At 57.3% G+C, this 228,415-nt stretch carries 221 protein-coding genes, 5 tRNA genes and 4 pseudogenes (1 of these 230 cut by a window edge); 109 read left to right on the forward strand and 121 right to left on the reverse strand.

From position 1 onward, the window contains the following. The first annotated feature begins 231 nt into the window (after positions 1–231). Positions 232–597, forward strand: coding sequence for a hypothetical protein (locus tag HW561_RS00005; protein ID WP_176861132.1), 366 nt, complete (start codon positions 232–234; stop codon positions 595–597). A 519-nt stretch (positions 598–1,116) separates the two neighbouring features. On the opposite strand, the gene HW561_RS00010 is transcribed toward HW561_RS00005, so the two are convergent. From HW561_RS00010 to HW561_RS23805, 7 genes and pseudogenes are all read right to left on the reverse strand, one after another. Then, positions 1,117–2,094: an esterase-like activity of phytase family protein gene (locus tag HW561_RS00010; protein WP_176861133.1), complete on the reverse strand. Its 978-nt coding sequence runs from the start codon at positions 2,092–2,094 to the stop codon at positions 1,117–1,119. A 78-nt stretch (positions 2,095–2,172) separates the two neighbouring features. Next, positions 2,173–3,756 carry an inorganic phosphate transporter gene (locus HW561_RS00015; RefSeq protein WP_176861134.1) on the reverse strand — a complete coding sequence of 528 codons (1,584 nt, stop codon included), beginning with the start codon at positions 3,754–3,756 and terminating at the stop codon, positions 2,173–2,175. A gap of 27 nt (positions 3,757–3,783) precedes the next feature. Further along, on the reverse strand, positions 3,784–4,488 hold the full coding sequence (locus HW561_RS00020) for a polyphosphate polymerase domain-containing protein (RefSeq protein WP_211198481.1): 705 nt from the start codon (positions 4,486–4,488) through the stop codon (positions 3,784–3,786). Positions 4,489–4,585: 97 nt separating this feature from the next. Further along, positions 4,586–5,161: a DUF4956 domain-containing protein gene (locus tag HW561_RS00025; protein WP_211198482.1), complete on the reverse strand. Its 576-nt coding sequence runs from the start codon at positions 5,159–5,161 to the stop codon at positions 4,586–4,588. 163 nt (positions 5,162–5,324) lie between these two features. After that, positions 5,325–5,996: a response regulator transcription factor gene (locus tag HW561_RS00030; RefSeq protein ID WP_176861136.1), complete on the reverse strand. Its 672-nt coding sequence runs from the start codon at positions 5,994–5,996 to the stop codon at positions 5,325–5,327. A 101-nt stretch (positions 5,997–6,097) separates the two neighbouring features. Further along, positions 6,098–7,690 carry a sensor histidine kinase gene (locus HW561_RS00035; RefSeq protein WP_176861137.1) on the reverse strand — a complete coding sequence of 531 codons (1,593 nt, stop codon included), beginning with the start codon at positions 7,688–7,690 and terminating at the stop codon, positions 6,098–6,100. Between the two features lie 448 nt (positions 7,691–8,138). Then, a pseudogene (locus HW561_RS23805) lies at positions 8,139–8,327 on the reverse strand (IS6 family transposase); the annotation flags it as partial. On the opposite strand from HW561_RS23805, the gene repC reads away from it, so the two are divergent. The 4 genes from repC (at position 8,244) to HW561_RS00055 (ending at position 10,365) form a co-directional block, all read left to right on the forward strand. Further along, the gene (repC, locus tag HW561_RS24105; RefSeq protein ID WP_176861138.1) at positions 8,244–8,672 is read left to right on the forward strand and encodes a replication initiation protein RepC; all 429 of its coding nucleotides are present in this window, start codon (positions 8,244–8,246) and stop codon (positions 8,670–8,672) included. The pseudogene HW561_RS23805 and the gene repC sit on opposite strands and share 84 nt — an antisense overlap. A gap of 171 nt (positions 8,673–8,843) precedes the next feature. Next, positions 8,844–9,485, forward strand: a complete 642-nt coding sequence (locus HW561_RS00045) for a Crp/Fnr family transcriptional regulator (protein WP_176861139.1) — start codon at positions 8,844–8,846, stop codon at positions 9,483–9,485. A gap of 65 nt (positions 9,486–9,550) precedes the next feature. Next, a complete protein-coding gene (locus tag HW561_RS00050; RefSeq protein ID WP_176861140.1) occupies positions 9,551–9,748 on the forward strand; it encodes a YgaP family membrane protein in 198 nt (65 codons plus the stop codon). Between the two features lie 5 nt (positions 9,749–9,753). Beyond that, positions 9,754–10,365 (forward strand): rhodanese-like domain-containing protein, encoded by a 612-nt coding sequence (locus HW561_RS00055; RefSeq protein ID WP_176861141.1) that lies wholly within the window; start codon positions 9,754–9,756, stop codon positions 10,363–10,365. Between the two features lie 24 nt (positions 10,366–10,389). Here the strand turns inward: HW561_RS00055 and HW561_RS00060 are convergent, their stop codons facing one another. The 6 genes from HW561_RS00060 to HW561_RS00085 all read right to left on the reverse strand — a co-directional run bounded on the left by HW561_RS00060 (position 10,390) and on the right by HW561_RS00085 (position 15,358). Then, positions 10,390–11,877, reverse strand: coding sequence for a TIGR01777 family oxidoreductase (locus tag HW561_RS00060; RefSeq protein WP_176861142.1), 1,488 nt, complete (start codon positions 11,875–11,877; stop codon positions 10,390–10,392). An 8-nt stretch (positions 11,878–11,885) separates the two neighbouring features. After that, positions 11,886–12,527: a DUF4166 domain-containing protein gene (locus HW561_RS00065; RefSeq protein WP_211198485.1), complete on the reverse strand. Its 642-nt coding sequence runs from the start codon at positions 12,525–12,527 to the stop codon at positions 11,886–11,888. Positions 12,528–12,590: 63 nt separating this feature from the next. Further along, on the reverse strand, positions 12,591–13,154 hold the full coding sequence (locus tag HW561_RS00070; RefSeq protein ID WP_176861143.1) for a GbsR/MarR family transcriptional regulator: 564 nt from the start codon (positions 13,152–13,154) through the stop codon (positions 12,591–12,593). A gap of 136 nt (positions 13,155–13,290) precedes the next feature. Next, entirely contained in the window at positions 13,291–14,091 is an 801-nt protein-coding gene (locus HW561_RS00075) for an iron chelate uptake ABC transporter family permease subunit (RefSeq protein WP_176861144.1), read from the reverse strand. After that, positions 14,091–14,843: a metal ABC transporter ATP-binding protein gene (locus HW561_RS00080; RefSeq protein WP_176861145.1), complete on the reverse strand. Its 753-nt coding sequence runs from the start codon at positions 14,841–14,843 to the stop codon at positions 14,091–14,093. The genes HW561_RS00075 and HW561_RS00080 overlap by 1 nt, the downstream gene beginning before the upstream one ends. Before the next feature lie 2 nt (positions 14,844–14,845). Then, positions 14,846–15,358 (reverse strand): Fur family transcriptional regulator, encoded by a 513-nt coding sequence (locus HW561_RS00085; RefSeq protein ID WP_235962731.1) that lies wholly within the window; start codon positions 15,356–15,358, stop codon positions 14,846–14,848. A 56-nt stretch (positions 15,359–15,414) separates the two neighbouring features. Here HW561_RS00085 and HW561_RS00090 point away from each other — a divergent pair, with 56 nt between their 5' ends. Next, the gene (locus HW561_RS00090; protein ID WP_176861147.1) at positions 15,415–16,443 is read left to right on the forward strand and encodes a zinc ABC transporter substrate-binding protein; all 1,029 of its coding nucleotides are present in this window, start codon (positions 15,415–15,417) and stop codon (positions 16,441–16,443) included. A gap of 111 nt (positions 16,444–16,554) precedes the next feature. On the opposite strand, the gene HW561_RS00095 is transcribed toward HW561_RS00090, so the two are convergent. Next, positions 16,555–16,962, reverse strand: coding sequence for a hypothetical protein (locus tag HW561_RS00095; protein ID WP_176861148.1), 408 nt, complete (start codon positions 16,960–16,962; stop codon positions 16,555–16,557). Between HW561_RS00095 and HW561_RS00100 the strand changes: the two genes are divergently transcribed. The 4 genes from HW561_RS00100 to HW561_RS00115 are packed head-to-tail and all read left to right on the forward strand — an operon-like array spanning position 16,961 to position 22,027. After that, positions 16,961–18,211 carry a sarcosine oxidase subunit beta family protein gene (locus HW561_RS00100; protein ID WP_176861149.1) on the forward strand — a complete coding sequence of 417 codons (1,251 nt, stop codon included), beginning with the start codon at positions 16,961–16,963 and terminating at the stop codon, positions 18,209–18,211. The genes HW561_RS00095 and HW561_RS00100 overlap by 2 nt on opposite strands. 12 nt (positions 18,212–18,223) lie before the next feature. Further along, positions 18,224–18,520: a sarcosine oxidase subunit delta gene (locus HW561_RS00105; protein WP_176861150.1), complete on the forward strand. Its 297-nt coding sequence runs from the start codon at positions 18,224–18,226 to the stop codon at positions 18,518–18,520. Beyond that, the gene (locus HW561_RS00110; protein ID WP_176861151.1) at positions 18,517–21,471 is read left to right on the forward strand and encodes a sarcosine oxidase subunit alpha family protein; all 2,955 of its coding nucleotides are present in this window, start codon (positions 18,517–18,519) and stop codon (positions 21,469–21,471) included. The genes HW561_RS00105 and HW561_RS00110 overlap by 4 nt, the downstream gene beginning before the upstream one ends. Next, complete coding sequence (locus tag HW561_RS00115) at positions 21,464–22,027, forward strand: sarcosine oxidase subunit gamma (protein WP_176861152.1); 564 nt, start codon at positions 21,464–21,466, stop codon at positions 22,025–22,027. Before HW561_RS00110 ends, HW561_RS00115 begins: the two co-directional genes overlap by 8 nt. A gap of 3 nt (positions 22,028–22,030) precedes the next feature. Here HW561_RS00115 and HW561_RS00120 read toward each other — a convergent pair whose 3' ends face one another. From HW561_RS00120 to HW561_RS00130, 3 genes are all read right to left on the reverse strand, one after another. Beyond that, positions 22,031–23,038 carry a GlxA family transcriptional regulator gene (locus HW561_RS00120; RefSeq protein ID WP_176861153.1) on the reverse strand — a complete coding sequence of 336 codons (1,008 nt, stop codon included), beginning with the start codon at positions 23,036–23,038 and terminating at the stop codon, positions 22,031–22,033. A gap of 180 nt (positions 23,039–23,218) precedes the next feature. After that, positions 23,219–23,416 (reverse strand): hypothetical protein, encoded by a 198-nt coding sequence (locus tag HW561_RS00125; RefSeq protein ID WP_176861154.1) that lies wholly within the window; start codon positions 23,414–23,416, stop codon positions 23,219–23,221. Between the two features lie 325 nt (positions 23,417–23,741). Then, positions 23,742–23,888, reverse strand: coding sequence for a type II toxin-antitoxin system RelE/ParE family toxin (locus tag HW561_RS00130; protein ID WP_176861155.1), 147 nt, complete (start codon positions 23,886–23,888; stop codon positions 23,742–23,744). Positions 23,889–24,214: 326 nt separating this feature from the next. Between HW561_RS00130 and HW561_RS00135 the strand changes: the two genes are divergently transcribed. Further along, positions 24,215–27,544, forward strand: a complete 3,330-nt coding sequence (locus HW561_RS00135) for an ATP-binding protein (RefSeq protein ID WP_176861156.1) — start codon at positions 24,215–24,217, stop codon at positions 27,542–27,544. A 291-nt stretch (positions 27,545–27,835) separates the two neighbouring features. Here the strand turns inward: HW561_RS00135 and HW561_RS00140 are convergent, their stop codons facing one another. The 8 genes and pseudogenes from HW561_RS00140 to HW561_RS00175 all read right to left on the reverse strand — a co-directional run bounded on the left by HW561_RS00140 (position 27,836) and on the right by HW561_RS00175 (position 34,007). Beyond that, positions 27,836–28,966 (reverse strand): energy transducer TonB family protein, encoded by a 1,131-nt coding sequence (locus HW561_RS00140; protein ID WP_176861157.1) that lies wholly within the window; start codon positions 28,964–28,966, stop codon positions 27,836–27,838. After that, positions 28,963–29,340 (reverse strand): ExbD/TolR family protein, encoded by a 378-nt coding sequence (locus HW561_RS00145; RefSeq protein WP_176861158.1) that lies wholly within the window; start codon positions 29,338–29,340, stop codon positions 28,963–28,965. The genes HW561_RS00140 and HW561_RS00145 overlap by 4 nt, the downstream gene beginning before the upstream one ends. Further along, the gene (locus HW561_RS00150; protein WP_176861159.1) at positions 29,337–29,663 is read right to left on the reverse strand and encodes an ExbD/TolR family protein; all 327 of its coding nucleotides are present in this window, start codon (positions 29,661–29,663) and stop codon (positions 29,337–29,339) included. The genes HW561_RS00145 and HW561_RS00150 overlap by 4 nt, the downstream gene beginning before the upstream one ends. A 31-nt stretch (positions 29,664–29,694) precedes the next feature. Then, positions 29,695–30,351: a MotA/TolQ/ExbB proton channel family protein gene (locus HW561_RS00155; RefSeq protein WP_176861160.1), complete on the reverse strand. Its 657-nt coding sequence runs from the start codon at positions 30,349–30,351 to the stop codon at positions 29,695–29,697. Next, positions 30,348–30,782 (reverse strand): hypothetical protein, encoded by a 435-nt coding sequence (locus HW561_RS00160; RefSeq protein ID WP_176861161.1) that lies wholly within the window; start codon positions 30,780–30,782, stop codon positions 30,348–30,350. The genes HW561_RS00155 and HW561_RS00160 overlap by 4 nt, the downstream gene beginning before the upstream one ends. A 273-nt stretch (positions 30,783–31,055) precedes the next feature. Further along, entirely contained in the window at positions 31,056–32,090 is a 1,035-nt protein-coding gene (locus HW561_RS00165; RefSeq protein WP_176861162.1) for a fatty acid desaturase, read from the reverse strand. Between the two features lie 734 nt (positions 32,091–32,824). Beyond that, positions 32,825–33,055, reverse strand: a pseudogene (locus HW561_RS00170) (RidA family protein); the annotation flags it as partial. Between the two features lie 136 nt (positions 33,056–33,191). Beyond that, positions 33,192–34,007 (reverse strand): IclR family transcriptional regulator, encoded by an 816-nt coding sequence (locus HW561_RS00175; protein ID WP_176861163.1) that lies wholly within the window; start codon positions 34,005–34,007, stop codon positions 33,192–33,194. Positions 34,008–34,218: 211 nt separating this feature from the next. Here HW561_RS00175 and bhcA point away from each other — a divergent pair, with 211 nt between their 5' ends. Genes bhcA through bhcD form a run of 4 tightly spaced genes read left to right on the forward strand, consistent with a single transcriptional unit; the run spans position 34,219 to position 38,590 of the window. Beyond that, a complete protein-coding gene (bhcA, locus tag HW561_RS00180) occupies positions 34,219–35,409 on the forward strand; it encodes an L-aspartate--glyoxylate aminotransferase BhcA (protein WP_176861164.1) in 1,191 nt (396 codons plus the stop codon). 11 nt (positions 35,410–35,420) lie between these two features. Next, positions 35,421–36,395: a beta-hydroxyaspartate dehydratase BhcB gene (gene bhcB / locus HW561_RS00185; protein WP_176861165.1), complete on the forward strand. Its 975-nt coding sequence runs from the start codon at positions 35,421–35,423 to the stop codon at positions 36,393–36,395. Positions 36,396–36,407: 12 nt separating this feature from the next. Next, positions 36,408–37,571, forward strand: a complete 1,164-nt coding sequence (gene bhcC, locus HW561_RS00190) for a 3-hydroxy-D-aspartate aldolase BhcC (protein ID WP_176861166.1) — start codon at positions 36,408–36,410, stop codon at positions 37,569–37,571. A gap of 53 nt (positions 37,572–37,624) precedes the next feature. Next, positions 37,625–38,590: an iminosuccinate reductase BhcD gene (gene bhcD / locus HW561_RS00195; RefSeq protein WP_456239025.1), complete on the forward strand. Its 966-nt coding sequence runs from the start codon at positions 37,625–37,627 to the stop codon at positions 38,588–38,590. Positions 38,591–38,676: 86 nt separating this feature from the next. On the opposite strand, the gene HW561_RS00200 is transcribed toward bhcD, so the two are convergent. After that, positions 38,677–39,450, reverse strand: a complete 774-nt coding sequence (locus HW561_RS00200; protein WP_176861168.1) for a FadR/GntR family transcriptional regulator — start codon at positions 39,448–39,450, stop codon at positions 38,677–38,679. 335 nt (positions 39,451–39,785) lie between these two features. On the opposite strand from HW561_RS00200, the gene HW561_RS00205 reads away from it, so the two are divergent. The 4 genes from HW561_RS00205 to dld all read left to right on the forward strand — a co-directional run bounded on the left by HW561_RS00205 (position 39,786) and on the right by dld (position 45,900). Beyond that, on the forward strand, positions 39,786–40,835 hold the full coding sequence (locus HW561_RS00205; protein WP_176861169.1) for a TRAP transporter substrate-binding protein: 1,050 nt from the start codon (positions 39,786–39,788) through the stop codon (positions 40,833–40,835). 111 nt (positions 40,836–40,946) lie between these two features. Further along, positions 40,947–43,016, forward strand: coding sequence for a TRAP transporter large permease subunit (locus HW561_RS00210; protein ID WP_328803209.1), 2,070 nt, complete (start codon positions 40,947–40,949; stop codon positions 43,014–43,016). 11 nt (positions 43,017–43,027) lie between these two features. Continuing rightward, positions 43,028–44,215, forward strand: coding sequence for an alpha-hydroxy acid oxidase (locus HW561_RS00215; protein WP_176861170.1), 1,188 nt, complete (start codon positions 43,028–43,030; stop codon positions 44,213–44,215). Next, complete coding sequence (gene dld / locus HW561_RS00220) at positions 44,212–45,900, forward strand: D-lactate dehydrogenase (RefSeq protein ID WP_176861171.1); 1,689 nt, start codon at positions 44,212–44,214, stop codon at positions 45,898–45,900. Before HW561_RS00215 ends, dld begins: the two co-directional genes overlap by 4 nt. A 22-nt stretch (positions 45,901–45,922) precedes the next feature. Here the strand turns inward: dld and HW561_RS00225 are convergent, their stop codons facing one another. Together HW561_RS00225 and gph are read right to left on the reverse strand one after the other, a co-directional pair. Then, positions 45,923–47,638, reverse strand: a complete 1,716-nt coding sequence (locus HW561_RS00225) for a SulP family inorganic anion transporter (RefSeq protein ID WP_176861172.1) — start codon at positions 47,636–47,638, stop codon at positions 45,923–45,925. A 336-nt stretch (positions 47,639–47,974) separates the two neighbouring features. Next, positions 47,975–48,649, reverse strand: a complete 675-nt coding sequence (gene gph / locus HW561_RS00230; protein WP_176861173.1) for a phosphoglycolate phosphatase — start codon at positions 48,647–48,649, stop codon at positions 47,975–47,977. 221 nt (positions 48,650–48,870) lie between these two features. On the opposite strand from gph, the gene hemP reads away from it, so the two are divergent. Both hemP and HW561_RS00240 read left to right on the forward strand, forming a co-directional pair. Next, positions 48,871–49,038, forward strand: coding sequence for a hemin uptake protein HemP (gene hemP / locus HW561_RS00235; protein ID WP_176861174.1), 168 nt, complete (start codon positions 48,871–48,873; stop codon positions 49,036–49,038). Next, entirely contained in the window at positions 49,035–49,511 is a 477-nt protein-coding gene (locus HW561_RS00240) for a hypothetical protein (protein ID WP_176861175.1), read from the forward strand. The genes hemP and HW561_RS00240 overlap by 4 nt, the downstream gene beginning before the upstream one ends. 50 nt (positions 49,512–49,561) lie before the next feature. Here HW561_RS00240 and HW561_RS00245 read toward each other — a convergent pair whose 3' ends face one another. From HW561_RS00245 to HW561_RS00280, 8 genes are all read right to left on the reverse strand, one after another. Next, positions 49,562–52,627: an aminotransferase class III-fold pyridoxal phosphate-dependent enzyme gene (locus HW561_RS00245; RefSeq protein WP_176861176.1), complete on the reverse strand. Its 3,066-nt coding sequence runs from the start codon at positions 52,625–52,627 to the stop codon at positions 49,562–49,564. 106 nt (positions 52,628–52,733) lie between these two features. After that, a complete protein-coding gene (locus HW561_RS00250; RefSeq protein ID WP_176861177.1) occupies positions 52,734–53,606 on the reverse strand; it encodes an NAD(P)-dependent oxidoreductase in 873 nt (290 codons plus the stop codon). A 101-nt stretch (positions 53,607–53,707) separates the two neighbouring features. Next, entirely contained in the window at positions 53,708–54,097 is a 390-nt protein-coding gene (cueR, locus tag HW561_RS00255) for a Cu(I)-responsive transcriptional regulator (protein ID WP_176861178.1), read from the reverse strand. Then, on the reverse strand, positions 54,094–56,574 hold the full coding sequence (locus HW561_RS00260) for a heavy metal translocating P-type ATPase (protein WP_176861179.1): 2,481 nt from the start codon (positions 56,572–56,574) through the stop codon (positions 54,094–54,096). The genes cueR and HW561_RS00260 overlap by 4 nt, the downstream gene beginning before the upstream one ends. Before the next feature lie 89 nt (positions 56,575–56,663). Then, entirely contained in the window at positions 56,664–57,422 is a 759-nt protein-coding gene (locus HW561_RS00265) for an SDR family NAD(P)-dependent oxidoreductase (RefSeq protein ID WP_176861180.1), read from the reverse strand. Further along, entirely contained in the window at positions 57,419–58,351 is a 933-nt protein-coding gene (locus HW561_RS00270; RefSeq protein ID WP_176861181.1) for an SDR family oxidoreductase, read from the reverse strand. The genes HW561_RS00265 and HW561_RS00270 overlap by 4 nt, the downstream gene beginning before the upstream one ends. Further along, the gene (locus tag HW561_RS00275) at positions 58,348–59,250 is read right to left on the reverse strand and encodes a bile acid:sodium symporter family protein (protein ID WP_176861182.1); all 903 of its coding nucleotides are present in this window, start codon (positions 59,248–59,250) and stop codon (positions 58,348–58,350) included. The genes HW561_RS00270 and HW561_RS00275 overlap by 4 nt, the downstream gene beginning before the upstream one ends. Continuing rightward, positions 59,247–60,563, reverse strand: a complete 1,317-nt coding sequence (locus tag HW561_RS00280; protein ID WP_176861183.1) for a flavin-containing monooxygenase — start codon at positions 60,561–60,563, stop codon at positions 59,247–59,249. The genes HW561_RS00275 and HW561_RS00280 overlap by 4 nt, the downstream gene beginning before the upstream one ends. A 65-nt stretch (positions 60,564–60,628) precedes the next feature. On the opposite strand from HW561_RS00280, the gene HW561_RS00285 reads away from it, so the two are divergent. Continuing rightward, a complete protein-coding gene (locus HW561_RS00285; RefSeq protein WP_176861184.1) occupies positions 60,629–61,291 on the forward strand; it encodes a TetR/AcrR family transcriptional regulator in 663 nt (220 codons plus the stop codon). Positions 61,292–61,540: 249 nt separating this feature from the next. Here HW561_RS00285 and HW561_RS00290 read toward each other — a convergent pair whose 3' ends face one another. Continuing rightward, a complete protein-coding gene (locus tag HW561_RS00290) occupies positions 61,541–62,161 on the reverse strand; it encodes a pyridoxamine 5'-phosphate oxidase family protein (RefSeq protein WP_176861185.1) in 621 nt (206 codons plus the stop codon). An 11-nt stretch (positions 62,162–62,172) separates the two neighbouring features. Further along, a complete protein-coding gene (locus HW561_RS00295; protein ID WP_176861186.1) occupies positions 62,173–62,637 on the reverse strand; it encodes a nuclear transport factor 2 family protein in 465 nt (154 codons plus the stop codon). A 306-nt stretch (positions 62,638–62,943) separates the two neighbouring features. Here HW561_RS00295 and HW561_RS00300 point away from each other — a divergent pair, with 306 nt between their 5' ends. Beyond that, complete coding sequence (locus HW561_RS00300) at positions 62,944–63,507, forward strand: TetR/AcrR family transcriptional regulator (RefSeq protein WP_176861187.1); 564 nt, start codon at positions 62,944–62,946, stop codon at positions 63,505–63,507. A gap of 179 nt (positions 63,508–63,686) precedes the next feature. Further along, entirely contained in the window at positions 63,687–64,844 is a 1,158-nt protein-coding gene (locus HW561_RS00305) for an acyl-CoA dehydrogenase family protein (protein ID WP_176861188.1), read from the forward strand. A 119-nt stretch (positions 64,845–64,963) separates the two neighbouring features. On the opposite strand, the gene HW561_RS00310 is transcribed toward HW561_RS00305, so the two are convergent. After that, positions 64,964–65,863, reverse strand: coding sequence for a LysR substrate-binding domain-containing protein (locus HW561_RS00310; protein WP_176861189.1), 900 nt, complete (start codon positions 65,861–65,863; stop codon positions 64,964–64,966). A 169-nt stretch (positions 65,864–66,032) separates the two neighbouring features. Between HW561_RS00310 and HW561_RS00315 the strand changes: the two genes are divergently transcribed. The 3 genes from HW561_RS00315 to HW561_RS00325 are packed head-to-tail and all read left to right on the forward strand — an operon-like array spanning position 66,033 to position 70,569. Then, positions 66,033–68,225, forward strand: coding sequence for a thiamine pyrophosphate-dependent enzyme (locus HW561_RS00315; protein ID WP_176861190.1), 2,193 nt, complete (start codon positions 66,033–66,035; stop codon positions 68,223–68,225). After that, the gene (locus HW561_RS00320; protein ID WP_176861191.1) at positions 68,222–69,256 is read left to right on the forward strand and encodes an ACP S-malonyltransferase; all 1,035 of its coding nucleotides are present in this window, start codon (positions 68,222–68,224) and stop codon (positions 69,254–69,256) included. The genes HW561_RS00315 and HW561_RS00320 overlap by 4 nt, the downstream gene beginning before the upstream one ends. A 41-nt stretch (positions 69,257–69,297) precedes the next feature. Beyond that, positions 69,298–70,569 (forward strand): NAD(P)/FAD-dependent oxidoreductase, encoded by a 1,272-nt coding sequence (locus HW561_RS00325; RefSeq protein WP_176861192.1) that lies wholly within the window; start codon positions 69,298–69,300, stop codon positions 70,567–70,569. Between the two features lie 4 nt (positions 70,570–70,573). On the opposite strand, the gene HW561_RS00330 is transcribed toward HW561_RS00325, so the two are convergent. Next, the gene (locus HW561_RS00330) at positions 70,574–71,278 is read right to left on the reverse strand and encodes an SDR family oxidoreductase (protein WP_176861193.1); all 705 of its coding nucleotides are present in this window, start codon (positions 71,276–71,278) and stop codon (positions 70,574–70,576) included. Between the two features lie 104 nt (positions 71,279–71,382). On the opposite strand from HW561_RS00330, the gene HW561_RS00335 reads away from it, so the two are divergent. Further along, positions 71,383–72,234 carry a LysR substrate-binding domain-containing protein gene (locus HW561_RS00335; RefSeq protein ID WP_176861194.1) on the forward strand — a complete coding sequence of 284 codons (852 nt, stop codon included), beginning with the start codon at positions 71,383–71,385 and terminating at the stop codon, positions 72,232–72,234. Here the strand turns inward: HW561_RS00335 and HW561_RS00340 are convergent. Continuing rightward, a complete protein-coding gene (locus HW561_RS00340) occupies positions 72,225–73,127 on the reverse strand; it encodes a LysR family transcriptional regulator (RefSeq protein WP_176861195.1) in 903 nt (300 codons plus the stop codon). The two genes, HW561_RS00335 and HW561_RS00340, sit on opposite strands and share 10 nt — an antisense overlap. A gap of 75 nt (positions 73,128–73,202) precedes the next feature. Between HW561_RS00340 and HW561_RS00345 the strand changes: the two genes are divergently transcribed. The 5 genes from HW561_RS00345 (at position 73,203) to HW561_RS00365 (ending at position 80,381) form a co-directional block, all read left to right on the forward strand. Further along, positions 73,203–76,415, forward strand: a complete 3,213-nt coding sequence (locus tag HW561_RS00345; protein ID WP_176861196.1) for a reductive dehalogenase — start codon at positions 73,203–73,205, stop codon at positions 76,413–76,415. A 127-nt stretch (positions 76,416–76,542) separates the two neighbouring features. Beyond that, a complete protein-coding gene (locus HW561_RS00350; protein WP_176861198.1) occupies positions 76,543–77,409 on the forward strand; it encodes an FAD binding domain-containing protein in 867 nt (288 codons plus the stop codon). Then, positions 77,406–77,885: a (2Fe-2S)-binding protein gene (locus HW561_RS00355; protein WP_176861200.1), complete on the forward strand. Its 480-nt coding sequence runs from the start codon at positions 77,406–77,408 to the stop codon at positions 77,883–77,885. Before HW561_RS00350 ends, HW561_RS00355 begins: the two co-directional genes overlap by 4 nt. After that, positions 77,885–80,143, forward strand: coding sequence for a xanthine dehydrogenase family protein molybdopterin-binding subunit (locus HW561_RS00360; RefSeq protein ID WP_176861202.1), 2,259 nt, complete (start codon positions 77,885–77,887; stop codon positions 80,141–80,143). The genes HW561_RS00355 and HW561_RS00360 overlap by 1 nt, the downstream gene beginning before the upstream one ends. Continuing rightward, positions 80,136–80,381, forward strand: coding sequence for a MoaD/ThiS family protein (locus tag HW561_RS00365; protein WP_176861204.1), 246 nt, complete (start codon positions 80,136–80,138; stop codon positions 80,379–80,381). The genes HW561_RS00360 and HW561_RS00365 overlap by 8 nt, the downstream gene beginning before the upstream one ends. Here the strand turns inward: HW561_RS00365 and HW561_RS00370 are convergent. Continuing rightward, positions 80,378–81,082 (reverse strand): lysophospholipid acyltransferase family protein, encoded by a 705-nt coding sequence (locus HW561_RS00370; RefSeq protein ID WP_176861205.1) that lies wholly within the window; start codon positions 81,080–81,082, stop codon positions 80,378–80,380. The two genes, HW561_RS00365 and HW561_RS00370, sit on opposite strands and share 4 nt — an antisense overlap. A gap of 141 nt (positions 81,083–81,223) precedes the next feature. On the opposite strand from HW561_RS00370, the gene HW561_RS00375 reads away from it, so the two are divergent. Both HW561_RS00375 and lptF read left to right on the forward strand, forming a co-directional pair. Continuing rightward, positions 81,224–81,299: transfer RNA gene (locus tag HW561_RS00375), tRNA-Trp, on the forward strand. 138 nt (positions 81,300–81,437) lie between these two features. Continuing rightward, a complete protein-coding gene (lptF, locus tag HW561_RS00380; protein WP_176861207.1) occupies positions 81,438–82,577 on the forward strand; it encodes an LPS export ABC transporter permease LptF in 1,140 nt (379 codons plus the stop codon). Positions 82,578–82,579: 2 nt separating this feature from the next. Here lptF and HW561_RS00385 read toward each other — a convergent pair whose 3' ends face one another. Then, a complete protein-coding gene (locus tag HW561_RS00385) occupies positions 82,580–83,413 on the reverse strand; it encodes a LysR family transcriptional regulator (RefSeq protein ID WP_176861208.1) in 834 nt (277 codons plus the stop codon). A gap of 100 nt (positions 83,414–83,513) precedes the next feature. Here HW561_RS00385 and HW561_RS00390 point away from each other — a divergent pair, with 100 nt between their 5' ends. Next, positions 83,514–84,116 carry an HD domain-containing protein gene (locus HW561_RS00390; RefSeq protein WP_176861209.1) on the forward strand — a complete coding sequence of 201 codons (603 nt, stop codon included), beginning with the start codon at positions 83,514–83,516 and terminating at the stop codon, positions 84,114–84,116. A gap of 40 nt (positions 84,117–84,156) precedes the next feature. On the opposite strand, the gene speB is transcribed toward HW561_RS00390, so the two are convergent. The 10 genes from speB to HW561_RS00440 form a co-directional block, all read right to left on the reverse strand. Then, complete coding sequence (speB, locus tag HW561_RS00395) at positions 84,157–85,005, reverse strand: agmatinase (protein ID WP_176861210.1); 849 nt, start codon at positions 85,003–85,005, stop codon at positions 84,157–84,159. A 4-nt stretch (positions 85,006–85,009) separates the two neighbouring features. Beyond that, positions 85,010–86,179 (reverse strand): carboxynorspermidine decarboxylase, encoded by a 1,170-nt coding sequence (gene nspC, locus HW561_RS00400; RefSeq protein ID WP_176861212.1) that lies wholly within the window; start codon positions 86,177–86,179, stop codon positions 85,010–85,012. Positions 86,180–86,281: 102 nt separating this feature from the next. Next, the gene (locus HW561_RS00405) at positions 86,282–87,493 is read right to left on the reverse strand and encodes a saccharopine dehydrogenase family protein (RefSeq protein WP_176861213.1); all 1,212 of its coding nucleotides are present in this window, start codon (positions 87,491–87,493) and stop codon (positions 86,282–86,284) included. Between the two features lie 27 nt (positions 87,494–87,520). Continuing rightward, the gene (speA, locus tag HW561_RS00410) at positions 87,521–89,410 is read right to left on the reverse strand and encodes a biosynthetic arginine decarboxylase (protein ID WP_176861214.1); all 1,890 of its coding nucleotides are present in this window, start codon (positions 89,408–89,410) and stop codon (positions 87,521–87,523) included. A gap of 101 nt (positions 89,411–89,511) precedes the next feature. Beyond that, positions 89,512–90,597, reverse strand: coding sequence for a DUF1513 domain-containing protein (locus HW561_RS00415; protein WP_176861216.1), 1,086 nt, complete (start codon positions 90,595–90,597; stop codon positions 89,512–89,514). A 3-nt stretch (positions 90,598–90,600) separates the two neighbouring features. Beyond that, a complete protein-coding gene (locus HW561_RS00420; protein ID WP_176861218.1) occupies positions 90,601–91,611 on the reverse strand; it encodes an imelysin family protein in 1,011 nt (336 codons plus the stop codon). 2 nt (positions 91,612–91,613) lie between these two features. After that, the gene (locus HW561_RS00425; protein ID WP_176861220.1) at positions 91,614–93,161 is read right to left on the reverse strand and encodes a di-heme oxidoreductase family protein; all 1,548 of its coding nucleotides are present in this window, start codon (positions 93,159–93,161) and stop codon (positions 91,614–91,616) included. Beyond that, a complete protein-coding gene (gene bfr, locus HW561_RS00430) occupies positions 93,121–93,606 on the reverse strand; it encodes a bacterioferritin (RefSeq protein ID WP_176861223.1) in 486 nt (161 codons plus the stop codon). Before bfr ends, HW561_RS00425 begins: the two co-directional genes overlap by 41 nt. Further along, positions 93,554–93,847: a (2Fe-2S)-binding protein gene (locus HW561_RS00435; protein WP_176861225.1), complete on the reverse strand. Its 294-nt coding sequence runs from the start codon at positions 93,845–93,847 to the stop codon at positions 93,554–93,556. The genes bfr and HW561_RS00435 overlap by 53 nt, the downstream gene beginning before the upstream one ends. A 137-nt stretch (positions 93,848–93,984) precedes the next feature. Next, positions 93,985–95,256 carry an imelysin family protein gene (locus HW561_RS00440; protein ID WP_176861227.1) on the reverse strand — a complete coding sequence of 424 codons (1,272 nt, stop codon included), beginning with the start codon at positions 95,254–95,256 and terminating at the stop codon, positions 93,985–93,987. A 251-nt stretch (positions 95,257–95,507) separates the two neighbouring features. Between HW561_RS00440 and HW561_RS00445 the strand changes: the two genes are divergently transcribed. Beyond that, the gene (locus tag HW561_RS00445) at positions 95,508–96,050 is read left to right on the forward strand and encodes a ZrgA family zinc uptake protein (RefSeq protein WP_176861228.1); all 543 of its coding nucleotides are present in this window, start codon (positions 95,508–95,510) and stop codon (positions 96,048–96,050) included. Between the two features lie 74 nt (positions 96,051–96,124). Here HW561_RS00445 and HW561_RS00450 read toward each other — a convergent pair. The 6 genes from HW561_RS00450 to HW561_RS00475 form a co-directional block, all read right to left on the reverse strand. Then, positions 96,125–96,201: transfer RNA gene (locus HW561_RS00450), tRNA-Met, on the reverse strand. Positions 96,202–96,274: 73 nt separating this feature from the next. Then, positions 96,275–97,261 carry an alpha/beta fold hydrolase gene (locus HW561_RS00455; RefSeq protein WP_176861230.1) on the reverse strand — a complete coding sequence of 329 codons (987 nt, stop codon included), beginning with the start codon at positions 97,259–97,261 and terminating at the stop codon, positions 96,275–96,277. A gap of 1 nt (position 97,262) precedes the next feature. Next, the gene (locus HW561_RS00460; protein ID WP_176861232.1) at positions 97,263–98,735 is read right to left on the reverse strand and encodes a flavin-containing monooxygenase; all 1,473 of its coding nucleotides are present in this window, start codon (positions 98,733–98,735) and stop codon (positions 97,263–97,265) included. A gap of 133 nt (positions 98,736–98,868) precedes the next feature. Beyond that, the gene (locus HW561_RS00465) at positions 98,869–99,108 is read right to left on the reverse strand and encodes a hypothetical protein (RefSeq protein ID WP_176861235.1); all 240 of its coding nucleotides are present in this window, start codon (positions 99,106–99,108) and stop codon (positions 98,869–98,871) included. A 56-nt stretch (positions 99,109–99,164) separates the two neighbouring features. Then, positions 99,165–100,319 (reverse strand): aromatic ring-hydroxylating oxygenase subunit alpha, encoded by a 1,155-nt coding sequence (locus HW561_RS00470; RefSeq protein WP_176861237.1) that lies wholly within the window; start codon positions 100,317–100,319, stop codon positions 99,165–99,167. Between the two features lie 99 nt (positions 100,320–100,418). Beyond that, the gene (locus HW561_RS00475; RefSeq protein WP_176861239.1) at positions 100,419–101,324 is read right to left on the reverse strand and encodes a LysR substrate-binding domain-containing protein; all 906 of its coding nucleotides are present in this window, start codon (positions 101,322–101,324) and stop codon (positions 100,419–100,421) included. A gap of 463 nt (positions 101,325–101,787) precedes the next feature. Here HW561_RS00475 and HW561_RS00480 point away from each other — a divergent pair, with 463 nt between their 5' ends. Together HW561_RS00480 and HW561_RS00485 are read left to right on the forward strand one after the other, a co-directional pair. After that, positions 101,788–103,614 carry a BCCT family transporter gene (locus tag HW561_RS00480; RefSeq protein WP_176861241.1) on the forward strand — a complete coding sequence of 609 codons (1,827 nt, stop codon included), beginning with the start codon at positions 101,788–101,790 and terminating at the stop codon, positions 103,612–103,614. Positions 103,615–103,771: 157 nt separating this feature from the next. Then, positions 103,772–105,334, forward strand: coding sequence for a trimethylamine methyltransferase family protein (locus HW561_RS00485; protein WP_176861243.1), 1,563 nt, complete (start codon positions 103,772–103,774; stop codon positions 105,332–105,334). Positions 105,335–105,427: 93 nt separating this feature from the next. Here HW561_RS00485 and HW561_RS00490 read toward each other — a convergent pair whose 3' ends face one another. The 4 genes from HW561_RS00490 to HW561_RS00505 are packed head-to-tail and all read right to left on the reverse strand — an operon-like array spanning position 105,428 to position 109,914. After that, positions 105,428–106,768, reverse strand: coding sequence for an NAD(P)/FAD-dependent oxidoreductase (locus HW561_RS00490; RefSeq protein WP_176861245.1), 1,341 nt, complete (start codon positions 106,766–106,768; stop codon positions 105,428–105,430). Then, on the reverse strand, positions 106,765–108,261 hold the full coding sequence (locus tag HW561_RS00495) for an aldehyde dehydrogenase (RefSeq protein WP_176861247.1): 1,497 nt from the start codon (positions 108,259–108,261) through the stop codon (positions 106,765–106,767). Before HW561_RS00495 ends, HW561_RS00490 begins: the two co-directional genes overlap by 4 nt. 5 nt (positions 108,262–108,266) lie before the next feature. After that, positions 108,267–109,196 (reverse strand): dihydrodipicolinate synthase family protein, encoded by a 930-nt coding sequence (locus HW561_RS00500; RefSeq protein WP_176861250.1) that lies wholly within the window; start codon positions 109,194–109,196, stop codon positions 108,267–108,269. 7 nt (positions 109,197–109,203) lie between these two features. Then, positions 109,204–109,914, reverse strand: a complete 711-nt coding sequence (locus HW561_RS00505; RefSeq protein WP_176861251.1) for a GntR family transcriptional regulator — start codon at positions 109,912–109,914, stop codon at positions 109,204–109,206. Between the two features lie 178 nt (positions 109,915–110,092). Between HW561_RS00505 and HW561_RS00510 the strand changes: the two genes are divergently transcribed. Then, positions 110,093–111,043 carry a GlxA family transcriptional regulator gene (locus HW561_RS00510; RefSeq protein WP_176861253.1) on the forward strand — a complete coding sequence of 317 codons (951 nt, stop codon included), beginning with the start codon at positions 110,093–110,095 and terminating at the stop codon, positions 111,041–111,043. Positions 111,044–111,539: 496 nt separating this feature from the next. On the opposite strand, the gene HW561_RS00515 is transcribed toward HW561_RS00510, so the two are convergent. Beyond that, positions 111,540–111,614, reverse strand: a tRNA-Thr gene (locus HW561_RS00515). An 83-nt stretch (positions 111,615–111,697) separates the two neighbouring features. Between HW561_RS00515 and HW561_RS00520 the strand changes: the two genes are divergently transcribed. The 10 genes from HW561_RS00520 (at position 111,698) to HW561_RS00565 (ending at position 118,447) form a co-directional block, all read left to right on the forward strand. Further along, on the forward strand, positions 111,698–111,853 hold the full coding sequence (locus tag HW561_RS00520) for a hypothetical protein (RefSeq protein WP_176861255.1): 156 nt from the start codon (positions 111,698–111,700) through the stop codon (positions 111,851–111,853). A 6-nt stretch (positions 111,854–111,859) separates the two neighbouring features. Continuing rightward, entirely contained in the window at positions 111,860–113,128 is a 1,269-nt protein-coding gene (murA, locus tag HW561_RS00525; protein WP_176861256.1) for a UDP-N-acetylglucosamine 1-carboxyvinyltransferase, read from the forward strand. Beyond that, entirely contained in the window at positions 113,125–113,601 is a 477-nt protein-coding gene (locus HW561_RS00530; RefSeq protein WP_176861257.1) for a DUF2948 family protein, read from the forward strand. Before murA ends, HW561_RS00530 begins: the two co-directional genes overlap by 4 nt. Continuing rightward, positions 113,602–114,123, forward strand: coding sequence for a GNAT family N-acetyltransferase (locus tag HW561_RS00535; RefSeq protein ID WP_176861258.1), 522 nt, complete (start codon positions 113,602–113,604; stop codon positions 114,121–114,123). A 59-nt stretch (positions 114,124–114,182) separates the two neighbouring features. Next, positions 114,183–115,484 carry a histidinol dehydrogenase gene (gene hisD / locus HW561_RS00540; protein WP_176862214.1) on the forward strand — a complete coding sequence of 434 codons (1,302 nt, stop codon included), beginning with the start codon at positions 114,183–114,185 and terminating at the stop codon, positions 115,482–115,484. Between the two features lie 85 nt (positions 115,485–115,569). Next, positions 115,570–116,049 carry a UPF0262 family protein gene (locus HW561_RS00545; protein WP_176862216.1) on the forward strand — a complete coding sequence of 160 codons (480 nt, stop codon included), beginning with the start codon at positions 115,570–115,572 and terminating at the stop codon, positions 116,047–116,049. 3 nt (positions 116,050–116,052) lie between these two features. Next, complete coding sequence (locus HW561_RS00550; RefSeq protein WP_176861260.1) at positions 116,053–116,505, forward strand: arsenate-mycothiol transferase ArsC; 453 nt, start codon at positions 116,053–116,055, stop codon at positions 116,503–116,505. Positions 116,506–116,507: 2 nt separating this feature from the next. Beyond that, positions 116,508–116,906: a ketosteroid isomerase-related protein gene (locus HW561_RS00555; protein ID WP_176861262.1), complete on the forward strand. Its 399-nt coding sequence runs from the start codon at positions 116,508–116,510 to the stop codon at positions 116,904–116,906. After that, on the forward strand, positions 116,899–117,492 hold the full coding sequence (locus HW561_RS00560) for a GNAT family N-acetyltransferase (protein ID WP_176861264.1): 594 nt from the start codon (positions 116,899–116,901) through the stop codon (positions 117,490–117,492). Before HW561_RS00555 ends, HW561_RS00560 begins: the two co-directional genes overlap by 8 nt. 136 nt (positions 117,493–117,628) lie before the next feature. Further along, a complete protein-coding gene (locus HW561_RS00565) occupies positions 117,629–118,447 on the forward strand; it encodes a hypothetical protein (protein WP_176861265.1) in 819 nt (272 codons plus the stop codon). Positions 118,448–118,547: 100 nt separating this feature from the next. Here HW561_RS00565 and HW561_RS00570 read toward each other — a convergent pair whose 3' ends face one another. After that, complete coding sequence (locus HW561_RS00570; protein ID WP_176861266.1) at positions 118,548–118,871, reverse strand: SemiSWEET transporter; 324 nt, start codon at positions 118,869–118,871, stop codon at positions 118,548–118,550. A 225-nt stretch (positions 118,872–119,096) separates the two neighbouring features. Between HW561_RS00570 and HW561_RS00575 the strand changes: the two genes are divergently transcribed. From HW561_RS00575 to HW561_RS00610, 8 genes are all read left to right on the forward strand, one after another. Next, entirely contained in the window at positions 119,097–119,972 is an 876-nt protein-coding gene (locus HW561_RS00575) for a carbon-nitrogen hydrolase family protein (protein WP_176861268.1), read from the forward strand. Positions 119,973–120,063: 91 nt separating this feature from the next. Continuing rightward, positions 120,064–120,282, forward strand: coding sequence for a translation initiation factor IF-1 (gene infA / locus HW561_RS00580; protein ID WP_005978431.1), 219 nt, complete (start codon positions 120,064–120,066; stop codon positions 120,280–120,282). 11 nt (positions 120,283–120,293) lie between these two features. Further along, positions 120,294–120,872, forward strand: a complete 579-nt coding sequence (locus tag HW561_RS00585) for a Maf family protein (protein WP_176861269.1) — start codon at positions 120,294–120,296, stop codon at positions 120,870–120,872. Beyond that, positions 120,869–121,891 carry a ribonuclease E/G gene (locus HW561_RS00590; RefSeq protein WP_176861271.1) on the forward strand — a complete coding sequence of 341 codons (1,023 nt, stop codon included), beginning with the start codon at positions 120,869–120,871 and terminating at the stop codon, positions 121,889–121,891. The genes HW561_RS00585 and HW561_RS00590 overlap by 4 nt, the downstream gene beginning before the upstream one ends. Continuing rightward, a complete protein-coding gene (locus tag HW561_RS00595) occupies positions 121,888–122,070 on the forward strand; it encodes a DNA gyrase inhibitor YacG (protein ID WP_176861272.1) in 183 nt (60 codons plus the stop codon). The genes HW561_RS00590 and HW561_RS00595 overlap by 4 nt, the downstream gene beginning before the upstream one ends. A gap of 79 nt (positions 122,071–122,149) precedes the next feature. Continuing rightward, positions 122,150–122,224: transfer RNA gene (locus HW561_RS00600), tRNA-Phe, on the forward strand. 318 nt (positions 122,225–122,542) lie between these two features. Then, entirely contained in the window at positions 122,543–122,701 is a 159-nt protein-coding gene (locus HW561_RS00605; protein WP_176861274.1) for a hypothetical protein, read from the forward strand. A 12-nt stretch (positions 122,702–122,713) separates the two neighbouring features. Beyond that, a complete protein-coding gene (locus HW561_RS00610) occupies positions 122,714–122,851 on the forward strand; it encodes a hypothetical protein (RefSeq protein WP_176861275.1) in 138 nt (45 codons plus the stop codon). Positions 122,852–123,034: 183 nt separating this feature from the next. Here the strand turns inward: HW561_RS00610 and HW561_RS00615 are convergent. Continuing rightward, positions 123,035–123,109: transfer RNA gene (locus HW561_RS00615), tRNA-Gln, on the reverse strand. A gap of 641 nt (positions 123,110–123,750) precedes the next feature. On the opposite strand from HW561_RS00615, the gene HW561_RS00620 reads away from it, so the two are divergent. Then, complete coding sequence (locus HW561_RS00620) at positions 123,751–124,254, forward strand: ferritin (RefSeq protein WP_176861277.1); 504 nt, start codon at positions 123,751–123,753, stop codon at positions 124,252–124,254. 34 nt (positions 124,255–124,288) lie between these two features. Here the strand turns inward: HW561_RS00620 and HW561_RS00625 are convergent, their stop codons facing one another. Further along, entirely contained in the window at positions 124,289–124,777 is a 489-nt protein-coding gene (locus tag HW561_RS00625) for an SH3 domain-containing protein (protein WP_211198506.1), read from the reverse strand. 171 nt (positions 124,778–124,948) lie between these two features. Between HW561_RS00625 and HW561_RS00630 the strand changes: the two genes are divergently transcribed. From HW561_RS00630 to HW561_RS00655, 6 genes are all read left to right on the forward strand, one after another. Then, a complete protein-coding gene (locus HW561_RS00630) occupies positions 124,949–125,935 on the forward strand; it encodes a 2-hydroxyacid dehydrogenase (protein WP_176861279.1) in 987 nt (328 codons plus the stop codon). Between the two features lie 39 nt (positions 125,936–125,974). Then, complete coding sequence (locus tag HW561_RS00635) at positions 125,975–126,361, forward strand: GFA family protein (RefSeq protein WP_176861281.1); 387 nt, start codon at positions 125,975–125,977, stop codon at positions 126,359–126,361. Positions 126,362–126,490: 129 nt separating this feature from the next. Next, positions 126,491–128,284, forward strand: coding sequence for a gamma-glutamyltransferase (gene ggt, locus HW561_RS00640; protein WP_176861282.1), 1,794 nt, complete (start codon positions 126,491–126,493; stop codon positions 128,282–128,284). 93 nt (positions 128,285–128,377) lie between these two features. Next, positions 128,378–129,781, forward strand: a complete 1,404-nt coding sequence (locus tag HW561_RS00645) for an FAD-binding oxidoreductase (protein WP_176861284.1) — start codon at positions 128,378–128,380, stop codon at positions 129,779–129,781. A 95-nt stretch (positions 129,782–129,876) separates the two neighbouring features. Next, on the forward strand, positions 129,877–130,872 hold the full coding sequence (locus HW561_RS00650) for a hypothetical protein (RefSeq protein ID WP_176861286.1): 996 nt from the start codon (positions 129,877–129,879) through the stop codon (positions 130,870–130,872). A 141-nt stretch (positions 130,873–131,013) separates the two neighbouring features. Then, positions 131,014–133,521, forward strand: coding sequence for a GcvT family protein (locus HW561_RS00655; protein WP_176861288.1), 2,508 nt, complete (start codon positions 131,014–131,016; stop codon positions 133,519–133,521). Between the two features lie 66 nt (positions 133,522–133,587). On the opposite strand, the gene HW561_RS00660 is transcribed toward HW561_RS00655, so the two are convergent. From HW561_RS00660 to HW561_RS00670, 3 genes are all read right to left on the reverse strand, one after another. Beyond that, positions 133,588–133,923: a carboxymuconolactone decarboxylase family protein gene (locus HW561_RS00660; RefSeq protein WP_176861290.1), complete on the reverse strand. Its 336-nt coding sequence runs from the start codon at positions 133,921–133,923 to the stop codon at positions 133,588–133,590. A 71-nt stretch (positions 133,924–133,994) separates the two neighbouring features. Beyond that, the gene (locus tag HW561_RS00665; RefSeq protein WP_176861291.1) at positions 133,995–134,648 is read right to left on the reverse strand and encodes a DUF938 domain-containing protein; all 654 of its coding nucleotides are present in this window, start codon (positions 134,646–134,648) and stop codon (positions 133,995–133,997) included. Further along, positions 134,645–135,718, reverse strand: a complete 1,074-nt coding sequence (locus HW561_RS00670; RefSeq protein ID WP_176861293.1) for an NAD(P)/FAD-dependent oxidoreductase — start codon at positions 135,716–135,718, stop codon at positions 134,645–134,647. The genes HW561_RS00665 and HW561_RS00670 overlap by 4 nt, the downstream gene beginning before the upstream one ends. A gap of 198 nt (positions 135,719–135,916) precedes the next feature. Between HW561_RS00670 and HW561_RS00675 the strand changes: the two genes are divergently transcribed. Beyond that, the gene (locus HW561_RS00675) at positions 135,917–136,309 is read left to right on the forward strand and encodes a hypothetical protein (protein WP_176862221.1); all 393 of its coding nucleotides are present in this window, start codon (positions 135,917–135,919) and stop codon (positions 136,307–136,309) included. 3 nt (positions 136,310–136,312) lie between these two features. Continuing rightward, a complete protein-coding gene (locus HW561_RS00680) occupies positions 136,313–137,545 on the forward strand; it encodes an HlyD family secretion protein (RefSeq protein ID WP_176861295.1) in 1,233 nt (410 codons plus the stop codon). A gap of 42 nt (positions 137,546–137,587) precedes the next feature. Here the strand turns inward: HW561_RS00680 and HW561_RS00685 are convergent, their stop codons facing one another. From HW561_RS00685 to xdhA, 8 genes are all read right to left on the reverse strand, one after another. Further along, on the reverse strand, positions 137,588–138,946 hold the full coding sequence (locus tag HW561_RS00685) for a DHA2 family efflux MFS transporter permease subunit (RefSeq protein WP_176861296.1): 1,359 nt from the start codon (positions 138,944–138,946) through the stop codon (positions 137,588–137,590). Between the two features lie 136 nt (positions 138,947–139,082). Then, the gene (locus tag HW561_RS00690; RefSeq protein ID WP_176861298.1) at positions 139,083–140,156 is read right to left on the reverse strand and encodes a BMP family ABC transporter substrate-binding protein; all 1,074 of its coding nucleotides are present in this window, start codon (positions 140,154–140,156) and stop codon (positions 139,083–139,085) included. A gap of 35 nt (positions 140,157–140,191) precedes the next feature. Beyond that, a complete protein-coding gene (locus HW561_RS00695) occupies positions 140,192–141,112 on the reverse strand; it encodes an ABC transporter permease (protein WP_176861300.1) in 921 nt (306 codons plus the stop codon). A gap of 3 nt (positions 141,113–141,115) precedes the next feature. Further along, positions 141,116–142,198: an ABC transporter permease gene (locus tag HW561_RS00700; RefSeq protein WP_176861301.1), complete on the reverse strand. Its 1,083-nt coding sequence runs from the start codon at positions 142,196–142,198 to the stop codon at positions 141,116–141,118. Between the two features lie 63 nt (positions 142,199–142,261). Further along, positions 142,262–143,779: an ABC transporter ATP-binding protein gene (locus HW561_RS00705; RefSeq protein ID WP_176861303.1), complete on the reverse strand. Its 1,518-nt coding sequence runs from the start codon at positions 143,777–143,779 to the stop codon at positions 142,262–142,264. Further along, positions 143,776–144,711: a xanthine dehydrogenase accessory protein XdhC gene (gene xdhC, locus HW561_RS00710; RefSeq protein ID WP_176861305.1), complete on the reverse strand. Its 936-nt coding sequence runs from the start codon at positions 144,709–144,711 to the stop codon at positions 143,776–143,778. The genes HW561_RS00705 and xdhC overlap by 4 nt, the downstream gene beginning before the upstream one ends. Continuing rightward, positions 144,711–147,113, reverse strand: coding sequence for a xanthine dehydrogenase molybdopterin binding subunit (gene xdhB, locus HW561_RS00715; protein ID WP_176861307.1), 2,403 nt, complete (start codon positions 147,111–147,113; stop codon positions 144,711–144,713). Before xdhB ends, xdhC begins: the two co-directional genes overlap by 1 nt. Further along, positions 147,110–148,471 (reverse strand): xanthine dehydrogenase small subunit, encoded by a 1,362-nt coding sequence (xdhA, locus tag HW561_RS00720; RefSeq protein WP_176861309.1) that lies wholly within the window; start codon positions 148,469–148,471, stop codon positions 147,110–147,112. Before xdhA ends, xdhB begins: the two co-directional genes overlap by 4 nt. 343 nt (positions 148,472–148,814) lie before the next feature. Between xdhA and dnaE the strand changes: the two genes are divergently transcribed. The 3 genes from dnaE (at position 148,815) to HW561_RS00735 (ending at position 153,041) form a co-directional block, all read left to right on the forward strand. Beyond that, positions 148,815–152,315, forward strand: a complete 3,501-nt coding sequence (dnaE, locus tag HW561_RS00725) for a DNA polymerase III subunit alpha (RefSeq protein WP_176861310.1) — start codon at positions 148,815–148,817, stop codon at positions 152,313–152,315. Positions 152,316–152,406: 91 nt separating this feature from the next. After that, the gene (locus HW561_RS00730) at positions 152,407–152,625 is read left to right on the forward strand and encodes a hypothetical protein (protein WP_176861129.1); all 219 of its coding nucleotides are present in this window, start codon (positions 152,407–152,409) and stop codon (positions 152,623–152,625) included. Between the two features lie 47 nt (positions 152,626–152,672). Further along, a complete protein-coding gene (locus HW561_RS00735; protein ID WP_176861312.1) occupies positions 152,673–153,041 on the forward strand; it encodes a hypothetical protein in 369 nt (122 codons plus the stop codon). Positions 153,042–153,054: 13 nt separating this feature from the next. Here the strand turns inward: HW561_RS00735 and HW561_RS00740 are convergent, their stop codons facing one another. Further along, positions 153,055–153,249, reverse strand: coding sequence for a SlyX family protein (locus HW561_RS00740; RefSeq protein WP_176861313.1), 195 nt, complete (start codon positions 153,247–153,249; stop codon positions 153,055–153,057). Positions 153,250–153,408: 159 nt separating this feature from the next. Between HW561_RS00740 and hisS the strand changes: the two genes are divergently transcribed. Genes hisS through hisG form a run of 3 tightly spaced genes read left to right on the forward strand, consistent with a single transcriptional unit; the run spans position 153,409 to position 156,674 of the window. Continuing rightward, positions 153,409–154,896 carry a histidine--tRNA ligase gene (gene hisS / locus HW561_RS00745; protein ID WP_176861314.1) on the forward strand — a complete coding sequence of 496 codons (1,488 nt, stop codon included), beginning with the start codon at positions 153,409–153,411 and terminating at the stop codon, positions 154,894–154,896. A gap of 3 nt (positions 154,897–154,899) precedes the next feature. Then, positions 154,900–155,988, forward strand: a complete 1,089-nt coding sequence (locus HW561_RS00750) for an ATP phosphoribosyltransferase regulatory subunit (RefSeq protein WP_176861315.1) — start codon at positions 154,900–154,902, stop codon at positions 155,986–155,988. Further along, complete coding sequence (hisG, locus tag HW561_RS00755) at positions 155,985–156,674, forward strand: ATP phosphoribosyltransferase (protein ID WP_176861316.1); 690 nt, start codon at positions 155,985–155,987, stop codon at positions 156,672–156,674. Before HW561_RS00750 ends, hisG begins: the two co-directional genes overlap by 4 nt. A gap of 2 nt (positions 156,675–156,676) precedes the next feature. On the opposite strand, the gene HW561_RS00760 is transcribed toward hisG, so the two are convergent. Then, entirely contained in the window at positions 156,677–157,108 is a 432-nt protein-coding gene (locus tag HW561_RS00760) for a DUF1489 family protein (RefSeq protein WP_176861317.1), read from the reverse strand. 115 nt (positions 157,109–157,223) lie between these two features. Between HW561_RS00760 and HW561_RS00765 the strand changes: the two genes are divergently transcribed. Beyond that, the gene (locus HW561_RS00765) at positions 157,224–159,506 is read left to right on the forward strand and encodes an adenosylcobalamin-dependent ribonucleoside-diphosphate reductase (RefSeq protein ID WP_176861318.1); all 2,283 of its coding nucleotides are present in this window, start codon (positions 157,224–157,226) and stop codon (positions 159,504–159,506) included. Between the two features lie 244 nt (positions 159,507–159,750). Further along, positions 159,751–160,086, forward strand: a complete 336-nt coding sequence (locus tag HW561_RS00770; protein ID WP_176861319.1) for a hypothetical protein — start codon at positions 159,751–159,753, stop codon at positions 160,084–160,086. Positions 160,087–160,308: 222 nt separating this feature from the next. Here the strand turns inward: HW561_RS00770 and HW561_RS00775 are convergent. From HW561_RS00775 to HW561_RS00785, 3 genes and pseudogenes are all read right to left on the reverse strand, one after another. Further along, positions 160,309–161,046 (reverse strand): annotated as a pseudogene (locus tag HW561_RS00775) (transposase); the annotation flags it as partial. 255 nt (positions 161,047–161,301) lie between these two features. After that, positions 161,302–162,975 carry a flotillin family protein gene (locus tag HW561_RS00780; protein WP_176861320.1) on the reverse strand — a complete coding sequence of 558 codons (1,674 nt, stop codon included), beginning with the start codon at positions 162,973–162,975 and terminating at the stop codon, positions 161,302–161,304. 51 nt (positions 162,976–163,026) lie between these two features. After that, positions 163,027–163,713, reverse strand: a complete 687-nt coding sequence (locus HW561_RS00785; protein WP_176861321.1) for a YqiJ family protein — start codon at positions 163,711–163,713, stop codon at positions 163,027–163,029. 153 nt (positions 163,714–163,866) lie between these two features. Here HW561_RS00785 and HW561_RS00790 point away from each other — a divergent pair, with 153 nt between their 5' ends. Beyond that, the gene (locus tag HW561_RS00790) at positions 163,867–164,313 is read left to right on the forward strand and encodes a helix-turn-helix domain-containing protein (RefSeq protein WP_176861322.1); all 447 of its coding nucleotides are present in this window, start codon (positions 163,867–163,869) and stop codon (positions 164,311–164,313) included. 155 nt (positions 164,314–164,468) lie between these two features. Here the strand turns inward: HW561_RS00790 and HW561_RS00795 are convergent, their stop codons facing one another. The 5 genes from HW561_RS00795 to HW561_RS00815 all read right to left on the reverse strand — a co-directional run bounded on the left by HW561_RS00795 (position 164,469) and on the right by HW561_RS00815 (position 167,496). Next, positions 164,469–164,900 (reverse strand): c-type cytochrome, encoded by a 432-nt coding sequence (locus tag HW561_RS00795; RefSeq protein WP_176862222.1) that lies wholly within the window; start codon positions 164,898–164,900, stop codon positions 164,469–164,471. Positions 164,901–164,914: 14 nt separating this feature from the next. Beyond that, a complete protein-coding gene (locus tag HW561_RS00800; RefSeq protein WP_176861323.1) occupies positions 164,915–165,781 on the reverse strand; it encodes a copper resistance D family protein in 867 nt (288 codons plus the stop codon). A 2-nt stretch (positions 165,782–165,783) separates the two neighbouring features. Further along, a complete protein-coding gene (locus HW561_RS00805; protein WP_176861324.1) occupies positions 165,784–166,125 on the reverse strand; it encodes a copper resistance CopC family protein in 342 nt (113 codons plus the stop codon). Positions 166,126–166,136: 11 nt separating this feature from the next. After that, positions 166,137–166,568 carry a c-type cytochrome gene (locus HW561_RS00810; protein ID WP_176861325.1) on the reverse strand — a complete coding sequence of 144 codons (432 nt, stop codon included), beginning with the start codon at positions 166,566–166,568 and terminating at the stop codon, positions 166,137–166,139. Positions 166,569–167,106: 538 nt separating this feature from the next. Further along, positions 167,107–167,496: a MerR family transcriptional regulator gene (locus tag HW561_RS00815; RefSeq protein ID WP_176861326.1), complete on the reverse strand. Its 390-nt coding sequence runs from the start codon at positions 167,494–167,496 to the stop codon at positions 167,107–167,109. A gap of 98 nt (positions 167,497–167,594) precedes the next feature. Between HW561_RS00815 and HW561_RS00820 the strand changes: the two genes are divergently transcribed. The 3 genes from HW561_RS00820 (at position 167,595) to HW561_RS00825 (ending at position 168,861) form a co-directional block, all read left to right on the forward strand. Then, on the forward strand, positions 167,595–167,918 hold the full coding sequence (locus tag HW561_RS00820) for a hypothetical protein (RefSeq protein ID WP_176861327.1): 324 nt from the start codon (positions 167,595–167,597) through the stop codon (positions 167,916–167,918). 4 nt (positions 167,919–167,922) lie between these two features. Next, positions 167,923–168,141 (forward strand): GDCCVxC domain-containing (seleno)protein, encoded by a 219-nt coding sequence (locus HW561_RS23815; protein WP_235962733.1) that lies wholly within the window; start codon positions 167,923–167,925, stop codon positions 168,139–168,141. 348 nt (positions 168,142–168,489) lie between these two features. Beyond that, on the forward strand, positions 168,490–168,861 hold the full coding sequence (locus HW561_RS00825; protein WP_176861328.1) for a cupin domain-containing protein: 372 nt from the start codon (positions 168,490–168,492) through the stop codon (positions 168,859–168,861). Between the two features lie 301 nt (positions 168,862–169,162). On the opposite strand, the gene HW561_RS00830 is transcribed toward HW561_RS00825, so the two are convergent. From HW561_RS00830 to HW561_RS24235, 7 genes and pseudogenes are all read right to left on the reverse strand, one after another. Beyond that, on the reverse strand, positions 169,163–169,960 hold the full coding sequence (locus HW561_RS00830) for a carbon-nitrogen hydrolase family protein (protein WP_176861329.1): 798 nt from the start codon (positions 169,958–169,960) through the stop codon (positions 169,163–169,165). Positions 169,961–169,986: 26 nt separating this feature from the next. Continuing rightward, the gene (locus tag HW561_RS00835) at positions 169,987–170,379 is read right to left on the reverse strand and encodes a VOC family protein (protein ID WP_176861330.1); all 393 of its coding nucleotides are present in this window, start codon (positions 170,377–170,379) and stop codon (positions 169,987–169,989) included. Positions 170,380–170,473: 94 nt separating this feature from the next. Continuing rightward, positions 170,474–171,259 (reverse strand): ABC transporter permease, encoded by a 786-nt coding sequence (locus tag HW561_RS00840; RefSeq protein ID WP_176861331.1) that lies wholly within the window; start codon positions 171,257–171,259, stop codon positions 170,474–170,476. Between the two features lie 3 nt (positions 171,260–171,262). Further along, positions 171,263–171,664, reverse strand: coding sequence for an ABC transporter permease (locus HW561_RS00845; protein ID WP_176861332.1), 402 nt, complete (start codon positions 171,662–171,664; stop codon positions 171,263–171,265). A gap of 27 nt (positions 171,665–171,691) precedes the next feature. Beyond that, entirely contained in the window at positions 171,692–172,102 is a 411-nt protein-coding gene (locus HW561_RS00850) for a hypothetical protein (RefSeq protein ID WP_176861333.1), read from the reverse strand. Positions 172,103–172,113: 11 nt separating this feature from the next. Next, entirely contained in the window at positions 172,114–173,172 is a 1,059-nt protein-coding gene (locus tag HW561_RS00855; RefSeq protein WP_176861334.1) for an ABC transporter ATP-binding protein, read from the reverse strand. 100 nt (positions 173,173–173,272) lie between these two features. Further along, positions 173,273–174,213 (reverse strand): annotated as a pseudogene (locus HW561_RS24235) (extracellular solute-binding protein). Positions 174,214–174,694: 481 nt separating this feature from the next. Here HW561_RS24235 and HW561_RS00870 point away from each other — a divergent pair. From HW561_RS00870 to rpsD, 3 genes are all read left to right on the forward strand, one after another. Further along, entirely contained in the window at positions 174,695–176,344 is a 1,650-nt protein-coding gene (locus HW561_RS00870; protein WP_176861336.1) for an amidohydrolase, read from the forward strand. A gap of 873 nt (positions 176,345–177,217) precedes the next feature. Further along, complete coding sequence (locus HW561_RS00875; protein WP_176861337.1) at positions 177,218–177,733, forward strand: hypothetical protein; 516 nt, start codon at positions 177,218–177,220, stop codon at positions 177,731–177,733. A 212-nt stretch (positions 177,734–177,945) separates the two neighbouring features. Then, on the forward strand, positions 177,946–178,566 hold the full coding sequence (gene rpsD, locus HW561_RS00880; RefSeq protein WP_176861338.1) for a 30S ribosomal protein S4: 621 nt from the start codon (positions 177,946–177,948) through the stop codon (positions 178,564–178,566). Positions 178,567–178,701: 135 nt separating this feature from the next. Here the strand turns inward: rpsD and HW561_RS00885 are convergent, their stop codons facing one another. Further along, the gene (locus HW561_RS00885; RefSeq protein ID WP_176861339.1) at positions 178,702–179,163 is read right to left on the reverse strand and encodes an Lrp/AsnC family transcriptional regulator; all 462 of its coding nucleotides are present in this window, start codon (positions 179,161–179,163) and stop codon (positions 178,702–178,704) included. Positions 179,164–179,265: 102 nt separating this feature from the next. Here HW561_RS00885 and HW561_RS00890 point away from each other — a divergent pair, with 102 nt between their 5' ends. From HW561_RS00890 to HW561_RS00905, 4 genes are all read left to right on the forward strand, one after another. Further along, a complete protein-coding gene (locus HW561_RS00890; protein WP_176861340.1) occupies positions 179,266–180,681 on the forward strand; it encodes an aminotransferase class V-fold PLP-dependent enzyme in 1,416 nt (471 codons plus the stop codon). Between the two features lie 63 nt (positions 180,682–180,744). Beyond that, positions 180,745–181,830, forward strand: coding sequence for a histidinol-phosphate transaminase (gene hisC / locus HW561_RS00895; protein WP_176861341.1), 1,086 nt, complete (start codon positions 180,745–180,747; stop codon positions 181,828–181,830). Next, complete coding sequence (locus tag HW561_RS00900) at positions 181,827–182,747, forward strand: prephenate/arogenate dehydrogenase family protein (protein ID WP_176861342.1); 921 nt, start codon at positions 181,827–181,829, stop codon at positions 182,745–182,747. The genes hisC and HW561_RS00900 overlap by 4 nt, the downstream gene beginning before the upstream one ends. After that, the gene (locus HW561_RS00905; protein WP_176861343.1) at positions 182,744–183,604 is read left to right on the forward strand and encodes an extensin-like domain-containing protein; all 861 of its coding nucleotides are present in this window, start codon (positions 182,744–182,746) and stop codon (positions 183,602–183,604) included. Before HW561_RS00900 ends, HW561_RS00905 begins: the two co-directional genes overlap by 4 nt. Here HW561_RS00905 and HW561_RS00910 read toward each other — a convergent pair. Beyond that, a complete protein-coding gene (locus HW561_RS00910; RefSeq protein ID WP_176861344.1) occupies positions 183,601–184,602 on the reverse strand; it encodes a DUF2125 domain-containing protein in 1,002 nt (333 codons plus the stop codon). The two genes, HW561_RS00905 and HW561_RS00910, sit on opposite strands and share 4 nt — an antisense overlap. Before the next feature lie 67 nt (positions 184,603–184,669). Between HW561_RS00910 and HW561_RS00915 the strand changes: the two genes are divergently transcribed. The 3 genes from HW561_RS00915 to HW561_RS00925 all read left to right on the forward strand — a co-directional run bounded on the left by HW561_RS00915 (position 184,670) and on the right by HW561_RS00925 (position 188,131). Continuing rightward, positions 184,670–185,200 (forward strand): gamma-glutamylcyclotransferase, encoded by a 531-nt coding sequence (locus HW561_RS00915; protein ID WP_176861345.1) that lies wholly within the window; start codon positions 184,670–184,672, stop codon positions 185,198–185,200. Between the two features lie 69 nt (positions 185,201–185,269). Further along, entirely contained in the window at positions 185,270–186,448 is a 1,179-nt protein-coding gene (locus HW561_RS00920; protein WP_176861346.1) for a biopolymer transporter ExbB, read from the forward strand. A gap of 3 nt (positions 186,449–186,451) precedes the next feature. Further along, complete coding sequence (locus HW561_RS00925; protein ID WP_176861347.1) at positions 186,452–188,131, forward strand: peptidoglycan -binding protein; 1,680 nt, start codon at positions 186,452–186,454, stop codon at positions 188,129–188,131. A 35-nt stretch (positions 188,132–188,166) separates the two neighbouring features. On the opposite strand, the gene HW561_RS24110 is transcribed toward HW561_RS00925, so the two are convergent. The 3 genes from HW561_RS24110 to gloB form a co-directional block, all read right to left on the reverse strand. Then, on the reverse strand, positions 188,167–189,057 hold the full coding sequence (locus HW561_RS24110) for a YHYH protein (protein ID WP_176861348.1): 891 nt from the start codon (positions 189,055–189,057) through the stop codon (positions 188,167–188,169). A 168-nt stretch (positions 189,058–189,225) separates the two neighbouring features. Continuing rightward, positions 189,226–191,550: an ATP-dependent Clp protease ATP-binding subunit ClpA gene (gene clpA / locus HW561_RS00935; protein WP_176861349.1), complete on the reverse strand. Its 2,325-nt coding sequence runs from the start codon at positions 191,548–191,550 to the stop codon at positions 189,226–189,228. 173 nt (positions 191,551–191,723) lie between these two features. After that, a complete protein-coding gene (gene gloB, locus HW561_RS00940; protein ID WP_176861350.1) occupies positions 191,724–192,491 on the reverse strand; it encodes a hydroxyacylglutathione hydrolase in 768 nt (255 codons plus the stop codon). Between the two features lie 61 nt (positions 192,492–192,552). Here gloB and HW561_RS00945 point away from each other — a divergent pair, with 61 nt between their 5' ends. The 7 genes from HW561_RS00945 to HW561_RS00975 all read left to right on the forward strand — a co-directional run bounded on the left by HW561_RS00945 (position 192,553) and on the right by HW561_RS00975 (position 198,927). Further along, entirely contained in the window at positions 192,553–193,287 is a 735-nt protein-coding gene (locus HW561_RS00945; protein ID WP_176861351.1) for a class I SAM-dependent methyltransferase, read from the forward strand. 314 nt (positions 193,288–193,601) lie between these two features. Continuing rightward, entirely contained in the window at positions 193,602–194,162 is a 561-nt protein-coding gene (locus tag HW561_RS00950) for a F0F1 ATP synthase subunit delta (protein ID WP_176861352.1), read from the forward strand. Next, a complete protein-coding gene (gene atpA / locus HW561_RS00955) occupies positions 194,163–195,701 on the forward strand; it encodes a F0F1 ATP synthase subunit alpha (protein ID WP_176861353.1) in 1,539 nt (512 codons plus the stop codon). A 15-nt stretch (positions 195,702–195,716) separates the two neighbouring features. Further along, on the forward strand, positions 195,717–196,592 hold the full coding sequence (locus tag HW561_RS00960) for a F0F1 ATP synthase subunit gamma (RefSeq protein ID WP_176861354.1): 876 nt from the start codon (positions 195,717–195,719) through the stop codon (positions 196,590–196,592). A 20-nt stretch (positions 196,593–196,612) separates the two neighbouring features. Further along, the gene (gene atpD / locus HW561_RS00965) at positions 196,613–198,037 is read left to right on the forward strand and encodes a F0F1 ATP synthase subunit beta (protein ID WP_176861355.1); all 1,425 of its coding nucleotides are present in this window, start codon (positions 196,613–196,615) and stop codon (positions 198,035–198,037) included. Positions 198,038–198,049: 12 nt separating this feature from the next. Beyond that, on the forward strand, positions 198,050–198,460 hold the full coding sequence (locus HW561_RS00970; protein ID WP_176861356.1) for a F0F1 ATP synthase subunit epsilon: 411 nt from the start codon (positions 198,050–198,052) through the stop codon (positions 198,458–198,460). A 116-nt stretch (positions 198,461–198,576) separates the two neighbouring features. Continuing rightward, complete coding sequence (locus HW561_RS00975) at positions 198,577–198,927, forward strand: H-type lectin domain-containing protein (RefSeq protein ID WP_176861357.1); 351 nt, start codon at positions 198,577–198,579, stop codon at positions 198,925–198,927. Positions 198,928–198,988: 61 nt separating this feature from the next. Here HW561_RS00975 and rpiB read toward each other — a convergent pair whose 3' ends face one another. Together rpiB and HW561_RS00985 are read right to left on the reverse strand one after the other, a co-directional pair. Next, positions 198,989–199,438 (reverse strand): ribose 5-phosphate isomerase B, encoded by a 450-nt coding sequence (gene rpiB, locus HW561_RS00980; protein WP_176861358.1) that lies wholly within the window; start codon positions 199,436–199,438, stop codon positions 198,989–198,991. Positions 199,439–199,594: 156 nt separating this feature from the next. Next, positions 199,595–200,614 carry a ribose-phosphate pyrophosphokinase gene (locus HW561_RS00985; RefSeq protein ID WP_176861359.1) on the reverse strand — a complete coding sequence of 340 codons (1,020 nt, stop codon included), beginning with the start codon at positions 200,612–200,614 and terminating at the stop codon, positions 199,595–199,597. A gap of 108 nt (positions 200,615–200,722) precedes the next feature. Between HW561_RS00985 and HW561_RS00990 the strand changes: the two genes are divergently transcribed. Next, a complete protein-coding gene (locus HW561_RS00990; protein ID WP_176861360.1) occupies positions 200,723–201,325 on the forward strand; it encodes a 2-hydroxychromene-2-carboxylate isomerase in 603 nt (200 codons plus the stop codon). Beyond that, positions 201,322–202,131 (forward strand): alpha/beta fold hydrolase, encoded by an 810-nt coding sequence (locus tag HW561_RS00995; RefSeq protein ID WP_235962739.1) that lies wholly within the window; start codon positions 201,322–201,324, stop codon positions 202,129–202,131. The genes HW561_RS00990 and HW561_RS00995 overlap by 4 nt, the downstream gene beginning before the upstream one ends. 13 nt (positions 202,132–202,144) lie before the next feature. Here the strand turns inward: HW561_RS00995 and HW561_RS01000 are convergent, their stop codons facing one another. From HW561_RS01000 to HW561_RS01040, 9 genes are all read right to left on the reverse strand, one after another. After that, positions 202,145–203,179, reverse strand: a complete 1,035-nt coding sequence (locus HW561_RS01000) for a threonine aldolase family protein (RefSeq protein WP_176861361.1) — start codon at positions 203,177–203,179, stop codon at positions 202,145–202,147. Continuing rightward, a complete protein-coding gene (locus tag HW561_RS01005; RefSeq protein WP_176861362.1) occupies positions 203,179–203,652 on the reverse strand; it encodes a YcgN family cysteine cluster protein in 474 nt (157 codons plus the stop codon). The genes HW561_RS01000 and HW561_RS01005 overlap by 1 nt, the downstream gene beginning before the upstream one ends. Then, complete coding sequence (locus tag HW561_RS01010) at positions 203,649–204,581, reverse strand: bifunctional riboflavin kinase/FAD synthetase (protein ID WP_176861363.1); 933 nt, start codon at positions 204,579–204,581, stop codon at positions 203,649–203,651. Before HW561_RS01010 ends, HW561_RS01005 begins: the two co-directional genes overlap by 4 nt. Positions 204,582–204,718: 137 nt before the next feature. Beyond that, positions 204,719–205,207, reverse strand: coding sequence for a ClbS/DfsB family four-helix bundle protein (locus HW561_RS01015; protein ID WP_176861364.1), 489 nt, complete (start codon positions 205,205–205,207; stop codon positions 204,719–204,721). A 120-nt stretch (positions 205,208–205,327) separates the two neighbouring features. Continuing rightward, positions 205,328–205,771: a MaoC family dehydratase gene (locus tag HW561_RS01020; RefSeq protein ID WP_176861365.1), complete on the reverse strand. Its 444-nt coding sequence runs from the start codon at positions 205,769–205,771 to the stop codon at positions 205,328–205,330. Positions 205,772–205,872: 101 nt separating this feature from the next. Further along, positions 205,873–206,748 carry an HAD family hydrolase gene (locus tag HW561_RS01025; protein WP_176861366.1) on the reverse strand — a complete coding sequence of 292 codons (876 nt, stop codon included), beginning with the start codon at positions 206,746–206,748 and terminating at the stop codon, positions 205,873–205,875. A gap of 71 nt (positions 206,749–206,819) precedes the next feature. Further along, positions 206,820–207,038 (reverse strand): hypothetical protein, encoded by a 219-nt coding sequence (locus HW561_RS01030; protein WP_176861367.1) that lies wholly within the window; start codon positions 207,036–207,038, stop codon positions 206,820–206,822. 78 nt (positions 207,039–207,116) lie between these two features. Continuing rightward, positions 207,117–208,037 (reverse strand): manganese-dependent inorganic pyrophosphatase, encoded by a 921-nt coding sequence (locus HW561_RS01035; protein ID WP_176861368.1) that lies wholly within the window; start codon positions 208,035–208,037, stop codon positions 207,117–207,119. 110 nt (positions 208,038–208,147) lie between these two features. Continuing rightward, a complete protein-coding gene (locus HW561_RS01040; RefSeq protein WP_176861369.1) occupies positions 208,148–209,128 on the reverse strand; it encodes a TraB/GumN family protein in 981 nt (326 codons plus the stop codon). A 123-nt stretch (positions 209,129–209,251) separates the two neighbouring features. Here HW561_RS01040 and HW561_RS01045 point away from each other — a divergent pair, with 123 nt between their 5' ends. From HW561_RS01045 to HW561_RS01070, 6 genes are all read left to right on the forward strand, one after another. Continuing rightward, positions 209,252–209,926, forward strand: a complete 675-nt coding sequence (locus HW561_RS01045) for a DUF2161 domain-containing phosphodiesterase (RefSeq protein WP_176861370.1) — start codon at positions 209,252–209,254, stop codon at positions 209,924–209,926. A 163-nt stretch (positions 209,927–210,089) separates the two neighbouring features. Further along, on the forward strand, positions 210,090–210,377 hold the full coding sequence (locus HW561_RS01050) for a co-chaperone GroES (RefSeq protein ID WP_176861371.1): 288 nt from the start codon (positions 210,090–210,092) through the stop codon (positions 210,375–210,377). Between the two features lie 63 nt (positions 210,378–210,440). Beyond that, positions 210,441–212,084, forward strand: coding sequence for a chaperonin GroEL (gene groL, locus HW561_RS01055; protein WP_176861372.1), 1,644 nt, complete (start codon positions 210,441–210,443; stop codon positions 212,082–212,084). 133 nt (positions 212,085–212,217) lie between these two features. Next, on the forward strand, positions 212,218–213,060 hold the full coding sequence (locus tag HW561_RS01060; RefSeq protein ID WP_176861373.1) for a DMT family transporter: 843 nt from the start codon (positions 212,218–212,220) through the stop codon (positions 213,058–213,060). 38 nt (positions 213,061–213,098) lie between these two features. Continuing rightward, positions 213,099–213,872, forward strand: coding sequence for a lipase family protein (locus HW561_RS01065; protein WP_176862226.1), 774 nt, complete (start codon positions 213,099–213,101; stop codon positions 213,870–213,872). Next, positions 213,869–215,020 (forward strand): alpha-D-ribose 1-methylphosphonate 5-triphosphate diphosphatase, encoded by a 1,152-nt coding sequence (locus tag HW561_RS01070; RefSeq protein ID WP_176861374.1) that lies wholly within the window; start codon positions 213,869–213,871, stop codon positions 215,018–215,020. Before HW561_RS01065 ends, HW561_RS01070 begins: the two co-directional genes overlap by 4 nt. A 24-nt stretch (positions 215,021–215,044) precedes the next feature. On the opposite strand, the gene HW561_RS01075 is transcribed toward HW561_RS01070, so the two are convergent. The 4 genes from HW561_RS01075 to HW561_RS01090 all read right to left on the reverse strand — a co-directional run bounded on the left by HW561_RS01075 (position 215,045) and on the right by HW561_RS01090 (position 217,654). Beyond that, positions 215,045–216,112 (reverse strand): 5-(carboxyamino)imidazole ribonucleotide synthase, encoded by a 1,068-nt coding sequence (locus HW561_RS01075; RefSeq protein WP_176861375.1) that lies wholly within the window; start codon positions 216,110–216,112, stop codon positions 215,045–215,047. A gap of 2 nt (positions 216,113–216,114) precedes the next feature. Further along, complete coding sequence (locus HW561_RS01080; RefSeq protein ID WP_176861376.1) at positions 216,115–216,870, reverse strand: NAD(P)-binding domain-containing protein; 756 nt, start codon at positions 216,868–216,870, stop codon at positions 216,115–216,117. Then, positions 216,867–217,352, reverse strand: a complete 486-nt coding sequence (purE, locus tag HW561_RS01085) for a 5-(carboxyamino)imidazole ribonucleotide mutase (protein ID WP_176861377.1) — start codon at positions 217,350–217,352, stop codon at positions 216,867–216,869. Before purE ends, HW561_RS01080 begins: the two co-directional genes overlap by 4 nt. Before the next feature lie 77 nt (positions 217,353–217,429). Continuing rightward, entirely contained in the window at positions 217,430–217,654 is a 225-nt protein-coding gene (locus HW561_RS01090) for a YdcH family protein (RefSeq protein ID WP_176861378.1), read from the reverse strand. A gap of 164 nt (positions 217,655–217,818) precedes the next feature. On the opposite strand from HW561_RS01090, the gene HW561_RS01095 reads away from it, so the two are divergent. From HW561_RS01095 to HW561_RS01110, 4 genes are all read left to right on the forward strand, one after another. Further along, positions 217,819–218,232, forward strand: a complete 414-nt coding sequence (locus tag HW561_RS01095) for an Hsp20 family protein (RefSeq protein ID WP_176861379.1) — start codon at positions 217,819–217,821, stop codon at positions 218,230–218,232. A 5-nt stretch (positions 218,233–218,237) separates the two neighbouring features. After that, entirely contained in the window at positions 218,238–218,462 is a 225-nt protein-coding gene (locus HW561_RS01100; RefSeq protein WP_176861380.1) for a DUF1150 family protein, read from the forward strand. 109 nt (positions 218,463–218,571) lie between these two features. Next, positions 218,572–219,459, forward strand: a complete 888-nt coding sequence (locus HW561_RS01105; protein WP_176861381.1) for a PhzF family phenazine biosynthesis protein — start codon at positions 218,572–218,574, stop codon at positions 219,457–219,459. Further along, positions 219,456–220,316 carry a glycosyltransferase family 10 fucosyltransferase gene (locus HW561_RS01110; RefSeq protein ID WP_176861382.1) on the forward strand — a complete coding sequence of 287 codons (861 nt, stop codon included), beginning with the start codon at positions 219,456–219,458 and terminating at the stop codon, positions 220,314–220,316. The genes HW561_RS01105 and HW561_RS01110 overlap by 4 nt, the downstream gene beginning before the upstream one ends. Before the next feature lie 79 nt (positions 220,317–220,395). On the opposite strand, the gene HW561_RS01115 is transcribed toward HW561_RS01110, so the two are convergent. From HW561_RS01115 to trxB, 4 genes are all read right to left on the reverse strand, one after another. Then, positions 220,396–222,114: a bifunctional sulfate adenylyltransferase/adenylylsulfate kinase gene (locus HW561_RS01115; protein ID WP_176861383.1), complete on the reverse strand. Its 1,719-nt coding sequence runs from the start codon at positions 222,112–222,114 to the stop codon at positions 220,396–220,398. Positions 222,115–222,310: 196 nt separating this feature from the next. Continuing rightward, a complete protein-coding gene (locus tag HW561_RS01120) occupies positions 222,311–224,002 on the reverse strand; it encodes an adenylate/guanylate cyclase domain-containing protein (protein ID WP_176861384.1) in 1,692 nt (563 codons plus the stop codon). A gap of 76 nt (positions 224,003–224,078) precedes the next feature. Next, positions 224,079–224,531 (reverse strand): RES family NAD+ phosphorylase, encoded by a 453-nt coding sequence (locus HW561_RS01125; protein WP_328803217.1) that lies wholly within the window; start codon positions 224,529–224,531, stop codon positions 224,079–224,081. A 1-nt stretch (position 224,532) separates the two neighbouring features. Continuing rightward, a complete protein-coding gene (gene trxB, locus HW561_RS01130; protein ID WP_176861386.1) occupies positions 224,533–225,474 on the reverse strand; it encodes a thioredoxin-disulfide reductase in 942 nt (313 codons plus the stop codon). A 226-nt stretch (positions 225,475–225,700) separates the two neighbouring features. Between trxB and HW561_RS01135 the strand changes: the two genes are divergently transcribed. Next, positions 225,701–226,201 (forward strand): Lrp/AsnC family transcriptional regulator, encoded by a 501-nt coding sequence (locus HW561_RS01135; RefSeq protein WP_176861387.1) that lies wholly within the window; start codon positions 225,701–225,703, stop codon positions 226,199–226,201. 120 nt (positions 226,202–226,321) lie between these two features. Here HW561_RS01135 and HW561_RS01140 read toward each other — a convergent pair whose 3' ends face one another. Both HW561_RS01140 and pgeF read right to left on the reverse strand, forming a co-directional pair. Continuing rightward, positions 226,322–227,104: a Hint domain-containing protein gene (locus tag HW561_RS01140; RefSeq protein WP_176861388.1), complete on the reverse strand. Its 783-nt coding sequence runs from the start codon at positions 227,102–227,104 to the stop codon at positions 226,322–226,324. A 715-nt stretch (positions 227,105–227,819) separates the two neighbouring features. Further along, positions 227,820–228,415: the 3' portion of a peptidoglycan editing factor PgeF gene (pgeF, locus tag HW561_RS01145; protein WP_176861389.1), read on the reverse strand. It continues 163 nt past the right edge of the window; the window shows 596 of its 759 coding nt (coding positions 164–759); its start codon lies off the right edge, out of view; its stop codon occupies positions 227,820–227,822.

The raw sequence follows: 228,415 nt of genomic DNA on the forward strand, positions 1-228,415 counted from the left end.
CTGGATCAATTGCTTAACGTCTTCACCTCGTCAGGCTCATAACCTGAAGGTCACAGGTTCAAAGCCTACTCCCACAATCAATAAAACTAACCAGATAGATATCGCGCATTTAGACTCACATCACGTGAGGCGCTCTGCGTTGTGCTGGAAGCGTTGCATCTGACCCCTTAGATAGCAACTTACCTCAAGAACGCCCTGATTTTATGATGCATCCAAGAGGACACGAGCATCATGAACGCACACACCCGAAACGAGCTTTCGAGCGACAAGAAGATAGGAGATGTCTTCTACGCCTTTGGATATTCCATCCCTGTTTCGAAAACCGGAAAGAAGCTCTGGCCCGCGCTCTTTAAGAGGGCCATCGTCTACAAGTTGATGACCAATGAATTGACGGCCAACCAAGTCGCCACCGGTTGTAAGATCCCCCTTCCAATGGTTTACGATTGGAAAAGCGCAAATGCACACCACGTCTTAAAGCAGATCGAAGTAGACCAAGAACCAGCATTCGCGGAAATCCAAATTCAAGAAACGCCCCTGTCTAGCGACCAAACTGGTGGCGAGCTACGGCTACGCGCTTATCGCCTTCGTGGTCGATGATCTCGACGCTGAAAAAAGGAGTTTCGAGGAAGCCGGGTTACGGCATCGAGTAAAGGTTTTGCACCCCCAACAGGCTTGTTGGGCTGATCCGCGTCCCCTCCCAACGTGGGAGCGATTGTGGGTCGGCGCGATAACCTTGAACCAATTCATCAAGGTCTTCCTTTGTGACCTTTCCCAACACTGGCCTAATTCTCTCAAAGTATCGTTTGGATCGAGAACGCTAGAATAACTCAAACGCTCGATGACCGTACCCCAAGTGCGCCAACGTGTCGGGATCCCACCCATTTTTTCGGACTGCTCTCGCTTCGTTCGCGGACTCTTCGAGATTTTCGTCCATGGCTTGTCGCCGCGATGATCAACGGCAGCTTGCCACTCGTTCTTGAAAAAGTGGGTCGCGTATGTCTTTGGGGAATTGGACAACCAGTGGGATCGTTCCAGAGTTCGATGTAATTAGTCACCTACGCGCCTCGGAGTTTTAGAGATCTGTCTACCCGGGGTTTATGCTGATCCGGATATCTTTCAATCGTCCCACAGTTCTACCAGTCCAAATACAGTGCGGTGCATGCCGTCTATCTTGTCGTCGCTCACGATGACGAGCATTCCGTTACCGATATCGGCGACGCCTTCGAATTTCGCGTCCGGCACTCCGGGAATCGGCACAGCGGCCCAGCGCGTTGGACATAGATCAGCATCGCAACCGACCGGATCCAACAATCTGAGAATGGGTGTTAGAACTGCCTTGTCCTTGGATTTCAGGTTTTCCAAGATGACGATGCGACCATCAGGTAGTACTTCAAGACCTTTGATGCTGGTCGATCCAACTTCAGAAACATCAAAGGAAAACAGCTTGCCGGCGGCACCATAAATCGTATGCGTTTGTCGCGGCTCTGTGCGCAGCGGCTCTTCGGGGGCGGTCAGCATTCCGAAGACCGGATGCTGTGCGAAAGATTCAAGCCCGTCCTTGGCGCTGCGTTGAAGTTCCGGATCGCGCAGTGCCGAGGGGACACTGATATAAGATATCAACTGCCCATCCAGGGTGAACTGCGCAATCGATGGGCCGCTTTCGCTGACCACAATTATGCTGGCATCCCCGGTTATCCCATTGTCTGCGTTATGCATCGCAAGTCCCTCGGTATTGAAGTCGATGCGGCGCATCTGGGTGCCATCTGCATCCCTCAACTTGACGGCCGAGACCGGTTCGATCGCGTCGAACTTTCCATCTGCAACCGAGAGCGAAAATGAAAACAGTCTGGTCCTGTCAGAGACGATGCGTAGCAAATGGTCATCATGGTCATAAGACGCCCCCGAGGCTTCCGAGAACTTGATGTCGTCGATGCGGATGCCACTCAGGATTTGATGATCCAGAAGGGTTGCGTTCAGACCCGCAGACTGCGTCGACGTCACTTCTGCGTGCAAGACAGTTGTGCCAGAGCTGAGAGACAGCGCCAGCGCGTAAACAAATGAAGGAAGAAAACGTCTGGATGGTGAAATGGTCATTCGTAGTGTCCTGTGACTTAAGGTCCGATTGAGATTGTGCACACCCCGACAAAGGATTTGCCGGGGTGGTACCTTGGCTTAGGGGAGCATGATCCCGCGCAGGGTGAAGTAGACGACTGCGGAAATGGCTGCTGTTGCAGGAACCGTGATGATCCAGGCCGCAAAGATTTTCAGCACCAGCGAGCGATCGACAAGATCGCGCTTGTGCAGGCGCGTGATTGTCTTGCGATCGAGCTTGGTCACATCGCTTTGACCCATGCGCGTCTTCAGCTTCAGCTCCTTCAGCATCGCGCTGCGCTCGATGAACGGCGTGGCGTGGAACCGCTTCAGGAACGTATCCACACTATCGGTATCGCCGTTGGGGTGGGCTTCGTGGATTTCGTGCAGGATACCTTCGTACCGTGCCTTGATCCGCTCGCGCAGGAAACCCACCCCCAGGACCGCGCCTACGGTTACGTGAGTGGTGCTGACAGGCAGGCCGAGCTGACTGGCGAGAATGACCGTCAGCGTGGCCGCCATGGCAATGCAGTAGGCGCGGATGGCGTCGAGATGTGTCAGTTCGGATCCGATAGTGCGGATCACGCGGGGTCCGAAAGCCAGAAGGCCAATGGCCAGACCAATAGCGCCGATGGCCAGCAGCCAGAACGGGATACCCGCCTTGGCACTCACATCACCACTGGACAAGGCATCAACGATGCCCGCAAGCGGCCCGATAGCGTTTGCAACGTCATTGGACCCATGGGCGAAACTGAGCGCAGCGGCGGCAAGAATGAGCGGCACGGCCAGCAATCGGTTCACACTGGTCTTAGTGTTTTCAAGAGCTTTTGCCTGACGGGTTACTATGACCTGCATCACGAACCACGCAACCACAGCCAGGGCAAAGCTCAAGGCTGCAATGGTCATCAGATCGACCGAAACGATCTTTTTCAGACCCTTGACCAGCAGGAATGTAGTAAAGCTCATGGTCATTGCGGCCACCAGCAGGGGAATGGCCCGTTTCGCGGCACTCAGAATGTCGCTCTGATAAGTGATCGCCCGCTTCACAACATAGAGGCAGATTGCGGCCAGAACGGCGCCAAGCATTGGCGACACTACCCAGCTTGCCACGATATTGGTAACGACCGCCCAGTTGACGACCGAAAACCCGGCGGCGGCAACACCCGCCCCTAAAACGCCACCGACGATGGAATGCGTTGTAGAGACTGGCGCACCAACCATGGTTGCGAGATTCAGCCAGGTCGCCGCAGCCAGCAAGGCGGCCATCATGACCCAAACATAAACCATCTGATCCGAAATCAGCGAGGGATCGACAATGCCAGCGCGCACGGTTCCCACGACATTGCCGCCAGCGACAATGGCGCCAAGTGCTTCGAACGCGGCCGCCATGACAAGCGCGGCGCCCAATGTCATGACCTTGGCCCCAACGGTGGGACCGACATTGTTGGCAACGTCATTTGCCCCAATATTCAGGGCCATATAGGCCCCGAACCCAGCGGTGATGGCGAAAAGAATACCAAACTCACCACCGCGAAAATATGCATACCCTACGGCGGCGGCGATAAAAGCCAGGCAGAGTATGATCCGCTGGATTGGTTTGGACATCGCGACCGATGGTTCTGGGTTCGCGGTTGTGAGTGGGGTGTTCAGAGCTGAATCAGACATTGTATGTTCCTCCCATTATTTTTGGGTTTAAGCGCCCTGCGCACCGGCGAGACGGAGCCTTCTCAGTGCCGGCAGAAATTTGTTTTGACGTTCAACTGCACCGGTCGAAGCCATGCCGATGCAATATTTTGAGCAGCGCTTTGTTGGATGTAGATGCAGCCCGCGCAGGATTTTGTCGGCAATTCCGTTGCCGCGCGCGGATTTTGTCTCGATGATGAACATGTCGGGCTGCACCGCACGAGAGGTTCCGTTGGCCTCAAAATGCAAGTTGGTGTCGATGGTCATGCGTTCGCCACCTTCCCTGGCGACCAGGGTGATGCGCTCGTATTGCATTGCGATCACCGGATGCAGTGATTTGCCAAAGCTCTCCGAGTAAATGTCGCGGTAGTTTTCCTCGATGAATTCCACCGCCTGTTCGTTCAGAGGGTTGGCATGATCTTTGACCTTCAGCCGCTTTTTTACGGTGACCTTGCGCTTGTCTTTCAGCTTCACTTCCAGATAGCTGAAGCCAGCATCAACATATTCCCGGACCCGAACTTTACAGCGTTTGCGGCGTCCCTGATGATGGTCGTAATAACCGCGCAGCTCGTCATCGTCGTAGTATTTGGTTGCATAGGTGAAGGCGCGCTTTCCTTCGATTTCGAGAACATCAAAATGTTCGGAAAACTTCTCAAGGGCGGGTCTGAACGCATCCGCGGGCAGGATATATTTGTTGTCCAACCGTTCGAGCATTGCCGCCTTGCTGTTCAGTTCATCAAGACTGATCGTTTCGAAACTGGCGAGCGTTTTTGCTATGTTGGTATTCATGTCAATGTCCTTGATTGAGGGCTCAGGTTTTGCGGAAGAACACGTTGATGCGCGCCATGTCGTTGATGTAATCGAGCGCCGTGATTTGATAGGACATCACGTCAACGCCCAGACGCTTGGACAGGTCTGTACGCATGGCTTCGGGATCCGACAGGGCGTGCGAGTCAATCTTATCCAGCGTGATCTTGACGCCATCGGCGGATTGTAGAATGCGCGGATGATCCAGCGCCCAGGCACCCAGCAGGACCAAGGTGACAATCACACCGACAAATGCCAGTTCGGTACCTTGAATCGAGCAAATGACTGCGATCGCGATGGAACCGAAGAAATACGTGATTTCGACTTTTGAAATCTGTTCCGACCGCAGTGTGAACAGTGCTAGGATAGCGAACAGTCCGAACCCCGCCGCCAGGCTGAATTCAACCGATGACAGGACGGTCAAAACCCCGAAAGCGAAGACATTGAACAGCGACGCGGCGGTCACCAGTTCCTTGTCTCGGTAGCGGCGGTAATACAATCCGAAGACCAGCACCATCATTGCGATGATGTTAATCAGAAAGCGAATGGGGGTTTCCGGGGCGAGAATTTGTTCGAGCATTTTTTTGATCCTTGGTGTGGGCACCTTATGGATCAAGTTTTGCTCAGATCGATTGAACTCGTCCTGACTGGCGAGTTACGCGCGTATTACATCTTCATGAATGGTTGGTGACAATGACACTTGTCTTTACTGGCCCGACAAAAACCGACTGCGCCTACCTGTCTCAGCCGAAACGGTACCCGGCCCCGCGTACCGTTGCGATCAGATGGTCATAGGGTACCAGCTTCTTGCGCAGACGCCCGACATAGACGTCGACTACATTTGTCATCGGGTCTTCCTGCATGTTCCACACGGCATTCAGGATTCGCTCGCGGCTCAGAACCCGGCGCTCGTTGGACAGAAACAATGAGATCAGCTCACGCTCTTTCGATGACAGTTCAATCTCATTTCCGTCAACGGTCAGCATCATAGCGGTCCGATCGAAATGGAGCCCGCTATGCGACAGTTCTTTCTCGGCATCGTGGCCAGAGTATTTTTCAACCCGGCGATACAGTGCTTCAATACGAGCCAGTAATTCTTCAAAGTCGAAAGGCTTCGGTAGGTAATCGTCGGCTCCGGTCTTCAGGCCGGCAATCCGCTCGTCAGTTGCATCGAGCGCAGTCAGCATCAGAACTGGTGTGTGGTTTTTGCGGGCACGCATCTTCTGACAGACATCAAGACCCGAAATACCCGGCAGCATGAGGTCAAGAACGACGACATCAAAATCGCGACCCTTGAGGAGTTCCAAACCAGTTTCGCCATCGAAAGTGTGTTCCACGGACCAGCCTTCTGATTTCAACCCTCTGCGTATGAAATCCGCAACCTTCGCCTCGTCTTCTATCAAAAGAATGTTCACTATTTCCGCCATCGTTGATCAGCGGTGAGCATACCATTGAGCGCTGCCGCTTTTATGGGAAGGTTTGGGTGCCCGGAGATGAGGGCGATCGGATACCCATCCTAGTTAACTGTTTTCCGCCTTACGGGCAAACCGCCTTCAACAGTGGAAAGGTGCGTACCCTTGGGCAATTTAATCAGTGAGATCAAACCACCGCCCTCACGATCAAGCAAGGTGGCTTTGCCGCCATGTGCTTCGACGATGGCCCGCACGATCGGTAGGCCCAGCCCGGTGCCCGAACCATCCGAGTCCGCCGCATTCGATCCGCGAAAAAACCTGTCAAAGGCACGCTTTTTCTCTGCATCGTCCATACCCGGACCGCGATCTTCCACAGCGATGGAATATCCGGCGGGCGATTGATCAACCCGCACCGACAATTCCTCACCTCCGTAACGCCTTGCATTCTGCATCAGCGCAAAGACCGCCTGGCGGATACGATGTGGGTCGACGCGCAGGATTGCGTTGTCGACATCTATCTTGATGGACACCGAAGCGTCAAAAAGAGACGCCGTATCAGATACGAGGTCGCCAAGATTGGTTTCCTCCATCTCCAGCTTGACCATTCCGGCTTCCTGCCGAGAAACAAACAGCAGATCGTCGACAAGGCGATTGGTGTGCTTCGCGGTATCGCGCGCGCGCCGCAAGGCCTGCTGATATTCTTCGGCCGGTTTCTCGTCTCCTCGCAGGGTGACGTCGCATTCGCCCTGAATGATCGTCAGGGGGGTGCGCAATTCATGACTGACATCGGCCAGCAACTGACGCCGGGCGGCCTCTGAACTCTGTGCTTCGTCCAACAACCGCTCCAGTTCCCGGGTTCTGTTCGCCACAGCTGCTTCAAGGGCCGCATTATGATTTCTAAGCTCCTGCGTACGACTTTCGACTTTGATCGCCATGTCATCCAGGACTTGCCCGATCTCCGAAATCTCAGTTTTTCCCTTAAGATTTATCAGGTTGGCGAAATTTCCGTGCGAAAACTCCCGAACCCCTTGTATCAGATGGGCCAAAGGCTTGGCGATACTTCGACGATATGATGCAATAGACAAAATGGTCACGATGACGGACAAAATCGCGAACAGAAACGCTATTCTTTCAATCAAAACAATATGCGCTTCGGTATCCGCGCGCGTTTCCTCGACCTCCTCCAATTCCTCGTCCAGCGCTTCGCCAATCATCACTCGGAAATCACGGTCGATATCATGATCCAAAAGTGATGAGAGCGCTGACCAGTTGCGGCTGAAACCGTCGGGTACATCGCCCTGAATGGCGTTTTCGAATTTTTGTATGACATCCTCTATTCGCCGCTCAATACGTGACAGCAATTCAAGTTCTTCAAACTCCTCATCGCCTACCAGTTCGATCTCTTCTGCGATGACACCTCGGATTGTTGAGATGTTTGCGCGAATACGGATAATAAGTTCCGCTTCTCCCGCGCCACGATCACGGTCGCCGATCAACATCGCATCGCCATATTGCTTGAACAATTGATAGATGTTCGAACTGAGCTGAAGATGCGCTTCATAAGACCGGTTTGCGAGTGCGGTTCGGGTGCTAAAAAATTTTGTTCGCTCGGCTGACCAATAAGCCAATCCAGTTCCACCAAGCGCAAGCAGCAACATGAGCATAGCGAACGTATTAATGATACTTGTGACTCTCATCTGCGCTTCCCGTACAATCTTGCAATCGATAGTGTTGCAGGCCCTTGGTCTTCCGACAAAGCGCAGCCCTTTATGGGCAGAAAACAGCTGTTAGATCTCATTGAACGTTGGTCAGGCGATCTCGGGACCATCCAGTTCCTATCCTTCGTGCACACTAGCTAGCGCAATCTTATCGAAGATAACCGCTGTAACCCAACCTGGACCTGTCATCGGCATGAAGAAATACTGAACTGAAAATGAATATATGATGACAAGTCAGGGCCAATCATAACCTCTCAACAGACTTTGCCGCGCAAATCGATCGAGGGATTAATCTTGTTAATACAGTATGATAACTGGGAAGCATGAACAGTTGAACGCCTGTGAAATACAAGACGACGAACTGGTCGCCCGATATCGCCAACTTGTTTTGCGAAGGCTGAATTGCGTTTCGACATTCAAGTTTCAAACGGCAGCCGAACCGATTTACCCACGTTCGCACAGTTTCACGGCTGACAATGATGCCCCGCACCGCCAGAAGATCTTCAACATCGATCGTGCTCGGAGCAAATCGATGATTGGCCCACACCGCGTATGCAATGATTGCACAAGGAAAGCGGAAGCCTTTTGGGCGAGGCAGGTGAGAAGACTGGATCATAATGGGGCGCTACAACGGCGAGCCACGGCAACAAGTTGGCAATGCCGATTGCAGCCATGTAGGCAGCACCCGAGATCCCGCGTATCGACAAAGAGGAACTGCGCTGCGGCTGGCTATGTGCGTGGTATGATGGGGATCAGCTTCTCGGCATGGGACGAAACGCAAGAGCTGATGGGGGCTGAAACTGCGGCTGTGACAGTAGCCTGTATTCTGCAAAGGTCTGGTAAAATCAAAAGTCCCGACGGATATCTGGCGGCGCTGGCGGGTAAAGTGGCGCTGGGGGAATTCTCGCCCGGGCCGATGGTGATGGCCGTGCTCAATGGCTCGGGCCGGGTGGCGGCATGAGGTGCATGGCGTCAGAAGGCTGGTCATGCCGGATGTCGTCGCGAAGCAAATGGTCTAGGTCGGCAGCTGTCAACCGGACAAGAAACAGGGCGGGTTTGTCACAGGCTGCGCAGGTTTTTGCTTTGGCATTTTGCAGCTAAATGACCGCAGGAACCTAACGGAGATACCACCGTGACCCTGCAGAACTGGACCGACGCCATTCTGGACCGACTGGAAACTGTGGGAACACGCGTTGAAATCGCAGATGGTGCCACACTATTTGCCCCGGGCGCGTATGGTGAGGTGTTTCTGATCCTCCGTGCGGGGATCGTTCGGGTCGAACAGACCAGCCCATCAGGTCGAACGGTGGTTCTGTACCGGGTGGGGCCGAATGACAGCTGCGTTATGACCACATCCTGCATGTTGTCGAACATTCCCTATTCGGGGTTTGGCTATGCCGAAGGACGGGTGACCGCACTGGCAATCGGGCGTGACCGCTTTAACGACCTGCTGGCCACGGACGCTGAATTCAGGGCAGCGGTCTTCACGGCTTTTTCGCAGCGCATTGTGGAATTGTCCGAGGTCATCGACGATCTGTTGCTGAACCGGATGGATCAGAAGCTGGCTCAATGGCTTGTAGACCAAAGCTGGCAAGGGCCGGACATCCACACCACGCACCAACGTATTGCAACCGAACTTGGCAGCGCCCGAGAGGTCATGTCCCGTATCCTCAAGGATTTCGAACGACGGGGGTGGGTGGGGCTGAAACGAGGTGTCATTCATGTGCGGAATCTCCCCGCCTTACGGCGCCATGCCAGATTAGACGCTGTGTGATCCGGTCACATAAACGGGGGCCAAAATCTGCGAATCTCGGGTCACTTCATCAAGGAGATTCGAACATGCAATTCACGTCCAATGTCGGTTCAGCCGACCGTATTCTGCGTCTGATTCTAGGGGGTGTGCTTATCCTGCTCGCCTTGACCGGGACCATCGGTGTCTGGGGCTGGTTGGGCGCGGTGTTCGTCGTGACTGCGTTTATCAAGTTCTGCCCGATCTATGCGATGCTGGGCCTGTGCACCAACAAAAAGGCCGGGTAATGAGGATGCCGACACTGCCATCCCGTCGGGCTGTTTTGAAACTGGGCACGGCCAGTGTGCTGATCGGTTCGGCCTCATTGGTGTCGGCTGCCAGTGGTATCGAAACGACGATTGATCCTGCGGGGCTCAGCGACAGGCAGCGCACGCCTCTGGGCCTATATCTGGCACCTGGTGAGGCGCACGCGGCTTTGCGCGGTGATCCCGAGATTCTGTTTGTCGACGTACGCGACCCGATCGAGATTTCATTTGTCGGACACCCCGCAGGTCTTGATAAGATCATACCGCTGGGTATTGTGACGCACCAGATTGATCCCAATAGCGGCCAATATCGCATGGCGAACAACCCAAATGTTGTGGCGGAATTCGACGACTTGCTGGCGTCCAAGGGTAAATCCAGAGATGCCGCGATTTTCGTGACATGCCGGTCCGGTGCGCGGTCGGCCGTGGCGACGCGGATGCTCAGCGCTGCAGGATACAGCAACGTCTGGAATCTGATTGAGGGGTTCGAAGGCGACAAGGATGCAAACGGCGTCAGGGCGCTGAATGGTTGGCGCAACGCCGGGTTGCCATGGGGGTATCACCTTGAGCCCGGCGTTGCGTGGATGCGACCTGAATGATCGAACGCCTGCAACAAGCGTGGCCTAAGCCCGCCGTTCTTGCGCCTTTCTTTCAGAGGTGCAGGATCGCGCACCGGTGATTACGCGCAGGGCTGGAGCCAACTTTGGATGGGCAAACACAAACCCGCGACGCTGCAACAGGGTCGGTAGAACGCACTGCCCGCCAAGCATCGTTTCGCGCCCCATGTCGCCCAGCAGTCTCGCAAGCAGACGTTCAGGAAACCGCAAGAAAGCTGGCCGATTCAATGCCTGTGCCAGAGCCTGCGTGAAATCGACATTACGAACAGGTTCCGGCGCCGTTGCGTTGACAGGCCCTGTGATGTCGTGACGCGCAAGCGTAAATGCGATGATCCGTACCAAGTCATCACGCTCAATCCAGGGCATCCATTGCTGTCCATTTCCCAGTATCCCGCCGCCACAGAATTCAAACGGCGTGAGCAGGCGGGCCAACATTCCGCCTTCAGCACTCAGAACAAGACCGATGCGAAGGATCACCACCCGCACACCCTGTTCCGCGATCTTGTTTGCGGACTGTTCCCAAGCCTCACAAATCTGGTGAACGAAGGCGGGGCAGGGAGTTGATGCCTCTGTCAATTTTTCATCCTGACGCAAACCATACCAGCCAACCGCCGACCCGTTGATCAGACAAGCTGGTTTGTGATCAAGCCTTTGGACCAATGCATCCAGCGCCTTGGTAGTCTCAACGCGTGACTCGATGATGCGGGCCCGTTTTTGGGCAGTCCATAGGCCGTTTGCGACGGGTTCGCCTGCAAGGTTGACGATGGCGTCAAACCGGTCGGCGCTGTGGATCTGACGCAGGCTGGTGATGATCCGCACCGGGTGGGTCAACGTATCGGCCTTGCGCGGGTCACGTGTGATTACGGTGACATAGTGGCCGCCTGCGACCAGCGCCTGAACCAGCCGCTGTCCGATGAACCCGGTGCCGCCAGTGACCAGAATACGTTGCCGTGGTTCGAGCTGCGCGACAAGGGTCGCGGGATTGCCGGTTGTTAACCGCTCACTTCGGTTTGCCGCCAACAGATCACGCGCACTGAAAAGCCCCACGCCAACTGCCGAGAGGGTGGCCATGACGCTCCACCAACCATAACTGACAGGTACGAGCGCGGTTGGCAGAGCCGACCAGACCCACAGATATGGGACTGCAAGGGCCAGTATCGCGCCGTAGTTCAAAGCCAGAAGGGTGTGATTGATCCGCTCGCTGCCAGGCAGGGTGCGGGTCATGTCCTCTTCGACAAAATCCCAAAGGGTGATGAGGACCTCAAGCCCAAGGATCGCGGTTAATGCAATCGTGAATGCGCCATGGGGTTCGAGCCATGCAAAGCACAGAAAGATCACGGTGTAGAAAAAGTTGCGGATGCTGTGCAGGCGCAGTTCCGTTTTCTGTGACGGGCGCCAAGCAAGGCGTTCAGTACCTTCATGATGCACCAGCGTATCGAAGGCGCCCATGAAAACCTGAATTGAAATCAAAATCCAAAGAAGCGGGTTGTCCATAGCAGATCCTACCTATCGAAAAACAGCGCATCTTGCCGGATCAATTCCCCGAACAGACGGCTATGCAGGGTTAATGAGAAAAGAAATCGCGCATCTCCGAGATCCTTGTGCGCGATCGTCAGGGTACCTGGGCGCAGCCATGACGGCAGCCGGAGCTTTCGGTGACACACCTGAACAAAGTAGTGGTCGCTGTGAAAACAGATGCCGGAGTGATCTGTGCTGACGCGCAAGGTGATTCCGATTCCGGCTCCGATGTATTCCTCGATCCCGGTTGGCCCGGTGAACCGTTTTGAACTGTGAATGACCTGAGGAAACCTCCCCGAACGCCCATATTGCCGGACCCAGAATTGCCCACATCCAGCGCGGTCTTCGGTTACGGTTACCACTGCGGGTTGACCGAGGCAGGATGTGTCGTAAGGCAAGGGTCCCCCGACCAGCCGGGCCAGCTGTGCCACGAGGCGACCCGCCACATTCATGCGCATCGCAACCACCTTGCCTTGATATACTACGCTGGCTCCGTCGGCCAGACAGTGACCAAATCGGTGTTGTACCCGGTGGGGTAGGGCGGCCCATGCTGTCTGGCCAACAAGGTCCCGGAACCGGTTGTCGATCTCCATCGAGGAATGAGGTGGAAAATCCATTTGTGTCATTTGACATCTCTTGCTGGAAGTACGGATATTTCTGTATGAAGAGAAATTTGCATTCAAAATTTTTTACATGTCAGTTTTTTTGGTGCCGATCTTGAGTAAAGAGAGAACTTTATCCCCCATTTTCATTAGTTTAGAGAGCTTTGATTTCGGTACGGTCAGCATTTGCCCGGACCAGTGGTCAGCTGTTTTCAGAAAGTCCTGCATGTCCTGCATGCGGCTGAGAACAACGGGATGCAGGTCGGTCTCGGACGCGGCTTGGGATACGCAGATATCAATGGCGCGCATGGCCGGATCAATCTCGCGTTCCTTCCGGCCTTTTGCGATCAGCAACGCCATCTCCCAAACGTCGGTCTCGGCCACAAAATGTTCCCGCCTGTCGCCGGGCACCGGTACCCTGTGGATCAGCCGCCATCCGACCAGCTCTTTTAGCGAGTTCGACACGTTTGACCGGGCAATACCCAGTTCATCGGAGATTTTTTCGGCGTTCAAGGGGGCTTCGCTGAGGTATAAGAGCGCGTGAACCTGCGCAACCGAGCGGTTTACGCCCCATTGACTGCCCATATCGCCCCAATAAAGAATGAATTTGGACTTGGCGGAAGATTCGGATAGGTCTGATGTTTCTGTCATAACAGAAATTATAGATACAGCGGCGCCAGAGTCAAGCAACTGGTGCGCCGGGCCCGGCCTGTTGAAGTTTGGCTCGCCGGATCAGCCCATCACACTAATACGGATATCAAGGCTCAAAGACGCGCAATTGCTGGGGTCATTGAGCCCGGCGCTGGCTTTGCCAGCCCAGAAGGCTGAAGCACGCAAACAAGAGTGCAGCCACGCAGACGATAGATGGACCAGCGGGGGTATCGAAAATATAGGCTGCACGCAGGCCCGCTACGGCCGAGACCGCACCGATCACTGCGGCGATCACTGCCATTGATTCAGGCGATCGTGCCAAGCTGCGGGCGGCCGCTGCGGGTATGATCAACATGGCAGCGATCAACAACACTCCGACGACTTTGATCGCAACGGCCACAGTTACCGCCAGAGACAGGGTCAGAACAAGTTGCTCGCGCCGTGGATTGAAGCCGCTGGCGTAGGCCAGTTCTTCATTCAGTGTTGCGGTCAGAAGCTGCGACCATCGCCAAGCGATCAGTGCAACGACAAGCGCTGCGCCACCCCAGATTACCGCCAAATCAGCGTGTGATACGGCCAGAATATCGCCAAACAGATAGGCCATCAAATCGATGCGCACGCCAGATAGAAAAGACACTGCGACAAGCCCGAACGCCAATGCGGAATGCGCCAGTACACCCAAAAGTGTGTCCATCGCATACCCTCGACCAGCCAACAGCGTCACCGTCAAGGCCATGATGAGCGATACCGCCATTGCGCCCGCAAAAATCGACATCTGGAACGTCAGTGACAACGCTACGCCGAGGATTGCGGCATGCGCCGTAGCATCGCCGAAATAGGCCATTCTACGCCACACGACAAAACACCCAAGCGGGGCGGCTGCAATAGCCACACCAATACCAGCGAGCGTCGCTCGCGTCATGAAATCATCTAGCATTATTCTGCGGCTTCCTGAGAGTCTGCGCCATGATCGTGGCTGTGATCATGATTGTGGTCATGGTCATGGCGATAAAGTGCCAGCGCGCCACCAGTGCCGGTCCCAAACAGGGCGCGGTATTCTGGGGCTGACGCAACAACGGCGGGCGAGCCTTCACAACAAACGTGGCCGTTGAGGCAAATCACCCGATCCGAGGCGCTCATGACCACATGCAGTTCGTGGCTGATCATCAAAATCGCGCATCCGGTGTCCCGTCGCACGGTTTCGATCTGTTGGTAGAATGCCGCAGAACCGGGCTGATCAAGCCCCTGTGTCGCTTCGTCCAGCAGCAGGATGTCGGGCCGATTGATCAGGGCGCCGGCCAAAAGCACGCGCTGGAACTGCCCACCCGAGAGTTGGGACATCTGCCGTTTCAGTAGATCGGGCACCCCCGCCGTTTCAAGCGCATTGGCGCAGTCCTGCCGTGTGACATGATTGGTGAGGCGCATGAAGCGTTCTACTGTAATGGGCAAGGTCGGGTCGATGTGCAGCTTTTGGGGCACATACCCAATTTTCAAACCGGGCTGCAGTGTAATCCGGCCTGCGAGTGGGGATGTCGCACCGATGATGGCCCGCAACAAGCTTGTTTTGCCCGACCCATTGGGCCCGACGATTGTTACGATCTCACCTGGCTCGATCGACAGATTGACATGGCGCAGAACGGTGTTTGCACCATAGCGCAAGCTGAGGTCTTTAACTGTAATCAGAGCCATATCTATGCCTTTGCAGTGCAGGCGGGGCAGATGCCCTCTGCCTCTACAACCGTGCGCTCAATCTCGAATCCTGCCGCACGCGCAGCGGCGCCAAGCGCGCTTTTGGCGGGTGCAGAGTGTGCTTCGGCCACGGTGTCACAAAGTCGGCAGATCATGAAGGCAGGCGAATGTGCCGCGCCGGGATGTGCACATGCGACAAATGCGTTCAGTCGCTCGATCTTGTGCACGAATCCATTATCAACCAAAAAATCGAGGGCGCGGTAGGCCACCGGCGGCTGTGATCCGAAGCCTTCCTCGCGCAGGCGATCCAGGATTGCATAGGCCCCAAGCGCCCGATGCTCTTGCAGCAGAAGGTCCAGCACTTTTCGCCGTACTGGCGTCAGGCGCAACCCGTCTTTCGTGCATCGCGCTTCGGCCGTGGCCAAAGCGGTTTCGACGCAATGCTCATGGTCATGCTTCTGAAACCCAACAAGAGCCGTGTCTTCGGCAGGTATGGGGCGTATCTCACTTGTCATGTTATTCCATATCATATATGCGGTTCGTAACGTTATAAAATCACATTGAGGTTCTGATGTCCAGAAAGCTTCCTCCCCTTTCGATTGCTGCCACACTGTTGAGCGGGGCAGCCCATGCAGAGGTTCCAAAGGTGGCCGTTGATATCGCACCGGTGCATTCTTTGGTGGCAATAGTGATGGAGGGTGTCGGCACGCCGAGCCTGATTGTGCCGCCGGGTGCCTCACCTCATGAATACAACTTGCGTCCTTCACAAGCCGCCGCATTGCAAGAGGCAGATCTGGTGTTTTGGTTGGGCGAAGACCTGACGCCTTGGATGGAGGGCGCAATGGACACGTTGACCGATGACGCAACGGTCACGAGTTTGTTGGAAGCAGATGGCACGATATTGCTGGAATTCCGGGAAGGTGCGTTGTTCGAAGCGCATGCGCATGAGGACGAGCATGAACAAGGTCATGAAGGCGAACATGATCATGAAGACGAACACGAGCATGACGATCATTCCAAAGAGGATGGGCACGAAGATCACGCAGATGGGGATGACCACGATCATGACGCGCATGATCATGAAGGGCATGACCCCCATGCTTGGCTTTCGCCAGACAATGCCAAAACATGGCTGGATATTTTTGCCGCTCAGCTTTCGACAGTTGATCCCGACAATGCCGAGACGTATTTGGCGAACGCCGCTGCTGGGCGCACCGAAATGGACGCGCATACAGCCGAGGTGGCCGAGATGCTTGATCCGGTACGTGGCAGCAAGTTCGTTGTGTTTCACGACGCTTATCAGTACTTTGAAACCGCTTTCGATTTCCCGGCGTCGGGCGCGATTTCGCTCGGCGATGCGTCTGATCCCAGCCCGGCACGTATAGCAGAAATTCAGGGGCGAATTCGTGAAGAAGGAGTCGAGTGCGTCTTGACTGAACCGCAGTTCAACCCGGGCCTTGTTGACACTGTGCTGAGCGGGGTCGATGCCAAAACGGGGGTGATCGATCCGATTGGCTCTGATCTGGAACCGGGCCCGGATCTCTATCCGCAAATCATCAAGGGTATGGCCAGCACACTTTCTGAATGCCTTGAGCATTGAGCGGTTAAACAATCCTTGCGGGCATTCTCAGCAGGTGAACAGTCTGTAGATGTCCGCGATTATTGACGTGCCCGCCAGTTTGGTTGCAAAACATTCCTTGGTGTTGATTAATCATTCTGATCGCATCGGTGAGTAGCGGCCGGATTTCAATTTTCGCCGCGTTTCGTCGCTCTGGTAAAGCCCTTTGTTGAGAACATCGTTTCGGGCGTGGCGCAGTGTTGCGCTGCGCCTTTTTTTGGTCCTGGTGTTTGCGGGATCAAGGCTTGATGGGCCGGCAGCCGTCGCATCTTTGGAAGGTATGCTCTGGCTCTGACTTACCGCCGGATCAATCTGAATAAATGCTTGCGTGAAATAGAGTTTGTTCAAGCCGTGCGCCTCTTTGACGGTACGCGTTTGTATGCCCAGACAGCTATTGCCGCTAAATCTGTCGGTTCTGAACCGCATTATGTCTGAAACAACGGCTGCAATTCCCCGGTGGTAATGCGCAAATTCAAGATTGCAACGAACAGGAGCCTTCATGCGATATTCAGCTCTGAAACTCATCAAGGAAGCGGTGACGGGGCACAAGGGCTGGACCCCGCAATGGCGCGACCCCGAACCAGCACAGGCCTATGACTATGTCATCGTTGGCGGTGGCGGCCATGGATTGGCCACGGCCTATTACCTTGCTAAAGAGTTCGGAGCAGCCCGTATCGCGGTTCTGGAAAAGGGCTGGATCGGTGGCGGCAATGTTGGACGAAACACAACGATCATCCGCTCGAACTATTTGCTGGACGGGAATGAGCCGTTCTACGAGTTCTCGCTGAAGCTTTGGGAAAATCTGGAACAGGATTTCAACTATAACGCAATGGTCAGCCAGCGCGGTATTCTGAACCTTATCCATTCGGACGCGCAGCGAGACGCGGCGCGGCGGCGCGGCAATGCGATGATCCTGAATGGCTCGGACGCCGAGCTACTGGATACCGAAGGCGTTCGTGCCATGTATCCGTTCCTGAATTTCAACGATGCGCGCTTTCCGATCAAAGGCGGGTTGTTGCACCGCCGGGGTGGCACTGTCCGCCACGATGCAGTGGCCTGGGGCTATGCGCGTGGGGCGGATATGCGCGGTGTGGATATCATTCAGAATTGCGAAGTCACCGGGTTCCGGATCGAAAACGGCAAAGTTCTCGGGGTCGAGACCTCGCGCGGCTTTATCGGGGCCAAGAAGGTCGGCGTGTCGGTCGCGGGCAGTTCCAGCCGTGTGATGGAAAAGGCCGGTATGCGCCTGCCAATCGAAACTCACGTGCTACAGGCTTTTGTTTCGGAAGGGCTGAAGCCTTTCATCCCCGGTGTCATCACCTATGGCGCGGGGCATTTCTATTGCAGTCAGTCCGACAAGGGCGGGCTGGTGTTCGGTGGCGATCTGGACATGTATAACTCTTACGCGCAACGCGGTAATCTGCCGGTGGTCGAGGATGTGATCGAGGGCGGTATCTCACTGATCCCGGCGCTGGGTCGCGCGCGGCTGCTGCGTAGCTGGGGCGGTATCATGGATATGTCCATGGATGGCTCGCCCTTCATCGACAAGACGCATATCGATGGCCTCTATTTCAACGGCGGCTGGTGCTACGGCGGGTTCAAGGCGACACCTGCCTCGGGCTATTGCTTTGCCCATCTGCTGAAAACCGACCGTCCACATGACACCGCCACCGCCTATCGGCTGGATCGGTTCATGACCGGGCACATGATCGACGAAAAAGGGCAGGGCGCCCAACCGAACCTGCATTAAGGGGCACATCAGATGATTATCAACCATCCCTTGTTGGGCCCGCGCGACGCGCAGGAGTTCACTTATCTGGGCGACGCCACGCTGATCAATCGACCGGATTGGCAGTCGGACAACGCGGCGCAGGCGTTTCATGACTATCTTTACCTGCGCGACAACCCGGCAGGTGAGCATCGCGAATTGTGGTTTCACGAACAGGGCGATCGGTCCTGGCTGGTGGTCACGCGCAACACGGTGACCCACGAGATTCTGAGTGTTGAAATGGCCCGTGACGTGGCCAAAGCGGCTGCGGCGGAAAGGTCTGCGCAATGACCCGGAACAATCGTTTGAAGGGCGGCTTGATCAATCGTGACACCAGCCTGAATTTCACTTTCGACGGTAATAGCTACAGCGGGTTCGAAGGTGACACTCTCGCCTCGGCGCTGCTGGCCAACGGCGTCCGGTTGATGGGCCGTTCGTTCAAATACCACCGTCCACGCGGGCCGTTGACGGCAGGCAGCGAAGAACCCAACGCGCTGGTCGAACTGCGCTCGGGCGGTCGGCAGGAACCCAATACCCGCGCGACAGTGGCTGAGCTGTATGATGGGTTGGATGCCAAGTCGCAGAACCGCTGGCCGTCGCTGGAACGGGATGTGATGGCGATCAACGACCGGTTCTCGAACTTTCTGACAGCAGGGTTCTATTACAAGACCTTCATGTGGCCGAAAGCCTTCTGGGAAAAACTGTACGAGCCGATCATCCGCAAGGCCGCCGGTCTGGGCAGCCTGACTGGTGAGGATGATCCGGACCTCTATGACAAGGGCTTTCTGCATTGCGATCTGCTGGTCATCGGTGCCGGTCCTGCGGGGCTTGCAGCGGCGCTGACCGCCGGGCGCGCGGGTGCTCAGGTCATTTTGGCTGACGAAGACTTCCACTTGGGTGGGCGCTTGATCGCCGAGACAGGCGCGTTGACCGATATCTCGGGCGCGGATTGGGTCACGCAGGCGCAGGCAGAGTTGGCCAGTATGGACAACGTGCGTCTGATGCCGCGCACCACCGTGTTCGGCGCGTATGACCACGGCATCTACGGTGCGGTTGAGCGAAACGCGGACCATCTGGCAGTTCCGACTGAAGGCAAGCCGCGTCAGACCGTGTGGCGAATCTATTCCAAGCGGGCGCTGGTTGCGACGGGGGCTATCGAGCGTCCTATTGCGTTCGAGAATAATGACCGTCCGGGGATCATGCTGGCCGGTGCCGTGCGGGCCTATGCCAACCGTTGGGCGGCAACGCCCGCGCAATCGGTTGTGGTTTTTGCCAACAATGACGATGCGCACCAGACTGCACGGGATCTGATGGCACAAGGGATCAAGGTGCCTGCCATCGTCGACACGCGCGCCGACGCGCCGGATGTTGAAGGCACCGAAGTTCTGAAAGGAGCCGAGATTATCAACACATCCGGCCGTCTTGGCCTGACCTCGGTTCAGGTGCAACTTGCCGAAGGCTACACGCGCGATCTGTATTGCGAGGCGCTGGCCATGTCGGGCGGCTGGAACCCGAACCTGGGCCTGACCTGCCACCAGCGGGGGCGTCCGATCTGGAACGCGGATATTCACGCCTTTGTACCCGGTGACGGCCTGCCGGTTGGACAGATCGTAGCCGGTGCTGCAAACGGTGAGATGACTACGGACGCGGCCCTGAAAAGTGGTGCTGCCGCAGCGGTTTCTGCGCTGGATGATCTGGGGATCCCCGCAACGCAAGCGGAGCTGCCCACAGCAAAGGACGCACCCGTCTCGCTGTCGCCGTTCTGGCACGTGAAAGGCGCCAAGCGCGCCTGGCTGGACTACCAGAACGACGTGACCGTCAAGGACGTCAAACTGGCGCATCAAGAGAACTTTATATCGGTCGAACACCTGAAACGCTATACCACGCTGGGCATGGCGACCGATCAAGGCAAAACCTCGAACATTGGTGCGCTGGCGGTGATGGCTGAGTTGACCGGTAAGTCGATCCCTGAGACCGGTTCAACCATTTTCCGCCCACCTTACACACCTGTGTCGATGGGCGCGCTTGCAGGCCGGGCCGTGGGTAGGGATTTCCATCCGACCCGCCTGACCCCCAGCCACAAATGGGCCGAGGAGCAGGATGCGGTTTTTGTCGAGGTCGGCAACTGGATGCGCGCCCAATGGTTCCCGCGCAAGGGTGAGATACATTGGCGTCAGTCTGTGGACCGTGAGGTTTTGCAAACCCGCAGCTCGGTTGGCGTTTGTGACGTGACGACGCTGGGCAAGATCGACGTGCAGGGCGCGAATGCAGCCGCGTTTCTCAACAAGATCTATGCCAACGGCTTTGCCAAGCTGCCCGTCGGCAAGGTGCGCTATGGCCTGATGTTACGCGAGGATGGGGTTGCCTACGACGATGGCACTGCCGCGCGTTTGGCTGAGGATCATTTCGTTGTGACCACCACCACCGCCAATGCGGTTCTGGTCTATCGCAACATGGAATTCGTGCGGCAATGTTTGTGCCCTGAAATGGATGTGCAACTGATCTCGACCACCGAGGCTTGGGCGCAATACGCCGTGGCCGGTCCGAACAGCCGCAAGCTGCTGCAAAAGATCGTCGATCCCGAATTTGACCTCTCGAATGAGGTGTTTCCGTTCATGGCTTGCGGTGAGATCACTGTTTGCGGTGGGTTGCGGGCGCGGCTGTTCCGCATCTCGTTCTCGGGTGAGCTGGCTTATGAAATCGCCGTGCCCACACGGTATGGCGATGCGCTGATGCGAAAGCTGATGGAGGCGGGCGAAGAGTTCGATGCTGTCCCTTACGGCACCGAGGCGCTGGGCGTCATGCGGATCGAAAAGGGCCATGCGGCGGGTAATGAGCTGAACGGGACAACCTCGGCGCTGAACCTGGGCCTTGGCCGTATGGTCAGCACCAAGAAGGACTGTATCGGCAATGTGCTCAGCCGTCGTGAGGGGATGAATACCCCTGATGCGCTGGCGCTGGTCGGGCTGAAACCGGTTGATGCCAAAGATGCTGTTCCTGCTGGTGGGCATCTGATGAACAAGGACGGGCCGATCGATGCGGCCCATGATCAGGGCTATGTGACTTCGGCGGCTTATTCGCCGATCCTGAACAGCTCGATTGGTCTGGGCTTTGTCAAAGGCGGATTTGACCGCAAGGGTGAGCACTTGCGACTGGTTAACCCGCTGGAAGGTCAGGAAGTTCTGGTCGAAATTGTCAGTGCTCATTTCGTAGACCCGGAAGGGGAGAAGCTTCGTGCATAAACTGAAACCCATCACCCCGCTGGGCGGCGCCACACGGCGTCAGGACACCATAGGAGCGGTCACGATCACCGAAGTTGTGGATCAGGCACTGGCCTCGGTCGCGGCGCGCAACGGTCAGGCAAAGGCGGTACAGCGGGCGCTGACAGATCAGATCGGTTTAACACTGCCGGATGTGGGCAAAGCTGCGGATGCTGCACCCTTTGCCACGTTTTGGATGGGCACCGAGCAATGGATGGTCACCGCCCCGTATGACAGCCACGAATTGCTGGCGGCCGAGCTGAAACAGATCGTCGGTGACAGCGCCTCGGTGGTCGAGCAGACAGATGGCTGGTGTCGGTTCGACGTGGCCGGAGCAGCCGTGTGCGATCTGTTCGAACGCATGAGCAATGCGCCGGTGCGTTCCATGGCCACCGGCGAAGCGATCCGGACCACGGCGGAACATCTGGGTGTGTTCTTATGGCGTCTGGCGGATGACCGGATCGCCATATTGGGCCCCCGGTCCTCGGCAGGGTCGCTGCATCACGGGCTTTTGGCGGCCGCGAAATCGGTCGCCTGATCCTCAGCCCGAGGGCAGCACATCGCCACTGCCGACACGCATCGAATTCTTGGCACGCCGGTCGCTGATTGGCGTGACACCAAAGGTTTCGCGGTAATGGCGCATGAAGGCGCCGGGGGTGGCGTATCCGACCATGTAAGCCACCTCGGCAATCGGGTCGTTGGTATACAAAACCAGCTGCCGCGCCTGATTCATCCGCATTTTCCGATAATAGCTTAGCGGGCTTTGACCTGTGGCCTTTTTGAACCCGCGTTCAAGGGTTCGGGTCGATAGCCCGACGGCCTCGGCGACCTCACTTATTTGAATCGGGCTTTCGATATGTTCGGCAAAGTGCTGAATGGCACGGGCAACCTGCTTTGGGAGCAGATCTTGGCTTTTGGCAGTAGAGATTGCCGGAACCTTTTGTGTCATTGCGCCACTGCGGATGAAAGGGTGCTGAAACCAGCAGGCGACCTCGGCCATGATATCCCCGCCCATTCGTTCCTCAATCAGCGTCAGCATGTAGTCAAAAACGGCTGAGGCCCCGGAAATGGAGGTGAAAGCCCCTTCCGTGCAAATCACAGTTCCCTGAATCGGGATTTCGGGGAATTCCGCTTGGAATGCAGCTTCATAGCACCAATGAACGGACAGGGGGCTTTCACCTGTCAATCGGGTCCGGGCCAAGGGAAATACGCCACCGCTGATCGCACCCAACCGTGTCTTCCCGCGCAGCATTCTTTGCAACGCCGCATTGGCCTTGGAGGGGTTGTCGAACACGCTGTTCGGGCTGGCGGCAAACAACAGGTGATCCAGAGGTTTCACGTCTGCCAAAGCAAGATCCGCAGAAAACGTCACCCCGGAAGAGGATCGCACGGGTTCATTGTTTTCTGCGATAACCACCCAGCTGAACACGTCTTTGCCGGATATCTCGTTTGCGGCTCGCAACGGCTCGATGCACGACGTTAAGCAGGCCATGGGGAAACCGGGAAAGATCAGGATACCCAGCGTTGTTTTTTCTGTCTGGTTTGTCATTGTTGGTGCTTTTGGATTCTCTGTGCACAATCTTCAAGAATGTCCGAGGTCTGTAAGTCTGCGTCAGGTGATGTGCCGAGACTAACCTCATGAAAGGAGATTGCCAGAGTATTTACCGCTTGTGCCGACAGGGCGCCGTGATCAGTCCCACCGAAGTGGTCGAGTTGAGTTGTCAGGCTGTTATTTGTCGCGCGCACGGCGCAAAGAAACATCATTTTGTTTTTCTGCGAGCATACTTTGAAAAAGATCCCTGAATTCTGATCTTTCCGCCATATCGGGATGGCTGTCATTGACAGAATCCAAGTCGATGGCTTCTGGGATGGAGATTAGAACTGTTTTTTCTCCCAAAAGGCGCTTCAGGATTGATTTAAAGTACATAGCAATATTTTTCCGACAACTGACTAAAAAATTGAATCGCTGCGGATCGGATCCGAGCTCTGAGGGGGGTAAGGCTCAGGATCATCGTAAGTGAGTGGAGACCCGCAGCGATAAGGCGCATTTAGGGAAAATGGCTCTTCTTGTTAGGGGGAAGAATTCTATGCTATGCATCATTTATTGACCAATCAGTCAAAAAAATATTTAGAAACTTATATCTAAGTTTGTTACTTGAAACTAAAGCGGTTTTTGTGACGTGGCGTCAGTATCAAGCCAACTCAGATGGCCTGTATTTGATAAAGAAAAGTGAGCCTTGGAAAGCACAGATTCACACCGGATCGCGGACCCGATCCCAGTGGGCGTGTGGCACACGGACGATCAGGATATTCTGATCTTCGATCTGGTAGAGAGTGATATGTGAGCGGACCGGATGCACGCGGATTGGCGGTGTCAGTTCGCCGCGCTTGCGACCCATGCAGTACGTTACTGTGACAACACCGTTCGAACTCAATGACCCAACCCCGAGCAGTCTCGTAAGGCGCGCAGAACCACCGCATTGTGCCAGCCGGTTCAGAGCCCAACGCAGTTACTTGGGTATCAAACAATGTGTATAGAATCTTTGGCTTACTTGAATGTGCAGCCTGCATTGAGGCTCTTGACCAAAAACGCCGCGTCGTTCTTCATGGATGAAATGGCTGATCAGAGCTTTCGGCTTTCTCGAAGGATCAAAACAAACGGGGAGTTGTATGCAGCCGGGACGCAAAACAACAACTCTATTTCAACGGCAAGCGAAACAGTCAGATGTCTGAGATCGCGATCTGGCTCGAAAAACACGGGTTGTCCAAGTATGTCGATGCCTTTGCTGAACACGAAATCGAGCTCGGTGATCTGGCTGAGTTGAATGACGAAGATCTTATCACAATTGGCCTGCCTCTCGGGCCGCGGCGGCGTTTCATAAAGGCCATCCGCGAAGAGACAAGGGATGGCTCCGGGCCACAAAACACCTGGTTGGGTCCCTCGATCGTAGCGGAACGACGGCAACTGACCGTCATGTTTATCGATCTTGTCGGATCAACTGAAATTTCTCAGCGGGTTGACCCAGAGGATCTTGCAGAGGTCCTGAGGCTTTTCAAAGAAACATGCGCCGCATCTGTTGCAGCCTTCGATGGGCACATAGCAAGTTATTATGGCGATGGGATAATGGTGTTTTTCGGGTTCCCTCACGCGCACGAAGATGACCCGGAGCGTGCTATTCGAGCGGGATTGCGCATCATTCGGGAGATACCTGAAATTCGCACTCATGCGCAGCTTAATGTTCGCATAGGAATAGCAACCGGATTGGTCGTAGTCGGCGATTTGCGTGGCGAGAAGATGTTTGAAGACGGGACAGCCATGGGTGAAACGCCAAACCTCGCCGCACGCCTTCAAGCTATGGCGGATCCGGGAACGTTGATCGTCGCACCGACCACTCATCAGTTGGCGGGCGATGCCTTTGAATTCATATTGCGTGGGGCATTTAAGCTTAAGGGCTTCGCGAAAGAAGTTGAGGCGTGGCAGGTGACCGGAACGCGTCAAACCGTTAGCCGCTTCATGGCCGCAGATGGCGTCGTGCTAAATCCTTTGGTTGGGCGCACTCTGGAATACAGAACTTTACACGACAAGTGGACGTTGGCCACCAGCGGGCAAGGCCAGGTCACGCTGGTCTCTGGTGAAGCAGGAATTGGCAAATCCCGTTTGATTGAGGAGTTGCGGCTCAAAATCACGGAGGTTTCGCATAAACAAATTCGATACCAATGCTCGCCTTACCATGATGCAAGTGCATTCTACCCGGTAATACGCCAATTTGAGGCCGCCGCGGATCTACGGCCCGATGATACGAGTGACGTCAAACTAAACAAAATTGGGGCCGTACTCGAAGAGGAATCCTACGACACGCTGAAATTGGCGGCGGCACTTTTATCGGTTCCCTTCGAAGGTCAATTGGGGCCCATAGATCTGACACCACAGCAGGTCATGGACCAAACGCTGGATATGCTGGTCCGTTACCTGATTGCCGAAGCCAGGAAAAAACCAGTGCTTCTTTTATTCGAGGACGCGCATTGGATCGACCCGACGACAAAAACGCTACTTGACCGGATCATCGACCGGATCCGGGACGTCCCGGTTCTCGTCGTGCTAACATTCAGGCCGGAGTTTGATCCTGGCTGGACCCTGCAATCCAATCTTACAAACGTTGGGCTACGGCAACTGGATTTTCAGCAGGTCAAGAAAATCGTAAAAGAGATCGCCAAAGGCAAAACAGTTCCAAACGAGGTTTATGAACTGATTGCGGCCAGATCAAATGGCGTGCCGCTTTATGTGGAAGAGGTGACCAAAGACCTGCTCGAATCCGGGTTTCTGACCGAGCGCGCGGATGCCTTTATTCTCGATGGTGCGGCTTTGGCACCTCTGGTTCCCAGTACGCTGCAAGATGCGCTTATGGCGCGCCTTGACCGATTGAGTTCCGCCAAGGAAATAGCCCAGATCGGCGCAGTAATCGGTCCCCGGTTTTCTTATCCGTTGATTGCCCGTGTGTCCCGATTTGGGGAAAAGGCGTTGCGCGTGGGGCTTGATCTGCTGGTTGAGGCCGGCATCGTTACGATTTCTGACGCAGACCCGTTGGAAACGTTTAGCTATCGCCATGCACTTATTCGTGACACTGCTTACAATAGTCTTTTGAAAAGCGAACGTCGAACTTTGCATGCGCGCGTGGCGCAAGCTCTGGAGCATAAAACTTCGGACATCGGGGATACCGGTCCGGAAATTCTTGCACATCATTACACCATGGCGGGTATGGGAAAAGAAGCCATCGACTATCGGTATCTTGCGGGCGAACGCGCCGTTAAGCGATCCGCCAATATCGAAGCGGCAACGCAACTTTCCAAGGCTATCGAGCAGCTGCACGATCAGGAACAGGGCATTGAACGAGACCGGAAGGAAATCGAGATACAAGTGCTTCGGGCGGGTGTCCTTCGTTCGACAGCGGGCATTGCCGCTGATGAAACCGGTTCGGTTTACGCGCGAATTCGGGATTTGTGCGAACGTGTTGATGAAAACGGGCATTTGTTTCCCGTTCTGAATGGTCTTTACTCCTATCACCTGGTGCGGGCCGAATATAACCTGGCAAGGGGTGTTGCCGGGCAGTTGTTGAAACTGGCCAAAAGGTCTGATGAGACACACCATCGGATGGTCGCACACCGGGCGATGGGCGCAGTGTTGCTTCATATTGGGCAGCTGGACCTGGCTTACGAACATCTGGAACAAGCACTCAAGCTGTATAATCCTGATGATCATGGACATCTGGCGTATATCTACGGATCTGACCATGCCGCGATCACCTCGTGCTTCCTGAGTATGGCGGTCTGGATGCGGGGTGAACCGGACAGGGCGCTGGAAATTCAGAAACAAGCGGTTGCCGCTGCACAAGAGCTTAAGCATGCCCATAGCGTTGCCCAGTCGTTAACCTACCTTTGTATGCTTCATCTTCTGCGTCGCGAACCTGAAGAGGTGCGTGCGGTCGTCGACCAGTTAGAAGACTTGTCGACCAAGCATTCCTTTGTGTTCATGTCGTTGACGGCAACTCTCTGGCGCAGTTGGGTGCAGGCCTATGTTGCACCCGGGCCTGAGACGATCCTTGCATTGCGAAATTCGTCAGAGGCTTGGTGGGCCAGTGGTGCGGGCAACTACAAACCATTCTTTCTTACGCTCATCGCCGAACTTACTCTGAAAACAGGTGATAACGAGGGTGCACAGCGATTGTTGGCCGAAGCGCGCGTGCATCGTGACCTGACGAATGAAGGTTGGGCAGAAGTCGAAACAGAACGCGTCTACGCCCTCACCCTTTCAGTTGACGCGCCCGCCGAGGCAGAGTTCCAGTTGGCTCTGGAAGCCGCGCGTCGACAACACGCAAAGATGTTCGAACTGCGAACAGCCGTGGATTACTTAAGACAATGCGAGAAATTCGGACACACGCCCGCAACTGTCTTCGATCTGAAACCCATATTAGAGACAGTGACTGGTGAGACACGCCCTAACGAATTTAGCGATGCCTATGATCTATTGAATGAAGGATTTGGACCCGTCCCGGTTTGATGCTGTTGAATTGATGGCATTTGTTGCGCAACTGAGATGAGCTATGGGGGCAAAACAAGCGGGCGGTTTCGGCAATGATAGGGTGCGTCTTGCGCGAACGATCTGGTTGACGTGCAATCAGGTGACAGAGTTAAAACGGAAAACTGTCAGATCACATCTGAACCACTACAATTTGTCTCAGTGAGCTGTCCCGAACAGGACCAGCAAAGTATCGCAGTTTTCCAGGCAGCAATGGGTGTTCAACCACGCTTGGCCTGCCAGTGGGAACTTCTGAAACACTGATCTTTCTGTTCAGTTGATTTGATAGAAAAACGACAGCTTTCGGCTCACGCCACCCGGCGGACGCGGGAAGGGGGACGCGGTTCGGACCTGTTCCTTGGCCGCCCGGTCCACGTCTGCCGAACCCGAGCTTTCTATGACGTCGACCCAGGCCAGTGTCCCGTCGGGGTTGATTTCAAAGAACACTCTGGCGAACCCTCGCGCTGCGACATAGACAATCGGTGCGCGATTGAGATGAACCAGAACCTCACCCGCATAGTTTGTCGTGTCCGAGTTTCCAGGCCCGCGCCCACCAGACTGATTTCTGCCACTGCTGCGTTTAAAAGCATCGACACCTTCACGTCGGTAAACGGTCAGTGGTGAATCGATAAGTTGCTCGGGATAGCGTAGATTTTCGAAATTTCTTGAACCGTTGACGGCCCCCTTCGGTTCTGGTGAGGGCGGGCGATCCGGTAGGCGTGGGCGTATCGATGCAGTCACCGCCTGTTCAGAGGTGCCGGTTTCATCATCGGTTACCGCGCTGTCGGTATCTTCAGGTACAGGCTCGACAGGTGTATCGGGAATTTCGGGCTCAATCGCCTCACGCTCTAGCGGGACAACAGGGACCGCCGTAGGGGCAGGTGAGGGCAATGCGGCAAGCTGTTCCGTTTCGGGAGTGACAGGCGCTGTGCTGGCGTCAGGCGACCCTAGCGGCGTTTCTGCAACGGTGTCGGGCTCGACCGGTGGCGTGGCGGTTGTATCATCGCTTGCCGCTTCCTCGCCTTCAGACTGATCCACAGCCTCGGTCACCTCTGGTTTGGGCGCCTCCGGCTGCACGACCGTGGAGGCGCCGGTATCGGGTGCGTAAACCTGTTTCGGATCGGGCGACGCTACCAGCGCCTCGCTGACCGGAACCTCTGCGGGCTCGGGCTCCGGTTGTGCCTCGACCGGGGGTTCGGGAACTTCTGCGGGCTCTGGTTGAAGGGGTTCGGCTGCGGCTTCGGCGAAATCTTCGAAGGCGTTGCCCAGTTCGACGGAATCCGGTGTGCTGCCCGCAACGGGCTGCTCGACCAAATTAGGTGAGGTAAAGCTAAGGCCGAAGAGATGCGCCAGCAGCGATAGCAAGATGGCTGCAATCGCGACGAAAGCAGATCCGCGGATCATTCGAGGGCCTGCTCGGTCACGAGAAAAACCGAAGATGCGCCCAGCCGACGCAGAGCGCCGGTAACCTCGATCAGGCGCGGGCCCGAGGCGTTTCGGTCGGGGACGATTCGGACCGGACCGGCGTCACGGCTGGCCATGTAGGTTTCCGGATCGATCGACGCGCCCCGAAAACTCAGTGTCCCATCTTTGTGCAGCACCAGTGCGTCCGGCGGTTCACGCCCCTCAAGCTCGGCTGTGTCCACAAGCTCCAGATCAGGGTCCAGTGGCGGGGCCACCGTGCCTGCGATCAGGAAAAAGATCAGCATCAGAAAGACGACGTTGATCAGCGGAATGGTCGAGTCGCGCTTGCGGCGTGGGCGAACGTAGCGGATCATTCCAGCACCGTGACCGTCAAGCCATCCCGACCGCGCAGGCGCACCAGAAGATCCACAAGGCGCTGTGACGAGGTGTCGGCATCAAGGCTGACCAGAACCTGACCGGTTTCGACCTGCGTGGTCAATTCATCCAGCGTTACCGGCGTTCCGTTCAGAACCAGCCGCTCGGCGCCAAGTTGCACAAAGACCCGCTCAGCTGGCGCGCCTGTTGCGTCTGCACCGGCTGTTGCATTGCTCAACTCAATCTCGCCGAAGGTGGAAAAGGTCGAGGTCAGCATGAAGAACAGCAAAAGCAGGAAAATGACGTCGATGAGTGGCGTCATCGACATCGGCCGCCTGACGAAGGGCGCCGTGTTACGCATGCTCAGGCGCGGTCGCTGGACCCGCCACTGTCGGAGCCGGTTGGCCCGGTATCAGAACAGTCCGCAACGCCTTGTCCGCAAAAACACGCTCGCGGGCGGTGCGGCTCTCGAACCAGGACAGAACCATCGAGGTTGGCATTGCGACGGCAAGACCAGTCGCTGTGGTCACCAGCGCAACCCAGATTCCGCCCGCCAAAAGCGACGGATCGACCGAAGCGCCTGCTGTCTGCAAGCTCTGAAATGCGTTAATCATCCCCAGCACGGTGCCGAAAAGCCCCAGCAAAGGTGCGATTTGCGCGACGGTGTCGAGAAGTCGGAAACCACGCTCGAGCCCGGCAAGCGCCAGCCCGGCCTCGGCATCCAGGCGGTCATCGATGCCGGGCACGTCCCGCGCGTCCATTGCCGCGCTGACGATGGGGGCGAGGTAGCTGTGGCTTTTGGCCAGACGTGCACGGGCGGCGGTGCGATCCCCTGCGTCCCAGGCTGTCAAAGCCTCAGACAGGATCCGGTGCCGCCCAACGCCGCAGGCTGCGAATTGCCAAAGCTTGTAAAGCGTGACTGCCAGCGTCAGTACAGACATCACGATCAGGATTGCGACCACCGGCCCACCGAGGGCGAGGATCTCACGGAGTGCGGCAAGAGCGTTCATCCCAAAAGCTCCATATCTACACGGCTGCTCAGCGACAGTGCTTCGCGACAGATTTCGCTTTCAGACCCGTTAACAACGCACGAACTTGCGCCGTTAATTAGCGCTTGTCCCACAGTGTCGCAGCTCATCCCTGGCAGAATAAACTGGCGCACGCGGGGCCGGTCTGTCGGGAGCTCGCGAAAGTTGAAGAGCGACAAGCTGACAACAGTGCCCGTTGCATCGAAAATTACGGTCTCGAACACGGCCTTGTCGATTGCTGTGCCAGTCTGATTCCTCGCCACGAAAGTTAATCGGCACGCGCCATCAACGTCCTGAACCGTATTGAGTTCCAGAAAAAGACCTGCGGGGTCATCCGCGGCAGACTGTGCCATCACGACGGGCGTGAAAGTGCTGGCGAAGACTGCCGCAAAAGCGAGGCGACGAAACATCATTGACGGGCTCCCAATTGCTTACGCTGAATTTGAAGGCCTGCGATGCTCCGCTGGCGCTACGTCCCTCATATCCGAGACGACCGGAACGTGGAAGGGTGGCTGAGGGCATTGTGATTTGTGCGAAGTCTGAGTTTGCCAAAGTGGTTATCAGATTGCACGAAGCCTGATCCAGGGCGTGGGCTTTGAGGCGCACCCGACCCGGAAAACCGCCACTGTCTACGCAGAGTGGTCCGTGAAAATTTTTATTACAGCTATGTACTCGGGCAGGCTGGATCAGCCGTAAAGGGCCCGCGCTTCTGCAAAAGACAGCAGCCGTTTGCCCTGTTCGTCCCATAGGTGCAGCCTTGCATTGGCAAAGCTCTCCCGAATGGTCATCTGGTTGCTGTCTGCCAGCTCAGTGTGATCCCGGAGCACTTCCGTCAGGCGGTAAAAGGGGATGCGGCTGTACAGGTGATGCACATGATGGATGCCGATATTGGCGCTGAACCATTGCAGCACAGCCGGTAGTTTATAGTACGAGCTGCCATGGAGCGCGGCCTCGTGCAACTGCCAGTCCTCATCGGAATTCCAATGCGTGTCTTCAAACTGATGTTGAACGTAGAACAGCCAAACTCCGGCTGTTGCAGCGATGAGTGTCGAGGGCAGGAAAATCAGCAAAACCGGCATCAATCCGCCGAAATAGCATATCGCAAAGAGCACGAAGAAAATGGCGGCGTTGGTTCCCATCGCGCTGATCCAAAACCTGAGGTTGCCTGTCAGGCCAAGTGGAAGGCGGTTCTGAAAGAGAAACAGATAGCCGGGACCGAACCCGAACAAGGTGAGCGGGTGACGATACAACCGATACCGAAGGCGGTTGACAGGTGTCAGCGCATTGTATTCGGCCACTGTCAGGGTGTGGATATCACCCATCCCTCGTTTGTCGAGATTGCCCGCCGAATTGTGATGCGTGGAATGGGTGCGCCGCCAGACGTCATAGGGTGTCAGTGTGACCACTCCGATCGCCCGCCCGACCCAGTCGCTGAGCGCCCGGTTCTTGAAGAATGCCCCGTGGCCGCAATCATGCTGGATGGCAAACAGACGCAACAGGAAGGCGGCATTCAAAACCGAGATTGCCAGCGCCAACCAGTAGCTGACAGACAGCGACGCCCACGCCAAACCCCAAAGCAACAGGAAGGGGGCAACACTGACCCCAAGCTCGAAGGCGCTCCTTAGCTGGTTTGGTTCGCGATATTTGGAAAGTATCGTTACCCATTCACGAGCTGTGGTCACTTCGAGTTTGTCCCGAAAAGAAGGGGAGGGTTCGGTCATGCGCCTGCCATGTGTTTTGTTTATGTGAGACCGGATAGACTACTAAACCGGCATAGCAAGCGAATTTTGATGCTGGTTTGACAATTCCATCGCGTTGGTCGTTGGCGCCACAGCATGAAAATCAAATATTTGCATTGGTCTTGGGTGGAATTTTATCTCGCTGCGCGGACTGAAGGCCCGCGTTGGATGGTTGGAACTTGGCGTCAATCCAATCATGGCGTTCCTGGACGACAGCGGTGACCGCAACACTTCGGTGCAGGTCTCAACGGTCCGTACAGCGCGGGGCGCTGACTGGCGGAGCTGGCCCGGATTGCGCAGATTGCCCCAAAAAACTGCGGTTTGGCAATGGCTTGGCTCGTTGATCGCAGGGTTCCCACGCCCTCATCAAATTGGATGTGTCGATGAAGACCATTGTGGACACGAACAAAAGGCTCCGGACGCTTTGTCCTGATGCCGATGCTGGTTCGGAGGCAAAGCCACCCAACCGTTCTCGTTTGGTCGCCGTTCAATAGTTAATGCCGCCAGTTCCAGATTAGGCTATGTTCGGGCGATATTGGCCGTGCCCCAATTGCATCGGGTAAACACAAAAGTGAACACTGAGATTTTCCAATCAGCGGCCGCGAGCCACGTGAGCTTGCGGTTATGCAGAGCTTCAATCCGCAGGAGATGGACGTAGAGATTGGCCCGACCTGCATATTCGGTTGCAGAACTGAGGTCGGGCCGTTATCGGCGTTTTATTTTTCAGCGGCGGTCACAATGATTTCGACCTTCAGGGCCTCGCGCGCCAGTTTTGCCTCGCCGCAGGCGCGGGCAGGGGCGTGACCCTCGGGCGCCCAGGTGTCCCAGATGGCGTTCATTTCGGCAAAATCCTTCATGTCCGCCAACCAGATAATGGCTTGCAGTATATGGTTTTTGTCCGACCCAGCCTGCTCTGGCAACGCCTCGATCCGAGATAGGCAGTCGCGGGGCCACAACCATTTTATGAAGGCTGTTCAGGCTTGGTGAAAGCGCACTGAAGATGCCCGCCGCAGTGCGAGACGGCGTCTTCATCGGATTGCCACCTCAATGCAGATGACCTCGGGCCCGCACCTCCTGGCGCAGTTACCGAGGGTGACCGCCCACTGCCAAAGTGATCTCGCGCGCGGCGGCGGCGACCAATTCGCCAAAACGCTGGGTCGCCGACCCGCGAAACCTTGCTGTGGGTCCCGACACCGAAACACCCGCGCAAGGTTCGTTTTGCTCGTTGTAGATTGCGGCACCGATGCAAGACATGCCGTAGTATCTTTCTTCTTCATCAAAAGACCATCCGCGGTGACGAATTGTCTCAAGATCCGACAACAACGAGTCTGTGTTTGCATGAGTGCGTTCAGTGAAGGATTCAAACGCTGTTGCAGACAGGATTTTCTCCAGTGCTTTAGGCTGCATTGCCGCCAGCAGGGCTTTGCCGGTGCCCGACGCGTACATTGGCGTCCGGGAACCTGCGGGGAAAAACGCCCGTATCGGGTTTCCGGTTTCAATCTGGCTGACAAATACGACGTCGCACTTATTTGGCGTGGCCATATTGGCGGTTTCACCGGTGTCCTGCATCAGTTTGCGCATGATCGGGCGACCGATTTCAACGACGCTATTGCGCTTCAGGTAGGATGCACCTGTGCGATATGCCTCGATCCCGATCATCCATTCCTGCCGGTCTTCATCAAAGCTCACGTAGCCCCGATTTGACAGGGTGGTCAGGATCCTGTGCGTTGTGGCGGTCGGCACACCTGTTTCACGGCTGAGGTCACTGAGCGTACAGGCTTCGAGTTTGGCCACGGTGCTCAGGGTGCCGAGCGCGCGATCCAGGGATTGCAGCATCCCGGCAGAGCTTTCCTTGAACTGGGATTTGGGCCTGCCGCGCGCCCGTTTTTGATTCTCCAAACCCGAATTCTCCTTATGATCTGAGCGCAATTCCAGAACGCTGCAATCTAGTTTTTCATTTTTGAAAAAATGTGCGCCAAAAATGAAAAATTCTCACACCTATGATTATTAGGGCGTTACACGTATTTTTCACATACTAAAAAACATTTTCGAAAAAATTGCAAAATACAGGCGCTGGTACGACAATTTCCTCAAAGCAGAGGAAGAGACGATGTCCAATCAAAACCCGGTCTTTATCCCAGGCCCAACCAATATTCCTGATCGTTTGCGCCTGGCCATGCAGGTTCAGACCCAAGACCACCGCGCGCCAGATTTTGTAGAGACCTTTGCGCCCGTGCTGGAAGACACAAAGAAAGTGTTTGCCACGACCTCGGGCAAGATTGTCACCTTTCCGGCCAGCGGAACTGGCGGTTGGGAAGCGTCAGTTTCAAATACGCTCAGTCCCGGCGATACGGTTCTGGTCGCCCGTTATGGCATGTTCAGCCATCGTTGGATCGACCTGTGTCAGCGCCACGGTCTGGATGTGCACATCATTGACTGCCCATGGGGCAGCGGTGCCCCTGCGGACAAATTCGCCGAGGTTCTTGCGGATGACCGGGATCACCGGATCAAGGCTGTTCTTGTCACGCACAACGAAACTGCCACAGGCGTTCGATCGGATATCGGCGCGGTGCGCAAGTCGATGGACGCTAGCAGCCATCCCGCGATGCTGTTCGTGGACTGTGTCAGCTCGTTGGCGTCGATGCCGTTCGAGTTCGACAAATGGGGTGTCGATATCGCCGTTTCGGGTTCACAGAAGGGATTCATGCTGGCAACCGGTATGGCCATCCTGTGTGTCAGCCCAAAGGCGCTGGACGCGATGGAGCAGGCCAGGCTACCGCGTACTTTCTTTGATTTCCGCGATATGATGGCCGCGAACGCCTCGGGAGGGTTTCCCTACACGCCACCGCTGCAGCTGATCTACGGCATGCGCGAAAGCCTGAAGATGCTGTTCGAGGAAGGTCTGGACAATGTCTATGCCCGCCATTTCCGCTTAGCCGAGGGGGTGCGTAAAGCCACTGCCGCTTGGGGTTTGAATCTCGTTGCACAATCGCCGGACCTGTATTCCGACACAGTCAGCGCGATCTATGTGCCCGAAGGGTTCGATAGCAACACGCTGACCGATCACGCCTTTAACACCTATGGGGTCAGCTTTGGCATCGGTCTGGGCGAAATGAACGGCAAAGCCTTCCGCATTGGCCATCTGGGTAGCCTGACAGACGTCATGGTGCTGTCCGGACTGGCGACAATCGAGATGTCGATGGCGGATTTGGACTACCCGGTCGAGCTGGGCAGCGGCGTCGCCGCAGCGCAGGAGTATTTCCGAACCAGCTGCGCCAACCCCATGCAATCCGCGGCCTGAGGAGGTTTGGAATGCTTGATGCTATGACCACAGCCGATTGTCTGACTCTGGACGATATGCGCGAGGCGCATGACCGGATCAGGCCACATATTAACCGCACGCCGGTGCTGCGGTCTGCCTATCTGGACGACCTGACCGGCGCGCAACTGTTCTTCAAGTGCGAAAACTTTCAGGAGGCCGGTGCCTTTAAGGTTCGCGGTGCCTGCAACGCCGTATTTGGCTTGAATGACGAGGCCGCCAGGCACGGTGTCGCCACCCATTCCTCGGGCAACCACGCGCTGAGCCTCAGCTATGCAGCCGGGCGGCGTGGAATTCCCTGCAATGTGGTGATGCCGCGCACTGCGCCGCAGGCCAAAAAGGATGCCGTTCGCCGCTATGGCGGTATCATCACCGAATGTGAACCTTCGACCACCTCGCGCGAGGCCGTGTTTGCGCAAGTTCAGCAGCAGTCGGGTGGTGAGTTCGTGCATCCCTATAACGATCCACGCGTGATCGCGGGGCAGGCGACCTGTTCGGCTGAGCTGTTGGAACAAACCGATGGTCTGGATGCGGTGGTGGCGCCCATCGGCGGTGGCGGCATGGTGTCGGGGACCTGTTTGACCCTGTCCAATCTGGCGCCCGAAGTGAAGATATATGCAGCCGAGCCCGAGCAAGCTGACGACGCCTATCGCAGCTTCAAGGCCGGTCTCATCATTGCCGATGATGCGCCCGATACCATTGCCGATGGGCTGAAAGTGCCGCTGAAGGAAAACACATGGCATTTCGTGTCGAACTTCGTGGCCGATATCCACACGGCCAGCGAGCAGGACATTGTCGACGCGATGAAGATCACCTGGAAATACCTGCGTATCGTGATGGAGCCCAGCAGCGCGGTACCCCTGGCGGCAATTTTGAAGAACCCGGACGTGTTCCGGGGCAAGCGTGTCGGCGTGATCATCACTGGCGGCAATGTGGATCTGGATAAACTGCCCTGGATCAAGGGCTGAGGAGGAAGAAAGATGAACAAGCCTGTGAACATCGATCAGCTTGAAGTTGGCTTTGACATTCCTGCCGCGATTGGCATGAATGAGGCCGAAATTCAGACTCCGTCTCTGGTGCTGGACCTGGATGCGCTGGAGCGTAATATCAAAAAGATGGGTGCCTACGCCAAGGCCCACGGAATGCGTCACCGCGTTCATGGTAAGATGCATAAATCCGTCGATGTGGCCCAGATGCAAATCGATCTGGGCGGCGCCTGTGGTGTGTGTTGCCAGAAAGTGTCCGAGGCTGAAGTTTTTGCTCGCGGTGGTATCAAGGACGTTCTGGTCTCGAACCAGGTACGTGACCCGGCCAAAATCGACCGTCTGGCGCGGATGCCCAAGTTGGGCGCACGGACGATTTGCTGTGTTGATGACATCGACAATGTGGCCGATCTGTCCGAGGCGGCGCAGCGACACGGCACACAGATCGAATGCCTCGTCGAAATTGATTGTGGCGCGGGCCGTTGCGGGGTGACCACCACGCCCGAGGTGATCGCCATTGCCAAGGCAATCGACGTGGCCCCCGGTCTGAAGTTTGCGGGCATTCAGGCCTATCAGGGCGCGATGCAGCACATGGACCTCTATGAGGATCGCAAGGCCAAAATCGATATTGCCGTGGCTATGGTGAAAGACGCCGTCGATGGCCTGAAGGCCGAAGGTTTGGACTACGATATCGTTGGCGGTGGCGGGACTGGATCGTACTATTTTGAGAGTACATCCGGCGTTTTCAACGAGCTGCAATGCGGGTCTTACGCCTTCATGGATGCCGATTACGGACGTATCCTCGACAAGGACGGCAACCGCATCGACCGGGGCGAGTGGGAAAACGCCTTCTTCATCCTGACCAGCGTCATGAGCCACGCCAAGGCTGACAAAGCCATCGTCGATGCGGGCCTCAAGGCCCAATCGGTGGACAGCGGCCTGCCCGTGATCTTTGGGCGCTCGGACGTGGAATACGTCAAATGCTCGGACGAGCACGGGGTTGTGGCGGATCCGGACGGCGTTCTCAAAGTCAACGACAAGCTGCGTCTGGTGCCCGGCCACTGCGATCCAACGGCCAACGTGCACGATTGGTATGTCGGAGTGCGCGGCGGTAAAGTCGAAACCCTGTGGCCAGTTTCTGCGCGCGGAAAAGCGTATTGAACTGCACCTTAAACGCTGGAGAAGAGGTCATGAAAGATATGTCGGATAAAGGTCTGCTGATCGTCGGAGAAGAACTGTGCCAGCAGCTGGTCGGACGCCGTGATGCGTTCGATGCGGTCGAGGCCGTGTTCGGCGCCATGGCACGCGGCGATGCCTATAATTTCCCGGTCATCCGAGAGGCGATTGGATATGCCGATGCCCTTTATGGCTTCAAATCCGGATTTGACCGGGCGGGTCAGGTGTTGGGTCTGAAATCCGGCGGCTACTGGCCCGGCAACATGGATAAAGGGCTGACCAATCATCAGTCCACCGTGTTCCTGTTCGATCCGGATACGGGCAAACTGGCTGCTCTGGTCGGTGGCAACTACCTGACTGCAGTGCGCACGGCGGCTTCTTCGGCCGTTTCGATTGCTCATCTGGCACGCAAGGACTCTAAAGTTCTGGGCATGGTTGGCGCGGGTCATCAATCCGCCTTCCAACTGCGCGCCGCAGCCGAGCAACGCGACTTTGAAAAAGTTGTCGCCTGGAATCCGCATCCCGAAATGTTGCCACGTCTGGGCGAGGTCGCAAACGAGATCGGTCTGGAATTCGAAGCGATTAGCCAAGAGCAGCTTGGCGCGCAGGCAGACGTCATTATCACCATCACGTCGGCTTTTGAGCCGTTATTGATGAAAGACTGGATCAAACCCGGCACACATCTGGCCTGCATGGGTACCGATACTAAGGGCAAGCAAGAGGTTGACGCGGCTCTGGTTGCTTCAGCCACCGTCTTCACCGATGAGATCGCCCAGTCGATCTCGTTGGGCGAGGCCCAGCATGCAGTGGTCGATGGTACGCTGAACGAAGAGCGGATCATTCCGATTGGGGCCGTCATCAACGGCGATCATCCCGGCCGGACCAGCGCGGACGAGGTCACTTTGTTCGATGGTACCGGCGTCGGGCTGCAGGACCTTGCTGTGGCCTCTGTGGCCGCGCGGCTCGCAGAAGAAGGCGGGCACGCCCAACGCGCCGTCTTGTAAGAGACCGACGCGCAGTACTTGAAACAGAAAAACAGCGCCCGATCCGGCAATCCGGTTTGGGCGCTGCTGATTTGAAACTGCGCTGTTTACCGCGCCAGTAGTCTGCGCTTTTCGGCCATTGCTTCGCGCCGATGCCGCTCAATCCCCAGCTTGAACGATTCCTCTACAAAGTCGATGTGATCTGTCGCGGCTTTCTCGGCCCGCGTTTCGTCGCCTTCAATCACCGCCCGTCCAAGTTCCAGATGCTGCTGCAACAGTTTTTCGCCGGTTCCGTCGATCGTTTTCAGAAAGTCACGGTTATAGAACACACCTTTGCGCGTGAGTTCGTAGATCGATGCCATCATGTGAATCAGAGTCGCATTCTGGCTGGCGTCCACGATTGCGGAATGCAGGGCAAAGTCAGCTTCCTGCGATGCTTTCGCATCCTTCACCTGCCACGCGCGTTCATTTTCGGCCAATATTTCGGATAACCGTTCTTTGTCCGCTTTAGTCGCCCGGCGCGCGGCAAGCCTTGCGGCAAATCCTTCCTGCTCGCGACGGTATTCCAGATAGTCGAAAAAGGCCGGTTCATGTCGTTCGTACAGGGCAAGAAGTGCAGGCATCATCGCCTGACCGGTCAGCGCGGCGACGAATGTGCCCTCACCGTGCTGGGTCGTGACAAGGCCGCGCCCTTCCAGAACAGACAGGGCCTCGCGCAGCTTGGGCCGCGACACGCGCAACATCTCGGCCAGATCACGCTCGGACGGTAATTTACGTCCCTGTTTCAGGATGCCCGAGGCTATCAGTTCCTCGATTTGCGACACCACAGCATCGGCCAGCGATTCGTGCCCAACCGGTTCAAATATCGCCATAGTGCTCATGAGATGCCGCCCTGTCTGATGCTCAGCTTGGAATGTGTTGGTAAATAAATATAACCATATGTCGCGAAAATTCAAGCTGCAGAATACCTGTATCGGGTGAGGGTCAGTTGTCTGATTGTGAACGGTTTTTGAGCATCAGACGCCACTTCTGGTACTGAATCATCGCCGCTTTTCTGCTGAATCTTCATCGGTAATGATCCATGGGGGTAACCCAATGGTAAATAAAAATGTTGACTGGTTTTAGTTGGTAAAGTTAATTTACCACCGACGAAACGCCGGACGATCCTGCGCTTCTGATCGGGATGGATGTCCCGAACTACTTTGGAGGAGATTTCATGAAAAAGACCCTGACGAGCCTCGCCATTGCCGCCAGCCTGCTTGCCGCACCCGCTGTTGCTGCTGACAAGCTGTTGCTGAAAACCCCGATTGCCTTCTCGACCGAGCTTCCGGGTCTTGGTTCACCCATCCCTCGTGTTGCCGACCAGTTGGCTCTGATGTCGGGCGGCACACTGAAGATGAAGGTGTACGAACCGGGTAAATTGGTCCCGCCGTTCGAGATCCTCGATGCGGTATCCACCGGCAAGATCAATTCGGGCTACACCACGGCTGGCTATTGGGCGGGCAAAATCCCTGCCGCGCCGCTGTTCTCGGCTGTTCCGTTCGGTCCTGAGGCGGGCGAATACATGGCGTGGCTGTACTACGGTAACGGCATGTCGCTGTATCAGGAGATGTACGATCAGGCGGGCTTTAATGTCCACGTTCTGCCCTGTGCCATCATCGCGCCTGAGACATCAGGCTGGTTCGCGACCGAGATCAACTCGCCCGAAGACCTCAATGGTCTCAAGATGCGCTTTTTTGGGCTTGGCGGCAAAGTGATGCAGAAGCTGGGCGTGGCGACTTCGCTGCTGCCGGGTGGTGAGATCTTCCCCGCGCTGGAAAAAGGCGCCATCGACGCGACCGAATTCTCGATGCCAGCCATCGACGCGCGTCTGGGTTTCCACAAGCTGGTCAAGTTCAACTACTTCCCCGGCTGGCATCAGCAGGCCACCGTGTTCGAACTGCTGATCAACAAGGATGTCTGGAACGAGACCAGTGATCAGCACAAAGCGATTATCGAAAGCGCCTGTAAAGCCTCGATGGCGGACAGTTTTGCCGAAGGTGAAGCCATCCAGCACGCCGCATTGATCGACAATGTCGAAAACAATGGCGTTACCCTCAAGCAGTGGTCGCCCGAGATGCTCGACACATTCCGCGCAACCTGGGAAGAGGTTGCCGCAGAAGAGGCCGCCAATGACGCCTTCTTCGCTCAGGTTCTGGCCGACATGAACGAGTTCCGCGACGGTTATGCCCTGTGGAAGACAAACGCGTTTCTCCCTCGTCAGTAACCTCCCTGACTGACGACACCGGGGCGGCATAATCCGCCGCCTCGGCCCTTTTTCCTGAATTTCGGAATTTCTAACTTTTCACTGCCCGCACGCCGGGCTGCTGAGCGAGGAATGACCATGGCCACGCACAAGAACCCAAGCGATCCGGTCGAAGCCTATGAGGGCATCCTGGAACACCCCGACACCGACCGTCAGAAAATCGCTGTTGCGATCGACACAGGCGTCAAGGCAATCGGACATGTGGTGATGTGGGCCAATGTTCTGTTGATGGCGGCGATCTTCAGTCAGGTCTCGCTGCGCTATCTTCTCAGCCAGAACTATCCCAAACTGGACGAGATCCAGTGGCATTTCTATGGCATCGTCACCATGATCGGCATCTCTTACGCGCTGATCACCGACAGCCATGTGCGTGTCGACGTGCTGCATATGCAGTTATCTCGCCGGGCGCAGCGCATTATCGAAGTGATCGGCATTCTGTGCCTGCTGACACCGTTCATCTACCTGATGATTGATCAGGGGTATGACTATTTCTACGAGAGCCTCCGGGTCAACGAACGTTCGGACAGCCCCACTGGTTTGCCCGCGCGCTGGGCGTTCAAGGCAGTGATTCCGATCAGCTTCATCCTGTTGGCACTGGCCGCACTGGCGCGGCTGATCCACGACGGGCACGCCCTGCTGTACGGACCGTCCACGGAGCGCGAAGGCGGGTCGTTGCGGCGCATCTTGCTGGTGCTGGCCGTGTTTGCCGTTGTTTGCGTGGCGCTGACTTTCCTGGTCGAGACGACCGAGGAAAAGCTGGTTATCGCCATGTTCCTGACCTTCATCGCGCTGCTGTTCACCGGCTATCCGGTGGCTTGGGTGTTGGCCGGTGTTGGCGTCGCGTATTGTGGTCTGGCCTATCTATTCGACAACGACCTGATGTTGTGGACGGGGTTAGAGAGCACCTTTACCGGTCTCGACTATCTGACCCTTGGGGCTGTGGTGAATAGGGTCTACGCGACGATGTCGAATGCGGTGCTTGTGGCGCTGCCGATGTTCATCTTCATGGGCCTCATGCTGGATGAAAGCGGTGTGGCGGAACGGTTGATGACCTCGATGCAGCGCTTGTTTGGAACCGTGCGTGGCGGGCTGGCTATTACCGTCACGCTGATCGGTATCATTCTGGCGGCCTCCACAGGGATCATTGGTGCGTCGGTGGTGTTGCTGGGTGTGCTGTCACTACCGTCCATGATGCAGCAGAATTACCAGCCGACATTGGCAGCAGGTGTGGTTTCGGCGTCCGGAACGCTAGGCATCCTGATCCCGCCTTCGATCATGTTGGTAATTATGGCCGACCAGATGGCCTTATCTGTAGGTGATCTGTTCATGGCCGCTGTGTTTCCGGGTGTGATTATCGGTGGTCTGTACCTGACCTACATCTTCTTTCTGGCACTGGTGAAACGAGATGCGGCCCCAGCGCCCGAGGGTGCCAAGGCCCCGGATTGGGCTGCGGTCAAGGACGTGCTGGTCGCTGTCCTGCCAACACTGGCGCTGATCTTGGCTGTTCTCGGGTCGATCTTTGCCGGATTGACGACGCCGACCGAAGCCTCGGGCATCGGTGCTCTGGGTGCGACGCTGTTGGCGCTGGGGTATCGCAAGCTGACGTTCCAAAAGCTCTGGAATGTGTTGGTATCAACCTTCAACACCACCGCTTACATCTTTGCAATTTTCCTTGGTGCGACCGTGTTTTCTTATGTCCTGCGCGAGTTGGGTGGCGATGAGCTGATCGAGCACGTGGTTCAATCCACTGGCTTCGGTTCAAACGGCACAATCATCTTCATCCTTTTCATCGTGTTCCTTCTGGGTTTTGTGCTGGACTGGATCGAGATCACGCTGATCGTGTTGCCGCTGATGCGCCCCATTGTGAACGGCCTCGGCATGGATATCCCCGGCTTTGGTGTTCTGGATGAACCGGCGCTGGTGTGGTTCGTGATCCTCGTCGCGGTGACGTTGCAAACCAGTTTCCTGACGCCGCCCGTGGGCTTTGCGCTGTTTTATCTGAAAGGTGTGTGCCCGCCCGAGATCCAGTTGACGCATATCTACCGTGGCATCATCCCCTTCGTGCTGTTGCAGCTGACCGGCCTTGCATTGGTCTTCCTGTGGCCGACCCTCGCCACCTGGTTACCGTCCGTCGCATACTGAGGAGGTGTCCCATGCGCCTGAATCAATGTCATAATTTCCACGATTTCCGAAAGCTGGCGAAACGGCGGCTGCCGGGACCGATCTTCAACTATATTGATGGCGGGTCCGATGACGAAGTGACGTACCGCGAAAACACCAATGCGTTTGATCGCTGCGACTTGTTGCCATCGGTTCTGCGCGGTGTGTCCGAAGTAGACATGTCCGTCACTGTGATGGGGCAGAAACTGGATATGCCAGTTTATTGCTCACCCACTGCGCTGCAACGGCTTTTCCATCATCAGGGCGAACGCGCCGTTGCTGCAGCGGCTGAGAAATACGGTACGATGTTCGGAGTTTCTTCACTGGGCACCGTGTCGCTTGAGGAGCTGCGGCAAAAGCACAAGAACCCGCAAGTCTATCAATTCTATTTCCATAAGGATCGCGGCCTGAACACGGCGATGATGCAACGCGCCAAAGAGGCAGGCGTTGAGGTTATGATGCTGACAGTGGACAGCATCACCGGCGGCAACCGCGAACGTGACTTGCGCACCGGATTCTCGATCCCGTTCCGCCTGACGCTGGGCGGTATGATCCAGTTTGCGATCAAGCCAATGTGGGGGATCAACTATGTCACCCACGAAAAATTCCGCTTACCGCAATTGGAAGAACACGTGGATATGGGCGGCGGCGCCAGTTCGATCGGCGGTTATTTTACCGACATGCTGGACCCGTCTATGAACTGGGATGATGTTGCACAGATGGTGCGCGACTGGGACGGCCAGTTCTGCCTGAAAGGGATCATGACAGTTGAGGATGCCCGTCGCGCTGCAGACGTCGGATGCACTGGCGTCGTCCTGTCCAACCATGGTGGCCGTCAGTTGGACGGTTCACGCACGCCTTTCGATCAATTGGCAGAGATTGTGGATGCAGTGGGTGATCGTCTGGATGTCATGATGGACAGCGGCATTCAACGCGGGACACATGTGCTCAAGGCGCTGTCGCTGGGCGCCAAGGCTGTTGGGGTTGGACGGCAGTACCTGTATCCCCTCGCGGCTGCAGGGCAGGTTGGTGTCGAACGCGCGCTGGGTCTGATGCGGGCTGAAATCGGCCGGGACATGAAACTGATGGGCGTGACACGCATTGATGAGTTGACCCGCGACAACATCCGCTTCCGGGGTCTGCCGCCAAACAGTATCAGCGCGCATAAGGGCGCGGCATGACCAATCAGCAGCTGATCAAAACATTTCAGTCCATCGTTGGTCCCCGCCACGTTCTGACCGGCGAACGCGCCACCGAACGCTTTCGCCGAGGCTTTCGCTCTGGTGAGGGTGAGGCACTGTGTGTCATCCAGCCCGGAACCTTGCTAGAGCAATGGAAGGTGCTTCAGGCTTGCGTGGTCGCAGACAAGATCGTCATCATGCAGGCGGCCAATACCGGTCTGACCGAGGGTTCAACACCGTCCGGAATCTATGATCGCGATGTTGTTCTGATCAATACCCGCCGGATGGAAACGCTGGTGCCGCTGAACAACGGGGAACAGGTTGTCAGCTTTCCCGGGGCAACCTTGTTTGCGTTAGAAAAACTGCTGGCCCCGCTGGGGCGCGAACCGCATTCGGTGATTGGTTCATCCTGCATCGGCGCGTCAATTGTGGGCGGTGTCTGCAACAACTCAGGCGGCTCTCTGGTCGAGCGTGGCCCGGTTTACACCGAGCTTTCCGTATATGCCCGTATCACCGAGCAGGGTGAGCTGGAGCTGGTCAACCATATGGGCATCGACCTGGGTGATACACCCGAAGAGATATTGGCCAATCTCGACACTGGTAGATTTGAACGAAACCCAGAGTCCACGAACAAGCGTGCCTCGGCCAGCGACTATGCCCAGATCGTGCGCGATGTGGATGCCGAAACGCCAGCACGCTTCAACGCGGACAAGGCAAAGCTGTTCGAATCCGCGGGGTCCGCCGGAAAATTGGCGGTATTTGCCGTTCGATTGGATACCTTTCCCAAGAATAAGACTGAGCAGGTCTTCTATATCGGCACTAACGATCCGGGCGATCTGGCCATTTTGCGCCGTCACATCCTGTCCGAGTTCAAATCCCTGCCGGTCTCGGCCGAGTACATGCAGCGCGATGTTTTCGACATCGCCGAGGCCTACGGCAAGGACACGGTTCTGATGATCGACAAGCTGGGGACCGACCGGTTGCCGATGTTCTTTGCCATGAAAGGGGCCGTGGATTCTCGTCTGCGCCGCGTCCCCTTTCTGCGCAACTTCACAGACCGTTTCATGCAAAGGGCTGTATCTCTGTGGCCAAGTGTTTTGCCCAAACGAATGACGGAATTCCGCGACCGTTTCGAACACCACCTGATCCTGAAGATGAAAGACAGTGGTATTGATGAAGTTGCCGCGTGGCTGCCAACCTTTCTGGCCGATCGCGATGCCGATTACTTTGAATGCACCGCGCGCGAGGCCAAGATCGCCGGTCTGCATCGGTTTGCCGCTGCGGGCGCTGCTGTTCGTTATATGGCTATTCATGTAAACGAGGTCGAAGACATTATCGCGCTGGACGTTGCCCTGCGTCGCAGTGATCAGGACTGGTTGGAGACGCTGCCATCAGAGATCGCGGAGCAATTGGTGCACAGGCTCTACTATGGCCATTTCATGTGCCACGTGATGCATCAGGACTATGTGGTCAAAAAAGGCGCAGATCCCAAGGCGCTGAAGGCGGCAATGCTCAGGCTGTTTGATGAGCGCGGTGCGGAATACCCGGCCGAGCACAATGTCGGCCATCTGTACAAGGCGAAACCTGATCTGGCTGCGCATTACAAATGCTGTGATCCGACCAATTCGTTCAACCCGGGGATCGGTAAAATGTCCAAGTCGCGGAACTATGCAGAAGAGCCCTGAAGGTCTGCGGCGCACCCGCATCCTAGCCGTCTTTGGTACCGCTTGCTTCTCGATTGTGAAACGCTTGCAATAGGCCACTGCCGGTTTCGAAAAAAGCGTCATCGCCGACCAGTTTGAGTAATCCATAGAGGTCCAGCTCTGCTTTTACATCGGGCTCGACCATAGTGAACACCAGCCGAATACCTTTTGAATCTAACAAGCGGCTCATGCTGCGCAGCGTGTATCCGGCGGTGAAATCGACCTCATCAATGGCTGACGCGTCGATGCAAAACCACGAGATCTCATTGTCCGGGTTTTGAACGATTGCGGTAACCTCATCGGTGAACCGCTGCATGTTTGCGTAATACATGCCGTGGGAAAACCGATAGATCACAAGGCCGGGTTCGAATTGGTTCGGCTCAGAGAGGTCTTTGGAGTGCCAGCTGCCAGATTTGGTTCGCACGATCACCGAGTTCTTGGGGCGATACCCGCGGCGCGTATGTACCATAAGTGACAAAACCATCGCAAAGAGTATTCCCTGTTCGACCCCAACCAGAACGACCACGGCGGCGGTTGCACCGGCGACCCAGAATTCGGATCGTGCCTGTCTGTAGATTGTCGTCAGCCCTTGCACATCGATCAGCTTGATCCCGATCAGGAACACGACAACAGACAGCGCAGCATTCGGCAAAAAGGCCAGGGGCCCGGTCAGAAACAGAAGGACGACCAATACGATCAGGACTGTTGTGAGTTGGGCGATTTGGCTGCGCCCACCGGTGCTGGCGACCATCTCGGTTTTGGTGGGGCTACCGTTGACAACGAATGTACCCGTGAACGCGGCGCCCAGATTGGCAAGACCCAGCCCAACAAGATCGGAATTCTCACTAAATTCCTCTTCGTTTTTGGCAGCGTACGCGCGTGAGGTTGCAGCGCTTTGGGCCAGGATGACGACGAAGATGGACAAGGCGGTTGGCAGCAACTGTTTGAACAAGGTCCAGGTCCATTGGACATCTGGCACCGACAAAGAGGGCAGGCTGCCGGGCACCACGCCCAGCACAGCAATTCCCTTGGCATCGAACTGAAACGTCCAACTGCACAGGATCACGCCCACTATGGCAATCAATGACCCCGGGATTTTACGTGATGCCCACCGGCAGCCAACAATCGTGCACAAGATGGTCGCAGATACTGCAAAGGTTGCCCAGCTGATATAAGAGAGGTTCTGAAATGTACTCAAAAGCTTGGCTATCGTGCCGTGCCCTTCCACTGCGACCCCCAGCATGCCCGCTATTTCACCGGTGGCCACCTGAATGCCCACACCGGTCAAAAATCCGACCAGCACCGTTCGGGACAGGAAATCGGCCAGAAACCCAAGCCCGATAACCCGTGCGGTGATCAAAAGAACAGCTGCCATCAAGGCCAGCAGGGAGGCCAGCGCCAGATACTCGGATGATCCGGTTACAGCCATCCCGGCCAGTGCCGAGGCCGTGATGGCCGCCGTAGCCGAATCCGCACCAACCACGAGATGCCGGGATGATCCGAACAAGGCAAACAGGGCCATCGGTATCAGGATCGTATACAGCCCAGTAATGACAGGCGTTCCGGCGATCTTGGTGTAGCCCATGACCTCGGGGATCGCGAGGCAGGCAAAGGTCAGACCGGCCAAGATTTCCGTCGGCAGTGTCGCGCGGTCGAAGGGCAGGATTCCTTGCAGAATGGGAAATGGAAACCTGCTGTCATCCCTTCGATTCTTTGCCATGCTACGCCCTGTTCTCAGTTTTCTTGCGTCATACGATTTTTTTGGTTCTGAATTCGGCCAAATGCAGCAGCCTGCCTAACCATAGTAAATGCATAAAAACTTTAGTAAATTTTTAGATCATCTTATGGATGATTTGCGCTGCTTACTGGCAGTTTATTGTTTCTCTACGGGAAACCCCCAATTTCGCCACCCAAACAGAGTCGGTAAACAGGTCTCAACCACAAGGTCGCACGCGGCCATATCACTTTTCCCCGATGAGGGGCTGGTCACGACCCCCTCGACCGGCCCCTCAAAAAGTTTCTGGGGCTGTTCAGCGAACCCGAAACACCCCCAGCTTTAGGCGGTCTGTTCCAGTTCCAGTAGCATCCTGCTCACCAACGAAGGCAACTCCGCGGCGGCGCCATAGCTGACCGTATGAGGGATTTCGACCACGGGCGATTTGCGGTATCCTTCGGTGAACAGCAGAAATGGTATCTGCGCGCGTTCCGCAGTTTCCGCATCGACTTCGCTGTCGCCGACAAACAGACGCGAACCTTTGGCTGACAAAGCATCGAAGCTTGCAGTCAGATGAATCGGGTCAGGCTTGCGTGTCTTCAGGGTGTCCCCGCCCAAAACCGCGTCAAAATACCGGGACAGATCCAGCGCGTCCAACACATGGCGGGCAGGCATCTCTGGCTTGTTGGTGCAGACACCCAAAACGCAACCCATTTGTTGCAATTGCGCCAATGCCTCGGGAATGTCGGGATAGGGCACGGTCGTTTCACTGGCGGCGGCGGTGTAATGTGTCAGCGTTAGTTGCGTCAGCTCTGCGTGGCGGTCCATTGGCAATTCGCAATGCCGGATCAGGCGCTCGACCAGCTTGGGCAGGCCATTGCCAACGAATCGCCCGATCACGTCGCGCGATGCGGGATCATGTCCAACGTCGATCAGCATCCGGTTTGCGGCGGCAACAATGTCGCCAAGGCTGTCTACCAATGTTCCGTCTAGGTCGAATACAATTGCTGCGTTCATTGAATGTCTGCCTAAATTACGCGTTTTCCAAGACCTATCGTGCATTGCAAGGTATCGCAAATACGTCGATTTAGGGGAAATCAGAACCGGGGCTTGACATACCTTACTAAATTAATCAGATTAAGCGCAGGAACCGACAGCCAACCCAATCGTGGGTCAGCCAGATCATTAGTAACGCGAACAGATAAGGCCGTTTGCCTGAAAAACTCTGGAGTTGTCCGATGAACGCGCAGACCCCGAATCCCAGCCAATCCTTTGCAGTCTCGATGCTTCCCGCGCACAAGGCCGAAGATCTGACAAACGGCGGTAATCTGGCCCATATCGAACTGGGCGACCAGTTGTATACCCTGCGCATCACCCGCGCTGGCAAACTGATCCTCACGAAATGAGCGCGCCTTCCCCTCGGGGCGGGGCGGCCGTAGGTCGCCTGTCCGATCTCAGTCCCGTCGAGGCGGGGGCCGTGATGTATTTGCGGCTCTGGAGCGAAGGTGCTGGTGGCCGCGCGGACGCTGCCAGTGATTTTGATATCGCGCTGGGCGCGGATCACGGGCGCGCTGCGACGCTGACGCTGGATCGCCTGTGTTCGCTTTGCGCCCATCACGGGCGTCGCCCGCTGGTACGCCATGGTCTTGAATGCGCTTGTCTGGGCGCGGATGAGAACTGCTTTGCCCAGATGATTGCCGCCGCGTCCGAGGGCGCGCGCGAAGACGCGATGATGATGGCGTCCCTGATTGTCCGCCCCGATTTTGCTCCGGCGCTTGCGTCGCTTTCCGAAGAATTGGGCTTTGCCCTTCGGCGCATGACAGCTGCCGTTCCAATGCCGACGACTGGCCATAAGACCCCCTCAGCCGTGCTGCACTAAATTGACGTGTTGGACGGTTAAACCCCGGCGTAAGCCGGGGTTTTTTTATTTCAGCAGCACCCACAGCCGGCGTGGTGATGATCGTGATCACAGATTGGGGCAGGGGTGTAGTCCTCGACTTCCGATAATATGCCACGCAGAGCCCACAGGATCATGTCGACATCCTCTGCTTCGATGGTCAAAGGCGGGCGAATTTTCAGGATGTTGTCCTTTGGACCCTCGCTGCCGATCAGGATGCGGTGATCGCGCATCCGGTTCTTGACGTATTTGCAGATTTCGGTGCCCTCAGAGTCGTCTAGGTTGATCAGCTCGACGCCCAGAAACAAACCCATGCCGCGCACATCACCGACGCAGCTGAAATCGGCCTCGATCTGATGCAGCCCGTCCATCAGGCGTGACCCCATTAGGCGTGCGTTCTCTTGCAGGCCTTCGTCGTCAACGATGTCCAGAACCTCTTTGCCGACCCGGCAGGACAAGGTCGAGCCGCCAAAGGTCGAGAAAAACTCGATCCCGTTGTCAAAGCTTTTGGCAATCTCTTTGGTCGTAACCAGTACACCCAGGGGATGCCCGTTGCCGATGGGTTTACCCATGACCACGATATCCGGCAACGCGCCCTGATGTTCGAAGCCAAAGTAGTACTCGCCCAATCGTCCAAGGCCGGTCTGAACCTCATCCGCGATGCACACCCCGCCAGCAGCGCGAATTTTCTCATAAACAGCAGGTAAGTAGCCTCTGGGCGGAATGATCTGACCGCCGACCGAAGGGAAGGTTTCGGCGATAAAGCCTGCCACCCCTTGTCCCTTGCCCTGCAGGGCAGCAATCGCCGGATCCACTAGGTCGGCAAACTTCTGGGCGCGATCCGGATCGTTGCGTTTGAACGAACCGCGATAGTCATCCGCCACCTCGACCAGCTCGACCCAATCCGCCTGGCCGACGCCGCCGTGTTTGTTGAACTTGTAGGCCGAAATCGCCACCGCCGTGTTGGTATTGCCGTGATAGCCATGATCTGGCGTCACGATCCCCTTGGCCCCGGTATGGGCTCGCGCCAATCGCAGCGCCAGCTCGTTCGCCTCGGTGCCCGAATTAACAAAGAAACAGACTTCGAAATGATCGGGAAGCTTGGACAATATCTTGTTGGCAAAAGCCGTTTGGGTCGGATGTAAATAGCGAGTATTCGAATTCATCCGTTTCAGTTGGTCCGCTGCAACGCCCTGAATCCGCGGATGTGCATGGCCCACATGCGGCACGTTGTTATAGGCGTCCAAATAGGGGCGGCCCCATTCGTCGAACAAGTGATGTTTCCAGCCGCGCACCAGCATGACCGGATCATCATAAGTCAGCGACAGGTTTCCACCGAAATGGTCGTGCCGTCCTTGCAAGATCATCTGCTTGTCTGTGGGTTGATAGAATACCGTGTCATCAGGCAGGTTCAGCAATGCCGCCGGATTGGGGCAGACAGCGTGCCACAGGAACATCTCATCCGGATCGCCGACTCCGGGCCAGTCAGCTTCCATCCCGTCGGTCGTCAGCGCCAGCTGGAAATGCACATGCGGCGCCCAACCGCCATTCTGGCTGGCATCGCCGAGTCGAGCGAAAGCCGCGCCTTGCGCAACGGGGTCGCCAGGGTGCAGACGGTCGCAGACCTCGGGGTCGAGATGACCGTAGAGCGTGTAGAACGGATCGCCCTCGGGCGTTTCGTGATGCAGGATCACGACCCCACCGTAATCGAGATGACTGTCACGGTTCTCGACCGCCTCGACCCGGCCGCTCATCGGGGCGTGCAGAACCGTGCCTGCGGGTGCAAAAACGTCCACGGCCAGATGTACGGTGCGCCGGTTGGACGCTTTCCAAGGTCCTTTGCGAAACCCCGGTTCGGCATAAATCAGGCGGGGCTCGCTGTAGTAGCCCAACCAAAGGCCTTTTCCGAATTCCTCACCCACGCGTGCCGCTTCTTCCAGAGGCATGTGAAACGGGTTTTGCGGCCAGACCGAGTTTTCGACCGACAGTGACCCCATCGGTACATCGCTCAGGTCCTGATCAAAAATCTGAGCAAAGTGGCCGCGATGGTCGAATAGATAAGCGTGAATTCGGTCGGCCCCGTCGGTGACCGGCAGCCCACAGGCGGCGCGCAGCCTTGCGGGCATAAGGCCCCCGTTGACAAACGCATTCTCAAGGAACCGCCATGCCGGGGCCTGAGAGATGGTGACGTAAGGATCGTCGGGATTTTCCGCTGCCATCAGGGTCGAGTTCACCACCGACACGGCCAGACGCATCCGCAGCAGGGGCCAGATCAGATCAATCTCATCCGGTCGCAGACGATTGGCCGCATGGTAGCCACAGACCAAAGCGGTCAGGGCGCGTTCGGGCTTGGGGTGATCCAGAACGACATAGGCGCCAGCGATGGCCAGATCGCAGATACGGGGGGCTGCGCACATGTCGCCCAGATCGATCAGCCCGGAAACGGACTGCCGTTGGCCCAACTCGCCTTCAACCAGAATGTTGTAATCGTTGGCGTCATTATGGATGGCCTGTTTAGGCAATGTGGCAAGCGGACCCGAGATCGCGTCAAACCCCGCAATAATCCCGCTCAGCAGCGCGCGTTGCTCCGGGTCGGCAATAGTATCCAGGTGATCACCGATCCAACCGGCCTGCATCAGATCCCATTTGAAATCCGCCCTGTTCAGCCCATCATGTCTGAACTGTTCCAAAGCACGATCGGTCGCGCCCAGAACCCGCCCCAGCTTCAGGATCAATTCCTCGCATTTGGGCGCGGCCTTGGCATAGCACTGCCCGGGCAAGCGTTCGAGCAACCAGACCAGCCGAGGTTCTCCCGCCTCGTCTTCAATCTCAGGCAGCAACGTCCCATTCAGATCCGGGAAGACCTTGGGAAACGGCAGACCCGGGGCCTCAGCCGAGATATGTTCCAGCGCCTTGACCTGCAGATCGACAAATTCAGTCTCACATCCTGCGCGCATGACCTTGAGGACATAATCCTGCCCGTTTGTGGCCTGGACCATAAAGTTCAGATCATATTCACCGTCCAGCCGCGAAAGTTTGGCGTCCAGTCCCCAGTGCGCCCGTAAGGCGTCCGCCCAGAATGCAGTCATATCGCTCATGGGATTTCCTGTCCTCTTATCACCGGGGTCCCCTTCATCTGGCCTAAAATACCTTCGGGGGTGAGTTGGCCCAACGGGCCAAGAGGGGGCAGACAGCCCCCTGCCTTCAATCCATCGCCCGTAGCCGTCTGATCAACGAGGACGTATCCCATCGCCCGCCGCCCAGTTTCTGCACATCCTTGTAGAACTGATCGACCAATGCCGTCAGAGGCAACGACGCATCGTTGTCATTCGCCTCATCCAGGCAAATCCCCAGATCCTTGCGCATCCAGTCGACGGCAAACCCATGATCGAAATGATCGTCCAGCATCGTCTCGTGGCGGTTTGCCATTTGCCAGCTGCCCGCGGCACCCTGACTGATGACCTCGACAACCGCCCGGCCGTCCAATCCGGCTTTTTCAGCAAAATGGAGCGCTTCGCTGAGGCCCTGAACCACGCCCGCGATGGCGATCTGGTTGCACATCTTGGTCAGTTGTCCCGCACCGCTTTCGCCTATACGGCGGCAGATTTTTGAGTAGACCTGCATCACAGGTTCGGTCGTGTCATAGGCGCGCTGATCCCCACCACACATGATTGACAGGATGCCATTCTCGGCCCCCGCCTGACCGCCCGAAATCGGCGCGTCTACAAAAGCGATTCCTTGGGCTTTGGCTGTTTCAAACAACGCACGTGTCACCGTGGCGGACACCGTGGTGTGATCGACGAAGATCGTGCCGTTGGACATGCCGTGAAACGCACCGCCTTCGCCGATGCACACATCGTGCAGGTCGTCGTCGTTACCGACACATGCAAACACGATCTCGGCGCCCAAGGCGGCCTCTTCCGGTGTTTTAGCCATCGCGCCGTCATGCTCGGCCACCCAGGCCTCGGCTTTGGTGGCGGTGCGGTTAAATACAGTGACTTCGTGACCTGCGGTCTGAAGATGGCCGGCCATGGGGTAACCCATGACGCCGAGGCCAAGGAACGCGACTTTTGCCATTTGGTGATCCTCTCCGCTGACCGGCCCCTCCCTTTGCAATGTGGCGGACCGGAATGTTCAGCAGAGACAAAGCAAAGCTGCGGCCAAAGGGCAACCCCGCGTTACGATTTGCCACCCAGATCCTGCAGGATCGGACAATCCGGCCTGTCATCGCCTGCGCAGGCATCGACCAGATGGCTCAGTGTATCGCGCATCGCGTTCAGGTCGGCGATCTTGGCTTCGATCTGCGTCAAGTGATCCCGTGCGACCTGCTTTACATCGGCGCTGGCGCGGGTCTCATCCTCATACAGTGCCAGAAGGGTACGGCAATCCTCGATGGTAAAACCCAGCGCGCGGGCGCGACCCAGAAAGTTCAACTTGTGCACATCCTTCTCGCGGAACCGGCGATAGCCGTTGTCGTCCCGCAGAGGTTTGATCAGGTTGATATCCTCGTAATACCGAATGGTTTTGGCAGGCAGACCTGTACGGGTGGCGACATCTCCGATGTTCATGCGTGGGCCTCCTCAGGTGTGGTTGGCGTTGTTTCCGGAACGCTTGCCCGTACACGGCGCAGGCGGAGCGCGTTTGAGACGACAAAGACACTGGACAGCGCCATTGCCCCGGCGGCCAGCGCTGGTGATAGAAGATGGCCCCCGAACGGATACAAAGCCCCTGCAGCGACTGGGATCAAAAGGATGTTGTAGCCGAAGGCCCAGCCGAGATTCTGCCGGATGTTGCGCATGGTTCGGCGGCTGATCTCTAAGGCATTGGCCACGCCGCGCAGATCGCCTGACATCAAGACCACGTCTGCCGTTTCGATTGCCACGTCAGTGCCTGTACCGATGGCGATCCCAATGTCGGCAGCCGCTAACGCCGGAGCGTCGTTGATCCCATCGCCCACAAACGCAAGTGTCCCGTGCTGGTCGCGCAGCGCGGTAATCGCTTCGAGCTTGCCATCCGGCAACACTTCTGCCGTGACATGATCGATCCTCAACCTGTCGGCCAATGCCTGGGCTGTTCGGATGTTATCACCCGTCACCATGGCCAAAGTCATCCCCATTTCGTGCAGCTGTGCCAAAGCTTCACGTGTCCCGGGCTTGATCGGGTCGGACACCGCAAGGCTTGCCGCTGCCTGGCCCTCAATCGCCATGAACAGCGGGGTGGCGCCGTCGTTGGCCCGCGCCTCGGCCTCGGCTTGCAGATCCGCAAGGTCGACGCCCTGTTGTTGCATCAGCCGGTACGAGCCGATCAGGACATTGCGACCCTCGACCGTACCTTGCAGACCAAGTCCGGTCAGCGATTGGATGTCAGACACATCGGGCAGGTCTGAAGGGCCGGCGCGGGTGATCGCTCTGGCGATGGGGTGTTCCGAACGCGCCTCCAGCGCTGCCGCAAGTCGCAGCACCTCAGTCTGACTAAAGCCGTTGGCCGTGGTGACGTTATCCAGTTCTGGGCGGCCAAGGGTCAGTGTCCCGGTTTTATCCAGTGCGATAACCCGGGCCTGCTGCAATTGTTGTAGCGCGTCGCCCTTTCGGAACAGCACGCCAAGTTCTGCAGCGCGGCCCGTGCCCACCATGATCGACGTGGGCGTGGCAAGGCCCATGGCACAGGGGCAGGCGATAATCAGGACCGAGACGCCAGCAACCAGCGCCAGCGGCAGGGCAGCAGGGGCCGGTCCAAAGATCAGCCATGCGATGACCGCAAGTGCGGCCGTCGCAATCACGGCAGGAACAAAGCGATAGGTGATCCGGTCGACCAATCCCTGAATGGGTAGTTTCGCCCCCTGCGCCTGTTCGACCATCTGGATGACCTGCGCCAGAACGGTATCGGCCCCAACCCGTGTGGCCCTGATACGCAACGCGCCGGTGCCGTTCACTGTGCCGCCAACAACCTGATCCTCGGTGGATTTCCCGATGGGCACCGGTTCGCCAGTAATCATACTTTCGTCGACATAAGAGGTGCCATCCAGAACTTCTCCGTCCACCGGCACACGTTCGCCAGGGCGGATTTGCAAAATGTCCCCGACGGTGATCTCCGCGATCGGGCGGTCCATTGTTGCGCCGTCTTGTTCAATCCGTGCGGTCTTGGGCTGCAACCCGACAAGTTTGCGGATTGCGGCGCCGGTCTTGCCCTTGGCACGCGCCTCCATCAGACGGCCCAGCAAGATCAGCACGACAATGACAGCGGCAGCCTCGAAATAAACGTTTGCGGTGCCTTGCGGCAGCATCTGCGGTGCAAACGTGGCCGCCACCGAGTACAGATATGCCGCTCCGGTGCCCATTGCGACCAGTGCGTTCATGTCCGGCGCGCCGCGCAGCAGTGACGGGACTCCTTTGGTGTAGAACATCCGCCCCGGTCCGATCAGCAGGGCGGAGGTCAAGGCGAACTGGATCAGATGGCTGTTCTGGACGCCAATCGTTGCTTGAACCCAATGGTGGAAGGCGGGGATCATGTGCCCGCCCATCTCGAGGATAAACACCGGCAGGGCCAGAACGGCTGCAAAGACCGTGGCACGGGTCAGCTTGTCGATTTCATCAGCCTTGGAACTGGGGGCGGGATCGGCGCCTTGCGCATTTTCCGTATGTGTCGAGTAACCGATAGCCGTGACCGCTTTGGCCAGCGTGGCCAAGTCGCTCGACCCTTCGACATATGTCACCGTTGCGCTTTCGGTCGCGAGGTTCACGCTGGCTTCGACCACACCTGAGCTGGAGGCGAGCGCACGTTCGATCTTGGACACGCAAGAGGCGCAGTTCATCCCGTCGATTTTCAGAACAGTCTGCTGTGTCGCAGCGGGGTATCCGGCGGTGTCCAAAGCGCAGGTAAGCGCGGAAATTGACCCCTTGAACGTGACCTGTGCGGTTTCGGTTGCAAAATTGACCGTAGCCGTTTCTACGCCGGGCACATCGCGCAGCGCGGTTTCAACGCGGGCAACGCAAGAGGCGCAGCTCATGCCACTAATCTCAATTTGTATTGTTTGAAGGTCCGCCATCCGACTCATCCCGGCAGTTCATTTGTCCTTCAAGTGGGGGTTCCAGTGACAGGAAGGTCAAGAGGGGTGTCGCGTTTTTTCAGATAAACTCACGCCCCGCGAATTTTTCGCTCCATCAATCGCTGGTACAGGCGCGGGGACAAACGGTTGAGCCACCAGGCAAGGTGCGCCACGCGACCGACGGGGATAGTCGGCTGAGAACGGTCAAGACCACGCAGGATTGTCTCGGCGGCGGCGTCTGGGCTCATTTCGTCAACTCCGTCCTTTGCAGACCCCGGTCGGGTGGTCCCGTCAGCTTGCGTTTCAGCGTTACCAAGATTGGTCGCAACAAAAGAGGGCGCGGCAATGTGAACCTTCACCCCAAATGGTTCTTCTTCAGACCGCAGCGATTTGAAGAACCCTTCCAGCGCGTGTTTCGAGGCCGCATAGGCGGTGCGATGATAAAGCGGCGCGAACCCGGCCACGGATGAAATGGCCAGATGCGCACCCCGCGTTTTTCGGACCTCGGGCAGAAACGCACGGGCCGTCTCGACGGCGGCGAAATAATTGACCTCGAACAATCTGCGATGGCTGGCATCGTCGGATTGGTCAAAGCCGCGGATCTGGGTAACGCCTGCGTTGTAAATCACCAGATCGATACTGTCGCTTGCGGTGATAATGTCCGAGGCCGCGCTGCGCAGGTGTTCAGTCTTGGTCAGATCACACACAACCGGCAATTGATTGGAGCTGGTATCCAGTCCGGACACGTCCAGATCCAACAGGACGACCCGCCAACCCCGCGCCTGCAGCGCCTTGGACAAAGCCTGACCCAGACCGCCAGCGCCGCCGGATATGACTGCGGTTTTCACAACCCGGCCTGCTGCTTCCAGAAGTCAAAGACTTCGGCGCTGGTTTTCTCGGGTGTATAGCCGAACTCGGATTTCAGCGCTGAATTGTCCAGCACGGGGCGATATTGCAGAAACCGCACCTGCTCGGGCCCATATCGCGACGCGCCCAAAGGTCGGGCCAGAGCCAGCGCAGCCCTGAGCACCCAGGCAGGCAAGCGCAGGACCGGTTTGCCCAGTGTCTTGGCAAGGTCAGAGACACCCAAAGCTCCGTCTCCGGCCACATTGAATATGCCTGCCGGGCCGTCAGTGGCGGCGCGTTTCAAAATGCGGGCCAGATCGCGGGTCCAGATGAACACAAACGGGCTTTCGGTACCGGAAACAGCCAACAGGCGAGGTTTGTGGAATAGGGCGGTAATCTGGTTCTCGGTGCCCTCACCCAAAACCGTACCAACGCGCAGAACGACCTGCTCCAAACCGGGTGCCAGTGTTCGGGCCTCGGCCAACAATTCCTCGACCTGTCGCTTGTGGTCGGAATATGGGAATTCGGGATTGCCCCGCAGAGGGTCACTTTCGCGCAACGGCACACAGTTGTCCGCGTGATAGCCATAAGCCGCCCCGGACGAGGTGACGACCAACCGACGGACGCCGCTAGCAATGGCCGCATTCACGACCTTGCGGGTGCCTTCGACATCGACGGCATAAGCCGCCTCGCGTCCTATCTTGGGCGTTGGCGTGACGATGGATGCAAGATGCACGATGACGTCGGGCTTAACTTTGCCGATGACTCGCGCCGGTTCCCCGGTGGTGACATCCATGCGTAGAAAGGCGACCCCGTCCGGCATGTTATCGGGCGGATGCAGGTCGGTGGCAAAAACCTCGTAGTCTTTCAATTCGGTCAACAGGGCCCGCCCGACCATGCCTGCGGCGCCGGTGATCAGAATTCGGGTCATTGCGCCGCCTCGGTTCTGGACATGACAGAGGCGAGGGCGATGCCTGAGATCGCGTGCCAGATGCCCCAGAACGCGGCGACCACGGCCATGCCGCCCAATCCGTGAAAGAAGGCAAAGATCAGAACCAAGCCTAGGCCCGAGTTCTGTATGCCGGTCTCGATTGTTATCGCGCGGCGGTCAAAGGGGGACAGTCGGGTCACGGTGGCAAGGATCCAGCCACCCCCCAGCGCCAAGGCATTGTGGAGGACCACAAGCCCGGCAACAGCTCCGGCGAAGCTCAGGAAAAAACCCCAGTTGGCCGCCAGTGCAAGTATGATGAAGGCAAGGAAAATGCCCATAGATAGATACTGCAGCGGAGTGCGCAGACGTGCCGCCAGATCAGGCCGACGTTGGTTCAAGGTGACGCCCAGCACCAGCGGCAGGATCAGCATCAGCCCAACAATGATGGCAATCTGAGCTGGATCAATCTCGGTCTGTTGCAAAATCGCGCGTGTGGGTGGGTATAGCCCGCCCCATAACGCGATGTTGAACGGGGTCATGAAGATGGCCCCGATGGTGGCAAATGCTGTCATGGACACCGACAGGGCCGCATTTCCGCCCGCGCGATGGGTGATGAAGTTCGAGATGTTCCCACCCGGACAGGCCGCGACAAGGATCAGCCCCAGCGCAATTGAGGGGCGAGGCGCAACCAGCCAGACCAACACGAAAGTCAGCACCGGCAAAACGATGAACTGCGAGGCCAGCCCTACGATCACCGGCTTTGGGGCGCGGCGGAGGCGGTCAAAGTCTCTCGGTGCCAAGTCAATGGCGATTGAGAACATGACAATCGCCAGTATGGCATTCAGCAGCGTCAGCGACGCGGGGCTGAAATTCAGCGTCACCTCGTCAATGCCACTCATGCGGCAGCTTTCCGGAACCGTTCGATCCAGCCTGTGACTGCTTTGCGGTACGTGGCCTTGTCCACATAATATGCCATCCGGGCGAGGTTGAGGTAGTTCATGCCGCCGGTGGCGCGCTCATAGGTTTCTTGTTTCTGGGTTTTCAGGTCAGCCGCCACAGGGCAGCCATTCTGAATACCTTTTATGTAGCGCGCCACCAACTCGGCCTGCTCGTGTCGTCCTTGCCAGCCCAATCCGGTTGCTTCGATCATGCCCAGAACAAACAGATCATCCCGTTCCGGGTGTATGGCATTGAGGTAAAGATGCGGTGCATCGCCCTGCCAGTTCAGCAGATTTTGATCAATGAACGGGTAATGCAGTTTGTACCCCGTGGCGGCGAGGATCATGTCGTAATCTTCACTGGCGCCATCCTTGAAATGGACGGTTTTCCCTTCGATTCGCTCAATGTCGGGCTGGATGCGCAGATCGCCATGACCGGCGTGATACAACACCAGAGAGTTCACGACCGGGTGGCTTTCATACAGCTTGTAATCCGGTTTCGGAAAACCGTATTTCTGCGGATCGCCAACGAACCAGCCCAGGATCAGGCTATCCACCTTGCGCTTGAGCCACATTGGCAAGTTGATTTTGCCGCCCATCGTGTCGGCGGGTTTGCCAAAGACGTATTTGGGGACAAAGTAGTATCCGCGACGCATCGACAGGTCACAGCGCTGGGCATGGTGGATCGCATCCACAGCGATATCGCAGCCTGAGTTGCCCGCGCCCACGACCAGCACGCGCTTACCATCGAACTGGCTGGGATAGCGGTATTGCGAGGCATGGATCAGTTCACCGTCGAAGGTGCCGGTGAACGTGGGCGTGTTGGGCTCGGACAAGGTGCCATTTGCAATCAGAACGCCTGCGAACTCGGCCGCATGCTCGCCGCCGTGATCCCGCCAACAGATGCGCCATCCATCGCCCGGTGCGCCCAGCGGGGTGATGTCAGTAACTTCAGTGTTGAACCGGTAATAATCGCGCAGCCCGTAATGGTCAGCGAAATCGCGGAAGTATTCGCACATGGCCCGGTGTGACGGGTATTCGGCCACCGTGTCGTCCATCGGAAAGTCGGCGAACTCGGTCATTCGCTTGGATGAAATCAGATGGGCCGACTCATACATGGTCGATTTGGGGGCATCGATGTCCCACAGCCCCCCAACATCCGAGTGCAACTCGAATCCCTGAAAATCAATGCCTTGTTCTTTCAGCACCTTGGCCGTAGCCAGCCCCATCGGACCCGCCCCGATCAGGGCGAATGCTTCGCGCGTTTCCGTCATGAACCCTCCCCAAGTTCGTAGCGGTTAACTTGAACGATCGACCAAAATAAGGCAAGATGATTTTCATGACGATGAAAAGCGCTGAAAAACCAAGGCAAAGAGCGCCTTCAAAACGATCGCTGCAAACCAAGACGCGGATATTGGATGCGGCTGAATCCCTGTTTGCCGAGCGCGGATTCGAGGGCGCCTCGATCCGGGACATCGCGACCCGGGCAGATGTTCAGATCGGGCTTGTGCATCACCATGGTGGTGGCAAAGAAGGGCTGTTCCATCGCACCATAGTTCGGCGCGCAGATGAATTGGCACAGCTTCGGGTCGACGCGCTGCAGGCCTCCAAGGCCGAAGGCCCCTTGACGCTCAGAGACGTTCTGGACTGTTTTATTCGTCCCTACGTGACGCTTGCGCAAACAGGCGGGCCGGGGTGGATGGCCTATGGGCGTCTGGTGGCGCATGTGTCCGTGGACCCGCGTTGGCGCGACATTGCAGCTGAGTGCTTTGATCCCACCGCGCAACGGTTTCTCGCGGAAATCGCTGCGCTCTATCCGGATGTTGATGCGGCATTGCTGGCCAGTGGGCAGGTTTATTCCGTTTCGGCAATGCTGGCCCATCTCAACAGTGCCTGGCGTGTCGAAGCTCTGTCACATGGCGGTGATCTGACCAGTGTCGGACATCTGATCGAATTCTGTGCCGCTGGGATCGAGGCGATGGTTAACTCTGCGCCAACTTGAACGGTGGCAATGCGGGGCGTTCCAACAGGGTTATTGTTGCTGCAGTTGGTCAAAAAGCAATGTGCTGTTCAGAGAGGGTGGCGACGTCCGTACCGCATTGGGTGAGGCAAAAAAGCCAAAAAGTATGATCAGCAGAACAAAAGCGGCAGCGGTAAGAGCAACTGCTGTAAAATGGAACGCAGAACGTAGCATGGCTGTATGTCCTTGATCTGAGAGTTTGATGAGACGTCTGCGTTTCGTCCGGCGGCGTCAGTCGGGTTTTGCCAATTCCTGTTTCAAGCGCTCGTTTTCGGCCAGTAATTGCGCCAATTGTTGTCCCAGCGTGTTTAGATGCGGACGCAGTTCTGCCTCGGTGAAACGCGGCGTAATATGACGCGGGCAGTTCCAGTCCAGCGCTTCGACGTGGATGATCACTGCGCGCTCGGCCGGGGTCTCGGCGCCATCGGGATAAAGGCTGGTCGCGGCGGCTTCGCCTTCGGTGAATTCCGCCCGCCCCAGAATTTTCAACCGACGCTGGTTGGCATAATCCATCAAGATCATGGCGACACGGTTGTTGCCGTCCAGATTCCCACGCGAGATGTATTGCTTGTTGCCCGACAGATCGGCGTACCCGATGGTCTGAGGGCCTAAAACCATGAGGAAACCGACAGGTCCGCCGCGATATTGGACATAGGGCCAACCAATCTCGGACACTGAAGACTGATAGAATCCGTCCCGTGCTTCGATGAACGCCTTCTCCGGATCACCGATCAGATGGCCCTGTTGTGGGCCTCCTTCGATGAATTTGGCATATGTCTTTGCTGAGCCCATCCGCTCCTGATGGGCGCGGACGGTTGGGGTGAAAGTCAGTTCGGAAAAGGCACGTGGCATGGGATGTTCCTTTAAAGACCCAGTTCGGACAGCCCGGGATGATCTTCTGGCCGCTGACCGATGGGCCAGTGGAACAGGCGCTGATCCTCGGTGATCGGCAAATCGTTCAGTGACGCGTGGCGATGAGACATCCGCCCGTCCTCGGCAAATTCCCAGTTTTCATTGCCATAAGATCGGAACCATTGCCCGCTGTCATCATGCCACTCATAGGCATACCGGACGGCAATGCGATTGTCGGCAAACGCCCAAAGCTCTTTGATCAGCCGATAGTCCAGTTCCTTGCGCCATTTGCGGGTCAGGAAGGCATGGATGTCTGTGTGGCCGGATAGGAATTCCGCCCGGTTCCGCCATTGGCTGTCGTCTGTGTAAGCGGGTGTCACGATATCCGCATCGCGACTATTCCAGCCATTCTCGGCCATTCGAACCTTTTGAATGGCGGTGTCTCTGGTGAAGGGTGGCAATGGGGGGCGGGTCATCTTTTCGGGGTCTTTCAGGTCAAAGAGGCGGCAAGAATTGCCAGAGTCAGGAGGACGGAGAGATAGTGAGATGGAAATAGGCTGGCGCGGCGTTTCATCAGTCAAATCCCAGAGTGTACAGATCAGTTAACTATAACATCAAAGTGTACTGATCGGTAAGTATTTGCAAGAAGAGAATATGTGATTGGAGATGCTTTTGAGGCTCATGTTGGGTTAAGTGATTGTATAATATCCACTTAAGTTGGACATGTTGCGCTCTGCGATCCGAGGTAATATGTACTATTCGGTACACCGAGGAGCCGAATCATGCGTCCGAACAAGCGGGACGAGCTGGTCCGAAAGGCCTTGCAGGTTTTTTACCGCGATGGGTTTCACGCCACCGGTATGGATAAGCTGGTCGTGGAAACTGGTGTGTCCAAAACCTCGATGTACAAACACTTCCGCACCAAGGAAGAGCTGATCCTCGCCGTCCTCCGCTTGCGGGATGAGAGTTTTCGCAACTGGATTCTGCGCCGAGTTGAAGAGACGGCAGATACCCCTGCCGGGCAAATCGTCGCCAGTTTTGATGCATTGAAGGAATGGTTCGAAGAAGACGGGTTCCGCGGGTGCATGTTCATCAAGGCCGGTGCTGAATACCAAGAGGCCGATCACCCGATCCACGTGCAGGCGGCGGAACACAAGCGTCTCATGTTCGAACATATCGCGCGGCTGGCCCGAAAGGCTGGCGCACGCGATCCTGAAAAACTGGCCAATCAGATTGTGCTGCTGCAAGAAGGGGCGATCGTATCGGCTGTGCTGTTGAAAAATGGCGATCCGGCCGAGGATGCAAGGGAAGCAGCACAGCTCTTGCTGGAAACCGCTCTGGCATGATCCGTAATAGTCTGGCGGCAAGCGCCAGGCTGCCCTCTTGGAACGGGATCGCGATTTCAGCTTAGCCGTTGAAGACAAAGAACGTTGCGTTGCGCCGGTGTTGGACGCGGCGTCACATGGATTGGCGAAACTCATCGTAAGGGGTAGCCTTTGGGCAACTACTGATCGGAGAGCTTGAGATGTCGCTTTTTACGTCCACCGCTGCATGGGTCACAGATGAACACCGGATGTTTGCTGACATGGCAGGCCGGTTCATGGATGACGAACTGACGCCAAATATCGAAACCTGGGTCGGCAATGGTGTTGTCGACCGCGAGTTCTGGGTGAAAGCCGGTGAGACAGGCCTGATGGCAGGTGCGATACCCGAAGAATATGGCGGTGTCGGCGGTGGAATGGGCTTTGACGCTGTTACCCTCTACGAACAGACGGCGCGCGGCGATGCGGGGTGGGGGTATGGCATTCAGTCCATCGTGACCCACTACATCACGGCCTATGGCAGCGAAGATCAAAAGCAGAAATGGTTGCCCCGGCTGGCATCAGGCGAGATGGTCGGTGCAATCGCCATGACCGAACCGGGCACAGGGTCGGACCTGCAATCCGTACGGACGACCGCCGAGAAGGATGGCAATTCCTATCGTATCAACGGCTCCAAGATTTTCATCACCAACGGGCAAACTGCTGATTTGATCATTGTGGTCGCCAAGACCGACAAGTCGGAAGGGGCCAAAGGCGTTTCACTGATTGCTGTGGAAGCGGAAGGTGCCGAGGGATTTCGCCGTGGCCGCAACCTCAAGAAGTTGGGCATGAAAGGCAATGACACCGCCGAGCTGTTTTTTGAAGATGTGAAGGTGCCGATGACCAATCTCATCGGTTCAGAAGAAGGGCAGGGGTTTTATCAATTGATGAAACAACTGCCATGGGAGCGACTGACAATCGGTTTGATGGCACTGGGCGCTATCGATTTCGCCATCGCTGAGACCGTGAAATACGTGCAGGAACGCAAAGCCTTTGGCCAGCGCGTAATGGATTTCCAGAACACGCGGTTCAAACTGGCTGAATGCAAGACCAAGGCCGAAGTTCTGCGCAGTTTCGTCAATGACTGCATCGGAAAGTTAGAGGCTGGCGAACTGGACGCCGCAACCGCGTCGATGGTCAAATATTGGGGGTCGGAAGTGCAAAATGAGATCATGCACGAGTGTTTGCAGCTGTTTGGCGGTTACGGCTTCATGATGGAGTACCCGATTGCCCGTTTGTACGCGGATGCGCGGGTGCAGATGATCTATGGCGGCACCAACGAAGTCATGAAAGAGCTTATCGCGCGTTCGATTGATGTTTGACCGCTACAGGGCGGTCTCCCGCCCGTCGTCTACGTTCCTGGCGGAACATCTCCGCCGGTTGGGCCGGGCAAGTTTAAACATGCCTCGGGTTTTCGGGGCTATTGAGGAATAACGCTGTTTCAGGCGCCAGGCGTTTGGTCTAGCTGACTTTTCAGCCAGTTCCGGAAGGATTTCGAAGGTTCCGATTCTATCTTGTCTTTCGGCCAGACCAAATAGTAGTCACCCAAACTGACCTCCGGACCATCCCAGGCCAGTACTAGGCGACCAGTCTTCAAATCTTCCGCGACCAGATAACTTGGGAACAGCCCGACACCCAGCCCATGGATGGTCGCCTGAATCATGGTCGAGAACTGATCGAACAGCATACCCTTTAGTCCTTTGATTGGGTGTCCCTGCTCGGCAAACCAGCGTTCCCATCCGTCCGGGCGGGTTTCGATGTGTAGCAACGGCGCCTCGGTCAGCCAGTCGATGCTTTCGATCCGCTCGGGCAGCAAGGCAGGGGCGCATACCGGTAGCACCTGTTCGTGCATGAGCTTCATGTGGTTCACCCCGCTCCAGTTGGGTTGACCAAAGTGAATGGCCGCATCAAACGGTTCTGCGTCGAAATCGAACGGCCTTAGGCGTGTGTTCAGGTTCACCGTCACTTCAGGATGGCGGCGTGCGAAATCCTGCAGCCGGGGGGCCAGCCAGTGCATTCCGAATGCTGGCAGGATCGACAGGTGCAGGGAGCCGCCAGTGGGGTTCGCCTTGAGCTTGAGAGAGGCCTGCGCCAATTGATGCAAAGCCGCGCGGGCCGTCTGGACATATTCCTTGGCGGCGGGTGTCAGGTGCAGCCGCATCTGAGTCCGCTGGATCAATTCGACCCCCAACTGTTCCTCCATGGCTTTCAGCTGTCGGCTGATGGCGCTTTGGGTCAGGGATAATTCTTCGGCGGCGGCTGAGGCGCTGCCCAAGCGGTCAACGGCCTCCAGCGCCAACAGGGACGAAATCGATGGGAGAAAGCGGCGCGGCGCAATCATATGACAATTCCTCATACCTTTGGGCCCGAATATCACTGGAATTTTGACTTTGCCAGCGAGATACATGGAGAACTTGGGCTGCGTGCGAATTTGGCGCGCAAGTTGTCTGTATTGCACGGCTTGAGTGACCAAATGGGGACCACCCCGTCCAGTTTGAAAAGGCCGAACAATGGACCGCGCCCAGATCGTTCATGAGAATTTCCTGAAACGCATTGCCAACCGTGATTTTCCCGACGGTGCGCCGCCACGGGCGGGCTTGAGCAATACCGACGCCGTTTCGCTGTTTCGATCCCAAGTGCTCAGCCGTGCGTTGGACCGTACCAGCCGCGCAATGCAAAAGGCAGGGCAAGGGTTCTACACAATCGGGTCTTCGGGGCATGAAGGGATGGCAGCTGTGGCCCATGCGCTGCGCCCAACCGATATCGCATTTCTGCACTACCGGGATGCAGCGTTCCAAATCGCCCGGGCCGAGCAGGTACCGGGGCAACAAATCGCCTGGGACATGCTGCTGAGTTTCGCCTGTTCCAAAGGGGATCCGACATCGGGCGGGCGGCACAAAGTGCTGGGGTCCAAAGCTCTGACAATCCCACCGCAGACATCGACCATCGCCAGCCATCTGCCAAAGGCCGTTGGCGCCGCCTATTCACTGGGCGCCGCACGGCGTCACGACCCTGAGCATCGCGAACTGCCCCAGGACGGCATTGCGATGTGTTCCTTCGGCGATGCCTCGGCCAACCATTCCACGGCACAGGGCGCGATCAACACTGCGGGCTGGACCAGCGTGCAATCCACGCCCTTACCTTTGTTGTTTGTCTGCGAGGACAATGGCATTGGTATTTCGGTCAAAACGCCCAAGGGCTGGATTCAGGCTTCGATGGAGCATCGCCCGGGGATCAAGTATTTTCAGGCCAACGGTCTGGATATCTTCGAGGCTTACGCGGTGGCGCAAGCCGCCGCCGATTATGTGCGAACCCGGCGCAGACCGGCCTTTCTGCATCTGAAAACCGTTCGTCTCTATGGTCATGCGGGGGCCGATGTGCCGACGACCTACCTCAGCAAATCCGAGGTCGAAGCGGATGAAGCCAATGATCCCTTACTGCATTCCGTGCGTCTGCTGGATCAGGCCAGTGCCTTGTCACCTGAACAGGCGTTGAAGATCTACGAAGACACCTGCGCCCGCACCGACCGCGTCGCGGCCGAGGCCGCGACCCGCCCTCATTTGACCACCGCGCAAGAGGTCATGGCGAGCCTTGTCCCACCGAAACGCGATTGCAAACCGACCAACGGGCCAAGTGCCGATGCGCGCGCCAAAGCCTTTGGCGGCGATACGCGGGCGATGGATGATCCCCAACCCATGAGCCGCCTGATCAACTGGGCGCTGACCGATCTGATGCTGGAACATGGTGAGGTCGTCTGTATGGGGGAGGATGTCGGCCGCAAAGGCGGTGTCTATGGCGTCACACAGAAACTGCAGCAACGGTTCGGACCGGACCGGGTGATTGATACACTGCTGGACGAACAGTCCATTTTGGGGCTCGCCATTGGTATGGCGCATAACGGCTTCGTTCCGGTCCCGGAAATTCAGTTCCTCGCCTATCTGCACAATGCCGAAGATCAGATCCGGGGCGAAGCCGCGACCTTGCCGTTCTTCTCGAATGGACAGTTCACCAACCCGATGGTTCTGCGGATCGCCGGGTTGGGATACCAAAAGGGCTTTGGCGGGCATTTCCACAACGATAACTCGCTGGCGGTTCTGCGCGATATTCCCGGTGTGATCATTGCCTGTCCTTCGACCGGAGCCGATGCCGCACAAATGCTGCGCGAATGCGTGCGGCTTGCGCGGGAAGAACAGCGCGTCGTCGTGTTTCTGGAACCTATTGCGCTTTACCCTATGCGGGATTTGCATGGAGCGCAGGACGGAGGTTGGATGACTACTTATCCGTCGCCTGATCAACACATCGCGCTGGGCGAGGTTGGGGTGCATGGTGATGGCACAGATCTGGCCATCGTGACCTATGGCAATGGCCACTATCTGTCGCAACAGGCACTGCCCGAGTTGCAATCAGCGGGGCTGAATACGCGGATTATCGACATGAGGTGGCTAGCTCCAATGCCGATAGAGGCGTTGATCAAGGCCACTGAAGGCTGCAAACACGTGTTGATCGTTGACGAATGCCGCCGCACGGGCAGTCAGTCCGAGGCTCTGATGACGCTCTTCCGCGAGGAAAAGGGCGAAATCCCCGTTGCTCGCGTCGTGGCCGAAGACAGCTTTATCGCCACCGGCCCGGCCTACGCCGCGCCTTTGCCGTCGAAAGAGGACATCATTTCGGCGGCCATGACCCTGACCGGAGCAACGACATGACCCGCACTGCTGTTGTGATCTGCCCCGGACGGGGAACGTATAACAAACCCGAATTGGGTTACTTGCATCGGCACCATGCCCAGCGGATGTCGATGTTCCACAAGTTCGACGCGATCCGTGCGGAGGCGGGGCAAGACCCGGTCACCGCACTGGACGGGGCCGCACGTTACTCGGTTGGCAAGTATTCCCGGGGCGACGTGGCCTCGCCCTTGATTTACGCCGCATCTCTGGCAGATGCACAGGTCCTGGCCGACGATATCGAGGTTGTCGCCGTCACGGGCAATTCCATGGGCTGGTACATCGCCTTGGCCGCCGCAGGTGCGCTGAGCGACGAAAACGGGTTCCGCGTTGTCAACACCATGGGCACATTGATGCAGGATCATTTGATCGGAGGGCAGCTTGTCTATCCCTTTACAGATGATAGCTGGACCAATGATCCGGATCGAAAAGCCGCTCTGCTAACAGACGTGCTGCGCATTGACGCGATGGATGGGCATGATCTGGCGCTGTCGATTGATCTGGGCGGAATGCTGGTTCTGGCAGGGAATGAGGCTGGATTGGCGGCTTTCGAGGCATCGCAACCTTCGGTTCAGGATCGGTTCCCGATGCGGTTGTCAAACCACGCCGCCTTCCACACCCAGCTGCAGGCACCGGTTGCGGCAGAAGGGCGGGCTCGTCTTGGTGCCGAATTGTTTGGGCAACCGCACCACCCCCTGATTGACGGTCGGGGCAATATCTGGTGGCCGGGCGCGAGTGATGCCAATGCACTTTGGGACTACACTCTGGGCCATCAAGTCACTGAGCCTTATGATTTTACCCGCGCGGTTCAGACCGCCGCACGAGAATTCGCGCCGGATCTGTTTATCGTCACGGGGCCGGGTGCGACATTGGGCGGTGTAGTGGCGCAATCGCTGGTTCTCGCTGAGTGGCGCGGCATGGCGGACAAAGCGGCGTTTCTTGCGCAGCAAGAGGACGCGCCCATACTGGTTGCCATGTGCCGCGAAGATCAAAGGTCGCTTGCAACGGGATGAACCCGAGCTAAGGATTTGCGCGCAACATTCTGAGGTTTGACGTGAAAGACCCTGAACACTCGTTATGGCAAGACACCTGCCGTGAAAGATTGAGCGCAGCCCCCCTGACCGCTGACCTGACTGTGGATCTGGCGGTTATCGGCGGCGGATACACGGGCTGCTCTGCGGCGCTGACGGCGGCGCAAGCAGGGGTATCGGTCTGTCTGCTCGAGGGGCAAGAGATTGGCCATGGCGGATCGGGGCGCAATGTTGGGTTGGTCAATGCCGGGCTCTGGCTACCACCTGCTGAAATTCGCTCGCATCTGGGACAAACGGTCGGAAACCGTCTGATCGATCTGCTGGGCAAAGCGCCCTCGGACGTATTTGCATTGATCGCAGAGCATGGGATTGAGTGCGAACCTATCAGAAACGGAACCCTACACTGCGCACATTCCAAATCCGGGTTCCGCGACTTGCAGACCCGACATTCACAACTGAGCGCATCTGGCGCGCCGGTTGAACTGCTGCCGCCTGAGGTTACGGGTGCCCGAACCGGCAGCGGTGCTTTTCATGGCGCATTGTTGGATCCGCGTGCCGGAACGATTCAACCTTTGGCCTATGCGGTCGGCCTGGCTCGGGCTGCGTCGGACGCGGGCGCTCAGATTTTCGTACAAAGCCCAGTGCAGGCCATGCGGCACCAGAACGGGCAATGGGAACTGACAACACCGGGCGGCAAAGTTCGCGCCAAGGCAGTGGTTCAGGCGACGAATGCCTATCACCATGGGTTGCAGGACACCGCACCGGCCTATGTGCCAGTCTACTATTTTCAATATGCGACCGCGCCTCTGTCTCATAACCTGCGCGCCTGCATCCTGCCGGACGGTGAAGGGTGCTGGGACACTGGTTTGATCATGACGTCGTTCCGACTGGATCAGGACGGGCGCATGATCATCGGCGGCATGGGTGATCTGGGGCATGTTGGTCGGGCGGCGCATTCAGCTTGGGTCCGGCGCAAGTTGGCCGCGCTGTATCCTCAATTGGCTGACCAGCCGCTGGTACAAGGTTGGCATGGTCGTATCGCCATGACCTCGGACCATATTCCCAAGATCACCGAGATTGGCCCGAATGCTCTGTCTGCACACGGATTTTCAGGCCGTGGGATCGGCCCCGGCACTGTGTTCGGGCGATTGATGGCCGAAAGCCTGCTGAGTGAGGACCCCTCGTGCCTGCCGGTGCCCCCCGTACCTGACCATCGCGAAAGTTGGACAGGCCTGCGCCGCGCCTATTTTGAAACCGGCGCGGCGCTGACTCATTTCATCAAGGCACGGATCTGACCAATCAGACCGAACGGGTTATGCCGCCATCCACCCGGATGTTTTGCCCGGTAATGTAGCCGCCGCCATCAGAGGCAAGCATGGAAATGACCGAGGCGATCTCCTCATAGCTGCGCCCATAGCGGCCCAGCGGAATACGCGCGCGGAACTCTTCTTTCTCGGGTAGGCTGTCGATGAAACCGGGCAGGACATTGTTCATGCGGATATTGTCCGCGGCATATTTGTCCGAAAATAGCTTGGTAAAGGCGGCCAGACCTGCGCGGAACACGCCCGATGTCGGAAACACCGGGTCCGGTTCGAAGGCAGCGAAGGTCGAGATGTTGATGATCACCCCGCCGCCCTGCGCCTGCATGATCGGCGTCACCAACCGGGTGGGGCGTACAGCGTTCATGAAATAGACATCCATCCCGGTGTGCCAGTCCTCATCCGAAAGCTCCAGAACACCCGCGCGCGGACCGTGGCCCGCAGAATTGACCAGCACGTCGACCCTGCCCCAATGCGACATGGCCGCATCCACAAGCTTTTGCAGGTCGTCATTTGATTGGTTCGATCCGATGACGCCAATGCCGCCCAACTCGCGGGCCAGGGCTTCGCCCTTGCCCGAGGACGACAGAATGCCAACCTTGAATCCATCAGCTGCCAATCGGCGAGCGGCATCTGCCCCCATTCCGCTGCCACCTGCTGTGATAAGGGCTACTTTGTCGGTCATCGTCTCTCTCCATTTCTTTGCTGTTATTAAAATGGGCGTGGACGCGCGATTTGACCAATCAGTTCTTCTGCCCTAAAGCTGTAGAAAATCTACTGTTAGGTGATATGCCTGCTCTTCCACCACTCAACGCTTTGCGCGCTTTCGAGGCCTCGGCCCGGCACCTGAATTTTCGCCTTGCTGCTGAAGAGCTTGGCGTGACCCAGGGGGCCGTCGCCCAGCAGGTTCGCAGCCTCGAGGCGCGATTGGGAGAGCTGCTATTCGATCGCCTGCCGCGCGGTTTGCGCCTGACCGAGGCCGGTCGGCGGTTCCACTCGCCCCTGCGTCGTGCGTTTCGTTTGATCGAAGGCGCGGTCGAAGAGTTTTCGGATCATCATCAGATAACGATTTCCGTTACCCCCAGTTTCGCCTCGAAATGGCTGGTGCCCCGGCTGAACGATTTCACCGCTCAGCATCCCGATATTCAAGTTCAAGTCGACGCGAAGGAAGGGCTTGCTGACTTTAGCAAGGATGGTGTCGATATTGCCGTTCGCCAAAGTCGCAAGCCCATTGCGTCGGACTTGCAAACCGTCCCACTTTTTTCGACCGAGTTTGTAGTCGTTTGCACTCCGGATCTTGCAGCGCAAGTTACCAACCCATCCGACCTAATGCGACATGTGCTTCTCAGCGACTCTCACGGTCTGTGGCCTTTGTTTCTTGAGAGCGTTGGTGTTTTGGGCAAGCCGCGCATGATGACCTTTAACCAAACCAGCCTGGCGATTGACGCAGCCATCTCGGGTCAGGGATTCGCATTGGCCAACGCGCCATTGGTTGCGTCTGAACTTGCATCAGGTAGCCTGGTCACACCATTTGATCAGGTACTGTTCGATGATCTCAGCTTTTATGTCGTGACGCCCAAGAAGCCTCGTCAGCCAGAGCTAGCGGCAAAAATGCGGGATTGGCTGATTTCTCAGGTCTGAAGAGTGGCGGCAATCGCCTCGATCTTTGTGCGCAACCATCTATGGGCGGGGTCATTTATCGAACGTTGATGCCAGACCATGTAGACCGAGACCGGCTCGCATTCAAAGGGCAGCGGGGCACAGTCCAGCGCCGCCAGCGGCCCATTCTTCATCAACGCCGTATCGGTCGAAATCAGACTGCTGCCTTTCACAAAGGGTGGGATGGCGTTGAAATGGGGCAGGGTAACGATTGCGGGCCGGATCTGGCTTTGATCCACGCCGCGCATCACCGCCCGAGCGTTTCGCCCATCGGGAAAGCGCACTTCGACGTGATCGCTTTGGCAATAGGCCTGCCAACTGTCAGGCGGCGTGTGTTGGGTGCCATCAAAATACACCATCAGCGGGCTGGTCAGCAGGCGTTTCTGAAAGATATCCGGCCCGTCCGGCGGCAGCGGCGTCAGCATCAACTGGCATCGATCACTGCGCAACAGATCGAGATCGGGGACACCGGAAAGGATGAATTCCAACCGTAACCGAGCCCCATCCGACCGCGTGGCGCGCAGCAGTTCGGGGAAGATCAATTCGCGCGGCATATCGTTGGTGGCGATCCGGATGTCGATCTCTTCGGCGAGCGGGTCAAAGGGGCGCTCTTCGGTCAAGGCGCGCATCCCGTCCAGAACGCTTTGCACCGGCTCTTTCAACGACAAGGCCCGCTCAGTAGGGGTCAGACCCTGACCAGACCTGACAAACAGCGGGTCGCCCAGAACCTGACGCAGTTTGCCCAGCGTATGGCTGATCGCCGATTGCGTCACGCCCAGCCGGTCAGCTGCCTTCGAGACCGAGCTTTCTTCGAGGATGGTCAGAAAGGTGCGCAGGACCCGTCCGTCCAGCTCAGTGAAATCAGTTTTGTTCATACTATATATGATTACTCATGAATGGTTTTGCTGTCCATGGCGCGTTAGGTGACAGAACCTGACAGGAGGCGCGCAATGGGAATCCGTTTTTTCTCGGACAAGAACCGACCCGTACATATGGGGTCGTACCCTCTGGAGCGTTTGGCGCGACAGGATCGCCTGCCTGATCTGTCCAGCGTGCATCCGTTGCCGACGCTCAGTTTTCACCGGCCCGAGCAGCCGGACAGCATCGTCAACGCGATGGGAGAGTTTCAGGCGATGCTGGACGCAATCCGGGACGGGTTCGTGAACTCTGTGCCGTCGGAAATTCCGGCAGATCCGCAGACGCGCGCCGAACACCTCAAGGCGTTTGGCTATTTCAATGATGCCTCGATGATGGGGTGCGGGCCACTGCCATCCGACGCCTTGTTGCCCCAACCGCGCCGCAACCCGGATATCGACCGGCTGGCCCATGCCTTACGCACGCGACAGACCAAAACCCTCGCATCCGGGATCGATGTGATCATGGCTGATTTGAAAGACAGCATGGAGGCGACGCCGGGGCCGATCGACAGCCACCGACATGCAATCGTGTTTTTGTACGAACACAACCGCGACCCGGTGCCGGATGAGCCGGGTACGGATTGGATCATGGATGCGCAGGACCATCGGGCCTGTCTTTTGGCCTCAGAAAACGCAGTGGTTATTGCCAACTACATTCGGTTGCTGGGCTTTGATGCACGGGCACATACGACCATGTCGTCCGAAGTAGACCTGCACAGGCTTGCAGTGGCCTCGGGCTTGGCCTCTGTCGAAGAGGGTGAGGTTGTTGTGCCCTGGCTGGGCAAACGGTTTGGTCTGGCAGCCGTGACCACCGAAATGGAGATCGCGCATGATCACCCCTTGCAGTCGATGGCGCAGCAGCCATGGTTCCGGACGCAAGGACCTGCCTGGTGGCTGGGGGCTGGATTTGCCAAGAATGCGCTGAACCGCGATGCCTATGCCAAGCGACGATACGTGGACGGCGCGCATCCGTTCGAAAAACTCAAACGCGTGGACAATCCTACCACTTACATTGACGAGGACAACGTCGCGCGTGTGCCCAAACGGGCCGACATGTTCGCGCGCGCTCAGTTCGGGGACATGGGCAAATCGCTACAGGATGCGGCCAAAGGGGGGCACTACGTGCGCAAATCCGCCCCCAGTTTTGCGCAAAGGCGCGCGTTGGGCGCGTTTGTCCTGCTGCAGGATGGCGATAGCGCCGGCACACCGAAACCAACCGATGCTGAACGCAACGCCGCGAACATCAAAGCTGCGAGTTATTTTCTGGGTGTCGATGCCGCAGGTCTCAGCCGCTGCCCCGAGTGGAGCTGGTATTCCCACGATGCCACCGGCGAAGAGATCGTGCCGCCCCACGATCAGGCCATCAGCATGATCATCGATCAGGGCTATGAAACCATGGACGGTTCCAGCGGCGACGACTGGATCGCGGTTAGTCAGTCCATGCGGGCTTATCTGCGCTTTTCCCTTCTAGGCGGCGTCATCGCCCAGCAAATCCGCAATCTCGGTTACAAAGCCAAGGCACATACGGTGATGGATGGCGAGGTGCTTCAACCTCCGTTGTTGTTGTTGTCGGGGCTGGGAGAGGTCAGCCGGATCGGAGAGGTCATCCTGAACCCCTATCTTGGCCCGCGCCTGAAATCGGGTGTGGTGACGACCGACATGCCGATGAGCCACGATAAGCCCATCGATTTCGGTCTGCAGACCTTTTGCGAAAGCTGCAATAAATGCGCGCGGGAATGCCCCTCTGGGGCGATCACGGCCGGGCCGAAGTTGATGTTCAACGGCTACGAGATCTGGAAATCTGACAGCCAGAAATGCGCCACCTACCGGATCACGACGCCCGGAGGGGCAATGTGCGGACGGTGCATGAAAACCTGCCCGTGGAACCTCGAGGGGATATTCAAGGAACGCCCCTTCCGCTGGGCGGCGATGAACCTGCCGCAAGCAGCACCTGCCTTGGCCAGACTGGACGACGCGGTGGGGAATGGCGGTTTGAATGACACCAAGAAATGGTGGTGGGATATCGAGCTTCAGGAGGACGGTGCCTATCGACCATCGGCCCACGCATTAAATCGGCGTGACCTGCAAAAAGATCTGGACCTGAAATACGAGGATCAGACCCTGGCCGTATACCCTGCCTATCTTGCCCCGCACCCCTGGCCCTATCCCTTCGCGATGGACCGCGAGGCCGGGATTGCCGCATATGGGGCGATGGTTACGGCAGATGAATACAAGGCCCGCAAGGTCGCAGGCGATATGTGCATGGTGCACCGCTACCAAATCGCCGGTGACGCCCCGGTGATGCGCGTCGAACTGACCAAGGTCGACAAGATGACGGCGGATGTCACGAAATACGAGTTCTCAGGCCTTGATGGTGCGCCCCTGCCGGAATGGACTGCTGGCGCGCATCTGGACGTGTTGGTTGCACCTGAATTCCTCAGGCAATTCTCGATGTCAGGCGACCCGTCGGACAGGATGTCCTATCAGATCGGCGTCTTGCGTGAGGATGAAGGACGCGGCGGGTCGGCCCTGCTGCACCGGATTTTTACCGAAGGGCGCAAGGTCTTTGTCTCAAAGCCCATCAATCACTTTGGGCTGGACGAGACGGCAACAAAGACGTTCCTGATGGGGGGCGGGATCGGCGTCACCCCGATGATCGCCTTTGCGCACCGCCTGCACGCGCTGGGCAAGGAATTCGAGCTGCACTACTCGGCCAGCACCCGGGCAGGGGCAGGGTATTTGGACGACCTAGCGTCCATGCCCTGGTCGGATCATGTCCACTATCATTTCTCGGATGAAGGAAGCCGCGCCGATCTCGATGCAATTCTGTCGGGTTGTCAGGACGGTTGGCACGTTTATACCTGCGGGCCGGATCGCTTCATGGATGGCGTCATGCAAGCGTCCGAGCGGCAGGGTTTCCCCGAGGACGCACGACATCTGGAGTATTTCTCGGTCCCCGAGCAGCCCGACTATGAAAACCATCCCTTTACGCTCAGGCTGGCGCAATCGGGGCGAGAGCTGCAGGTTCCCGCCGACAAGGACGCGGCGCAGGTGTTGAATGAGGCAGGCATTCACGTAGATGTGAAATGCTCAGATGGGATCTGTGGCGTCTGCAAATGCGGGGTGATTTCCGGTGAAATCGAACACCGAGATTTCGTTCTGTCCGGTAAACAACGCGAAGGTGCGATAATCCTGTGCCAAAGCCGTGCCGCAGAACCGGACGGGGTGGTTGAGATCGATATCTGACCGATGTCCAGAAGCGACATCCAGAGCCTCAAAAATAGGTCGTTCCAGCCATGGACGCGGGCGGACTGCTGAACTAACGTCCCCCCGAACCCCAGTGAACCCTGACCAACAGGCGCGAGGTATATTCATGGATTATCACAGCCCTGCCAGCTTTGTCGAAGCCTCGGCGCTGGCGGCAAACGCGACAGGCATAACCCGGTTTCTGGCAGGCGGCACCGATGTTCTGGTGCAGCTACGCTCGGATCTGGTGACGCCCGATACGCTGATCGACATCAAGAAAATCAACGGTGTGCGCGACATCACCCGCAATGCCGACGGCAGCTGGACCCTGGGCGTCGCGGCAACCGGCGCGGAAATGAGCGAGCATCCAGAGCTTGGCCGCGACTGGCCGGGCGTCGTCGAAGCGATGGATCTGATCGGCTCGACTCAGGTGCAGGGGCGGGCGACGCTGACCGGCAACCTGTGCAACGGATCGCCAGCGGCTGATTCCGTGCCCGCCATGGTGGCTGCGGGCGTGACGGTGACGGTTACCGGGCCCGATGGTGCTCGTGAGCTTGCGGTCGAGGACATTCCGACCGGGCCGGGAAAAACGGCGCTGGCCAAAGGCGAGCTGATTTCAGCTGTGAACATCCCTGCACGTGGCGCAAATGGTGGTGACGCTTATCTGCGTTTCATCCCACGGACCGAGATGGATATCGCTGTTGTAGGCGTTGGCGTGAACCTGCGTCTGGATGGTGACAAAATCATCGAGGCCCGCGTCTCGCTGGGTGCTGTCGCTCCGACCGTTCTGTTGGTCGAAGATTGCGCCAAAGCCATCATCGGCACGACTTTGGATGAGGTCGCGCTGGACGCGTTGGCCACTGCGGCATCAGCCGCCTGCAACCCGATCGACGACAAACGCGGCACGATTGAATTCCGTACAGAAGTTGCCGGGGTGCTGGCAAAACGCACCGCGAAAATCGCCTATGCCCGCGCAAAGGGAGAACACGCATGAGCAAGTTCCACGTATCCACCCAAGTGAACGGTGACGCGGTCGAATTCCTGTGCGACCCGCGCGAAACCCTGCTGGATTGTCTGCGCGACAAGCTGAACCTGACCGGTACCAAGGAAGGTTGCGGCACTGGCGATTGCGGGGCGTGTTCGGTCACCGTCGAAGGCCGTCTGGTCTGTTCTTGTCTGATGCTGGGGGTTGAGGCCGAGGGCAAGCAGATCGAAACGGTCGAGGGGATCGCGGATGGCGACATGCTGCATCCGCTGCAAAAGAAATTCATCGAGTATGCCGCTTTGCAATGCGGCGTCTGCACGCCGGGCATTTTGGTCGCTGCCAAGTCGCTGTTGGAAAAGAACCCCAACCCGACCGAAGAAGAGACGCGATACTGGCTGGCGGGTAATCTCTGCCGCTGTACTGGCTATGACAAGATCATTCGCGCCGTGATGGATACGGCGGCTGAACTGCGGGAGGCTTCGTAATGGCACTCGACGATCGTAAATCGGAATTCAATTTTGTGGGCACCCGCCCGGACCGTCCAGATGGGCTGGACAAGGTTACGGGCCGCGCCAAGTTTGGGGCCGATGCCTATGCACCCGGCATGCTGCATGGGGCCATCCTGCGCTCGCCCCACGCGCATGCGCGGATCATAAAGATTGATGCCTCCAAAGCCGAGGCGCACAAAGACGTCAAGGCCGTGGTCACCCGTGCCGACTTTTCGGACAAGCCAGAGTTCAAGCCCGGGCTGGAGGGTGAGTTCTGGAATGTTCTGGAAAACGTGATGGCGGGCGAAAAGGCACTTTACGACGGGCACGCGATTGCGGCTGTTGCGGCAACCTCGGCATTGGCTGCGCGCGATGCGCTCAAGCTGATCGAGGTCGAATACGAAGTGCTGCCGCATGTCACCGATGTGGACAAAGCGATGGCGCCGGATGCGCCGGTGATCCGCGAAGGTGCAGCTGATTACTCGGTGCCTGCGGGTATGCACCCCAACGTGGTCCGCTATCACGAAAGCGGTCACGGCGAGGTCGAAGCAGGATTTGCCGAGGCGGATCTGGTCATCGAAGACAGCTTTGCCACCGAGGCGACCCATCAGGGTTACATCGAACCGCATGCCTGTCTGGCGATGCTGGGCAATGACGGCAAGGGTGAGCTGTGGTGCACAACCCAGGGACACTGGTACGCGCAGAAATACTGTGCTGCGGCACTGGGCATCGAAACCGCGCAGCTGCGCGTGACCGCGTCCGAAATTGGTGGCGGCTTTGGCGGTAAAACCACGGTATTCATCGAGCCGGTCGCGCTGGCGCTGAGCCGCAAGGCGAACCGTCCGGTTAAACTGGTGATGAGCCGATCCGAAGTGTTTCGGGCGACGGGCCCGACATCCTCGGCCTCGATGGACATCAAGATCGGCATGAAAAAAGACGGTACTATCACCGGGGCGCAGGGTATCTTTCGCCTGCAGGGTGGGGCCTTTCCGGGTGCGCCGGGCGATATGACTGCCATGTGCGGCTTTGCGCCCTATAACCTGACCAATGTGCGGCAGGTGGGATACGACGTGATGGCCAACCGCCCCAAACAGGCCGCTTATCGCGCGCCGGGGGCGCCGATGGGGGCCTTTGCGGTTGAATCGGTGATTGACGAGCTATGCAAAAAGCTGGGCCTTGATCCGATCGATGTGCGCCTGAAAAATGCAGCGCACGAAGGCACCAAGGCCAATTACGGCCCGACCTATGAACGGATCGGTCTGGTCGAAACGCTTGAGGCCGCGAAGGCGCATCCGCATTACGCAGCACCACTGAAACCGGGGCAGGGGCGCGGGATTTCCTGTGGTTTCTGGTTCAACCACGGCGGCGAGACCAGCGTTTCGCTGGCGTTGTCCGAGGACGGCTCGGCGCAGTTGATGGTTGGCACACCCGATATCGGCGGCTCACGTGCATCCATGGCGCTGATGGCGGCCGAAGTTCTGGGTATTCCCTATGAGAACATCCGGGTCACCATCGCCGATACTGCAACGCTGGGCTACAACGATGTGAGCCACGGCTCGCGCGTGACCTATGCGTCGGGTCTTGCCACGATCAAGGCGGCTAAACACGCGGTCGAAAAGCTGTGCGAACGCGCGGCAGTTAAATGGGGTATTCCGGGCGATGCGGTGAAGTGGGAAGACGGCTGCGCAGTGCCATCAGGCCCCAACGCAGGCGATTTCGATCCGATGCCGCTGGCCGATATCACTGCGGATATGGGCGCGACTGGCGGCCCGATCTCGGGCCATTTTGAAGCGACGCCCGAAGGCGCAGGCGTATCCTTCGGGACCCATATCGTTGACGCCGAGGTTGACCCGGAAACCGGTAAAACCAGTGTGATCCGCTACACAGTGATCCAGGACGCGGGCAAGGCGATCCACCCTGACTATGTCGAAGGGCAATTTCAGGGCGGCGCAGCGCAAGGCATCGGTTGGGCCCTGAACGAAGAATATGTCTATGGCGAGGATGGCCGTCTGCAAAACTCGATCTTCCTCGACTACCGTATCCCGGTCGCCAGCGACCTGCCGATGATCGACACGGTGATCGTCGAAGTTCCCAACCCCGGCCACCCGTTCGGTGTGCGCGGCGTGGGTGAGACAGGTATCGTTCCGCCGCTGGCCGCGATCGCCAACGCTGTGTCCAACGCTGCCGGCGTCCGGATGCGTCAATTGCCGATGTCGCCACCCCGCATTTTGGCGGCTCTCAAGGAAAATGGTTGAGGTTCATCTTTGGTCCGGTCTCCGGTCTTTGACCGGGGGCCAGCAGGTGGTCGAGGTTCAGGCCGCCACCACCGGCGCATTACTGCGCGAACTGGTGCGCGCCCATCCGCAGTTGCAGGGGCCCATTGATGCAGGCGTGTCCATTGCCATCAACGGACGCATCATCGCCAGTGGGCTGGCCGAACCGATTCCCGAGGGCAGCGAAGTCTATCTGATGCAGAGATTAAGAGGGGGTTAGCCCTTTGGTGCCCACGGCGCGCGCCCGACCATGCGGTCGGCTTCTGCCGTGATGTCGTTCATATGCTGCTCAAGGCTTTGACGCAGGGCTTCGATTTGGTCTTCGCTGGCTTTGCGCGGAACAGTTTCTGTCCACTCGCGGCACAAAAAGACACCCTCGTTGCGCCAGGGACGGGGCATCAGCAGGCGGTCCCAGGTGCCAGCCTCGCTGCCGTGTTTGGCTGAGTAGGTGATGCCAAACACCCGCTTGCCAGAGGTGCGGGCCCAGACCAGAGGCACGGTCGACAACACCCGCTCTGGCCCGCGCGGGCCGTCTGCCGCGATACCTATGGAAATCCCCTGTTTCATCTTTCCCAACACTTGGCGCGACAGGGCAACATGGCGTGTTTTACTGGCCATTGCGATCGTATCCATGCCGAACAATTGCTGCACACGTCCCACCATGCTGCCCGCCCGGGCAGAGGATGTGATCGAGCAGATGCTGCCTTTGCCCAGCGGAAAGAAGTAAGGTGACTGCGCCAGCCGCTGATGCCACAGCACGACAATGACGGGCTCACCCTGGTCGGCCAGCCGGTCCAATTCGTCATATCCGATGCGTTGCCAGCGCGTGTTGCGATGGACCATCCGGATGTACCCGGCAATCCGCCGCGCCGCCCAATTCAGAACAGCTTCGCTGTCTGCGATCTTTTTGCGGATGTTCACGCCGGGTTCCTTTTGCTGACCGGATCTTGTCTTAACGGACTGCGCGTCATGCGCAACTTGTTTGTCTGATCGCGAAGTGTAGAGGAATTTAAAAAAGCCTCTTGAGTCCGCTGCGCGGCTGTCTTATCTGGGGCGCATTGCAGGGGTATAGCTCAGTTGGTAGAGCGACGGTCTCCAAAACCGTAGGTCGAGGGTTCGAACCCTTCTGCCCCTGCCAGTCACCATTAATTCCCTGATCAGTTTCCGGATGCATGAACCGCCCTGTCATGCCTTTCACGGCGATCCCAATACGGTTTCCTCTGGCGAACGAATGGCCTATGGTCGCGGCAAGTTAGACACACTTGAGTGAGGTTACATGTCGCGTTTCGACGGATATTTCCTGCGGCAATTGCTGGTACTGTTCGGCTTTTTCACTCTGGTCCTGGTTGGCGTGTTTTGGATCACCCGTTCGGTCAGTCTGTTTGATCGGGTCATCAGCGGTGGCCAATCGGCGATGGTGTTTCTGGAATTCACCGCTCTGACTCTGCCAACGCTGATCCGAACTGTCATGCCGATGGCGGTCTTTGCGGCCGCCGTTTACGCCACCAACCGTCTGAGTCGCGAAAGTGAGTTGACGGTAATGTTGGCCACGGGGTCCAGCCCTTGGCGCCTTGCACGCGCAGTTGTTCTGTTTGGCGTGATAACCGGGTTGATGATGGCGGTTATCAGTGTCTTTCTGCGACCGGCCTCGGTCGAGCAGCTGGAAACGCGACAGGCCGAAGTTGCGGGGGACGTAACCGCACAATTGCTGAATGAGGGTGAGTTCCTGCATCCGGCAGAGGGTGTGACGGTTTACATCGGGCGGATCGATCTGGACGGAACCTTGCATGAGGTGTTCGTGTCCGATCGGCGCGACGCGGAAAATGCGGTCAGCTATTCCAGCGCGACGGCTTATCTGGTCAATAACGACACAGGTATCCATCTGGTGATGGTGGACGGAGTTGCGCTGCGCCTGAACGAACAAGGCAGAACGCTGTCCTCGACCCTGTTTCAGGACGCCTCATACGACATCTCCGAACTGACCAGCTCGGGCGGTATGGCCCAACGCAGTCTCGAGGCCATACCGACCGCTGAACTGATCGGCGGACGGGATGCGGTGGCCGCCACCGAGGAGTTCAGTCAGGGGCAGTTGGTCGAAGAGTTACATCAGCGGTTTTCCTGGATCGCCATCTGCATTGCAGTGGCGCTGGCGGGGTATTCGACCCTGATGCTGGGCAGCTTTTCACGGTTTGGGCTGTGGCCTCAGATCCTGGGCGCGTTTACCATTCTGGTTCTGTTGGAGGGCGTCCGGGGGTTTGTGTCCCCTGTGGTGATAGACGACCCGAGTCTGTGGTTTGTGCTCTACCTGCCAGCCATCATGGGGGTGTTCATATCCTGTCTGTTCTTGATCGTTGCGGGCCGACCCCTGCTGCGACGGCGTGTTCGGGATGTGGAAACTTCGCTGTCTCCGGCCTGACGTCAACTGCGTAAACCTGTCAGGCAATTCAGTATATTGTCGAATTCTTCGCTGTCCGAGCGAACGATAAGATATAGCGGCAGCAACAGATCGCGCGCGCCGGCAACGCGTACCAGATCCCCAGAGGCCAGATGGGTGCCGGTGACGTAGTCGGGAAAGTAACCGCACCCGCCCCGTTGCAGGACATAACGCAGGGCCATCATGCAATTGCCCAGGAAAATCGTCTGCCCAGATGCGCGTCGTGCCGCTGACCGTATGTGATCCTGATATACTTCACCCAGTTCCAGATTCACGAACACCCCATCGTCGTCTGCTGCGACTCTGCCCACAGTTTCGACCAGAGACAGGTTTTCTGGTGCTAGCTCATGGAAAATGATGCGCTGGTCCGAGGGCCGTTCATGCGTCAGAGCGGCGTCCAGAACATGCGTAGCCACCGCCTCGACCATGTTCAGGCCATGATCGTAGTTCAGCGTCAGCAACAACTGGTCGTATTCCTCTTCGAATTGCACGGCCAGATCGACCAGAAGGGGATCCCAGATGCTCAGCTGTGCGCCCAAACGCAAGGCGAGGCGATTCTGACTTTGCTCCGGTAAGTCCCGGGACGCAAAGGACCATAGAGACAGCATCTGTTCGGCATAGGGACGGAACTGTCGTCCGAAATCCGTCAGTGCTGTGCCTCCGGCCCCTCGTGTGAACAACGGCTTGCCCGTTGTTTCCTCGATCTGGCGGATGCGGGCACTGACGGCGGTTTGGGTCACGTTCAGCTTGCGTGCGGCCGCATGAAAGCCGCTGGTCTCAGCAACGCACAAAAAAGTTTCAAGAGCTTTGATTTGCATGTGAGAGTATTTTTTGATCGCAGTGATAAAATCAATTCATTTTTTATTGCGCTTTTCTGCAGCTACGATGACGGTAGCCAACAGATCACGGGACACCGCCATGCTCGACAAAAGCCACAAACCCACCTGGACCAGTTTCGAGAACGCCACCAAAGAAGACTTTCTGGCGGTGATGGATTACGAGGACGCCTATAATGCGGCCCTGCCGGATCGTATTCTTGATGCCATCCGGTCATTGGACGAAGAATGGACCCCCTATCCGGTCAACCGTTATCAGCACAGCCTGCAGGCCGCGACCCGCGCTTTTGAGGATGGGGCGGACGAGGAAATCGTGATTGCCGCGCTGGTGCACGACACCGGGGATATCCTGTCGCCCTACAACCACGGTGAATTGTCGGCGGCGATGATGAAGCCCTATGTCAGCGAGCGGACCTATTGGATTCTCAAACACCACTGTGTGTTCCAAGGGTATTATTATAACCATTTCCTTGGCGGCGATCGCAACGCTCGCGACAAGTACCGCGACAGCCCTTATTGGGAGGACTGCCGGTATTTCTGCCACGAATATGATCAATGCGCCTTTGACCCGGACTATCCGACCAAGCCGCTCGAATTTTTCGAGCCGATGCTGCGCCGCGTTCTATCCAAGGGCGACGGGCATATGGAGCTGAACGAAACCGCTGATGGCAGCAAGACAGCATAAGAAGTAGCCGAGGCGGGCCAATGCGTCCGCCTTGGTTTGCTCAGCAGCTTGCCATCAACCGATAGACGATCTGGGCGGCGGTAAAATCCCAGGCCGCATTGCCATCGGGCGCCAATTCCACCACGTCGAGCCCGACGCATCGCCGCCCCTTCAACGCATGTTCCACCAGATGCAGCGCTTGATAATAGGCCAGCCCGCCGGGGACCGGAGTGCCCGTGGCAGGCATGATCGCGGGGTCTAGGCCGTCGACATCGAAGCTGACATAGACCAGTTCGGGGAAATCCTCGGGCAGGTCGACGGCATGGATGTTATCGGTCACCAGTTCTTCGGCATCGACATGAAACACGCTGTTCTTCACACGGCTTTCGGCCTCTTCCTTGCAAAACGCGCGCACGCCGAATTGGGCCAGATGAATACCGTCCTTTGCCAACAGATGCATGACCGAAGCATGGGAGTGTTTTTCGCCCTGATAGGCGTCGCGCAGGTCGGCATGGGCATCGATCTGGACGATACCAACCGGCTGACCCAGCGCGCGCGCAACGCCGGAGATCGCGCCATAGCTCAGCGAGTGCTCGCCGCCCAGAACAACAGGTATCTTGCCTGCGCGCACCGCCGCCTCGGTGCGCTGGGCAAGGCGCTCCATGATCTCGGGCAGGGCGGCGTCACAATCCAGCGGATCTTCGGTGAAAATGCCTTCCAGACAGGGCTCGGCTGCGCCGACGATACGTTCCAACTCATTCGAGGCTTCGATGATCGCCTCTGGTCCCTTGGCCGTGCCGGACCCATAGGAAACGGTGCGTTCCAGCGGCACGGGGATTACACGAAACCGCGCATCTTCGGTGCGTTCCGACGCGGTGAGTTCACTGTCGAGGAAAATGCTCGGACCCATGGTATCAGGAAAGCCTTTCTTTGAAGTCTTGATAGCCGAATTGTTTCACAATTTTCAGCTCGTCCGTTTCACTGTTCCACAGCGCAATTGTGGGCAGGGGAACGCCGTTGAACGTGTTGGTCTTGACCATCGAATAATGCGCCTGATCGAGGAAGGCAAAGCGCTGGCCGATCTCTAACGGCTTGTCCCACGTGTAGTCCCCGATGACGTCACCTGCCAGACAGGAAGGCCCGCCAAGGCGGTAGGTACGACCTGCGCCGGCCTCGTCCATCAAGGCGGGGCGGTAGGGGGCTTCGATCACGTCCGGCATGTGGCACGTGGCTGAGATATCGGTGATGGCTAGATTCATGCCGTTCTGCGGCAGGTCGAGGATCTCTCCGACCAGAATGCCCGCATCCAGAGCAACGGCCTCGCCGGGTTCGAGATAGACGTCGATACCGTAAGTCTCACGAATGTTTTTGATGAAATCGACCAGCGCGTCGCGGTCGTAGTCGTCGCGGGTGATGTGGTGGCCGCCGCCGAAGTTCAGCCATTTGAGGTCACTTATGAACGGTGCAAGTTTGGGTTCCACGGCAGCCCAGGTGCGTTGAAGTGGCTCGAACCCCTGTTCACAAAGCGTGTGCATGTGGAGGCCGTCCACACCGCTCAGGGTTTCGGCTGTCAATTGGCTGAGTGGCGTGCCAAGTCGAGAGCAGGGGGCGCAGGGGTCATACTTGGCAATTTCGCCTTCAGAGTGTTCCGGGTTGATCCGCAACCCGACGTGAACGCCAGCCGCCTGCGCCTTGGCCAAAAAGCGATCTTTTTGCGCCGGGCTGTTGAAGATGACGTGATCGGACAAGGACAGGATTTCGTCTATTTCAGCGTCTTTGTATCCGGCGCAGAAGGTTGCGACCTCACCCCCATATTCCTCGCGGCCCAGACGTGCTTCGAAGATGCCGCTGGCGCAGGTGCCGCCAAGATATTGCCGGATCAAAGGCGCGAGAGCGAACATGGAAAATGCCTTGAGTGCGGTGAGGACATGGGCGCCTGATCGGTCGCCGATGTCCGCGAGGATGCGAATGTTCCGTTCGATGGCATTTTCATCCACCACAAAACAGGGGCTGGGAACGCTGGCAAGATCGAATTTGCGGAACGCACCGGCGTCGCCTGCCTGCGTGGTCATCATGTCGGTCATGTCCGGCGTCTCCGTCTGTTGGAGAGACCGGGGGCCCTGCCCCCGGACCCCCGAAGTATTTTAGGAAAGATGAAATCTGGAAGATTTCGTTTCAGTGCAAGGTCAGAATTCGACAGGGCCGTCGAGTTCGTGGACCTGCCATGGCAGACCGTGATGGTTCAGCATGTCCATGAACCCGTCCGGGTCAAGCTGTTCCATGTTCCACACGCCGGGTTCGCGCCAATTGCCCTTGAAGAACTGGGCCGCGCCGATCATGGCCGGAATGCCGGTTGTGTACGAGACAGCCTGGGACCCCACCTCGCGGAAACACTCTTCGTGATCGCAGATGTTATAGATGTAGTAGGTCTTTTCACCCGAACCATCCTTGGCCTGACCCGTGACAATATCGCCGATGCAGGCCTTGCCGGTTGTTTCCTCACCCAGATCGCCGGGATCGGGTAGCAGGGTTTTCAGGAACTGGATCGGGATGATTTCCTTGCCATCATGCATCACCGGATCGATGCGGGTCATGCCGACGTTTTCCAGCACTGTGGCGTGCATGATATAGGCATCACCGAAGGTCATCCAGAACCGGGCGCGCTCAATTTCCGGGAAGTGAGTCACGAGCGATTCAAGCTCTTCGTGATACATCAGGTACATGTTGCGTTCCCCGATGCCGGGGAAGTCGAACGCGACCTTGTGGGTCATGGCCTTGGTTGCGGGCCATTTGCCTTTTTCCCAATGATGTGCGGTTTGCAGCACTTCACGCAGGTTGATCTCGGGGTTGAAATTGGTGGCAAAGGCCTGATCGTTGGAGCCACCATTGGCATCCAGAATGTCGATCTGGCGGATTGTATCCAGCTTGTGTTTCTTCAACCATTTGGCGAAGACCGAGGTTACGCCCGGATCAAAACCCGAGCCCAGAATGGCGGTCAGGCCAGCCTGCTTGAATTTGTCCTGATACGCCCATTGCCAGCTGTATTCGAACTTGGCCTCATCCTCGGGTTCGTAATTGGCGGTATCCAGGTAATGACAGCCCGCTTCCAGGCAGGCATCCATCAGTTTGAGATCCTGATAGGGCAGGGCGAGGTTCACCAGAAGCTCGGCCCCGGTTTCCTTGATGAGCGCCACGGTCGCAGCCACATCCATTGCGTCGATCTGCCCTGTGCGGATATCCACGCCTGTGCGTTCCTTGACGCTTTTGGCGATGTCATCACATTTCGACTTGGTACGGCTTGCCAGCGTGATCTCGGTGAAAATGTCCGCGTTCATGGCCATTTTGTGCACCGCCGCATGAGACACGCCCCCTGCACCGATAACCAGTGTTTTGCCCATCCAGATACTCCTTTGCTGGTGTTTGGGTCATTCGTAATACGTATAGCCGTTGATCGAGTCGCGATAGGCGCCCATCAGGGTTTTGCGGTCCCCGGCCTGCAACGTGCCGGTCGAGATCGCCTCGTCCACCATTTTGCGGAAGGCGGCGACGCAGTCGGCCGGATCGAACTCGACATAAGACAGCACCTGACCAATGGTATCGCCTTCTTGTTCGTGCAGCAGGTCAAAGCCGCCGTCGGGGCGTAGGTCGATGGTGACCACATTCGTGTCGCCGAACAGGTTGTGCAGATCGCCCAGCGTTTCCTGATAGGCGCCGACAAAAAACACGCCCATGAGGTATTCTTCCCCTTCGGGGAGCGTGTGAACCGGCAGGCTGGGTGAGACGCCATCGGCGAGGATAAACCGATCGATCTTGCCGTCGCTGTCGCAGGTGATGTCGGACAGCACCGCGCGGCGATCCGGGGTTTGATTCAAGCCCTGCAGCGGCACGATCGGGTGCAGCTGGTCGATGGCCCAGACATCGGGCAGCGACTGGAACAGCGAGAAATTGCAATGGTAGATATCGGCGACTTTCTCAAGCTGGTCATCTACATCCGTGTCCAGATCATCGCTGGCGGCGAGCGCCTTGAGGCGGGTCATCAGCGACAGGTAGATCCGTTCGGCGCGGGCCATCTGACGCAGGTCAACGTAGCCGCGGCGGAACAGGGCGCGCAGCTCGTTGCGGTAAAAAGTGGCATCGTTCCAGCATTCCTGCAGGCGGTCGCTGCTAAGATATCCGTGTACAGCGGCCAGATCCGAGACCAGATGGTGGTCATCCGGTTCGACCTTGGGGCCGTTGGGCGCATCGTAGAGCGTGCTTTCCAATACGTTGAACACCAGCATCGATGACGTCGCCACCACCGCCCGGCCGCTTTCGGTGATCAGCGTGGGGTGCGCGACTTCGGCCTCGTCCATCGCATAGGCCACGGTCTCGACCACATTGGCGCAATATTCCTCGACCGTGTAGTTGATCGAGTTCTCGGCGGCCTTCTTCTCGCCGGTGTAATCGACGCCCATGCCACCGCCGAGGTCCAGATGGGACAACGGCACACCTTCACGCGTCAGTTCGGTGTAATAGCGACAGGCCTCGCCCACCGCGCGGCGCACATCGTTGACGTCCTGCACCTGCGAACCCAGATGCGAGTGCTGCAGTTTCAGGCAATGCAACAGCCCGGCATCACGCAGCTTGTCCACCACGGCCACCAGCTGATCCGTATTCATACCAAAGGCCGAGCGGTCGCCCGAACTCTCCTCCCACTTGCCGCTGATCTGGTTGGTCAGTTTGACCCGCACACCGATCAGAGGTTCGATGCCCAACTCATTGTAGACTTCGATCACCGTGTCAGCCTCTTTCGGGCTTTCCAGCACGATGACGGTGTTAAAGCCGATCTTCCGGCTGAGGATGGCCAGCTGGATGAATTCGGCATCCTTGACGCCATTGCAGACAATCAGCGCCTCGCTGGCCAAACGATGGGCCAGCGCGACCACCAGTTCCGGCTTTGATCCGGCCTCGAGCCCGTAATTGTATTTCTTGCCAAACTCGACGATCCGGTCGATCACCTGTGCCTGCTGGTTCACCTTGATCGGAAAGACGCCACGATAGCTGCCCTTGTAGCCGGTGCGCGCAATTGCATCGCGAAAGCTATCATTGATATGGGCGATCTCGTGCTCCAGATAGGAACTGATACGCAAGACGATGGGCGCCTTGATGCCGCGCTGGTCCAGATCGTGCAGAATACCGGGCAAGCTGATCGCCGCCGCCTCAGGCGCCATCGGATTACGCAGGCCGATCTCACCTTCTGCCATCACCTCAATGAGGCCCTTGCCCCACTTCTCAACCCCGTAGATGGAATGCGGTGCGGCAGGTGTCTGTTTCAATCAAGTCAATCCTTGCGCTTCGGGTACCAGTTTCGGGTCCGCCAATACGGCAGCGCCTTGATTCTTCCAAGTGTAAACTATGCGACAGGAATTGCCGAATTTCACGCAAGCGAGCGGATCGGGATCAGGTGGTTATCCCACTGGCAATCCGAGCGCGCCGAGATAGCAGGGTCCGCGCCGGTCAGTGCGCCGAACGTGCCTGTTCCCGTTGTGAAAACCAGCCCGTCGCGGCCAGCGCCCAGACCGCAGACATCCTCGAGTGCGAAGGCGTCGATGAAGGCCCTGCTGTTGGCATTAAACCGGTGCAACGCGTTGCCGCGCGGACAGGTGATTGCGATTGTGTTGCCATCGGCTGAAAAGGCGATGCTGCCAGCATAGCCCTGCAAGGTATTTTGATCCGCCTCGGGTGCGGACAACAAACGCGGCTGTTCACCCCAGCGATGCAGGCCCAGAAGGGGCGGATATTCGGTTTGGCTGCCTTGCCATTGCATAGCAAACCCGACCAACCCGTCGCCCCGAACAGCAAGATGACGGATCGAATCCTTATGTAGCGCAAAGGGTAGTTCCAGCTGTTCCAGCAGCGTGCCCGACAGATCGACATAGGTCAGATTTGGCTGCATCGTCGGCAGGTTCAGCTTGCTCCGACCAGTGTCGGGATGGGTTTCGATCCCGCCATTTGCAACGACGAGGGTCTTTCCATCCGGCATCAATCGCATGTCATGCGGACCTACACCGCCCGAAGAAAACTCGCCCAGCCGCTCAAAGCTGGTACCGTCCCAAACGCTGATCACGCCCTCTCCGGCTTCATAGTCGTTCTCGGTTGCATAGAACCGCTCTCCCTCCGTCGAGAACGCCCCGTGCCCGTAGAAGTGCCGCCCCGCTGGGGCCTCTAGCTGCGCTAATTCCGCGCCACTTGCACAATCGATCACAATGGCAAAGGTGCCGGGGCGGCGGGCAAAGGCCACGGCCTGCGCCTTGAACGGATGTGCCGCGGCAGCGTGGCCGCGCGCAGGCAAAGGCAGCGAGAACAGGATCGCGCCATGGGCGTCCAGCCCGGCCAACCGATACGAGCCATCCGGAAACAGTGCTGCGGCCAGAAAATCCGGCGCGCCCACCGATGCCCAGCTGCGGACAGGAGAGAGTGTTGCCGCGGCAAGCCCGGCAAGAAAGTGGCGGCGAGTTGTCATGGATCAGTCTCCATCCAATGAGTTGAAGCCGGCACTGATCCCCAAGGTCTGGCCAAGTTCTGTTGAGGCGATTGTGCGAATGTCACTGATCGACTGCTGCAGCGCTTCGATACGGAAGCGGCTTTGGGGGTCGGCGACACCGGCCAGCGCCGGATCGTCGATGGACTGCGCGCGCTCGATGGCTCTGGCAAAACCCGCGTCCAGATCCGCGGCAATATCCGGGTGATCGAAGGACAGCCGGGCCGCCAGATCGCGCAGCGCAATCAGAGACAGTTCCACATGCCGCAAAGAGCGGTCCGAGCGGCGCGCCTCGGCCCGGTTGGGCCGTGGGCGGTCAAATGTGCCTAGCGGACGGCCCAACCGGGTGTCGGCGGTGAATTCCAGACCCGTGGACAGTGCCTTGAACAGCTCTTGCATGGCCTCGTTCTGCGACCGATATGGGCTGTTTTCACCCGGTTGCGTCAGTTTGGGCGCATATACTCGCCAGTCGGCGGACATGGCCGTGGCATTTGCGTCGATATCGGCGGCGATGGCCTGGATCAGCGCACAGCGGTACTCTGAACTACCTTGTTCGGCAAAAGCGGGATCATAGAGCATCTGTTCCAACGCAAAGAACCCGCGTCCTGCCACCGACGTCTCGGCATAGGCCTCAGGCTCTTGAACGGCTAAGTCCTCGGCGGCAATCAGTTGCGACAAGGCTTTTGGTGTGAACCCCTTGGTGTCAGGCCAAAACGCCATCGCAAAGGCGCGATCTTCGGCCTCGGTCGGGCCGAACCGCAGATGGCTTGCCGATATCCAATCGTCAAAGGCAGTGCCATAGGCCGCGCGCAGGTTGGGTGACGCTGGGGCGCAATCCTGCTGAGATGTCGTGGCCAGTGCGCTTGCCGACTCTGCAAGGTCTGCAAATCGGGGCAGGATATGCGTTTCCGTCACATCCATCAGAATAGGGGCGCGATCCTGAGCATAGGCCGTCAAAGGTAAAAACAGGACCGTGATAAGGGCGGGGATGCGCATGGTCAGAGGCTCTCCAGGAAACGGATCAGGGCGTCGCGATCAGCTTTCGGCATGGACACGACTGTGTCGCGAGCGGCTTGTGCTTCGCCGCCATGCCACAAGACGGCTTCCAGCAGGTTTCGCGCCCGCCCGTCATGCAAGAATTGAGTGTGGCCGGACACACGTTGGGTCAGACCTATTCCCCACAGGGGGGGCGTCCGCCACTCTTGCCCGGTGGCACGGGCCTCGGGGCGGTTGTCGGCCAGACCAACGCCCATGTCATGCAACAGCAGGTCGGTATAGGGCCAGATCAACTGAAAGCTATGTTCGGGCCGGTCCTGCATGCGATGGGTGACATAAGCGGGCGTGTGGCACGATACGCAGCCGGTGGTGTTGAATACCTCTTTACCGCGCAGCACCTGGCGGTCGTCCGCGTCCCGGCGACCCGGGACACCCAGATTGCGGCTGTAGAACGCCACAAGGTCCATACCCTGCTGATCGACTTCGAATTCGCGCACATCCCCGTCGCCATGCGGCGCCCGTACGCAATTGACCTGCGTTTCAGTGCAATCCCCTTGCGGCGCTGGATATAGCGGGCTGGAGATGCCGATGTCACCGGCAAAGGCGGCGGCGGACTGTTCCATCACCGTCGGCATCCCTGCCTTATGGCCAAACCTGCCCATCATCGGTTCACCGAATTCCGAGGACCAGACGATGTTGGGGCGACCCGATATCCCGTCGCTATCGGCGTCATCGGGATCGGCATTGGTCAGCAGATCCTCAACCGGAATCGCCTCGAGCAGGCCAAGTCCGATCATCTGCGGCGCGACGCGCGGGCTGAGCATCGCGTCGGGATGCAGCGGGCCATATCCCAGATCGGCGGCCTTGTAGGTGGGACGGCGGAGTGTGGCAGTTTCACCTTCGGACAGGTCGACGGGAATTTCTTTGTATGTGACGTCCAGCCGATACTCAACCGGATGTCCCGCCAATGCGAAGTCCTGCATCTGCCCGCCATAGGTCGGGTCGGGCAGGGTGGCGATGTAATCCTCGATCTCGGCATAGCCATCATCGGGGGTTCCGGGAACCGAGATACGCAAGAACAACGAGACTGCGCTGTCATCCGGTCCGTTCGGCGTGTGACCGCGTCCATCTTTGATGTGGCACCTTTGGCAGGACCGCGCGTTGTACAATGGGCCCAGCCCATCCGAGGCCAGTGTCGATGACGGTGACGAGACCCAGATTTTCTTGAACAACCCGTTGCCGACCTTGAATTCCAGCTCCTGCTCGAAACTCAGATTGTCTGAAGGTTGGGAAAACGCGTCTGAATTATGGCGGACACGCACGGTCGCTGCCCCGGCGGACAGCTCTTCGAACCGCTGCGCCGCGCTGAAATCCTGCGGGGGTGCGGTGACTGCGGCGATGCGGGCGCGATCATCTTCGGTGCGGGGCTGAATGTTCAGGTGGAGGTCCTGCAGCTCGGCTGACAGGGCTTGGGTGGCCGCGAACGCGGCCACCGGCAGGAGAAGGGCGTTAGTCGCCTTCGTCCATTGTAGAAGCGTTGAGTTGCGCATAGTTGGCTTCGCCGATCCTTTCATAGAGGTCGATCTGCGTTTCGAGGAAGTCGATATGCCCCTCTTCATCGGACATCAACTGCTCGAACAACGCCATCGACACAAAATCGCCGGCTTCCCGGCAGTATTCGCGCGCTTCCTTGTACAGGGCCCTTGCGTCGATCTCGGCCGCCAGATCGCATTCCAACGTTTCTCTGGGGGTCTGACCAATGCGCAATGGGTCCAGTTTCTGCAGATTCGGGTGACCTTCGAGAAAGATGATCCGCTCGATGAGCTTGTCCGCGTGGCCCATCTCTTCGATACTTTCTTCGCGGCTTTTTTTGGCCATATGGCCAAGGCCCCAATCCTCTTGCAGCCGGTAATGCAGCCAATACTGGCTGACGGCAGTCAGCTCATGCCGCAGAGATTTGTTTAGATATTCGATGACCTTTGGATCGCCCTTCATCTGCACTCTCCTGTGTTACTCCGGTGCGTAGCGCACGGAGCTGCATGGGTACCTCCAGATTATCGCTAGAACGCATTGAGTCTAGGAAAAGTGGCATACACCCACCGCAGTCGGCAGATTTACCGAGGGCATGATAGATTTTACCGGGCGTAATGACCGCATAAGGGTCTGACGTTCGCATCCAATCAATAGCAGAGCGGATGTCGTGGTCTGAGATGTTTGTGCAGTGGCATACGATCATGGTGACTCGACCGGCTTCTGGTGTGTCTTACTAAAATAGTAAGTTATTACTCCCGGGTCCAGTTCCAATACGCAACTCTTCGTGACCGGGGATGCCGGAAGCGTGATTTTGCCCACGCTTCCGGCCTGTTTTGTCAGTTACTGAAAGACAGCGTCCGGGTTGTCCAGGCTGTCCGAGCCTTCGAACTCGATCTGATCCAGCTCCAGAGTTGTGACGATGCGCTCGATCGTCTTGGTCTGATCGACCAGCCCGTTGACACCACCCATGATCAGAGCTTCGCCGCCGGCATTGCCGCGCTCAAGCATCTGGTCGTATGCGAAACCCGCTTCGGCAGTCGACTTGAGACGACCCAGCGCCTGCATCGTGTTCGACAATTTCGCCTTCATCTCGGTATCCAGCGCCGGGTCGGTGGCGAGAACCAGATCCGACAGAGACGCGCCGGAAACAGGAGTGCCATCGATGCGCGTATAGCTACCCAGATAGACGTTCTGTACACCCAGGCCATCGTAGTAGTGGCTGTTGTGGGTGTTGTCCGAGAAGCAATCATGCTCTTCTTCGGGGTCGTTCAGCATCAGACCCAGGCGCATCCGCTCACCAGCCTGTTCGCCATAAGACAGCGAGCCCATGCCGGTCAGGATGGCACTGACGCCTGCGGCCTCATTCTCGGCCAGAGCTGCGCGGGCCGCACCACCTTCTTGCCACTGTGCGGCCATCCATGCCAGATCGCTGACCAGCAGTTCGGTTGCGGCGCTCAGGTATTGCCCGCGGCGATCACAGTTGCCGCCGGTGCAATCGTCACCTGCAGCATAATCAGTCCAGGATCGGTTGCCTGCGCCCGAGCCGTGGCCGTTCATGTCCTGGCCCCACAGCAGGAATTCGATCGCGTGATAGCCGGTGGCGACGTTTGCTTCGATGCCGTCGGCCTCGTGCAGGGTTTCACCCAGCAGTTCGGGGGTGATTTCGCCGGCGTCGATGGTTTCGCCCGACAGCTCGAAGCTGGGGTTGGCGATGACGTTCAGCACGGCAAATTCGTTCTCGTCAGTGGCACCGCCATAGGCCGCGTCGACATAGTCGATCAGACCTTCGTCCAGCGGCCATGCGTTGACCTTGCCTTCCCAGTCATCGACGATGGCGTTGCCAAAACGGTAAACCTCGGTCTGCTGATAAGGTACACGTGCGGCAACCCATGCCGCGCGCGCGGCGTTCAGTGTGGCATCCGACGGATCGGCGATCAATGCGTTAACAGCGGCCTGCAGCGATTTTGCGGCGATCAGGCTGTCATCGTATTTGGCTTCGGCGATGTTGGCGTAAGTGTTCAGTACATCAGCTTTTGCGGGCGCATCACTGGCCGAAGCAGCAGTGGCGACGCAGAGAGTCAAGGCGCTGGCAGCAGCAAATAACTTGGTCATGAGGTTACGATCTTTCCTGTCAGAAATTGCAGTGTGGGCGCTGGCGCCGCAAGTTTTTCATGCCGAAGTAACTGAGTGATTTAGTCGCCTATGTCAACCTGAGTTATATTGTCGGAATTGTCGCAGCCCATCTGACTATAGTCTGTGATCTCCCCATATCTGGCGAGATTCAGGCGCGGGCCAGACGTTGCATGGCCAATGAATCGGGTTAGAGTAGTTACCGTGATTCTCTTTTTGGTGGTGTTTGGTTAATGAAGTGCGTGGTTCTTGCATTGTCCCTGTGCCCTGCGGCTCTGGCGGCCCAGGATTCGCAACTGGAAACACCGCATCAGCATGGGGTGGGAACACTGGGCATTACCTTTTCCGGGGCAGAGTTTACCTTGTCACTGGTGGTTCCCGGCATCGATATCATCGGATTTGAACGTCCGGCTGCGAATGATGATGATCGCGCCATGGTTGCAATTGCAATCTCGGATCTTTCAAAGCCCTTAGAGCTATTTATCGTGCCCACAGAGGCCGGGTGTTTTACGGCATCAGCCAATGTGACGCTGACGTCTGAGAGCTCGGAAGAGACGCCCGAGACTGGCGAGCAGACGTCAACACATTCAGAATTTCAGGCTGACTATGCCATTCAGTGTCAGGACATGGAGGCGCTGGATACGATTGAGTTTGCTTATTTCGATCGTTTTGAGAGCACGGATAAACTGAAAGTTCAGGTTGAATTGGCAGGCCTCATGCACAAGTTTGATGTGACCCGGGCGACGCCGCTGTTGGACATGTCCGGCCTTCAATAAGCGTTCAAACGTCTCGCAATCCAACGATGCAAGTTGGGCCGGTTGATTGCGTCTTCTGAATTCAAAGGGATTTTTGGTAGCGGAGGAGGGACTTGAACCCCCGACACGCGGATTATGATTCCGCTGCTCTAACCAACTGAGCTACTCCGCCATGAGTGAGAGGCGATTTAAGCGAGGGGCCGGGGAGGGTCAAGAGGTAATTCACCCGACCCGACCGGATTCTTTCAGGCGCTGCCCTGACCTGTCTCTTGCGATGGGATCGCTGTCTTTTCGACGGATTGAGCCACACTGCGGATAAACGCGGCACAGGCATCCGGTTCGGTGATCAGGATCATATGGCCAAGGCCTTCGATCTCGTCATGGGTCAAACCAAACTGGGTCATTGACCCGCCCTGTTCAGCAGACGGCAGGATCGCATCCCGATCACCGTAAAGTATCCCACCTGAGACCTGCAACTCGGGATAGCGTGCGGCCTGTACCTCGATGCTTTCGTCTATGCCCAGAACGTCCTGCGATGCCGTGATAAAGGCCGATGGGCGCAAACCAAGGGCACCACCGGCACGGTCCAGAAAATCCTCTGGCGGGATCTCGGGGTCAAAAACGGCGCCCAGCGTATGAGGCGCAGTTTTATGAGCGATAGGAACCGCCAGCGTGTTGCCAATCAGGTTGCGCAGCCAGCCGGTTCTGATCTCCAAGGGTTTGAACACCGCAGGCGTGCCGGGCAATTTATGCGTCAGCGGAGCCAGCAGTGCCAGACCGGCAACCCGGTCCGGATGATCCAGTGCCATGGCCAGCGAGACGGCCCCACCCAACGAGTGTCCAACCAGCACCGCGTTCGAGACACCCTTGGCCGCAAGGAAGTCATCGATCATCCGGGCCTGCTCGGGCAGTCGGCCCAACTCGGCGGTATCTCGGGTGGAATATCCGCATCCCGGACGATCTACCGCTATGACATGATAGTCGTCGGCCAGACTATCCATCAGGGCATAGGTGAAATGCTGCAACTGCCCAGCCAGCCCATGGATCATGACAATGCTCTGGTTCTCCGGGTTTCCCTTTTCTACGTAATGGATGCTGCCGCCGTGCACGGGGATGATTTCACCCAGTTGTGGCACTGTTGCCTGGCCTTGACGAGTCAAGCGCCGGGTCCAGAGGTTCAAGCCCAACAGGATGGCTGCGAAGATTGCAATCAGGATCAATACCGTCGTCATTTCAGCTGTCTCCGTCTGTGGCCGGGGCGGGCGAATACTGTTCCAACCCGGATTGTGCCATACGTTTTTGGAATTCGCCAACAGTCCCGGGCCAAAGCGTCGTATTGCGCCCCTCGGCGTCCTGATACCACGAGGTGCAGCCCCCGGCCTGCCAGACACTGTCCGTATGGCGATCCTGCATTTCCTGAGAGAAGGCTGCTTGTCTGGCTGGGTCTGGTGTCACTGCATGCAGGCCCTTGCTGTCCATCTCACTTAGAACGCGCCCGATATGGTTGACCTGCGCCTCGATCATCAAAACGACCGAGTTGTGGCCCAGTCCGGTATGCGGACCCAGCAGGACGAAGAAATTCGGAAAACCGGCAATTGCCGTACCCAGATGAGCCTGCATTCCATCCGCCCAAGCGGCACCCAGGGTCAGACCGTCTGCGCCAGTGATGTCCAAGCGGTCCATGACATCGGTCACGTGAAATCCGGTACCCCAGATCAGTACTTCGGCCCGTGTTTCGCTGCCATCCGCTGCGATGATCTTGTTCCCTTGGATCGACGCCACGCCTTGCGGAATGACGCTGACATTGTCGCGGGCCAGCGCAGGATACCAGTCATTGGAACTGAGGATTCGTTTACAGCCAATCCGATAGCTCGGGATCAGATGTTCTCGTTCAACCGGATCTGTGATCGCGTTGTCCAGTGATTTGCGCCACATCTTCATGGCAAAATTCACCATTCGCTCTTCGCCACGGAAAACGCGGTGACGGAACTCGAAAACGGTGAAGATCGCCTTACGTCGCAATCGGGCCAGCGACGGAATGCGTGCATACAGACGCCGGACCCAAGGGGCTATGGGGCCGTCAGGGCGAGGCAAAACATAGGGTGCGCTGCGCTGAAAGATGGTGATGTGTCGGGCGGTCTTTGCGATTTCAGGCACGAACTGCACGGCCGAGGCACCGGTGCCAATCACAGCGATCCGTTTGTCAACCAAATCCACGTCGTGATCCCACTGAGCCGAATGGAAACAGGGGCCCGGGAAGCTGTCCGCGCCGGGGATGTCCGGAACGCTGGGGACGTGCAGCGCGCCAATGGCGGACACCAGAACGCGGGCAGACCAGCGTTGCCCGCCCTGCGTCTCCACCTGCCAACGGACACCGTCCCAGCTGGCGGATTTCAATTGTTGATGAAAGTGGCACAGGTCGTACAACCCTTCGTCGCGGGCAACTTTCTGCAAATAGGTCTGTATCTCGGCTCCGCCAGCATAGGCCCGGCTCCAGTCCGGATTCGGATGGGTCGCCATCGAGTAGAGATGCGATGGGATATCACAGGCCACGCCGGGATAGGTGTTCTCTCGCCAGGTTCCACCGATGTCATCGGCTTTCTCCAGAATAGCAATGTTATGGATCCCGTGCTTGCGCGCCTCGATTGCCATGGTCAGCCCCGAAAACCCGGCACCGACAATCAACATGTCCGTGATGTGATCCAAACGTTCGCTCCTCCCAAAACGACCATATCGGTGTACCGAAGGACTATAAGCGGTTGGGGAAGTGTGAATAGGATTCCCTTGGGTAAGGAAGCTGGGGTCGCGAGTTCACGGCTTTGCTGATTTAGGGCAAGCCTTAGAAATCCAGACTATGGGCCCGTCCGTATCCGACCAGTCGGGCATTCAAGGCGTCGGCTTCGGGCGCGCCAGCCTCAAGCGCAAAGACGAAAGCATGAGTCAGATAGAAACAGGCGGCATCTGTGTCACCGGCACGTTCCCGTTCATCGGCGGCCAGAGTGTAATAGTAAACGAGGTTTGCGTGATCGTTTCTGGAATGCGCGTCCAATAGCAGGCTGTCCAATGCAACAGTGTCCATGGTTCCTTGGGCTCCTCAGCGGTCAGGAAAACGCGCATTCCAGTCTCAGGTCTGACCTATTCGGTCCGTCCGTTTTCAATCTGCGTCGCCACCCAATGGTGGAAGTTGTGGGTCGGCCCGTCCATAGCAGGTGAAAAGCGCCCGCCGTCAAACAGCATGCCGTGACGGCCCTTCTGCATGCCTTCGACGACAAACACATCCTCTTCGAACACGGTCTTCCACTGTTGCGCGTTTGAGGCGCGCAACCCGTCATGTTCAAGGGTGTCACCTTCGCTGGTGGCATAGTACAGCTCGATATGTTCGACGGTGTTTTCTTGATCCACCGGCTCCAGAACGATTGCAAAACTGTGATCACGCTGCACGCCCAGCAGCACATTGGGATACAGGGCGATATATTCCGCACCTTCATCCCACTGTTCACTGAGGTCGGGGAAGTCTGGCAGCGTCGCGCCATCCTGATCTGTCAGTTGGCGATAGACCAAAGTGCCCTGGCCGGAATAATGCCCGCGCGCTTCGATGTTGTAGTGATCTTCCAGCCGGGAATAGCTGTTGAGGCCGGGGTGAACCCACGGCAGATGGTAGCTCTCGCAGTAATTCTCGACGGCCAGTTTCCAGTTGGTTTTAACCTCAAGCTTGAAGGACGACTCGTCGCCGCCGTGGAAGACCGGTTGTTCGAACTCTTTCCAGCGTTCCAACAGGGCACCGTGTGCGTCCTTGAATTCGGGGGCATTGCCATCGACGTTTACAAAGATCACGTCGCGCCAGACATGCGAGCGGATGCGCACCAGCCCCAGATCCTTGGTGTTCACATCCTCATGCTTGTTCTGCCCCGGACCGCCGACATGGGGCGTCGCGCGCAATTCCCCTTTCAGGCTGTAACACCAACTGTGATAGGGGCAGCGGATGGCGCCGCCGATCTTTTTGGGCGCATCCACCAGGATCATGCCGCGGTGACGGCAGGTGTTCTGAAATACACCGATCTCACCATCACGATCCCGGACAATCAGCAACGGCATGCCCAGAAAATCCACGGGCTTTGCATCTCCGGCCTCGGGGACGTCCTTGCCAAACCCGATCCCGGACCAGTTGGCGTAAAGAACAGAACGCCGTTCTTCGGCAAAAACCGCTGGATCGACATAATGCTCGTTCGGCAGACCGTTGGCGGTGTTCACATCGGTCAGAACGGACGAGAGCGGGCTGTGCTTGTTCATCGAACTCTCCTGAGGCTGGGATTAACCTGACCCCTTTGTATTGACCGACACATGTGCTCGGCCTCAATATCAGAAAAGCTCATCAATGGTTTACCTGACCTAAACCGAACTACCGCGCACCTCCTGAATGATCCAATCCTTAAGCGCGCGGGCGCTGTCCGACAGGTCCTCGTCCGGTCGACCAACGAGATAAAACTGATTGGGGGCTGTCAGGTGATGCGGTCCGATCGCCACCAGTTTTCCGGATTGCAGCATGGGGTGAATCAACCGTTGCCACCCAAGCGCCAGTCCAGCCCCCTCGCGCGCCCGCTGCAGGGCAACGGAATAGCTGTTGACGCGGGATTCGACCGGGATAGAGCCGGTATACCCAAGTTGCTGGAACCACTCGGGCCAGGTGGTCCAGATGCGGTCTTCGGAGGACAGATGGATCAGGCGCTGATGTGCAAGCTCTTCCAGCCCGGCGCCGGACAGTTTTTCCGCCATTTCAGGGCTGCCAACCGGGATAAGATGATCCCTGTACAAGGGTGTATGAGACAGGTTCGGATCACTGTCGCGCCCGTATCGGATAAAGAAGTCCACATCAGGACGATCCTTGAACGGGCGATCTTGCGAGATCTGGTCCACGTTCACATCCGGCATGTCCCGCCAGAACCGAATGACCGCCGGAGACAGCCACAGCGCAGCCACCGCCGTTGTCGAGCCGACGGTCACTTTGCCGCCATAGGACCGGTCCCGAATTGTGGAAAGCACGTTTGAGATGCGTCCGAAAGACGTCGAAAGCGCCTCGTACAGGGCTTTACCGTCATCTGTCAGATCAACGCTTCGATGCTTGCGCTGGAACAGCGCGGTTTCCAGATACCCCTCAAGCGCTTTGATCTGATGGCTGACGGCCCCCGGAGTGACCGACAGCTCGTCGGCAGCGTTCTTGAAGCTTAGATGACGTGCTGCCGCTTCAAAAGCCGACAGTGTGGTCAGGGGGGGCAGATTGTAATGACGTCTGGACATATGGCTTGGCTGACTGAGTTCGGATTAGTTTGCTTCGTCTGACTATCAATATTTTTGCAGTTGAAGGCCAGCGATTGATACGTTGAAGGTATATTTGATGCTCAACTTTCTGTTTTAGGTCGCCAAACCGGCTGAAAGGGTCGGTTATGACCTGACGATTGGACAGGTGACTCTATACGCAAACGGACCAAGATAAGTCGTGTCCGATACTCTGACCGGGTGTATTCGTCCGGTTTCGTATTCGGTCCCGCTGCCAACGACCCTTTCATCAGGATGGCCCAGAACGAGCGAAGGTAAGAGGATGGACAGGCAAGGCGCACGAACAGAATTGAATGCCGCGCTGGGCAGCGTCCCTAGTCAAGACACGCTCAAGAACCTTGAAAACACCCGAACAACAAATGGGACACCTCAGAAAAGATAACGGGTCTCCCTACAAAATGAACCGACAACACGGAGGAAAGAAATGTCAGTACCCGAACCATTTACGGATCTGGAGATAGAAACGGCAGATGCCGGTTTCTATGAGAATTACAGCGTCCCAATCGCGCTGATCAGTAAAGGCATCATGGTTGCCCTCGTGCTGTGGGCGCTTGTCTTCCCGGCCAACGCCAACAGCACGCTGGGCAGCTGGAATGGCAAGATTCTGGAAATCTTCAACAGTTTCTACATCGTCATTGTCGGGCTGTTTGTCGTCTTCCTGGTTATTGTAGCCGTCATCCCATCGACCGGAAGACGGGTCATGGGAACAGTGGGTGAAAAGCCCGAGTTCTCGAACTTCTCATGGTTCTCCATGATGTTCGGTGCAGGTCTGGGTGTTGGCCTGATGGTCTTTGCAACCGCTGAACCGCTGGGTCTGTGGGGATCGAACCCCGAGGTCGTGGCCGGCGCGGTTGCGGGCAATGATCCCGAAGCAATTCAATCGGCGTATCGCTATACCTTCCTGCATTATGGTTTCCATGCCTGGGCGATTTATGTGGTGACCGGCCTGTCCTTGGCCTACTACGCCTATACCCGTGACATGCCTCTGACCATCCGCGCGGCTCTTACCCCATTGTTCGGTCGCCTGATGAACGGATTCCTCGGCCATGTGGTTGACGTTCTGGGTGTGGTTGCCACGATCCTTGGTGTGTCTGTCACCATTGGGTTTGGTGTCAGCCAGTTCATCGACGGTCTTTATGCAATCACCGGCATGGAATGGATCATGGATTTTGGTGGTGATGTCCCCACGCCAAGCAAAGTTGGCCTAATCGCGGGCCTCGTCGTTATCATGGGTTTGTCGATCATTTCGGCGGTCTCAGGTGTTGGTCGTGGTGTTAAATACCTGTCGAACCTGAACCTTGTTCTGTCGATCATCTTGCTGGGCACCTTTATCGTGTTCGGTTCGTTTGTCTTCGCCATGACCACTTATGGTACGGCTATGGTCGACTATATCATCCACTTCCTGTCGCTCAGCTTCGGTGCCTATAGCCCGATGTCAGCGGATGCGTTTGCAGCAGGTCTGCCTGAGGCGGCCCAGCCGTTGGCCGGTGACCTGATGGGCGGCGCGACCAATGCCTGGGGCAGCTTTGATGGCTTCAAAAGCGGACTGGAAGGCGCAGCCGCTGAGCTGGACGACGATACGCTGGCTGCAGTCTATGCTGCGGGTGAGCAAGGCCGTCAGTTTGGCTGGCAGTCGGGCTGGACCACCTTCTACTGGGCCTGGTGGATTGCGTTCTCGCCGTTTGTGGGTCTGTTCCTAGCGCGCATCTCCAAGGGTCGTTCCGTGCGTGAGTTCATTCTGGGCTGTGTGCTGGCACCGGCACTGGTTTGCTTTGCATGGATGACTGTTCTGGGCGGTACTGCAATTGATCTGGAACTGGCCGGTGCAGCCGAAGGCGCGATCATTGGTGCATCGAACACCAACAAACTGTTCGTGACGCTGTCCTACATGATCGATGGTGGTCTGCTGTCCATGCTGAACGTCATGTGCGTGATCCTGATCATGACCTTCCTGGTGACCTCTGCGGACTCGGGCATTCTGGTTATGAACACCATCATGTCCGGCGGCAGCCAGGAAACCGGCGTCAAGCACCGTATCATCTGGGGTGTCATTCTGACCGCCGTGATCGGCGCTTTGATCCTGGCCGCGGGTGAAAACAACCCGATGGATGCGCTGCGCAATGCGATGATCATCGGTGCTCTGCCCTTCACCGTCATTATGGGCCTGATGATGGTTTCGCTTACCAAAGCGCTCTATCGTGACGGTCAGCGTGATAAACACGCCGATGCCGGTGCACAGGCCGCAGAATAGGGCCTGACCAATCATTGAAAATTCAACGCCGCCCGCTTTGGGCGGCGTTGTTCGTTCTGGGGATGCTGAACAACAGTTTTCCCGTGTCGCTTCCTGCAAACACATATCGCAATCAGAGAGGCGGCTGTGCCGCGAATCCTTCATTCATGTAAGTGAGATGGAGGATTGCCCTGTGAATATCCGTACACCGACCCGATCCGGCGGACGCTCTGCCCGCCGCGCCCAACGCACCGCACCAAATTTTGAGATGTTGCCCGGCCTGACCCGGGGGATCCCATTGTGTGAGGTCATGGACGAAAGCCAAGTAGAACGTATCGATACGGCCTCGATGGATATCCTGGAGAATGTGGGCGTCCAGTTCCGCGACCCGATCGCCTTGGAGGACTGGAGGCGGGCAGGGGCCAAAGTCGAGGGCGAACTGGTCTATCTGGATCGCGGCCTAGTCCGCGAATTGATCGCAACCATCCCCAGCGACTTCACCTATCACGCCCGCGACCCGGGCAAGAACGTGCGGCTGGGTGGCAAACACTCGATATTTGTCCCAATGACCGGCGCGCCGTTTCTGCGGGATCTGGACGATGTGCGCCGCAACCCGACGCTCGACGATCTGGCCATGTTCCACAAACTGTCGCACATGCTGCCCGCGCTGCACTCCAGCGCGCATCACATCGTCGAGCCCTACGATCACCCAATCAGCCAGCGCCACCTGCGCATCACCTATTCGTCGATGAAACACTCGGACAAAACCTTCATGGGCATGACCACCTCGCCCAAGAATGCCGAGGACGTGCTGGACATGTGCGCCATCCTGTTTGGCGAGGATTTCTTGGAAAACCACCCCGTCACGACCGGCAACTGCAACGGCAACTCACCGTTGGTCTGGGACGAGACAATGCTGGGCGCGTTGCGCGCCTTCTGCCGCCGCAATCAGCCTGTGTTGTGCTCACCCTTCGTTCTGGGTGGCGCAAATACGCCCGCGTCAGTTCCGGCAACCGTCGCACAATTGAATGCCGAAGCGCTGAGCGCACTAGCCTATACGCAGGTGATCCGCAAGGGGGCCCCGGCGATCTACGGCCACTACCTGTCCACCGTGTCGATGAAATCCGGCGCGCCGATGGCAGGGACGCCGGAAATCAGCCTGATGAATTTCATGATCGGTCAGATGGCGCGACATTACGGCGTGCCATGGCGGACGTCGAACACGCTGGGTGGGGCCAAGACGTTTGACGCGCAGGCCGGCTACGAATCCGCCACCACGTTGCAGGCAGTCCTGCATTCCGGGGCTAATTACATCTGGCACAGCGCCGGTTGGAACGAGGCCGGAATGCACTGTTCCACCGCCAAGTTCATCGTGGATGCGGAGCAGTGCGCTATGGCCTATCGCATGGCCGAAGGGCCGAAATGGCACGATTTCGACCAGGCGCTCTCAGCGGTGCCCGATGTTGGCCCCGGCGGGCATTATCTGGGCCATCCCCACACGCAGGACAACTTCCAGACCGCGTTTTTCATGCCTGAGATGTTCGACAACAACTCGATTGAACAATGGGCGGCCGAGGGTGAAGTCGAGATCACGGAACGCGCACTGAAACATGCCCGCAAATTGCTGGCCGAGTATCAGGAGCCCACGCTGGACATCGCCAAGAACGAAGAACTTCTGGATTACATCGCGCGCCGTGAGCGGGAAATCCCCGCAGCAGATGAGCTGAACCAGAGCTTCTGAATTGCATTCCCCATACTTAGCCCGTCCAAAACTGGACGGGCCCTTTTTGTGCAACTGATCTGACTTGTCGAACATCGTGGTGTGCCGTGCTCTCTATTCCTTGCCCGATCGCCACTCTTTCCACATCAGGTAGGTGTTCACCCCAAGCGATGCAAAAGGCTCGGGCGGCAGGCGTGGCAGGTCCGGCTGCGACAGAAAATGATCCGCGATCTCAGATCCGCCTTGCAGCATCATCTCGGCCACTCCCATGCCCTGCAACGTGCCGCGTGCGATGCCCAGCCCATTCTGACAGCAGGCCGAATAGACCCCCTTTTCGACCTCGCCAAACGCAGCCGAGCCGTTACGGCTCAGACACAGCATTCCGGCCCAGCGATGTTGCATCCGCACATCTGGAAGGTGCGGGAACCGTTCCCTGAACTTGCGGTCCTGCACCCACCCCGCGTTCCGCAAGCGCATCCGCGACGTCTCAATCGTTGGGTGAAAACTGGAGCAGGTGCGGATCAGAATACGGTCACCACAGCTGCCGGAAATGCGCCGGACAGACGTCCCCATCGGATCGGCGGGTGTCACGGACCAACGCGGCTGACCGCCAAGGGCGTTGATCTGCTCGGGCGTCAGTGGCTCTGTCATCGATGCATACAGGCAGATATGCATCAGCTGTCGCTGAAAGAAACCGAAGCTTTCGACATGACCATTATTGGCCAGAACGATGCGCCCGGTCGTCACCCGCGCCTTTGGTGTTTGAACGACCCAGCCAGTACCTTGCTGTTCAAATCCGGTGACAGGCGAGTTTTCAAAAAGATCGATCTGCCCGGCCAGGTGCGCAGACAGCGCCCGGATATAGGCGGCAGGCTGGACCATCACCGTGCCGGGCGCATACAGACCCGAGCTGTAATGCGGGCTTCCGGTGATCTCGTGCATCTGCGCGCGATCATACAGGGTGTGTGGCTCGCCCAGTTTTTCAAGATGGGTGGAAAATTCGCGATTATGCGCGTCGCCCGCTCGCGTTGCGGCGGCGTTGAACTTGCCGCACGGATCGAACATCTCCTGCGGCAGGTCACACTCGGCTGCCACGTCCCCTGCAAAACGGATGGCCCGACGGTTGAGAGAGATGGCCGCCCGATCCGCCTCGATCCCATCGCCGGCATAATTGTCCGAGGCCAGATCATGCGGCAGGTCAATCATGAAGCCTGAGTTGCGGCCCGCTGACCCCTCGGCAAACCGCCCGGCTTCCAGCACGACAACCTTCAGCGACGGATCAATCTGATGCAACCGCCGGGCGGTGCTGAGGCCCGCGAACCCGCCGCCGACAATTGTTATGTCAGCGGTCAGATCGTGGTCCAATTCCGGCAGAGGCTCTTGCGGTGGTAGGATGGCGTTCCATCCGGCCTGTCCAGTTTGTCGCGGCAGGCGCTTGGCAGTGAATTGAGTCAACTCACCGCCTCATCCGCATCGTCGGCCAGATCGATCCAGATGGTTTTCAACTGGGTGTACTGATCATGCGCGTGGACCGAGTTGTCACGCCCGCCAAAACCGGATTGTTTGTAGCCGCCAAACGGCGTTGTGATGTCCCCTTCGCCAAAGCTGTTGACCGTCACCGTTCCCGCCCGGATTGCGCGGGCCCCGCGAATGGCGCGCTTGGCGTTGGCCGTGAAGATCGAGGCGCAGAGGCCATAATCGGTGTCATTCGCGATCTTGATGGCTTCGTCAAAGCCGGACACCTCGATCACCGAAAGGACAGGGCCAAAGATTTCCTCGCGCGCCAGTGTTGCGTCATTGCCGGACACTTCAACGACCGTCGCCTCGACAAACCCCTTGTCTGCTTTGCCCCCGATCACAACGTTTTCCGCCTGATCCAGATAGCCGCAGACTTTCGAGTAATGGCCTTCGCTGACCAGCGCTCCCATACGGGTTTCGGGGTCCAACGGGTCGCCAATATTCCATTGCCTGGCGTGATGCGCGATGCGGTCCAGCAATTCGGCCTTGACGTCCTTGTGCACGATCAGCCGCGACGCGGCCGAGCAATTTTCGCCCATGTTCCAGAACGCGCCGTTGACGACATGCGCGGCCACGCGGTCGAGATTCTCGGCGTCGTCCATGACAATGGCCGGGTTTTTGCCACCCATTTCCAGCACCACCTCTTTGGCGTTGCTTTCGGCGGAATAGGTCAGGAACCGTTTGCCGGTCACAGTCGAGCCGGTGAAGGATACCATGTCGATATCCATATGCCGCCCGATGGGTTCACCGACCTCAGCCCCGCCACCGGGGACAATGTTCAAAACACCACGCGGGATACCTGCTTCCATCGCCAGCTCGGCCAGACGCAAGGCGGTCAACGTGGTCTCTGCCGCTGGCTTTACGATTACGGAACAGCCTGCCGCCAGCGCCGGCCCGATCTTCCACGCCAGCATCAGCAGCGGGAAGTTCCAGGGCAACACCAGCCCGACAACTCCAATAGGTTCCCGCACCACCATGGCAATGTGATCATCACTAGCCGGTGAGACCTGATCATAGATTTTGTCGACGGCTTCGGCATGCCATTTCAGACAATGGATCGTCTCGGGCAGGTCCACGGTTTCGCAGTCAAAGATGGTCTTGCCGCTGTCGATGCTCTCCATCACCGCCAGTTCGCGCGCATTGCGTGTCATCAACTTGGCAAGGCGGATCAGAACATGCTTGCGCTCGGACGGGTGCAGTTTCGACCAGCGCCCATCGTCAAACGCCTCGCGTGCTTTCTCGACGGCAAAATCCACATCCGCCGCACCGCACGCCGCGATATCAGCCAGTTTTTCACCGGTCGCCGGGTTCACGGTCTCAAAGGTCTCACCAGAAATCGCCGGGCGAAAGCCGCCATCAATGAAGGCGCCCGTCGGCAGGTCCAGACCAGCCGCGATGGATTTGTATTCGTCCTGTGTCAGCAGATCCATGTCTGTTACCCCCCAATCCCACTCTCAGCCATGATGTCGGCGATTGTCTTTTTCAATACACGCGTCACCTGTTCCAACGCGCGCTTGTCATTCTTGTTCAGACCTTTCAGCGGGGGCCGCATCGCGCCCGAGTCGATCCCGTTCATGGTAACGCCGTGCTTGATGGTCTGGATGAACTTGCCGCCCTGTTCCAGCACCCGCATCAGCGGCATCATGGCCGACATGATGCGCCGGCCCTTGGTGAAATTACCCTCGATCACGCAGGCCTGATACAGCGCCACATGCTCGGCTGGCAGAAAGTTCGACCCGCCACAGACCCAGAACGGTGCGCCCCAGGCGAAAAACTCCAACGCCTGATCGTCCATGCCACAGCCCAGCTGGATATGTGGATAGTCCCGCGCCAGCAGATGGACGCGGTTGATATCGCCCGAGCTTTCCTTGATGCCGCAGAAATTTCGGCTGCGGCCAATGCGATCCAGAAATTCCTCGCCCATCATTGTGCCAGTTCGGTGTGGGTAGTTATATAGCATCACCGGCAGATCGGCGGCCTTGTCGATGGCCAGCGCGTTCAATGCGTTTTCCCGATCCGTCGGCACGGAGTAAGGCGGGCTGGCCAGCAGGATCGCATCCGCACCGATTTCGCGCCCGCCCGAGGCCAACGCGATGGAATCCGGCGTCAACATCGCGCCAGTGCCAACGACAAGGGGCAGACGTCCTTTCAACCGCTCATGCGTAAATCGTGCCAGATCCAACCGTTCTTCAACGGTCTGAGCATAATTCTCGCCAGTCGACCCGCCCGAGATCAAGCCGTGCACACCGTTCTCGATCAGGTACTCGATCACATCTGACAGAGCATCCCAATTGACGCTGCCATCCTCGTGATAGGGCGTGACCACAGGGGTATAAATCCCCTCAAATCTGAAAATCGGGTTCATTCCGTCCTCATGCAGGTTTCGAAAGGGGCGGGGCGCCCATCGGTACATCCAATGCGTCGGGCATCACGAACAGCTCAATCTGATCGCGCGACAGGTTCCAATGATCTTCGGCCAACTTCGCCGCCGTCGCGTCGTCACGCGCTTCGATGGCAGCAATGATGGCATCATGCTGCTGACTAGCCAGCGACAGATTCTGCGACATCTTGCCAGCCTGCGGACGATAAAAGGTCATGCCGATGCGGGCGTGATCAATCAGCAGGCGGTTGAACGAGGGCAGCAGGTAGACATTGCCCGACATCTCTCCGGTCACGTCATGAAAGCGGTTGTTGGCCAGCGCACGGTCAGCGCCTGATCCTGACCGTAAGGCCGCCTTGAAGGTCTGTTGTGCGTCCTTGAGATCGTCAATCTGCACCGCTGTCGCGTTCAGCGCGGCCAGTCGCAGGATTGCCCCATAGACCATGGGTGCAGCCAGGAAGAAATCGCGCAACGTGGTATATGACATCTCGGACACCCGGGCGCTGCGGTTTGTACGCAGATCCAGATACCCTTCGCCTGCCAATTGCCGAAACACCTCGCGCAGCGGGGTGCGGGACAGGCCAAATGCGTCTGACAGGTGTGCCTCATCCAAATCTGCGCCTGGGCGTAGGCGCAGCGTCAGGATCGACACTTTCAGGTGCTCTCTCAGCTCGCCTTTGCGTGACTTTGCGTCGTCCTTCATCCCTTGGCCCTGTCGATTATCACCGAGTTGACTGCTGCGAATCGATTGCGACCGCAGCGTTGTGCCATTTTGTACTTTAAGAAAATACAACTTGTATACATTTATATTTCGTGCAGCATGGACATCCGCAACATAGACTCGCGGCGGGCATGGCCCGTCCTGTTTAACGGTACTGCTTATGCGCCAAACCCGGCACATCACCTTTGTCCTGATCGAGGAGTTTTCGCATCTCGCCTTCTCCTGCGCGGTTGAACCGCTGCGGATTGCAAACCTTGTCAGTGGTGAAGACCTGTATAAATGGTCCTTTGTCTCAGAGCAGGGCGAACAGGCGGTTTGTTCCAACGGCTCGATCACATTGGTTCACGCGGGTCTTGATGAGCTGTCCAAAAGTGACCAGATTTTTGTCCTCTCGGGCATTCACATGCGCAGCTACGTCACCCGTCCGCTGTTGGCCGCTTTGCGACGTGAGCGTGCGCGGGGTACACCAATCGGCGCTTTGTGTTCAGGTGCCTGGTTGCTGGCCGAGGCTGGTTTTCTGGACGGAATGCAGGCTGCGATTCACTGGGAATATCACGATGCCTTCATGGAGGCCTTTCCGGAGGTCAATTTGGTCCGCAGTGTATTTGTCGCTGATGAAAAGCACATCACCGCGTCCGGCGGGACCGCGACGGCTGATCTGATGTTGCACCTGATCGAACGCGATCATGGCGAAGACCTGGCCATCGATGTCGCGGATCAGATGGTCTACAACGCGGTTCGCAACGCCACCGCCAACCAGCGTGTGTCGTTGCAATCGCGCAATGGTATGCGGAATGCGCATCTGGCCAAGGCGATCAACATCATGCAGGACAGTATCGAAACGCCGGTCTCGCCGTCTCACATCGCTGATGAATTGGGGATCTCCGCCCGGCAGTTGGAGCGACTGTTCGGAAAATATCTGAACACCTCACCAAAAAAATACTTCATGGAAATGCGGTTGGAGCGGGCGCAGAAGCTCTTGCTGCAGACCGAAGCTTCGGTCACCGAGATTGCTGTAGCGTGCGGCTTTGAAAACCCGGGCCATTTCTCACGTGTCTACCGGTCGAGCTTTGGTGTCACGCCTCACGCGCAGAGAAACAAGATCGATTGATGGTCAGGGCATTTTGGGACCGAACCACGTCGGATAAACTCGGGTATCAAGGCGGGGGAGCGTCCAACGCCGTTTGCACTGCAAGCCGCCAAACGCTCACCCCCTTTACCTGCCGAGATACCCCCTCGTTAAAAACTGGACTAGTAAACAGTTCGGCAGGATGACATGCTGATATATATTAATATTGGCATAACTATTGCGAGAACATGTCAGATATAGGTTTATTGCTGCCACAAGTATTAACTTTTGACGGATTTCAGGACGGAGATGCATCTGCTGTTAGAAAGACTCGATGCCCAACCTTGCGGCCCAAGTCATCCGGCATCGGATCGCGGATGCGGACGTCAAATCGACTCCCTGCTGGATCGGATCATGAATGGGCCCAATGACGCGGTGATTTAGGCGTATGGGGAGAAGATCAGCATGCTCGAAAAAAGACAAAACCCGCCTTATTGCTCAAGGTATTAGGGTTGTCTTCAGGGGCTGGGAATACAAGTGGTGCTGCTGGAGAGAATCGAACTCTCGACCTCTCCCTTACCAAGGGAGTGCTCTACCTCTGAGCTACAGCAGCGCTGTGGGCGGGTGATTAGACTCAAACGAAACGCGGCGCAAGGGCATCTGGACGGTTTTTTTCCTCTGCTGTAGAGAAAGACAATGGCAGACAAAAATTCACCTAAAAAACACGGCAAATCCGGGACCACGCGCGATGATCGGCTCAAGGCCGCGCTCAAGGCGAATATGGCGCGGCGCAAGGCGCAGGCCAAGGCGCGGGCGACCCGGGACGACAATGCTGGCAAGGACGAGGGATAAGAGCAGATGGATTCGATTCTGGTAACGGGCAACGGCCCGCTGAACGGTCAAATACCGATTGCGGGGGCCAAGAATGCGTGTCTGACGCTCATGCCCGCAACCTTGCTGAGCGAAGAACCGCTGACGCTGACCAACGCACCGCGGCTGAGCGACATCAAGACCATGACGGCGCTACTGCAATCGCTGGGCGCCGAGGTGTCGTCGCTGCAGGATGGGCAGGTGCTGGCGATGTCCAGTCATGACCTGACCAGCCATACGGCCGACTACGAAATCGTGCGCAAGATGCGCGCCTCCAATCTGGTGTTGGGGCCGTTGCTGGCGCGGTTCGGGCAAGCTGTCGTTTCACTGCCGGGCGGCTGCGCGATCGGAGCCCGTCCGATGGATTTGCATGTCGAAGGGCTCGAGGCGCTGGGCGCCGAGATCGAGCTGAAAGACGGCTATCTGCACGCCAAAACCACGGGTGGACTGAAGGGCGCTGTGCACGAAATGCGCTTTGCCTCGGTCGGCGCGACAGAAAACATTGTCATGGCGGCGACGTTGGCCAAGGGCACCACAGTGTTGAAAAACGCCGCGCGCGAACCCGAGATCGTCGATCTGGTCGAATGCCTGCGCAAGATGGGCGCGCAGATCTCGGGCGAGGGCACGTCGACCATCGAGATTCAGGGCGTTGATCGTTTGCATGGCGCGACCCATCAGGTTGTCACCGACCGGATTGAACTGGGCACTTACATGTTGGCCCCGGCCATGTGCGGCGGCGAGGTCGAATTGCTCGGTGGTCACATGAAGCTGGTCGAATCCTTTGCGGCCAAGCTGGACGCCGCCGGGGTGAGTGTTGAGCAGACGGATAAAGGCCTGAAAGTTGCCCGCAAGAATGGGCGTGTAAATTCGGTGGATGTGGTCACTGAACCTTTCCCCGGCTTCCCGACCGACCTGCAGGCGCAGATGATGGCGTTGATGTGCACGGCCGATGGCACCTCGGTGCTGGAAGAACGCATCTTTGAGAACCGCTTTATGCACGCCCCCGAACTGGTCCGCATGGGTGCGAATATCGAAGTGCATGGCGGCACTGCCACTGTCACCGGAGTCGAACGCCTCAAAGGTGCGCCGGTGATGGCAACGGATCTGCGGGCGTCGGTCTCTCTGATCCTGGCTGGGTTGGCGGCCGAGGGCGAAACAACAGTCAGCCGGGTCTATCATCTTGATCGCGGATATGAGCATGTGGTGCGCAAGCTGGAAGGCGTGGGCGCAAAGATTGAACGGATCAAGGATTTATGACAGACGCAAGTTTTGAAGACGGGCGCGAAGCCCCGCTGAATCTGGGGGCCGAGGACAGTGATGACCTGCAGGTCATCTCGACCCTGGCGCAGGACGCGGTGTTTCCAGTGACTGAAATGACCTGGAGGCCGTCTCAGCGTCGGTTTGGCCTGTTGCTGAACCGGTTTCGGTGGGAAGACAAGGATGCAGCCGCGCGCCGGGAACGGTCATTTGAACGCGTTCAATCCGTTCTGGTGTTCAACTCGGTGTTGTCCGTGGCCAGTCAGGGCATCGACCGGGGCGACGGCGACGTGATCCTGTCCCTGCTGTCGGTTGATTTCGAACCGGGTGAGGATGGTGCGGGTCAGGTCCTGCTGACGCTGGCAGGCGACGGAGCGATCCGTTTGTCGGTCGAGGCACTGGATGCCACGCTCAAGGATGTCACCCGGCCCTATCTTGCCCCATCGGGTCAGGCGCCGCATCACCCCGAATAGATGCAGAACAAGCGTGGTATCTCTCAGGCGTTCTCGCAACCGCCCGAGGGAATAACCCTTCGCCGTGCGACCGTTTTTGATGTCTTCGACCTCAGCCGGGTTCTGATCCGCTCGATCACCGAACTGTGCGGAGCGGATCATCAGGGTGATCCGCGGTCTATTGCGCTTTGGACAGCAAACAAGGATGCGGCAACCATTCGCGGATGGATCGAAGCCGGATCGCAGATCTGGCTGGCCGAGCATGCAGGGCAGGTTGCCGCTGTCGGTGGGCTGTCGTGCGCCGGTTTGATCACATTGCTTTATGTTGATCCAGCGCACACCCGGCGCGGGGTTGGCGCGGCGCTGCTCAGTAAATTGGAACAACAGTTGGCCGCGGCAGGTTGTGCCACAGCAACTCTGGACGCGACCTGCACCGCGCGCGCGTTCTATATCAGGCAGGGGTGGCAGCCAACTGACGCGCCCGGAGAATGGAACGGCATTCCCCAATTCCCGATGCGCAAATCGCTGCACCCCACGGACTGAGGGTTGAGGCCAGCCCCGCCCGGCGATATGACCCGTTGAAACGCCCGGAGTACCTGACCATGCCCGTTTTCCTCGACACCACGTCGCCCGACTTTGAACCCGCTTTCCAGACCCTGCTGAGCGCCAAGCGCGAGGACAGCCCGGACGTGGATGCGGTCGTCGCGCAGATCATCGAAGATGTGCGCAGCCGGGGCGATGCGGCAGTGATCGAACTGACTGCCAAATTCGACCGGTTGCAGCTGGCGCCGGGAACGCTGGCTTTCAGCGCCGCGGAAATCGCCGAGGCGGCAGCTCAGGTGTCCCAGCAGGATCGTGCCGCGTTGGAACTGGCCGCAGACCGTATCCGCGCCTATCACGAGAAACAGATGCCCGCAGATCACGAATGGACGGATGAGGTCGGGGCAACCCTGGGCTGGCGCTGGTCTGCTGTGTCGGCTGCGGGGCTTTATGTGCCGGGCGGATTGGCGTCTTATCCGTCATCTGTCCTGATGAACGCCATTCCGGCCAAGGTGGCTGGGGTCAAGCGGTTAGCCATCGCCGTGCCAACGCCCGACGGGCAGGTGAATCCGTTGGTCCTGATGGCAGCGCAACTGTCAGGTGTAGATGAGATTTATCGCATTGGCGGGGCGCAGGCGATTGCTGCGTTGGCCTATGGCACGGAAACCATCGCACCGGTGGACAAGATTACCGGGCCAGGCAACGCGTTCGTCGCAGCGGCCAAGCGACGCGTCTTTGGCAAGGTTGGCATCGACATGATCGCGGGTCCCTCCGAGATTCTGGTGATTGCCGACAAAGACAACGACCCCGATTGGATCGCTTTGGATCTGCTCAGTCAGGCTGAACACGACGAAAGCGCGCAATCCATTCTGATCACGGATGATGCGGCGTTTGGGCAAACGGTGGCACAGGCGGTGGAAAAGCGTTTGGAAACCCTGCAGCGCCGCGCCATCGCCGGCCCCAGCTGGCGCGATTTCGGCGCGGTTATCACCGTGCGGGATCTGGACGAGGCCGCTGCCTTGTCCAATCGCATCGCGCCGGAACATCTGGAGCTTTGCGTGACTGACCCGGTGGGTCTCAGCACCAAAACCATCCACGCAGGTGCGATTTTCCTGGGCCAGTACACGCCCGAGGCCATTGGCGATTACGTCGGCGGCCCCAACCACGTCCTGCCCACGGCGCGGTCGGCCCGGTTTTCTTCGGGTCTCAGCGTGATGGATTTCCTCAAACGTACCACGCTCAGCCAGATGACACCCCAAGCCCTGCGCGCCATTGGCCCCGCTGCGGCGCGACTGGCGCAGTCCGAAAGCCTTGAGGCGCACGGGCTATCTGTTCTGGCGCGGTTGGACCGGCTGAATGATTGAGCCGCGTAACAGAGCCGTTTCTGAACGTTGCCCATTCATTTCGCTTGTTATAGGTCTGACCTGACCTGAACGGACTATGACGCATATGACCCGCATTTCGCATATTGAACTGGATGACCGAAACCTGCCGCTTCCGACGCCCGAGATCGAGCAGGAGCGCAAGGTCGCCATCTATGACCTGCTTGAGGACAACAGCTTTGCGCTGCCCACGCGCGACGACCGCGTGGTGCCCGACGGTCCGTATCATGTCCAGCTGTCGATCCGTGACAAACGGCTGGTGTTCGATGTCGCCACCGAGGACAGCGAAAAGGCCGCCGAGTTTCACTTGTCGCTCGGGCCGTTTCGGCAGGTGGTCAAAGATTACTTTCAGATTTGCGAAAGCTATTTCAGCGCGGTGAAATCGCTGCCGCCCAGTCAGATCGAAACCATCGATATGGCACGGCGCGGAATTCACAACGAAGGTAGCCGCGTGCTGCAAGAGCGGTTGGAGGGTAAGGCCGACGTTGACACCGATACCGCCCGCCGGTTGTTCACGCTGATCTGCGTGCTGCATTTCGGGGGCTGACGCGTGAAGTCGCTGCCGCAGTCGGTCCTGTTTTGTTGTGACCACAACGCGGTTCGGTCCCCTATGGCCGAAGGGCTGATGAAGAAATTCTATGGCACCGGCACCTATGTGCAATCTGCTGGTGTGCACAATGATCTGGAAATCGATGGCTTCAGCATCGCCGCCTGTCAGGAGGTGGGCGTCGAGCTGTCCCGTCACCGGTCGCGGTCGTTTGACGAGATGCAGGAATGGGGCGACGACCTCAGTTCCTTTGACCTGATTGTTGCACTGTCCCCGGCCAGTCAGCGCAAAGCGCTGGAATTTACCCGGGTTTTCCATCTGGATGTCGATTATTGGCCAATAATGGACCCTACCGGGATGGGCGAAACCCGCGAACAAAAGTTACACCACTACCGACAAACCCGCGATCAGATCATCCAGCATCTCAAGGACAGCTGGGGCGAGCCTACGGAGTGACCATGAACCAGACCGTCAAAACCTATTTCGATGCCTTCAACGCCGGTGATGTGGACGGCATGCTGGCCTGCCTGTCGGACGATATTGCCCATCACGTCAACGAAGGGCAAATCCGCACCGGCAAAGAGAAATTTGCCGCGTTCTGCGCCCATATGAACCGCTGCTATCGTGAAAACCTGACTGACATCGTGATCTTCCAGGCCGAGGGCGGCACACGTGCCGCTGCCGAGTTCATCGTGAACGGCACCTATCTGGAAACCGACGAAGGGTTGCCGGACGCCCACGGCCAGACCTATCGCCTGCCTGCCGGATCCTTCTTTGATCTGAAGGACGGCAAAATCAGCCGCGTCACTACATTCTACAATCTGGCGGATTGGGCCAGGCAGGTCTCGAATGGCTAAGATCTCTCGGGTGCGTGCATTGACGGGGGCGGCGCGTTCCGATGCCTTGGACGATGTCGCGCGGCTGCGGATCGAAGTGTTTCGCGTCTGGCCGTACCTGTATGACGGCGACCTGGATTACGAGCGTAAGTACTTGCAATCCTACCGCGACAGCGAACAGGCGATCGTGGTCGGTGCCTTTGACGGAGGCCGCTTGGTTGGTGCATCCACTGGTGCGCCTCTGGCAGATCACGCCGAAGATTTCGCAGCGGCGTTCGATGGGTCAGGTTTGAACCTCGGCGACATCTTCTATTGCGCGGAATCTGTGCTGTTGTCGGACTATCGCGGGCAAGGTGTGGGTCACCAGTTCTTTGATCTGCGCGAGGCTCATGCCCGAAACCTCGGCTTCACCAAATGCGCCTTCTGCAGCGTCCAACGCCCGACGGACCATCCGATGCGGCCCGACGAATATCGCCCGCTGGATGCTTTCTGGAAGGCGCGGGGGTATGAGCCGCTACCGGATGTCATCGCGCAGTTTTCGTGGAAGGATATTGGGGACGAGGGGGAGAGTCTGAAGCCGTTGCGGTTTTGGATACGGGATTTGTAAGTGACTTTTGTCTGCCATGCGGACATTGCTGCCATTCGGTTGAGCCTGTGAGTTGTCGAGCATGGATGAACCTTGTTAAGCGCGCCACTCTCGCCGTAAGTGCTCAGAGTGCAGATTGCTTCCAGAAAGGAAAGTCGTGATTAAACAACTTCTTCAAAGTGCAATTGTTTTGTTTGTACTTACTCTTACGTTTTTCTGGTCGGCAGGTTCGAGCGAAAGTGAACAACCTGAGGCACAGCACGAGCTGTTCGCTGCTGGAGGGAAATGGGTTGCTCAAGACATTTCTTGGGTAGAATACAAAGACCATTGGCGGGTCAGGACGTTGGCCACATTAGTGGAGCTACGTAATGGACCGTTGCTATTCACTGAGGCATTGAGAGCGCTTTGCGACGAAGTTATTGTTAACTTGCCGAATGCACCCTCTGAGGTAAGTCAGGAGGATGTCTATCGGGTGGAGTTGAATATACGCAGCTTTTTGCCGGGCGATAACCGCAGCCCTGCCTTTTCTCAGGCTATTCCAATACAGGTAAGGCGAGAAGTCTGCCAGATGAAGCCTGATGGAGAACTGTACTTCAACTCTTACCCGGCGCAACTTGAAGACTGGGAAGTAACAAAGGTTCTCTACGGTGTCGAAGAGTCAGGGGAACACGGGATTACACTGCATTTTCGCGCCATAGACTCTGCTACCAGCGGCAAACTTCCATTCATGGAGGCCTGCAATGCGTTCTTTGCTGATCCTTCTCCAGCGCTTGGCAAACTGAAGCAACTGGTTGAATTGCCGGATGACCTGAGCGGGTATCGTATTAAAGTCGCTATGTTTGACGACCCTGACGTCAGCGTGGCTTTCAATGAACCTGCTGACTACGGAATTTATGTTTACAAGAACGATGATTTTCAGGTGTTCAAACTATCTAAAGAACAGTGCATCTCGTGGCCGGAGAGCGCTTCGCAATGACCAAATCGTGGTTTTGCGATCCCAGTTACAATAACTTTTTAAGTAGGTTTGGGCTCGGAGCGGTCATCTGGCAGTCAACGCTCGGGTTCCCAAGTTTGGATCAGAATGTGATCCCACTGTGAATTAGAATGCCAACGACCATTAAGATGTTGAGTGCCATTGAAAGGCCGTTCCCAACGTAGATTGGCAACTTACCTACCACCAAACCATAGATGAACCAGAGCAAGGACAGGGCCGCGTACAACGACCATGTAATCAAAGACTGGCCGGAAGCGTGTTGTGAATGCGTGAAGTAAAGTTTTACAAGTTGGGGGAGCGTCGCGAAGGGACCCACGACACCAACAAAAACCATGAACCCTTCAAAGCGTTTCAACCATTGACCAAGGTTTGTTTTTTCAAGCTTTTGAGCAAATGTCTCGGCCATGGCAGAACTCCTTATCCCGCACCTTCAATACTCAAACTGCTTGAGCCGTGATTGGCGCCTGAGGTCGCCCAAAGTATAAGCGTTCCAAATCCACAAGACCACCGATGGTCGATAAGGGCTCAAAACGGAACTAGCCGTTCAAAACCCAAGGCTGCAGGATTGGGCTATACAGCCCGCGAACTCACACTTAAATTTTGCCCGAGTTTGACCTGCAAGGAATGCCCCATGAAAGTCGCAACTGCTGCATACAATCTCGACTGGCTCGACAGCTGGGCACAGTACGAGGACAAGTTGGAGGCGTGGGTGGCCGAGGCCGCAGGGCAGGGCGCTGATCTTCTGGTGTTCCCCGAATACGGGGCCATGGAACTTTCGACGCTGGACGGGGCCAAGGTCGCCGGTGATCTGGAGCGTTCGATCCGCGCGGTTTCTGACCGGATGGAAGATGTACGAAACGTACATGTGCGCCTCGCGAAACAGTACAAAACGTACATTTTGGGTGCGTCAGCCCCAGTTCTGGTGGGTTCCGGCCGCCCGGTGAACCGGGCCGAGTTTTATGCGCCCGACGGTCGGCATGATCATCAAGACAAGCAAATCATGACCCGGTTCGAGCGCGAGTCATGGGACATCGCCCCCGGTGGCCCGCTGAAACTGTTTGACACGGCGTTGGGCAAAATCGGCGTGCTGATCTGTTATGACAGCGAGTTTCCTCTGCTGGGCCGTGCGCTCCGTGAGGCGGATCTGATCCTGATGCCGTCGTGTACCGAGGCGCTGTCTGGCTATTGGCGGGTGCGCATTGGCGCAATGTCGCGCGCGCTGGAAAATCAATGTGTTACGGTCATGGCATCCCTTGTCGGAGCGAATGAGTGGTCCGAAGCGGTGGACATGAACACCGGAACGGGCGGTGTCTTCGGGCCGCCAGATGTTGGGTTCCCCCCAACGGGTGTTTTGTCCGAAGGCGTTTTGAACCAACCCGGCTGGACCTATGCGCAGGTTGATCCCTCGGTGATCGCCAATGTCCGCGCTGACGGCCACGTCCTGAACCGAAGCCATTGGGTGGAACAGGAGCCCCGAGTCGATTCAGTCACAATATCTGCCCTTTAGGTGATTCCGCCCTTGAAATAAGGCCGGAATAGGCTCATTTAGGCGCACATCCCCGCAGATTCTGCGGGTGCAACGTAATTATGGAGACAACATGGCCAAGGAAGATACGCTCGAATTTCCCGGTGTCGTGAAGGAACTCCTGCCTAATGCGACGTTTCGGGTCGAGCTGGAAAACGGCCATGAGATCATCGCACATACGGCAGGCAAGATGCGCAAAAACCGCATCCGTGTTCTGGCTGGCGACAAAGTTCAGGTCGAAATGACCCCCTATGATCTGACCAAGGGTCGGATCAACTACCGCTTCAAGTAACGCCTGCCACAATGGCGTTTATCTTAGGATCGGGCAGCCCAAGGCGGCTGGACCTGCTGGCCCAGCTTGGCGTGCAGCCCGATGCCATTTGCCCCCCCGACATCGACGAAACGCCGCTGAAAGGCGAGTTGCCGGTTCCCTATTGCAGTCGTATTGCGCGCGAAAAAGTGCAGGCAGTTCAGGCGGATGCCGGTGATATTGTCCTGTGCGCAGACACCACCGTGGCGCTGGGCCGTCGCATTCTGGGCAAACCGGAAAACGCGGGCCAGGCTGCCGAGTTTCTACACGCATTGTCCGGACGGCGACACCGGGTTGTTACATCGGTCGCGGTCCGCTGCGGTGAGAGGTTGCTGCAGCGCGACGTGGTTTCTCAGGTCAAGGTCAAACGCTTGTCGGATACCGAAGTAAACGCCTACCTTGCGACAGGCGACTGGCACGGCAAGGCCGGAGCCTACGCAATTCAGGGGCCTGCCGGCGCGTTCGTTCCGTGGATTTCGGGCTCGTTTACTGGCATTGTTGGCCTGCCATTGTCAGAAACAGCAGGTCTGCTACAGGCCATTGGTTACCCATTGTACGGAGAGGCGCCATGAAAGGCCGCACCATCGTTCTGGACCATATCGAGGGCCGCGAAGCCGCAGCTTTGATGGTCGACGGCAAGCTGGATGATTTACTGATCGCCGGAGACGCGCCACCCCCTGGCACGATCTATCGCGCACGCGCTGATCGGCCCGTAAAAGGGCAGGGCGGCATGTTTCTGTCAACACCGGATGGTCCGGCTTTTCTGCGCCAGATCAAAGGGCTCGCGCCCGGGGCGCTTTTGTTGGTGCAAGTGACCGGCTATGCCGAGCCCGGAAAGGCTTTGCCCGTAACCGATCGAGTTTTGTTCAAAGGCCGATATGCGATTGTGACACCGGATGCGCCTGGTCTGAATATCTCACGCAGCATCCGTGACGAGGACGAACGGGACCGTCTGCTGGAAATAGCACATGAGCAGATGGGCGAATGTCCCTACGGGCTGATCCTGCGTTCGTGCTGTCTTGGCGCGGACGCAGATGAAATTGCTGAAGACATCAACGCAATGCTGGCACAGGCGGAGCAAGTCTTGAACGACCCGGGAACCGAGGCCGAGACCCTCGGAGAGGGTGACAATCCACATATCCTGGCCTGGCGAGACTGGACCGATCCTGCAGATATCGTCACCGAGGCTGGCGGGTTCGAAATGCACGGCGTACTGGATGCGCTGGACGTGGCGCGCGGCATTGCTGAGCCTCTGGCGGGGGGAGGGCATATGTATGTCGAAACCACCCGAGCATTGGTTGCAATCGATGTGAACACCGGCCCCGACAGCTCTCTTGCGGCCGGAACCAAGGCCAATATTGCCTGCGCCAAACAGCTCGCCCGGGCATTGCGAGTGCGGGGCTTAGGTGGTCAAATTACTCTGGATCTGGCCCCAATGCCAAAGAAGGATCGACGTGGGTTCGAACAAGCCTTGCGGGCAGCGTTCAAAGCGGACCCGGTCGAGACAGCGTTGGTTGGTTGGACCCCATTGGGACACTTTGAGTTGCAACGAAAACGCGGTCGCCTTCCACTGAGCGAGGTGCTGAAATGAGCTGTCCGATCTGTGATGAAGACACTGTCATCAAGTTCCGCCCGTTCTGCTCAAAACGCTGCGCAGACATTGATCTGGCCAAGTGGCTGAACGGTTCTTATGCAGTCCCGTCGCAGCGGGAAGAAGACATGGAAGCGGACGTTTCCGAGAACGACAACGCGGTTCAGCGACCTCACTGAAAAAATGTCAAAAAGCCTCTGGACACTGCGGGGTGCAAGTCATAGAACGCCTCCACCCAACGGCAAACGCCGTTCCCGTGCCCGGGTAGCTCAGGGGTAGAGCAGTGGATTGAAAATCCTCGTGTCGGTGGTTCGATTCCGCCCCTGGGCACCACTTAAATATCTGATAAAATTGAATAAGGCCTGCCGTGAGTATGCCGGTTGTGCTTGTCGTATTTGACTTGGGTGCCATATGGGTGCCACCAGCCTGAGTATAGCGCGGCGGCAGCTTTCGGACACAGCGGTGCGATTTTCCGGACAACTTGACGTAGCTTTTGGTGAGTTGGCCAGCCAAGCGTTAGCTAGATGATAGCGATGGGTGGCAAGTGTTGATCCCACCGGGGTCTGTCAGGTCCAGAATGGATAGCAATGGGATCAAGATCATCATCCAGCCAGCTACCATTAATCCAAGATCACCAAGCACATGCGAGGGGTGGAACTGAAACTGTATCTTGGCGATGCACCGCCTGAGATTAATCAAACACTTATCCGCAACATTATCAAGGCGCGCCACTGGTTAGCGATGATCATTGATGACAAAACATTTTCCAGAATCGCGGAAGAAGAAGGTACCTCCAAACGCCGTGTTTAGGATGTTGTCGATTTGGCGATGCTGGCACCAGGAGTTCTTGATTCCATCGCCGCGGGCGAACAGCTTGACAGGCTGACCACGGATTACCTGATCAAGTCGGGCTTCCCGGCGATCTGGTCAGATCAGCACAAGCAGTTCGCTGCGCTCTGACCTACAAACTCTCCCCAAGACACCAAACTCGTACCGTGGGAATCGCGAACTGAAGCTGCGGCCCGAAATCTACCATTGTTGCGCATAAACTCAGGTCTCAGCTCGAACAGTCGGATGATAACCTGCTGAAAACACGCGGTAATAGGCGAACATATATTCAGTGCGTGATTTTAGGGAAAATCATGGCTGGGGTGGTAGGATTCGAACCTACGATACACAGTACCAAAAACTGCTGCCTTACCACTTGGCTACACCCCAACGGTGAGCGGCTGTCTACGATTGTTGTGGGCGGGGTTCAAGGGCTTTTAGGCAAAAAATTCGAGCACCCGGAAAATTATTTTGACCTACCTTCAGGTGGTCTTTATCAGCATTGCGCCACCCCGGTTGCCAGCTTGTACAAATTGGTGCGCGGTGGCGCAGTCTTGCGTTGGAAGGGCATTTTGGTTCGGACAACTCAAAGCCGGATCGACCAATACGTGGTGAATTTTATCGACTGCAACCGCGCGTTGGGCAGGGCGTAAGAGGCGGATCTGTATGAATGTAAGCGTTACTGCTTAGAGCAACAGTGGGAAGGCAGGGTATCGGAGGCAGGTCTTGTACGTGTAGCACGTCCGCGGCTTTGCCCAAGGCGGTGTGGGTAAAGCTTTCAGGTCACCCCTGTGTTCTTCAATTCCGACCATAGCCTTGGCGTCGGTGGTGTCAGAGTTCAACAGGTGACCGAGGTTGCGAGTGTGTCGCCGGTTCAGGCACGCTGCTCTTGATTGCAAGTGCTTCTCGGTCGCAGGAATTCGATCATAATGTGATGTAATTATTGAGAATTACCCAAAAAATGCCATTGCGAGGTCAACCACGGGGGTCTAGCTGTTGTTACAACGAAATGTGTGACACAGGAGCCAAGGATGAAACTGAATCCGAACGTTGCGGAAGCGTTGAACCAACAGATCAACAACGAGCTTCATGCATCCTACACTTATCTGGCAATGGCAGCCTTTTTCGAAGCGCAGGATTTGCCTGGCTTTGCACAGTGGTTTCGCGAACACTCGGCCGAGGAAGGGACGCACGCGATGCGCATCTTCGATTTTATGGCAAAGCGTGGGGCGCGAATCGAAGTGGACGGGATCGCAAAGCCAAAGGTGGATTACGATTCGCCGGTTGAGGTGCTGGAGCATGCGCTGGCCAACGAGGAAACTGTGACCGGTCAGATCAATGCGTTGTTTGAGCTGGCGCATGAGGTCAAGGAATACAGCACTCAGAACATGCTGAACTGGTTCCTGGCAGAGCAGACTGAAGAAGAAGATCTGTTCAGTCAGATTCTCGACAAAACCAAAGCGGCTAACGGGGATCGCTGGAATTTGTTGCTTCTGGACAAGGAATTAGGTGCGCGCGGTACTGAACAGACGTAAATGTTGGGCCGCGCTGCCAGACAGCGCCGCTCGCTTACTCGCGGATTTCTGAGGGATCGACGCCCCAGAGGTTTGCTTTTAAGGACCAGCCGCGATAGCCCCCGGCTGAAATCCGACACCAGTCAAGCGAGCACGTCCCCAGTCTTGCCACGACCCCGGTTTCGAAATGCGCATTGATCGGAGAGGTGGCATCGGGCCGTGCGTAAACGGGCAGCATCTCGGATTCGATCAGCACGGTACGCACACCTGAAAGCAAGGCGTAGTGCACCCAACCCCCCGCGCCGTCACGATCCTGAACCTTACGCCAGTTTCCGTATTCAGCCGTGATCTGCAACGGCATGCCCCGCCGCTTGAACACCCAGTCGATTCGATGGGTTAACGATGGTCCGCGGCGCACATTGCCTTCGGCCGCTTTCATCGAGACATAGCGGGGCAATGGTAGATTGGTCACCTGGCCACGTTTGTCCTGCGCATCGGCCGCAATAGGGCTGAACGCAAAAAGAAATGCGGATAGGATCGCCAAACAAAGGCGTTTCACCGGTAGAGGACTACTCACTGATTGTCTGCTCTTGTGCCTGTTTATCTGCTTTCGAAAAAAGGTCGACTCAATGCCCTTGGGGTTCTTGTGCCCCGCCTTATCCTGCGCCACGATGCCATGGCGCGCGCGCGTTTGCAAAGAAGTGGGAGAGCTGAGGTGACAAGAGAACGTCTGAGTGTTGTCGTTACGCGACGGTTGCCAGAGGCGGTTGAAACCCGACTAAGCGAGCTTTTCGATGTTCGCTTGCGCGATGATGATACCCCTATGACCCGTGACGAACTGGTGGCTGCAGTCAAAGAGGCCGATGTGCTGGTGCCAACCGTCACCGATACGATTGATGGTGGCCTGTTGGGGCAGGCCGGTGAAAACCTGCGCCTGATCGCTAATTATGGGGCAGGTGTCGATAATATCGACGTTGCCACAGCCCGGCAGCGCGGAATTTTGGTGTCGAATACGCCCGGCGTTCTGACCGACGACACCGCCGACATGGCAATGGCCCTGATTCTGGCGGTCACGCGTCGTATCCCCGAAGGTCTGGGCGTCATGCAGCAAGGCGATTGGACAGGCTGGGCCCCGACTGCCTTGCTGGGCGGACGGATTGGCGGGCGCCGATTGGGCATTCTAGGTATGGGGCGGATCGGTCAGGCCGTTGCCCGCCGCGCCAGCGCGTTTGGGATGCAGGTACACTATCACAACCGCCGCAGGTTGCGCCCTGAGATCGAGCAGGAGTTGGAGGCGACCTATTGGGAAAGCCTGGACCAGATGGTGGCGCGGATGGATGTGATCTCGGTCAATTGTCCGTCTACACCTTCCAGCTTTCACCTGATGAACGCGCGCCGTCTGAAGTTGATGAAGCCTTCGGCAGTCATCGTGAATACGTCTCGCGGCGAGGTGGTGGACGAAAATGCTCTGACCCGGCTGATACGGTCGGGCGATATCGCCGGGGCAGGATTGGACGTTTACGAGCATGGCACCAGTGTAAATCCGCGTTTGCGGCAGCTGCCGAATGTGGTTCTGCTCCCGCATATGGGATCGGCCACTTTGGAGGGGCGGATTGAAATGGGCGAGAAAGTGATCATCAATATCAAAACCTTCGAGGACGGGCATCGTCCACCAGATCAGGTCGTGCCATCGATGCTATGATGGCCTGAGACGTCAGTGTAGCAACCAGGAAGGGCACCCATGGATCTATTAACGGGCGGATGCCGATGTGGAAGAGTGCGTTTCGCGGCGTCGGGTCGTCCACTTAGGGTCGGGTTGTGCCATTGTCTGGATTGCCGCAAGCATCATGGCGCGTTGTTTTATGCGGCGGCCGTTTTTTCACAGGATGCGGTTGAAATCGGCGGAGACCCAAGCAGCTACGCTGGTCGTTTCTTTTGCCCGAATTGTGGATCGCCTGTGTTTGCTCAAAGCGGCGATGAAATCGAAGTGCATCTTGGCAGCCTTGATGCGCCTGATCAGTTGACGCCCACTTATGAAAGTTGGACCATCCGACGTGAGGCCTGGTTGCCCGAATTTCCGGGCATGAAGCGATATGAAAAAAATCGTGCCGCTGAGGGGCATGGCTGAGACGGAGAGCCGTGCTGATCCTTATCGAGGTGGCGAAACTCTGCCGTAGCCAAGTCATGCTGCCGCTTGTGGTTGTCCAACGGGCGACACGCGTACAGTGTTGAAAGCAAGAATGATTTGGAGGATAGGATGCGTACCAGTCGGATTTCAGGACTACTACTTTCTGCCGTGGCCTTTTCTGCGCCGGGTTTTGCACAGGAAACCGCCGATGCCGTTGCTCCCGAAGGCGCGTCCGAAGGGCAGGTTCAGGCCCTCACCGAAGAAGTCATCGCGTCGCTTGAGGCAAAGGCTGCGGGCGTTCCTATCGAGTCTGAGAACTGGATGGTGGCGGCAGCCAATCCGCTAGCGGTTGAAGCCGGGGCCAAGGTTCTGCGCGCGGGTGGTTCTGCGGCGGACGCAATGGTTGCGGTACAGGTCGTGCTGGGGCTGGTCGAACCGCAATCCTCGGGCCTGGGCGGTGGCGCGTTTTTGATCTGGTATGATGCGGTTAGCGGGCAGTTGATCACATTGGACGGGCGGGAAACGGCGCCTTTGGCGGCGACGCCCACGCTGTTTCAAGACGAAAACGGCGAACCTCTGAAATTCTTTGATGCCGTTGTCGGCGGCTTGTCGGTCGGAACTCCGGGCACGCCTGCGTTGCTGGAAGAGGCGCATCGCCGTTGGGGTCGGTCCCCCTGGCCCGGGCTGTTCACTGACGGTATCCGGCTGGCGGATGAGGGGTTTCTAGTGTCCCCCCGGCTGGCCAGCCTGGTTGAAAATGACGCAGAGCGGCTGTCGCGCTTTCCTGTGACCGCTGAGTACTTCCTGCCGGGCGGTGCGCCGCTGCAGCAGGGGCATCGGTTGATGAACCCGGATTACGCCGAAACGCTGCGGGTACTGGCCGCAGATGGCGCGGCGGGGTTTTATGGCGGAGAGATCGCCTCTGGCATCGTCAGCACCGTTCGGACGGCGCCTGACAATCCCGGTGTTTTGTCGGGAACGGATCTGGCCCTGTATCAGGTGATCGAACGTGAACCGGTCTGCGCGGCATACCGCGCCTATGAGGTCTGCGGAATGGGCCCGCCATCGTCTGGGGCACTGACGGTCGGTCAGATATTGGGCATGTTGAGCACCTATGATCTGTCCGGGATGGGTCCCGAGAGTGTCGAGGCCTGGCGGTTGATCGGAGAAGCCTCGCGCCTCGCCTTTGCGGATCGGGGCCGTTACATGGCCGACAGCGATTTTGTTCCCATGCCTACAACGGGTCTGGTTGATCCGGATTATCTGTCCGAGCGCGCGGTGTTGCTGAATGCCGAGGCCGCTCTGACCGAGGTAGCCCCCGGAAATCCTGAATTCGACCACGCGTCAAATTGGGCAGATGATGTGTCGTTAGAACTGCCCTCGACCTCGCATATCTCGATAGTGGATGGCTATGGCAACGTGTTGTCGATGACGACTACTATTGAGAACGGATTTGGCTCGCGTCTGATGACCAGCGGGTTCCTGTTGAACAACGAATTGACCGACTTCTCGTTCAAGACCCATCAGGGGGGCGTACCGATCGCCAACCGGCTTGAGCCCGGCAAGCGGCCGCGCTCATCCATGAGTCCGACCATCGTCATGCAGGATGGAGCCCCGGTTCTGGCGATCGGCTCGCCCGGCGGCAGTCGTATCATTGGCTATGTTGCCAAGTCGATCATCGCGTGGGCTGATTGGGGTATGGATGTGCAACAGGCCGTGTCGTTGCCGCATCTGGTCAATCGGTTTGGCACCTACGATGTCGAGCTTGAGACTGTCGCAGAAGGCTACGCCGACGCCCTGATCGGGATCGGGTTCGAAGTGAATCCGCGCGATCTGACCTCGGGTCTGCACGCTATTGAAATCGGCGAAAACCTGAGTGGCGGCGCGGACCCGCGACGTGAAGGAATTGCGTTGGGCGAATAAGACATCCGGACTTGTGGGTATTGCCCCGATCCGGCGGGCCTTTTAGTCATGCACTGAAAGGCCCGTGATCTTTACGGGCAGGGGAGGATGACCATGGTACAGGCAACCGCTTTGCCGCGAAACGAGTCCGGGATTGAAGCTGCGATTGGCATTTTAAAGCAAAGGTTCGGCGACCGGCTGCAAACCGGCGCCGCGATCCGCGAGCAGCATGGCCATACGACCACCTGGATTACCAACCAGAGCCCGGATGCGGTGGTCTTTCCACATACGACCCAAGAGGTCGCGGAGATCGTCAAAACCTGCGCCACTCACAAGGTGCCGGTCATCCCTTACGGCACAGGGACCTCGCTGGAGGGACATGTGAACGCACCTGCGGGCGGGGTTTCGGTTGATCTGACACAGATGAATCGGGTGTTGGCGGTGCATGCCGAAGATCTCGATTGCGTTGTTCAGCCGGGCGTCACGCGCGAGGATCTGAATACCCATCTGCGCGATCAAGGGTTGTTCTTTCCCATCGATCCCGGTGCGAACGCCTCGTTGGGCGGCATGGCGGCCACTCGCGCTTCGGGTACCAACGCGGTGCGGTATGGCACGATGAAAGACAATGTTCTCAGCCTCGAGGCGGTCATGCCGGACGGTCAGATTATCCGAACGGGGCAGCGCGCCAGAAAATCCTCGGCCGGATATGATCTGGCCCGCTTGCTGATTGGCGCTGAAGGGACTTTGGGTGTCATCACCGAGCTGACCTTGCGCCTGCAAGGTATCCCCGAAGCAATCAGCTCGGCCCGCTGTTCTTTCCCGACAGTTGACCATGCATGTCAGGCGGTGATGATGACGATCCAGTACGGCATTCCGGTGGCACGCATCGAATTGCTGGATGAGATGTCGGTCAGGGCCGCCAATGCCTATTCTGGGCTGAGCTTACCGGAAACGCCTTTGCTGCTGCTGGAGTTTCACGGCTCCGAAACCGGAGCGACCGAACAGGCGGATACTTTCGGGCAGATTGCCGAGGAATTCGGCGGAACCGATTTTGCGGCAACCTCCAGCACGGAAGAGCGCAACAAGCTCTGGCAGGCGCGCCACGACATGTATTGGGCCTGCCTGCAACTGCGACCGGGCGCGCAAGGAATTTCAACGGATGTGTGCGTTCCGATCTCGCGATTGGCTGAGGCCGTTGTCGCCGCGCAAGACAAGGCGACCGAGTTGGGCCTTATCGCTCCGATTGTTGGGCATGTGGGGGATGGCAACTTTCACACCCTGCCGTTGATCGACATGGAAAACGCAGAGGAAATAGCCAAGGCTGATGAGTTCGTCAGTTGGCTCAATGATCTGGCCATTTCGATGGAGGGTACCTGCACTGGTGAACATGGCATTGGACAGGGTAAACGTCCGTATCTGATCAAAGAACTCGGTGCTGCGACGCAATACATGGCGGCGATCAAGGCCGCGCTGGACCCTCACAATATCATGAACCCCGGAAAGATTCTGACGGGCTGATGCATTCGGGTTTTCCAAACACTGCCCGTATTGCGCCCTCAAATTGTCCAAATAATCCGGGATCTCGGGGATTGAGCTTTGAAGGGTAGATTTCAATGAGCGTAAAACACATTGCGGGTTTTGCAGCCATTTGCGGGCTGGTCGTTGCAGGGCTGGATTATGCTCAGCAATCCAAAGCCGTGGAGGGCGGCCTGAGCCCGCAAGCATATCTCGTCTCAGTCTCGTCGCGTATTGGCGTCGTCGACGAGGCAGTTTTTGCGAGCCCGCGGTCGTATTTGCCAGTGGCTCCCGAAGGGTGGTCACGTCGCGCATTGTCCGAAGGAAACAGAGCCCCCGTTTGGCCTGAAACCGGCAATCAGGATGCCAAGAAAGCTGCAGCGAACGGGTGGCAATACGTCAACGGCGATGAAACCATCTGGGTCGAGGCGTTTCGCAACGAGTTGTCAAAGTCCAAAGGCGTCATGAGCGGTATGGCCGAGATTTCAGCAAGCAAGATTGCCTATCAGCCAGACTATCAGGGATTTGCGGTTCTGGGGGGCGTCGGATTTGCCGAAATGAATGTGCCGTCCGGACAAGATCGGTTGGCACACAGGGTTTTCGATGGTTGGGTGGGATTCGACGACGAGATCCAGATCAGGGTGCGGGCAGATGCGTCGGATGATTCGGTGCGCACCCTTCTTGGCGCCATCGACTACGATGGGCTGAACGGGCTTCTGAAGGACCCGATCTCGACAATCGGAAAGGGCGTGCAGGTACAGCCCGAGCTTGAGGCGGAAATTGCAACTGAGATGTTGGAGTTACGCCGGGTGATGGTGAAACTCCGGGCCGATGCAGCGGTTGAAAACAAACTGAAATCTGATGATGCAGTGCAGGTTTTTAACTCGTTTATGGAAGGTATCGCCCCTGCTGCCGTGCTGGATGCGACAGGCGGTGAAGCGCCGGATAGTGATGCGCTGATACAGACAGCGTACCGAAACGCACTGGTGCTGATCTTGGCCGAGGAAGGGGTGGAACAGAAACCCCAGATGGGCGGTGGCAAGTTGATCTGTACGAAAGTCGGAACCAGCAAACGTTGCCGATCTGGCGGTTGATAGAGCCCGAGAGTTACTGTTTTTCGACCCGCATCTCACACGCGGGTCGTTTTTTTCATATCACTGGTCGGATGAATGTCGCGGTTACCCATTTAAGTGCGCCATATGGTGTCAACTTAATTCAAGGGGAGACGCCCGGATATGAAAACCCAAGTCAAAGCACTGGTTGTTGGCGGCGGCGCCATCGGAACCTCGATTGCCTATCATCTGGCCAAAGCGGGCTGGGATGACGTGATGCTGATTGAGCGGGACGAGCTGACGTCGGGTTCCACGTGGCACGCCGCCGGTCTGCTGCCACTGTTCAACATGTCCTACGCGACGACCCACATCCACAAGTACTCGGTCGATTTCTACAAGCAGTTGGAAGATGAAACTGGCCTGAACGCAGGTTTCGCCGTCGTCGGCAACCTGCGCATGGCGCAGACGCAGGAGCGTATGGATGAATACATGCTCTATGCCTCGACCGCCGAGACTTGCGAGGTTCCTTACGAATGGCTGACCCCCGATCAGATCAAGGAACGCTGGCCGCTGATCCGCACCGAGGATCTTAAAGGCGCGATCTATCACAACACAGATGGTTACATTAACCCCGCCGATGTGACGCAGGCGATGGCCAAGGGCGCGCGTCAGCGCGGCGTTGACATTGTGCGTAAGATGCAGGCCGATGCGTTCCACTGGAACGGCACCCATTGGGAAGTCACCTGCACCAAGATGGTCGAGCAGGGCGGCAATCTGGTGGCCTCGGACGAACAGATCGTCATCACTGCCGAGCATGTGGTCACCGCATCGGGCAACCACGCGCAACGCACCGCCAAGATGCTGGGTATCAAGATGCCCGCGATCCCGGTTGAACACACGTTCATCGTCATGGATCAGGATCCTGCGCTGGTCGAATACCGGGCCAATGGCGGTGCCGAGCATCCCGTCATTCGTGATGCCGACTCGCAGTCTTATGTCCGCGAAGAACGCGGTGGCTGGATTCTGGGCGTCTACGAAAAGAACGCGCCTGCCTGCTTTGAACACGGCGTACCGGACAGCTTCCGCGCTGACCTGTTCCCGCTGGATCTGGAGCGGATCGAAGAGCAGTACATGGCGATGATTCACCGCGTCCCCTCCTGTGAGGAAAGCGGCCTCAAGGACGATTTCAACGGTCCGATCTGTTATACGCCCGACGGCAACCCGTTGGTCGGCCCGGCACCGGGCCTGCGCAACATGTGGCTGGCTGAGGGCTTTAGCTTCGGCATCACCGCAGCGGGCGGCACCGGCTATTATCTGGCGCAGATGATGGTCGATGGCGAAGCCGAGATCGACATGGCCTCGCTGGACCCCAAGCGTTACGCCAGCAACTGGATGACCACCGAGTTCGCGGCACGCAAGAACGAAGAATGCTACGATCACGTCTACATCCTGCACCACCCGGACGAGGAGCGCCCTGTCGCCCGTCCGCTGCGGACTGCACCGGCCTATGACCGTCAGAAGGCACGCGGTGCTCAATTCGGCTGGGTCAATGGTTGGGAACGTCCGAATTACTATGGCCCACTGGACGCGCCCGAGAACTTTGACCATGACGCGCGGTCCTTCCGCCGTGGCGGCTGGTGGCAACATGCTGTCGAAGAAGCTAAGGCGATCCGCGAGGGTGTTGGCCTGATCGATGCGACCGCCTTTACCAAACATGTCGTCAAAGGCCCGGGTGCCACTCAGTTCCTCGACTGGTTCACCTGCAACAAGCTGCCCAAGATCGGTCGTATCAACCTGACCTACGCACTGACGTCGCACGGCACCACCCGCACCGAATACACCATCGTCCGTAACGGCGAGAACAACTACTACATCGTCTCCGCCGGTGCCTGGACCGAGTATGACGCCGATTACCTGCGCAAGGCGGCCGAAGACAAGATGGACGAGTTCGGCTATATCGAAATCCAAGACGTGACCACTCAATGGGGCGTCTTCGCCATCGCTGGACCCAAATCGCGTGACGTTCTGAAGGATGTCATCAACGACGCTGATCCGGAAACGGCACTGTCCAACAAACGCTTCCCATGGCTTTCGGCGCGTCAGATCGAGCTTGGCATGTGCCCGGTCAATGCGATCCGCGTAGCCTATACAGGTGAGCTGGGCTGGGAGCTGCACCATCCGATGGAGATGCAGAACTACCTGTTCGACCTGCTGGAAAAGGCGGGTGAAAAGCATGGTATGAAGCTGGTCGGTGCACGTGCGCAGAACTGGTTGCGTCAGGAGAAATCCTATCGTGCGTTCGGCAACGAACTGGGCCGTGACGCAAACCCGCTGGAAGCCGATCTGCCGCGCTTTGTTGACCTGTCCAAAGAATTCCACGGCAAGGCTAAGATGGAAGAAACCGGCGTGCGTGTGAAATGCTGCACCCTGCTGATCGACGGACCAGACGATGCAGACCCATGGGGCCGCGAAGTGCTGTACACGCCCGAAGGTGAGCGCGTAGGCCGTTTGACTTCGGGCGGCTATTCGGTGGCGTTCGAAAAATCGATCGGCATGGGCTATGTGAAGCCCGAATTGGCAGTCGAAGGCACCAAGCTGCAGGTCAAGATGCAGGACAAGCTGTGGGATGCCGTTGTGACGTGCGACAGCCCCTATGACCCGAAGAACGAAACCATCCGCATGAACGGTTGATTCAAACAAGAAAGGCGGCCCGGGGAACGGTGCCGCCTTACCAAAGCCCGCCTCTGGCGGGTTTTTTCATACGCTCAGTTCGTCATAGCATTCCAGCGCCTTGGCCGCGTACATCATGGATGGTCCACCACCCATCTGAATGGCCATGGCCAATACATCCGACACCTCGTCGCGCGTTGCGCCCGCTTTGATCAGCGCTTCGGTGTGCAAGGAAATGCAGGGTTCACATCTGACCGCGATCGACATCCCCAATGCGATGTATTCCTTGGTCTTGTAATCCAGCGTTCCGCCTTCTTTTACGGCTTTTCCCAGTGCCCCAAACGCACGGGTGGTATCGGGAATGGTGCTGTTGAGATTGTGCAATCCTTTGCGTGTGTCCGACAGCTTTTCTTGCCATGCCATTGGTAGTTCCCTTATTCACATCATGTAAATGGAATATGATGCAGGTCACCCCGGCCTGACTTTGATCTTGATCAGGTGGCGCGTGCCTCGGCGATGAATGCAAGATTATTTGCCGGCATCTCGATCACGTCAATGACATCCAGACCCTGCGCGGACATCAAGTCGGCTATGCTGTCATCATTCTTATACCCAATCTCGGGGTCCTGAAGGATGAGCGCTTCATGGAATCGCCTGTCCCCGTCGCTGGTCAGATGCCCCGCCCGTTTGAAAGGGCCGTACAGGATAAACCTGCCCTTTGGCGACAACGCTTGTGCCACCTCGGAAACAAGGGTCTCCGTCTCGTCCCAACTGACAAGATGCAGCAGGTTGACCAGAACGACCAAGTCCAGGGGTGCAAACTGTGAGTGCCAGCCGCCAGACGTTGCATCCAATTCAGCTGCCCTCGCTATGTTGGGCAGGTTTGCTGCGTAGGCATCAATGCTGGCACGGCGTTCGGAGTTAATTTCGGTCGGTTGCCATGTCAGGTTTGGCAGGTGCCCGGCAAAGGCGCAGACGTGCTGACCGGTACCGCTTGCGATCTCAAGCGCCCGGCCTTGGCGCGGGGCCCAATCCTGCAACAGCTCACATAACACATCCGAATTCCGGGACGCAGCAGGGGCGACCATCTTGCCGTTATCCGCGGCAGAAGCAACGCTTGCCGATGAAGGAGGGATGCGTTTGATCATCTGTTGAGCCGGTTTGGAGTAAGCATGGAAATCATATCCTTATCTATCGCAGGCGCTTTGCCTGTCACCAGATCTGCCAGCAATTGCGACGCAGCAGGTGCCGTTTGAAAACCGTATCCGCCCTGACCGGCGCACCAGATAAACGAAGGCTCTGTAGGGTCAGGGCCAAGCACCAAAGTTCCGTCCGGGGCAAAGCTGCGCAACCCGGCCCAGTTTGTTTCGACACGTGTTACGGGTTCGGTTACCAGTGCTTCGTATCGGGCGATTCCTTCGGCAAGAATCATATCATCTGCATAAGCGTCGTGCGGCGGAACGGGATCAGCCTCGGACGGGGAAACCAGGAGCTTTCCTGCATCCGGTTTGGCGTACCATGTTTCCCCTGCGCCCAGCATCATCGGCCAATTTGAAACGTCATGCCCGCCGGGGGCAGGCAGGCGGGCCATCGACCGGCGGCGAGGCGAGATACCGATTGGAGCGATCCCCGCCATAGACGCGATTTCATCGACCCACGCCCCTGCCGCGTTCACTAAATTACGGGCTTCAAAGACCTGTCCAGCCTCGACTGTCCAATGCGGTCCTTTGCATATTCTGGTGACTTTTCTTTTGCTCAGAACAGTGCCGCCGTTGTGGCGAATGGTTCGTGCAAAGTCCTGCAGCAATCGGTCGGTATCGATGTCAAAGGCGGCTTCACTGATAGCGACGTATCCGACTGCCTCAGGGTTCAGGATAGGGACCCGCGATACGGCTTGATCCATCGACATGCTTTGCATGTTCAGGCTGGCACGATCGTTCTGAAACGCATCAGCCTGATCCATCGCCGCCACCAGCATCAGTCCGCGCTGTGTCAGGTAACCGCCATTCTCCAACCGCATATACTCGGCGCCGGCTTTGTTCAGCGCGACGACGGATGGCGGACCATAGCTTTGTTCAAACAGGGCAGCCGAACGGCCTGACGCGTGATAGCCAAGGGCATCTTCTGCCTCCAAAACAGTCACGGTCCCGTGTCGAGACAGGCGCGCACCAGCGCTGAGCCCGGCAATGCCGCCACCGATAATGAGGAAATCAATCATGGTTTGTCGAGGAATCAACCGGGTGCATTCCGGATTGCCTGACTGCGTATTCACGTTTCATGTGGGCCTTGCGCGGTTATTAAAGGGTCCGCAGTGGACGTAAGGAACTATAAGCAGGCTTGAATTTGTGTATCAACCCATCCAAAGAGGAAGAAACACAGACAGGAGGGTTGGGTGAGCACCGCAGAACTGCACCCGATGGCCACAGGACATATTCCGTCCTACGTGACCCAGGCGGACGGAAGTGATTATCTTTTCACGTTCATGGTCGTTTTCACGGTCGCGTTGATTGTATTGATTGGGGTCGCCTATTTCACCCTGCATTCGATCCCGGAAAAGATGGCCCATGAAACCAATCACCCTCAGTTTCAGTTGGTGGGTATTCTGGCTTTGCTGGCCTTGTTTACGCACAATGGCTTATTCTGGGTGGCTGCCATTCTGGTGGCCGGATTCCAGTTCCCTGACTTTGCTGCTCCGCTGCGGGCGATTGCCGACGCGATCCGATCATTGGCGCCGCAACGCGAGCCTGATCCGGTCGTTGCGGAAATGCCGGTTGAGAAACAAGACACCACCGCACCGCAGGAGCAATAAGATATGCTTGAGACACTGATGTGCGCGCTGGTCACCGTGCTGCCCGATTATCTGTTCCGCAGGTTTGTTCAGGGCAAGCGGATCGGCCATGAAATCACCTTGTTCACTATGTGGTACGAGCTGCGCTGGGGGCTGACCACCTGTGCCATTCTGGCGCTGACCGTGATCACCACGCTGTTCTATTTCCATCCTGCCAGCAAAACGGCCGCCTCTTATTTCCGGACCGTCACGATCTTGCCGCAGCTGGGTGGGCGTGTTTCGGAAGTCTACGTCCGGAACAACGAACTGGTGACGGCTGGCCAGCCAATATTCCGGATCGAGGATTTCACCCAAACCGCGCAGGTCCAATCTGCGAATGCGCAGATTGCCCAGGTGCAGGCATCCCTGAAGGTGGCTGAAACAGACCTGGCCAACGCTCACGCCGGGATCGCCGGAGCAAGTGCAGCATTGGCGCAGTCGCTTGAAGATCTGGAACGTAACACCACATTGCGCGACGAAGGCTCCAGTGCGGTGCGATTGGCCGAGATTGATCGGCTCGAGAACCTTGTCGCCGAACGAGAAGCGCAAGTTACAGCTGCCAAGGCGCAGCGTGCCGCCGTCGTTCAACAAATCGAGGAATTGATCCCCGCCCAACTCGCCAGCGCAAGTGCACAGCTGGATGCGGCCCTGACCGAGTTGGACAAAACAGTCGTCGAAGCCGGTGTCACCGGCAGGATCGAGCAATTTGGCCTGCAGGTGGGGGACTATGTCAGCCCTCTGTTGCGACCGGCGGGTATTCTGGTGCCCTCATCCTCGGGTCATGACAGGTTTCAGGCAGCCTTCACTCAGCTATCCGCGCAAGTCATCAAACCGGGCATGATCGGAGAGCTTGGCTGTATGACCAAACCCTTCACAGTGATCCCGGTCGTCGTGGTTGAGGTGCAGGACGTCATCCCGTCGGGGCAAATCCGGCCCTCGGACGAGTTGCGCGATGTTCAGGCGAACACAAACCCGGGCTCGATTCTGGTTTACATGGAGCCGCTTTATAAAGGTATGTCGGATGATGTGCCGCCGGGCAGTAACTGTCTGGCGAATGTCTACACGGACAACCATGAAAAGCTTGAGGATGAAAACCTTGGGTTTTGGCACAAGGCATTTCTGCACGTGGTTGACACTATCGGTGTTGTTCATGCGGCAGGGCTGCGCCTGCGTCTTATCTTGATGCCGGTTAATACACTGGTGCTGAGCGGGCATTGAAATTCGGCATTGGGCTCTTTTTGCGGATCAATTAATTTCGGATTAGCCGCCCGGGACCCTTTGCCGATCCAGTGAGACAAAAGAATAGGCCAGAACACATGTTGCGAGGGCTGCTACGAACGCAAATACCAACGGAAACGAACTCGTGATGGCGAAAACGGTGCTGCCAAGTGCCATGCCAACGGTTCCGCCTAATAGTTGAAATGTCATGGATATCCCGCTTGCCTGGCCGCGAAGATTGGGTGGAACTGACGACATCACCGCCCGACGCGGTGGGACAAAAAGCAATGGCACGCAACAGCCCCACGCAAGAAATGCCAAAAAGATGACCTTATCCAGTGCGTACAGCATGCCGATTGATACCATCAAAAGGGCAAGGACCCCACAAAGCAGACCGATGAGTGGTGGTTTGCGCGTTCCAAATTGGTCAGCAATCTTGCCTGCCAGTGGTGCGATAAACACTTGCGGTATAGCTATCGGCAAAAGCGCGGCACCTGCGGCGAGTGGGGAATACCTCAGCTCGGACTGGAAGTAAGACGCACCAAAAACAAATAGCACGATTTTTCCGAACTGCGCTGTCATTAAGATCAGGTTGGACGCAGCAAAGTTGCGGTCTGCGAATAATGATACAGCGATCATAGGGTTGGTGGTTCTCATTTCGACAAAGACGAATAACGAAAGCAAGATCAAGCCCGCTGACATTGCCACCAGAACCTTTGGCTGTATCCAGCCACGGTCCGGGCCTTCCATGACGCAGAATACCGTGGCGGCCAGACCTGTCACTAGTAATAGCAAGCCCTTCCAGTCGAAGCCCTGTTCACGGTGATGCGGTTGATCGCGCCAAAAGGTCCATGTAATCACTGAAACGATCAAAACGATCGGTGGATTTACCCAAAATATCCAACGCCATGACAGATACTCGGTCAGCAAGCCGCCAACCAATGGTCCCAAGGACAAAAAGATCGTCCCGATTCCACCATAAAGGCCAAGTGCCAAGCCACGTTCATCTTCACTGAACGAGCGGATCAAAACCACCAGAGACAAGGGGAAAATGAGGGCCGCGCCGACGCCTTGAACCGCTCTTGCCGTCATCAAGGCCAAGCCGTTTTCAGAAAATCCACCAAACGCCGAGGCAAGCCCGAATATCAGCAACCCTGCGCTAAGCAACCACCGTACACCCAGTACGTCCCCAAGATGGCCTGCGGCCCCGGCAAAACAGGCCAGAACAAGAAGGTAGATATTAACGATCCAATGCGCATTCAATCGGGACAGGCCTAGATCCTTCTGGATGGTTGGCAGGGCGACGCTGATCACAGTTTCGTCCAGGAGGATCACGCCCAATACGGCTCCCATAGCGCCCAGTATCCACCACCGGGCGTGCCCTTGTGCGTCGGTCGTCATATCCGTTTTCTACCTAATCGGTGCCTCTATGTGTCCTATCAGTTTTTTGCAAAACTGGCGTCAATTGCACCCTGCCTACGGAAAAGAAAAAGGGCCAGCCCAAAGGCCAGCCCCAGTCTTCTTGATAGCGTCCCAGTTACTGCGGGATTTCGCCTTCCAGCCCTTCGACGTAGAAGTTCATACCGGCCAATGTGCCGTCATCGGCGGTTTCGCCCTCGGCCAGCCAGTCGCTGCCATCCTGCTTTTTCAGCGGGCCAGTGAAAGCGTGATAGCTGCCATCGGCCATTGCGGCCTTCATCGCCAGTGCTTCTTCCTTCACATCAGCGGGAACCGCGTCCGAAATCTCGCCGATCTCCACCATGCCCTGTGCAATACCGTCCCAGGTGTTCACGGTCTCCCACGAGCCATCCATCACAGCTTGAGTTCGCGCAATGTAGTAGGGCGCCCAGTTGTCGATGATCGAGGATACGCGCGGCATCGGGGCATATTCGCTCATGTCCGAGGCCTGACCAAAGGTGATCACGTTGCCAGCCTCTTGCGCAGCCGCTTGTGGTGCAGTCGAGTCGGTGTGTTGCAGGATCACGTCCGCACCCTGTTCGATCAGAACCGATGCGGCGTCGGCCTCTTTCGCAGGGTCAAACCAAGTGTAGGCCCAGACGATCTTGAACTCGACATCCGGGTTCACCTTCTTGGCGTGGATATAGGCCGAGTTGATGCCCCGGATCACTTCGGGGATCGGGTATGAGCCAATATAGCCGATGGTGTTCGACTTGGTCATCTTGCCCGCAATGTGGCCCTGAACGGCGCGTCCTTCATAGAAACGGGCCGAGTAGACCGACACGTTGTCGGCGGTTTTGTAGCCCGTCGCGTGCTCGAACTTCACGTCCGGGAATTTCTTGGCCACGTTGATGGTCGGGTCCATGTAGCCGAATGAGGTGGTGAAAATCAGATCCGCGCCTTCCAGCGCCATCTGAGTCATGACACGCTCGGCGTCTGGGCCTTCGGGCACCGATTCAACGAACACGGTTTCAACCTTGTCGCCGAATTCTTCCTCGACCGCCAATCGGCCTTTGTTGTGTTCATAGGTCCAGCCGCCGTCGCCCACCGGGCCGACAAATACGAAGCCGACTTTGGTCTTGTCCTCGGCCACGGCGCCCGTCGCCAGACCCAGCGCCACGGCGGCGCTTGCTAGAAGTGAAGTGAATTTCATGTGGTTACTCCCCAAGTTGGTTTAGTTAGCTCCGTCTAATGCGAAGCGTGGAAGATACGGCCCAGTGAGGCAGGTGCGCTGCTCTTGTCGGCCGAAAGGATCACAAGCACAAGGATCGTGATGATATAGGGCGACATTGCCAGATACTCGACAGGAATGGCAACGCCCGCGGCCTGCAGATTAAGCTGCAAGACTGTGATTCCGCCAAACAAATACGCACCGAGCAATGCGCGCCATGGTTTCCAGCTGGCAAACACCACCAGCGCCAGGGCGATCCAGCCGACACCGGCGGTCATACCCTCGGTCCATTGGGGTACGCGGATCAGGCTGATATAGGCGCCACCCAGACCGGCGCAGGCACCGCCAAACAGGATGGCCATGATACGGATCTTGATGACTTTGTAACCAAGCGCATGAGCCGCATCGTGGTTTTCGCCCACTGCGCGCAGGATCAGACCCACACGCGTATACTTAAGCACTGCCCATACCGCAGCGGTCAACGCGATGCCCAGATAAAGGATTGGATCATGCTGGAACAGGACCGGGCCGATCACGGGGATGTCGCTGATTATTGGGATATGGATCTCGCCCATGCTGGGTGGTTTCACGCCGACATAGCTTTGGCCCATAAGCGCACTGAACCCTAACCCAAACAACGTCAGTGCCAGACCGCTTGCGACCTGATTGGCCAGCGCAAACTGCGTCAGCAGGACAAACAGCAAGGACAGAACCGCGCCTCCGATGGCGGCTGCAATGAAACCCAGCCAGGGTGAGCCCGTTTCGACCGAGATGGCAAAGCCGCTGATTGCGCCAACGATCATCATACCTTCGACGCCAAGGTTCAAAACTCCGGCTTTTTCTACAACGAGTTCACCGATCGCAGCCAAGAGAAGAGGGGTGGCGGCCACCATCAGCGAAGCCACCAGAAGTACAGGATTGATTTCAGATAGGTCCATGGCTCAGGCTACCTCGCTACGGGCCGCACGGATGCGGTAGTTGGTCAAAAGATCGAAGGCCAGCAGGAAGAACAGAAGCATTCCCTGAAACACCTGAATGGCGGCGGCGGGCAGACCCAGTTGGGACTGAGCGATTTCCCCGCCAATGTAGGTCAGGGCCATCAATCCTCCTGCCAGCAGGATGCCCACCGGGTGCAGACGACCCAGAAAGGCCACGATGATTGCGGTAAAGCCATAGCCGACGTTGAAGTCGATACTGACGACACCTGATGGGCCCGAGACCTCGAACATACCCGCCAACCCGGCCAAAGCGCCGGACAGTCCCAGACAGAACAGGATCAGACGCGCGGGATTTACACCGGCAAACTTTGCTGCGCGGGGCGCTTCGCCGGTCAGTCGGATGTGAAAGCCCAGTATATGACGGTTCAGCAGGACATAGGCAAAGATCACCGCAATAAAGGCTGCGACGACACCCCAATGCATGCCCGACCCGGCAATCAGCTCGGCGTTGTGCCCGCTGTCATAGGACTGAAAGTTGCGCGAGCCGGGAAAGCCGAACCCTTCAGGGTTCTTCAGCAACCCCAGCGAGACCGAGGCCAACATCTGCTCGGCCACATAGACCAGCATCAGCGAGACAAGGATTTCGTTTGTGCCAAAGCGGACTTTCAGAAAGGCCGGGATCGTGGCCCAGATCCAGCCGCCAAATGCACCGGCGATCACCATGATCGGAAAGATGTACCATGCATCAAGCGGGTAAAATGCCAATCCCGCCCCTGCGCCAAAGATGGCGCCCATGATGTACTGCCCTTCGGCGCCAATATTCCAGATGCCCGCGCGAAAGCCCAAAGACAGACCGATCGCGATCAGCACCAATGGCGCGCCTTTCACCAATAATTGTGGGCGGTAGTAGAATGAGAACTCACCGAACAATGGGTCCCAAAAGATAGTGCCTATGGCCTCGATCGGGTTTTTGCCCAGAATGGCGAACAATACACCACCAAAAAGCATCGTTGCCAGTACCGCAACCAAGGGGGTCGCATAGGACCACGCCTTGGACGGCTGAGGTCGTTTCTCCAACACAATCACCTGCTCATCCCCCCGAGTTTTTCATCTTTTTGTAAGTACTCCCGCCGGAGGCGGTTCAACGGCTCAAACATGGGCCACCTCCATGCCATGCGCGCCGCCCATCATCAGGCCAATCTCATCCACCGTAAGACCCGTGGTCAGGCGCGGAGCGCTAAGTCGGCCTTCATTCAGTGCGGCAAAGCTGTCCGAGATTTCCATCAGCTCATCCAGATCCTGACTGATGCAGATGACCGCCGTGCCGTTGGCAGCCAGATCCAGAATGGCCTGCCGGATCGATGCCGCTGCGGCCGCATCCACGCCCCAGGTCGGTTGATTGACTACCAATACGTCTGGGTTCTGCAGCACTTCGCGACCAATCACAAATTTCTGTAGGTTACCACCTGACAGCGACCGGGCGGCATTTTCTGGTCCGGGCGTGCGCACATCGAAGGCTTTGATGATTTTCTCGGCGAAAACTTTGGTTTCACTCCATTTCAGAAAGCCGTTGCTTTCCAATCCTTCGCGAACCGAACCGGTCAGAAAGGCGTTCTCGGTCAGTGTCATGTCCGGGGCCGCAGCGTGGCCAAGGCGTTCCTCGGGCGCGGTCAGGACGCCCAATTTGCGGCGTGCAGTGGGGCCAAGTTTGCCAATCGACTGTCCATTGAACTTGATCGCGTCGGCAGTTGTCAGAATCTCACCCGACAAAACGCCCAGCAATTCATCCTGACCGTTGCCAGCAACGCCGCCAATGCCCAGAACTTCGCCCTTGCGCACCGTCATGTGTACATTTCTCAGTGCGGTGCCAAACTCCGAAGGCGACGGCACGGACAACCCGGTGACATCCAGCGCCACCTCGCCAAACTCACGCCCCGAACGTTCGGGTGTCTGCAGGGTCGAGCCCACCATCATTTCGGCCATGTCGCGCGCAGAAGTTTCGCTGGGCACGCATTCGCCCACATTCTTGCCCAAGCGCAGGATCGTGGCATGATCACAGAGCGTACGAATTTCCTCCAACTTGTGTGAGATATACAGGATCGAGGTACCCTCGGATCGCAATTTGTTGAGCGTTTCAAACAGGATCTCAACCTCTTGCGGCGTCAGAACCGATGTTGGCTCATCCATGATCAACAGCTTTGGGTCTTGCAACAGACAGCGGATGATTTCGACGCGCTGACGTTCGCCAGCCGATAGATCGCCAACGGTGCGATAAGGATCCAGCGGCAGGCCGTAGGTCTCGGACACCTCGCGGATGCGCGAGGCCAGATCGCCCATGGCGGGCGGGTTTTCCATCCCCAGCGCGATATTTTCGGCCACGTTCAGCGCGTCAAACAGCGAGAAATGCTGAAATACCATCGCAATCCCGTCCGCACGCGCTGAGCGGGGTTCGGGCGGGGCATAGGTTTGACCGCGCAGCAGCATGGTGCCGCTGTCCGGTTTCACCAAACCATAGATCATTTTCACCAGCGTGGATTTACCCGCGCCGTTCTCGCCCAGCAAAGCGTGAACTTCGCCTTCACCGATGTCAAAGGACACCTGATCATTGGCCACGACGCCGGGATAGGCTTTGGTCAGCCCTTGTAGGCTTAATAATGGGGTGGTCACGCGCTCAGGTCCTTCTTCAGTTCGTTCTGCCGGGCAGGGCGCAGGATTTGCGCCGCGACGCCGACGGCGATCATCTGCGGGTGCTTGCCCAGTGACGGATCGCCAATCGGGCAGGTGATCCGTTTTATTCGTTCGGGCGAATGCCCAAGGGCGGCCAGCCGCGACCGGAATCGCGCCCATTTCGTAGCCGAGCCGATCAGGCCCGCAAAGCGGAAATCATGCAAAAGCAGCCTGTTGCACAGTTCCAGATCCAGATTGTGCGAATAAGTCAGCACCAAATGCTCGGCATCGCGTGGCGCATGTCGCACCAGCTCTGTTGGATTTGCTGCCGGCAACACGGTCACCCCTTCGGGTACGGAATCGGGAAAGCGCTCGAACCCGGTGTCGATCCAGGTGATCGCCAGATCGGGTAGAGGTGACAGAACGTCGACCAAAGCGCGGCCCACATGACCAGCACCCCAAATCCATAGATCACGCGCGGGTTTATGCACCGGCTCTACCATCCAGCCGTCGATCAGCTGTGGTTCTGGCTGAACCCCCTGACCACGGGCTTGCGCCAGTAAACGTTTGACGGAAAGTGGCATATCGCCATCAGACACTGAGCGAGCGATGATCGTGTCATCCAGCCCGTCCACGGTTTCGCGGTCATAGATCTCGGTCAGCAGCGTCACTGCCCCGCCGCAGCACTGACCCAGATCGGGCCCAAGTGCATGTTGCGTCAGCCGGGCAGCCGTCGTCTGAGACCGCGCCGCTTCTGCGGCCTGAAATTCCATCGTGCCACCGCCGATGGTGCCACTTTGCCCGTCCTTCCAAACCAGCATTGCCGCGCCGACTTCACGGGGGGACGATCCCTTGATCGCCGCGATGACCACCCGGACCACCTTTCCGTGGGTTTTGACCGCCTCCCTCAAAGCTTCCCGATCAAATCCCATTAGGTACCTCCCTTAACTCTGTGAACGCCGCGCCAGACTTCTTCAGCCGTGGCAGGTGCATCCAGTGCCGGATAACTGTCCCCACAGGCCGAAACCGCATGGGAAAGCGCCAGCCATGCCGAAATACCCAGCATAAAGGGCGGCTCTCCTACAGCTTTCGAGCGATAGATTGTATCTTCGCGATTTTCTCCACTCCAGAGCGCGACGTTGAAAACATCAGGCCGATCGGAACAGGCGGGTATCTTATAGGTCGATGGCGCATGCGTGCGCAGATCGCCCTTGCCATCCCAGACAAGTTCTTCGGTCGTAAGCCATCCCGCACCTTGCACATAACCGCCTTCGACCTGTCCGATGTCCAAGGCTGGGTTCAGCGATGCGCCGGCATCATGCAGGATATCCGTGCGCAGAATACGGTTCTCGCCAGTCAGTGTGTCGACGGCGACTTCTGTGACCGAAGCGCCGTAGGCGAAATAAAAGAACGGGCGACCGCGTCCCTTGATCCGGTCCCATTCGATCTTGGGTGTCTTGTAGAACCCGGTTGCCGACAGGCTGACCCGGCCCTGGTAAACCAGAGCAGCCGCCTCGGCAAAGCTGTACCGTGCCTCTCCTACTTCGACGTGACCGTTGCTGAAGATGACACTAACCGGATCGGCTTGATGCCGCTCGGCAAGATAGTCGGCCATGCGGTCACGGATCGTATCGCACGCCGCTTTGACCGCCATGCCATTCAGATCGCTACCTGATGATGCCGCCGTGGCCGAAGTATTTGGCACTTTAGCCGTATCCGTTGCGGTGATCTTGACCATTTCCTGTGGGATGCCAAAGCGCGAGGCGGCCACCTGCGCCACTTTTTGGAACAGACCCTGACCCATTTCGGTCCCACCGTGGTTCAGGTGAACCGAGCCGTCCTGATACACATGCACCAGCGCGCCCGCCTGATTCAGGTGAGTCAGTGTGAAAGAAATACCGAATTTTACAGGCGAGAAGGCGATACCCTTCTTAATCACGCGGTTCTCGGCGTTCCATTTCTCGATGGCGGCTTTGCGTGTGACGTAGTCGCTGGATTTCAGCAAGGCTTCTGTCATGCCGTGTAGTTCGAAATCGCTGACCTCCATTCCGTAGGGCGTTGTGTTACCGCCTGCAGGCAGAGGTCTGACCGGCGCATCTCCCACCTCGACCGCGCCGCGGCTGGTCAGATCTTCGTGCGGGTCAGGATGGCCGAGCGGTTTTTCTGCGGGCGTGGTCTCCACGACCGCGTGCGCAGGTTCGTAGTAGTTGCGGCGACGCAGTTCGACAGGATCCAGCCCCAATTCAAAGGCCGCGTGATCCATGACACGCTCGATTCCGACCATACCCTGCGGACCGCCAAAGCCGCGATAGGCGGTGGCGGATTGGGTGTTGGTTTTTAGCCGATGGCTTTCGATCCGCGCATTGGGCAACAGATAGGCATTGTCCGAATGCAGCATGGCACGGTCTGCAACGGGCAGGGACAAGTCCTGTGCCCAACCGCAAATTGCGTGATGCAGGAAGGAAGCGCCTTGAACATGCCCGTGTTCATCAAACCCGGCACGGTAATAGATCCGGAAGGCGTGACGCTTGCCAGTGATGATCATGTCATCGTCACGGTCATAGCGCATTTTGCACGCCTTGCCAGTTGCGCGAGCGGCAATGGCACAGGCCACCGCCAGCGCGTTGCCCTGACTTTCCTTGCCACCAAAGCCTCCGCCCATGCGGCGGGTTTCGACACGGACCGCATGCATCGGAACGCCCAAAGCATCTGCAACCTTGTGCTGAATCTCGGTCGGGTGCTGGGTCGAGGAATGCACCAGCATATCCACGCCTTCGTTCGGCACGGCCAGAGCGGCCTGACCTTCCAGATAGAAGTGTTCCTGCCCACCGAGTTCGAAACTGCCTTCGATGACATGGGCCGCGCGTGCAATAGCGGCATCCGCGTCGCCCTTGGCATAAATACGCGGGCCGTCTTCGAACCGGCTGTCGGCGGCCAATGCCTCTTCGATCGTTAAGATCGGAGTTTCTTCGGCATAGTCGATCTTGCCCAGTCGCGCCGCCTTTCGGGCAGCCAGATGGCTGGTGGCGATCACGAGGAAGACGGGCTGCCCGATGTAGTGAACAGTGCCGTCGGACAGAAGCGGCTCGTCATGGATCGAGGGCGAGACATCATTGGTAAATGGCAGGTCGTCTGCGGTCATCACCATGACCACGCCGTCGGCGGCTTTGACTGCCGACAGGTCCATCGTGGTGATCTTGCCCTTGGCAATCGGGCTCAGACCAAAGGCCAGATGCAGCGATCCTTTGGGCGTCGGGATGTCATCCACATATCGCGCTGTGCCTGAGACATGCAGGGGAGCTGCGTCATGGGGCAGGGATTTTGTCACACTCATGCCGACACCTCCAGCACGTTTGTCACTTCGTCCTGATCTTCGAGGAAGTATCGTTCGAGCATCGCTTTGGCTGTTTCCAGCCGGTAGTTCGCCGAGGCGCGCATGTCTGTTAGCGGCGCAAAATCATCAGCAAAGGCTGGAATCGCCGCCTGTATCGTTTCGAGCGTCCAAGGTTTGCCAAGAAGCGCAGCCTCGACGTTTGACGCCCGTTTCGGAATACCGGCCATGCCGCCAAAGGCGATGCGCACCTGCGTGACGGTGCCTTCTGATACCGTGACGTTGAAACATCCGCATACGGCCGAGATGTCCTGATCGAACCGCTTGCTGAGCTTGTAGCATTTCAGACGGTCGGGTTGACGGGTGAAGCTGACCGCTTCGACAAACTCGCCGGGTTTGCGGTCTTGATTGCCATAGTCGATGAAAAAATCTTCCAGTGGAACCTGCCGCCGTTCGTCGCCTTTGCGCAGATGCAGCACGGCATTCAAGGCGATCAGCGCCGGTGGGTTGTCTCCGATAGGCGAGCCATTGGCGATGTTGCCGCCAACGGTGGCCGCGTGGCGCACCTGAACGCTGGCGTACCGGCGGATCATCTCGGCATATGATGGATGCAGATCGGCCAGCGCCTCGCCCATGCGGTTCATGTCGACCATGGCGCCGAACTGAATTTCTTCCTCGGTGATTGTGACCTCTTTCAGATCGTCGCAGCGGTTCAGAAAAATGACGGGGTCGAGATGACGCAACTGCTTGGTAACCCACAGACCAACATCGGTCGCGCCAGCGACCAGAATGGCATTTGGATACTCGGCATAGATAGCGGCCAACTCGTCAGAGGAGCCAGGCAGCATGGGTGATGTCGCTTTTGCTGCCATCGGCTTGTCCCTGACCCAAACCGGTACCGGCTGTTCCTCAGCGGCTTTTGCCGCGCGTATGATCGGCGCATAGCCTGTGCACCGGCATAGGTTGCCGGCAAGCTGCGTGTCATGGTCTGTCGCGCCAACGGCATGACCGGCCACCATCGACATGACAAAACCGGGGGTGCAGAAGCCGCATTGCGAGCCGTGCAGGTCGACCATGGTCTGCTGCACTGGGTGTGCTTCGCCATTTGGGCCACTGGCACCTTCGACCGTGCGTACCGCTCTACCGTGCAACTGAGGCAGGAACAGGATGCAGGAATTGAGCGCCTTGGCGCCGCCTTCGTCCGTCACCATGACGGTGCAGGCGCCGCAATCGCCTTCGTTGCAGCCTTCTTTGGTACCGGTCAGGCCGCGATCCTCGCGCAGCCAATCCAGCAGGGTCGCCGTCGGATCGACATCCGACAGCTCCACTGTCTCTCCGTTCAGAAGAAACGTGATGTTCATTCGTGAAACCCGTCGCCTTACCCGGTTGCGCCCATTGGTGCTCTCCTTCGATGCGACGTAGAAAGAGTAGCGGGCTGGTAGCTTGCCGTAAGATGTTAGAAACAGCGCAGGCGATCTGGCAAGAAAAACTGCCTGTGTGATACACCATTATACACAAACGGCGTTAGATTGTCGCATTGGTTGAATGTTCAGTTGCTTGAAACTAAAGCATTTTGTGCCAAGTATAGCAATTGCGTTCCGAAGCACCTTCTGGAAAAGCCGAATAATCCAAGTCTATTATTTCGGCAAACCGATAGCGCGGTTCTTGCTTTTGCAACGCGTCTGGCTGGGATAGCTTGCGGGAATGAGCAGCATTCCACGATTCATTCACCTCCGTGTTCACACCGAATATTCTCTGCTGGAAGGCGCCGTGCGGCTGAAAAAGCTTCCCGCGCTTTGCGAGAAATTGGATATGCCCGCCGTTGCGGTCACGGATACCAACAGCATGTTCTCGGCGTTGGAGTTTTCCGTGACGGCCAGTGGGGCTGGGATTCAGCCGATCATGGGCTGTCAGGTCGACCTGACCTTCGCGGAGGCACAGCCAGGTGAAAAGCCGAAAGCCCCCGCGCCATTGGTCCTGCTAGCGCAGTCCGAAGCGGGGTATGAGAACCTGATGAAGCTCAGCTCCTGTCTTTATGTGGACAAAGGCGGGCAGTTGCCGCAGGTCACGTTGGAGGAGCTTGCAACGCATTCCGACGGGTTGATCTGCCTTAGTGGTGGACCTGACGGCCCGGTGGGTCGACAGCTGCAACAAGGTCAACGCCCGGCGGCCGAAGCGCTGGTGGATCGGCTGGCCGCCATGTTCCCAGACCGCCTTTACATCGAATTGCAGCGCCATCCGGGCGAGGATGGTCAGCCCGAGGCCGAACGCCTGACCGAGCGCGGGCATGTGGAAATGGCCTACGCCAAGAACTTGCCGCTGGTCGCGACAAACGATGCCTATTTCCCGTCTTCGGACATGTATGAGGCCCATGACGCGCTGATCTGTATCGCAGAAGGCGCTTATGTCGATCAGCAAGCGGGTCGTCGCCGCCTGACCGCGCAGCACTATTTCAAATCTCAGCAGGAAATGGTCACGCTGTTTGCCGATCTGCCAGAGGCTATCGAGAACACGGTCGAGATCGCCAAACGCTGCTCCTTTATGGCCTACATGCGCGATCCGATCCTGCCTAAATTCGCTGATGACGAAGTTGCCGAACTGCGCCGAATTGCCAATGAAGGTCTGCAAAAACGACTGGCGGTGATCCCGCACGCGGTGACGCCCGAAGAATACCAGGAGCGGCTGGACTTCGAGTTGGACATCATCGAGGGGATGGGCTTCCCCGGCTACTTCCTGATTGTTGCGGATTTTATTCAATGGTCCAAGGATCAGGACATTCCGGTCGGACCGGGACGGGGTTCGGGTGCGGGCTCTCTGGTGGCTTACGCATTGACGATTACCGACCTTGATCCGCTACGATACAGCCTGCTGTTTGAGCGCTTCTTGAACCCTGAACGTGTGTCGATGCCCGATTTTGATATCGACTTCTGTATGGATCGCCGCGAAGAGGTGATCCGCTATGTTCAGCAAAAATACGGTCGCGACAAGGTGGGGCAGATCATTACCTTTGGTGCGCTTCTGTCGAAGGCCGCCATTCGTGACATCGGACGGGTTCTGCAGATGCCATACGGGCAGGTGGATCGCCTGTCCAAGATGATCCCGGTTGAGGGGGTCAAACCCGTCTCAATCGAAAAGGCGCTGAAAGACGAACCGCGCCTGCGCGAAGAGGCCCGCAACGAAGAGGTTGTGGAACGTCTGCTCACCTATGGCCAACAGGTCGAAGGATTGCTGCGGAACGCCTCGACCCACGCGGCCGGTGTGGTGATCGGGGACCGTCCGCTGGACGCGCTGGTGCCGCTGTACCAAGACCCGCGCTCGGATATGCCTGCGACCCAGTTCAACATGAAATGGGTCGAACAGGCCGGGCTGGTCAAGTTCGACTTTCTGGGTCTGAAAACCCTGACGGTGATCCAGAATGCCATGGATCTGATCTTCAGATCCGACAGACCGCTGCATATCGCAGCCGATGGCACGGAGCTTTATGAACCCGCCGAGGGAGCTGAGAACCAGATCAACGCCATCCCGCTGGATGACGAGGCCACATACAAGCTTTATTCCGCGGCCAAGACGGTGGCGGTGTTCCAGGTGGAAAGCTCGGGCATGATGGATGCGCTCAAGCGGATGAAGCCGGATTGTATCGAGGATATCATTGCCCTTGTCGCGCTCTACCGTCCCGGCCCGATGGAGAACATCCCCAAGTTCTGCGAGGTCAAGAACGGGCTGAGCCAACGGGACACGCTGCACACCTCCATCGACCATATCCTGGATGAAACCCAAGGCATCATCGTCTACCAGGAACAGGTGATGCAGATCGCACAGGAAATGGCGGGCTATAGCCTCGGTGGTGCGGACCTGCTGCGTCGCGCGATGGGTAAGAAGATCCAGGAGGCGATGGACGCCGAACGGCCCAAATTCCTCAAGGGCGCGGCCGAGAACGACGTGGACGAGGCCAAGGCGACCGAGGTCTGGAACCTGCTGGACAAGTTCGCCAACTATGGTTTCAACAAATCCCACGCTGCCGCCTACGCGGTGGTCAGCTATCAGACCGGCTGGCTGAAGGCGAACCACCCGGTCGAGTTTATGGCCGGCGTCATGAACTGCGATATCCATCTGACCGACAAGCTGGCCGTCTATTTTGAAGAGGTTCGCAAGGGGCTGGAGCTGCCTTACATTCCGCCCTGCGTGAACCGCTCACAAGCGACTTTCGATGTGGCCGGTGGGCATCTGGTCTACGCGCTGGGCGCGCTCAAGAACGTGGGCGTCGAGGCGATGAACTTGGTGGTCGAAGGGCGGGGCGATAAGCCTTTCGTCAATCTGTTCGATTTCGCCCGCTGTGTTGACCTCAAGAAGGTTGGCAAGCGCCCGCTGGAAATGCTGGCGCGGGCAGGAGCCTTTGATCAGTTGGACAGCAACCGAAGGCGCGTGTTCGAAAGCCTTGATCCGTTGGTGAATTATTCGGGGGCGATCCACGAACAGAGGAACTCCAATCAGGTCTCGTTGTTTGGCGAGGCGGGTGATGACCTGCCCGAACCACGCCTGCCGCTGTCGCCCGACTGGCTGCCTGCCGAACGGCTGAGCGAGGAATTCAAGGCCATCGGCTTTTATCTGTCAGGCCACCCGCTGGATGACTACATGCCCGCGTTGAAGCGCAAACAGGTGCTGACGCTGGACGAAGTGATGGAAAAGGCCCGCTCCGGCCCGCTGATCGCCAAGATGGCCGGTGTTGTCGCCGGACGGCAGGAACGGAAATCGGCACGCGGCAATAGATTTGCCTTTGCCCAACTTTCCGATCCTACCGGTGCATATGAAGTAACATTGTTCTCTGAAACATTGGAGAAATCCCGGGAGTTTCTGGAAACCGGCGCGCAGGTGGTTCTGACCGCCGAGGCGACAATGGAAGCCGATCAGCTTAAGCTGCTGGGTCGCTCCGTCGGGCCCGTCGATTCCGTGGTGGCCGAAGCCGGCGCGACCGGTTTGCGCATTTTTGTAGGTGAAGCACAGGCGCTGCCCACAGTCGCCAAGGTGCTTGCAGACGCGGCAGGTGTTGCGAAGAATGCCTCAAAGGGGCCGATTCAATTGTGTCTGCTGGATCCGGGCTTGCCGGGTGATGTGGAAATGGAATTGGGGCGGTCGTTTCCGATAAACCCGCAGATCAAGGGTGCAATCAAATCTCTGGACGGTGTGATGTCGGTCGAGGAAATCTGAACGTCTAACGCTTTGTTGCCAGAAAATTTGCGTCCGGTTAGGCTGATACCCGAATACTATTCTTTGGGTTATGTCGCAGGAGGGCGCCCGCATGACGATTGCTGGAATTGGTTTCAGAACACTCACATTTGCAACGATCGCCACATTGGCATTGGTCTCCGCCTCAGTCGGATTGGCGGATGACAAGAAAAAAAAGAAAACGATTGAAGGTGCATTGATCGGCGCAGGTGTTGGCGCGTTGGTTGGTGATGGCAAAGGCGCTGCTGCCGGAGCAGTCGTCGGGGCGCTTATCGGGGCTAATTCAAAATGACCCGCAAACCTGAGATTGAGGCGGAGGAAATATCGAAAGGGATAGTTATGCGTTTTGACAAAATCAGACTTATTTCTGGCGCGGCCCTGATCGCGATGCCGGGTTTTCTATACGCGGATGAAGCGGCGGAACAGATGGTGCAGGACGCTTTGCCGGTTATGTATCACACCTGCGCTTCGGTCATTGAAGAGGCAGATGGCGACGACACATATGTTTTGGCGATTGTGGAAAAGATGACGGCCCTGTCGATTTACAATCGCGAGATCAACATCGAGGAACACGCCACCTCGGACGAGGAAAAAGCCCAGCTGCGGGAGGCCTTTCTGACCGCGCTGAAAGAAGGTTGCACCGGAGACGAGAACGCCCTTTTGGCCGGTGTGGTCGATGGTGCGGTGAAATCGACGTTGGGTCTTTAGTCCGGTCTGATCTTCAATAATGCGGCGGGCGTTCGTCCCCCAGCACGATCCCGCCGGATCCTTCCTGTGCCCGTTCGCCCTCACGCTGCAGCAGCATCTCGACCCGGCGGGTCAGGCGATCAATCTCGTCCTGTTGCCTGGTGACGACAGCATTGAGGTCCTCGACCGTGCGCGTCAGATGGGCGATCTGTTCTTCCAAATGCTGCATTTTACGTTCCTGTGGATGCTCGTGTCCCTGCGGTGCTCATAGCGGCCCAGGGATCGCAAGGCCAGAGAAACCACTCCCTGCGGCAGCGGGTTGGCTTGCCCCGATACGGACCATGGGATAGACCGCGCGCGGAACGACTATATCCCAAGGACGCCCCAAATGGCCAAGCCCAAGAAACAGCCCCGCCCCAAGGCAGTCACGCCGAAAGGGTTCCGCGACTATTTCGGCTCGGAAGTCACGCAGCGCACCGAGATGCTGCGGGCTATTGCTGGCGTCTATCATCGGTACGGATTTGACGCGCTGGAAAGCAGCGCTGTCGAGACGGTCGAGGCACTGGGCAAGTTCCTGCCTGATGTGGATCGCCCGAACGAGGGCGTGTTTGCTTGGCAGGAATTTGACGAAAAAGACAACGGCGACTGGATGGCATTGCGCTATGATCTGACCGCGCCGTTGGCCCGTGTCTATGCGCAGCACCGCAACGATTTACCGACGCCTTATCGCCGCTATGCGATGGGTCCGGTTTGGCGTAACGAAAAGCCGGGTCCTGGCCGTTTTCGGCAATTCTATCAATGTGACGCGGATACGGTTGGCACTGCGTCGATGGCCGCCGATGCCGAGATATGCGCGATGCTGTCCGACACGCTGGAGACGGTCGGCATTCCGCGCGGTGACTATCTGGTACGTGTGAATAACCGCAAGGTTTTGAATGGCGTGCTTGAAGCGATGGGTCTGGGTGAAGACGCTGCGGCCCGTGACAACGTGCTGCGCACCATCGACAAGTTCGACAAGGTGGGTGAACAGGGCGTGCGTGAACTGTTGACCAAGGGTCGGCTGGACGCGTCCGGGGCGTTTATCGACGGCGTGGGTCTCAGCGATGATCAGGCTGAACCGGTGATTGCGTTTCTGACTTCCAAGGCGGAGGACACCGCCGGAACGCTCGCTAACTTGCGTGCTGCGGTTGGGGACAGCAAGATTGGTGCCGACGGCATTGCGGAGCTCGAACAGATCGGTGCCCTGTTGGATGCCGGTGGCTATGGCGCGGATCGCATCGAAATCGATCCGTCGGTTGTCCGTGGGCTCGGCTACTACACAGGCCCAGTCTACGAGGCCGAGCTGACCTTTGAAATTTTCGACGAAAAAGGCCGCAAGCGGCAGTTCGGCTCGGTTGCAGGTGGTGGTCGCTATGACGACTTGGTCAAACGTTTCACCGGACAGGAAGTGCCGGCGACCGGTATTTCCATCGGTGTTGACCGCCTATTGGCCGCCCTGCGCGAAAAGGGCCGGATCAGCGCGCAAGCCAAAGGACCTGTGGTCGTGACCGTGATGGACCGCGACCGTATGGCCGATTATCAGGCGATGGTGGCAGACCTGCGCAACGCCGATATTCGCGCCGAGGTTTATCTGGGCAATCCCAAGAATTTCGGCAATCAGCTAAAATATGCGGACAAGCGGAACTCTCCGATTGCGGTGATCGAAGGTGGCGATGAAAAGGCCAATGGCATCGTGCAGATCAAGGACCTGATCCTGGGCGCTAAGATCGCTGAAAGCGCCACACTTGAGGAATGGAAAGAACGCCCCAGCCAGTTCGAAGTGCCGCGTGGTGATCTGGTCGCGAAGGTGCGTGAAATTCTGGACAATCAGGACTGACCTATGCCGAACCGTTCCCAGATACAGGCCCGCGCCGCGATGATGCGTGTGCGGTTCGAGGCCGCCGGGGCGCAGGTTGTTGACCCGCCTTTGCTGCAACCGGCTGAGATACTGCTGGATCTTTACGGCGAAGACATTCGCGCCCGTGCCTACGTGACCTCGGACGCGTTGCGCGGTGAACAGATGCTGCGCCCGGACTTTACGCTTCCGGTTGTACAGATGCATATGAGCGAAGGGGCGGAGCCCGCTCGCTATACCTACTCAGGAGAGGTGTTCCGCCGCCAAGAACATGATCCGGATCGTGCCAATGAGTACATCCAGGTAGGCTACGAAGTCTTCGATCGCGAAGATCCCGCCGGGGCGGATGCCGAGGTGTTCTCGCTGTTCGCTCTGCAATTGCGCGGTTTGCGCTTGCGTGCGGCGACTGGCGATATCGGTATTCTGACCGCAGCCGTTCAGGGCCTGCGGACAACAGAGCGGCGTAAGGCGGCATTGATGCGGCACCTGTGGCGCCCGCGTCGGTTCCGGGTCTTGTTAGATCGGTTTTCCGGGCGCAAGCCCGAGCCTGAGGTGCGGGCCGAACTGCTGGACGACACCGATCCGATGGGGTTTGATGTTCCGATGATTGGCAAGCGCCGCGCTTCGGAGATCGAAGCGCGCATTGAGGCGCTTCGCGAGGATCGGGCGACGCCACCGATTTCGGACAATGAACTTACAGGGTTGGAGGCGCTGCTGACTGTGCGTGAAACCATGCCCTTCGCGCTGGAACAATTGCGCGACGTGGCTGTGGACCTGCCTCAGATCACACCGGCGCTCGACCGGCTTGAAGCGCGGATTGCGGCGTTGCAGGCGCGTGGCGTCGATGTTGAGCGATTGGATTTCGAAGCTGCTTATGGCCGGACGTCGATGGAATATTATGATGGGTTTGTCTTTGGCTTTTATGCAGAAGGACGCCCTGATCTACCGCCGATTGCGACCGGCGGGCGGTATGATGCTTTGACGCGGCAACTGGGCAACGGGGTGGAAATCCCTGCTGTGGGCGGAGTATTGCGCCCGGACCTGATGCTCGAAATCGAGGAGGTAGCCTCATGAGCCTGAAACTTGGCGTGCCTTCCAAAGGTCGGTTGATGGAAAAAACTTTCTCGTGGTTCGAAAAGCGCGGCATCACCCTGTCACGCAGCGGGTCCGAGCGGGAATATGCAGGCAAAGTCGATGGGATCGATGGCGTAACCCTTGTATTGCTGTCCGCAGGTGAAATCCCGCGCGAGCTGGCATCCGGACGGATTCACCTCGGGGTTACAGGCACCGATCTGGTGCACGAAAAACTGCCGCGCTGGGAACAGCAGGTGGAACAGGTTTCACTGCTGGGGTTTGGCCAAGCCGATTTGATTATCGCAACGCCAGCTTGCTGGGTGGACGTCGATTCCCTTGATGATCTGGATGCCGTCGCCGCCGCATTTCGCAAGACCCATGGTCACCGGCTGCGGATCGCGACGAAATATCACCGGCTGGTGCGCGAATTCTTGTCGGATGCCGGGGTCGCTGATTTCACTTTGGTGGACAGTCAGGGGGCGACCGAAGGGACGGTCGTGAACGAAACAGCTGAGGCGATTGCCGACATTACCTCGACCGGGGAAACCTTGCGGGCGAACCATCTGAAAATCCTCTCGGACGGGTTGATCCTGAAGTCTCAGGCTACGCTGTGGCGTAGCCGGGTGGCCAGCTATGATACAACGGACAAACAGATTTTGACGGAGCTTTTGGACCGGTTGAGCTGAGTTTACAGCACGCCGATATCTGCCAGTGCGCGGTTCAGATCGTCGGGCAGAGCGTCATCCTGTTCCCGGCCTTTCGGCAGATCGGCCGGGGTGTCCTCGGGTTTGAGGTAGCGCCAGCCCTGGAACGGACGTTTCAGGGCGTTCTGAGTGCGGTGCACGTCGGGGTCCAGCACGATCGCGCAGCGGCGTATGCCGTCTTCGCCCCTGACCTCATCCAATCGCAAGATGCGCTGGCGGCATTGCACGACACCCTTGATCACCCAGTAGATTGATCCGCCGCACAGAATCTCGGCCTCGCGCTTGGGCCACATGCGGGTGACATGGCGCGGCAAACCGTCTTCGTACAAGGGTTTGCGGCTGTCCTGCCATTCCATCAGTGTGTCGACGCTTTCGGAGCCGACCGAGAGTTTTATCAGGTTTACGTACTTATCCACAGCTTTCCCACAGAGTCGTCCAGAGGCAGTGCTTGATATTGTAGCTCAGGATTAGCTTTCATCAAGGTGTTGTGGGTGATAGGCTGGATACCTCTTTCAGAATAGGGAATCACCAATGAGCCGCTTTGCCGCCCCCATCGCCGAGCAGATCTGGGACATGAAGTACCGCTTCAAAAAGGCGGATGGTACGCCCATCGACCAGACGGTCGAAGACAGCTGGCGGCGCATCGCGCGCGATCTGGCGCGCGTTGAAAAAGATCCGGCGCATTGGGAAGAGAAGTTCTTCGAAGCACTGGAAGATTTCAAATACCTGCCCGCCGGACGTATCACTGCGGGCGCTGGTACTGCGCGGCAGGTCACCCTGTTCAACTGTTTCGTCATGGGCACCGTGCCTGACAGTATGGGTGGTATTTTCGACATGCTGAAAGAGGCCGCTCTGACCATGCAGCAGGGTGGGGGGATCGGGTACGATTTCTCGACCATCCGCCCGCGCGGGGCTGATGTGCATGGTGTGGCGGCGGACGCTTCGGGGCCGCTGAGCTTTATGGACGTGTGGGACGCGATGTGCCGCACCATCATGTCTGCCGGCTCGCGCCGGGGCGCCATGATGGCCACCATGCGCTGTGACCACCCGGATATCGAACATTTCATCACCGCCAAGTCCGACCCCGCGCGTCTGCGCATGTTCAACATGTCTGTCCTGGTGACGGACGCGTTCATGGAGGCCGTCAAGGCCGACGGTCCATGGGAGCTGATGTTCGGCGACAAGGTGTATCACACGGTCCAGGCGCGTGATCTGTGGAACAAGATCATGCAGGCCACCTATGACTATGCCGAGCCGGGTGTGATCTTCATCGACCGGATCAATGCGGCCAACAACCTGAGCTATGTTGAGACCATCGCGGCGACAAACCCGTGTGGCGAACAACCTTTACCGCCCTATGGCGCGTGTCTGCTTGGGTCCATCAATATGGCGCGTCTGGTTGCGGAGCCGTTTGAAAGCGGCGCGCATTTGGATGAGACCGCGATGCAGGGCATCGTCGCGACCGCCGTCCGGATGATGGACAACGTGGTGGACGCCTCGAAATTCCCGCTGCCAGAACAAGCTGCCGAAGCGCAAGCCAAGCGCCGTATCGGGCTGGGTGTGACGGGTCTGGCCGATGCTCTGCTGATGCTGGGCCTGCGTTACGGCTCGGACGAGGCGGCGCGTCAGACCGAGCGTTGGTTGCACGCGATCGCCCGCGCCGCGTATCTGGCGTCGGTGGATTTGGCACGCGAAAAGGGGGCGTTCCCGCTGTTCGATGCTGAGAAATATCTGGCCAGCGGCACGATGCAGCAGATGGATGATGATGTCCGTGACGCAATCCGCGAGCATGGCATTCGCAACGCATTGCTGACCTCGATTGCACCGACGGGAACCATTTCTTTGTACGCTGGTAATGTGTCGTCAGGGATCGAGCCGGTCTTTGCCTATGCCTACACCCGCAAGGTGCTGCAGAAAGATGGCTCGCGTACCGAAGAAGAGGTGGTGGATTACGCTGTGCAGATGTGGCGGGACAAATTCGGCGAAGCCGAATTGCCCGAGTATTTCGTAAACGCGCAGACTCTGCCCCCATCCGATCACGTCAAGATGCAGGCGGCAGCGCAGAAGTGGATCGATAGCTCGATCTCCAAAACAATCAATTGCCCTGAAGATATCAGTTTTGATGCCTTTAAGGACGTCTATATGCAGGCATGGGATCAGGGTTGCAAAGGGTGCACAACCTATAGGCCGAATGATGTGACAGGGTCGGTGCTGACCGTATCCGAAAGCTCGGACAAAGTGCCGGGTGAAAGCGCGAACGCACCGCACGAGGTAGAAGGTGGCGACGTTATTTACATGTCCGAGCCGCTGGACCGGCCGCAAACGCTTGAAGGGTCAACGTACAAGCTGAAGTGGCCCGACAGCGAGCATGCGATCTATCTGACCATCAACGACATCGTCATCGGTGGCCGCCGCCGCCCATTCGAGGTGTTTATCAACTCCAAGAACATGGAGCATTATGCCTGGACACTGGCGTTGACCCGCATGATCTCGGCTGTTTTCCGAAGGGGTGGTGATGTTTCGTTTGTCGTCGAGGAACTGAAGGCGGTGTTCGACCCGCGTGGCGGGGCCTGGGTTCAGGGCAAGTATATCCCATCGATTCTTGCGGCGATTGGCGGCGTGATCGAACAGCACATGGTGGTGATAGGGTTCCTTGAAGGTGAGGGGATGGGTTTAAAGTCCGATCCTCAGGCACAGGTGGTCAACATGGATGCGCCGCGTGGCAAGGCATGCCCGTCCTGTGGTCAGTACGACTTGGTCATGATCGAGGGCTGCATGACCTGTCGCAGTTGTGGCCATTCGAAATGCGGTTGACCGCACCGAATTGCTTGTTGTTGTGGTGTGAAGTGACCCATAGTTTGCCCATTTCGTTCTAACTCGGGTCCATGATCTACACATAGGTTGTACATTGAGCGGCTTCACAACGATGCTTTCGGGGTGATGCCGTCTCTATTTTGAATAGGGGAAATCCAGACGGCAACGTTATTGCTGTGAGCAATCGCAATTTAGGCCTTAGTGATGAACAAAATGAACCAGCCCTCATCATCCGACCTTTGGAGTGATCATGACCATTCGATTTGAACAACTGTTGACGCAGGCCCAAACCGGGCGTGGTGCTGACTGGATTTCCGAGGCCGAGCTTCTCGAATTCAATGAATTCTTGCAGGCGCGTGGTTTTGGTGTCGCTCGTATGGAGGTCAAGCGCGCGAAAGGCGGACAAGTGGCACCGAACTTTGGTTATGGGATTTTACCTGCGCCGATGGCTGATGATCGTGAACACTGGCTCAACCATTTTGATCCAACTCGCTCCGCCTCCTACGTCCGCGAGATTGTCCGATATGCAAAAGCAGATGGAGCTCAGTTTGACAACAAGGTTTGGGCGGAGCGGCCCTAGCCGGTACGTCTATTCTGGACAAAATGCTCGCTTGTTTTCGCCAGCGTCTGTAGCGGATGTTACTGAGTTTCCGAAGCGGCCAGCAGTCTATTCGGCTTTTAGATGAAGCAGGTTTTAGCTTTCAAAACATGCTACGCGATCAACACAAGGAGTCTCGAAAAGTATCGAAGCTTTGCCAAATACATGGCTTAGGCCACGCGCGGATAAGGACACTTCTTAGAACCTAACGGACCTGCTGGCTTCCACATCGACAATGATCCCATGATCGGTATCGATCAGGTAGTTGTCGGAATAGGCGAAGAATGCAGGGCCTTTCCGGGCCGCTGTCCACTGGCTGGAAGGATCCGCGTGGGCGGTGAACTTGGGGTGTACCTCGCTGGCAGCTCCGAAAGCCTCGTCATCCAGCACATCAAGATACTCGCGCACAGCCCGCGGGGCTTGGTCAGGGTCAATCTCTTTGGCTTGCCAGGTCTCAGGGTTGCTCGAGTTCTGCTTTTGGACATCCGCAACGATCAGGCTGGCGCCAACCGGGAAGCCTTGGCCGCCGACAAACCCTTCCGCCATGCATCGCGCGACAGTCACTTCGAAAACGTGGCGCAGCAGGTCGCTCTTGCGGAAGCGGCCATGGCGGTTCTTGGAGAAGGTAGAATGGTCACGAATCCGGTCCGTCAGGTCCAGGCGACAAAACCAGCGATATGCCAAGTTCAGATGCACTTCTTCACAAAGCCGACGCTCGGACCTGATACCAAAGCAATATCCGACAAGCAGCATCCGGATCATCAGCTCCGGATCGACCGACGGGCGACCAGTATGGCTGTAAAAGTCCGCCAAGTGAGCGCGGACACTACCCAGATCAACGAACCGATCTATAGATCGAAGCAGGTGGTCTTGCGGGACATGATCCTCAAGCGAGAACTCATAGAACAGTGCCGCTTGCGCTTCCTGTCTGGGACCCAACATCGTCAATCCTCCCACATGTTGGGATAATTGAATCAGTGACCTACTCGGCAATCAAGAAAGAGTTTTTCAACACAATCAGCCCGTTCTGCAAATCTTCTGTCACGCAGCGAAAGTCCGATTCTTGTCATCGGGAGTGGGAAATAAGCGAGAGGGAAATTCGGGGCATTGTTGAATGTGATCGTTTGTACGCCGTCCTTCTAAAACAAACGGTAAAGAGAAAGAGGTCGCCCAAAATGTTTGGGCGACCTCGTCGGTTTATGAGTTGGCCGGCTCATCTACAGGCACGTCCGGCACCGGATCTTGTACCTCGGTCACGTCCAGCATGTCATTCGCCACGCATGCCACACCATTCTCAAGGCTGATCCCGAGTTCCTTTCCGAGCGCTTGCATTGCCGGCATCTGAAGCGCCATGCCTAGGACTGAATCCAATGCTTGGTTCACCGGGGTGCCGGCTGTCCCAGATCCATCACCGGTCCCTGCGCCACCTCGGCCCATACCGGTCACCTGATGGATCTTGATCGAGTCGATCTTCTCGGCAGGCTTAACCATCTCTGCGATGATCGCAGGCATCGCCTCAAGGCTGGCCAAACGGATTTTCATCGCGATGATCTCAGCGCTCAATTCGTTCTCAGAATTGGCAATCGCGGTTTGACCTTCAGCAGTCGCCAGCAAGTCAGCCTTCTTCGCCTCTGCACGCACGATCAAGGCATTCGCGTCGGCCTGTGCCTCTTCCATTTTGGCGGCAGCACGGTCACTGGCCGCGTCCTTTTCAGCCTCAGCTGCAAGACGGATGCCGGTCGCTTGGCGCTCAGCTTCTTTTTGGGCCTCAATCAAAGCGATTTGCTTCTGACGCTCAGCCTCTGCCACCGCACGTGCGGTCTCAATGGCCTCGGACGCCTTCTTGGCTTCTGCACGGGCATTGTCGGCAGACGCACGCGCTTGGCTCTCTTCTTCAGACTTGCGAGCCACGATGATCTGGCGTTCTTGGTCGGCGACCTCAAGCTCTCGCTCCTTGGCGATCTCGGCTTCGCGGATGGTCCGCTCACGCTCAATCTCTGACGCACGTACAGCACGTTCGCGTTCAATGCGCGCCTGATCCTTGGCTTGATCAGAGGCTTCTTGATTGCGGGCGATCTCGGCCTCTTGGCTGGCCTGCAACGTTTGGATTTCTCGAATTTGCGTGATCGACGCTTCCTGTTGCTCGCGGTCAATCTGATACTTCAGCTTTTCGGCCTCCATTTCAGAGCGGGCAACCGAGACCTCTGCCTCAGCCGTAATTTCCGCGCGCTCCTTGCGAGACGTCGCAATGACGGCAGCCAGTTTTTGCATACCAACGGCGTTAAAGGCGTTGTTCTCATCCAACTGCTCGAATGGCGTCTGGTCCAAGGCAGTGAGTGACACGGCCTCAAGCTCTAGTCCGTTCTTCAGTAGGTCTTCGGAAATCGCGTTCTGCACCTCCTGGACAAAGCTGGCGCGGTTCTCGTGCAACTCGTCCATAGTCATCTGGGCTGCAACAGCACGGAGGCCGTCGATCAACTTGCCCTCAATCATCTCGCGCAGTTGTTCAACGTGGAATGTGCGATCACCCAGCGTTTGGGCAGCGCGTGAAATACCGTCTTCCGTGGCATTCACCGAGACGTAAAACTCGACGCCCACATCAACGCGCATGCGATCCTTGGTGATCAATGACTGCTCGTTCACACGCGCCACTTCAAGGCGCAGTGTCTTCATGTTGACCTTCGCAATCTCGTGAAGGAAAGGCACAACAATGGTGCCGCCGTCCATGATGACTTTCTTGCCGCCTGATCCGGTTTTTACCAAACTGGTTTCGCGGGTGGCGCGTTTGTAGAGACGGGCCATGATCAGGCCGATGAAGATAAGAAGGCCGACAATAATACCGGCAGTCGTCAGAATATCAGTAAGCTCCATGAAGTGCTCCTATAGTTGTTCAAAATGGTGATGCTAGGTTGAAAGCGCGGATTAGATGACGAAGAATTTGTCACCGCGCTTGCGGATAAGGGTGACGTCACTGCCCTGAGGAAAGACTCCATCGTCATCCAAGGGCTCGACGCGCAGATAGTGCATGTTGCCATGCCGGTCTTTGATTTTGGCCTCAGCGGGTTTGCCCCGTGTGGCCGTGCCTTGGGTGATAGTGCCCCTGTGACCACCCAAAAACCGCGTCCGCATCGCGCTTGTTTCCGTCTTTGGCATGATCAGCGCGACCCAATTCGCGACAATCCGGGTAATCCCGATAGCAGGTACAGTCGCAAGAATGACAGCAACAGAGGTGAATAAAGGTGTGCCAAGGATGCTGACAGAAACCGACTGAATGATCAGACCAGATAGGCCAAACATCGTCAGAAACGTAACAAGCCAGATCAGGAACGGAACATCCCGCGCGCCTAACCAGCCCAAAAGGCCTGAAGGCGATGTTGGCATGTCAGTCACATCGCCAACGACGTCCACATCGAGATCGGCAATCTCCATATCGATGTCAGCCGACAGATCAAAATCCGCATCAATGTCAATATCTGGCCCGTCACTGCCCAGGCCCAGAATGGTAGCGCCCAGCAAAGACCCCAATATTTCAAGGGTGAACAGGCCTGCAACCACAGCAAGCGCAATCGAGAATGGCAAGGCTTCTTGAGCCAAAAATACGTCGAACATCTTTATCCTTTCATCTTTTATATAGGCATATTTCACAAAAATGTTAGGGATAAATATGCAAAGTATTCAGAAACGTGTACGATACATTGATTTTTTTGCATCAGGTGTCTATTTGTATGCTGACGCAATGGCGCGTCACGCTAAAGGGATGTCATGCCTGACTTTATCCAACGGAGGCGATGGGCCCGGCTCCTGGATCGCAATGCGGCGCGATTTGAGGATTTGCCCACCCCTGAAAAGGGCTGGATAGCGACGATGCGGTTGGCCTTGGGAATGTCGGCTGAGCAAGTCGCGATGCGCAAAGGCGTGAGCCGCAATGCCGTCTATCAGGCCGAACGCAGCGAGCAAGACGGCGCCATTTCCCTCAAGCAAATGGAAAATATCGCGGCAGCGATGGGTGGCAGGTTTGTTTACGCAATCGTCCCTGACGCACCTGTCGAACAGCTGAAATATAATCAGGCCGTCCGAAATGCCCAGCAGATGGCCTTGGATGAACCCGGTTTTGCAACTTGGTCAGTCGATGAACAACAAGACTGGAAAGATGATGCGGCAGCACAGCAGCTACATGATATGCCGCTTGGATTTTGGGACGCGGAGTGAGACGCACTATCTGATCGTACTGCAAACCCACTATGGCCAAGCTGATCATATAGCGAAAATCACTAAATCGCCCGAAATCCTACCGGACTATGGCACTGTAGTCGCCGCGCAATTGAAGCTTCACCGTACCGACCACGTGGCGAAGGTTGCCATCCTTAGTCATGCGGTGGGTTGCGGCTCGCTTGAATTTCCTGAACGCGCTCAGGCCAAGTGGACCTTATGTAGGCGAGAATGTCCCAGATATCGTCATCGGTGAGGGGATCACCAAATCCGGGCATGCCACTCGCAAAGCCGTCGACGCCGCGCGCGGTCAACGCCGCCTCGCCGCCTAGCCGGGTGTATTCGAACAGAAGCTGGTTGTCGTGGTGCCAAGTATGCCCTGTCTCGTCATGGGGCGGAGCAGGCAGAATGCCGTTGTCGTCAGGCGTCTGCCAATCTGGTTGCCCTTCGAGATTAACGCCATGACAAGACGCGCATTGTTCGGCGTAGAGGGTCTGCCCATTGGTCAAATCCCGGTCGTCCATTTCGTGACCAGCACTTGCACCCGTAGCGAAGCTGACAAATGAGATGATCAAAAAGTTCCGCATGTTCATCGGATACCTCAAGCTGGTAGGGTCAAAACGCTCGTGAGCGTCGCGGTTGCTGCAAGGACCACCAGAATGATTACGGCTTCAATTTCAATGGAGCGAACCAAATGGTGGGCGGCTTTATTTTCCCCGGATTGCATGGCCGGAACGAAGCGCAGTTTGTTTGCGGTGGCCAACATCAGGACCGCGCCCACAAGTGCAAGTTTGATCAGAAGGGTTTGCCCGTAACCTGTTGTCATTAGCGCCCACATATCGCCCACCAACATCCAAGCCATCAGCAATCCCGCCAAAATCAACGCTGGAACAATAACCGAAGCCGCCTGCCCAAACCGATGCCCCAACATGGCCGCGTTGTTCAGATATTCTGGCCGTTGAGATAGGGTATGCAACGGTCCAAGGATACCGATCCAAAACGCAACTCCCAGAAGGTGCAAGAGCAATAGCACACGGACGCCGGTTATCTCCATCTCGGGGACATGCCCGATCTGGGCGAATGACCACAGGGCGATCACTCCACCGGCAAGCGCGATCCATTGGCCGACTAGGGGCATGAATACCCCGACGACTATCAAAACCGTCCCAACAACCCGATAGACCAGAACGTCGCCAACCGGGGTCTGCCACAACAGACCGAGCATTTCTGGATCGGTCATACCATCAGCTCCGCCCGTCAAGGCTGCACCGCGCAGCGTGAACCCAAGGACAGAGCCAGCAAGTGCAAGCCCCGCCAACTGAGCAATCTGACCACGCATCATATCGCCCAGAGGCAACACCAAGTCAGTAAAAGCAGCCCGAATGATCAAAAGACCAGTCGCACCACTAATGCCGACATACAGCATCAGCTTGGATAAAATCGCGCCTATTCCCCAGATATCGGGCATGGTCAGTCCACTGTGAACGTAAACCCACCCTGCATGGCGTGCCCGTCTGCACCCAAGCCCCGCCATTCAATGCGATAGGTGCCTTCGCCCATGCTTTGGAGCGGGAGCGCAAACGCGCGTCCAAAACTTGTCTGGTCTCCAAGATCGAGTGTGACGGTATGTGCCTCCTGATGGATCATGTTGACTTTTGTCAGGCGAATGTCATCCGCGAAATTGAAACTAATCTCGGAGGGCACTTCGGCAACTGCCGCGCCGTTTTCGGGTGTGGTGGTGTCCACGCTCGAATGGGCAATAGCATTTGTGCCAAGCATGGAAATCAATGCAAATGTGGTGAGCTTCTTCATTGGGAGGTTCCTCAGTTTATTCCATTAGCGCGCTGGATTTCGCGGATGTAGTCGATGACCATAGACACGTCACCGCGGGTCAAGCCTTCAACCGGAGGCATGTCGCCAAACTGCCAGTGGTGGCTTCTGACACCCATTGCGACCGCGCGTTGAAAGGACTCGTCTGCATGATGGCTGGGTTCATAGATAACATGGATCAGCGGCGGCCCTGCGCCTTCGACGCCAACTGCGTTGCTGCCGTGACACGCGGCGCACGCGTTTTCGAATATCCGCTGCCCGAAGGCCGCATGCCCTTCGATAGGCGGCATCTGAATTGCCACCATCGCATCGCCCTCGGTAAGTGCCGAATGCGCGGCTTCCTCAACTGGGGCGGGGCGTAGAGTGATGTAGGCAGCGATGGCTGCCACGGCGCACGCGCTGATCAGGAGATATTTTCGGTTCATGTACTGGTCCTAACCTTATGTAACAGAGTGGTGCCGCAAATAATTCGCAGCACACCGGAACGTGTTCACTGCCGTGAACAGCGTCGGAAATCTGTTTCAAGTGTTAGGTGGCCTGTCCGGGTTGTCCGGTTCATTGAGCGTCGAGAGGTTTGTAACCTGCAATGTCAACACGACTGCTGCTTGGTTAGGTTTGGTTTCGAATGCCTGTGTCGTGAGCGCGAGAACGTTACACAGGAATGGATTGCATCCTTCATGCGCCGAGCTGTCCGGTTCATGCTGCCTGTCTTCGCCAGGAGCCACCAACCCGTGGTTAGCGTGTTGCACCTCAACACTTGTGGCCATGTGATCAATACAATGCCCGCCAACGCACTCACTAGCTAGCGCATGAGCGACGTTCCCATTCCCCATAACAAGGATCAGAAAAACCGTAAGAAGTGTCGTGGTTATTGGCCGAAGGTACTTCACGTGGCGAAGCTAACCCGGATTCTGACCGAACACAACGCACGTGCCAGAGGGCCTGGCAACGCCCAATGTTCCACTACCGGGTGCGCAATTGAGAAAGCATAGGGCAGGAGACATTCCCACTATCGCAATTGGCTGTGAGTTCAATCAAAGCTGCTTCCAAACGCTCAAGTTCCTTTATCTTGTCGCGCACATTCAAGACGTGGTGCTCAGCCAAGTCCATAACGGATTGGCAGTCTTCGCTATCGCCTTCAGATAGTTTGAGGAGCGTCCTCGCATCCGCAAGCGGAAAACCCAGTTCGCGACATTTCTTTAGGAACCGAAGCCGTCCAATATCCTGCGGGGAGTACATCCGCCGGTTATTTGAAGCACGTTCCGGTTTAGGCACGATCCCTTCGCGTTCGTAGTAGCGGATCGTTTCAATGCCGACACCGCTTTGTCGGGATGCTTCCCCAATCGCAAACATGTGAGATTCCCCACCTTGATCCTGTAGTGGCTACAGAAGTTATACGAAAGGATGCAGCTTAGACAATTCCGCGCAAAAAAGGGTCGTCAGGAACGCCAATGCAGAAGTACCTTAGCCTCAGTTACCTAGGATCGGTGTCCGCTCTTGGCGTGGCGACTTGCTGCGTATTGCCCATGACGATGCTGCTGCTGGGACTGGGCGGCAGTTGGCTGGCAATCTTTGGGAAGATAGCAGCGGTTAGCTACTATGTGTTGGCGATTTCTACCGCACTCGTCGCGGTATCTTGGCTGCTGTCTCATCAGCGCGGTTCATTGCCAAAGTTGAAGTGTTGGCTTTGGGGAACGACCGCGATGACCGGTTTAGCTTGGGTTGTCGTGTTTTATGAGGCACGGATCAACGATTTCCTGATTATGCAGATGTGAGACAATGACGGACCAAACTGTAGTGCTGGAAAGCACGTTGACATGCCCAAATTGTGGGCATAGCGAAACCGAACAAATGCCGACGGATGCCTGCCAGTGGTTCTACGAGTGCAAGGCATGTAAGACGGTTTTGAAGCCGTTGGAAGGCGACTGTTGTGTCTATTGCTCTTACGCCACCGTTCCCTGCCCACCAATTCAGTTGGGCGATGGCTGCTGCGGTTAGTGTGTCGTGTTACTCGCTTGGTAAATTTGCCAACAGAGAATTTCGACAATTTGCCCAACTATTGCCCCGTTCTGTGATCGCAAGAAACCCGTAATTCAGTGCTTGCGCAGCATGAGGTATTTTGGGCTCGTTGCGGCCCTAAACTCTCTATCAGAGGACCGCCCGCCGGTGAAGATTGAAGGTCGTTCGAAGGTCGAACTTCAAATCATATTCGTGTAGTGTTCGGGCAATGTATCACCGTCGTACATCTTCATTTCCGTCCTTTGGAAAGCGACTGAAGCGGCAGCGGATTGCCATAGGCGCTGAAGGCAGACATTTTATCACAATCCAACTAAGGAGCTCAGCCCGATGACAGAACCAGCCCCAGGTCAAAGATGGCATATTCCGGATGTCGTGAAACGCACAGATGTTTTGGAAACGCTCATTGGAACCTATGAGGCCCGGAACGACACGCCGAGCACTAGCAGTTTAAGTTTTCACATCTATCGTTTGGCCGAAGGCCAGATAGACGACCAAACACCGCATCGCGAAGATGAGCTCTACTATGTCTTTTCGGGCATGCGCACTTTGGTGACAGACTGTTCGGTCGAAGGAAAGAAAAGAGTCGACTTGGTTCAGGGTGATCTTGTTTATGTACCAGCCCACGCCAAACATGTTTTCGAGGGATCAGCTGAGATCGTTCTGTTGGTCTTTTTTGCGCCTAATTTTTCAGGCGACTAGTAACCAAAGCCCTACATTTGCTTTGCTGTTCCTTAGGGTGGAACTCCAGCTTAGGGTTTGGACCTCCTGCACTCCAAAACTTAACAATGAACAAATGGCGTGCCGAGAGAGTATTGAAGGTATCCATCCGAACCAGAGCCTGTTCCCGACTAGAGTGATCTCATCAAGGAGATGCCAGCCGGAGAGCTGTCCAAGAGCTGTTAGTGTCGTGGGAACCCAAGCCAGCAGGTCATGGCTATCAAACGGTGGGGATAGAATTGCTGAGAAATTCCACCAAGCCTTTGTATAATAGGGTCAATATCTACTCAGCCTTCTGATTTCTTTCAGCGAGTTCAAGATCAGAAATATAAGGGTTTCTTTCGCGGCAGGGCAAATAGACGTCTGGAGTAATCTCGGCGAATAGTAGGGCTTCTCCGCTTTCTGGTGCTGCCGCCAGCGTTTTCCCATTCGGCGCCGCAATGGAGGACAGACCCTGATATTCAAACATCAGATCTTTATCCGCATGGTTGGCGTAGACCACATGAACCTGATTTTCGAACGCTCTGACCGGAATTACCTTTTGCGCAATATGTCGTCCCTCTTCGCCGTGGGGCAGAGCCGTTGGTACAATAACAATGTCAGCTCCTGCCTTGGCAAGTCTGCGTACATTTTCCGGGAATTCCACGTCATAACAAATCAGGAACCCAGCTTTGAGACCACACAGATCCACAACAAAACACGACGGGCCGTTGGCGGTAAAAATACCCTTCTCGTAAGAGCCGTATAGAAAGGCCTTGCGATAGATCTGCGTTGCTCCTCCTGCGCCGTCAATAATCATGGCGCTAATGTAAAGCGTGTCACCTTCGCGTTCCGGAAAACCGACCACAAGAGAGATCCCGATGTCTTGTGCTGCGCGTGTCAGTTTTTGCACCGTTGGGCCATCGGCGGGTTCTGCCAACTTAATCAGCTCTTCCCCTCGTCCATATCCGGTCATGGCGAGTTCGGGAGCCACCAGAAGATCTGCCTGCTGTTCCTTCGCGCGCGCCATCGCGGCAATGATCCGGTCTGGGTTTGTTGTTGGATTGGCCGTGGCCGACATTTGCAAAGCAGCGATTTTCATTTTGGTCCTCTCATGATCCGGTGGTTCTATAGCGAGGAGAAGCCGTTACAAAGAACTTCCAGTTTATTGCCAAAAGGATCGCGAACATAGGCCGTCGTACATCCCGACATAGGATAGAAATCGCGTGGTCCAGATGCGCCTTCGTCAGTGCCGCCGTTGGCCAATGCGCTTTCATGGAAGGCTGCGACTTGTTCGGGCGAAGAGGCGACAAATGCGATGTGGGTTCCGTTGCCTGATGTCGCGGGTTGGCCATCAAATGGCAACAGCAACAGGAATTCGGGGCGTGATGTGCCGTAGGCGGCGAACTCATCATCGGCGTCCAGACAGGTGACGCCCAGCAAATCCATCAGCGGATCATAGAACTGACGTGCCTTGGCAATGTCGGGCACGCCGACGCTGAGGTGATCGATGAGGGGCATGTTTGTCTCCTGTTGGTTGCGCGGTCAATCTATGACCCGTTAAAGAAAAAGCCCCCATCAAATCAGCGTTACTGCATTTGTTGGGGGCGTTGTCTTAGTCCATTGCGCCAAGAATGCGCGACAGGTTGCTGAACTTCGCGATCAGGCTGAAAACCACCACATTGATGATCAAGAACAGCACTGCAATTGACGCAATCACCGGCGTATAGCCATAGCGCAGAGCGTTGAAGATCTTGATTGGCAGGGTTTCAACGGTAAAGCCCACGGTCATCAAGGCGATGATGTATTCGTTCAAACTGAGAACGAAACAGAAGGCAAACCCGGCAAAGGCAAACGGGGCGGCAATCGGCAGGATCACTGTGCGGAACACGGTTTTTCCATCCGCACCCATGGTTTGCGCGGCTTCGATCAAGGCGCGATCGACGCTTTCCAGCCCCAGTGATATGGTCACCAGAGGCAGCGCCAGCAGGAACATCGCATGCGCAATGATCACGTTGATCATAAGCCCGTTCATCCCAATGCTGGAAAACAGCAACAAGAAGGCCAGCGCCATGATCACCGGCGGCAGGATAAAGGGCGCGACCCCAAGCGAGAACAGCGCCTTGGCATACCGCAGCCCTGATTTCCAAACCGCATAAGCCACTGGCAGCGCAATCAGCACGGCAAGGATCGCCGAAGTGATCGCAATCAGCAGCGAACTGATCAACGAATTGAACCAGCCACTATCAACGAAGATCTCGGCATACCAGCGAAAGGAAAACCCTCTGGGGGGAAACGCCAGGAATTTCTTGGCGTTGAACGACACCGCGATGATCACAAAGATCGGACCGATCAGGTAGATGGCGAAGATAGCGAGATAAGCGTTTCTAAGCAGTTTCATGACTTATTTCTCCCCTCCGAATTTCATTACGGCGGCCACCACAGACCCGCTGAGGATCAGCAGAACCACGGCCAGCGCCGAGGCAAATGGCAGGTTGAAGTTATAGATCGCCTGATCGGTGATCAGTACTGACAATGTCCAGTGTTCGGGCTTGCCAAGCACTTGCGGTACGATGATTGCACCCAACGTCAGAACAAAGATCGTCACCGAACTGGACACCAAAGCCGAACGATTGACGGGGATCACGATTTTGAAAAACGTCCCTATCGTTGAATTGCCCAACGTCCGCGCGGCCTCGATCAGGCTGCGATCCATTCGGCTGAGCGCAGGATAGAGTAGCAAGACCGCAAATGGCACCGCCAGATAGACCAGCGCCGCAATCACCGCCCCGGCACTTGGTGCCATCGAGAAGGATTTTTCGACAATACCCAGTTAGGCAAAGATGTTCCCCAATCCAGCCGTGCGTGAAAACAGCACTTGCCAGCTGAAGGCGATCAGAACTTCTGACAGTGACAACTGAGCCAGGATATAGATCAGCCAGATCGTTTTGGTGCGTTCCTTGAACTGGGTCAGCATATAGGTGAACGGAAACGCGATCAGCAAACTGAAGAAGGCGATCAGGGCGCAAATTCCGGCGGAAAACAGGGCGCGTTCAATGTAGAACCACGTCAGGAACCGCTGAAAATGTGCCAGATCGAACCCATAGCTGAAATCCCCATCCGGCGTTTTGACCGCCACACTGGCCATGACGATCAGGATGAACGGGATCAAAAAGAACACTCCGATCATCACGGATGATGGGATCAGGGTGACATAGTGTGAGAATGACTTTCGCTCAGACATAACAACCCCCATTATGCTGCAAGCACGTTGCAGGTGCTGGTGGGCATTTCCAGATACACTTGCTGGCCGACCTTCACTTCGGGAAAGTCTTTCGGCGTCATGATCGAGGTCACCTCGTGATGACCGCAATCCACCAGAATTTCGATGGTCATGCCAATGTCGCGAATGAAGGTCACGGTGCCCTGTAACTCGTTCTCCAGCGGCGCATCCGTCGTGGGGTGGACAAAGACATCCTCGGGCCGGGTCATCAACAAGACATCATCGCCCGCAGACAATCCAGCCGATGCATTGGTGAACTTCATCTCGCTACCGCTGACCGTCACGGTGTCGGGATTTGTCAATTTACCGGGCAGCAGGTTCGACGTTCCGATGAATTCGGCCACGAACTGGTTTGCCGGGGTTTTGTAGATATCCAGAGGCGCCCCGGTCTGGTGGATCTTGGCACGGCCCATGACAACAATATCGTCGGCCATTGTCATCGCTTCGGTCTGGTCATGGGTCACGACGACAGTGGTTATGCCCAACTCTTGCTGCAATTTGCGCAGCTCGATCTGCATGGATTCACGCAGGTTGGCATCCAGCGCCGACATGGGTTCATCCAGTAGGAAAATTTCGGGGTTCAGGGCCAGGGCGCGGGCAATTGCAACCCGTTGCCGTTGGCCGCCGGACATCTGGGTGATACGGCGATCAGCGATGCCAGGCAGATGGATCATGTCCAACAACTCTTTGACGCGATCTTCACATTCCGACCGGGAATGACCGCGAATTTTCATCGCGTAGCTGATGTTCTCACCAACACTGAGATGCGGAAACAGGGCGAACGACTGAAACACCATGCCAATATTGCGCTTGTGCACCGGCACATGCGTCAGATCTTTGCCTTCAAAGGTGATCGAACCTGCGGTGGTATCCTCAAGCCCGGCGACCATCCGCAAAAGAGTTGTCTTTCCGCAGCCCGACGGGCCGAGAAAGCAGATCATCTCACCTTTGTTGAAATTCAGGTTCACATCCTTGACGGCAGTGACGGCACCATATGTTTTTGTCACGTTTTCGATGACCAGACCGGTCATCCGTGTTTCCTTTCCCTGTTATGAAGAAGCCCGCCAATTCTGGCGGGCTTTGACTGAGGCGGGCTTAGCCACCCAGCATTTGGTTCCACTTGTCTGCGATCTAGTCCGAATGCTCCATGTAGATATCATAGCGCGGAATGATCGGAGTTGTTGGGCTGGAAACAGCCGCCAGTTCCTCGGAGGTGAGATCTGTCAAAGATGGATCCACAACCGGGGCCGTACCCAGGAAGCGTGCCAAAGTTGCCTGAACCGCCGGATCACAGGTGTAGTTGATGAATTCATGGATCTCATCAACAGGCTGGGCAAATTCAGGTACGATCCAGTAACCCGAATCCAGAATACCGCCCTCTTTGGGGAAGGTTGACCGCACCGGGAACCCTTCGGCCGCAGCCAGACCTGCCACGTCATGGTAATACTGGCCCATCGGGATCTCGCCATCTTGGAGGGCCTGCTGGAACGCGCCTTCGTCACGATACCACAGACGCACGTTTGGACGTACCTCTGCCAGTTTTCAAAGACCTGCTCCATGCCTTCTTGGGTGTTGAGGATGTCGGTGCCACCAAAGAACGTTGTTGCGGTGACTTCCAGCAGATACGAGTTTGTGGGAAGCGCAAGCAGGCCAAGTGTATCTTCTTTGCCTGCGGCCCACATATCAGCCCAGCTTGTCGGAGCCTCGGCAACCTCATCGGTGTTCGAGCACAGCGTGATGTACCACGAAACGGCGCCAACCGCCTCAAGCCCGCCCTCAGGGTTACGCGCCTTAAAGACGTCCGTCAGATTGGAGAGGTTCGGAATTTTGCTTTCATCCAGCGTTTGGAACAGTTTCTGTTGAACACCCCGCATCCGGTTCACACCAGCCATCAAAGAGACATCGGCAGGGGCCTGTTTGGCGCGGACGGCATTTTTAAGCTGCACCAGCCATGTTTCACCGGTGGGGACGGCGATGGATTCAACTTCAATGCCGGTGGCATTGGTGAATTCGGGATATACGTATTCTTTGAAGCTGTCTTCAAAGAAGCCGCCATAGGTGCCAACCTTGATCGACGTTTTGTGTTTTGATTTAGTGGCGCCGCGTAGATGACCCGGATTGCAATCCGATCAATCCTGTAGGCATTCGCCTTGAAAGGCCCCCTAAGTTTGCGCGCTCGTGTTCAGTAAAGTATGACCCTGTGTCAGCATTCATTCACCTCAGTCTAACCATTGCGAGCAGATAAAAAAATTAATCAGACAATAACTTTGCATTTGCTTTCGCAAATCTATGGATGACGAGCCGTCACATGGGTTACTGCTGATGCAGCGTGCTAATTTGGTCCACCACCAAATTTGCTCACTAGGTTTCACCAAGCCATTCAAAAGCGAAACGCAGCAGGGCAGAGTAATCGGTTCCCATTGAGCTTCTCAAATGTAAGAAATTACCAAAGCAAATTTGCGAGATCAGGAGCGTGGGTTAATCTGTTTCAAACGCCACCTGTTCAACCCCGCTTGGGTAGTTGTGTCGCGCAACCATCTGAAAGGTCTTATCATGCCCGCTACAATCGCAATCATCAATGCCGACATTCTCCCGATGATTGGTGAGGGGAAATTTCAGGCGTTGGCGATTGAAGGTAACGCGATTTCGGCGCTTGGCAGCAATGCAGAAATTCAGGCGTTGTGCGATGACACCACGCAAGTCATTGACGCCGACGGGAACACCGTGATGCCCGGCTTTGTCGAAAGCCATATGCATCTGTTTCTGGGGGCTTATTCCAGCAAGGTTTTACACTTGCCGGGCGTTGAGGGCACCGAATCCGTAACAAAGGCCATCTGTGAATTTGCGGCCGCCAATCCCGACGAAAGCCTGCTGGTCGCACAGGGGCTTGGCTATGAGGCGTTTGATGGCAAGCGCGACGCAGATCGCCATATTCTGGATCAAATCTGCCCGGATCGACCGCTATTGATCCAAAGTTCTGATTTTCACAATGGTTGGGCCAACACCATCGCATTGACCGAGGCGGGCGTTTTGCACGGCCGCGATGTTGGTTCCGGCTCGCAGATCGAGTTGGACGATGATGGCGTCGCCACAGGCGTTTTGACGGAACCGCCAGCCGTGTCCACGGTGCAGTCTCTCGGTGCACATGGCGGGCGTGAAGTGTTGGGTCTGGAGGGTGTGGAACCCGCAGGCACTGTCACCCGCGATCAGCGCGAAGCCGACAAATCGCTGTTGCGTGCGGGGCTGAACCATTGCGCTGAGCACGGGATCACCACGATCATCAACATGGATGGCAATGTCTATCAGGCCGATCTTTTGCGCGAGATCGAAGCCGAAGGCGACCTGAACTGTCGACTTGAATTGCCTTATCACTTCACTCCCGGTGAACCGGATGAAAACCTTGAGATCGCCGAACAGATGCGCCGCGATCTGAACAGTGACATGTTGTGGTGCAACCGAGTGAAATTCTTCATGGATGGCGTGATGGACATGGGCACTGGATTCCGGGTTCAGGATTATCCCGATCAGCCCGGCCATAAAAGCGAGCCTCTGCATGCGCCCGAACGCTTTGCCGAAGTTGCGACCGAGCTGGACAAGCGCGGTTTTCAGATTGCCGTGCATGCCATCGGTGACGGCGCGGTGCGCACGGTTCTGGATGGCTACGAGGCCGCGCATAAGGCCAACGGCCCGCAAGGCAACCGCCACAGGGTCGAACATATTGAACTACATGACCCCGCCGACCGCCCGCGGTTTGCCGAGCTGGATGTTGTGGCCTCGTTCATGCCTCCGCACCCGCCCGGCTGTGGCGATTTCCCGGTCGAACCTCTGGCTTCGATCATTGGCAAGGATCAATGGCCCGATGCCTATGCTTGGCGCACTCTGAAAGACGCGGGCGTACGGGTGTGTTTCTCGTCCGACTGGCCCATTGCAGCCTTGCCACCCTTGACCGGGATCGACATCGCGATGACCCGCGAAACATGGGCCGCTGATCAAAAAGACGAGCGCCTGACATTCCAGGAAACGTTGGAGGCTTACACCATCGAGGGCGCCTATGCCTGTCATCGCGAAGATAAGATCGGCAGTCTGGAACCCGGTCTGCTGGCCGACATAGTGATCCTGGATCGGATTCTGACCGAAGGTACTGCAGCTAAGGCATCCGTCACCACTACTATCTGCAACGGCGCCGTGACCTATCAGAAATAGCGCGCGCACGAACTTCAGTTTGGCTTCTCTGTCCTTTCATCTGCTGCCGCTCATTGTTGCGCTATCATCCAATGGCAGCATTAGTGAAGCTGTACCGCAGCGCTAAAGATTTTTGCCAAGTCTTGTGTGGGTGGCGCCTGCGCTACAAGCGATTTCCGTGTTGGCAGCGGCGGTCCGTCAGTATTGTCCTGTTTACGCAACCAGTGTTGCGGGCTGCTGGTCTTGATGAGTTCCACAAGCAAGGTTCCTATCGGCTAAACGGCCTTGACTGGGCGTCAGCAGATTTCAATACGCGCCTCGCGAGGGCCTGTGGGTTTCGATGAGGTTTGGTCATAGAACTGCTAATTCATGCCTTGGTTATCGCAGTAAGTGAAAGGGCAGGGTGGTGAGAACGGATCATTTCTGCCGGGCTTTCACCAAGTCAAGGGGGGTGACGGAGGGCTTTTCGCCGCTCTCAATCGAGGACTACGATGACCTTTTCGAGCCTTGGAACATCTTCGCAATCTAGGGGGGTATGCCCGGCTAGCGTTAGTTTGCTTAAATCGACGACCACAAGCCCTCTCCAAGAGTGGGCTTGTGCGCTTGGAGACCAGTTCTTTTCCTCGATCCTGATACGCAATTGCTTAAATTTGGTGTGTAACCGGTTGTGGGGAAAGCGTATTTCAATTTGAGTTTGATCTGAATCGGTACTCTTGTGATTTTCTGACAATTACTAAACTTAAAGTTGCAATTTTTACTGCTGGAGTATCAATTTGATTTGACACTCCAGCAACATTCTCGTGTTTGCTTCAATTCCGTCTCTTTTCCGCCGGATTCTGCGCTGATAAGTCGTTGTCAGTAAGCGGTGATGTGTTGAAAGGTGTGAGTGGGCGGATGAGAACCGGAAAAAGCGGTCGCGTAGCTATTTCATGGACGCAAACAGAACTTGATGGGCTTGAGGCTGCGCCTCTGGCCTCTTTGGCTGTTGGAGCGGCTTGGTCCTGGCGCGGTCAGGCTGTCATGCTGAGCGAAGCGAATGAGCAAAGTCTTGAGCAAACCGGATATGCAGGCGGTATCGCAACCCGTACAAGCGACCGATTTGCTGTCGTGAGAGAGATCTCGGGCCATGTCACTGGCGCCGTTATGCTGACCAATGGCGCGCAGCGTTTCTGTGCGGATTTGGTTGTTGACGGCGACGAAGTCGCGCCGACTCTGGTGTTTGAAGGTGGTTGCCCGCCGCGAGATCAGGATTTCTGGATCAGTGAAATCACCGAGATCGCGGTTTTGAGCAACGCTGATTCAGGGCGTGATTCGACTGTCATCACCTTTCCAACTCAAAAACACGCTCAAGACATGTGGTCCATGGCTGGGCGTCGTGTTGCGGCCAATTCACCATGTGTGATCGACTGAAGCGTTGCCAGGGTAAGGTTCATTTCAGTATTTGGAGTTTTTCAGCGCAGTGCCGCGCGGCGTGTTGACTCTGACAATTCTACGGATATAAGCGCGACTTCATTGGTGTTGGTGGCCCCTGTAAGGGGATGCCTGTCATGGGGGAGACCCCAAGAGGACAACGCCCTTCATAGTGGCCAATTAAGGCCTCGATCTAACGAAGGAGATCAGCCGTGACCAAACGCACGTCTGCCAAGTACAAAATTGACCGCCGGATGGGTGAAAACATCTGGGGTCGCCCGAAATCCCCGGTCAATCGCCGCGACTATGGCCCCGGCCAGCACGGTCAGCGCCGCAAAGGAAAACTGTCCGATTTCGGCATCCAGTTGCGCGCCAAGCAGAAGCTGAAAGGCTACTATGGCGACCTGACCGAAAAACAGTTCCGTCGCATCTATTCCGAAGCCGAGCGTGTTAAGGGTGACACCGGTGAAAACCTGATCGGTCTGCTGGAGCGCCGTCTGGATGCTGTTGTTTACCGCGCCAAGTTTGTTGCAACCGTCTTTGCGGCCCGTCAGTTCGTGAACCACGGCCACGTCAAAGTAAACGGCCAGCGGGTCAACATCCCCAGCTACCGCGTCAAAGAAGGCGATGTGATCGAAGTTCGCGATAAATCCAAGCAGTTGGCTGTTGTCCTCGAAGCTGCCGCGCTGGCCGAACGTGACGTGCCGGATTACATCGACGTCGATCACTCGAAAATGACCGCGACTTTCGTGCGCGCACCTTCGCTGGGCGATGTACCTTACCCGGTGATGATGGAGCCAAACCTGGTCGTCGAATTCTACGCGAAGAACTAATCTTCGCCGACCTTCTCAAAGTTTCAGAGCCGCGCCAAAGCGCGGCTCTTTCTTTTTCTGATCTCAACTTGTCCCTGCAGGATAATGTCTGCCGCGCCTCACTTTTGAATGCTGCGCCTGCTGTTTCTTGCGTCATCAGATCGGCAGAGGGCGTCCTTCGGCAATGGCTTCCATCGCAAAATACGAGGTCACGCTGTCCAGCTCGACCTTTTCGATCAGGCGCTGATAGACCTTGTCATACGAAGTCATGTCTTGTGTGACCACTTTCAACTGATAGTCGTAGTCCCCACCAATCCGATGGAAATCCACGACTTCCGGGATCGTCAGCACGTGGCTGCGGAACGCTTGCAACCATTCGGCCGAATGATGCCGTGTCCGAAGCATGACAAAAACCACAAGGCTCAGCCCCAGTTTCTCGCGCGCAATACGCGCGGTGGAGCCCAGTAGCACCCCATCATCGTTCAGCGCCTTTAGGCGACGCCAGCAGGCGTTTTGCGACAGGCCGACTCGGTCAGCCAGCTCGCGTTGTGACAACGTGGCATCCTTTTGCAGCTCTTTAAGGATACGCGTGTCGATTTGATCTAATTTTGAAGCCATTTCTTATCATATGACACAAAACTTCGAAAATATACGCAAAACTAGGTGAAGTTTTTGTACTGCTGATCAATCACATTGGTTATGTAGTAAGGAGCCGATGCCATGACCCTGTCCAATTTCCGTGCAGAAATCCAATCCACCACTCATAATTCCACTCTGCGCGATGGGCTGATCGGAGAGAACGTTCTGATTCCGGGTCTGCATGGGGACGTTCCGCTTGTCTACGCGGATTACGTCGCTTCGGGCCGCGCATTGCGGCAGGTCGAAGACTTTGTGGCGCAGCATGTGCTGCCGTTCTATGCCAACAGCCACACCGAGGCTTCTTACTGCGGTTCTTACATGACACGTCTGCGTCGCGAGGCGCGTGCCGAGATAGCCCGCATTGTTGGCGCGAGGGGAGAGGACGCGGTGATCTTTGCCGGGTCCGGTGCCACTGCGGGGCTTAACCGGCTGGTCAGCCTGTTGGGAGTGGAAGAGGCTGACCGGCCGGTTGTTTTAATCGGTCCATATGAACATCACTCGAATATTTTGCCGTGGCGCGAAAGCAAGGCAGAAGTCATCGAAATCCCCGAAGCGCAAGGCGGTGGCCTTGATCTGTACGCGCTAGAGAATGCGTTGATTGCAAATGAAGACGCGGATCTGGTGATCGGGTCGTTTTCAGCTGCATCCAATGTCACCGGGATTATCACTGACCCGGATCCGGTCGCGCGGCTGCTAAAGGCCCATGGTGCGGTGGCCGTCTGGGATTATGCCGGGGGTGGGCCTTACCTGCCTATGGATATGGGCCCTGAAGATGCGCGCAAGGATGCAATTGTGGTCTCGCCGCATAAATTCCCCGGCGGACCAGGGGCATCTGGTGTATTGGTCGTCAACCAAAATGCGGTACGACGCACATGCCCCAGCTTGCCGGGTGGTGGGACCGTCAGTTTTGTCTCGCCTTGGCGACATGACTACAGTGCGGACCTGTCCACGCGCGAAGAGGCCGGAACGCCTAATGTTATCGGTGACATTCGCGCTGCCCTTGCCTTTATCGTCAAAGATGTCGTGGGCACGGATGAGATTGCCAAGCGCGAAGCATTGTATAACCAAATGGCGCTGGACGGGTGGAAGGACAATCCGAACCTGACCCTGTTGGGTACTGAGAACCCGCATCGTCTGCCGATCTATTCTTTTCTGGTTCGCGATAATGCAGGCCAGCCGGTACACCAGCAGCTGTTCACGCGGATGCTCAGCGATATTTACGGTATTCAAGCCCGCGGTGGCTGCGCCTGCGCAGGGCCATATGCGCATCGTCTGCTGGACATCGACCGCGCAACGTCCGAAAAGTTGCATACGGCCTTGTCGGCGGGGGAAGAGATGAAAAAGCCCGGCTGGGTACGTCTGAACTTCTCGTATCTGATGAGCGAGGAGACAGTTCAGTTCATCATCGACAGCGTCAATGATCTGTCCCACCGAACAGAAGAATATACGCCATTTTACGGCGCTGACCCGGCGACGGCCCGCTTCAAGGCGGCCTGAGGGAATTGCCGCTTTTCTCAACGCATTGAGACGGGTATGAGGGGCCCATTCAAGGAGCTTCTCATGACCCAAATCACTCCACAACCCGGCATTATGGACATCGCGCTCTATCAGGGCGGCCAGTCGCATGTGGCAGGGGTGGAGCATGTCATTAAGCTGAGCTCCAATGAAAACCCCTTTGGCCCCAGCCCCAAGGCCATCGAGGCAGTGCGCAACAGCGCGGGCACCCTGCATCGTTATCCCAGCACTGATCATGCCGAACTGCGCGCAGCAGTTGGGGAACGCCACGGGTTGGACGCTGCGAGGGTCGTCTGCGGTGTCGGTAGTGACGAGGTGCTGCAATTCGTGGCCCAAGCCTATGCCGGGCCGGGCGATGAGGTCATTTATACCGAGCATGGGTTCTCCATGTATCCGATCATCGCGCGGATGGCCGGGGCGACACCTGTCATGGTGGCCGAGCGAGCCCGCAAGGTTGATGTAGATACCATTCTGGCTGCGGTTAACGGACAGACCAGAATTGTCTTTGTCACCAACCCCGGCAATCCGACTTCGACCATGATCTCCGACGCGGAATTGGAGCGTCTTGCCGATGGTTTGCCCGCGCATTGTTTGATGGTTCTGGACGGCGCTTATGCCGAGTTTGTCGATGGGTTCGACGGCGGCACGTCATTGGTGGATCGTTTTGAGAACGTGATCATGACGCGTACCTTCTCGAAGGTGTACGGTCTGGGTGGCATGCGGGTTGGCTGGGGCTATGCCTCGAAATCGATCATCGATGTACTGAACCGCGTGCGTCAGCCCTTTAATCTGTCGCTGACCGCATTGGCCGCAGCCGAAGCTGCCGTCAAGGATGAAGAGTTTCTGGCTTTTTGCCAGGCCGAGAATGCACGCTTGCGTGTTTGGATGACCGGAGAGTTGGCAAAAATCGGGGTGCCATCGGACCCGTCTTGCACGAATTTCATTCTCGCGCGCTTTGCTAATCAGACCGAGGCCGAGGCCTGCGATGATTACCTCAAGACACAGGGTTTGATCGTGCGCCGTGTTGCGGGTTACAACCTTCCGAACGCCTTGCGGATTACCGTGGGCGACGAAGAAGCCTGCCGCCGCGTTGTTGCGGCGATTACCGCGTTCAAAGGGGGCGCCGCATGAGCCAGATATACGACCGTGTGGCGTTGATCGGGCTTGGCCTGATCGCATCATCCATGTTCTGGGCAATCAAACGCGCCGGGCTTGCTGGGGAAGTAACAGGCTATGCCCGGTCCGAGGCTACGCGCGATACAGCCCGTCGGATCGGTTTGTGTGACCGCGTCTGTGATACTGCGCAAGAGGCGGTCGAAGGTGCTGATTTGGTGGTGCTTTGTGTGCCCGTCGGAGTGATGGGTGCTGTTGCGCAAGACATCGCGCCGGTTTTAAAACCGGGCGCGACTGTTTCGGATGTAGGGTCCGTCAAGCGCAGCGTCATTCAGGCAGTGGAGCCGTATATCCCCGAGGGCGTTCACTTTATCCCCGCGCACCCTCTGGCGGGGACGGAACATTCCGGGCCGGAATCCGGTTTCGCGGAATTGTTCGACAACCGGTGGTGCCTGTTGGTGCCTGTCGAAAGTTCTGACCCAGACGCGATAGCCCGACTGCGCGCACTTTGGGAAGGCATGGGGTCAAATGTGGACGAAATGGATGCAGATCACCACGATCTGGTTCTGGCCGTGACCTCGCATGCACCGCATCTGATTGCTTACACGATGGTGGGCGTGGCGGATGATCTGCGTCGGGTGACCGATAGTGAAGTGATCAAATACTCAGCCGCTGGTTTTCGCGATTTCACCCGGATTGCCGCGTCCGACCCGACCATGTGGCGCGATGTGTTTCTGACCAACAAGGACGCAACGCTAGAAATTTTGGGACGCTTCACCGAAGAACTTTTTGCCTTGCAACGGGCAATTCGAACTGGTGATGGCGAGCAACTGTTTGACTATTTCACCCGCACACGCGCGATCCGGCGTGGAATCATCGATGCGGGTCAGGACACGGACGCACCCGATTTCGGGCGAGGCAAGACAAACCAATGAACGGGCTCTGGGGACGACTGCTGATTGGGATTGCGGCCATGTATGCCGCCGCATCTCAGGCCGCGCCGCCAGAGCAATCTCTGATCCCGGTCGCGCGGCCCGTCGCATATTCAGGTGGGGTTCCGTTGATTTCTGCACTGGCACTGAGCGGATCAGAACCGCTGGTCACCATCCCCAAACTGCGACCAGAACAGCGCCCCGCCTCGCCTCAGGTCCTTGCCGTGGCCGCGCGTCCTGCAGAATTGCCGTTGCTTGGGCCGGATACGTCTTTGATGCCTTATCTGAGGCCCAAGTCTCTGGAGCAAGAAGTCTTGTTCAAAAAACGCAAGCTGCGCAAGGGATCGGTCTGCGGAGACATTGCCATTCAGGGTAAACCTGTCGGTTCGGTGCCCGGTAAGATCAATGCGTGCGGGATCAAGGATGCAGTGAAAATCACCTCGGTCTCCGGTGTGCAGCTGAGCCGCCCTTCGACTATGGATTGCGGTACGGCGATTGCCCTGAACAAATGGGTCGATAAAACCGTCAAACCAACCTTCAAGCGACGCGGACCTGTCGTCCAGTTGCAGGTGGCGGCCCATTACGCGTGCCGCACGCGCAATAACCGCAAGGGCGCCCGGATTTCCGAACATGGCAAGGGTCGCGCCATCGATATTTCGGGTTTTGTCATGGCGGATGGCGCGGTTGTGACCGTGCTCAATGGCTGGCGCAAGAACCCATCGCAAAAACAACTCAAAAAAGTGTGGCGCGGAGCCTGCGGACCGTTCGGTACCGTTTTGGGGCCAAATTCAGACCGCTATCATCGCGACCACTTTCACCTGGACACGGCTCGCTATCGTAGCGGGCCGTACTGTCGTTAACGCAAAATCAGTCGCGGCGCGGGCCCCAGAGGGATTGGACCCAACGCAACGAATCCGTCGCGGAAATTCAACAGCAGGTCTAGCGCGTTTGGATTTCCCCCAAGACCGGCCAGAAAATTCAAGGCTGTTGTCACCGGATCCACCGCCTGATCGGGCAGGGCGCCAGCCGCATTGGCCATGGCAATCATGTCCCGCCAGTTTTCGGCTTTGACCGCAATCTCACCAGTCGGGATACCCTGTTCATCAACATCAAGCTCTCCGGTCGCGAACAACCTCAGCTCGCCCCACTTGATTTCGGCCAGATTCAGGTCAACTGCGACCGGTTGCGGCCTGCTTTCTTCCAGAGCGCTCCGATCCCAGGGCTTGTTAAAAGTGGCTGTCATATTCAGCTCCAGCGTTTCGAACGCCTGAGGAAGAGACGTGGCCGAGCGCATCAGATCCCGCAAATCCTCGCCAGGTGTGAAACCATCCAAATGTGCGGTAATCGCGTAGGCTTCGGGTATGGTGGTCTGTTCCATCACGAGGCCAAAGGTGTCACCAGCCGCTAAAGCCTCGGTATTGTCGGTGACGGACCAGGGTCCAGCGGTCAGAGCCATTTTCTCGAGCACAAGCGCGACGCCGGGCTGCAACTGCAGTTCTGCTTTCAGGTCGTTGGCTTGAATTGTTGCCGTCTGGTCGAAGTAAGACAAACGTTGTGCGGTGTCCGCAAAGCGCAGCACCTGACGCCCAGGCCAAATTGCCGGGCTCTGGAATTCAATCCAATCGGCGCTCCAGGCGGTACCATTGACCGGGTCGGCCAAGGCGGGGTTGTTCAACCGGGTCATGTGATGGGTTGGATATCCGGCGGTTGCAACGCCCGAGAAATCGGCCTGCCAACCCAGCTCTTGTTGTTGGTCGAACCATGCCGTGATGGCGTTGCGCAGGCCATAGCCTGCGATGAACCAGTAGGCGCTCCATGCGACAACTACAAAAATCAACACTCGTATCAGACGGCGCATGTGGAATGGCCCTTTTTCCTGCCTTGGAATTGATGTTTATAGGCGCAAACGGGCAAGGACCAGTGCAATGACGATGTGGGTTTTCGGATATGGATCACTGTTGTGGAACCCCGGGTTTCCGGTGGCCCGCAGTGAGCATGCAACATTGCACGGCTATGCCCGGTCTTTCTGCATGAGTTCGATCCACCATCGCGGAACAGAAGAAAATCCGGGCCTTGTTTTAGCATTGGATGAACAGACGGACGCAAATTGCACTGGTCTGGCTCTGGCGGTTGAAACAGGGCATGAAGAACGCACATTGCACGAATTGCGTGAGCGCGAATTGATCTCGTCCGCTTATGTTGAAAAGATGCTGGACGTGCACCTTGGCGAAGGTGAGGTCGTCAATGCCGTTACTTACGTGATCGACGCCCATCACGCGCAATATTGTGGCGGTATGCCGTTGGAGGATCAGGCCCGCATTATTGCTCAGGCGATCGGCGGGCGCGGACCGAATACCGAATATCTGTATAACACAGCCGAACATCTGGCAGAGATCGGGCTACGCGATCCGGATCTTGAGTGGTTGTCGCAACGGGTGCGGACCCTTACCGCATAAACCCTTGGCGTCACCGGCGGAACTTCGCTAGATTCAGGCCAGAGCAGGCAAATACCGGGAACAACGCGCATGGCGCAGGCACATCAGGGCGCGAGACCCCAATTCTCGCATCCCATTCGTCAGATTGTGATGATGTTGATCGCAATCGGGCTGTCGGGGCTGGGTGTCTTTATGGCATTGCCCTACGTACTGCCGGTCTTTTATGCGAACCCGTATCTGAACGGCTTTATCCTGATGGTCTTTGCCATCGGTGTGTTCGCCTGTTTCTATCAGGTGACGCAGCTGATCGGCTCGGTCCGCTGGATCGAAGCGTTTGTCGGCGGGGTTGTGCGTGAAGATGCAAGGACGCCGCAACTGTTGGCGCCTTTGGCCTCACTGCTGCGGGAAAGGCGCGCGCGGTCGCAGATCAGTTCCACATCGACGCGGTCGATTCTGGATTCGGTCGCCGAGCGTGTGGAAGAAGAACGTGAGATTACACGCTATATCACCAATGTCCTGATCTATCTGGGTCTTTTGGGCACGTTCTTCGGCTTGGCAACGACGGTGCCTGCCATCGTTGACACGATCCGCAGCCTGAACCCACAGGACGGCGAAGAGGGCTTGGCCGTATTCAACCGGCTGATGACCGGGCTTGAGGCGCAGTTGCAGGGCATGGGCGTCGCATTTGGGTCGTCTCTTTTGGGTCTTGCGGGGTCTTTGATCGTGGGTCTGTTGGAAGTCTTCGCGGGTCACGGTCAAAACCGGTTTTACCGCGAACTCGAAGAATGGCTGTCTGGCATCACCCGTGTTGGTTTCGCGTCGGGTGAAGAGGGCGGTGCCGAGATCGCCGTGTTGACGCCAGTTCTGGACGCAATGTCCGAGCAGATGGATGCTCTGCAAAACCTGTTTTCAGCACAAGAATCCGAACGCGCAGAGGTTTCAGCCAAGCTTGGGCAACTGGTGGATACGATAGGGGAAATGAACCAGCGTCAGGCGGACAGCGAAGGTGTCACTGCCGCGCTGGAACGTGTGGCTCTGGGTCAGGACGCTTTGCTGGATCATATGCGCGATCATGGCGCCGGCGACAGTATTGATGCGGAAAGCCGCATGCGCCTTCGTTCGATGGATGTTCAGTTGCTGCGCATTCTCGAAGAGATTTCAGCAGGCCGTCAGGAAAGCATGAACGAGTTCCGTAAGGACATCGAACTGCTGGTCAAGGCAATGACCTTACCGCGCGGTGTGATACGTAACGTTTCGGAAGGAGAATAACCAATGGCCCTGTCCCGTCGCACCGGTCAACGGTTCCAGGGCTCGGTCTGGCCCGGATTCGTGGATGCGATGACGGGTCTGTTGATGGTGCTGACCTTTGTCCTGACCATCTTTATGGTGGTTCAATTCGTCCTGCGAGAAACCATCTCGGGGCAGGAGGATGAACTGACCGCACTTGCGGATGAAGTTGCAGCCTTGGCCGGGGCATTGGGTCTGGAAGAACGCGAGAACAGTCGCTTGCAGGCCCGGCTTGGGGCGCTCAATACCACTCTGACCCGGGCCGAAGATGACTTGGCGCAGGCGCAGACACGCATTACCGATTTCGAAGCGCAAGTCGCGGCCTTGCTGGCTGATCAGGAGCGGTCGCTGGGGAATATCGCAGCTTTGGAAAGCCAACGCGAACAGCTGCTGACCGAACAAGAGGCCCTGAACCTTGCGCTAGCGCAAAGCCGCGATGAAATTGACGCTCAGGCCGAGGCGGCGCGTTTGGCTGCTGCGCGGCGTGAAGCGCTGGAAGCTTTGGTAACCGATCTGGAGCAGAGCGGCGAAGCGCGCGCGGCACAGATTGCGGAGTTGGAGCAGCAGCTCAGCGACGAAGAAGCGACGCGGCTGGCCGAAGCGGCTGCGGCGGAAAACCTGCGCAACAGGCTGCAGAATGCCGATGCGGAGCTGACGGCCATGACGTTGGCACTGGAAGCGCAGCGTAAAGAAGCAGAGGACACATTGACCCTGCTAGCCGCCGCACAAGCCGCCAAAGCCGAACTTGAGCGGCAGTTTGGTGCGTTGAACAACGAAGAATTACGGGCGCAACTACAGGCTGCGCTGGCCGCCCAAACGCAGGCACAGACCGAGGCCGAAACGCAAAGGTCGCTGGCCGATGAGCGTGAGGCGTTGCTGGCAGTCGCGCGTAGTGCAATCTCGGCAGAACAGACTATATCCGCAAAGGCGCAGCGCGAGGCTGCCTTGCTGAATCAGCAGATTGCCGCCCTGCGCGGGCAGTTGGGATCGCTGCAGGCTTTGCTGGATGATTTCGAAGATCGCAACGCTGCCGCCGACATTCAGATCCAAACATTGGGTCAGGATCTGAACGCTGCGCTGGCCCGTGCCGCCTCGGAAGAACGGCGGCGGCGCTTGCTGGAGGAAGCGGAACGCATTCGTCTTGAGGCCGAAGCCGAAGCATTGGCGGGGCAAAATCAGGAACTGACGGCTCAGGCCGAGGATCTGCAACGCTACCGCTCTGAGTTCTTTGGGCGGCTGCGGGATGTTTTGGGGGATCAGGACGGCGTGCGGATCGAAGGGGACCGGTTTGTCTTTTCATCCGAGGTGCTGTTTGCCACCGGTTCGGCTGTGCTGTCTGCCGAGGGCCGGCGGGAGGTCGCCAAGGTGGCCGATATCTTGCGCGTGGTGGCGGCGGAAATCCCGTCCGGCCTGAACTGGGTCATTCGGGTCGACGGCCACACGGACAATGTGCCGTTTGCAGGATCAGGCAGATATCGCGACAACTGGGAGCTCAGCCAAGGCCGGGCCTTGTCGGTTGTGCGCTACATGGTCGATGCACTGGGCATACCTCCGAACCGCCTGGCGGCAAACGGATTTGGTGAGTTCCAACCCGTCAACCCCGCTGACACCCCGGAGGCGCGAGCACAGAACCGGCGGATCGAGTTGAAACTTACTGAGAGGTAAAGGAACACTCATTCCCAAAGGACGGCCTGTCAGGCTTATCGTCGGCCGAACCGAAAGCTTGGGTCTGGTGTGCCTGTAAAACACCGTGGGACGACCGGATAATCCTTGGTCAGAAAATAGGCATAAGTTCCGTCTGGGTATTCGGTGGAAACCGTAAACGCGCCATTGCAATGATCCAGAGTGCCGTGACCTTGGACATAGGAATAGTCTTCGTTGAAGGTACCATCGTAGCGGCCAGTCGGCGCGTTGCCGCCCGGGCGACTACCTGATTTCAATCTATAGGATGATGTCAATTCGGTCACCTGTCCGTTGACCACACCCGTCATGGCATAGATCGGAAACCCGTCAGCAGCGTAGCCGATTAACGGCGAGTGACGGGTCGGAGACCAATCCAGAAGTTCGACGAGTCCCGATGGAATTCCGTGATAATGGTATTTTCCATTCGGCTGAACATGCGCGTAGTTCGCATCAAGACCCAGTGCAATTGCTCCGCCCAAAGTGTTGTACGACCAGCCAGACTGCGGGTTGCCCTGCCAGAACTCAGCCGCCAGCGGATCGAAAACCACCCCATTGAGTGAAACGCCAAAGTTCCAGCCCATATGCAGCCGCGTCACGGCTCCAGCTGAAGTCGGCGTCGTGGGTATGCTCAGTTTGACTTTCTGCTTTGAGATCTGATGCGGATTGCCTCGGTTAGGGAACTGACCGACCAGATGATCAGGAATACCATTGGCAGACAGGCGGAGCTTTGACTTGCTTTCCTTGATTGTCGAACGACTGGTTCCGGGATCAACCGTCGCAGGTACAAGCCTCAGCGGTCTGGCCTCGATTTCATCATGATAGCGAAACCGGTGTTGGGCGGTTGCGATGACTGCGATGGCGGATACCGCAAAAGCGGTACCCCAGATGATTGCAATTTTCTTTTTCACTCCCCTATTCCCCTGTTGGTTGGATATGGGGTAAAACGACGCCCGGCTAAATTTCCGTCGGTCTGATGTCAAAATACCTTTGAGGATTATTGCATTCGTGTAGCCAAAAACGAAAACCCCCGGCGATTGACTGTCGCCGGGGGTTTCGTGGTGTAGACTGTTTTCAGATCAATCGGCTGTCAACAGCGGGGGTTTGTCGCCTGGAATACGCCGTTGATCCGGACCCAGAATTTCCAGATCCAACTCGCCTTTCTTGATCGACACACGTACGATCCCGCCTTTTGCCAGTTTTCCGAACAAAAGCTCTTCGGCCAGCGGCTTCTTGATGTGTTCCTGGATCACGCGACCCAGCGGGCGGGCGCCCATTTTGTCGTCATAGCCCTTGTCGGCCAGCCATTCGGCGGCTTTGGCTGTCAGGTCGATGGTAACACCCCGATCCAACAACTGCGCCTCTAACTGCAGGACGAATTTCTCGACTACCTGCAAGATGACTTCTTTCGGCAGCGGCGCGAAGGAAATCACCGCGTCCAGACGGTTGCGGAATTCGGGTGTGAACATCCGCTCGATGGCAGCAGTATCTTCACCTTCGCGGCGATCACGGGCAAAGCCGATGGCGGCCTTGGCCTGTTCCTGCGCACCCGCGTTCGAAGTCATGATCAGAACCACGTTGCGGAAATTCACCGTCCGGCCATTGTGATCGGTCAGCTCACCGTGGTCCATCACCTGCAACAGGATATTGAACACGTCCGGGTGAGCCTTTTCGATCTCATCCAGCAGCAGGACACAATGTGGGTGCTGGTCGACCCCGTCGGTCAGCAGGCCGCCCTGATCAAAGCCGACATACCCCGGAGGCGCGCCGATCAAACGGCTAACTGCGTGCTTCTCCATGTATTCCGACATATCGAAGCGCAGCAGTTCTACGCCCAGCGTATCCGCAAGTTGCTTTGCCACCTCGGTCTTACCAACGCCAGTGGGTCCGGCGAACAGGTAATTGCCGATGGGCTTTTCAGGTTCACGCAAACCGGCGCGAGCCAGTTTGATCGCACTCGCCAGAGCCTCGATGGCCAAGTCTTGCCCGAACACCACTCGTTTCAGCGACGCTTCGAGGTCTTTCAACAACACTGCATCGTCTTTGGTGACGTTCTTGGGTGGGATGCGGGCGATCTTGGCAACCACCGCCTCGATCTCTTTCACACCGATGGTCTTGCGGCGCTTGCTTTCCGCAACCAGATGTTGGGCTGCACCGGCCTCATCAATCACGTCGATGGCCTTGTCCGGCAGTTTGCGGTCGTTGATATAGCGTGCGGCCAGTTCCACAGCCGTCTTGATCGCGTCGGCAGTGTATTTGATGTCGTGATGCTCTTCGAAATACGGCTTGAGGCCGCGCAGAATTTTGACGCTGTCCTCAACAGACGGCTCGTTCACGTCAATCTTCTGGAACCGACGCGCAAGTGCGCGGTCTTTTTCGAAATGCTGCCGGAATTCCTTGTACGTGGTCGAGCCCATCGTACGCAGCTTGCCGCCCTGTAGGGCAGGTTTCAGCAAGTTCGACGCATCCATCGCGCCACCAGATGTTGCACCGGCGCCGATCACCGTATGGATCTCGTCAATGAACAGCACCGCGTCCGGGTGCTCCTCCAGCTCAGTCACAACGGCTTTGAGACGTTCTTCGAAATCACCGCGATAGCGGGTGCCTGCCAGCAGCGCGCCCATATCAAGTGAGTAGATCGTGGTGTTGGCCAGCACTTCGGGCGCTTGCCCAGCGACGATCTTATGGGCCAAACCTTCGGCAATGGCTGTTTTACCCACGCCTGGATCCCCGACCAGCAGCGGGTTGTTCTTACGACGGCGACAGAGCACTTGAATGCAGCGCTCGACCTCGTCGGACCGTCCAATCAGGGGGTCCACATCACCTGCGCGGGATTTCGCGTTCAGGTCGATGCAGTATTTCCCCAGTGCACTTTCCTTTTGCTCGGCCTCGCCAGAACCGGACTGAATTTCTTCCTCGACCTGATCCGCTCCGGACACAGACCGGCTTTCGCCGTAAGCTGGGTCTTTGGCAACACCATGCGCGATGAAGTTTACCGCGTCATAGCGGGTCATGTCTTGTTCCTGCAGGAAATAGGCTGCGTTGCTTTCGCGTTCTGCAAAGATTGCAACCAGAACGTTTGCCCCGGTCACTTCGGTGCGGCCAGAGCTTTGTACGTGGATTGCAGCGCGCTGAATAACGCGCTGGAAGGCCGCTGTTGGTACCGCTTCAGAACCGTCGATATCCGTAACAAGATTCGACAGATCTTCGTCGATGAATTCGACCAATGTGCTGCGTAACTCTTCCAGATCGACGCTACACGCTTTCATCACGCGGATGGCGTCCGGCTCTTCCAGAAGCGCCAGCAGCAGATGCTCTAGCGTCGCGAATTCATGTCGCCGTTCATTCGCAGCCGCCAGGGCCGCGTGGATGGCTTGTTCTAGTGTGCTCGAGAATGAAGGCACGCGGGTGCTCCTCTGTCTTGGGTCAGAAGGGGGCGGGCTTCGGCCGGATCCCCATCCCAACCATGTCCTCATACTATTAGAGTTTGGTTGATCGGCGCCCGGCTTCAAGGGTTTTCTTTCACTTGACAGTCACATTTCCTGTGACCGTGGCCGTGAAGAGGGGCAAATAGGCATTAATAGTGGTCTTTTCTACCCCGAATTTCTGCAAAGACCGCCGCTGGGTCAGAATCTTTCATACCCAGGTGGGCCTGAATCGCCGGATTACCAGCGCGCAGAAAGGGATTTGTGGCCTTTTCCAGGACCAGTTTTGAGGGCACTGTCGCTTCCCCTGCGGCGCGGGCGCGTTCAATATCCGCGGCTCGGTTCTGCAATGCGGTATTGTCGGGATCGATGGTCAGTGCAAATCTGGCGTTGGACTGGGTGTATTCGTGGCCGGAACAGACCAGAGTATCATCGGGCAGGGCGCTCAGTTTGCTCAGAGACTGCCACATTTGCGCGGGCGTCCCTTCGAACAATCGACCGCATCCAAGGGCCATCAGGCTGTCGGCCGTAAACACAACCAAGCTTTCGGGCATGTGAAACGCGACATGCCCGAGGGTGTGGCCGGATGCGTCCAGAACGTGCACCGGTTCGCCGGCGATATGAAACGTGTCGCCTTCGGCCACCTGTACATCCAGTGCGGGCAGCCGGTGTGCGTCCGCTGCGGCACCGATGACTTTGGCCGGGTGTTTGTCCAGAATACCTTGGAGCCCATCCACATGGTCCCAATGATGGTGGGTCAGCAGCACGTGGCTCAGGGTCCAGCCCCGCGCGTCCAACTCTTGCAGAATGGGCCCGGCTTCGGGCGCGTCGATCAGGGCGGTCTGGCCACTGACCGCATCGTGCGCCAGAAAGGCATAATTGTCGCTGAGGCAGGGAATGGTGACGATCTCAAGAGGCATGGCCTTTTGCCCTTTCGTTGCTAGACTGCGCCCAGCTAAGCCGATTGACCGGGTGTTCGCAATGCATCTTGATGTGCAGGATCTGAGGAATTTTTACTATCGCAGCACGCTGGGGCGGGCAGCGCAGGCTGCCATTCGCGGACGCGTCCTCGATCTGTGGCCCGAGGCCAAGGGGCAGACGGTTGCAGGCTTTGGTTTTGCCGTGCCGCTGTTGCGGCCTTATCTGGCGGATGCGCGTCGCGTGATCGGCTTGATGCCGGGTCCGCAAGGAGTGATGCCGTGGCCTGCGGGGATGCCCAATGTGTCCGTTTTGACGGAAGAAACCCTTTGGCCCATTGAAACCGGGCATGTGGACAAGCTTGTGGTCATGCACGGGTTGGAGACCTCTGAGCGTCCCAGCCAATTGCTTGAAGAATGCTGGCGCGTGTTGGGGCCCGGTGGCAGAGCCCTGTTTGTCGTGCCAAACCGGACAGGACTATGGTCGCGGTCGGACCGCACACCGTTTGGGTTTGGCCGCCCATATTCTGCGTCGCAGCTGGAAAGTCAGCTTAAGGCACATCATTTCGTGCCCGAGGCCCATTGTTCTGCCCTATATCTGCCCCCTTCGTTCCGGCGGTTCTGGCTAAAGTCCGGCAACCTGATTGAAAAGACAGGTCAGCGCATTCCAACGGTCATGGCGGGCGGTGTTCTTATCGTTGAGGCAAGCAAGCTTATTCGACCACCAGGCGGTACCGTGACCAAAGACACCGCCAAGCGCCCGATCAAGGCACTGGATGGCCTGCTCAAACCGGCATGATGTGACGGGACTGTAGGCGCTGCCGTGGGAGAGCAAAGCTGAGGGAAAAAAGCCACAGGAATCGCAAAAACCTGCACTTTAGTAACATTTTTCAACCCGGTTAGCGCGTCCAAAGGGTCGCACTTATTGTAAGTATCTGAAAAGTAACGTTTTGTGGATAAGGCCGTTACCGCTATACTATATTGCTAGCTGGGTTCGGCTCTGCTACATCCCCGGTGATTTTGATCCCCGCCCTAAATGGACGGGGTTTCTTCACGCCCCCGGGGTAGCTGCCGCAACGCGAATTCGGGGCCTAAAATATCGGAAGGGTGGACGTGTCCGAACCAGCTTCGATTTCCACAGGCATTGCTCAGCGCTATGCCACGGCGATTTTCGAGATCGCCAAAGAGAACAACGACCTTTCAGGTCTGGAATCCGGCATCAATGATCTGGCAGCAGCTTTGGGCGAAAGCGCCGATTTGCGCGACCTGATTGCGTCGCCGCTGATTTCGCGCTCCGAACAGGAAGCGGCGATTATCGCGATTGCCGACAAGATGGGCCTGCACGCCATCCTGCGCAACACGCTGGCTTTGATGGCACAGAAACGCCGCCTGTTTGTCGTACCGCAGCTGGTACACGTTTTACGTGAAATGCTTGCTGATGAGCGTGGTGAAGTGACCGCCGATGTCGCGTCTGCCAAGACGCTGACCAAGACTCAGATGGAAAAACTGTCCAAAACGCTATCCGAGCGTGTGGGCAAGACTGTGACAATCAATACGACCGTCGATGAAAGCCTCATTGGCGGTCTTGTCGTTAAAGTGGGCTCGAAGATGATCGATAGCTCGATCCGCTCCAAGCTCAACTCCCTACAGAATGCAATGAAAGAGGTCGGATAAATGGGAATCCAAGCTGCAGAGATTTCTGCAATCCTGAAGGACCAGATCAAGAACTTTGGTCAGGAAGCTGAAGTAGCCGAGATCGGCCGCGTGCTGAGTGTCGGTGACGGGATTGCCCGTGTATACGGCCTGGACAACGTGCAAGCCGGTGAGATGGTCGAATTCCCCGGCGGCATCATGGGCATGGCCCTGAACCTGGAAAGCGACAACGTCGGTGTCGTTATCTTCGGGTCCGACCGCGACATCAAAGAAGGTGACATCGTTAAGCGCACCGACTCGATCGTGGACGTTCCGATTGGCAACGGCCTGCTGGGTCGTGTTGTTGACGGTCTGGGCAATCCGCTGGACGGTAAAGGCCCCATCGAATCCACCGAGCGCGGCGTTGCTGACGTCAAGGCGCCGGGCATCATCCCGCGTAAATCGGTGCACGAGCCGATGGCGACCGGCCTGAAATCGGTTGACGCGATGATCCCGATTGGCCGTGGCCAGCGTGAGCTGATCATTGGTGACCGTCAGACCGGTAAGACCGCCGTTGCTCTGGACGCGATCCTGAACCAGAAAACCGTGAATGAAGCAGCTGGCGACGATGAGTCGAAAAAGCTGTACTGCGTTTATGTTGCGATTGGTCAAAAGCGTTCGACTGTTGCTCAGCTGGTGAAGAAACTGGAAGAATCCGGCGCGATTGATTATTCGATCGTTGTGGCTGCAACCGCGTCTGATCCGGCGCCTATGCAGTTCCTGGCACCTTACGCCGCAACTGCGATGGCAGAATTCTTCCGTGACAATGGCCGTCACGCGCTGATCATTTATGATGACCTGTCGAAACAGGCTGTGTCTTATCGCCAGATGTCGCTTCTGCTGCGTCGTCCGCCCGGACGTGAAGCTTATCCTGGCGACGTTTTCTACCTCCACTCCCGCCTGCTGGAACGTTCGGCCAAGCTGAACGAAGATTTTGGTGGTGGATCGCTGACTGCTCTGCCAGTTATCGAAACCCAAGGTGGTGACGTTTCGGCGTTTATTCCGACCAACGTGATCTCGATCACCGACGGTCAGATCTTCCTGGAGACCGAGCTGTTCTATCAGGGCATCCGTCCTGCTGTGAACACCGGTCTGTCGGTTTCGCGTGTGGGTTCCTCGGCTCAGACCAACTCGATGAAGTCGGTTGCTGGTCCTGTGAAACTGGAGCTGGCTCAGTACCGTGAAATGGCTGCGTTTGCGCAGTTTGGTTCCGACCTCGACGCCGCAACCCAGCAGCTGCTGAACCGTGGTGCGCGTCTGACCGAGCTGATGAAGCAGCCACAGTACTCGCCGCTGACCAACGCCGAAATCGTCTGCGTCATCTTTGCGGGCACCAACGGTTACCTCGACAAGATCGACGTGACAGATATTGGTCGCTACGAGGCTGGCCTGCTGGCGCACCTGCGTGGCAAACATGCTGACCTGCTTGGCTGGATCACCAACGAAGATCCCAAGATCAAGGGCGATGCTGCCGATAAGATCAAGGCTGCGCTGGACGAATACGCCGCAACCTTCGCTTAAGGGAGAGGCGGGCACATGCCAAATCTTAAGGATCTTAAAAACAGGATCGAGTCGGTCAAATCGACCCGCAAGATCACCAAGGCCATGCAGATGGTCGCGGCAGCAAAACTGCGCCGCGCCCAGGAATCTGCCGAAGCCTCGCGCCCTTATGCTGCACGGTTCAATGCCGTGATGGCGGGGCTGGCGGCTTCGGTTGGGGGCAGCGACAGCGCCCCCAAGCTGCTCCGTGGTACGGGCAGTGATGATGTCCATCTGCTGGTTGTCATGACAGCCGAGCGCGGTCTCTGCGGCGGCTTCAACTCGAACATCGCCAAGTTGGCCCGCGCCAAAGCTTACGAGCTGAAGGCCAAGGGCAAGACGGTCAAGATATTGACCGTCGGCAAGAAAGGTCGCGACGCGCTCAAGCGTGACTATGGCGAACTGTTCGTTGGACATATCGATCTGAGCGAGGTCAAGCGTCTGGGTTACTCCAATGCGCAGGACATCGCCAAGGACGTCTTGTCCCGCTTCGATGGGGCTGAGTTCGATGTTGCCACGATCTTCTACGCGAAGTTCGTCAACGTAGTGACCCAGATCCCGACGGCACAGCAGATCATCCCCGCCTCGTTCGAGGATACCGAGGGTGACGACAGCGGTGCGGTCTTCGATTACGAGCCCAGCGAAGAGGCCATTCTGGCTGATTTACTGCCCAAAGGGGTTGCGACAGCGATCTTTTCGGCTCTGCTCGAAAACGGGGCCTCGGAACAGGGTGCTCGGATGTCCGCGATGGACAACGCGACACGCAACGCGGGCGATATGATCGACAAGCTGACCATCCAGTACAACCGCTCGCGTCAGGCCGTGATCACCAACGAGCTGATTGAAATCATTTCCGGCGCCGAAGCGCTGTAGAGACAAACCGGAGACGAAACATGGCGAATGCAAAAGGCAAAGTCACTCAGATCATCGGGGCCGTCGTTGACGTGCACTTCGAAGATGAGCTGCCTGAAATTCTAAACGCGCTGGACACCACCAACAACGGCAAGAAGCTGGTTTTGGAAGTGGCTCAGCATCTGGGTGAAAATACTGTCCGCACCATTGCGATGGACGCGACCGAAGGTCTGGTCCGCGGTGCCGAAGTCATCGATACCGGTGCACCCATCGCGGTTCCGGTCGGCAACGCCACCCTGGGCCGTATCCTGAACGTTGTGGGCGAGCCCATCGACGAAAAGGGCCCAGTAGAAACCACTGAAACCCGCTCCATTCATCAGGACGCGCCGGATTTCGCGGATCAGGCGACTGAATCCGAAGTTCTGGTTACCGGCATCAAGGTTGTCGACCTGCTGGCCCCCTATGCCAAAGGCGGTAAAATTGGTCTGTTCGGTGGTGCCGGCGTTGGCAAAACCGTTCTGATCATGGAACTGATCAACAACATCGCCAAAGTGCACTCGGGCGTGTCCGTGTTCGCCGGTGTTGGTGAGCGGACCCGTGAAGGCAACGACCTGTACCATGAGATGATCGAATCCGGCGTTATCGTTCCCGATAAGCTGGAAGATTCGAAAATTGCGCTGGTTTACGGCCAGATGAACGAGCCTCCGGGTGCGCGTATGCGGATCGCTCTGTCGGGTCTGACCCTGGCGGAACAGTTCCGTGATTCCACCGGTGCTGACGTTCTGTTCTTTGTCGACAACATTTTCCGCTTCACGCAGGCTGGTTCCGAAGTGTCCGCTCTGCTGGGCCGTATTCCTTCGGCTGTGGGCTATCAGCCGACGCTGGCGACCGACATGGGCGCGATGCAGGAACGCATTACCTCGACCAAGTCGGGATCGATCACATCCGTACAGGCCGTGTACGTGCCTGCGGATGACTTGACCGACCCTGCACCGGCCACGTCGTTTGCACACTTGGACGCGACCACGGTTCTGAACCGTGCGATCTCGGAAAAGGGTATCTACCCCGCCGTTGACCCGCTCGACTCGACTTCGCGTCTGCTCGATCCGGCGATTGTCGGCGAAGAGCACTACGCGGTTGCGACCGAGGTTCAGCAGATCCTCCAGCGCTACAAGTCGCTGCAGGACATCATTGCGATCCTCGGCATGGACGAACTGTCGGAAGAAGACAAACTGACAGTGGCTCGTGCCCGTAAGATCGAACGCTTCATGTCGCAGCCGTTCGACGTGGCGCAGGTCTTCACCGGCTCGCCCGGCGTTCAGGTTCCTCTGGATGTCACCATCGCGTCGTTCAAGGCCGTTGTGGCCGGCGAATACGATCACCTGCCCGAGGCGGCCTTCCTTATGGTTGGCGGCATCGACGACGTGATCGCCAAAGCGGAAAAGATGGCCGCAGAAGCCGCCTAAGGAGCACACCTGATGGCAAACACAATGCAATTCGACCTCGTCAGCCCCGAGCGGAGCCTTGCTTCGCTTGAGGCCAGCGCGGTCCAGATTCCCGGCGCGGACGGGGACATGACGGCAATGCCCGACCATGCCCCCACAATCACCACGCTGCGCCCCGGTCTGCTGAAGGTCGAGGCACCCGAAGGGTCCAGCGAATACCTGGTCACTGGCGGGTTTGCCCAGATCAACGGCGATGGCCTGTCGGTTCTGGCTGAAAAGGCCATTCCGGTTGCTGAGGTGACCCGGTCGCATCTTGACGACCTGATCGCCGAGGCGCGCGCTTCGCATGAGGTGGCGAAAGCCAGCGATGATCAATCCATCGTTGACGACGCTGCTAAGCTGCTGGCTGACATGGAAGCCTTGGGAACGCATATGAGCCTGTAACGGTTTCATAGCATTGGAAATTTTGAAACGGCCCCACGAATGTGGGGCCGTTTTTTGTCGTGCTTTTGCCCAGAAGCCGGGGTAAGCTACAGAAATTCAAGAATAATGATGACAGAATGAAGAAATTTGAGACCCATCCCATCGGTATCGATCAGGGCGAAGAAGTGTTGTTTTCTGAATTCGCCGACGGCGGAGACATGTGGACAGGCGAGGGCCCGCGCGAGCGATGTGCGGCAATCAGCTTTAGCGAATCTTTCCGGTCACCTCCAGTAGTACAGATTGGCGTATCGCTGTGGGACGTGGACACCTCATCGGCTTTGCGCGCCGAGGTCCAGGCTGAGAACATTACACCCGACGGCTTCAACGCGGTGTTCCGCACGTGGTCAGACACCCGCATCGCGCGTATCCGAGTAGCCTGGACCGCAATCGGCGAGGTGGCGCATGCGGATGATTGGGATATCTCGTAGCAAAGCTGAGGTGGGCCAGCCTGCATAGTTTTCGGAACGTTTCGGAGGTGAATAACCGGGCTTAGTCTTCCGCCGATTCAATCATATCCACCCGTGTCGCGTGCCGCCCGCCTTCGAACCCGGCGGTCAGAAATGCGTCCACGATATCTAAGGCCTGACCTTCGCCCACGACGCGTGCGCCTATGGACAGCATGTTGGCATCGTTGTGCTGCCGGATCATACGGGCCGAAAATGCGTCCGAGCACACGCCACAGCGGATGCCCGGAACCTTGTTTGCCGCCATCATGATACCCTGTCCCGTGCCGCACAGGATGATCCCAAGCCCGCAATCACCCGAGGCAACCATCCGAGCGGCGGCCTTGCCGTGTTTGGGGTAATGGGTGCTCTGTGTTGTTGTGGGGCCGATATCAACAACCTCCCACCCATGTGCCGCGATGTGGGTGGCAATTGCCTGACGCAGATCAATGGCTGCATGGTCGCTGGAGAGAACGATGCGTTTGTTGGCTGTCATGGAGACGTCGTCCCATCTTTTTTGTGCGATGTGAATTTGAATCGGATCGTCGCGCACATGGCGCACGCACTGTGGCACCGGGTATTTACCACGCAGGCCCAATATTGTGAGATAGTTTGAAACGGGGCGGCCTAAGCTGGTCGCCCCGTTTCAAGATCATTCCATATGGTAGAGCGACTCGTAGATCGGCGTCAGCGTCTTGTCCTCGAACAACGACGATACGCTTGTTCCGTTCCAGATGTTCAGGATGGCCTGCGTAAAAATCGGCGCGGTTGGAACGATGCGGATGTTCGCGGCTTTTGTGACCTCGGGTGTCGGTAGGATCGTGTCTGACAACACCAGCGATTTCATCACCGAATTGGTCACGCGTTCAACCGCAGGGCCGCTCATGACGCCATGGGTGATGTAGGAGTGAACTTCCTTGGCTCCATTATCCATCAGCACCTGCGCGGCCTTGCAAAGCGTCCCAGCAGTGTCGCAGATGTCGTCCACGATCAGGCAAATCTTGTCTTTGACATCACCGATGACGGTCATTTCGGCCACTTCACCTGCCTTTTCACGGCGCTTGTCGACGATGGACAGGGGCGCACCGATACGTTTGGCGAGCTCCCGTGCACGGGCCACACCGCCCACGTCGGGCGAGACGACCATGATCTCGTCCAGTCGGTCCTTGAACTGCGTCTTCACATCCAAAGCAAAGATCGGCGAGGCATAAAGGTTATCCACCGGCATGTCGAAAAAGCCCTGAATCTGCGCTGCGTGCAGATCCATCGTCAGAACCCGCTCGATCCCCGCGCCGGTCAGCATGTTGGCAACCAGCTTGGCCGTGATTGGTGTGCGGGCCTTAGTGCGGCGATCCTGACGGGCATAGCCGAAATAAGGGATCACAGCGGTGATCCGCTGCGCGGATGAGCGGCGCAGCGCGTCGGCGATGATCAACAGCTCCATCAGGTTGTCATTGGCCGGATTCGAGGTCGGCTGGATGATGAACATATCCTCGCCACGGACATTCTCGAAGACCTCGACAAAGATCTCCCCGTCGTTGAAGCGTTCGACGCGTGCGTCGACCAGACCCTGGTCAACTCCGCGGTGCAGGCTCATACGGCGCGCAATGGTTTCGGCAAGTGGGAGGTTGGCGTTCCCAGCGATAAGCTTGGGTTCGTGAAGTGTCGGCATCGGCTGAAGGTCCCCGGGCAGCAATGGCAATGTGACAGATTCGTGATGTTGACACCGCTTAGCATGGCCTTACCGTCCCGCAAAGATAACGCAGCGGAGAAAGTGAACATGGCCCACATTGACTACTTTTTTGCGACACTGTCGCCTTATGCCTATCTGGCCGGGACGCGGTTAGAGGAGGTTGCGGCGAAGCACGGCGCGACGATCAACTATAAGCCTCTGGATATCATCGCCCTATTCGGTCGTACCGGAGGGACGCCGCCCAAGGATAGGCACATCTCTCGCATTGAACACCGGGCGCAGGAGCTGCTGCGCCAATCCCGAAATCTGGGGATGGACTTCAATCTGCAGCCTGCGCATTGGCCAACCAATATGGCGCCGTCCTCTTATGCCGTCATTGCAGCCGTTCAGGACGGGTCCGGAGATGCCGGCAAGCTGTGCCATTCTCTGCTGCGGGCCTGCTGGGCCGAAGAAAAAGATATCGCGCAAGACGATGTGATCCGGGATTGCCTGTCGCAGGCCGGGTTCGATCCAAATCTGGCCGATAGTGGCCTGTTGGTCGGCGCCGAAACCTATGCAGCTAATCTGGAAGAGGCTGTGGACCGCGGTGTGTTTGGAGCACCATTCTACATCACCCCGGACGATCAGCGGTTCTGGGGGCAGGACCGGCTGGATGATCTGGACCGACATCTGGCCGAGATGAAGGGATGACAACCTACACGATGCCGGTCCAATCGGCATTTGTCAGACGGATGGGGGAGGGTGAGCGAAAACTGCTCGCCCTTCACTGCACGATCGCCCATTCCGGCGCCTGGTCAGGCCTGTCGGTCGCGCTGAACGGGACGGCGACCCTCATTGCTCCGGATATGCCGTCTCATGGTCGCAGTCCGGATTGGGATGGTTCAGGTGATTACTTTGATCTGGTCACCAGCATTGCACGGGCGCAACTGAACGAACCCATGGATGTAATCGGTCACTCATTTGGCGCGATGGTTGCTCTGAGGTTGGCGATTGAGCATCCCGATCTGGTACGCAGCGCCGTATTGATCGAACCTGTATTCTTCGCAATCGCGCAGCAAGATGCGCCCCATCTGTTCGAGCAGCACGAGCGGGAAGTACAGCCCATCAACGACGCATTTACTGCCGGAGACAAACCCCGCGCGGCGCGGTTATTCAACCGGATGTGGAGCACGCAGATAAGCCCTCGGTGGCCCGACCTACCAGACTGGACCCGCGCGGCAATGATCCGGGGAATAGATGCAGTGCCAGCGGTACACGGTGCGGTGTACAACGACAACGCAACACTGCTGAAACCGAAAAAATTGGAACGCGCATCAATGCCGATCCTGCTGCTGAGCGGTTCAGAAACCCATCCGGTCATGCCCGCCATCTGCGATGGCTTGAATCTGCGTTTACCTGCTGCAACCCATGCAGTTGTTGCCGGGGCTGGGCATATGGTGCCCATCTCGCACCCACAACAAACGGCTGCGCTCCTTCAGGAGTTCCGGCGCAGCTGAGCCCTATCGCCGGTCACAGCAATGCAAGAAACTGATCGATCTGATCCGATCCGATGGACCAGTCGCAAACCAGTCGGCAGGCCAGGCTTTCATCCTCATCCGCGCCTTCCAATTCGGCGCCCCAAAAGTGATAGACCGCGCCTGCCTCGTGCAGCTGTCTGTGCTTGGCCCGTGGGAAAGAGGCAAAGATCATATTGGCCTGAGGCTCATGCAGGAATGAGGCACCTTTCGCCCGCAAGCCGTCAGCCAAACGGGCGCTGTTCTCGTTCGCCTGACGTGCCAGTTTCAGCCACAGATCGTCCTGAAGATAGGCTGCCATCTGCGCCGAAAGATAACGGTGTTTGGAGAACAGATGCGCCCCGCGTTTGCGCCGCAGCTCGAATTCCCATGCCTTGCTTTCATCGAAGAAAACCACGGCTTCGACACCCATCAGCCCGTTCTTGGTGCCGCCGAAGCTGACCGCATCTACACCCGCTTTCCAGGTCATCTCTGCCGGTGAGCAGTTCAGGGTAACCAGGGCATTGGTAAACCGGGCGCCGTCCAGATGCACCGGCAAGTCATAATCCTTGGCCACCGCGCACAGTGCTTGCAATTCTTCCAATGTGTAAACCGATCCGCGCTCGGTCACCTGCGTGATCGACACTGGCCCGCGCTGGGGGCCGTGAACGCCGCGTGTCTCTTCGCCCAGAATCGAGGCGCGCAACGCCTCGGGGTCCATCTTGTCTGTGCCGGGAACCAGAGTCAGCTTGGCACCGCTGTAAAATTCAGGGGCATTGCATTCGTCTTCGTGGATGTGGGCCACCGGCGAGCAGAACACTGTTTCCCAAGGTTTAGACAGAGTCGCCAAAGCCAGTGAATTCGCCGCCGTGCCGGTCGCCACTAAATACACAGCAGCCCCCGGAGCCTCGAAGATGCTGCGAATGCGATCCCGCACTTCGTTCATCATCGAATCGGCGCCATAAGCCATCTGATAGCCTTGGTTGGCCTCGGCCATTTTGGCCATGACCTGCGGATGAACGGGCCCGGAATTGTCAGAGGCAAAATACATCAGGTTGGTTCCTCGATAATGTAGTCTTCCCATTCTTCTATGGGGGTTTCGAACTCTGATACGGTGCGCCCTTGCACGGAAACACCCGCCGCATGAACACTGTTTGGTGTACCGGATAGCAACGGGTGCCAATCGTAAAGAGGCTTACCCTCCCACAACAACCGATAGGCACAGGTTTGCGGCAGCCAATAGGTGTGCTGATCAATATTGTCTGGCGTCATAACGATGCATTCGGGCACGAACTGATGTCGGATGTCGTATTGGGTGCAACGGCAGCTTTCATCATCCAACAGACGGCAGGCGACACAGGTCAGGGCAACTTCGCCCGAATCCTCATCCTCCAACTTGTTCAGGCAACATTTGCCGCAGCCATCACACAGCGCCTCCCATTCGGGTTGGTTCATCTTGCGCAGGGGTTTGCGTTCCCAAAACCGTTGCGGCAGGCCTGTCCGTTCAATTGGATCCGTGGTCATGGCACTGCCAATATGTCGCGCGCACGGCCGCAATCTGCATCCATCTGCGCAATCAATCCATCCAGCCCGTCGAATGTCATCTCGGGGCGCAGGAATTCGACCAACCCGACCGAAAGGGTCGCGCCATAAAGATCGCCCGAGAAGTCGAACAGGAAGGTTTCGATGTTGGGCACTTCGCCGTGAAACATAGGTCGCACCCCGATCGACGCCGCACCGTGATAGCTGCCTTGATGCGGGCCATCCAGAACATCGACGAGAACCGCGTAGACGCCGAACTTTGGCGGATGCAGACCTTCGATGGACATGTTGGCGGTGGGAAAGCCCAACTCGCGCCCGCGCTGTTCGCCGCCGATGACCTCACCCTCGATCCGGTGCCAGTGACCCAGCATCGCCGCAGCATCGCGCGGACGACCATCGTTAAGCGCGGTGCGGATCGCCGTCGAAGACACCACGTTCTCGGACCGTTCCATCAGCGGCGCTACGGTAACACCAAAGCCCATCTGGTCACCGAATCGAACCATGTCTTGCGCCGTACCGCTACGGCCTTTGCCAAAACAGAAATCAGCGCCGACCACTACGTGAGACAGGCTCAGCCCATCGCAAATCACGTTGCATGCGAACTCTTCCGGGGACAACCCGGCCAGTGCAGCATTGAACGGCAATTCATACAGCTTTTGTACACCCAGCTTTTCCAGCCGGTGTGCCCGTGCATTACCGCGCATCAGGCGGAACGGAGGCGCATCGGGTGCGAAATACTCGCGCGGATGCGGCTCGAACGTCAGCACACCCAGCGGTGCACCTGAGGCAGCGCTACGTGCCAGTTCAATCACCGAGCGGTGCCCGACATGAACGCCGTCAAAATTCCCGATCGCCACGCTGGCGCCGCGATCTTCTGGCTCGACAAACTGGAAATCCCGGATGATGTGCATGAGTTGTGGGTACTGTCCCTCAGGACTATGTTCAAGCACCTCATTCCGCGGCGGGCGTTAAATCCGCTCCCAGCATGCAACAAGGTACTTTGACATCCGGTTCTTATGGCCGCGACTTGGGGCTGGGTATGGATGCCCTACACCGTTTTGAACCTCGACCGGATGTATTTGGTAGCTGATCTGAAATGGCTTGGTCCAGCGGCCTCGGCCCAGCGACCGGGTGTCCAATCGTTGTTCGCGCCTTGCATGGGGCCACCGTATAACTCGGCATCGGACAGAGACTGAATGAACGCGGTCAGTTTTTTATACCCATTATCCAAGGCTGAAATTGCGATGTCCCAGGATATACCCTCTTGCTTCTGGCGAAGTTCGGCATTGTAGCGTCGAACTTCATTCCACTTGTAACCCTTGGCTGGGAAATAGACGGTTTTCCCGGCCTGTCCGTCAGCATACCAGCCCAGAAACAGGTCAATCCAGTGCGCCCGGTGCGCAATCACGTCTTTAATCGAGGTGCCGTCGTCCTTGCATATCGCTTGGCCTTCAGGAATAGGCGCGATAAGCAACTTCAGCTTTTCGAATTCTTTTTGGTTGATGTTGAGCAGATCTGATTTGTTTGTCGCAGCCATGATCCTTCACCAATGCAGTTCGATTGGGTCGGAGTCTGGGTTCATTCATTCAAGGCGTGAATGATACAGATCAACACGTCTGGAAGAAATGGATCAAACGCGGTGCAGATAGGCGATGCGTCAATCGAACTTGCGCGATGGCGCCAGGACCATGGCCTCGCCCACCAGCACCTTCTTGCCTTCGACCGAGCAATGGCAGTCCAGCTTGACGCGGCGCTTGGAGAAGTCGATGTCGATCACTTTGACCTCGGCATAGACCATGTCGCCGGGGCGCACGGGGGCCAGGAACTTTAGCGACTGGCCCATGTAGACAGTGCCATGTCCGGGCAGTTGTTCACCGATCACGGCCGAGATTAGTCCCGCCGTCAGCATTCCATGGGCAATGCGGCCCTCAAAGATCGTGTCGCGAGCGTAGTCATCATCGAGATGCACCGGATTCCGGTCCGTAGAGATCTGCGCGAACATCTCGATATCTTCGTCCGTCACCACTTTGCGCAGGTGCCGGGTCATGCCCATTTCGATGTCTTCGATACAGATCGTTCCGCGTGGAAGATTGTCCAACATGTCGCCCTCACTCGATATCGGTCGTGAAAGAAAAAACCATCATCAGGTCGTAGTTGGCAACTTTATTACTTCGCAGTCGCAGAAAATCAAGTCCTAAATGATTATCTCAGACGTCCGATTGTATAAGTCGGATTTATCTTTTCCTTTTGAATATAATCGGTTAGCGATTCTGCGTGCGGATGATGCGACGTTTTGGTTTCGGCCGCAGCCAAGCCACCCGAGATAAAGAGGGTATCGATTCCCTCTCCCATACCGCCCATGATGTCTGTGTGGGGGCCGTCTCCGATGGCCAGAATGTCACTGTCAGAGACATCTGTGCCCAATTCTTGCAGCCTGCGGCGGGCCAGATCGTAGATCGGCGGGTGGGGTTTGCCGAAATACAGGCTCTCACCGCCCATTTCGGTGTACAGCTTCGCCAGCGCACCGGCGCACCACTCACGTACTTCGCCCCGATCCACGACGATGTCGGGATTGGCGCAGAGCAGTTTCAGGCCCATCTGCTTGGCATAGAGGAAATCGGGGCGGTTCACATCCGGTTCCGCCATCGTGTCAAATGGTCCGCAACATACGATGCCTTCGGCCTGATCCAGCGGAACGCGTTCAATGTGGATGGGGTGGTGCAACAGTTTCAGCGGCTCAAAGAACCCCGCATCGCGTTCCCACTCCCCCATGAAAAACACTTTTTCGCCGACGGCGCCACGGAACATCGCGGACCGGGCCGAGTCGCCGCTGGTTGCGATGGTGTCATAGGCGTCGGCAGGCACATTGAATTGTGACAATTGCGATGCGACCCCGGCGCGGGGCTTGGGGGAATTGGTGACCAGAACAACCAACCCACCTTTGGCGCGATAGGCCTGCAGCGCGGCCACAGCTTCGGGGAAGGCCGTGATACCATTGTGGACGCAGCCCCAGAGATCCACAAACAGCGCTTTGTAGCGGTCGGAGATCTCGGTAAGAGAATTGACGATCTGGGTCATATGAGCCTCTGGGTCAGAAATCGCGGTCGCGACAGCTATGGCAAAGCTTTCGCGCGTTGACCATCCCGCATTTAAATTGGGTTGCGGAAGTGAAGCGCCCGTTCTTTGTCTTCAATGGTATCTTCAACGCCCGGCGTATGCTGAGTATTTGCCGCATCCAAAACAATCTGTGCGCCTAATCTGGTTTGGTACCGTATGACGGTCAGGTTTCCCAGTTTGGGCGGCAACGTGCTGGCCAAAGAGTATTCAAGCGGCTTTTCGGCGGCACCCGATCCCGGGTTGTCACTCACGGTAGATCCTGCATTCCTCAGGAAACAAAGAAAAAAGGCGCCCGAATGGACGCCTTCGTTGCTTATTGTGGGGGTCGTTCAGACCTTGAGGTTCGGAATGATCTGCTTTTTCCGGCTCATGATGCCGGGCAGAACTACCGCGTCACCGTCAACGGACGCGCCAAAGCTTTTCTCGGCGACGCCTTTAACCACATCATTGGGAACCAACAGGGTGGCTTCTTCGTTCAGGATGTCGACAACGAACAGCAGGACCTGATCCACACCGTCTTCGCTGGCAACACTGACCATGGACTCAGCAAGGCTGGCCTTGCGGTCCAGAACAACGCCGGGTGCTGTGGTTTCCAGAACGGATACGCGGAATTTGGTACCGTCGACCTCGTATTCCTTGCTGTCCATGCGGATCAGTTCTGCATCCGAGAAGGACGAAACATCTGATTTCGCAGCAAACATGTCCGCCGCATAGGCCGACACGTCCAGACTCAGCTCAGCCGCCAGCTTCTCGGCGACTTTGCGGTCATGGTCGGTCGTGGTTGGCGAGCGGAACTCGAGCGTATCTGACAAGATGCAGGTCAGAGCCGCGCCTTTGATCGCCTTGGGCATCTTTGCGGCATCGTCGCCCATCAGATCGATTAGGATGGTCGCGGTGCAGGCTAACGGACGCACTGTGATGTCGATTGGGCCCTTGGTCTCAAGACCGCCGACCAGTTTGTGGTGGTCGATGATGGCGCGGATGTCGGCGCTGTTGATGCTGGCGGGCAGCTCGGCTGGATTGTTGGTGTCGACGATGACAACCGGCGCGTCCGCGGCGACATCCTCGATGATCCGTGGTTTCGGTAGGTCCCAGCGCCCCAGCATAAAGGCCGCTTCCGTGTTGGGTTCGCCCAGGAGAACGGGTTCGGCCTGTTCACCTTTGACTTCGTTGAGGTACCAAGCCCAAACAATGGGTGAGCCGGTCGAGTCCGTATCGGGGGATTTGTGGCCAAGAACTTGGATTGTCATGTCAGCGTCCTGAGTATTGGAAATTTTCGCGCCTTATAGGGCGGGTGTTCACAGTTGTCACGCTGCACACGCCCGGCTGCGACGGTTGGTCTGGAAAATATGCGGACCTGCTAGAAAGGTGCTCGTGTGAGCGTGTACCCGGCACCGTGTAGTTGCGCCAGTAGCCCATAATCGTCGCTCAAGTGTCCGGCACCTACAGCGATCACCGCTGTTTGATCTTTGATGTCCAGAATGTGCTGCATCCAGTTGGCGTTCCGTTGGACCAGCAGCTGTTGCTCGAATCCATCCCATTCGACGTCGAATTCCTCAGGCGTCAGGCCTGACTCTTCCAGCCCCTGCAATCGTGCCAACTGAAGGATCTGGGCGTGTTTTTCTTCCATGTAAGCGTTGGCCATGGTGGTCAGCTGATCTTCGCTGCTTTGCAATGCACCCGAGAGCCGTACGAGAGATTGCACCTGCTCTTCGATCGGGTGGCTGTTGAACATGGCCATCAGATCCTCGACCTTCTCCAAAGAGAATTGCGGGATGCCCTGCGCCTCGGCCAGTTCGGTCAGCCGCGCATCCATACCGCGATTGGCGTCGGGGTTCTGCCTCAGGCAAGGGGGAATGCCCAGCATCATGCTCAGAAACCAGGGGCGCATCTTGGCGGCCATCCAACTGGGTATGCCGCGCTCGGCTAACGTCGTGGAAAGGGACGTCCAGTCTTCCTCGGACATCAGATCAATAAGAGTTGGACCTGACGTGATCATCACCGGGCTGAGGTCCTGCGCCAGAGCCCGCTCGAATGCAGTCATTTCGTCTTGTGTGACTTCGAAATAGAAAGCGTCGGCCTGGCTGAGGGTTGGCGTCAGGCGGTCGACCACCGCATCCATGCGCGGGTCGCTCGTGTGTTGGGTGCCGATCAGGTGCAGAACCGTGTTCCCTTTGCGCGCAACCCAATGGTTGCCCTCCGGATAAGGGATGCCTGCCAGAGCATGCTGCAACCCAGCCTTCGTTTCGGAAGGCATCTGTGACCGCAGGTCCACCCCTTCGCACGCCGCATGAACGGACGCTGGAAGCAAAACGAAGGCAAGAAGGGCCAGCAGGCGCATTGATCATTTCCTATGGTGACGAAACTCTGTTCGGTTCAACACTTAGGCATGCAATGGGACGTTGTTCAAGTTGCGCGAAACCGCATATCTGGCGTTTCCGAAAAAACTGCATAGCATAGGACCATGAACCGCGAGCAGGATCTCTATCCCCCGATCAAGGCGCTGTTGGAGCGTCAGGGTTTTACCGTCAAGGGCGAGGTCGGTGCAGCTGATATTGTTGCCGTACGTAACGGCGATGATCCGGTGATTGTCGAACTGAAGCTCAAGTTCTCTCTGGCTGTGTTTCATCAGGCGATAGCGCGTCTGAAAATCACTGATCAAGTCTACATCGGGGTGAACAAACCAACAGGACGAACGGCCCGGCGCGCGTTGAAGGACAACCTTGCTCTATGCCGTCGGTTGGGTTTGGGTCTGATCACGGTCCGGGCGGATGGACAGGTCGAAGTACAGTGTGATCCGGGTCCCTATGCTCCACGCAAGAACAAGGCCAAGGCCGCGCGAATGTTGCGGGAATTTGACCGTCTTCAGGGCGATCCGAATTCGGGCGGTGCAACGCGGCATGGCATCGTCACAGCCTACCGTCAGGACGCCTTAAAATGTGCCAGCCATCTTGCTGAGTGCAGCGCCGCCAAAGGGTCTGACGTTGCCAAGGCGACTGGAGTGCCCGAGGCAACGCGGCTGATGCGCGACAATCACTATGGCTGGTTCGACAAAGTGGATACCGGCATCTACGCGTTGTCGAAGGCGGGTTATGACGGGTTGAAACACTGGGCCTATAGCTGGGAAGAAGCCGATTGACCGTTCTCCGGATCGGCCTTCCAAAAAATCCCTCACATCTTGTTGACTTGGTGCTTTCGACCACCTAGCTATGCGTCGTTATCACTCTCTCAACCCGAGTGCTAACGCCTCGCCAGTCGGCGGGGGGAGGATAAACTAACTTTGAGCCCAAGGAGCTGCAAAGATGGCATTGAAACCGCTTCATGACCGCGTACTGGTTCGCCGTACCGAAAGCGACGAAAAAACCGCAGGCGGCCTGATCATTCCCGACAGCGCAAAAGAAAAGCCCAGCGAAGGCGAAGTCGTCTCAACCGGCGAAGGCGCACGCAAGGACAGCGGCGAACTGATCGCAATGGCTGTAAAATCTGGCGACAAGATCCTGTTCGGCAAATGGTCCGGCACCGAGGTCAACGTCGGTGGCGAAGAACTGCTGATGATGAAAGAAAGCGACATCATGGGGATCATCGAGTAAGTCGCGCGCTTTCTCTGATCTCTCGACGCTTATTCTCAATACTATTTCTCAAGGAGAAACAACATGGCTGCTAAGGACGTCAAGTTTGACACCGATGCCCGTAACCGCATGCTGGCTGGTGTGAACATCCTGGCCGATGCTGTCAAAGTGACCCTGGGCCCCAAAGGCCGCAACGTGGTTCTGGACAAATCTTTCGGCGCACCGCGCATCACCAAAGACGGTGTTTCGGTTGCCAAGGAAATCGAACTGGAAGACAAGTTCGAAAACATGGGCGCGCAGATGGTGAAAGAAGTCGCCAGCCGCACCAATGACGAAGCCGGCGACGGCACCACCACTGCGACCGTTCTGGCTCAGTCCATCGTCAAAGAAGGTCTGAAGCAGGTTGCTGCTGGCCTGAACCCGATGGATCTGAAGCGCGGCATCGACCTGGCAACCGCCAAAGTTGTTGCAGGCATCAAGGAAGCATCGCGCGAAGTTAAAGACTCGGCCGAAGTTGCACAGGTCGGCACCATCTCTTCCAACGGCGAATCCGAAATCGGCCAGCAGATCGCAGACGCGATGCAGAAGGTTGGCAACGAAGGCGTCATTACGGTTGAAGAGAACAAAGGTCTGGAAACTCAGACTGATGTTGTCGAAGGTATGCAGTTCGACCGTGGCTACCTGTCGCCTTACTTCGTCACCAATGCAGACAAGATGATCGCAGATCTCGACGATTGCATGATCCTGCTGCACGAAAAGAAACTGTCCTCGCTGCAGCCGATGGTTCCGCTGCTCGAGCAGGTGATCCAGTCGCAAAAGCCGCTGCTGATCATTGCCGAAGACGTTGAAGGCGAAGCGCTGGCAACTTTGGTTGTTAACAAACTGCGCGGCGGCCTGAAAATTGCTGCTGTCAAAGCACCTGGTTTCGGCGATCGCCGCAAGGCCATGCTGCAGGACATCGCAATCCTGACCGGTGGTCAGGTCATCAGCGAAGATCTGGGCATGAAGCTCGAGTCCGTGACCATGGACATGCTGGGCACCGCCAAGAAAATCGAAATCACCAAGGACGAAACCACTATCGTTGACGGTGCTGGCGAGAAAGCCGAGATCGAAGCACGTGTTGCTCAGATACGTACCCAGATCGAAGAAACCACCAGCGACTACGACCGTGAGAAGCTGCAAGAGCGCGTTGCCAAACTGGCAGGCGGTGTTGCTGTTATCCGCGTCGGTGGCATGACCGAAGTTGAAGTGAAAGAGCGTAAGGACCGTGTTGACGATGCTCTGAACGCAACCCGCGCTGCCGTTCAAGAAGGTGTCGTCGTTGGCGGCGGTGTCTCGCTGGTTCAGGCAGGCAAAGCTCTGGAAACTCTGGAAGGCGCAAACGCCGATCAGAACGCCGGCATCACCATCGTTCGTAAAGCCATCGAAGCGCCGCTGCGCCAGATTGCTGAGAACGCCGGTGTCGATGGTGCGGTTGTTGCAGGCAAAGTGCGCGAGTCCTCGGAAGCGGCCTTTGGCTTCAACGCTCAGACCGAAGAGTATGGCGACATGTTCGCATTCGGCGTGATCGACCCGGCCAAAGTTGTCCGTACTGCTCTGGAAGATGCGGCATCGGTTGCTGGTCTGCTGATCACCACCGAAGCAATGGTTGCCGACAAGCCCGCCAAAGAAGGCGCGGCTGCTGGCGGCGGCATGCCCGACATGGGTGGCATGGGCGGCATGATGTAAGCCGCTTTAGCCTTTGTGCTTTAGGACGGGGTCGCCATTTGGCGGCCCCGTTTTTTGTATATTCAGTTCATGGGTTTCATCGGGAATGTAAAAGTGAGTGTGCAAACTGGTGATCAGGCGCTATGCGATTGATATGAGATTGTTTCTGCTTACCACCCTGACCATGTGTGCCTTTGCTGCGAATTCGATTTTGAACCGTCTGGCGATTGACAGCGGGGCCAGCGACCCAGCTGGGTTTGCTGTGGTGCGGGTCTTCGCCGGGGCTTTGGTACTTACGGCGCTGGTGTACCTACGGGGTTGTCGTTTGCCCCTGCGTAGCCGAAGGCGCATTCTTGGGGCCGGGTCGTTGTCGCTGTATATGATCGGGTTTTCGGTAGCGTATCTGACGCTGGATGCAGGGTTGGGCGCTTTGATCCTGTTCGGTGTTGTGCAGATTACGATGTTTGCGGTGACCGCGTTGACTGGATCTGCCCCAACGGGTCGCCAACTGGCCGGGGCAGGGGTTGCGCTGGGTGGACTGGCTTATGTTCTGTGGCCATCTGGCGCGGTTCAGGTCGACATGGTCGGTACCGTGTTGATGGCAGCGGCTGGCATTGGTTGGGCCACCTACTCTCTGACGGGACGATCCGAGCCGGACGCTTTGCAGGGGACGGCCGCCAACTTCGTCGTGGCCTTACCTGTGACGGCCCTGGCTTTGCTGGCCTTTGGAGGAGCGTGGCACATGGACGGCATTGGCTATCTGCTGGCTGCTGTGTCCGGGGGGGTGACGTCAGGGTTGGGGTATGCGTTATGGTACCGCGTCCTGCCGCAGCTTACGCCGTCGACGGCGGCCGTTGTGCAGTTGAGTGTTCCAGTGATTGCCATTGTTGGCGGCATCGTGTTGTTGGGTGAAGTTGCCGGAACCCGATTGATCATCGGGGCTGCGGTGGTTCTGGTGGGTATCGCACTGGCCGTGCTGCGCCCGAAACGAGGCTAGGTCTTTTCTCAGCCGGAGATAGGCCTTATTTGGCGGATATGAGATTCCTATGCGCCCTCCTTTTCTGTCTTCTTCCCGCAGCGGCCAGCGCGAAATGCGTTATCCTGTTGCATGGCCTCGCGCGGACCGAGACGTCCTTTTCTGTCATGGAGCAATTGTTCAAAGCCCATGACTATACCGTCGTGCGGCCCGGCTATCCTTCGACTGATCTGAGCATCCCCGAGTTGGCCAACCAAACCCTGCCGGGTGCCTTTGCGGCATGTGGCGACGATACGGCCAATGTCGTGTCTCACTCCATGGGTGGCATCCTGTTACGCTATTGGCTGCAAGACAATCGCCCGGAAAATCTGGGCCGTGTCGTCATGCTGGGACCGCCGAACCAGGGCAGCCAACTGGTCGATGAACTGAGCGCGTGGGAGGTGTTTGGCTATCTGAACGGTCCGGCGGGGTTGCAACTGGGAACTGGCCCCGAGGGGATACCGCGTCGCCTGCCGCCAGTGGATTTCGAACTGGGTGTGATCGCGGGTGAGAATTCGTTGAACCCGGTGTTTTCATCGCTGATCGATGGCCCCGATGATGGCAAAGTGTCGATAAAGACCACCAAGGTCGATGGGATGGCGGACCACATCGTCCTGCCCGTGACGCATACATTCATGATGAACAATCCGCGCGTCATGGCGCAGGCTCTGCATTTCCTGGAATTTGGTCAGTTTGATCCGCAGATCACTTGGCTCGATGGTGTGATGGACGTAATAGATGAGATCTGTATCGGGCAGGACTGCTCGGAACCAGACTCGGAGCCCACACAATGACCGCACTAGAATTAACGCTGACCGGCGCAGATGTTCTGCTGCCGGAGAGTGGGGTGTCGCGTACGGACCTGACCATCGCCGAAGGGCACGTGCAGCAGAACCGGGCCGGACGGCAGATCGATCTGTCGGGATATACCATTCTACCGGGCATCGTGGATCTGCACGGCGACGGGTTCGAGCGTCATATTGCGCCGCGCCGGGGTGCGATGAAACAGATGGACGAGGGCATCCGGTCGGTCGAGGCGGAACTGGCTGCAAATGGCATCACGACCGCTGTTCTGGCGCAGTTTCACAGCTGGGAGGGTGGCGTCCGCGGCCCCGTGTTCGCCTCTCAGGTCTTTGCGGCCATCGCTTCGGTCAAAGGCAGCGTTGTGACCGATTTAATTCCTCAATTGCGGTTTGAAACCCACATGCTGGACGATTACGCGGGCTTGCCCGCGCGGATCGCTCAGTGGCAGGTGCCTTACGTGGTCTTCAACGATCACCTGCCGCATGACCGTCTGGCGCAGGGACGAACGCCGCCACGTCTGACCGGGCAGGCGCTGAAAGCCGGGCGTAGTCCCGAAGCGCATCTTGAGATGTTGCAGACCATGCATGAACGGAAAAACGAAGTTCCCATCGCAATCGAGACGCTATGCACCGAGCTGAGTCGCCGCGGTGTGCGCCTGGGCAGCCATGACGACGCCACGGCTGACACGCGGGCTTGGTGGCGTGGGCGTGGGGTTTCCATTGCGGAGTTCCCGGAAACACTGGACGCCGCCGAGGCCGCTTGTGCGGCGGGGGACAGCATTGTCCTAGGTTCTCCGAACGTGGTGCGGGGCGGGTCTCACAAGGGCAACGCCAGTGCGCTGGAGTTAATTGCCATGGGCCTGTGCGACGCGCTGGCGTCGGACTACCACTATCCCAGCCCACGCCGCGCTGCGCTAATGCTGGCCAAGGGCGGCCTGCTGGATCTGGCGGGGGCGTGGGCGTTGATTTCATCAGGTCCGGCGCAGGTATTGGGTTTGAAGGATCGCGGGATATTGGAGCCGGGGAAGCGCGCCGATCTCGTTGTTCTGGAGGCTGACACGCACCGGGTTGCAGCCACGCTTGCAGGTGGACGGGTCAGCTATATGTCTGGTGACATCGCGGCGCGCTTTGTGAACTAGGCGTGCGCCGCGACTGGGCACCGCTTACCGTGTGATCCGATTGAAATGACCCATCTTGCGACCGGCCTTGACCTCGGCCTTGCCATACAGATGCAACGCCACGTCCCGCTCCCGAGCCAGTTCGGGCACGCGGTCCATGTCCGACCCGATCAGGTTCTCCATCACCACGTCCGAATGCCGCTGTCCGTCACCCAACGGCCAGCCTGCGACTGCGCGAATGTGCTGTTCGAACTGATCGACGGCACAGCCGTTCTGTGTCCAGTGCCCCGAGTTGTGGACGCGTGGGGCGATCTCGTTCACGATCAACCCTTGCGGCGTCACGAACAACTCGACCCCCATGACACCCACATATTCTAGGGCGTTCAGGATGTTGGCGGCTAGTAGGACTGCATCGGTGCGCTGGGCAGGCGGCAGACGGGCGGGGACGGTGGTTGTGTGCAAGATACCGTCCCGATGCACATTCTCACCGGGATCGAAACAAGCTACCTGACCGTCCAAACCCCGCGCCGCGATGATTGAAACCTCATGGCTGAACTCAACAAATCCTTCCAGAATGGAGGGTGCCCCAGCCATCTCGGCCAGCGCGGTTTCGGCATCCTCGGGCGCGCGCAAACGCGCCTGTCCTTTGCCGTCATAGCCAAAGCGGCGCGTTTTCAGGATTGCTGGCGTACCGATCTGGCCTATTGCACTGCGCAAGCTGTTCAGATCGGTGATATCGGAATAAGGGGCAGTGTTGAGGCCAAGGCCTTGCAGAAATGCCTTCTCGGTCACCCTGTCCTGACTGATGCGCAACGCCTCGCGTCCTGGTCGGATCGGGCAATGCGCTTCAAGCAGATCCAGTGCCTCGGTCGGGATGTTCTCGAATTCATAAGTGATGACATCCACAGACTCAGCGAAGGCCTTCAATGCGTCCGCGTCATCGTAGCCTGCCGTAGTGATCCGATCTGCCACTTGCCCTGCAGGCGGGTTTGCACCCGGCTCGTAGATATGGCTGGCAAATCCCAGCCGCGCGGCAGCGACCGACAGCATACGGCCCAATTGACCGCCACCCAATATTCCGATCGTTGCACCTGGGGCGAGCATGTCCGTCATCATCACGTCTCCAACCGTTTTCCAATTGCCGCCAGGGCTTGTTTTAATGCATCGTGGGCTTTGTCCGAGCGCAGTGCTGTAATCATTTGCAGACTTAGCGTTCCATCCGTTGCCAAGGCATCGCGTTCTTCCGCCAGTCGCCCAGCCTTGCCTTTTTCCATTGTGGCGAGAAAGCCTGAGACCAACTGAGTTGTGTAGAATTCGGCCGCATCTGCGTCCCCGGTTTCTTTGGCCAACCAATCGGAACCGGTCGCCATCAAATCCAAGAGGCCGGGTACCATGGCGCAGACCGCGAAATGCGCGTTGAGCGCGGTTGCATCCGAAACTTTGACTACCGGGTTTTCCGGCTCGAACAGATCGGCCAGCAGGCAATCATTGCCGAATGCGGCCAGAGGACACCCGCCAGCCTGCAAAAAACCCAAAGGAATTGTTTGAACGAAGTCCGAGGCGGGCGCGCAGAGCGACGCAAGCTCATCTGCTGAAACGGCTGCCATAACCGATATGATCTGTTGATCCGCACGAAAGGTCAGAGAGGACAGTACCTCGGCTGCCATGTGCGGTCGCAGGCAAAGGAAGACAATGTCGCTGGTGTCGATTACGGACTGAGGTGCCGCAACGCTGGCACCCAATTCCACCTTCAGCTGAGCCGAAACCTGAGCGCTGCGTTCCGTGACCGAAATTTTGTGCCCCTTGGCCGCCAGAAACCGCGCAATCGGGGCGGCGATGTGCCCGGTGCCAATAAAGCCAATCCGGCTCATCCTTCGGGCTCTTGCGCAATCGAGGCAGACAGGGCCGTGCGCCACGCATCCAAACGCTGGGCCAGTTCGTCATCTTGCAAGGCAAGAATACCTGCCGCCATCAGCCCGGCATTCGCACCGCCTGCGGATCCGATTGCCATGGTTGCCACCGGAAACCCCTTGGGCATCTGCACAATCGAATACAAAGAATCGACACCCGACAACGCCCGCGTTTGAATTGGCACGCCCACGACCGGCACTCGGGTCTTGGATGCCATCATGCCCGGCAAATGCGCAGCACCGCCAGCACCGGCAATGATCACCTGCAGGCCACGCTCCACGGCGGTTTTCCCGTAATCCCAAAGGCGATCTGGTGTGCGATGGGCCGAAACGATACGTTTTTCGTAGGAAACGCCCAGTTCATCCAGAATATTCGCAGCTTCTTTCATGGTGGGCCAGTCCGATTGGCTTCCCATGATGATCCCGACTTTGATCTCGCCCATCTGCTTATGTCCCTGCCGTCCAGAAAGAGCGCGCACTATAGCCAAATCCGGTTATGTGGCAATGCAGTGTCGGTGTATTAGGCAATGATATCGGGGGTCAGACGGTCTTCGATCAACCGAATGATGTCCTTGAGACGCAATTTCTGCTTTTTCAGACGCTTGAGCGTCAGTTGGTCTGCCGTACCTTTGGCCTGCAAGGCCTCGATCGCCTCATCCAGGTCGCGGTGCTGGCGGCGAAAAACCTCCAGTTCAACCCGCAGAACTTCATCAGTTTTCATCGAAAGATCGGTGGGCGCGTTCATGGGCGACTCAATTTGGCTGGTGGTGCGTTCCACACAAGATAGTGTGTTAAGGTGAATCGGGCCAGACCTTGTGGACATCCCTGTTTCTTCCCATATTCTATAACACGCGGTTGCCGATACGGGACCGCAGACCACGTCGCTTTGACAATAAAGGACGAGAAAACGTGTCAAAACTTACTCTTGGCTCACACCCGCATCTATTGGGGTTCGAGCAGTTGGAGCGCCTTCTGGAACGGTCTGCAAAGGCTGGCAACGAAGGGTACCCGCCTTACAATATCGAACAGACCTCGGATTTTTCCTACCGTATTACTCTGGCCGTGGCCGGGTTTGCTGAAAAGGATCTGTCGATCACCATCGAGGATCGTCAGTTGGTCATCCGGGGCCGTCAGCGCGATGACAGCGAAGGGCGTATATTCCTGCACCGTGGCATCGCCGCACGTCAATTTCAGCGCATGTATGTGCTGGCCGATGGTGTCGAAGTGGGCGAGGCGATCATGGAAAACGGTCTGCTGCATGTGGATCTGACCCGCGCCGTGCCTGAAACCGTGGTGCAGACAATCAACATAAGGAAGGGGTAAGAGCTATGAATACACCGATTGAAATCAACACCGAAGGCGACCGGATCGTTTATGTGAAAACGGTTGACGTCGCCGACCTGCCGCGGGATTTGCGTGATCAGGCGGGCGATCTGGATCAACTATATGCGGTTCACGACTCGGATGGGCAACAGCTTGCGCTGGTTGCCGACAGGAAACTGGCCTTTGTGCTGGCCCGCGAGCATGATCTTTCGCCGGTGGCCGTTCACTGAACGGCCCCAAACCGTGTCCTTTTGACGTGACTTTCTTCGCGACAAAGGCGACATATGCGAACCGGCGTGGCCGTGCTGGCCGCCATTTTTGCATCAAGGAAAATAATGCATGAGCTGGTTCGATTTTGATTGGGTAGATGCCTTCAGCGATCGCGCTTTTGGTGGGAACGGATGCGCCGTGGTCCACGATGGGGCCAATTTGCCCACAGAGACATGCATGGCGTATGTCCGCGAAACCTCGTTGGTTGAATGTACATTCACGGGCCCATCGAATGTTGCCGACATTCGCGTGCGCTATTTTCTTGCCAGTCGGGAAATCCCGTTTGCGGGCCATCCAACGATTGCCACTGTCGCGGCCATGCGATCACGGGGGTTGTTCACGGGTGAAACGCTGACGCTTGAGACAGGTGCCGGTATTGTTCACATCCGGCTGAATGGCGATGAAATCGAAATGACGCAGATCGCGCCAGAATTTGGCGCATACGTCCCTGCTGAACTTGTCGCGTCTGCAATAAGTCTACCTGAGAGTGTCATCATTTCCCCGCCACGGATGGTTTCGACCGGTTTGCCGTTCTGCGTTACTGTCCTACGTGACCACAGTGCCCTGCGCGCGGCACGTCTGGCCGAAGGGCCGTTGCGACAGGTGGCGCAGGCTGCAGGTTATTCCGGTTCAGACATGGCCGAACCGTTCCTGGTGACGCTTCAGGGGGCGACGGCTGCGGGCGATACATTCTCGCGCCTGCTTCTGGCCCCGCCCAGCCCACCTGAGGATCCCTTTACCGGATCGGCTACCGGAGCAATGGCGGCATATCTGTGGAAATACGGACTAATGGACAAAGACACGTTCATGGCCGAGCAGGGCCACGACATGGATCGCCCTGGTCAGGCCACAGTGACGCGTGTCGGCCCGGCTGAAGCGATGACAGGGATCAAGGTCGCAGGTAGGGGTCACGTCCTGATGCGCGGGCAGGTCGATCTGCCCGAGAATGCGCAATGACTGAACCCGCCATTGCCATTTTGCCCTATGGCCACCGTCTGGGTTCGAAACTGGGCAAGGTACCGTTGGCTGATCTCATCTGGCCCGAAGGCTGCCCTGATCGGTTGAGGGGCAAGTCAGTCGGCGATCTGGAGCCGACCGATCACCTGATCATGTACCCAAACTCGACGGTGCATCTGCGCTTGCGCCGGGGCACCCGGGCGCGGATATCGCTGATGATGGGCGAGCCATCGGCCCTTCACGCCAAACACGACCGGTTGCTACGCTTTACCTGGCGGCGCTTTTTCCGGGTGCTCACCTTTCATGACGTTTTGTTGCAGGGCATACCCAACGCGGTGTTCTTGCCTTACGGCGTGACGATGGTGCCTGACTGGCGCGATCTGTCAGTCGAGAAAACCAAACCCTGTTCTCTTATCGCTTCGGCCAAACGCGACCTTGTGGGGCATCAACTGCGCCATGCGGTCATCGACTGGGTGCGCGAGACCGGGGCGGACGTGGACATCATGGGCCGTGGTTACACGCCGTTTGATCAGAAATCTGATGGGTTGGCCCCTTATCGCTATTCGGTGGTGATCGAGAATGTACGCGAGCGGAACTATTTCTCAGAGAAGCTGACGGACGCGATCCTATGCTCGACCGTTCCGATCTATTGGGGGTGTCCGAACATAGGTGATTTCATGGACACCTCGGGCATGATCCTGTGCGAAACGCAGGCTGATATCCAGCGCGCTATCGCGGCTATGTCACCTGAAGATTACGCAACGCGCCTACCGCACTTGCAGGTGGCTCAGGCCAAAGCAGACGACTATGGTAATTTTGAGCGCCGCGCAGTCGCCGCCATACGGGCTGAATTATAAAAATCTGAAAACCTGAAGCAGATAGCGAAAAGCCCCCGGAAATCCGGGGGCTTTCGTCAGTGTTATGCTCTAAGCAGGATCACGACGCGGCAATCAAACCCATGCTCTCCAGCTTTAGCAGAACCTGATGGGCGCAATTGTCGACCTCGACATTCTCGGTCTCGACGCTCAGCTCTGGGTTCGGCGGAACGTCATACGGGTCCGAGATGCCGGTGAATTCCTTGATCTTGCCCTCACGTGCCAGCTTGTACAGGCCCTTACGGTCGCGGCGTTCGCATTCTTCGATACTTGTTGCCACGTGTACCTCGCAGAAGGCCCCGAACTGTTCGATCTCTTCACGAACAGCGCGGCGCGTCGTGGCGTAGGGCGCGATTGGGGCGCAGATGGCGATGCCGCCATTCTTGGTGATCTCGCTGGCGACATAACCGATGCGACGGATGTTCAGGTCGCGGTGCTCTTTCGAGAAGCCGAGCTCGGACGACAGGTTCTTCCGCACGATGTCACCATCCAACAGCGTGACCGGACGCCCGCCCATCTCCATCAGCTTGACCATCAACGCGTTGGCGATGGTCGATTTGCCCGAGCCAGAGAACCCGGTGAAGAACACGGTAAAGCCTTGCTGGCTGCGTGGTGGTCTGGTTTTGCGCAGCTCGGTCACAACCTCGGGGAAACTGAACCATTCCGGGATTTCCAGACCTTCGGCCAGACGGCGACGCAGTTCAGTGCCCGAGATGTTCAGGATAGTGACGTTATCTTTGTCCAGGATCTCGTCATTCGGTTCGTATTGGGCACGTTCCTGCACAAAGACCATGTGTTTGAAATCAACCATCTCGACGCCGATTTCGTCCTGATACTGACGGAACAGATCTTGCGCGTCGTAAGGCCCGTAGAAATCATCACCGGCCGAGTTCTTGCCGGGACCAGCATGATCGCGACCAACGATGAAGTGGGTGCAGCCGTGGTTGGCGCGGATCAGGCCGTGCCAGACCGCCTCACGCGGGCCAGCCATGCGCATCGCCAGATTCAGCAGCGACATCGAAGTGGTCGAGGCCGGGTATTTATCCAGCACCGCCTCGTAGCAGCGCACGCGGGTGAAATGATCCACGTCGCCCGGCTTGGTCATGCCAACGACCGGGTGGATCAGCAGGTTGGCCTGTGCTTCCTTGGCAGCGCGGAAGGTCAGTTCCTGATGCGCACGGTGCAGCGGATTGCGGGTTTGGAATGCAACGATACGGCGCCAACCCAGCTTGCGGAAATAAGCGCGCAACTCGTTCGGCGTGTCGCGGCGCGCGCGGAAGTCATAGTGCACGGGCTGTTGGATGCCGACTATCGGGCCACCCAGATAGACTTTGCCGGCCGCGTTGTGCAGGTAGTTCACCGCCGGGTGCGCGTCGTCATCGGCACCAAAGACCTTTTCAGCCTCGCGCGACTTGTTTGGCGTCCAGCGGTCGGTCACAGTCATGGTGCCCAGAATGACACCTTCCTGATCGCGCAGGGCGATGTCCTGTCCCAACTCGATCTTCTCGGCGAAGTCCTCGCTGACATCCAGAGTAATAGGCATTGGCCACAATGTGCCGTCTGCCAGACGCATGTTTTCAACGACGTTGTCGTAATCAGCTTCGCCAAGAAACCCTTTTAGCGGGTTGAAACCACCATTCATCAAAAGTTCCAGATCGCAGATCTGGCGCGGGCTCAAATCCCAGCTGGTTAGGTCAGCGGCCTCGACTTTCAGCTTCTGAGCCGAGTCATACGACACAAATAATTCTGGGATTGGGGCCAAATTGCTTAACATGGTCATCAGAATACTCTTATCACAGTGTTGTTTTACCAATGGGTCTCGGGCGTTTGGGGGGCATTTGCCCCGACTGTCGATCAAAGTCCACCAGCGCCAATGAAACAAAGGATGATATGCGCTGATTTTTTCTGGAATGGAAGGAATTTCCAGTTTGCGTTAGAAAATGCGACTGAGGTTCCGCCAATTGGCAACAATCTTCTCAGCCCGAGGATATGTGTTCCTGTCTGTGGACCGGTTGGCCTAGGTCTGACGCGCAGGTCACCGGCAGGGCAGGAACCGGCTGCGTAACGCCACGCAGTTGAAACAGGCGGATGTCATCTGAATTGATCTCGACATCCGCCGCTTGCAGCAGTTCGTCAGAGACCAGCAATTCAACACCCAGTGCCTTGGTTTCACTTTCCAGACGGCTGGCAACATTGACTGCATCGCCGATAATGGTGCGTGACGCATGCCCTGCCGCGCCAATCTCACCCAAAACGAGATCACCCAGATGCAACCCCATGCCAATGCGAATACGGGGGCTGCCTTCGGCTTCCAGTTGCTGATTGAAACGGTCCAGCGCGTGACTGATATCGATGACCGCCTTTAGCCCGGCGCGGGCTGAGCTGGCTGCATCAGCTTTTTCGAAGACGGCGAGCAGGCCATCACCCATGTATTTGTCTACGACGCCACCGTCATGGGTTATGGCCGGGACAATTGCGTCAAAAAAGCGGTTCAGCAGGAACACGATGTCATAGGGCAATTGCCCTGTTGTACGTGCTGTAAAACCGCGCATGTCCAGAAACAGGACGGCCAGCTGCCGTTCCTGGCCCTGACTGGCATGACCTCGGTGGCGCCCGCCGTCGGGCCGAAAAACGCGAAACACGGTAACCGGTTCGGTTGGTCGTATCTGGCAGGCCAGCCTTGTCTGGGCCGAGGCGCCAACTGCGGCCAGGCTGCGTGCCTCGACGTCGCTGGGCGGGGGCAGAAGGTCCGCTCCGTCTTCGACAATGACCCGACAGGTGGTGCATCGCCCTTTGCCGCCGCAAAGCGCTGTGTGCGGGACCCCGTTTGCCTGCGAGATCTCCAGCAGCGTCATGCCCTTTTCCGCGACCACCTCAGGGCCGCGCGCGTATTTGATCCGCACAGAATGCCTGCGTCGCCACAGTTTGCGGCCGACATAGAACAAGGCTGACGCACCCAAGGCGATCCAAAATGCCATCAGCGCGTTGTCTTTGACGCTGAACATGGCCTGAAACGCTTCGGGTGAGGGCCAGTTGTAGTGCTCGATATACTGGTCCCGTAGAAATTCGTCGGAAAAGTCGGACCAGATTCGCCGACCTTCGGTCAGCAGCCCGGCCAACGCGAAGGACGGGATGAACACGGCCACCCCAATCAGATAAGGGACCGTCTTGGGCCACCAACGGGTCAGCCGTAGCCACATGTGCAAGCCGATACACCCGTGCACCCAGACAATCAGCAGCAGCAGGCTTTGCATCCAGATGGCCGAGTTGGGCCACATCAGAATGATGATGTAACCCATCTCGTCATTGACGCCGTAGATTTCGTGCGCATAGCGCGTTTGGACAATGTGCGAGATCAGTTGCAGCGGGATCAACAGACCCAGCGCGACCTGCAAGGCCGAGCTGAATGGCATGCGCAGGGTTTTGCGTTGCGCAATCGACGTCAAGGCCAGGCCGGCGTGAACGAGGAGTGCTGCATAGAGAAGCACGCTCATGATGCCGTGCCGGGTGACGGCTTTGCGCCCATCCTGCATGCCGTGCAGATAGTCAGTATGAAACAGACCTAGGCCGATGTTGAGAAAGTGGAAAAAGGCAAAGGTGAACAGGATTAGACCACTACCGATCCTGAGCCGGGTTGCCCATCCGCCGCGCCAAAGAGCGTTGTCCAATGCTACCACCCGTAATCACTTCGTTTGACCAAGTTTGAGGCGCCTCGATGCAGGGGTCAAGCCAAGCACCGTGACATTAGGAAGGCCAGGGTTCTGCAGGGCTGACTGGTTCAATCAATGTCGGTCGGGTATCGAACAGAACGACATGGCTGAGTTCCGGACGAGATCGCGAGCTATACAGTAACCCGTCGGCACCCTGTTTCCGGGCAGCGTTGGAAAAAGCCCAGGTCGGAGAAACTGCGCCCGTCGCCCGGATATCTTGCCAAATCACCGACACTTGGGAATGCCCACGCAGATCCAATAAACGCGCGCCCGAAATTTGAAATCGCTGAATGACTCGCGGCGGATCATCAGCCGATATATATCGCCGGATCGCTATCCCGGTGCCCTTGGCACTGAGAGACGCATAGAGCGCCCATTGACCCGAGTGGTGAAACCGACCTTCGGGCGCGCGGGCAGGGGCTAATGAGGCATCTGCCCGCGATCGAAACAAAATTCTCCAGACCGGGCCAGAGAATTCCTTGATCACTTTACTCTTGCTCTGCCAGGAACCGCTCGGCATCCAATGCGGCCATACATCCCATACCTGCGCTGGTGACGGCCTGACGGTAGATGTGGTCCGTCAGATCGCCTGCTGCAAACACACCGGGGACCGAAGTCTCGGTTGATCCAGGTTTGGTTACGACATAGCCGCCCATGTGGGTCTCCAGTGTGTCCTTCACCAATTCGTTGGAAGGAGCATGCCCGATGGCGACGAAGACACCTTTGCATGGAATCTCGGTGATCTCGCCAGTCTTGACGTTCTTGACGCGAACGCCCTCGACGCCCAGCGGCGCATCGGTGCCGATCACTTCGTCCAGTTCATGGAACCAGAGCGGTTCGATCTTCTCGTTCTTCAGCAGGCGATCTTGCAGGATCTTTTCGGACCGCAGCTCATCGCGGCGGTGGATCAAGGTGACTTTGCTGGCGAAGTTTGTCAGGAACAGTGCCTCTTCGACGGCAGTGTTGCCCCCCCCGATGACCACGATTTCCTGACCGCGATAGAAAAATCCGTCACAGGTGGCACAGGCCGAGACCCCAAAGCCCTTGAATTTCTCTTCCGATGGCAGGCCCAGCCATTTGGCACGGGCGCCTGTCGCCAGAATGACTGCGTCTGCGGTGTATGTTGTGCCGCTGTCACCTTTGGCCGTAAAGGGGCGCTGGCTCAGGTCCAGATTGCTGATGATGTCTCCGATCACTTCGCAGCCCATTGCTTTGGCATGGTCCTGCATTCGAACCATCAGATCGGGGCCTTGAACCTCGGTATCACCGGGCCAGTTCTCGACCTCGGTTGTGGTGGTCAACTGTCCGCCCGGCTCGATCCCCTGTACCAGAATGGGGTCCAGCATTGCGCGGCTGGCATAAACGCCGGCCGTGTATCCTGCTGGTCCTGATCCGATGATCAGAACCTTGGTGTGTCGTGTGTCGGCCATGGTACCCCCGCTCGAACTGCCTTATGTGGGCCTTTTGCCCGTCGCAACGATATAGCGACGGGTGGGCAGGGCTTAAAGCCCCTTCCTGCCCGCGACTTGTTATGCGATGCGGGACGAGTCACAAAGAAAACGAGTGTTTTGAAAACATACAATATTGCGCATGCGCGAAACATTATTGCGCATGGGCGGGGTGCTGATATAAGAACCGAAAAATCAGGAGCATTTGATGGTCACGACTCGGCTGGATGAAATCGACCGCAAAATTCTGGCGGAATTGCAGGCAGACGGTCGTATGACCAACGTGGAATTGGCTAAGCGAGTCGGCATCTCAGCCCCGCCCTGCCTGCGACGCGTGCGTACTCTTGAAGAATCGGGTTACATCACCGGCTACCATGCCGAGGTCAATGCCCGCGAACTTGGGTTCGAGGTTCAGGTGTTCGCGATGGTTGGGTTGGACAGTCAGGCCGAAACGGAATTGCGCGCCTTCGAGGAGCGTTGCCGGGACTGGCCCTTGGTTCGGGAATGTCACATGCTGAACGGTGAGGTGGATTTCATTCTGAAGTGCGTCGCACCTGACCTGAGCAGTTTTCAACAGTTTCTGACGGGCGAGTTGCTGACCACGCCGAACGTGGCCAGCGTCAAAACCTCGCTTGTTATCCGCGGCGCAAAAGACGAACCCGGCGTGCCGTTCGATGTTCTGGAAGATCGAATGAACCGGACGGCATAAGCCGTATGCGCTCTTGCGGCGCGGAACGCGGCGGCAGCATCGCTGCGACCGCCAAGGATAGAATCCAACTTAGTAATAGCTGCATGATGCCCCCGCTATGCAGTAATCGTTAACAACACCTCAGGCAGTGATCGCGTCGACTTCCCCGTCTCCGGCGCGCGGCATCAGCAGCGGGCCAAAATCGTTCAGCGATTCGATATGCGCAAACAAGTTCAGATAGATCGACCGAAGTGAATGGCTGATCATCCGTACTGCGTTAACACCTGGGTGATAGGTTTCAAACTGTAAACCATCGACACGGATCACCGCGTGTTTTTTGAGGCTTATGTGAAACAGTTCCACCGGTGTGGGCGGCATTGTTTCGACAACACCCATCCCATCCTGAAACTCTGCCACAGGTGTCAGAATCTGCGCGCCTCCGTGCAGGTGGCGCAGATGTGCGGGTGTTCCCAATAGCCGCGCAGCCGGACCGGCAATCACACCCGACATTGGTTTTTGCATTCCGAACGTATCAGCCATGATCCGCGTCAGCGGGCGTGTGCGGCCTCTCGAGTCTTCGCGTCCGGGGACCAATGTGACTGACCCCTTCCACAAGACGGTTTCAGATGTGCCATCTTGAGTTAGAACGCTGTCCCCCGGCATCAAATCCTCGATTGCCATCGGTCCGTGTTCAGTTTCAACCAATGACCCGCGTGAGAAGGCACAGAATGCGTCCTCGAACATCGGCAGAGCTGGCGCGATATGACGTGTCTGTACGACATCGCCGTTTTTTAACAAGCTGCTGACTTCATAGCGTCGCAACTGCGCCTTTTGTGTTGTGGCCGGTCGCGGTGCCTCGCGTAACAGTGCCGATGTTTCAACGGCGTTTCTGGCAGCGCGAGCCAATGAATTTGGAATAGTCATAATTATTCCGTCCCCTTTAATCTCCGGACAGGTGGGACAGGCCCACTTGGCGGATTGGTTCTTTGTCTTGAAACAAATGGGTAACCTCTGGGCACTGGCGGTAGCGGCAGCGCACAGCGAAGTAAATTCGCGTTCCATTGGTCAACACATTGACCCCCCAGACAAACTCGTACTTTGCGGGCATGAATTTCCCACACACACACTCCAAAAACAGGCCGCATATAGTCCGCGACCAGTCACGTATCGGGGCGGAGCACTTCCCGATTCGCGTCTTCCCCATTAAGACCGGCAGCTTGGTCTCTTGGGTTTCTGTCTCAGCGTCGCGTTGCCAAACGGCGGGCGACCCTGGCAGAATGGCTTGAAACTCGCTTCCATGGCATTTCCAGATTCTGGTCTTGCGCAGCAGCAACTACTGCGCTGAGAAAGCGAGATTTCGTTTTCATTTTCTGATCCTGCTCTGCTTGGGGTCTGACGCCCCGTATCCCTTGAGAGCCTAACGTGACGCTGATTTGCGGCAGGGATAAGGCTTATCCGGGATCAAATACGGACAAAAAATGAAGTTTGGCAGCCCTTCTTAATTGAGATGCCAGAAATCAAATGTCTGAAAGTCAGGTAACCATCTGAGTACTGGCAAAAAATTCGATACGATTCTGCGCTGAATAAACACAACAAATGTGGCGGAAAGGTGGCGATATTGCCTTATTCAGGGCAATTTCTACAATCTTATGGCGGAAATCAGGCGGCCATAATCAGCTTCTTTCGCATGTGTAGTGCGGCGATAGGAATAGAACCGATCTGGGTCTGAATAGGTGCAATGCCGGGTCCATTCGGCCTGCCCGATATCAGCCTGACGTAACCTGTGCAGGCCAAAGCCAGTCAGGTCAAAATGTAGCCGATCACCCTGACCATTGGCGAAGAAACGGGTGTTTTCTGGTGAATCTGCCACGAAATCGTCGAGAAACTCGGGCCCGACCTCATAAGCGCGTTGCGAAATTGAGGGCCCGATTACGGCGCGGATGTCTTTTCGTGAAGCACCCGCCGCCTCCATGGCATCCAACGTGGCTTCGAGCACCCCGTCCAAAGCACCGCGCCAGCCGGCATGGGCTGCGCCGATCACTTTTGCGTCAGGATCAGCGAACAGGACAGGTTGGCAATCTGCCGTAAGGATCGTCAGGGCTAATCCGGGTGTTGCTGTTACGATCGCATCTGCTTTGGGTCTGTCACCGATGATTGGCCCATCAACTGTCAGAACGGTTGGAGAGTGTACCTGATGCACACCGACCAGCGCGTCCGGTGCCACCTCCATCGCGT

This window comes from Ruegeria haliotis (assembly GCF_013377785.1).
Taxonomy (GTDB): Bacteria; Pseudomonadota; Alphaproteobacteria; order Rhodobacterales; family Rhodobacteraceae; genus Ruegeria; species Ruegeria haliotis.

Excerpts from the sequence above, each read along its gene's own strand:
- HW561_RS00270 (WP_176861181.1), bottom strand. The coding sequence starts at position 58,351 with ATGACCCGAATTCTGATCACCGGCGCCGCAGGCATGGTCGGGCGGGCC.
- repC (WP_176861138.1), top strand. The coding sequence starts at position 8,244 with ATGATTGGCCCACACCGCGTATGCAATGATTGCACAAGGAAAGCGGAA.
- HW561_RS00405 (WP_176861213.1), bottom strand. The coding sequence starts at position 87,493 with ATGGGCAAAACACTGGTTATCGGTGCAGGGGGCGTGTCTCATGCGGCG.
- HW561_RS01025 (WP_176861366.1), bottom strand. The coding sequence starts at position 206,748 with ATGACCCAGATCGTCAATTCTCTTACCGAGATCTCCGACCGCTACAAA.
- HW561_RS00240 (WP_176861175.1), top strand. The coding sequence starts at position 49,035 with ATGAGCGCGCCTTCCCCTCGGGGCGGGGCGGCCGTAGGTCGCCTGTCC.
- HW561_RS00285 (WP_176861184.1), top strand. The coding sequence starts at position 60,629 with ATGACGATGAAAAGCGCTGAAAAACCAAGGCAAAGAGCGCCTTCAAAA.
- HW561_RS00890 (WP_176861340.1), top strand. The coding sequence starts at position 179,266 with ATGACCCTGTCCAATTTCCGTGCAGAAATCCAATCCACCACTCATAAT.
- purE (WP_176861377.1), bottom strand. The coding sequence starts at position 217,352 with ATGGGCGAGATCAAAGTCGGGATCATCATGGGAAGCCAATCGGACTGG.
- HW561_RS00785 (WP_176861321.1), bottom strand. The coding sequence starts at position 163,713 with ATGTTCGACGTATTTTTGGCTCAAGAAGCCTTGCCATTCTCGATTGCG.
- HW561_RS00740 (WP_176861313.1), bottom strand. The coding sequence starts at position 153,249 with ATGCAGCATTTGGAAGAACAGATCGCCCATCTGACGCGCACGGTCGAG.
- HW561_RS00885 (WP_176861339.1), bottom strand. The coding sequence starts at position 179,163 with ATGGCTTCAAAATTAGATCAAATCGACACGCGTATCCTTAAAGAGCTG.
- HW561_RS00505 (WP_176861251.1), bottom strand. The coding sequence starts at position 109,914 with ATGAAGGACGACGCAAAGTCACGCAAAGGCGAGCTGAGAGAGCACCTG.
- HW561_RS01015 (WP_176861364.1), bottom strand. The coding sequence starts at position 205,207 with ATGGCTGCGACAAACAAATCAGATCTGCTCAACATCAACCAAAAAGAA.
- HW561_RS00105 (WP_176861150.1), top strand. The coding sequence starts at position 18,224 with ATGATTATCAACCATCCCTTGTTGGGCCCGCGCGACGCGCAGGAGTTC.
- HW561_RS00355 (WP_176861200.1), top strand. The coding sequence starts at position 77,406 with ATGAGCAAGTTCCACGTATCCACCCAAGTGAACGGTGACGCGGTCGAA.
- groL (WP_176861372.1), top strand. The coding sequence starts at position 210,441 with ATGGCTGCTAAGGACGTCAAGTTTGACACCGATGCCCGTAACCGCATG.
- HW561_RS00130 (WP_176861155.1), bottom strand. The coding sequence starts at position 23,888 with ATGGGTCGCAAGCGCGGCGAACTGACACCGCCAATCCGCGTGCATCCG.
- HW561_RS00215 (WP_176861170.1), top strand. The coding sequence starts at position 43,028 with ATGCGCCTGAATCAATGTCATAATTTCCACGATTTCCGAAAGCTGGCG.
- HW561_RS00390 (WP_176861209.1), top strand. The coding sequence starts at position 83,514 with ATGCTCGACAAAAGCCACAAACCCACCTGGACCAGTTTCGAGAACGCC.
- ggt (WP_176861282.1), top strand. The coding sequence starts at position 126,491 with ATGCGTACCAGTCGGATTTCAGGACTACTACTTTCTGCCGTGGCCTTT.
- HW561_RS00495 (WP_176861247.1), bottom strand. The coding sequence starts at position 108,261 with ATGGATCTGCTGACACAGGACGAATACAAATCCATCGCGGCTGGTCTG.
- HW561_RS00780 (WP_176861320.1), bottom strand. The coding sequence starts at position 162,975 with ATGGAGCTTACTGATATTCTGACGACTGCCGGTATTATTGTCGGCCTT.
- trxB (WP_176861386.1), bottom strand. The coding sequence starts at position 225,474 with ATGGCCGACACACGACACACCAAGGTTCTGATCATCGGATCAGGACCA.
- HW561_RS00590 (WP_176861271.1), top strand. The coding sequence starts at position 120,869 with ATGAAAGGCCGCACCATCGTTCTGGACCATATCGAGGGCCGCGAAGCC.
- HW561_RS00210 (WP_328803209.1), top strand. The coding sequence starts at position 40,947 with ATGACCATGGCCACGCACAAGAACCCAAGCGATCCGGTCGAAGCCTAT.
- HW561_RS00095 (WP_176861148.1), bottom strand. The coding sequence starts at position 16,962 with ATGAAGGCTCCTGTTCGTTGCAATCTTGAATTTGCGCATTACCACCGG.
- HW561_RS00340 (WP_176861195.1), bottom strand. The coding sequence starts at position 73,127 with ATGAACAAAACTGATTTCACTGAGCTGGACGGACGGGTCCTGCGCACC.
- HW561_RS00735 (WP_176861312.1), top strand. The coding sequence starts at position 152,673 with ATGCGTTTTGACAAAATCAGACTTATTTCTGGCGCGGCCCTGATCGCG.
- HW561_RS00660 (WP_176861290.1), bottom strand. The coding sequence starts at position 133,923 with ATGGCATGGCAAGAAAAGCTGTCGGACACACGCAAAGGATTGCACAAT.
- hisS (WP_176861314.1), top strand. The coding sequence starts at position 153,409 with ATGGCCAAGCCCAAGAAACAGCCCCGCCCCAAGGCAGTCACGCCGAAA.
- gloB (WP_176861350.1), bottom strand. The coding sequence starts at position 192,491 with ATGCCTCTTGAGATCGTCACCATTCCCTGCCTCAGCGACAATTATGCC.
- HW561_RS00205 (WP_176861169.1), top strand. The coding sequence starts at position 39,786 with ATGAAAAAGACCCTGACGAGCCTCGCCATTGCCGCCAGCCTGCTTGCC.
- atpA (WP_176861353.1), top strand. The coding sequence starts at position 194,163 with ATGGGAATCCAAGCTGCAGAGATTTCTGCAATCCTGAAGGACCAGATC.
- dnaE (WP_176861310.1), top strand. The coding sequence starts at position 148,815 with ATGAGCAGCATTCCACGATTCATTCACCTCCGTGTTCACACCGAATAT.
- dld (WP_176861171.1), top strand. The coding sequence starts at position 44,212 with ATGACCAATCAGCAGCTGATCAAAACATTTCAGTCCATCGTTGGTCCC.
- HW561_RS00830 (WP_176861329.1), bottom strand. The coding sequence starts at position 169,960 with ATGAAAATCGCTGCTTTGCAAATGTCGGCCACGGCCAATCCAACAACA.
- bhcB (WP_176861165.1), top strand. The coding sequence starts at position 35,421 with ATGCTTGATGCTATGACCACAGCCGATTGTCTGACTCTGGACGATATG.
- HW561_RS01050 (WP_176861371.1), top strand. The coding sequence starts at position 210,090 with ATGGCATTGAAACCGCTTCATGACCGCGTACTGGTTCGCCGTACCGAA.
- HW561_RS00820 (WP_176861327.1), top strand. The coding sequence starts at position 167,595 with ATGCAGAAGTACCTTAGCCTCAGTTACCTAGGATCGGTGTCCGCTCTT.
- HW561_RS00975 (WP_176861357.1), top strand. The coding sequence starts at position 198,577 with ATGAAGAAATTTGAGACCCATCCCATCGGTATCGATCAGGGCGAAGAA.
- HW561_RS00765 (WP_176861318.1), top strand. The coding sequence starts at position 157,224 with ATGAGCCGCTTTGCCGCCCCCATCGCCGAGCAGATCTGGGACATGAAG.
- HW561_RS00990 (WP_176861360.1), top strand. The coding sequence starts at position 200,723 with ATGGCCCACATTGACTACTTTTTTGCGACACTGTCGCCTTATGCCTAT.
- HW561_RS00520 (WP_176861255.1), top strand. The coding sequence starts at position 111,698 with ATGGCAGACAAAAATTCACCTAAAAAACACGGCAAATCCGGGACCACG.
- HW561_RS23815 (WP_235962733.1), top strand. The coding sequence starts at position 167,923 with ATGACGGACCAAACTGTAGTGCTGGAAAGCACGTTGACATGCCCAAAT.
- HW561_RS00545 (WP_176862216.1), top strand. The coding sequence starts at position 115,570 with ATGACCCGCATTTCGCATATTGAACTGGATGACCGAAACCTGCCGCTT.
- bhcC (WP_176861166.1), top strand. The coding sequence starts at position 36,408 with ATGAACAAGCCTGTGAACATCGATCAGCTTGAAGTTGGCTTTGACATT.
- xdhA (WP_176861309.1), bottom strand. The coding sequence starts at position 148,471 with ATGAACATCACGTTTCTTCTGAACGGAGAGACAGTGGAGCTGTCGGAT.
- HW561_RS01065 (WP_176862226.1), top strand. The coding sequence starts at position 213,099 with ATGAGATTCCTATGCGCCCTCCTTTTCTGTCTTCTTCCCGCAGCGGCC.
- HW561_RS00305 (WP_176861188.1), top strand. The coding sequence starts at position 63,687 with ATGTCGCTTTTTACGTCCACCGCTGCATGGGTCACAGATGAACACCGG.
- HW561_RS00135 (WP_176861156.1), top strand. The coding sequence starts at position 24,215 with ATGTCTGAGATCGCGATCTGGCTCGAAAAACACGGGTTGTCCAAGTAT.
- HW561_RS00245 (WP_176861176.1), bottom strand. The coding sequence starts at position 52,627 with ATGAGCGATATGACTGCATTCTGGGCGGACGCCTTACGGGCGCACTGG.
- HW561_RS00485 (WP_176861243.1), top strand. The coding sequence starts at position 103,772 with ATGGAGGATTGCCCTGTGAATATCCGTACACCGACCCGATCCGGCGGA.
- HW561_RS00825 (WP_176861328.1), top strand. The coding sequence starts at position 168,490 with ATGACAGAACCAGCCCCAGGTCAAAGATGGCATATTCCGGATGTCGTG.
- HW561_RS00070 (WP_176861143.1), bottom strand. The coding sequence starts at position 13,154 with ATGACAGAAACATCAGACCTATCCGAATCTTCCGCCAAGTCCAAATTC.
- HW561_RS00335 (WP_176861194.1), top strand. The coding sequence starts at position 71,383 with ATGCCTGCTCTTCCACCACTCAACGCTTTGCGCGCTTTCGAGGCCTCG.
- HW561_RS01035 (WP_176861368.1), bottom strand. The coding sequence starts at position 208,037 with ATGACAATCCAAGTTCTTGGCCACAAATCCCCCGATACGGACTCGACC.
- HW561_RS00870 (WP_176861336.1), top strand. The coding sequence starts at position 174,695 with ATGCCCGCTACAATCGCAATCATCAATGCCGACATTCTCCCGATGATT.
- HW561_RS00050 (WP_176861140.1), top strand. The coding sequence starts at position 9,551 with ATGCAATTCACGTCCAATGTCGGTTCAGCCGACCGTATTCTGCGTCTG.
- HW561_RS00675 (WP_176862221.1), top strand. The coding sequence starts at position 135,917 with ATGGCCACAGGACATATTCCGTCCTACGTGACCCAGGCGGACGGAAGT.
- HW561_RS00250 (WP_176861177.1), bottom strand. The coding sequence starts at position 53,606 with ATGGCAAAAGTCGCGTTCCTTGGCCTCGGCGTCATGGGTTACCCCATG.
- HW561_RS00985 (WP_176861359.1), bottom strand. The coding sequence starts at position 200,614 with ATGCCGACACTTCACGAACCCAAGCTTATCGCTGGGAACGCCAACCTC.
- infA (WP_005978431.1), top strand. The coding sequence starts at position 120,064 with ATGGCCAAGGAAGATACGCTCGAATTTCCCGGTGTCGTGAAGGAACTC.
- bfr (WP_176861223.1), bottom strand. The coding sequence starts at position 93,606 with ATGAAGGGCGATCCAAAGGTCATCGAATATCTAAACAAATCTCTGCGG.
- HW561_RS00560 (WP_176861264.1), top strand. The coding sequence starts at position 116,899 with ATGGCTAAGATCTCTCGGGTGCGTGCATTGACGGGGGCGGCGCGTTCC.
- HW561_RS00035 (WP_176861137.1), bottom strand. The coding sequence starts at position 7,690 with ATGAGAGTCACAAGTATCATTAATACGTTCGCTATGCTCATGTTGCTG.
- HW561_RS00795 (WP_176862222.1), bottom strand. The coding sequence starts at position 164,900 with ATGCGGAACTTTTTGATCATCTCATTTGTCAGCTTCGCTACGGGTGCA.
- HW561_RS00910 (WP_176861344.1), bottom strand. The coding sequence starts at position 184,602 with ATGCGCCGTCTGATACGAGTGTTGATTTTTGTAGTTGTCGCATGGAGC.
- HW561_RS00595 (WP_176861272.1), top strand. The coding sequence starts at position 121,888 with ATGAGCTGTCCGATCTGTGATGAAGACACTGTCATCAAGTTCCGCCCG.
- HW561_RS01010 (WP_176861363.1), bottom strand. The coding sequence starts at position 204,581 with ATGCACATCATCCGGGATTTCCAGTTTGTCGAGCCAGAAGATCGCGGC.
- HW561_RS00345 (WP_176861196.1), top strand. The coding sequence starts at position 73,203 with ATGGGAATCCGTTTTTTCTCGGACAAGAACCGACCCGTACATATGGGG.
- HW561_RS00510 (WP_176861253.1), top strand. The coding sequence starts at position 110,093 with ATGCGCCAAACCCGGCACATCACCTTTGTCCTGATCGAGGAGTTTTCG.
- HW561_RS01075 (WP_176861375.1), bottom strand. The coding sequence starts at position 216,112 with ATGACGGACATGCTCGCCCCAGGTGCAACGATCGGAATATTGGGTGGC.
- HW561_RS00620 (WP_176861277.1), top strand. The coding sequence starts at position 123,751 with ATGAAACTGAATCCGAACGTTGCGGAAGCGTTGAACCAACAGATCAAC.
- HW561_RS00480 (WP_176861241.1), top strand. The coding sequence starts at position 101,788 with ATGTCAGTACCCGAACCATTTACGGATCTGGAGATAGAAACGGCAGAT.
- HW561_RS00055 (WP_176861141.1), top strand. The coding sequence starts at position 9,754 with ATGCCGACACTGCCATCCCGTCGGGCTGTTTTGAAACTGGGCACGGCC.
- HW561_RS00805 (WP_176861324.1), bottom strand. The coding sequence starts at position 166,125 with ATGAAGAAGCTCACCACATTTGCATTGATTTCCATGCTTGGCACAAAT.
- HW561_RS00815 (WP_176861326.1), bottom strand. The coding sequence starts at position 167,496 with ATGTTTGCGATTGGGGAAGCATCCCGACAAAGCGGTGTCGGCATTGAA.
- HW561_RS00645 (WP_176861284.1), top strand. The coding sequence starts at position 128,378 with ATGGTACAGGCAACCGCTTTGCCGCGAAACGAGTCCGGGATTGAAGCT.
- HW561_RS00575 (WP_176861268.1), top strand. The coding sequence starts at position 119,097 with ATGAAAGTCGCAACTGCTGCATACAATCTCGACTGGCTCGACAGCTGG.
- HW561_RS00140 (WP_176861157.1), bottom strand. The coding sequence starts at position 28,966 with ATGATCCGCGGATCTGCTTTCGTCGCGATTGCAGCCATCTTGCTATCG.
- lptF (WP_176861207.1), top strand. The coding sequence starts at position 81,438 with ATGTCGCGTTTCGACGGATATTTCCTGCGGCAATTGCTGGTACTGTTC.
- HW561_RS00225 (WP_176861172.1), bottom strand. The coding sequence starts at position 47,638 with ATGGCAAAGAATCGAAGGGATGACAGCAGGTTTCCATTTCCCATTCTG.
- HW561_RS00015 (WP_176861134.1), bottom strand. The coding sequence starts at position 3,756 with ATGTCTGATTCAGCTCTGAACACCCCACTCACAACCGCGAACCCAGAA.
- HW561_RS00750 (WP_176861315.1), top strand. The coding sequence starts at position 154,900 with ATGCCGAACCGTTCCCAGATACAGGCCCGCGCCGCGATGATGCGTGTG.
- HW561_RS00010 (WP_176861133.1), bottom strand. The coding sequence starts at position 2,094 with ATGACCATTTCACCATCCAGACGTTTTCTTCCTTCATTTGTTTACGCG.
- HW561_RS00275 (WP_176861182.1), bottom strand. The coding sequence starts at position 59,250 with ATGAGTGGCATTGACGAGGTGACGCTGAATTTCAGCCCCGCGTCGCTG.
- HW561_RS00635 (WP_176861281.1), top strand. The coding sequence starts at position 125,975 with ATGGATCTATTAACGGGCGGATGCCGATGTGGAAGAGTGCGTTTCGCG.
- hisD (WP_176862214.1), top strand. The coding sequence starts at position 114,183 with ATGCCCGTTTTCCTCGACACCACGTCGCCCGACTTTGAACCCGCTTTC.
- hisC (WP_176861341.1), top strand. The coding sequence starts at position 180,745 with ATGACCCAAATCACTCCACAACCCGGCATTATGGACATCGCGCTCTAT.
- HW561_RS00385 (WP_176861208.1), bottom strand. The coding sequence starts at position 83,413 with ATGCAAATCAAAGCTCTTGAAACTTTTTTGTGCGTTGCTGAGACCAGC.
- HW561_RS01105 (WP_176861381.1), top strand. The coding sequence starts at position 218,572 with ATGAGCTGGTTCGATTTTGATTGGGTAGATGCCTTCAGCGATCGCGCT.
- HW561_RS00835 (WP_176861330.1), bottom strand. The coding sequence starts at position 170,379 with ATGCCCCTCATCGATCACCTCAGCGTCGGCGTGCCCGACATTGCCAAG.
- HW561_RS00320 (WP_176861191.1), top strand. The coding sequence starts at position 68,222 with ATGACCCGCACTGCTGTTGTGATCTGCCCCGGACGGGGAACGTATAAC.
- HW561_RS00090 (WP_176861147.1), top strand. The coding sequence starts at position 15,415 with ATGTCCAGAAAGCTTCCTCCCCTTTCGATTGCTGCCACACTGTTGAGC.
- HW561_RS00150 (WP_176861159.1), bottom strand. The coding sequence starts at position 29,663 with ATGACGCCACTCATCGACGTCATTTTCCTGCTTTTGCTGTTCTTCATG.
- HW561_RS00125 (WP_176861154.1), bottom strand. The coding sequence starts at position 23,416 with ATGTACTTTAAATCAATCCTGAAGCGCCTTTTGGGAGAAAAAACAGTT.
- HW561_RS01000 (WP_176861361.1), bottom strand. The coding sequence starts at position 203,179 with ATGTATTTTGCCTCTGACAATTCCGGGCCCGTTCATCCGCAGGTCATG.
- HW561_RS00665 (WP_176861291.1), bottom strand. The coding sequence starts at position 134,648 with ATGATCAAACGCATCCCTCCTTCATCGGCAAGCGTTGCTTCTGCCGCG.
- HW561_RS00120 (WP_176861153.1), bottom strand. The coding sequence starts at position 23,038 with ATGACAAACCAGACAGAAAAAACAACGCTGGGTATCCTGATCTTTCCC.
- HW561_RS00300 (WP_176861187.1), top strand. The coding sequence starts at position 62,944 with ATGCGTCCGAACAAGCGGGACGAGCTGGTCCGAAAGGCCTTGCAGGTT.
- speB (WP_176861210.1), bottom strand. The coding sequence starts at position 85,005 with ATGGGTCCGAGCATTTTCCTCGACAGTGAACTCACCGCGTCGGAACGC.
- HW561_RS00440 (WP_176861227.1), bottom strand. The coding sequence starts at position 95,256 with ATGACCAAGTTATTTGCTGCTGCCAGCGCCTTGACTCTCTGCGTCGCC.
- xdhB (WP_176861307.1), bottom strand. The coding sequence starts at position 147,113 with ATGAGTGTGACAAAATCCCTGCCCCATGACGCAGCTCCCCTGCATGTC.
- HW561_RS00110 (WP_176861151.1), top strand. The coding sequence starts at position 18,517 with ATGACCCGGAACAATCGTTTGAAGGGCGGCTTGATCAATCGTGACACC.
- HW561_RS00075 (WP_176861144.1), bottom strand. The coding sequence starts at position 14,091 with ATGCTAGATGATTTCATGACGCGAGCGACGCTCGCTGGTATTGGTGTG.
- HW561_RS00900 (WP_176861342.1), top strand. The coding sequence starts at position 181,827 with ATGAGCCAGATATACGACCGTGTGGCGTTGATCGGGCTTGGCCTGATC.
- HW561_RS00295 (WP_176861186.1), bottom strand. The coding sequence starts at position 62,637 with ATGACCCGCCCCCCATTGCCACCCTTCACCAGAGACACCGCCATTCAA.
- HW561_RS00005 (WP_176861132.1), top strand. The coding sequence starts at position 232 with ATGAACGCACACACCCGAAACGAGCTTTCGAGCGACAAGAAGATAGGA.
- HW561_RS00100 (WP_176861149.1), top strand. The coding sequence starts at position 16,961 with ATGCGATATTCAGCTCTGAAACTCATCAAGGAAGCGGTGACGGGGCAC.
- HW561_RS00310 (WP_176861189.1), bottom strand. The coding sequence starts at position 65,863 with ATGATTGCGCCGCGCCGCTTTCTCCCATCGATTTCGTCCCTGTTGGCG.
- HW561_RS00020 (WP_211198481.1), bottom strand. The coding sequence starts at position 4,488 with ATGCTCGAACGGTTGGACAACAAATATATCCTGCCCGCGGATGCGTTC.
- HW561_RS00365 (WP_176861204.1), top strand. The coding sequence starts at position 80,136 with ATGGTTGAGGTTCATCTTTGGTCCGGTCTCCGGTCTTTGACCGGGGGC.
- gph (WP_176861173.1), bottom strand. The coding sequence starts at position 48,649 with ATGAACGCAGCAATTGTATTCGACCTAGACGGAACATTGGTAGACAGC.
- HW561_RS01005 (WP_176861362.1), bottom strand. The coding sequence starts at position 203,652 with ATGACCACGGATCCAATTGAACGGACAGGCCTGCCGCAACGGTTTTGG.
- HW561_RS00350 (WP_176861198.1), top strand. The coding sequence starts at position 76,543 with ATGGATTATCACAGCCCTGCCAGCTTTGTCGAAGCCTCGGCGCTGGCG.
- HW561_RS00845 (WP_176861332.1), bottom strand. The coding sequence starts at position 171,664 with ATGGCACCAAGTGCCGGGGCGGTGATTGCGGCGCTGGTCTATCTGGCG.
- HW561_RS00920 (WP_176861346.1), top strand. The coding sequence starts at position 185,270 with ATGGCGCAGGCACATCAGGGCGCGAGACCCCAATTCTCGCATCCCATT.
- HW561_RS00160 (WP_176861161.1), bottom strand. The coding sequence starts at position 30,782 with ATGATGTTTCGTCGCCTCGCTTTTGCGGCAGTCTTCGCCAGCACTTTC.
- HW561_RS00690 (WP_176861298.1), bottom strand. The coding sequence starts at position 140,156 with ATGAAATTCACTTCACTTCTAGCAAGCGCCGCCGTGGCGCTGGGTCTG.
- HW561_RS00360 (WP_176861202.1), top strand. The coding sequence starts at position 77,885 with ATGGCACTCGACGATCGTAAATCGGAATTCAATTTTGTGGGCACCCGC.
- HW561_RS00915 (WP_176861345.1), top strand. The coding sequence starts at position 184,670 with ATGACGATGTGGGTTTTCGGATATGGATCACTGTTGTGGAACCCCGGG.
- hemP (WP_176861174.1), top strand. The coding sequence starts at position 48,871 with ATGAACGCGCAGACCCCGAATCCCAGCCAATCCTTTGCAGTCTCGATG.
- HW561_RS00465 (WP_176861235.1), bottom strand. The coding sequence starts at position 99,108 with ATGGACACTGTTGCATTGGACAGCCTGCTATTGGACGCGCATTCCAGA.
- HW561_RS00470 (WP_176861237.1), bottom strand. The coding sequence starts at position 100,319 with ATGAACAAGCACAGCCCGCTCTCGTCCGTTCTGACCGATGTGAACACC.
- nspC (WP_176861212.1), bottom strand. The coding sequence starts at position 86,179 with ATGACCGACATGATGACCACGCAGGCAGGCGACGCCGGTGCGTTCCGC.
- HW561_RS01020 (WP_176861365.1), bottom strand. The coding sequence starts at position 205,771 with ATGTTGGACAATCTTCCACGCGGAACGATCTGTATCGAAGACATCGAA.
- HW561_RS00685 (WP_176861296.1), bottom strand. The coding sequence starts at position 138,946 with ATGACGACCGACGCACAAGGGCACGCCCGGTGGTGGATACTGGGCGCT.
- rpiB (WP_176861358.1), bottom strand. The coding sequence starts at position 199,438 with ATGACAGCCAACAAACGCATCGTTCTCTCCAGCGACCATGCAGCCATT.
- HW561_RS00280 (WP_176861183.1), bottom strand. The coding sequence starts at position 60,563 with ATGACGGAAACGCGCGAAGCATTCGCCCTGATCGGGGCGGGTCCGATG.
- HW561_RS00025 (WP_211198482.1), bottom strand. The coding sequence starts at position 5,161 with ATGCTCGAACAAATTCTCGCCCCGGAAACCCCCATTCGCTTTCTGATT.
- HW561_RS01045 (WP_176861370.1), top strand. The coding sequence starts at position 209,252 with ATGAACCGCGAGCAGGATCTCTATCCCCCGATCAAGGCGCTGTTGGAG.
- xdhC (WP_176861305.1), bottom strand. The coding sequence starts at position 144,711 with ATGGGATTTGATCGGGAAGCTTTGAGGGAGGCGGTCAAAACCCACGGA.
- HW561_RS01100 (WP_176861380.1), top strand. The coding sequence starts at position 218,238 with ATGAATACACCGATTGAAATCAACACCGAAGGCGACCGGATCGTTTAT.
- HW561_RS00850 (WP_176861333.1), bottom strand. The coding sequence starts at position 172,102 with ATGTCTGAGCGAAAGTCATTCTCACACTATGTCACCCTGATCCCATCA.
- HW561_RS01080 (WP_176861376.1), bottom strand. The coding sequence starts at position 216,870 with ATGAGCCGGATTGGCTTTATTGGCACCGGGCACATCGCCGCCCCGATT.
- HW561_RS00840 (WP_176861331.1), bottom strand. The coding sequence starts at position 171,259 with ATGAAACTGCTTAGAAACGCTTATCTCGCTATCTTCGCCATCTACCTG.
- HW561_RS00790 (WP_176861322.1), top strand. The coding sequence starts at position 163,867 with ATGCCTGACTTTATCCAACGGAGGCGATGGGCCCGGCTCCTGGATCGC.
- HW561_RS00670 (WP_176861293.1), bottom strand. The coding sequence starts at position 135,718 with ATGATTGATTTCCTCATTATCGGTGGCGGCATTGCCGGGCTCAGCGCT.
- HW561_RS00085 (WP_235962731.1), bottom strand. The coding sequence starts at position 15,358 with ATGACAAGTGAGATACGCCCCATACCTGCCGAAGACACGGCTCTTGTT.
- HW561_RS00970 (WP_176861356.1), top strand. The coding sequence starts at position 198,050 with ATGGCAAACACAATGCAATTCGACCTCGTCAGCCCCGAGCGGAGCCTT.
- HW561_RS00810 (WP_176861325.1), bottom strand. The coding sequence starts at position 166,568 with ATGAACCGAAAATATCTCCTGATCAGCGCGTGCGCCGTGGCAGCCATC.
- HW561_RS00960 (WP_176861354.1), top strand. The coding sequence starts at position 195,717 with ATGCCAAATCTTAAGGATCTTAAAAACAGGATCGAGTCGGTCAAATCG.
- HW561_RS00060 (WP_176861142.1), bottom strand. The coding sequence starts at position 11,877 with ATGGACAACCCGCTTCTTTGGATTTTGATTTCAATTCAGGTTTTCATG.
- HW561_RS01070 (WP_176861374.1), top strand. The coding sequence starts at position 213,869 with ATGACCGCACTAGAATTAACGCTGACCGGCGCAGATGTTCTGCTGCCG.
- HW561_RS00445 (WP_176861228.1), top strand. The coding sequence starts at position 95,508 with ATGAAGTGCGTGGTTCTTGCATTGTCCCTGTGCCCTGCGGCTCTGGCG.
- HW561_RS01115 (WP_176861383.1), bottom strand. The coding sequence starts at position 222,114 with ATGACCATGTTAAGCAATTTGGCCCCAATCCCAGAATTATTTGTGTCG.
- HW561_RS00315 (WP_176861190.1), top strand. The coding sequence starts at position 66,033 with ATGGACCGCGCCCAGATCGTTCATGAGAATTTCCTGAAACGCATTGCC.
- HW561_RS00165 (WP_176861162.1), bottom strand. The coding sequence starts at position 32,090 with ATGACCGAACCCTCCCCTTCTTTTCGGGACAAACTCGAAGTGACCACA.
- HW561_RS00650 (WP_176861286.1), top strand. The coding sequence starts at position 129,877 with ATGAGCGTAAAACACATTGCGGGTTTTGCAGCCATTTGCGGGCTGGTC.
- HW561_RS00425 (WP_176861220.1), bottom strand. The coding sequence starts at position 93,161 with ATGCGCAACTCAACGCTTCTACAATGGACGAAGGCGACTAACGCCCTT.
- HW561_RS00570 (WP_176861266.1), bottom strand. The coding sequence starts at position 118,871 with ATGGCCGAGACATTTGCTCAAAAGCTTGAAAAAACAAACCTTGGTCAA.
- bhcA (WP_176861164.1), top strand. The coding sequence starts at position 34,219 with ATGTCCAATCAAAACCCGGTCTTTATCCCAGGCCCAACCAATATTCCT.
- HW561_RS00155 (WP_176861160.1), bottom strand. The coding sequence starts at position 30,351 with ATGAACGCTCTTGCCGCACTCCGTGAGATCCTCGCCCTCGGTGGGCCG.
- HW561_RS00435 (WP_176861225.1), bottom strand. The coding sequence starts at position 93,847 with ATGATCGTATGCCACTGCACAAACATCTCAGACCACGACATCCGCTCT.
- HW561_RS00420 (WP_176861218.1), bottom strand. The coding sequence starts at position 91,611 with ATGCGCATCCCCGCCCTTATCACGGTCCTGTTTTTACCTTTGACGGCC.
- HW561_RS00475 (WP_176861239.1), bottom strand. The coding sequence starts at position 101,324 with ATGTCCAGACGTCATTACAATCTGCCCCCCCTGACCACACTGTCGGCT.
- HW561_RS00655 (WP_176861288.1), top strand. The coding sequence starts at position 131,014 with ATGAAAACCCAAGTCAAAGCACTGGTTGTTGGCGGCGGCGCCATCGGA.
- HW561_RS01090 (WP_176861378.1), bottom strand. The coding sequence starts at position 217,654 with ATGAACGCGCCCACCGATCTTTCGATGAAAACTGATGAAGTTCTGCGG.
- HW561_RS00500 (WP_176861250.1), bottom strand. The coding sequence starts at position 109,196 with ATGAACCCGATTTTCAGATTTGAGGGGATTTATACCCCTGTGGTCACG.
- atpD (WP_176861355.1), top strand. The coding sequence starts at position 196,613 with ATGGCGAATGCAAAAGGCAAAGTCACTCAGATCATCGGGGCCGTCGTT.
- HW561_RS00680 (WP_176861295.1), top strand. The coding sequence starts at position 136,313 with ATGCTTGAGACACTGATGTGCGCGCTGGTCACCGTGCTGCCCGATTAT.
- HW561_RS00555 (WP_176861262.1), top strand. The coding sequence starts at position 116,508 with ATGAACCAGACCGTCAAAACCTATTTCGATGCCTTCAACGCCGGTGAT.
- HW561_RS00945 (WP_176861351.1), top strand. The coding sequence starts at position 192,553 with ATGCATCTTGATGTGCAGGATCTGAGGAATTTTTACTATCGCAGCACG.
- HW561_RS00535 (WP_176861258.1), top strand. The coding sequence starts at position 113,602 with ATGCAGAACAAGCGTGGTATCTCTCAGGCGTTCTCGCAACCGCCCGAG.
- HW561_RS00415 (WP_176861216.1), bottom strand. The coding sequence starts at position 90,597 with ATGACAACTCGCCGCCACTTTCTTGCCGGGCTTGCCGCGGCAACACTC.
- cueR (WP_176861178.1), bottom strand. The coding sequence starts at position 54,097 with ATGAACATCGGAGATGTCGCCACCCGTACAGGTCTGCCTGCCAAAACC.
- HW561_RS00925 (WP_176861347.1), top strand. The coding sequence starts at position 186,452 with ATGGCCCTGTCCCGTCGCACCGGTCAACGGTTCCAGGGCTCGGTCTGG.
- HW561_RS00330 (WP_176861193.1), bottom strand. The coding sequence starts at position 71,278 with ATGACCGACAAAGTAGCCCTTATCACAGCAGGTGGCAGCGGAATGGGG.
- HW561_RS01140 (WP_176861388.1), bottom strand. The coding sequence starts at position 227,104 with ATGACTATTCCAAATTCATTGGCTCGCGCTGCCAGAAACGCCGTTGAA.
- HW561_RS00080 (WP_176861145.1), bottom strand. The coding sequence starts at position 14,843 with ATGGCTCTGATTACAGTTAAAGACCTCAGCTTGCGCTATGGTGCAAAC.
- HW561_RS00455 (WP_176861230.1), bottom strand. The coding sequence starts at position 97,261 with ATGACGACGGTATTGATCCTGATTGCAATCTTCGCAGCCATCCTGTTG.
- murA (WP_176861256.1), top strand. The coding sequence starts at position 111,860 with ATGGATTCGATTCTGGTAACGGGCAACGGCCCGCTGAACGGTCAAATA.
- HW561_RS00800 (WP_176861323.1), bottom strand. The coding sequence starts at position 165,781 with ATGCCCGATATCTGGGGAATAGGCGCGATTTTATCCAAGCTGATGCTG.
- HW561_RS00200 (WP_176861168.1), bottom strand. The coding sequence starts at position 39,450 with ATGAGCACTATGGCGATATTTGAACCGGTTGGGCACGAATCGCTGGCC.
- HW561_RS00145 (WP_176861158.1), bottom strand. The coding sequence starts at position 29,340 with ATGATCCGCTACGTTCGCCCACGCCGCAAGCGCGACTCGACCATTCCG.
- HW561_RS00530 (WP_176861257.1), top strand. The coding sequence starts at position 113,125 with ATGACAGACGCAAGTTTTGAAGACGGGCGCGAAGCCCCGCTGAATCTG.
- HW561_RS00905 (WP_176861343.1), top strand. The coding sequence starts at position 182,744 with ATGAACGGGCTCTGGGGACGACTGCTGATTGGGATTGCGGCCATGTAT.
- HW561_RS00290 (WP_176861185.1), bottom strand. The coding sequence starts at position 62,161 with ATGCCACGTGCCTTTTCCGAACTGACTTTCACCCCAACCGTCCGCGCC.
- HW561_RS00875 (WP_176861337.1), top strand. The coding sequence starts at position 177,218 with ATGAGAACCGGAAAAAGCGGTCGCGTAGCTATTTCATGGACGCAAACA.
- HW561_RS00260 (WP_176861179.1), bottom strand. The coding sequence starts at position 56,574 with ATGGCGGACCTTCAAACAATACAAATTGAGATTAGTGGCATGAGCTGC.
- HW561_RS01040 (WP_176861369.1), bottom strand. The coding sequence starts at position 209,128 with ATGCGCCTGCTGGCCCTTCTTGCCTTCGTTTTGCTTCCAGCGTCCGTT.
- HW561_RS00730 (WP_176861129.1), top strand. The coding sequence starts at position 152,407 with ATGACGATTGCTGGAATTGGTTTCAGAACACTCACATTTGCAACGATC.
- HW561_RS00065 (WP_211198485.1), bottom strand. The coding sequence starts at position 12,527 with ATGACACAAATGGATTTTCCACCTCATTCCTCGATGGAGATCGACAAC.
- HW561_RS00585 (WP_176861269.1), top strand. The coding sequence starts at position 120,294 with ATGGCGTTTATCTTAGGATCGGGCAGCCCAAGGCGGCTGGACCTGCTG.
- hisG (WP_176861316.1), top strand. The coding sequence starts at position 155,985 with ATGAGCCTGAAACTTGGCGTGCCTTCCAAAGGTCGGTTGATGGAAAAA.
- HW561_RS00855 (WP_176861334.1), bottom strand. The coding sequence starts at position 173,172 with ATGACCGGTCTGGTCATCGAAAACGTGACAAAAACATATGGTGCCGTC.
- HW561_RS00995 (WP_235962739.1), top strand. The coding sequence starts at position 201,322 with ATGACAACCTACACGATGCCGGTCCAATCGGCATTTGTCAGACGGATG.
- HW561_RS01060 (WP_176861373.1), top strand. The coding sequence starts at position 212,218 with ATGAGATTGTTTCTGCTTACCACCCTGACCATGTGTGCCTTTGCTGCG.
- HW561_RS01135 (WP_176861387.1), top strand. The coding sequence starts at position 225,701 with ATGGTCACGACTCGGCTGGATGAAATCGACCGCAAAATTCTGGCGGAA.
- HW561_RS01110 (WP_176861382.1), top strand. The coding sequence starts at position 219,456 with ATGACTGAACCCGCCATTGCCATTTTGCCCTATGGCCACCGTCTGGGT.
- HW561_RS00695 (WP_176861300.1), bottom strand. The coding sequence starts at position 141,112 with ATGGACCTATCTGAAATCAATCCTGTACTTCTGGTGGCTTCGCTGATG.